This is a genomic window from Streptomyces sp. CAI-85 (assembly GCF_013363615.1).
Taxonomy (GTDB): domain Bacteria; phylum Actinomycetota; class Actinomycetes; order Streptomycetales; family Streptomycetaceae; genus Streptomyces; species Streptomyces antibioticus_B.
Map to the genome: position 1 here is coordinate 173015 of NZ_JAANNX010000001.1, position 229290 is coordinate 402304.

Below are 229290 nucleotides of genomic sequence, written 5' to 3' on the forward strand. Positions count from 1 at the left end.
GATCAGGCCGGGGGTGACGAAGTGGCCGGTGAGGTCGACGAGTTCGGCGCCCTCGACGAGCGCGGCCGCTGTGTCCGCCTCGTCCGCGACGGACCGGATCAGGGGTCCGTCAACCACGAGCGAGACGTCGGGCCGGGGATCGCCGCCGGTCCCGTCGAACAGGGTGAGTCCGCGGTAGACCACCACGTCACCGGCGGCGGGCGGTGCGAAGGGGGCCGCCGCCCCGGGGCTCTCGTTCGTCAAGGTCACCTCTCTCGATCACCGGGCACTTGATCACCGGGCACTTGATACCTGTTACTTGTTACGCTGTACGTAACAACACTCTCATCCTGCGAAACACGGGGTACCCTACCCCGCGAAGAGCAGGGACGAGCCGGGAAGGACACCGATGCCGCACGCCACGCAAGCCGCCGCCGGTGCCCCGCGCACCGCCGTCGACAAGGCACTGGACCTGGTCGAGGCCGTCGCCCGGGCGCCCCGGCCGCCCCGGCTCACCGATCTCGCCGACGAGGTCGGACTGCACCGGGCCACCGCCTACCGGGTCCTCGTGGACCTGGTCCGGCGCGGCTGGGTCCTGCGGGTCGGCGACCGCTATCTGCCGGGTACCGCCGTGCTGCGGCTGTCGGCCCGCGCGGCCCACCACTCCCTGACCACCCTGGCCCGCCCGGTCCTGGAGGACCTCTCCGCGCGCACCGGCATGATGGTCAACCTCCAGGTCCTGGAGAACGACGGCTCCCGTGTGGTGGACGTGGTCCGCCCCGACCGGCTGGCGATGATCAGCACACTGCGGGACGAGGCGCTGCCCGTGCACCGGTTCGCCGGGCCGCTCGCCCTGGTCGCCGCCCTGCCCCCGGAGGCCCGCGGCCCCTACCTCGACGCGGCCCGGAAGGCCGGTCACCCACTGGACGGCGAGACGGGTCTGCTCGCCGACATCGAGCGCACCGAGGCCGACGGGTTCGCCGTCGAGCACGGCCGCAACGAACAGTTCGTCGCCTCCCTCAGCCGCGCCGTCGTCCCGGTCCCTGGGGCGCCGGTGTGCGCCGTCACCGTGGTCGGCCCGGACGCCGAGATCGACGAGGCGGCGATGCGCGGGCTGCGGGAGGAACTCGCCTCGGCGGTCGAGGCGTTGGGGGATCTGCTGGCCGGTCCCGGCGGGGCGGGCGGCCCGTGAACGACGTCCTCGTCCTCGACCGGGCGGCCACCGCCGCGGCCCTCGACCCGCACCGGCTGATGGCCGCCGTGTCCGAGGCGCTCGTCGCCGTGGCCCGGGGCACGGTGTCCGCGCCGCCGCGGACCGCCGCCTTCGCGCCCGGGGGTCTGCTCGGCGCCATGCCCGGATACGTTCCGGGTCTCGGGCTCGCGGCGAAACTCGTGTCGGTGTTCGCCGACCCGGCCCGCCCCGGGCGCAGCAGCCACCGGGGCGTCGTCGCCCTGTTCGACCCCGAGGACGGCAGACCGCTGGCCTTCATGGACGCCGAACCGGTGACCGCCTGGCGCACCGCGGCGGCCGCCACGCACAGCGCCCTGGCCCTGGCCCGGCCGGGACCGGTCGTGGTCGTCGGCACCGGCGCCCAGGCGCGGGCCCAGGTCCGTCTCCTCGCGGCGCTCCGCCCGGCCGAACCCGTGACCGTCGCGGGCCGCGACCGCGCGGCGGCCCGCGCGCTGGCCGCCCTGCACCCGGCCGGCCTCGCAGCGTCCCTCGCAGACGCCGCCGAATCTGCCAACGGCATCGAGGCCGCCGTACGCGAGGCGGCCACCGTCTACTGCTGCACCGGCGCGACCCGCCCCGTCCTGCGCCGGGACTGGCTCGCCCCGGGCACCCACATCAGCTCGGTCGGCGGCTCCCACGGCCCCGAACTCGACGCCGGCACCGTCCACGACGCCGCGCTCTTCGCCGAGTGGCACGGGGCCGCGGACACTCCCCCGCCGTCCGGCGCCCACGAGTTGCAGGGGCTGCCCGAGGGCCGGACCGTCACCCTCCTCGGCTCCGTGCTGTCCGGCGAGGCCCCCGGCCGGACCTCCCCGGACGGGCTCACCGTCTTCAAGTCCACCGGCCACGCCGCCCTGGACGTCGCCGCCGCCTACGTGGTCCACCGCACGGCCCTCGGCCGCCCTCCCGAGTAGCGGCGTCCCGGGCGGCACCGCCGTACCCCTCATCACACCCGTCGCTCGCACAACATCCGAGGTCAGAGCGGTACAGCGGTCCTCATCAGGGACTTCACCGGAAGTCTTCGCGCGCGGTCCGGGAGCCGCATAGCGTGCGGTCACTCGAACGTATGAGCCGCTCCCCCCACGCTGCCGCGGTCCGTCGTCACGTGGGGCCCACGACCCCGTAGGAGACCTTGGGATGTCCTCCGACAGCTCCGAGTTACCGCCGCCCGCCCGCGCCGTGCCGTGGGCCGGCCGGCACCGTGACCTCCGCCGGCTGCGCCGGGCCTGCCGACGGCAGCGGCGCGTCGCCACGTTCGCCGCGCTCGGCTACTTCGCCGTCTTCCTCGTCCTGACCGTCGAGGCGCCCTCCGTCATGACCCGCCCCGCACCGGGCGGCCTGCCCACCGGACTTGTCCTGGCCCTGGTCCAACTGCCGGTCACCTGGCTGGCGTTGCTCGTCTACGAGTACACCGCGCGCCGGTACGTCGACCCGTCGGCCCGGCGGGTACGCGGGCACGAGGAGCCGTCGTCGTGACGGACTTCGACGGCAGCGCGCAGTCCTGGTCCCTGGTGGCGTTCTCCGGCGTCGTGGCCCTGACGCTGATGCTGTGCGTGCTCACCGGCCCCGACCGCGAGGACCTCGCCGAGTTCTACACCGGCTACCGCTCCCTGTCGCCCCTGCGCAACGGCCTCGCCATCGCGGGTGATTACATCTCCGCCGCGACCGTGCTCACCATCGGCGGGGTGATCGCGCTGTGCGGCTACGACGGTGTCGTCCTCGCCCTGAGCACGGTGCTGTCCCTGCTGCTCCTGATGGTCCTGCTGGCCGAACCCCTGCACCACACCGGCCGGTTCACCATGGCCGACGCGCTCGCCAGACGGTCGCCGGGCCGGGCGGTGCGCGTCACCGCGTGTCTGGTCACCCTCGCCTCGCTGGTGCCGATGATGGTCGTCCAACTGGCCGGGGTGGGCCAACTGCTGGCGTACGTCCTGGGGTTCACGGACGGCGCGATGCGCACCGGCTGCATCGTCGGGGCGGGCACGCTGATGATCGGCTACGCGGCGATCGGCGGGATGCGGGGCACCGCCCTGGTGCAGATCCTCAAGACGGTGATCCTGCTCGGCTCGGGCCTGGTCGTCGCCGGGCTGATCCTGCACACCTTCGGCTGGAGCCCGCGGACCCTGTTCCGGGCCGCCGCGCAGGGCAGCGGCGCCGAGGACGGATTCCTGCGCTACGGGCTCCAGTTCGCGAGCGGGCCGTACCCCGGGCTCGACATGGTGAGCACCCAGGGCGCCATCGTGCTGGGCGCGGCCTGTCTGCCGCACGTCACCATGCGGATGTACTCCGCGGGGAACGCCCCGCAGGTGCGCCGCGCGATGTCCTGGGCGATCTCGACGGTCACCCTGTTCATCGCCGTGATCACCGTGATCGGGGTCGGCGCGACGGCGCTGATCGGGCGCGCGGGGATCGCCGGGGCCGATCCGCGCGGCAACACCGCCTATCTGCTCGGTTCGCGCGCCGCGTTCGGGGCGCATCTGTCCCGCCCGGAGAGCCTGCTGTTCGCCACCGTCACGACGGCGATCTTCCTGACCCTGCTGGCCTCCGTGGCGAGCATGACGCTGGCCTGCGCCAACTCGCTGGCCCACGACATCGCGGCCGCCCGTCCGAACGTGTCGCCGGTGCGCGAGATCGCCCTGGCGCGGCTGGCCGCCCTCGCGGTGGGCCTGCCGGTCATCCTGCTGGCCGTCGTCGCCCAGCACCGCAGCCTCCAGCCGCTCGCCACCGTGTCCTTCTGTCTCGGCGCCTCGGCCATCGCCCCCGCGCTCGTCTACAGCCTCTTCTGGCGGCGCTTCACCCGGGCCGGCCTGCTGTGCACGCTCATCGGCGGGACCGTCAGCGTCCTCGTCCTCATGACCGGCACCAACCTGGTCTCCGGGTCCCCCGGGTCGGCGTTCCCGGACGCCGACTTCAACTGGTTCCCGTTCACCACCACGGCGCTCGTCTCAGTGCCGGCGGGCTTCCTGTGCGGGCTGCTCGGCACCGTGCTGTCCGGCAGACGGGCGGCGGCGCGGGAACGCGAACGGTACGCGGCCATCGAGCCCGTCCTGCTCGCCGGACCGCCGCAACGGCCGGGCCGCGGGAGCCTGTGAGCCGGACCCGGCGCATACGCTCCCGGAACAGCGCGGCCCGGCCGTGTCCCCGGGCCGACCATGATCGTTGCTCCCGTTGCCGCCGCGCCCACCTCCCCCGTGAGCGCCGGCGGCCTCCACCCGCGCCCGCCCCCGTCGTCGGCGCGGACCCCCTTCAGCGGAGAGGAACAGCACTGGTGAGCGGCTGGATCACCCTCGGTCTCGGCACCGCCGCCGCGCTCTGCCCCCTGCCGGGCGGCGGCGGACCCGCGGTCGCCGTCGACACCGCTCCCGCCGTCCCGCACGTGGTGGTGTGCGCCGACGACGACGGCTGGGTGGAGATCGGCGGCGCCACGGCACGGCGGCCGCCGGACACCCGGTCGCCGCGCCCCGCCCCGCCGCCGTCGCGCCCGCCGGTCCGGCCGGCACCGGCACCAGGTCCCGCCGACGACGCCGTACCGGCCGCTCCCTCCCCGTCGCAAGCCTCGCCGCCCGAGCGCGTCGAACGGCCGGCCCCCGCCCCCGACACACCGCCCCAGGCCGAGCCGCCCGCCGCACCGCCGGCCCGCGCGCCCGGCGTCGCGCCGTTCCGCTGGGTGCCCCGCTTCCCCTACGCGGGCCGCTCCGCGCGTCCGGCGCCCGCCGGGCTGTCCACCACGACGACCACCGTCGTGATCACCACCCCGGCCGTCCTGGCCGCCGCCGCGCTGCGCCCGGGCTCCCGGCGCCGCAACGCCCGCTGACCCGTCCGCGGGTCCCCCTCCCCTTCCCTCTCGTCCGCCCGTCCTGGAGTCCCGCCGTGCCGGAATGGCTGATCTACACACTCGCCTGTGCGCTGGTCTGCGCCTTCGTCGTCGCCGCCACCGTGATGCGGCACCGTCGCGTCGCGGACGACGAGGACACCTCGCAGACACCCGACGTGCTGGAGTACATGGTGATGATGGTGGGCGTCGTCTACGCCATCGTCCTGGGCCTGGCGATCGCCGGCGTCTGGGAGGCGCGCGGCGCCGCCGAGGACACCGTGCGGCGCGAGGCGCAGGCGCTCTACGAGATCGACCAGCGTCTCGACGTCTACCCCGCCGCCTTCCACACCCAGGTGCAGCGGCACATCGATGCCTACGCCCGGCACGCCGTCACCACCGAGTGGCCGGCCATGAAGGAGGACGGCCCGGTCGACGACACCGGGGGCACGCTGCTGACCCGGATCCGCAGCGACATCGCGCACCACACGCCCACCGACGAACTCCAGGCCCAGGCGTATCAGCCGCTCCTCGACCAGGTCGCCGCCGCCGACGACGCGCGCCATCAGCGGCTCGACAGCGCCGGCAGCACCCTGCCCGGGGTGGTCTGGTTCGGGCTGATCGCCGGCGGGATCGTCACGCTCGGTCTGCTCTACGCCCTCCAGATCCGCCGCTCCGCCCGGGAGCTGATGCTGGCGACCGCGTTCAGCTCGCTGGTGGTGTTCCTTCTCTTCCTCGTGTGGAGCTTCGACGCCCCCTTCGGTCACTCGGGCACGGATTCGGCGCAGCCACTGCTGGAGCTGTACGCGCGTTCCGTATGACATGCGTCACCCGGCCGTCGTGAACACCACACCCCGGCCGGGATTTTGACCCGATAAGCACCCGATGCCCATAACTACCGGGCAGTCACTTATGCACCCCCTGTGACGTGCCGTCCAGCCCATGAGATCGGCTTGCTCTCCAGCCAGACAGTTGTGCGAGGATACTTTTTGGTCACCCTTGGTTGATCATCTGCTTCACACTTCTGACACAAACTCCACGTTTTGTGCACGTGAGTTATAGTCACCGCCCAAGCATCAACTAGCAGGGGGATGTGCTCGGGCCGGGTGGGGGCCTGGTTCGACCCGATGTGCGCTCGACGTCATCGCGCCCCCGCCGCAGTCTCGTGGGGGATGGGTTACGTGAACAATTGGCTGGATGACACCCAACCGGAGGGGTCGGACAGTACATTCGCCTCCGGAAGCTTCTGGGAGAAGGCCCCGAGCGCACGCCGGTCCGCGCCCACCGAGGCGTTCGCGCGCGCCGATGTGTTCACGCCCGCCGACGCGACGGCCCCCCTGCCCGTCGGCACCCCCGACCGCCACTCCGCCTTCGACTACGTCGACCCGGACGAGCCCCTCCACGATCCGCACGAGCTGACCGTGCAGCTCGCGGCCGTCGACCCCGCGTCCCTGGCGAACGGCGGCTCCGGCAGCCAGCTCGACCCCCAGGACGTCACCGGCACGCCCGTGTTCGTCGACGAGTCGGGCCGTCGCAGCCGCCGGCTGAGGCTCCTCGGCTCGGCCGTCGGCGTCGCCTGCGGCGTGTACGCCGTCGTCATCGTCGCCACCCTCGTCTCCGGCAACTCCAGCGCACCCTGGCTCCCCCTCCCCGGCCAGAACGACGACATCCCCGCCGGACAGGTCGAGATCTCCCCCCAGCCGTCGGTCGAGGCGAGCCCCACCGGCTCGGAGAGCGCCGCCCCGGGCACCGACCCGACGGGCTCCGCCCCGACGGCGTCCGCGACGGGCGCGGCGACCGGCGCCCCCGCCGCCAGCACGAGCCCCGGCGGTCTCGACACCTCCGCGCTGCCGCAGACGTCCACCGGGGCGACCCCCCGCAACCCCGCCGGCTCGGCGACCGCGTCCGCCCCCGCCGCCTCGGCCTCCCCCGCCGCCTCGCCCGAGGCGAGCCAGCCCGTGACCGGCGGCGGCGACGCCTCGCCCACCGCCGACGACTCGGGCGGCACGGGCGACGGCGGCGAGGCGAACGCCCTGTCGGCCGCCACCCCCTGAGGCCCCCGGCACCGCCCCGCGGCATCAGCCCCTCGGCCGAGGCCGACCGCATCCGTCACCCCCCGCGCCCCGCCCTCCCTCCTTACCTGGAGCACACCTTCCGATGGCACAACCCGCCCGCCGTCGCAGGGCCGCAGCCGCGGCCCGTGACAGCGCCGTCCGGCGCCGCCGCGTCCCGATGCGGCTGATGCTGCCCAGCCTCGTCCTCGTCGCCATGATGGCGATGCTGATGCTGCGCGGTTACGTCCACAGCGAGATCCTCGCCGACCACCGCATCCAGCCCGAGGCGTCCGCGAGCAAGGTCCCCGACGAGATCCTGGACGGCGGCCCGGTCATCGACACCCGCGGCGGCCGGCACACCACGCTGTCGGTGCCCGACCACCGTCTCGTCCTGACCTTCGACGACGGCCCGGACCCGGAGTGGACCCCCAAGGTGCTGGACGTGCTGAAGAAGCACCACGCCCACGCCGTCTTCTTCGTCACCGGCACCATGGCCTCCCGCTATCCGGACCTGGTCCGGCGCATGGTCGACGAGGGCCACGAGGTCGGGCTGCACACCTTCAACCACCCCGACCTCTCCTTCCAGTCGAAGAAACGTATCGACTGGGAGCTGTCGCAGAACCAGCTCGCGCTGGCCGGTGCCGCCGGCATCCGCACCTCGCTGTTCCGGCCGCCCTACTCGTCGTTCTCCGACGCGATGGACGACAAGTCGTGGCCGGTCACCGAGTACATCGGCTCGCGCGGCTACCTCACCGTCGTCAACAACACCGACAGCGAGGACTGGAAGAAGCCCGGCGTCGACGAGATCATCCGGCGTGCCACGCCCGAGGGCGGCAAGGGCGCGATCGTCCTGATGCACGACTCCGGCGGCGACCGCAGCCAGACCGTCCGGGCGCTGGACCGGTTCCTGCCCGACCTCCAGGCCGAGGGCTACCGGTTCGAGAACCTCACCGGTGCCCTCAGCGCGCCCAGTGCGCACACCGTCGTCACCGGCGTCGACCTGTGGAAGGGCAAGGCGTGGATCCTCCTGGTCGGCGCCGCCGAGAACATCACCGGCGTGCTGATGGTCGGCCTCGCGGTGATCGGCTTCCTGGTCATCAGCCGGTTCGTGCTCATGCTGCTGCTGTCCGCCCTGCACGCCCGCAAGGTGCGCCGGCGCGGATTCCGCTGGGGTCCGACGATCACCGAACCGGTGTCGGTGCTGGTCCCGGCGTACAACGAGGCGAAGTGCATCGAGAACACCGTCAACTCGCTGATGGCCAGTGAGCATCCCATCGAGGTGCTCGTCATCGACGACGGCTCCTCCGACGGCACCGCGCGGATCGTGGAGGCCATGGGCCTTCCCAACGTGCGGGTGATCCGCCAGCTCAACGCCGGCAAGCCCGCGGCCCTCAACCGGGGCATCGCCAACGCCCGCTACGACATCATCGTGATGATGGACGGCGACACGGTCTTCGAACCGGCCACCGTCCGCGAGCTGGTGCAGCCCTTCGGCGACCCGAAGGTCGGCGCGGTCGCCGGAAACGCCAAGGTCGGCAACCGGGACTCGCTGATCGGCGCCTGGCAGCACATCGAGTACGTGATGGGCTTCAACCTCGACCGCCGGATGTACGACGTCCTGGGCTGCATGCCCACCATCCCCGGCGCGGTCGGCGCCTTCCGCCGCTCCGCCCTGGAGCGGGTCGGCGGCATGAGCGACGACACCCTCGCCGAGGACACCGACATCACCATGGCCATGCACCGCGACGGCTGGAAGGTCGTCTACGCCGAGAAGGCGCGTGCCTGGACCGAGGCCCCGGAGACCGTGCAGCAGCTCTGGTCCCAGCGCTACCGCTGGTCGTACGGCACCATGCAGGCGATCTGGAAGCACCGCCACGCGGTCGTCGAGCGCGGGGTGTCCGGACGGTTCGGCCGGGTCGGACTGCCGTTCGTCTCGCTCTTCATGGTCGTCGCCCCGCTGCTGGCCCCGCTCATCGACGTCTTCCTGCTGTACGGGATCGTCTTCGGGCCCACGCAGAAGACGATCGTGGCCTGGCTGGGCGTCCTCGCCATCCAGGCGGTGTGCGCGGCCTACGCCTTCCGCCTCGACGGCGAACGCATGATCCATCTGATCTCGCTGCCCCTTCAGCAGATCCTCTACCGCCAGCTCATGTACGTCGTCCTGCTCCAGTCCTGGATCACCGCCCTCACCGGCGGCCGGCTGCGCTGGCAGAAGCTGCGCCGCACCGGTGTGGTGGGGGCTCCGGCCGGCGGTACGAACGAACGGAGGCCGGTCATATGAGCCACGGTCACCCGACCGGGACGGGCCGGGGCGCCGAGCGGACGCCCGCCTTCGGCGTCCCCCGGCAGCGGACCACACCGGCCTTCCCGGAACCGGACCCGTTCGCGGCCACGGTCACCGCCCCGGACCCCGCGGCCCCGAAGAAGCCGGGCCGCGACCGCTATCTCGATCTGCTGCGCACGATCGCCCTGGTCCGGGTGGTCGTCTACCACCTGTTCGGCTGGGCCTGGCTCACCGTGCTGTTCCCCTCCATGGGTGTCATGTTCGCGCTGGCCGGCTCGCTGATGGCGCGCTCGCTGAAGCGTCCGGCCCTGGGCGTGATCCGGTCCCGCGTCCGACGGCTCCTGCCGCCGCTGTGGGTGTTCGGCGCGACCGTCCTCACGCTGATGTTCCTCGGCGGCTGGAATCCGCTGAAGGACCCCGACCACGGCGGCACCCTGGGCCTCGTCGAACTGCTCAACTACGTCGTCCCGGTCGGCGCGCCCCCGTTCCCCTGGCACCTCGGCTCCAAGTCCGGGCTGCTGGAGAACACCTGGGCCGTGCAGGCGGCGGAGGTGCTGTGGTACCTGCGGGCCTACCTGTGGTTCGTGCTCGCCTCACCGCTGCTGCTCTGGGCGTTCCGCAAGGCGCCCTGGGTCACGCTGCTCGCGCCGCTGGCGCTCACCGCGGTGGTCGGCACGGGCCTGGTGACCATCCCCGGCGAGACCGGCAACGCGATCACCGACTTCGCCGTCTACGGCGGCTGCTGGGTGCTGGGCTTCGCCCACCACGACGGGCTGCTCGCCCGTATCCCCCGCTATGCGGCGGTCTCCGTCTCGGCGTTCTTCATGGCCTTCGGCCTGTGGTGGGCCTCGGGGCATCTGGGACCGGACGGCTGGGACCTCAACGACATCCCGCTGGCCCAGGCGGCCTGGTCCTTCGGGTTCGTCGTGATCCTGCTCCAGTACTCGCCCTCGTGGCAGGTCCTCCCGCGCGGACTGGCCCGCTGGGACCGGCTGATCACGCTCTCCAACAACCGTGCCGTCACGATCTACCTGTGGCACAACCTCCTCATCGTCGCCACCGTCCCGCTGATCGACCTGCTGTACCGGCTCCCCTTCATGCAGAGCCGAGGCGCCGAGTCCTTCCTGGACGCCACCGACGATTGGTGGATGTTCGCGCTGGTGTGGCCGCTGATCGGCGTGATGATCCTGACGACCGGCTGGGTCGAGGACATCGCGGCGAAGCGGAGGCCGCGTCTGTGGCCCGACGGCCGCAGGAGCAAGGCCCGCCGCGCCCGGCAGGCGGCCTGAGGCACACGGGAGCCGTCGCGCGAGGAGCGCGGCGGCTTCCGCCGTTCCGGCGTCTGCCATCCTGATCGGCATGCCCGCACGGAACCGACGGCTGCCCCGGCACCTCTCCTGGCCCCTGACCACCACCGACATCACCGAGTGCCTCGGCCCGTACATGAGCCGGGTCACGGACCTGTCCTTCCTCACCGGGCACGACAGCGGGACCATCGTCCTCGGCGCGTCGTGGACCGCCCCCGCCTCGCGCACCTACAGCCGTGGCGTCCACCCGGACTCGGTCGGATTCGGCATCGACGTCCACCCGGTGGCGGCCACCCGGCGGGCCGCCGTCCGGGCCCTTCTGCGTACGCAGGCCCTCCCCCAACTGCACGAGTGGGTCGCGCGGGCGTGCGCAGCCGACGAGACCTGGCGGCTGGCTTCGCACCAGCACTACTGGCGGCTCACCGACGGGCTTCTCACGCATCGCGACGAGGACTGAGCCGGCTCGGGCAACTCCCTTGATTGTTGCGGGTGTTGCACGTGCATGAACAAAGTCGCGGTCCTGTCCGACGGCGTTGACTTCGATCCGGGGGACATGTCAGTTTTGCCGCGCCGCCCCGTCCGGGAGCGGCCTCGGCACGCATGACGATGGGGGATGTTCGCATGCCAGGAGGGGGCAACCGGGTGTTCGGCCGGTCGCGCACGGGCTCACCTCTCCCGCTGTGTACGTCGCCGCTCTGTACGTCCCCTGTGTGTACGTCTTCCGCGTGTCCGCGGGGCGTACGGCTCTGACCGCCCGCACCGGGCTCTCCGGTAGCTGATCCGACGGGTCCGGCCCGCCCGGCCGCCGCGTCCCCGCGCATCCCTGTGTCCTTCCGTTCCCCAGGCCCGGCCGCCGTGCGTCCGGGTCCGACCTTCGCCCGTACCCGTCGCCTCCCCCCGCGCCTCCGATCCACCGGTTCTCTCCCCCGGCACACCAGCGGGGGATCGCCTCATCCGTGAAGGACAGCCATGCACATGCTCCGCTCCCGGGTCCCGCACCGGTCCCGTCCGCTCGGCAGATCACTGCGTCCGGTCGCCGCGGCCGCCGTGATCGCCGCTCTCGCCACCTCCCTGACCGCGTGCGGGGACGACGAGGACTCGGGCGGCGCGTCCGGCAGCGCGAAGTCGTCGTCCACGGTGACCATCGGACAGCACTCCAACGGCGCGGCCGAGCAGACCGACCTGGAGGTGGCCGAGGTCGCCGCGATCAGCGCCAAGGTCCCCAAGTCGGTACGGGACTCGGGGAAGCTGGTCATCGGCATCGGCGCGCTGCCGGCCGGTTCGGTGCCGCTGAACTACGTGGGGGACGACCAGAAGACCATCACCGGTGTCGAACCGGACTTCGGGCGGCTCATCGCCTCGGTTCTCGGTCTGGAGCCGGAGGTGCGGAATTCCACCTGGGAGAACCTGTTCGTCGGAATCGACAGCCAGAAGATCGACGTGGGCTTCTCCAACATCACGGTGACCGAGGAGCGCAAGAAGAAGTACGACTTCGCCTCCTACCGTCAGGACAACCTGGCCTTCGAGACGCTCGCCGATGACACATGGAACTTCGACGGCGACTACAAGAACCTGGCCGGAAAGACGGTCGCGGTCGGTGCCGGAACCAACCAGGAGAAGATTCTCCTGGAGTGGAAGAAGAAGCTGGAGGCGGCGGGCAAGAAGCTGACGGTCAAGTACTTCCCGGAGAACAACAGCGCATATCTGGCGCTCAACGGCGGAAAGATCGACGCCTTCTTCGGGCCGAATCCCTCGATTTCTTATCACGTCACGCAGACCGCGAAAACTCCGCAGGCGACCCGTAACGCGGGGCAGTTCTCCGGCGCGGGCGAGACGCTTCAGGGGCTGATCGCCGCCACGACCAAGACGGGCAGCGGGCTGGCCGAGCCGGTCGCCGAGGCGATCAACCATCTCATCGAGAACGGCCAGTACGCCACCTGGCTGAAGGCGTGGAACCTCTCCAACGAGGCCGTCGACACCTCGCAGGTCAATCCGCCCGGGCTGCCCCTGACCAATGAGTGACCACCCCTGAGCGAGCGGGGTCAATGAGCGCGCGGCGGCCTTTCGGATACGGGGCCGCCGCGTCGGCCTGTGAGGTAGCCGGCCTGGAAGCGGCTCTCGGCGCCCAGGTCCTTGAAGATGTCGGCGATGTGCCGGCGGCAGGTCCGCAGGGAGATGCCGAGCCGGCGGGCGATCGTCTCGTCGCGGACGCCGTCGCTCAGCAGGCTCAGGATCGTGCGGTGCAGTTCGTCGCGGACCGGCCCGCCGTCCGGCCCCTCGAAGGGTTCGGCCCGCTCCCACGCCTGGTCGAAGACCCGGTGCAGGAAGGTGAGCGTGGCCTCCTCGCGCACCCGGACGACCCCGTCGGCGGCGGCCGGATGCGGCAGGAAACCGACGGTGCGGTCGACGACGGTCAGCGCGCCGAACGGTTCGGCCATGGTGCGCACCTCGGCCCCGGCGGCGGTGAGCCGTTCCAGATGGGCGCGGGCGGCCGGCCGGTGGCGTGCCGCGTGGGGGTGCAGGACGCGTAACCGGACTCCTCGGGCGAGCAGGTGTAACTCCTCGTCGGGAGCGGGCCGTAACGGGTCGGCGGGGTGGGTGCCGCCGGGCCGGCAGCTCACCGTCTCGGCGTGGCAGCCGAGCAGCGCCTCCGCCAGCACGGCACCGGCCGAGGCGCGGTCGGCGAAGGTTTCGACGGAGTGCCGGGGCGGGCCGGAGCCGCGCAGCGCGGAGTGCAGGGCGGCGAGGTCGTCCAGCCGCCGGCGGGTCTCGCTGAGCCGTACGACGGTCTGCCGCATCGCCGATTCCCGGGAGGCGAGCCGCGCCGCGGCGACCTGCGGATCGAGAATCCGCCACCGGTGTTCCGCCGGATCCGCGGATTCCGTGGACCGGGCGTCGTCGTTCCGGTACTTCTCCAGCAGATGGGCGTCTTCCAGATCGGTGAGGATCTGCCTCGCCTCCGATTCGGTCAAACCCAGGACATCCGCCGTTCGTGAGACCGAAACAAATTGATAAGAAATTGCCCAGGCGTAGACGTGCGTATGTGCGGGACCGAGTGCGGAGGCGACCGCGGAACAGTCGATCGGTTGGCGTATGTCCATCTTTACCCCCTGGCAGTTTGCTGTCTGCAACATGATGACCGCCGGGAGCAGTTGAAAACAAGTGGCCTGTCCAGGCAAGCTTTTCGAGGCATCGAATTGCGCCATGCCCGTCCGCTTTCACCCACCGAATTCCCGACTGAACCCATTCACGACAGGGAAATCGAGCGGCCTGCCGTCGCGCCGTCGTCCCTCGCAGCGAAAGACAGGTTCATGCCCACCACGGAACTCGAAGCCGTCCGCACCACGTCGACCAGGACCGGTGAGACGATTCCCGAACTGCTGGCGGAGCAGGTACGGTTCCGCCCCGAGGACGTCGCCGTAGTACACCGGGACCGCTCGTACACCTACCGCCGGCTCGCCGACGACAGCGCGCTCGTGGCCGCGTATCTGCGCCATCTGGGAGCCGGCCCGGACGACCGGATCGGTGTCCTGGCCGACCCGTCGTACGATCTCGCGCTCGGCACCTGGGGCATCCTGCGGGCCGGGAGCGCCTATCTGCCGCTGTCCCCCGACTATCCGGCGGAGCGCCTCCGGTTCATGATCGAGGACGCGCGGGCCGCCGTCGTCTTCGTCCAGGAGGAACTCCGGCCCCGGTTACGGGAGCTGGCGCCCGCGGACACCCGGGTGGTCAGCCTGTCCGACGCGCGCGCCTTCGGTCGGGCCCAGGGGATCACCGGTGCCGACGACGGCACCCTGCCCCCGCTCCCCTCCCCCGAGCCGCACCATCTGGCGTACGTCATCTACACCTCCGGCAGCACCGGGCGGCCCAAGGGGGTGATGATCGAACACCGGTCGCTGGCCAACCAGTTGCGCTGGCTGCACGAGAGCCACGGTCTGGACGAGCGCCGCAGGGTGCTCCAGAAGACGCCGACCAGCTTCGACGCCGCGCAGTGGGAGCTGCTCGCGCCCGCCTGCGGAGCCACCGTGGTGATGGGGGAACCCGGACTGTACCGGGACCCGGACCGGATGGCCGAGCACATCGCACGGCACCGCATCACCACCCTCCAGTGCGTCCCGACCCTGCTGCGGGCGCTGCTCGACCTCGAAGAAACGTCACGGCTGGCCTCGCTCGACCAGCTCTTCAGCGGAGGCGAGATCCTCTCCCGGGAACTCGCCCGGCGCTGCGTGGAGACCCTGCCGCACGCCACCCTCGTCAACCTGTACGGGCCGACGGAGTGCACCATCAACTCCTCGTCCCACACCGTCGATCCGGCCGCCCTGCGGGAGGGGCCCCGGGCGGTGCCCATCGGCACCCCGGCCGCGCACACCGAGTATCTGATCCTCGACGAGCGACGCATCCCGGTCTCCGCGGGGGAGATCGGCGAACTGTACATCGGCGGACGGCAGTTGACCCGCGGCTATCTGCTGCGCCCCGACCTCACCGCCGAGCGGTTCTTCCACAGCCCGTACGCCGGCCGGGGCCGGGGCGGCTGGCTGTACCGCACCGGCGACCTCGCCTACGAGAACCCCGACGGCACCGTGCAGTACGTGGGCCGCGCCGACACCCAGGTCAAACTGCGCGGCTACCGCATCGAGCTGGACGAGATCCGGCTGCGCATCGAGACGCACGACTGGGTGCGCAAGGCCGCGGTGATCGTGGCCGACGACCGGGCCACCGGTCATCAGAACCTGCTGTCCTACATCGAACTCGACCCGGCCGAGGCCGCGTTGATGGACCAGGGCAACCACGGGGCGCACCATCAATCCAAGGCGGGCAAGCTCCAGGTCAGGGCCCAGCTCGCCGACGTGGGCGTCCGCGGCCCCGACGAGCTGGCCGGGCGGCCCGTGACCGAGCTGCCGGGCCGTGAACCCACCGCGGAGCAGCGGGCGTTGGTCTTCGGCCGCAAGACGTACCGCTTCTTCGAGGGCGGCGAGCTGCGCAAGGACGACGTCCTACGGCTGCTGGAGCGCCGCGCGCCCGGCGCCGCGCCGCGCGACCCCGCCGACCTCACGCGGGACGAGTGGGGACACCTCCTGCGCTACTTCGGCCAGTACCGCAGCACCGAGCGGCTGCTGCCCAAGTACGGCTACGCGTCACCCGGTTCGCTCTACGCGACCCAGCTCCACCTGGAGCACGAGGGCGTCGCTGGCCTGGCCACCGGCTACTCGTACTACCACCCGGTCGACCACACGCTCGTCCGGATCGGCGAGCGGGAGACCACCGGACGCCCCGGTCTGCGCCTGCACTTCACCGGCAGACGCCGGGCGATCGAGCCGGTCTACCGCAACAACATCCTGGAGGTCCTGGAGATCGAGACCGGGCACATCCTCGGGCTGTTCGACGAGGTGCTGCCCGGCCACGGCCTGCGGGTGGTGCCGGACGGCTACGACCCGGCCGTCCGCGACCGGCTGCGGATCCCCGACGAGGACTACTACCTGGGCAGTTTCCGTATCGTCCCGCTCGGCCCGGACGAGCCCCCGGGCCTGCCGCCCCTGGACGTGTACGTCCAGGCCCACCCGGGACGGATCGCCGGTCTCCCGGCCGGCCAGTACGCCTACACCGACGGCGGCCTGCGCCCCGTCTCCGCCGAACTGGTCCAGAAGAAGCACGTCATCGCCATCAACCAGGAGGTGTACGACCGGGCCTCCGTCGGCATCAGCGTGGTCAGCCCCACCGGTCCGTCCTGGCTGCGCTATGTGGCGCTGGGACGCGAACTCCAGCGGCTCCAGCTCAACGACCTCGGCATCGGACTGATGTCCGCGGGCTACAGCTCCAAGACGGGCAACCCCCTGCCGGCCGCCCGCCGCGTCGACCACATCCTCACCGGGGCGGGCCTGGCGACCGGGCCGTCGTACTTCTTCGTCGGCGGGCGGGTCAGCGAGGAGCAGCGGCGGGCCGAGGGCATGAAGGAGGACGTCGTCCACATGCGCGGCCCCGCCGAGATGATCAAGGACGATCTGGCCGCGTTCCTGCCCGACTACATGGTGCCCAACCGGGTCACCGTGCTCGACGCCCTGCCGCTGACACCGAACGGCAAGACCGACACCCGGGCCCTGGAACGGCTGGACACCAAGGTGTCGCGCCCTGCCGACCGGCCGTTCACCGCGCCGCGCACCCCGACCGAGGAGCGGGTCGCCGCGCTGTGGCGGAAGCTGCTCCACCGCCACGAGGCGTCGGTCCTCGACGACTTCTTCGAGACGGGCGGCAACTCGCTGGTCGCGGTCGCCCTGGTCAACCGCATCAACAACGAGTTCGGCACGGCCCTCCCCCTCCAAGTCCTCTTCGACGCCCCGACGGTGGAGAAGCTCGCCCGGAGCGTCGAGTCGGCGCGCGCGGCCACCGGCGAGGCACGGCCCGGGCTGTCCCGGCTGGTCCCGCTGCGCCCGGCCGGCCAAGGGTCCACCGGACGGCCGGTGTTCTGCTGGCCCGGCCTCGGCGGCTACCCCATGAACCTGCGCGCGCTGGCCGCCGAGACCGACGGCGACCGGCCCTTCCTCGGGGTGCAGGCGCACGGCGTCAACGCGGGCGAACAACCGTACCGGGGCATCCGGGAGATGGCCGCCGCCGACGCGGAACTGATCCTGCGCACCCAGCCGGAGGGGCCGTACACGCTGTGGGGCTACTCCTTCGGCGCCCGGGTCGCCTTCGAGACGGCCCATCAACTGGAGGCCGCCGGGCACCGGGTGGACCATCTCAACCTGATCGCCCCCGGCTCCCCCAGGATCCGCAGCCGTACGGCACCCCGCCCCGACGCCGACGGCACCGCACGCGCGGCGGACTGGGGCGACCCCACCTTCCTGACCATCCTCTACTCGGTGTTCGCCGGCCGGATCGACGGCCCCGAGCTGGCCGACTGCCTGACCACGGCCACCGGCCCGGACTCCTTCGCCGCCTTCGTCGGCGAGCGGTACCCGCATCTGGGCGCCGAACTGGTGCGGCGGATCACCGAGATCGTCCGCCTCACCTACACCTTCGAGTACACGTTCGGCGAACTCCTGGAACACCGGATCAGCGCACCCGTCCGCGTCTTCAAGGCAGCGGGCGACGACTACTCCTTCCTCGACGGCGTCACCGGCTGGTCCGAACGCCCGCCCGTGGTCGTCGCGTTGGCGGCCGACCACTACGGGCTGCTGCGCGCCCCCGGGGTCCACGAACTGTCCGCCGCGATCCGCCGGCTCGACCACCACTGAACCGCAGCACCCCTGAAGGAGCTCCCGCATGCCCCATGTCACCGTCCGCCACTTCCCCAAGGATCTCGACGCCGGCCGCCGGGCCGCCCTCGTCGCGGCCGTGACCGACGCGGTGACCGCCGCGTTCGACGTCGAGGAGGGCGCGGTCTCCATCGCCCTGGAGCCGGTCCCCGCCGAGGACTGGCAGGAGCGGGTCTACGCACCGGAGATCACCGGCCGGGCCGACCTGCTGGTCAAACACCCCGCCTACTGACCGGCGGACCCGCACCACCCGCGCAGCCAACCATCGAAGGACAACCCCCTGTGAAGAACGCGACCATCGCCCGATTCCTGCTCCAAGCCACCTTGTGGGGAAGCAGCTTCACCTTCATCAAGGCGTCGCTGCACGGGCTGACCCCCGGCCAGTTGGTCATCGCCCGGCTGCTGCTGGGCACCGCCTTCCTGCTCTCCCTCGCCGCCCTGCGGCACGTGCCCCTGCCCAGGGGCGCCGGTCTGTGGGGCCATGTGGCGGCCGCCGCCCTCTTCGGCAACGTCCTGCCGTTCCTGCTGCTGTCCTACGGGGAGCGCACCACCGGCGCCGGTCTGGCGGGCGTCCTGGTCGGCGCCACACCGCTGCTCACCCTGGGCGTGGCCACCGCCGTCCTGCCGGCCGAACGCGCCACCGCCCGCAAGGCCGTCGGCCTGCTCGTCGGCTTCGTCGGCGTGGTCGTGGTCATCGGCCCCTGGACCGACGCCACCGGCTCCTTCTCCGGCCGGGCGGCCTGCTTCGGCGCCGCGCTCAGCTATGCGGTGGGCTACGTCTACGTCCGTAAGTTCCTCAGCCCGCGCGCGCTCGCCCCGCTGGCCGCCGCGGCCTCCCAACTCCTCGCCGCGGCCGTCCTGATGGCGGCGGCCCTGCCCTTCCTGACCTGGCACACCCCCCACTTCACCGCCAAGGTCACCCTGAGCATCCTGTTCCTGGGCCTGTTCAGCACCGGCCTCGCCTACGTGCTGTACTTCCGGCTCATCAACGACGTCGGCGCCACCAACGCCTCCGCGGTCAACTACATCGTGCCGGTCGCCGCCGTCCTCATCGGCGCCGTCGCCCTCGGCGAGGCCGTCTCCTGGAACCTCCTGCTCGGCGGAGTGATCGTGCTGCTCGGCATGGGCTACGCGGAGAACCGCCTCGGCCAGCTCCGCCGTACCCCCGAACCGGCCACGCCCACGCCCACGCCCACGCCCACGCCCACCGACGAGTCTGTGCCGCAGGCCGCCGCGAGCACCGCGACCTCGGCCGACAAGGCGAACGCGCGGGAGCGGCGGTGACGCGCGCGTCCGCACGCCGCCGCCGCCGGCCGACCGCACCCCGCTGGTACCTCGCCGCCGTCGCCGATCTCGACACGATCCGCAGCCGCGACCCCTCCGTCCTCAGCCGCGGTGAGGCCCTGCTGCACCCCGCGCTGCCCGCCGTATGGGGCTACCGGGTCGCCCACCGGCTGCACCGGCGCGGGCTGCGCCGTCTCGCCCGGCTGCTGTCCAACGCGGCCCGGGTGGCCTCCGGCGGGGTGGAGATCCACCCCGGGGCCCGGATCGGGCGCGGCTTCTTCGTCGACCACGGCGCGGGCACCGTCATCGGGGAGACCGCGGTGATCGGGGACGACGTGACGCTGTTCCACCAGGTCACGCTGGGCTCCACCGGCTGGTGGCACGACCGGTCGGGTCCGGCCGGCGGCCGCCGTCATCCGGTGGTCGGCGACCGGGTGGTGATCGGCGCGGGCGCCGCCGTCCTGGGCCCGGTGACCGTCGGCTCGGACACGGTGATCGGCGCCCACGCCCTGGTGCTGCGGGACGTGCCCGAGGACAGCCGCGTGCTCGCCCCGGTCGCCACACCCCGGCGGACCGGCGGCCGGCGGTCCGCGACCCGCCGGGCGGCGGCCGTCCGCCCGGCACCCGCCCGGTCCCCCGCCGGCGCCCCGCCCCGGACGACCGCGACGGTGACGGCCTTCCCCACCTGGTGACCCGGCGGCCACCGACCGCCGACGAGGAGCAGACCATGACCACCACCCACACGACCTCACCCTCCGGCCCCGCGACGACCGCTCCCCTCCCCCTGCCCGCCGCCCGCAGGCCGGCCGGATCACTGGAGGAGCTGGTCGGCCGCACCCCCCTGGTCCGGATCGACTCGGGCACCCCGACGACCGTGCTGTACGCGAAGCTGGAGAGCGCCAACCCGCTGTCCAGCGTCAAGGACCGCACCGGTCTCTACATGATCGAGGCCGCCGAGCGGCGCGGCCTGCTCACCCCCGGCGACGGCACGGTCGTCGAGGCGTCCTCCGGCAACACCGGCATCTCGCTGGCCGCGCTCAGCGCCGCCCGCGGCTACGCCTGTGTCATCGTCCTGCCCGACAGCGCCACCCGTGAACGCGTCCAACTGCTGCGGGCGTTCGGCGCCGAAGTGGTCCTCACCCCGGCCGAGGAGGGCTACACGGCCGCCATCGAGAAGGCGGAGGAGATCCACCGGGCGCGCCCCGGCTCCTGGTTCGCCCGCCAGCACGAGAACGCCGACAACGTCGCCGCGCACTACGCCACCACCGGCCCCGAGATCTGGGCCGACCTCGACGGGCGCGTCGACGTGCTGATCGCGGGCGTGGGCACCGGGGGCACGCTCAGCGGCACCGCCCGCTATCTGAAGGAGCGTCACCCCGCGCTGCGAGTGGTCGCCGTGGAGCCGGAACGCTCACCGGTCCTCAGCGAGGGCTGGGGCGGACTGCACCGCATCCCCGGCCTCAACGGCGGCTTCGTCGCCGACACCACCGACACCGAGCTGATCGACGAGGTGCTGACCGTCTCCGACGAGGCGGCCTTCGACACCGCCCGGCTGCTCGCCCGCAACGAGGGGCTCCTGGTCGGCGTCTCCTCGGGCGCCGCCGCCCACGCCGCCCGGGTGCTCGCCGCCCGCCCCGAACACGCCGGGCAGACCCTCGTGACCGTCTTCCCCGACACCGGCGAACGCTATCTGTCCTGGCTGGAGTCCGCCGACGCCGAAGAAAGCCCAGTCATCTCCGCCCCCACCGACGCCACCGAGGAGCCCGCTCGATGACCCAGTTGCCCCGCATCGTCCTGCCCGGCGAGGGAGACTCCGTCCAGATCGGCACCACCACCCACACCACGTTCAAGGCCGTCGGCGGGGAGACCGACAACCGCCTCGGCATCTTCGAGCACCGCATGGACGCCGGCGCGCCCGGAGCCTCCCCGCACATACACAAGGAGCAGTTGGAGGCGTTCTACGTGCTGCACGGCACGGTCGAACTGCATCTCGACGGCCGCTCCTTCCCCGCCAGGCCCGGCACGTACGTCAACGTGCCCGAGAACATGTCGCACGGCTTCCGCAACCCGTACCAGGACCAGGCGACCATGCTCATCATCTTCACCCCGGCCAAGGACCGCGAGGAGTACTTCCGGGGCCTCGCGGAGCTGTACGCCGACGGCAACCGGCCCACGGAGGACGAACTGCTCGACCTGATGTCCCGCTACGACCAGTACGAACTCACCGTCGACGGCACGGTCCCGGGATGGGGGCGGCACTGACCGGCCGCGTCCGGGTGCTCCGCGCGGCCCGGTCGCGGTGACCGTCCCCGCGAAGCCGCCGGCCCCGGCCGGCCCCCGCCCGTCGCCGTCGGTCCGACGGCGGCGGGCGGCGGTCGTCGGCGCGTTCGTCGCCGCCTTCGGCGGTTTCGCCCACTTCAACGTGCTGCTCTCCGCGATGCCCGCCTACGCGGTCCGCTCCGGCGCCGGACCGGCGGGCGCGGGCGCCCTCACCGGCGCGCTGATGGCCGCCGCGCTGGCCGTCCAGCCGTTCACCCCGCGGCTCTTCGCCCGGCTGGGCCGACGGCGGTCCCTCGTGCTGTGCGGCGCGCTGCTCGGTCTGCCGTGTCTGCCGCTGCCTGCCGTCACCGGACTGCCCGCGCTGACCGGGCTGTCGGCGGTGCGCGGCCTGGGGTTCGGCATCCTCGTCGTCGCCGGTGTCACCTTCACGGCGGAACTGTTCCCGCCGTCCGCCCGCGGCCGCGCCCTCGGCCTGTACGGCGCGGTCGTCGGCGTCGCCGGGATCCTCGGCGCGCCGCTGGGCGTCGCCCTGGCCCGGCAGGGCTCGTATCCGCTCGCCTTCGGGCTCGCCGCGGGCGGCGCCGCCCTCGTCGTGGCGGGCGCCGCCGGCTTCCCCGGCGGCGCCGCTCCCGCCCCGCCCCCGCGGTCCCGGCCCCCGAAGGCGGCCACGGCCCGCGCGCTGCGCCCCATGACCGGCCTGCTGCTGATCGAGGCCGCCTCCACCACGGCCTACGGCGTCCTCTTCACGTTCCTGCCCCTCGCCGCGTCGGCCGCGCCCGCCGCCCTGCTCGCCGCCCAGGTCTCCTCCGTGCTCGCCCGGCTCCTGGCCGGCCGCCTCATCGACCGGCACGGGGCGCGGCGCGTGCTGACACCGGCCGTGCTCATGACGGTCCTCGGGACGGCCGCCGGTGCCGTGCCGCCGGAGGGCGCGCTGCTGACCTGGGGGTTCGTGGGGGGTGCCTTGGTGTTCGGGGCGGGTTTCGGGGCCGTCCAGAGCGCGACCCTGGTGCTGCTCCTCCAGTCCGCCGACGACACCTCCGCCGGGCCGGGGGTGGCGGGGGTGGCGTGGAACATCGCTTTCGACGCCGGCACGGGTCTCGGTTCGCTGGCGGGCGGCCCGCTCTACTCGCTCGGCGGCCCGACCGCGCTGTTTCCGGCGACGGCGGCCCTGCTGGCCGTCACGCTGCTGGCCCGGGCGCGCGGACCTCGCTGACCGTACCCACGTCGGCCGTCACCAGATCAGGCACCAGTAGCCCTGCGAAGTACCGATGCCGATACGGCTGACCTGCGGGACCAGCCTCGGGTCGGGGTTGCCGAGGGCCGCCATCGAACACACCGGGTCACCGACCCGGCCCGCGGCGGCCATGCGCCGGGCCGCGGCCTGAGCGACGGCGGAGGTGTACCAGACGGTGGTGGTCGACGGGGTGCTTCCGACCGTGGGCGGCGGTGTCCGGGGTGGGCTCGTGGCCGGGGTCGGCGCCACGGTCGTGGGCCGTACGGTCGTGGGCGGCACGGTCGTGGGCGGTACGGACACGGTCGGCACGGGCCCGGTCGGTGTGGGCCGGGGCACGTCGGTCGCCGTCGCGGAGGCGGAGAGGGTGAGCGTCGGCTTGGTCGTCACCGGTGGCTTCGGTGGCTTGGACGGCTTCGGTGGGTGTGTCGTTTTCGGTGGCCGTACCGGTGTCGATGTCGTCCGCGGTGCGGCCGAGGGACGTGTGGAGGGGGGTTTCGGGGTGGTCGCCCCGGCCGTGGCACGGTCGCTGGGGCGGGCCGTCGGGCGCCCGGTCGTCGCCGTCCCCGTGGGCGTGCCGGAGGGCCGGGACTCCGTGGGGCTCGGGCGGGCCGTGCCGGACGTCTCCGGTCTGGCCGTCGCGGACGGCGACGGATAGAAGGTGGGCAGGGACAAGTCACTCGACGGGGTCGGCGTCGGCCGAGGCGTCCCGCCGTCCGATGCCGTCAGCGCCCAGATGCCCAGACCGCCTCCCACCAGGACGACTGTCCCGCCCACGAGCCACGCCGTTCTGCGCGGTGGACGTCGGTGACGGCTCATGCATCCCACTGTCTGCCCGCCCGCCGGTGTTCTCAAGCGGTGGGCCCCGGATCGGCCTTCTTGCAGGCCATCTCAGTGACGGCGGCTCAGTGACGGCGACGACTTTCGTACCCTTGCGGCATGCGCATGCGCCCCACTCTGAGCTGGACCCCCACCGAGGACCTGCCGCCGGGCACCACGGACCTGGACCAGGTCACCGAGGCGGTGGCCGGCGGCGGTCTGCTGGTCCTCAGCGGGGCCGGCATCTCCACGGAGTCGGGCATCCCCGACTACCGGGGCGAGGGCGGCAGCCTCAGCCGGCACACCCCGATGACCTACCAGGACTTCACCGCGAGCGCCCGGGCCCGGCGGCGGTACTGGGCGCGCAGCCACCTCGGCTGGCGCACCTTCGGCCGCGCGCTGCCCAACGCCGGGCACCGGGCCGTGGCCGCGTTCGGGCGGCACGGCCTGCTCTCGGGCGTCATCACCCAGAACGTGGACGGACTGCACCAGACCGCGGGCAGCGAGGACGTCGTGGAGCTCCACGGCAGCCTGGCCCGGGTCGTCTGTCTCACCTGCGGCACCTTCACCCCGCGCCGGGAACTCGCCCGGCGGCTGGAGGAGGCCAACGCGGGCTTCGACCCGGTGGCCGCGGAGATCAACCCCGACGGCGACGCCGACCTCACCGACGAACAGATCGGCGACTTCCACGTGGTGCCCTGCGCGATGTGCGGCGGCATCCTCAAGCCGGACGTGGTGTTCTTCGGCGAGACCGTCCCGCCGCAGCGGGTCGAGCACTGCCGCAGCCTGGTCCGTGAGGCGGCCTCGGTCCTGGTCCTGGGCTCCTCGCTGACGGTGATGTCCGGGCTCCGGTTCGTCCGCCAGGCCGCCGAGGCCGGGACACCGGTGCTGATCGTCAACCGGGACCCCACCCGCGGCGACCGGCACGCCGTGACCCGGGTGGCCCTCCCGCTGGGGGCCGCCCTCACGACCGTCGCCGAGCGTCTTGGCATCCCCGTCGAGGACGGGACACCACCGCTCGCCCCCTCCAACGGGTGAATCCGGGCGCCCGGTGAGCGGCGGGCGGGTCGGCAGCGGGAAGTCCACCCTGCGTCCACCTCGCGCGCAGGGAGCAGCCGTATGCCGAAGTACCTCATCCAGGCCAGCTATACGCCCGAGGGCACGAAGGGGCTCCTCGCCGAGGGCGCGAGCGGCCGCCGTGCCGCCGTGGAGCAGGTCGTCGCCGGACTCGGCGGCACGGTCGAGGCCCTGTACTTCGCCTTCGGCGAGGACGACTTCATCGGCATCATCGACTTCCCCGACCCGGTCTCCATGGCCGCCGTCAGCCTCAGTGTCAAGGCCAGCGGCGCCCTGCACACCCGGGCCACTCCCCTGCTCACCGTGGAGGAGATCGACGAGGCCACCCGCCGCCAGGTCGGCTTCCGCCCGCCGGGCGCGTGAGGAGGGTATGCGCGCCGGTCGTCAACACTGCTGTTCGTAGCGGAGGTCGGCGTAGCGTCCGGCGGCGATGTCCTCGCGGGTGCCGACGATCAGGTTCATGGTGAAGACGCCGTAGTCGACCGCCTGTCCGGCCATCTGGGCGAGGAGCACGTCGTCGCCGTCGTCCGGTGCCATGTCCCACGGGTCGGAGAACCCGCCGAGCTGGACACAGACTCCGGGCCGGCTGCCGCCGGAGGCCGCGGCGAGGACGGCTTCCTCGAAGCGGTCGAGCACGCCCTCGCTGCCGTCCCCGTCCTGGAACGCGCTGGTCTCCGGGCCGGTGCGCCAGTCGTCCTCACTGTCGAGGGTCAGACCGGCCAAGGGGTACAGGGTGCGCGGTTCGTAGACCCTGATCCGTATGTCCTCACCGTCGTAGGTGTACGTCGGGGCGCGCTCGGTGGCCGGCGCCCCGGCGGGGACGTGGAGGACGACGGAGGTCTCGGGCGGGTACTCGATGTCGACGAAGAACAACAGGTGCCCGTCGGCGGGCAGTTCGATGTCCAGCACGTCCCGGGGCAGAGCCGCGCAGTCGACCGTCAGCACGAGGGGCTCCTTGCCGTCGGGCCGGTCCACCCCGTCCGGCAGCACGGGCAGCCCGCCCGTGCGCGCGGCGGGGCGGGCGTTCTCCCGTCGGTCCGGGGGCAGTTCCTCGTACGGCACCAGGTAGAGGCACGGTCGGGAGCGCGCGACCAACTCCCGCGCCACGCCGCCGGGTACGCCGGAGGCTTCGGCCATGTCGTGGACGAACCGCTCGTCGATCGCAGTCATGTCCGGGATCGTGCCACGGACCACTGACAGCCCGGCTGTCGCGGTCTCAGGTCCTCACGTCCACGCCCGGTAGCCGCCGTCCACGCGGATCGTGTCGATGGCGCTGATGTGGCGGGCGCCGCAACGGTCCTGCGGGAGCACGAGTTGCGGACCGGCGCGGTCGAGCGGGGTGCCGTCGATGGTGACGGCGAGCAGCACGGGCGCCTGTCCGAAGTCGGGGTCGATCTCCGCCCACGACAGCAGCGCGTGGTGACCGTCGGCGCCGCGCACGGCGATCAGGAAGCGCAGCCGGTCCTTGCGCCGGGCGGAGTCGAAGACGGGACCGGCGTCCACGAGCACGTCGTGCAGGAGCGGGCCGGTGAAACGGTGGTGCTGGACGCCGCTGGTGGCGCACTCGAAGGCGACGTCCGCCTGCCGCTGGGGCCAGGCCAGCAGGTCGGGCACCGTCAGACGGTACGGCCGGGCCACGTCACCGGCGAGCACGACTTCCGCCGGCGGCCCGACGGCCGTACCGGCGGCTGCGAGAGAGGGACCTGTCACGCAGACGCATATACCCATATGAAAGATCGGAAAGCATCGCTGGTGCAAGGTTGTATGACCAGTGCTCATGGCATCTGCGATTTCGTTCGCGTTGCGCCGTGCCGGGCGGCCGGTGGACCGTGACGGCGCGCCTCGGCCGAGGGAACCGGCGTCTGTGGAGGATCGGGGAGGCGTCACCGTCCCCCCGCCCCCACCTGCATGAAGAGGTCCGGCCATGAGATCTTCCGACGACGGCGAGGGGCGGTACGGCGAGGCCGTCTTCCGCCCGGAACAGGCCGGCGAGGGCGAGCGCATCGACTACGGCGCCCTGACCTACGACGACGTCACGCTGACCCGGCTGCGGTCCCTCGGGGCCGGCCCGGGATGGCGCTGCCTCGACGTGGGGGCCGGTACGGGGACGGTCTCCCTGGGGCTGCTGACCGAGGCCGGGGTGGCGAGCGTGCTCGCCGTGGACCGGGACGTACGGTTCCTGCGCGCACGCCAGGTGCCCGGGCTGGACGTGCTGGAGGCCGACGTCACCGCCCCGGACTTCGCCCCCGGCCGGTTCCGGCTCGTGCACGCGCGGTTCGTGCTGATGCACGTGCCCGAGCGGGAGCGTCTGATCAGGGCGCTGGCCGAACTGGTCGAGCCCGGCGGTGTGTTGGTCCTCAGTGACGCCGTCGACCTGACGAGCGACCTGGCCGCCGGGCAGCCGGGCGACACGCCCTACAGCGTCGCGATGCGGGCGATGTGGCGTGGGCTCCGGGCCACCATCGGCACCGATGTCTCCTGGGTGCCGTCGTATCCGCATCTGCTGCGCGGGGCGGGGCTGGTGTCCGTCGGCGCCGAGATGCATGTCCCGCCGTTGCTGCCGGGCAGTCCCATCAGCCGTTTCTGGGCGGACACCTGGGAGCGGAGCAGGGCGGCGATGCGCGCCACCGGTCTGGTCGGCGACGCGGACATCGACGCGGCGATCCGGTACCTGGACTCCGAGGACTGCGCCGCCCTGTCGGCCGGCATGCTCACCGCCTGGGGGTGCAGGCCCCAGGAGTAAGGCCCCTTGGCCGTACGGCGACATCCCCCCTTCCCGCCGGCCAGTCCCGCAGAGGGACTGGTAAATGAAAATGATTATCGATAGCGTGTCGGTGGCGCGGCCCCCGTCCCCTCCCTCCGAGGGTTTCTCCGGGCTGCCCCGAAGTCTGAACCGCTGTCGTGAAAAGGGGAGTTGTGGCTCATCTGCTGATGGTCGAGAGCTGGGTCGGGTCGATGAGCAGACTCCTGCCACGGGCGGTCCGGGAGGGCGGGCACGAGTTCACCTTCCTCACCCGCGATCTGCACCACTACCTCCGCTCGGCGCCCGAGGGCACGGCCCACCCGCTGCTCGGCGCCCGCCATGTGATCACCGCCGACACCAACGACACCGACACCCTGCTGCCGGAGATCGAGCGGCTGCACGCGGTGCTGCGCTTCGACGGGGTGCTCACGTCCTGCGACTACTACCTGCCGGCCGTGGCCCGGATCGCCGCGCGGCTGGGGCTGCCCGGTGCCGCCCCGGAGGCGGTGGAGGCCGCCTGCCGCAAGGACGCCACCCGCCGGATCCTCGCCGAGGCGGGGGTTCCGGGGCCGCGTTTCGCCGTGCACGAGGAGTGGGCCGACCTGAGCCGGGCGGCGGACGGCATCGGCTATCCGCTGGTCGTCAAGCCGGTCGACCTGTGCGGGGGCATGTACGTACGGCGCGTGGACGACGAGGAGCAACTCGCCGCCTGCGTGAGGGAGCTGGCCGCCTTCCCCGTCAACGCCCGAGGTCAGCGCCGGGCGCCTGCGGTCCTGTTGGAGGAGCTGTTGGACGGCCCCGAGGTGAGCGTCGAGACGGTGTCCCACGCGGGCACGGTGCACGTGGTCGGCGTGACCGACAAGAGCATCGGCGGGGCGCCCGCGTTCATCGAGACCGGGCACATGTTCCCGGCCGCGCTCGTCGCCGACGACGCCGAGGCCGCCGGGCGGACCGCCCTCGCCGCGCTGGAGGCGCTGGGTCTGACCGACGGCGTGGTGGCCCACACCGAGATCAAGCTGACCTCGGCCGGTCCGCGCGTGGTCGAGGTCAACCCGCGCCCCGCGGGCAACCGCATCACCGAACTGGTCCGTCATGTGACCGGCGTCGACCTGGCCGCCGCCTTCGTGGAAGTGTCCCTGGGCCGTAAGCCCGATCTGCGGGGCGGTGACACCGGGCTGCGCAGCGCGGCCGTCGGTTTCCTCGTGCCGGAGACCTCGGGCACCGTCGAATCCCTGGACGACGGCGGCCTCGGCGCGGCGCCAGGTGTGTTGGAGGTGGGGCTGCCCGGGCCGGGCCGGCGGGTGAGCGCGGCGCGCAGCAACAACGAGTACCTCGGGCACGTCATGGCGGGCGACCCCGCCGGGCTGGGTGCCCGCGCCCGGGTCGAGGCCCTCCTCGACGAGCTGCGGTCGGGGCTGGTGATCCGATGAGTGACGTGATGAGTGGCACGACGAGTGCCGCCCGCACGGCGCGCTTCGCCGCGTACGACGAGCTGGTGGCGTGTGTGCGGGCCGGTGGACTCGGTCCGGATCCGGCCGGGCTGCGGATCGCCGTGGCGTTCACGACCCGGCAGGCGGTACGGCACGAGGGGCGGTCCGGGGGCTATCGCAACGAGGTTCTCAGTCTGCGGCTCGGGGCCGCCGTGGGCTCGTGCGCGGTCGAGCCCGGGGCACTGCCGGAGCGTGCCGTGGAGGAGTGCGCGGGCGCGGACGTGGCGCGGCTGCTGGAACATCCGCTGCCCGCGGTGCGGGTGGCGGCGCTGGACGCCTATCTGATGCACCTCGCGCCGCACACGCCGGACAACGGGGCGCGGCCCGTCGCGCTGCCCGCCGGGACGTCGTTGGAGAAGTCCGTGGCCCGCGCGCGGGCCGTCGTTGAACTGCTCCAACTGCCGCCGGGCGCGACCGTGCTGGTGGTGGGCGTCGTCAACTCCCTGCTGGCGGAGCTGCGCGGGCGGGGGCTCGGCTATGTGCCCTGCGATCTCAAGGGCGGCCGGACCGAGTGGGGCGAGGAGGTGGTGCCCGACGCGCTCGCGGCGGCCGGCCGCTGCGACGCGCTGCTCGTGTCGGGGATGACCCTGGGCAACGGCACCTTCGAGCCGCTGCGGCGGCACGCGGTGCGGCACGGCAAGCAGGTGGTGATGTTCGCGCAGACCGGGAGCGCCGTGCTGCCGCGATTCCTCGGGCACGGGGTGAGCGCGGTGTGCGCGGAGCCGTATCCGTTCTTCTGGCTCGACGGCGGTCCGGGTGTCGTGCACCGGTACATCGACGGCGGTCCGGGCGTAGTGCACCGTTACGGCGGCGCGTGTCCGGAGGGCTCGTGATGACCACGACCGCTCCGTGCCGGGCGGCCCGCCCGGAGTTGCTCGCCCTGCTCGGCGGTACGCCGCTGGTCCGGGTCACGGTCGATCTGCCGGGCCCGCACCCGGGGTTCTGGGCCAAGCTGGAGGGGCTCGCGGCGGGCGGGATGAAGGCGCGGGCCGCGGTGTCGATGCTGCTGGGCGCCCGTGAGCGCGGTGAACTGCGGCCCGGGGCGCCGGTGGTGGAGTCCACGTCGGGCACGCTCGGGGTCGGGCTGGCCTTCGCCGGTCAGGCGCTCGGCCATCCCGTCGTCCTGGTCGGCGACAGTGAACTGGAGCCGTCCATGCGGCAGTTGCTGCGTGCCCACGGGGTCCGGCTGGAGATCGTGGACCGTCCGGCGGTCCGGGGCGGCTGGCAGGCCGCGCGGCTCGACCGGCTGCGGGACCTGCTGGCCGTACTGCCGGACGCCTACTGGCCGGACCAGTACAACAACCCCGACAACAGCGCCGGTTACGCCTCGCTGGCCGCCGAACTCGTCGACGGGCTGGACCACTTGGACATCCTGGTGTGCAGCGTGGGCACGGGCGGTCACAGCGCGGGGGTGATCGGCCCGCTGCGGCGGCGCTGGCCCGCGCTGCGGCTGATCGGGGTCGACGCGACCGGCTCCACCATCTTCGGCCAGCCCGCCCGGCCGAGGCTGATGCGCGGCCTGGGCAGCAGCATCCACCCGCGCAACGTGGCCTACGACGCCTTCGACGAGGTGCACTGGGTCGGCCCGGCCGAGGCCGTGGACGGTTGCCGACGGCTGGCGCGCGGCAGTTTCGTCAGCGGCGGCTGGAGCACCGGCGCCGCCGCCCGGGTCGCCGCGTGGGCCGCGCGGGTCCACCCCGGCGCGGTCGTCGCCACCGTCTTCCCCGACGGGCCGCACCGCTACCTCGGCACCGTCTACGACGACGACTTCGCCTCGGCCCACCGACTCGACCCGGCCTCGGCGGCGGGCCGGCCGGTGGAGATCCCGTACCCCGGCGCGGCCGAGGCGACCGGCTGGGCGCGCTGCACACGCGTCACCGATCCGCTGAGCCCGCTCAATCCGCGCGAACCACTGAATCCGCTGAGCCCGTTGGGTGACTCGCCCCGTCCGGAAAGGACCCCGTGAAGGCCCGTCTGCGCACCGTACGGCTCGATCTCGCCGAGCCGCTGCGCATCTCCCGCTCCACCATGACCTCCCGTGACGCGATATGGCTGGCCGTCGAGCACGACGGTGTCACCGGCCACGGCGAGGCCGTCACCAGTGTCTACTACGGTCTCGACACCGCGTCGCTGGAACGGCTTCTCGGCACCGCCGGTGCCGGTCTGGCCCGCTTCCCCGATCCCGAGAGCGCCCTGGAGGCGCTGTGGGCGGGCGAGTTGAGCGGCCAAGGTGTTCCGCCGGCCGTGACGGCCGCCGTGGAGGCCGCGCTGCTCGACCTCGTCGGCAGGCGCGCGGGCCGCCCCGTCCACCGACTGCTGGGCGCGGTACGGCCGCCGGTCGCGGCCACCGCGCGCACCATCGGCATCACCTCGCTCGCCCACGCGGCCGCCCAGGCGCGTGCGCTCACGGCGAGCGGCTTCGGGATCCTCAAGGTCAAGGCGGGGAGCCCCGATCCGGAGGACGACGTCGAACGCGTCCGGGTCGTCCGGGACGCGGCACCCGGGGCGCGGCTGCTGCTCGACCCCAACGGGGCCTGGACGGCGGCCCAAGCCGAGGCGCTGCTGCCCCGGTTCGCCGACCTCGGCGTGGAGGCCGTGGAGCAGCCCCTCGCGCCCGGCGACCCGGAGGCGCTGGGCGCGCTGGCCGAGCGTTCGCCACTGCCCGTGATCGCCGACGAGGACGCCGTCGGCCTGGCGGACGTGCGCCGGCTGGCCGGGCGGGTGCAGGGCGTCAACGTCAAGCTCGCCAAGTGCGGGGGCGTACACGCGGCCCTGCGGATCGCCGAGGTGCTCGACGGCAGCGGCACCGCGCTGATGCTGGGCTGCCTGACCGCCAGCAGTCTCGGGCTCGCGCCCGCCGTCCACCTCGCCGACCGGGCCCGCTGGGCGGACCTCGACGGACATCTGCTGCTGGCCCGCGACCCGTGGTCGGGGATCGGCGGTCAGGACGGCTTCGTCCGGGCAAGTGACCGGCCCGGCCTGGGAGTCGAGGAGGTGGCGGTCGATGAGGACGTGGCGTGAGGCGCGCACGTTTCCGCTCGCGGTCCAGCTCCTGCTGGTCAACCAGCTCGGTGTGAACACCGGTTTCTATCTCCTCATCCCCTATCTGGCCACCCATCTCGGCGAGAACCTGGGCCTGTCGGCGGCCGTCGTCGGCGTGGTCCTCGGAGTGCGCAACCTCAGCCAGCAGGGGCTGTTCCTCATCGGCGGCTCGGCCTCCGACCGGCTCGGCGCACGCGGTGTCATCATCGCCGGCTGCGCCCTGCGCACCGTCGGGTTCGCCCTGTTCGCGTTCGGCGACGACCTGACCGTCCTGCTGGCCGCGTCGATGCTCAGCGGGCTCGCCGGGGCACTGTTCAACCCCGCCGTGCGCGCCTACCTCTCCCAGGAGGCGGGCGAGCGGAAGGCCGAGGCGTTCGCCCTGTTCAACGTGTTCGCCACCACCGGGGCGTTGATCGGCCCGCTGCTGGGCAGCGCGCTGCTGCTGGTGGACTTCCGGGCGTCGGCGCTGACCGCCGCCGCGATCTTCGCCGTACTGACCGTGGCACAGGCGCTGGTGCTGCCCGCCCGCGCGGTCCGGCCGAACCGCAGCACACTGCGCGCGGACTGGCGTGAAGTGCTGGGCAACCGGGCCTTCCTGTGGTTCGCGCTGGCCATGGTCGGTCTGTTCACCCTGGAGAGCCAGCTCTATCTGCTGCTGCCCGACGGGGCACGGCACGCCACCGGCTGGGACGGGGCGGCCGGGCTCGTCTTCGTCGTCGGCACGGTCACCAACATCGCGCTGCAACTGCGCGTCACCCGAGCCCTCAAATCACGCGGTAACAGGGCACGTTGGATCACGACGGGCCTGGCGCTCATGGCCCTGGCGTTCCTGCCGCCCGCCGTCGTGGCCGGCGGCTCCGACGGCCCGGCCGGTCCGGCCGACGCGGTGCTGCGCGCCCTGCCCGTCCTGCTCGGCGCGCTGCTGCTCCACCTGGGGGTGATGGTCGCCCAGCCGTTCGTGATGGAACTCGTGCCCCGCTTCGGCCGGGCCGAGCTGACCGGCACGTACTTCGGCGTGTTCTACATGGTCTCCGGGATCGCCGCCGCCGTCGGCAACGCCTTCGTCGGCTGGGTGATGGACCTCGGGGACCGGGGCGGAGCGGGCTGGCTGCCGTGGGTGGGCTGTGCGCTGGTGGGGGGCGCGTCCGCGCTGGGCGTGGCCTGGCTGCACCGGCTCGGATCGCTGCCCGCACCGGCGAAGCCCGCCGTGGCCACCGCCGTCTGAGGCCCGCGAGGAAGGAGACGACAACACCCATGACCTCCACACCCATGACCTCCACACCCGTGAACTCCACACCCGTGACGTCCATACCCACGGCCTCCACCGCCGCCCGCAACCTGCTCACCGACAACCCCGCTCTGTACGAGGCCCGGTTCCCCGATCCCGACCGGCTCGCCGCGCGCTGGACCGAGGACTGTCTGCGCCGGCATCGCGCCGGGACGCGGGTGCTCGACATCGGCTGCGGCACCGGACGCGACGCCGCCCGTCTCCACACCGTGGGGCGGCGGGTGACCGGCGCCGATCTGTCCGAGGCGATGCTCGCGCACGCCCGCGCCCACCATCCGGGACCGGTGTACGTCCACGCCGATCTGCGCGGATTCGACCTGGGCCGGGGCGAGTTCGACGCCGTGGTCTGCCTGGACAGCTCCCTGCTGTACTGCCACACCAACGCCCAGCTCGACGCGTTCCTGTCCTCCTGCCGGCAGGCCCTGTCCCCCGGCGGTCTGCTGGTCGCCGAGATGCGCAACGGCGCCTACTTCCTCGGCCGCACCGACCTGTTGGACGCGCCCGCCGTCGACACGTTCACCTGGCGGGGCAGCGTCTACCGGTCCACGACCACGCTCACCGTGGACCGTACGGCCCAACTCCTGCGCCGTACGCGCGTATGGACCGTGGACGACGGTCCGGAACCGGTCGAGCAGCGGTCCGCGTGGCGGCTGCTGTTCCCGCAGGAGCTGCGCCATCTGCTCGGGGCGCACGGCTTCGACGTCCTCGAACTCCACGACGGGCCCGGGCCGCGCACCGAACCGGCATGGCGGGAAGGGCTGTTGCCCGGCGCGACCGCGGACGCGGACCGGCTGCACGTCGTCGCCCGCCTCTCCCCCGTCCGCTGACCTTTCACCTCACGGCATCCCACCTCACGACATCCCAAGGAACCCCATGTACGACGAACGTCTCCCCGGCCTGCGCCGACGCGGTTTCCTCGCCGCCACCGGTGCCGCCTCCCTCGGCGCGCTCGCGCTCGCCGGCTGCGCCGGATCCGACGACGCGGGCACCGACAAGAAGGGCAAGGGCGACGGCGCTCCCCGGCGTGGCGGGCGGCTGCGCGCCGCGTTCGCGGGCGGGGGCGCCGGTGAGACCCTCGACCCGCACAAGGCGTCCCTCTTCGCCGACGCCGCCCGCGCCAAGGCGCTCTACGACAAACTCGCCGACTACGGCGCCGACTTGTCCGCGCAGCCCCGACTGGCCGAGAAGTGGGAGCCCAACGCGTCCCTGGACCGCTGGCAGGTGACCCTGCGCGAGGCGACGTTCCACGACGGGCGGCCGGTCACCGCCGCCGACGTCCTGCACAGCTACCGCCGTATCGCCGACCCCCGGCAGGCGTTCCGCGCCAAGGCGTCCCTGGAGCCCATCGACCTCGACGCCAGCCGCGCCACCGGCGAGCGCGGCATCGAGTTCGTCCTCAAGCGGCCCACGGCCGAATTCCCCAACGTCCTGGCCGCGTTCGGCGCCTACATCGTCCCGGAGGGCGCCTCCGACTTCGACACCGCCCCGATCGGCTCCGGCCCCTTCCGGTTCGCCTCCTTCACCCCCGGCCGCTCCGCCTCCTTCCGCCGCTTCGACGACTACTGGGAGGGCGCCCCGCACCTGGACGAACTGGAGTTCGTGGTCGCCAACGAGGAGTCCGCCCGCGTCAACGCGCTCCTCGGCGGTCAGGTCGAGTACGCGCATGAACTCGACCCGGCGACCGCCCGCGCCCACGAGGGCAAGGGGCGCGTGGAAATCGTGCGGCTGCGCAACAGCGCCATGCAGGCGTTCTGCATGAAGACCGACCGGCCCCCCTTCGACGACCCGTCGGTGCGCCAGGCGTTCTTCCTCATCGCCGACCGCCGGGAACTGGTCGACGGCGCGCTGTCCGGCGCCGGTGTCGTCGGCAACGACCTGTTCGGCAAGGGCTACGAGTACTACGCCGACGGCCTCCCCCAGCGCGAGCAGGACCTCGACAGGGCCCGCGCCCTGCTCAAGCGGGCCGGCGCCGAGAAGCTCGAGGTCACCCTCGACACCTCGTCCGTCGCCGCCGGATTCACCGAGGCCGCCGGGATCTTCCGCGACCAGGCCGCGCAGGCCGGGGTCACCGTGAACGTGCGGATGGGCAGCAAGGACTCCTACTGGGCCGACATCCTGGACCACGGCACCCTGTGCTGCTACCGCTCCGGCGCCATGCCCATCGAGTCCCACATCTCCCAACGGCTGCTCACCGACTCCACGACCAACGCCACCAAGTGGAAGCACAAGGACTTCGACGCCCTCTACCGGCAGGCCCAGTCCACCCGCGACGCCACCGAACGCGCCGCCGTGTACGAGCGGATGCAGCGCCGGCTGTACACCGAGGGCGGATTCCTGATCTGGGGCTTCGCCGACTGGATCATCGGAACGTCCGATGCGGTGAAGGGAGTTGTGGCCGAGGCGCCCGCCAACACGCTCGACTGGGCGCGCTTCGACAAGGTGTGGCTGGCGTGAGCGGACTGCGCTCCTTCGTCGCCCGGCGGCTGCTCCTCGGTGCCGTGCAGACCGGGACGGTGGTCGTCCTGGTCTTCGCGCTCACCGAGGCGCTGCCGGGCGACGCCGCCGTCGCGCTGGCCGGTGACCAGCCCGACCCGGCCCGGATCGAGGCCATCCGCGAGACCATGCGGCTCGACCGGCCCGCGTACGAGCGGCTGGCCGACTGGACGGCCGGACTGGTGCGGGGCGACTTCGGCACCTCGCTGGTGTCGGGCCGCCCGGTCGGCCACTACATCGCCGACGGCTTCGGCCCGACGCTCGTCCTGGCCGCGCTCACCGTGGCCCTGCTGATCCCGGCGGGCTTCGGCCTCGGCGTGCTCGCCGCCCGCCGCGAAGGGCGCCGCACCGACCGGTGGATCAGCTCGGTCACGCTCGCCGTGTACGCGGTGCCCGAATTCGCCCTGGGCACCCTGCTGGTGACCGTCCTCGCGCTCCGGCTCGGCTGGCTGCCGCCGACCGCCGTCGGCTACGGCACCGATCTGCTCGCCCATCCGTCGGCGCTCGTCCTGCCCGTGCTGGTCCTCGCGTCCCGCCCGGTCTGCTCGCTGTCCCGGCTGGTGCGGGCCGGCATGATCGACGCGCTCGGCTCCCCCTACGTGGCCCAGGCCCGCCGCTACGGCGTCTCCCCGGCACGCGTCACCTGGACCCACGCGCTGCCGGGCGCCCTCGCCCCGGCCGCCCAGCATCTCGCGCGCACGATCGACTGGCTGCTGTGCGGGGTCATCGTCGTGGAGGCCCTGTACGCGATCCCCGGCCTCGGCACCGTGCTGCTCGACGCGGTCGCCGAACGGGACATGCCGGTGGTCCAGGGGCTCGCCGTGGTGTTCGGCACCGTGACCGTCGTACTGAACCTGGGCACGGACCTCGTCCTGCGCCGGCTCGCGCCCCGGGCGGGGGTGGCCGCGTGAACCGGCCGCGCACGGGCCGCTTCGTCCTCGGTGCGGCCATCGTCACCGTCCCGCTCGTACTCGCCCTGCTCGGACCGCTGTTCGCCGGTGATCCGGGGCCGCGGACGGTGTCGTTCACCCTCGGCGGCGGGCACTGGCTGGGCACCGACTTCGTGGGCCGTGACGTGTGGGGGCAGGTGCTGCACGGCGGCCGGCCCGTCGTGCTGACCGCCCTCGCCGCCACCGCCCTGTCGTATCTCGTCGCGCTGCCGCTCGGGCTCGCCGTCGCCCTCACCCACCGCCGGCTGGTGGAGGAACTGGTGATGCGCCCCCTCGACGTGCTGCTCGCCGTGCCGTCGCTGCTGCTGATCCTGCTGGCGGCCACCGTGTTCTCGCCGGGTGCGGTCGGACTGACGCTGCTCGTGGTGCTGGTGAACGTCTCCGACGCGACCCGCATGGTGCGCGCCGCCGCCACGGAGATCGCCGCCCGCCCGGCGGTCGAGGCGCTGCGCATGCAGGGCGAGACCTGGTGGCGGCTGGCCGTCGGACACGTCGGCCGCGCGATGCTGCGCCCGTTGGTCGCCGACGCCGGGACCCGGCTGACCGGCGTGCTCTATCTCGTCGCCACGGCGGCGTTCCTCGGTGTCGGGGTCGCGCCGGACGCCGCCGACTGGGCGGTCATGGTCGACCGCAACCGCACGGGCCTGTTCGTGCAGCCGTGGGCCGTGGTCGTCCCCGCCCTGCTGATCGTCGCGCTGACGACGGGCACCAACCTGCTCTTCGACGCGGCGCTCACGGACGGCGGCCGCACGTCCCGGAAGCGACCGCGGCCGTCCGAAACCCTCCGCGACCAGGCCGGGATGGAGGCACACCGGTGAACCATGCCGAACACACCGACCGTCTCTCCCGCCGCGACGACCGCACCGGGGAACCCGCGGCCGAGATCCGGAACCTGCGCGTCGAGATCGGGGGCAGGGCGATCGTCGACGGAGTGAGCCTCACGGCCCGCGCCGGACAGGTCACCGCCCTGATCGGCGCCTCGGGCAGCGGCAAGACCACCACGGGCCTCGCCCTGCTGGGCGAGTACCCGCCGAGGGCTCAAGTCTCCGGTGACGTACGGCTGTCAGGGGGCGGCCTGGTCGGCTACATACCCCAGCAGCCGGCCGCGGCCCTCAACCCCGCCCGTCGTGTCTCCGCGCTCCTGACGGACATCGCACGCTCTCAGGTGCGCCACCTGCCCCGAGGGCGGCGCCGGGCGGCGGCCCGCGAACGCGTTCTCCGTGCCCTTGCGGAAGCTCAACTGACGGATGCGGAAGAGATGTCGGGGCGCTATCCGCATCAGCTCTCCGGGGGTCAGCAGCAGCGTGTCGTGCTGGCGCAGGCCCTTCTGCTCGGCGCCCGGGTCGTCGTCGCCGACGAACCCACCACCGGTCAGGACGCGTCGACCAAGAGCCGTGTCATCGAACGGTTCGCGTCCGTCGCCGCGCGCGGTATCGCCGTCGTCCTGCTCAGCCATGACCTGGACGTCGTACGGGCGCTCGCCGACGAGGTGGTCGTCCTGCGGGCGGGACAGGTCGTGGAGTCGGGGCCTGCGCACCGTCTGCTGTCCGCGCCCCGGCACGAGTGGACGCGTGAACTGCTGGCCGAGGAGGCGGAGTTCACGTCTCGAGAGCATCCTGTCGACACCGGTCGGCCCGTCCTGCGGGTCCGTGATCTGACCGCCCGTCACCGGGACGGCGGACACGGCACGAGCGTGGTGCTGCGGGTGCCCGCACTCGACCTTAGCGCGGGCGAGTGCGTGGCCGTCGTCGGTCGCTCGGGCAGCGGGAAGACCACGCTGGCCCGCTGTCTGGCCGGCCTCCACCGCGACCACGACGGGGAGATCCTCCTCGACGGCATGCCACTGCCGCGCAGCCTGCGCCGCCGCGACCGTGGGCAACTGGCGGCCGTGCAGTACGTGTTCCAGGACGCGCGTGCCGCCTTCGACGAGCACCGGCCCGTCCTGCACCAGGTCGCCCGTACAGCGGTCCGGTTGCGCGGCGCCGCTCCCGCCGACGCGACCCGGGAGGCCCTCGCCGTGCTGGCCGGACTCGGCCTTCCGGAGGGGCTGGTGCGCGGACGGCCCGGGCAGCTCTCCGGAGGCGAACTCCAACGTGCGGCGCTGGCCCGCGCCCTGCTCGCCCGGCCGCGCGTTCTGATCTGCGACGAGATCACCTCGGGCCTGGATCCGGTCACCCGCCGGGAGATCCTGGGCGTTCTCACTGATCTGCTCCACGAGCGCGACGACCTGTCCCTGGTCCTGATCACCCACGATCTGGACACCGCCGCGCGGGCCCACCGGATCGTCGCCCTGGAGGCGGGTGAAGTCGTCGAACGGGAGGCGGCGGATGAACACCGTACGTGCGAGATCGGTGGCGTTGAGTGACAGCTATCCTCAACCAACCCCGGTTCACCGGGAATTGAGGCCGAAACGGTGGCACCACGGCCCGTTCCGGTGTGTCATGCCTCTGCCACCCCCTCGCTCTGCGCGAAAGGAACCCCTCGTGCGCCTGCGCCCCCTGCGCGCCCTGTGCGGCACCGCCGCACTGGCCCTCGCCCTGCCCGTCCTGTCCCCGGGACAGGCCGCGGCGGCCGTGCCCACCTTCTCGGTGTATCTCCAGAACTACGCGACCGGCCTGAACGCGGCCGCCGGCGGCGGCTCGGTCGCCGCGCACAACCCGAAGGGCAACGAGGACCATCAGCAGTGGGTCCCGGTCGCGGTCGACGGCGGCCACCAACTGCGCAACGCCGACCAGTCCAACGTCTGCCTCGGCCGCAACGGCACCTCCGCGGTGACCGCCGGATGCGGGGCGTCCGGCACCACCTGGACGATCACCGCCGGTGCGGACGGCACCTGGACGGTGGGCGTGCCCGGTACCTCGCAGTACCTCACCGGGTCGGGGTCCGACGCCGCCGCCGTCCAGCTCGGCTCGGGCGGTGACCTCGCCCGCTGGTACCTCACGCCGGTGGCGCACGCGACGGCCCCGATGCCGTCCGCCGACACCCGGAGACTGGACCAGGTCACGTTCCTCACCACGCACAACGCCTACGCCAACGGCGCCGACGGCAACTTCGCGTCGTTCCCGGTGAGCCTGTTCCCCAACCAGAACCTCGGCATCAACCGTCAACTCAACGACGGCGTGCGGGCGTTCATGCTGGACGACTACGCCGTCTCGGGTCGGGCCGTGCTCTGCCACAACAGTTGCGACGGGGTGAGCAACCCCGTGCCGCTGGCCACCGACATCCAGCGCATGGTCGACTTCCTCAAGGCCCACCCGGGTCAGTTCGTCACCGTCTTCCTGGAGGACTACGCGCCCTCCGACGTGCTGAAGTCCTCCCTGGCCTCCGTCAACGGGCTGAACGACGTGCTGTACCGGCCCGACCAGGAGGGCGTGGCCGTGAAGGGCTGGCCGACGATGGCGGACCTCGCGGCGCGCGGCAAGCAGCTCCTCATCTTCAGCGACCGGACGCGCTCGGGCGACAGCGCGAGCGGGTGGGCGGCGCGTGACACGTTCGGTGTGCTGTACCAGCGGGAGTGGACCGTGGAGAACTACTGGTCCATGGGCGGCGGGATCGGCAGCTCGGACTGGTCCTGCTACAGCCGTTGGGGCACCGGGCGTCCGCTGACCGTGGACTCCACCGCGTTCCACCCGCTGTTCGTCATGAACCACTTCCGGGACTATCCGATCGGCTCCACCATCGAGACGGACAACGGCAAACTCCTCAACCGGGCGCAGAACTTCTGCACGCCGGCCGCCCGCAAGAAGCCGAACTACCTTGCCGTGGACCGCTACGAGGTGGGGTCACCGTCCCCGCTGAGCACCGTCGGCACGCTCAACACGTACGTGCTGGCGCCGGGACAGTGACAGCCGCCCGGCCCGCGCCGTCCGGGAGGGCGGCGCGGGCCGGGTCGTGTCAGCCACGCGCCGTCGCCGGTGACACCGTCGGTGCCGCCGTCGATGCCGCCCCCGTTCCGACGGGGACGTCACCGCGCAGCGTGATGCGGTGCATGACGCGGTGCTGGTCGCCGTAGTCGCGGTTGGCGTAGTGGGAGGTGGCCCGGTTGTCCCACAGGGCCACGTCGCCCGGCTGCCAGCGGTGGCGCACCGTGTGCTCCGGCTTGGTGAGATGGGCGTAGAGGATGTCGAGGATGCCCCGGCTCTCGTGCTCGGAGACGCCGGTGATGTGCGAGGTGAAGCCCGGGTTGACGAACAGGCCCTTGCGCCCGCTCTCGGGGTGCACCCGTACGACGGGGTGCTCCACCGGGGCGAGGGAGCTGAACACCTCGCCCTCCCAGACGTTGCCGCGTCCCTTGCGCCGCTGGGCGAGGTAGTAGCCGAACTCGCGGCTGCCGTCGTGGACCGCGGTGAGCGGGTCGATCAGCGCCCGCAGGCCGGGCGTGAGCGACTCGTAGGCGAGCTGGCTGTCGGCCCACGAGGTGTCGCCGCCGTTCGGGGGCAGGACCACGGCGCGCAGCACGGAGATCGCCGGCGGCCGGGCCACGAAGGTCACGTCGGTGTGCCACACGTCGGCGAAGCCGTTGTCCTGGCTGTCGAGCGCGTACACCTCGTCGGGCACGTCACCGGAGTCGTGCACGGGGTGCCCCGCGGTGACCTCGCCCAGCCGGCGCCCGAAGTCGATCTGCGCGTGGTCGTCGATGTCCTGGCCCGGCAGGAACAGCACCTTGTACGCGGTGAGCGCGGCCCGCAGCGCCTCCACTCGGGCGTCGTCGATCCGACCGAGATCCACGCCGTGCACCTCGGCCCCGAAACTCGGGCCGAGCGGGGTGATCCGCAGCCCCGCGAACTCCTCGGCCCGGGAACCGGCTTGGGCCGCGTACGCCTGCTCACTGATGACGGTCATGTCCGTCTCTCCTTTCATCGGGACGGTGGTGCGGCGGCTCGTCGGCGGGTTCAGGCCGCCGCGGCCTTCACCTCGTGGGCGACCCTGGCCCGGAGTTCCGCGAACTCCGGGGACGCGCGCAGCTCTTCGGGGTCGATGTCACCGCGCGGGAGCGGGATCGGCAGGTCCAGGGCGATCGTGCCGGGGCGCCTGGTGAGGACCACCACGCGGGAGCCGAGGAACACCGCCTCGTCCGCGGAGTGGGTGACGAACACCGCCGTACGGCCGGTCTGGGCGGTCACCCGGCGCACGTCCTCCTGGAGCCGTTCGCGGGTCAGGGCGTCCAGCGCGGCGAAGGGCTCGTCGAGCAGGAAGACGGGGTTCTCGGCGGCCAACGCGCGGGCGATGGCGACGCGTTGCTGCTGGCCGCCGGAGATCTCCCAGACCCGCCGTCCGTCGGTCTGCTCCAGCCCGACCCGTTCGAGGAGGTCCGCGCGGCGGCGGGCCCGCTGGTCCTTGGGCACCTTGGCGTAGCGCAGCGCGAGGTCGACGTTCCCGCCGACCGTGCGCCACGGAAAGAGGCGCGGCTGCTGGAACACGACCCCGGCGGCCTGCCCGGGCCGGGGCGCGGCGCCGGAGACCCGTACGGTGCCCTGGGTGGGCTGCTCGAAGCCGGCGATGAGCCGTAGCAGGGTGCTCTTGCCGCAGCCGGACGGGCCGACGAGCACGAGGAACTCCCCCGGCGGCACGTCGAGTTCGACCGGTCCTACGGCGGTGACGGCGTCGGCGCCGCGGCCGTAGCGGTGGGTGACGTCCGTCAGCCGGATCGCTCCGGGGCGTTCACCGTCGTCGGCGGCGGCCTCCAACGTCTTTTCCCTGCCGGTGACTTCGCTACTTGAGGCCATCGGGCAGCCCCTTCAGGTAGAGCGCCTTGCGGACCGTCTCCTCCGTCGGCGCGGAGTCGATCTGCTTCTGGTCCGCGAGGAACGCGCCCGTGTCGGTGAGGTAGGTCGCCAGCTTGCCGGGGCTGCCCTCGGTGCCGAGCCAGTCGGCGGAGGCGACCTGCTCCGGGGTGAGGAAGACGCCCTGGGACAGTTGGGCCTTGGCGTCGGCGAGGCCGATGCCGAGTTCCTTGGCGATGGCCTGCGCCGAGCCCTCGGGGTCGGAGGCGAGCCGCCGCAGCCCGTCGGCCTCCACCTTGCGCCAGGTCTCGATCGCCTCCGGGTCCTTCGCGATCAGTTCGTCGGAGACGACCGCGAGGTCCAGCGTCGGCTTCCCGCCGGCGCCGATCTCCTTGCTGCTGATGAGCTGGACGCCGGTCTCGCGCAGTTCGTCGAGCGTCGGCAGCCAGACGTAGGCCGCGTCGATGTCACCGCGCTGCCAGGCGGCGAGGATCGGCTGCGGCTGGAGGTCGATCAGCTTGACGTCGGACGCCTTCAGACCGGCCTGCTCCAGCGCGGCGAGGAGGCTGTAGTGGGAGGTGGAGGCGAAGGGTGTGGCGACCGTCTTGCCCTTGAGCCCGGCCACGTCGGTGATCCCGCCGGCCTTGCGCGCCACGAGGGCCTCGTTCTCGCCCGCCACGTCCAGGACGAAGGCGACCTTGTACGGGATCGGCGAACTGCCCGCTATCCCACGGGCGAACGGGCTGGATCCCAGCGCCGCGATGTCCAACGAGCCCCCGATGAAAGCCTGGTTGACGCTGGCACCCGAGTCGAACTTGATCCAGGAGATCTTGTGGTCGGGAAGGGCCTTCTCCAGGAGCTTCTGGTTCTTCACCAGCAAGTCGATGCTGGGGAAGGCGAAGTAGCCGATGCGCAGCCGTTTGGCGCCGCCGGAGGAGCCGTCGTCCCCCGAGGAGCAGCCGGTGGCGGCGACGGCGGCCGCGCCGAGCGCGGCGAGGAGCAGGGCGCGGCGGGTCGGCCGCCCCTGGGACGGTCCCGTGCTGACTCTGGGCTGCGAAGGGGTCATGACTGGCCTGTTTCTGTAGAGGATCGATGCGCTGTACGGCGGGGGAGGCGGAGGCGAGGGACGGGTCAGGCGCGGCCGCGCCAGGGCACGACGGTGCGTTCGAGCCAGAGCAGCAGTCCGTCGATGACGAGGCCGGAGATGCCGATGGCGGCGATCCCGACGAGCACCACAGGGGTGTTGTTGTAGTTGGCGGCGTCCTTGACCATGCCGCCGATGCCCGGCAGGCCGTTGACGAGTTCGGCGGCGACGAGCGAGGAGTACGCGACCCCCACGGCCAGCCGGACGCCGGTGAAGATCTCGGGGAGCGCCGACGGGAGGACGACGTCGCGGACGACGTCCCGGCGCGAGCCCCCGAGCGCGCGGGCCGCCTCCTGGAGGTGGAGCGGCGCGGCGGCGACGGCGGTGGTCGTGGCGACGGCGACCGGCGGGAACGCGGCCACCGCCAGCAGGGTGATCTTGGGTTCCTCGTTGATGCCCAGCCAGACGATCAGGAGGGAGAAGTAGGCGAGCGGCGGCAGGGTCCGCAGAAAGGTGATCCACGGTTCGAACAGCGACCGCACCCATCCGACGGTCCCCATGACCAGCCCGAACAGGACACCGAGCGCGATGCCGATGCCGGCGCCGAAGGCGATGCGCCGCAGGCTGATGCCCAAGTGCTCGATCAGATAGGTGCCGTTGTAGCCGCGCACGCCGTCATGGGTGGTGGAGACGGCGACGAACGCGTCCCACACCTTGGCGGGCGGCGGCACGAGCGTCTCGCTCCAGGCGCCGCTGTTCGCCACCGCCTGCCAGACGACGAGGAACAGCAGCAGCGAGCCGAACGGCAGCGCGAGTCGGCGCAGCGCGGCGAGCGACCGGGATCGGGTACGGCGCGGTGTGTCGGGCGCGGACGGCCGGCTTGCGGCGGTGCCGTCGGCGTCGACCTCCTGCGGAGCGGCCGATTCGGCGGGGGCGGTGGGCGGGGAGGGTGGCAAGGAGGGCCTCCACGGGCCTCGGAAGGACATGACGAGCACACCCGGCGCCACGCGGGGGAAGCGGAGGCGGCCGGGTCGGTGACCGGAGGCGGGTGACGGCGGGCGGGCAGGGCAACGCCCCGCGTGGCAGCGGCCGTTCAGAAGGAAAGGATCAACAACACGAAGCCGTACGGCGGCACAGGTCGACGACCAGGCGGCGTACAAGGGTTTCGTGGATCACGGGGGAAGTTGTACAGCAGGAGACAGCCGGGCGCCAGAAGCTGTCCACGCTCTGGACCCCGGGCCGGACACGGCGGCTCAGGGCGAGGTGGTCCAGCGGGGCGCGGTCCGGGCCCAATCCCCGTCCCACGCGGCGAGGTTGCGGCGGTGCAGGACCAGGGCGGCGGCGCCGTGGACGGCGCATCCGGCGAGGGCGACGGCCATGAAGGCGAGGAGCGCCCATCCCATGGTGCGGCTGCGGATCTGCTCGGTGGTCAGGGGCGGTTCGGTGAGCGCCCCGTGGCGGTCGGTCCACACGGTGACGGTGCTGCCGGCGGTCAGACCGGGCAGCACGTCGGCCTTCGCGGTGCGGTCCCGTCCGTCGGGAGCGGTGAAGCGGACGGTGACCGGGTAGCGGGCCTGGCGCGCCTCGTCGGATCCGGGCTCGGGGTGGTTCGGGGCGTCGTGGACGAGGACCGCGGCCAGCAGACTCCGGGTCCTGGCCTGCTGCTCGGCCGTCGCGCGGTAGTGCAGATGGGCGGCGTCCCCGACGGCGAACGTGGCGGCGAGGCCCAGGACCGGCACGAGCAGCAGCAGTCCCAGCCCGATCCAGCCGAGCAGCCGGTCGGTCCGCCGCCGCAGGGGGTTGCGCCGCCAGCGCCACAAGGGGACGGGGCGGAGCAGCAGGGGCAGGGGTCGTACGGGTTCGTCGGGATCGGGGTCGTGCTCGGGGCCGGGGCCGGAGCCAGGCGGCGGCTGCGCGGGGGGTATCGGGCCGGACACGGTCGTTCTCCTTCCGGGGGTGCGTAGGGCAGGCCGGTTCCAGGGGTGCGTAGGGCAGGCCGGGGCCGCGCAGGGTGTCGTCAGGGGACGGCGGTGGCGCGCGCCCCGGGCCTCAGTCGGGCAGGTCCCCCGCCGTGGGCGCGCCCGTGACCGACGGGTGGGCGTGCGCCGCCCGCAGGATCGTGGCAGCGCCGCGCAGCGCGGCGGTGTGCGGCGCGGGGACGGCGCGGGCCGGTGCGTGCAGGGTGCCGCCGAGCCGGTAGAGGAGGTCCGGGCGCAGGGCGCCGCCGCCGGCCAGGAGGGCGCCCCGGCTCAGGGCGTCGGCGGTGAGGGACGTACGGTCCTGCCGGAGCATCGAGGTGATCATGGTGGTGACCGCGTCGACGACATCCCCGGCGGCACCGGTGCCGGAGATGTCCGTGGTCCCCAAAGCAGTGCGGCGGGCGTCGAAGACGACACCGTCGACCAGCAGCACCACCTCGGTGAGATGGGCGCCGATGTCCACCACGAGCAGCGGGCGGGACAGATCGGCGTCCGCCGCGAGCGCGACGGCGCGTGCGGTGGGGACGGTCAGGACCGCGTAGGGGCTCAGGACCTGCACGGCGGCGCGGGCGCGTTCCCGGTAGGTGGGGCCGTCCAGCACCGGCGTGGTGATCACCACCAGGGGCCGGGTCAGGCGGGGCAGGCGGTCGCCGAGGATCCGGTCGAGCATGCGGGACGTTCCCGGCACGTCCACGATGGCGCCGCGCTGGATCGGGTGCACGCCTCCGACGCCGGGGAGGGTGACGGTCGGCACGTCGAGGACGGTGCCGCGGCCCGCTATCCAGGCGCGGGTGCGCGCGCTGCCCATGTCGAGGGCGAGACCGCAGCAGCGCCGGCACAGGGGCCAGGGCCGGTGCTTGCCCGGCGGGACGCTCTGGGGACGGCGGATCAGGGTCATCGTCCGGCCTCCCGCACCTGCTGGCATCGCGCGCAGTAGCGGGCCTGCGGGACGATCATCAGCCGTTCGCGGTCGACGGGGCGCCGGCACAGGTGGCAGGTGCCGTAGCGGCCCTCGGCGAGGCGCCGCAGCGCCGCCTCCACGTCGGCGAGGACCATGCGGGCGGAGGCGGCGAGCTTGAGATCGACCTCGTCCTGGGCCGTGCGGCGCCGATGCGCGGGAGTCGCGGCGCGGGCGGTCGCCGACGCGATCTGCCGGAGCTGCTCCTCACGGAAGAGGCGCTGTTCGCGCAGGCTTGCCCGGACGGCGGCGAGGTCGTCGGGCGACAGGCGCGCGGCGCGGCCGTCCATGGCGGACCGGTCGTCGGACGGAGCGTCGGTCCGGTCATCGGGCTGGTCGTCGGCCGGCTGGCCGTCGATGGTCTGGTGGTTCACCACTTCACCCCTTGTGCGCAGGGCGGGACTCGGCTCAGGCGGCGGCGCGGCGCTGGCACGCGACGCAGTACCGCGTGTACGGGAGGATCTCCAGGCGCTCCACGGGGACGGGCTTGGCGCAGCCCCCGCAGACGCCGTAGGAGCCGTCGTCGATACGGGCGAACGCCTCGCCGATCTCTTTGAGCACCCGGCGGATCGCCTCGGCCTGCGCGGACATCAGATGGGCGTCCGCGCTCTGACCGCCCTCGTCGAGGGCCCGGAGCTGGGCCATCCGGCTGTTGCGGGCGTGTTCGAGGCGCTGGCGGGCCTCGTGGGTGGTCAGCCGGCCGGGGTGGGGGTCGGTCTGGGAGGTGTCGAGCTGCACGGTGGACTCCTTTCCGCGCCACGGGCCACGTGGGCCACGCGGCAAAGGCCGCCCGGTGCGGCGCGGCCCGGACGACCGGGGGGGCGCTTGCCGAACCGGGCGGCTCGGTCCCCATCGACTCTGGCCGTCCCGGCGCCGGAATCCCATCGGGCACAGAACCCATTTGCGGTGGTCCGCGGTGACCACACCGGGACCGCGGTATGCAGGGCATGGGTACTCGATGACCTCGGAACTGGGGCACGTAATCTCTCGACCGCGCACATATTGCAAGGCAAGATGGGGCGGAGGCTGCTTGTTTCCAAGGTGAGGAGGCGTTTCCCGGTGTCGCTGTTCTGGCGGATCTTCGGGCTCAACGCCCTGGTGCTGGGTGCCGCGACGGCGCTGCTGCTCTGGGCGCCGGTGACCGTCTCCGTGCCGGTGCTGCTGACCGAGGCCGTCATCCTGGTGGGCGGCCTCGCCGTCATGCTGGTCGCCAACGCCGCCCTGCTGCGCTGGGGCCTCGCGCCGCTGGACCGGCTGACGGGCCTGATGGCCACCGTCGACCTGCTGCGCCCCGGACAGCGGCTGCCCGTGCCCGGCGGCGGCGACCCGGAGAACGGCGACCCGGCGGGCGGCGGGCGCGGCGGCGAGGTCCCCGAGCTGATCCGCACCTTCAACGCCATGCTCGACCGGCTCGAACACGAGCGGGCCACGGCCAGCGCCCGCGTGCTGCTCGCGCAGGAGGCCGAACGCCGCCGGATCGCGCAGGAGCTGCACGACGAGGTCGGGCAGAGCATGACCGCGATCCTGCTGGTGCTGGGGCGTGCCGCGGACGACGCCCCCGAGCCGCTGCGCGCCCAGCTCCACCAGGCCCAGGAGATCACCCGCGGCAGCCTGGACGAGGTCCGCCGGCTGGTCCGCCGGCTGCGCCCCGGGGTCCTGGAGGACCTGGGGCTGGTCAGCGCGCTGACCTCGCTCACGCACGACTTCGCCACCCACACCGGGCTGCACGTCGTACGCCGCTTCGACGCCGATCTGCCCGCCCTGGACCCGGAGGCCGAGCTGGTCCTGTACCGGGTGGCCCAGGAGAGCCTGACGAACACCGCCCGGCACGCGGACGCCGGCCGGGTCGACGTGAGCCTGCGCGGCGCCGGCGGGGCGATGGTGCTGGAGATCGCCGACGACGGCCGCGGCACCGAGGTCGCCTGCGAGGGCGCCGGCATCCGCGGGATGCGTGAACGGGCCCTGCTCGCCGGGGCCACCCTGGACATCACCTCGACCCCGGGCACCGGTACCCGGATCCGCCTCACCACCCCTGCCCCCAGGAAGCAGCACTGACCATGTCCGAGCCGAACGACCCTCCCGAACCCGGCACGGCCACCAGGCCGTCGCCCCTCACGACCACGACCACGACCACAGCCACGACGACCAGCACCGCCGCGCCACCGAGGCCGATCCGCATCCTGCTCGCCGACGACCACGCCCTCGTACGGCTCGGGGTGCGGCTGATCCTGGACCGGGAGCCGGATCTGGAGGTCGTCGCCGAGGCCGGGGACGGTGCCGAGGCCGTCGAGGCGGCCCGCCACACGGACGTGGACCTCGCGATCCTCGACATCGCCATGCCCCGGCTGACCGGTCTCCAGGCCACCCGCGAGCTGGCCGCGCTCAAGCCGGGCCTGCGGATCCTGATGCTGACGATGCACGACAACGAGCAGTATCTGTTCCAGGCGCTGAAGTCCGGGGCCTGCGGTTACGTGCTGAAGTCGGTCGCCGACCGCGATCTGGTCGCCGCCTGCCGCGCCGCGATGCGCGACGAGCCGTTCCTCTACCCCGGCGCGGTCACCGCCCTGATCCGCAATTACCTGGACCGGGTCAGACACGGCGAGGAGGACGCCGGTCAGCTCCTCACCCCGCGCGAGGAGGAGGTCCTCAAGCTGGTCGCCGAGGGACACTCCTCGAAGGAGATCGCCGAGATCCTCTTCATCAGCGTCAAGACCGTGCACCGCCACCGCGCCAACCTGCTCCACAAGCTCGGTCTGCGGGACCGGCTGGAGCTGACCCGGTACGCCATCCGGGCCGGCCTCATCGAACCCTGACCCTGTGCAACCCTGTTCGTCCACCTCCACGTCTGCCGAAGGGACGGTGCATGCGCCCGGCACCCCGCACCGTCCCGACCGCGGCCGCCCGGCTCGCCGTACTCCTCGCCGTCCTGCTGGCGCTGGTCCCCGGGCTGTCCGCACCCGCCGCGCCCACCGCAGCCTCCGGGACCGGGGTCGCCGTGGCGACGGCGGTGGACAGCGGTCCGCGGGCCGACGACGCGTGCGCCACCGGCTGCCCGGCCCAGGCCAGGCTCCGGCACGACCACAGCGGTGAACGCCTGTCCGCGCCGGACACCCCCGTCACCACCACCCGCGGTCCGGTCGTAGCCCCGACGGCCGACGCACCCGCGTCCGCGCGCGCAGCGCAGCCGTCCGTCTCCCCCGGCCGGACCGCGCACGATCGCGGCCGGGCACCTCCGACACCCCCCGGCACCTGAGACACCCCCTTCCTCTCCCTTCTCCCGTCACGGCCGGGCTCGCCCCTGCCCTGACGCGCCTTGTCGGAGGCTTGTGTTGAAACGCCGGAACAACTCCTCACGCGTGCGTGCGCTCCTCGCGCTCGCCGTGCTCATCGGCTCGCTGGCCATCGCGCTCACCGTGCCGGTCCGTCTCGGGCTCGATCTGCGCGGCGGCACCCAGATCGTGCTGGAAACCCGCTCCACCCCCACCACCGACGCCGGCCGGGAGGCCACCGACCGCACCCTGGAGGTGCTGCGCGGCCGCGTCGACGCGCTCGGTGTCGCCGAACCGACCCTCGTCCGCTCGGGCGAGAACCGCATCATCGTCGAACTGCCGGGCGTCCAGGACCCGAAGGAGGCCGCCGACGTCCTGGGCCGCACCGCGCAGCTCACCGTCCACGCGGTCCTCGGCACCGAGGAGAACCCGGGCGCCGGGGCACCCTCGGCAAGCCCGGCGGATCCCGCCGCCGCACGCACCCTGCCCGACGAGTCAGGGCAGCCGCTGCGGCTCGCGGCCGCCGGTCTGACCGGACAGGAAGTGAAAGGCGCCGACGCCCGGTTCGACCAGCAGAGCGGCGCCGGATGGCAGGTGACCGTCGACTTCACCGGCACCGGCAGCGACCGCTGGGCGGACCTGACCGCGCGGGCGGCGTGCCATCCCGCGGGCGACCCGCAGCGCCGTATCGCCATCGTCCTCGACGACAAGATCATCTCTTCGCCGCAGGTCGCCGCCTCGGTGGGCTGCGGGGCCGGCATCACGGGCGGCAGCACGCAGATCACGGGGTCGTTCGACGACACCGAGGCCCGCGAACTGGCCCTGCTCATCTCCGGCGGCGCCCTGCCCGTACCGGTCGAGACCGTCGAGCAGCGCACGATCGGCGCCACCCTGGGCGACGCGGCGATCACCGCCGCCGCCTGGGCCGCCGTCATCGGCACCTGCCTGACCGCGCTGTTCATCATCGCCGTCTACCGGCTCATGGGCTTCCTCGCGACACTGGCCCTGGCCTGCTACGGCCTGATCTCCTACGCCGCCCTGGCCGCGCTCGGCGCGACGCTGACGCTGCCGGGTCTCGCCGGGTTCGTGCTGGCGATCGGCATGGCCGTGGACGCCAACGTGCTGGTCTTCGAACGCGCCCGTGAGGAGAGCGCGGCGCGGGGCCGCTCCGGTACGGCGGGCACGCGGTCGGCGCTGGCGGCCGGGTTCCGCGGGGCGCTGAGCGCGATCGCCGACTCCAACATCACCACGCTGATCGCCGCCGCCCTGCTGTTCGCCTTCGCCTCCGGGCCGGTCCGCGGCTTCGGCGTCACCCTGGGCATCGGTGTCCTCGCCTCGATGATCAGCGCCCTGCTGATCACCCGGGTGCTCGCGGAGTACGCGGTGAGCCGCCCCGCGGTCTACCGGCGGCCCCGGCTGACCGGAATCGCGGGCTCCGGTTGGGTCCGTGACCGGCTGGTGCGGCGCGACCCGTCGCTGATGCGCCGTCCGCGCCGCTGGCTGGCCGCCTCCGCCGTCGTGCTCGTGGTGGCCGTCGCGGGGATCCTGGTGCGTGGTCTGGACTTCGGGATCGAGTTCACCGGCGGCCGTCTCATCGAGTACACGACGAGCACGCCCGTCGATCCCGACCGGGCCCGTGCCGCGCTGACCGACGCCGGGTTCCCGCGCGCGGTCGTCCAGTCCTCCGGGGACACCGGGCTCACCGTGCGCGCCGAGCAACTGACCGACACCGAGGCGGCGACCGTCACGGAGACCGTCGGCCGGCTCGGCGGTGACACCCAGAAGGTCCGCGACGAGCTGATCGGCCCCACGCTGGGCGACGAACTGCGGCGCAACGCCCTGATCGCCCTCGGTCTGGCGCTCGGCGCCCAACTGATCTATCTCGCGGTCCGTTTCCGCTGGCGGTTCGCCACCGCGGCCGTCGGCGCGCTCGCCCACGACGCGCTGATCCTGGTCGGCGCGTTCGCCTGGCTCGGCAAGCCGGTCGACGGGGTGTTCCTGGCGGCCCTGCTCACCGTCATCGGCTACTCGGTCAACGACTCCGTCGTCCTCTTCGACCGCGTCCGTGAGCTGATCGCCCGCGACCGCACGGCCGCCCTGCCCCGGCTGACGGACAAGGCGATCCTCCAGACCCTCCCCCGCACGGTGAACACCGGCATGGGCGCGGCGCTCATCCTGACCACCCTCGCCGTCCTCGCCGACGACACGCTGACCGACTTCGCCCTGGCCCTGCTCATCGGCCTGGCGGTCGGCACGTACTCCTCGGTCTTCACGGCGGCACCCCTGGCGATCGAACTGCATCCCCGCCCTGCGGCCCCCCGTCGGCCGGGCGCGGCCGGGGTCCCCGGGGCCCGACGGCAGCGGGAGAGGGAGAGGAGCTGAGACATCCCCCCGGCAGGTCCGGCCGGGGTGAGGAGGCCGCCCCGCCCCCTCACCCCACCACGACCACCGCCTTCCCCCGCGCATGCCCCCGCTCCACATGGCGGACGCCCTCCGCGGTGTCGGTCAGGGGGTAGGTGCGGTCGACGACCGGGGTGAGCGTGCCGGACTCGATGAGGGCGGTTACGGCGAGGAGGTCGTCGTGGGTCGGTCCGGACGGGGCGGCCGGGAGGATCGGGCGCAGTCGCTGGCGGACGACGGTGTCGACGGCGGCCGTGCGCAGCATGAAGCCCATCGCCCCGAACACCCGGCCGGGCGATCCGCCGCCGTTGGCGACGAGGGTCCCGGTCGGGGTGAGCGCCCGGCGCAGGCGGCGCAGCGGGTGGTTGCCGACGTTGTCCAGGATCACGTCGTAGTGCGCGTGCCGGTCGGTGAAGTCTTCCCGCGTGTAGTCGAGGACGTGCGTGGCGCCCAGCGAGCGCACCAGGTCCGCGTTGCGCGCGCTGCACACGCCGGTGACCTCGGCGTCCAGGGCGGCGGCGATCTGCACGGCGAACGTGCCGACGCCGCCGCCCGCGCCGTTGACCAGCACCCGGTGTCCTGCCCGCACCCGTCCCACGGTCCGGATGCCGCGCAGGGCCGTGACCGCGCCCATCGGGACGGCCGCGGCCTGTTCGAAGGTGAGGTGCGCGGGCTTGGGCACCAGCAGGTCCGCGGGGGTGCGGGCGTACTCGGCGAAGGAGCCGCGGCAGAACCCGAGCACCTCGTCGCCGGGCCGGAGCCCCCGGACGCCGTCGCCGACCGCCGCCACCTGTCCGGCCGCGTCGATCCCGGCCACCCGGGAGAGCGGCCGGATCCGGCCCACGCCGCCCAGCAGCCGCGCCACGTACGGGTCGCCGCGCAGCATGTGCCAGTCGTAGGGGTTGAGCGCGGCCGCCCGCACCCGCACCAGGACCTCGCCGGCGCCCGGCTCGGGCCGGTCGGTGTCCACCAGCCGCAGCACGTCCGGCGGCCCGAACCTCTCCTGGACGATCGCCTTCATCGGTCTCCCCCATCCCCTCGCCGCCGCGTCGAGGTGTACGGCGTACACCTCCTTCTGGGCAAGGTAGGTGTACGCCGTACACCCGTCAAGGGGGGAGAGTCAGGTCCGGCCGAGCAGCCGTTCGAGGCCGTCCAGGGTCAGGTCGAGGGCGAACTCGAACTCGGCCTGGTCGTCGCAGCCGGAGCCGACGACGGAGTCCTCGTCGTGAGCGACGGCCATGGCCAGGGCGGTGATGTGCGGATAGCGCGCGGCCATCTCCTCGGGGGACGGCTCGTCCGGGTCCGGCTCGCCGCCGGGACCGTCACCGCCGGGGGTGTCCTGGAACAGCTCCTGCGAGAAGCCGAGCAGCCGGCTGCCCATGACGTGCATCGCGTGATGAACCAGGCCGATGGGGAACCCGCCGGCCCGGAACAGGCCGATCATCGAGTCCAGGTAGGCCATGACCGCGGGCGTCGGGGTGGCCCGCGCCTTCATCCGGGACTCGATGACCTCGGGCGCCCACGGGTGGCGCAGCAGCATGCGGCGGGCGGACAGGACCCGTCCACGGACGGCGGTCTTCCAGTCGGCGTCCTGGGCGGGCGGGTCGATCTCCCCGACGAGGACGTCGATCATGCCGTCCAGCAGCGCGTTCTTATGGGCGACGTGCTTGTAGAGGGCCATCGGGACGACGTCGAGGGCCTGGGCGATCCGGCGCATGCTGAGCGCGTCGACCCCGCCCTCGTCGGCCAGCGCGACGGCGGTGACCAGGACGCGCGCCTTGCTCAGCGGGGCGCGGGAGCGCGGGGCGGACCCGGCCCGTGCGGCTCTCCCCACGGTCCCCTCTCCCACCTGCTCCGCCTCCTCGGTCTCGTCCCGGTCGAAGGTACAGCGTCCACCGGGCGAGACGGGTGGGCGGGAGGGGCGCGGGTCGGCGTAGTCTCGGCGTCACATACATGCAACACACACTTGCCATGGAAGTAAGGCAAGCCTTACCGTTCTCTATCGCACCCCTCTCCACCGCACCACCCAGGGTCCGGACCGTCGCACGGTCCGCCCGCGGCGAGCGCTTCACCGACGCAGCCTGGCCGTTCCGCTGCCGGAACCCGCTCTCAGGACCGCTCTTGAATCACTCGACCTCGGGTCTGTACGACCCTGCCCGCGACCACAGTGACTGCGGCGTCGGTTTCCTCACCCGTCTCGACGGGACGCCGAGCCATGACGTCATCCTCAAGGGCGACGAAGCGCTCCGCGCCATCCCGCACCGTGGCGGCAGTTCGGCCGAGGGTGTCGGCGACGGCGCGGGTGTGAGCGTCGACCTGTCGGTGGAGTTCTTCGGCGCGCTCACCGGACAGGCCCTGCGCGCCGGGCACTTCGGCGTCGCCAACTGCTTCGTGCCGGCCGACGCGGACCGTCGCGAGGCCGCGGTGGACCTCGTGGGCCGCGGCATCGCCGCGCAGGGCTTCGAGGTGCTGCTCGTCCGTGACGTGCCGGTGGACCACAGCGTCGCCCGTCCCGCCGCCGAGCAGTACCAACTGCCCATCGTGCAGTGGGTGTTCCGCGCGCCCGAGCAGTGGGAGCGGGCCGAGGTCGACGCCGCCGCGCACCGCGCGCTGCTCGCGGTCGAGGCCGTCGCCTACGCCGACGACACCTGCGCCGGGCTGTATCCGCTGTCGCTGAGCGCGCGCACCCAGGTGCTCAAGGGGCGGCTCAACTCCGGTGAGGTCATCGGGTACTTCACCGATCTGTGCGACCCGCGGCACTCCGTGCGCTCGCTGTACTTCCACACCCGGTTCTCCACCAACACCGAGCCGCACCCCACCATGGCGCAGCCGTTCCGCCTCATGGCGCACAACGGCGAGCTGAACACCGACCGCAAGAACCGGCTCTCCGACGAGGCGCTCGCGCGGGCCCGCACCCGCAGCATCGTGCGCCCGCCGGGGCAGTCCGACTCCAGCCGGCTCGACCAGACCTTGCAGAGCCGGGTGTTCGACGACGGTCTCGACCTCGTCGAGGCGGTCGTGTCGCTGATGCCGCCCGCCTGGGAGAACGACGGCACCCTGCCCGACGCCGTCCGCGACATGCTGGAGTACTTCTCGCTGTACGAGGAGAAGAACGACGGTCCGGCGGCCGTGATCTTCAGCGACGGCGACGTGGTCGGCGCCCGGCTCGACCGGCTCGGCCTGCGCCCGCTGCGCACCGTCGAGACCGCCGAGTACCTGATGGTGGCGTCGGAGGCCGGGCAGGTCGCGTTCCCCGACGACGAGGTGGTCCACCGGGGCCGTATCGAGGCCGGCGGCATGCTCGTCATGGACCACCGCACCGGCCGCCGGATGCGCACCCGCGAGGTGCTCGACGCCCTCGCCGCGCGCCGCCCGTACAGCGAGCTGCTCGACGCGGCCCGGGTGAACCTCGACGACCTGCCGGCGCCCGACTACTACCGGGGCACGACGACGCTCGGCTACGACGGCGATCTGAGCCTCGCGGGCCGGTACGTGGCGTACTCGCTGAACCAGGAGAGCTTCCGGTTCATGCTCGACCCGATGCTCGCCACCGGGTCGGAGCGGATCTCCGCGATGGGGTACGGCAACGCCATCAACGCGCTCAGCGACACCGAGGGCGGTATGGCGAAGTACTTCTCGCAGCGCTTCGCCCAGGTCACCAACCCGCCGCTGGACAGCATCCGCGAGGCCGACGGCATGAGCATGCGCGTCGCGCTCGGCCCCAAGCCGGACGGCACCGGCAACACCAACGGCCGTCAGCTCGTGGTGAGTTCGCCCGTGCTCGGGCATCTCGACATGGTGCGGCTGCGTGACCAGCGGATCGTGCCGCTGGAGCGGTTCGCCATGCTCTACACCCCGGTGTCCGGGGACGAGACGGCCAACGCCGACGCGCTCCGCACCGCGCTGGGCCAACTCTGCGACGACGTGGAGCGGTTCGCGGCCGGCGGGGGCGGGATCGCGCTCCTCACCGACCGGGCGATCTCCTCGACGCGCGCCCCGCTGCCGGTGATCCTGGCCGTCGCCGCCGTCAACCAGCGGCTGATCGAGACCGGGCTGCGGCTGCGGGTCTCGATCGTCGCCGAGAGCGGCCAGCTCGCCTCGTCGCACCATGTGGCGACCGCGCTCGGCTTCGGCGCCTCGGCCGTCTACAGCCTCAGCGCACGGCTGCGCGCCGAGGAGAAGTACCCGAGCGCCGCGGCGCCCGCCGGTGAGATCACCGAGACCGACCGGGCCCTCGCCAAGTTCCGCAAGGCGGCGGAGAAGTCGCTCGCCAAGACCATGGGCCGGGTCGGACTGTGCACCGCCGAGAGCTACATCGGCGGCGAGTTCTTCGAGCCCAACTACCTCGACACCCGCGACGACGTGTTCGCGCGGACCTTCCCGCACATGGAGGCCCCGGTCGGCGGGGTCGGCTTCGCCCGGATCGCGCAGGCCGCGACCGACTGGCACGAGCGGGCCCGCGCCGTGGAGACCGAGCAGCAGATCCCGCTGCTGGGCCTGTTCAAGGAGCGGTCGGACGGCGCCGGACACTCCTTCGGCGTCACCGCCGTGCGCGGCTTCGGCGGAATGACCGAGGAGCGGCCGGAGTTCGGGCGTCCCGGCGACCCGGAGGCCCTGCGCCTGCTCACCCTCGGCCAGCTCGACGACGCGTTCGGCATCACCGACGCCGCGTACCGCAACACCGGGTACGACGCGCTGAGCGACGCCGAGATCGACGCGTTCCGGATCACCCCCGGGTACCGCGCCTTCCTGCGCACGACGCACGAGGAGCGCTCGCGCCGCCCGGCCGCGCTGCGGGACGTGCTCGCGCTGCCCGCGGACGTCACCGGGCTGCGCACGGCGGAGGACTTCGCCCGCGAGCTGGGCCGGTTCTCCACGACCGGCAACGCCAGCGTCACGGCCCGCGGGGTCACCGTCTCCGCCCTCGACGGGACGGCCGTACGGCTGAGCCTGACCGTGCCGGGGCCCGACGGCGCCGATCGTCATGCCGCGCTGGCCGCGGGGCTCGCCCTCGCGCACCCCGGCGAGGTCGAGACGGTGGACGTGCGGGCCGACCGCGTGGACGTCACCGCCGTCGGTACGGCCGCCCGGCTGCTCGCGCTGCTGGACGGCGCCCCGGACAGCGTCCCGCTCGACGAGGTGCAGCCCGCGCACGAGATCACCCGGTCGCTGGCCTCCGGCGCGATGAGCCACGGCGCGCTGGTGGCGACCGCGCACGAGGCCGTCGCGCACGGCACCAACATGGTCGGCGGCATGTCGAACAGCGGCGAGGGCGGCGAGCACCACTCCCGCTACGGCACCATCCGCGGCTCGCGCATCAAGCAGTTCGCGTCCGGCCGGTTCGGCATCTGGGCGGGCTATCTCGCCGACCCGATGCTCCAGGAGCTGGAGATCAAGATCGGTCAGGGCGCGAAGCCGGGCGAGGGCGGCCAGTTGCCCGCGCCGAAGGTCACCGTCGACATCGCGGCCGCGCGCGGCGGCACCCCGGGCGTCGAGCTGATCTCGCCGCCGCCGCACCACGACACCTACTCGATCGAGGACCTCGCGCAGCTCATCCACGACTGCAAGGCCGCCCGCGTCCGGGTCGTCGTCAAGCTGGTGTCCTCGGAGGGCATCGGCACCATCGCGGTCGGCGTCGCCAAGGCCGGCGCGGACGTCATCAACGTGGCCGGGAACACCGGCGGTACGGGTGCCGCGGCCGTCACCAGCCTGAAGTACGCGGGGCGTTCGGCGGAGATCGGGGTCGCCGAGGTGCATCAGGCGCTCGTCGCCAACGGGCTGCGGCAGAAGGTCGTGCTGCGCTGTTCCGGCGCGCACCAGACCGGCGGCGACGTCGTCACCTCGGCCCTTCTCGGCGGCGACAGCTTCGAGTTCGGCACCACGGCGCTGATGATGCTCGGCTGTGTCATGGCGAAGAACTGCAACGTGAAGTGCCCGGCCGGACTCACCACGAACGCCGAGGCGTTCGAGGGCGACCCGCGCGCGCTGGCGCAGTACCTCCTCAACATCGCGCACGACGTCCGGCAGATCCTCGCCCGGCTCGGACTGCGCTCGCTGCGCGAGGCCCGCGGCCGCACCGACCTGCTCCAGCTCCTCGACCACCCGGCGAGCGTCGGCCGGCTCGACGTGCGCCGGCTGCTGGCGCGCGTCCCCGAGAAGACCGTGGCGGACCCGGAGTACCTGGAGAAGGACTTCACCACCGACGACGCGCTCATCGAGCGGGTCCGGGCCGCGCTCGTGGACCGGCGCGAACCGTCCGTGCTCGTGGACGGCATCCGGCTGCGCAACAGCGACAAGTCGGTGGGCGGCCAGCTCGGCATCGACGTCGAGCGGCTCCTCAACCACGAGTTCGACGGCGACGTGCCCGCCGTCGTCGCCGACGACCGCGGCCGCCGCCGGCTGGTCGACGGCGCCGTCCGGATCCGCACCAGCGGCTCGGCCGGACAGTCGTACGGCGTCTTCTGCAACGACGGCATCACCCTGGAGCACACCGGCACCGCGAACGACGGCGTCGGCAAGAGCCAGAGCGGCGGCCGGATCGTCGTCCGCGCCCCGGGCGGCGGCAGCGCCGAACGCGGCGGCAACGTGCTCGTCGGGAACTTCGCGCTGTTCGGCGCGACCGGCGGCCGGACCTTCGTCCAGGGCGAGGCCGGCGACCGGTTCGCCGTCCGCAACTCCGGCGCCACCGCCGTCGTCGAGGGCGTCGGCGACTTCGGCTGCGAGTACATGACCGGCGGCACCGTCCTCAACCTCGGCGGGTTCGGCAAGGGCCTCGGCAACGGCATGAGCGGCGGCTTCCTCTACCAGTACGACCCGGAGGGCGAGCTGGCCGGGCGGGTCAGCGCGGACTCGCTGCTGGTGTTCCCGGTGACCGACACCGGGCACGGCGCCTTCCACGAGCAGGCCGTACGCCTGCTGCTGGCCTGGCACGCCGAGGCGACCGGCTCGCCGCTCGCGGCCCGGCTGCTGGCGGACTGGGAGAACGAGCGGCGGCACGTGTACTGCGGGATGCCGCGGGCGCTGCTGCTGTCCCAGGACGCCGGTGAGATCCTCGCCGCCGCCACCCGCTCCGAACTCCTGGACGAGCTGGCGACCTCGATCGCCACGGACAAGCTGCGCGCGTTCAAGGTCGACTACCGCGACCGCCGTACCGTGCTCGGCGGCCGGGCCCCGGCCTTCGGCGACCAGGGCAGCGACGACATGTTCTCGCTGCTGTCGTCGTACGCGGTGCTCGGCGCGGCGCAGGACCTCGCGCTCCAGCGGGTGCCCGGGGCGAGCGGCCCGGACGATCCGCGGGTCGCCGAGGCCGTCCGCAACCTCGTCCTCACCGAGGACTTCTTCGTCAAGCAGCGCGTCGTGAAGTATCTGCGGGGCACGCTGGACCGCTTCGACGACGGCGAACTCGCCACGCTCATCGCGATCAAGCGGCTCGACGACTACAAGAGCGCGCTGCGGCAGCGCAACAACCTCAGCGTGGACGCCCCCGGCACCTACGGCTGGATCCTCCACCAGAACGCCAAGAACGCCGGCCGCGTGCGCGCCGCCCGGTTCGACGAGCTGCTCGCCACGGCGGCGCTCGACGACATCGCCGGACGCCGCGTCCCGCAGGCCCCGACCGAGACGGTGACCGCGTGAAGCTCATGCCCCCGAGCGGGACCCTCATCCCGGCCGACGCCCCGTTCTCCGCCGCGCAGGAAGCCTGGCTCGCCGGGTTCATCGCCGGTATCGCGGCCGCCGGCCGGCGCGACAGCGCGGCCGGTGACGCGCCCGCGGCCACCGTCGACGTCCTGTTCGGCACCCAGACCGGCAACGCCGAACTCCTCGCCGGTGAACTCGTCGCCGGGGCCCGCGCCCGCGGCCTCGGCGCCACCGCCCTCGCGCTCGACGCCGTCACGCCCGAGCGGCTCGCCGCGATGTCGCACGTCCTCGTCGTCACCTCGACCTACGGCGAGGGCGAGATGCCCGACAACGCCGGACTGTTCTGGGAGGCGCTCCAGGCCGACACGGCACCCCGCCTGGAGGGGCTGCGCTACTCGGTCCTCGGCCTCGGCGACCAGGGCTACGACGACTTCTGCCAGGCCGCGAAGCTGATCGACACCCGTCTGGAGCAGCTCGGGGCGACCCGGCTGCACGACCGGGTGGACTGCGACGTCGACTTCGAGGAGCCGGCCGGGGTGTGGTCGACGGCGGTCCTGGAGCTGATCGCGGCGGAGACGGGCGCGAGCGGCGGCGAGGGCCGCGCGGAGCCGGGCGCGGAGGCGCCCGCCCGGACGCGCTCGCCCTGGAACAAGCGCAACCCGTACCCCTCCCGGCTCGCGGTGAACCGGCTGCTGTCCTCGCCGGACAGCGCGAAGGAGATCCGCCACTTCGAGTTCGACCTCGGCGACAGCGGCATCACCTACACGGCGGGCGACGCGCTGGCCGTCGTCCCGGTGAACGACGACGCGCTCATCGGCACGCTCCTCGAACACCTCGGCGCGAGCGGCGACGAGGAGGTCGACGGGCGGCCGCTCGTCGAGGTGCTGCGCACCGGCCGCGAGATCCGCACCCCGTCGAAGGAGCTGATCGCCGACCTCGTCGAACGGGCGCCGTCCAGCGACCTCGCCTCGGTCGTCGCGCACGGCGACCGCGGCGACCTCGACTCCTGGCTGTGGGGGCGCGACGTCCTCGACCTGCTGCGGGACGCCGGGTCCGCCGCCCCGGGACTGGCCGAACTGCTGCCGCTGCTGCGGCCGTTGCAGGCCCGCCAGTACTCGATCTCGTCCAGCCCGCTCGCCCACCCGGACCGGATCCACCTCACCGTCGCCTCCGTGCGCTACGCGAACGCGCTCCGCCGGTACGAGGGGGTCGCCTCGACGTACCTCGCGGACCGCACCGCCGAGGGCACCACGGTCGGCGTCCACCTCCAGCCGAACGCCTCCTTCGGCGTCCCGGCGGACGACGACGCCCCGATCGTCATGATCGGCCCCGGCACGGGCATCGCGCCGTTCCGCGGCTTCCTGCACGAGCGGGCCGCGCGGGGCGCCTCGGGCCGCAACTGGCTCTTCTTCGGCGACCAGCACCGCGCCACGGACTTCGTGTACGAGGACGAGCTGACCGCGCTGCGCGAGCGCGGGGTGCTGACCGAACTCGACCTGGCGTTCTCCCGCGACCAGGCCGAGAAGATCTATGTGCAGACCCGGATGCGGGAACGCTCGCGCGAGCTGTACGCGTGGCTGGAGGACGGCGCGTACGTCTACGTGTGCGGCGACGCCTCCCGGATGGCGAAGGACGTCGAGGCCGCGCTGCTGGGCGTCATCGGCGAGCAGCGCGGACGCGGCGAGGACGACGCGGCGGAGTACCTGGCGGACCTGCGCCGGGCGAAGCGCTACGTACGGGACGTGTACTGAGGATGACGGACCATCACGCCGACCGCGGCTGCGTGTTCGAGGGCTGCTGCGGCCGGCGGAACAGCAGTGTGCGGCTGATCGACGCGCGGATGCCGGAGCTGGCCCGCTGTCTGACGCTGTTCCAGTACGTGCAGGCGGTCACCGGGGGGCCGGTCGCCCGGATCGACCAGGCCGGCAGTTACGCGGTCCCGAGCCTGCGCGGCGAGGCGTTCGCCGTGCGGCCGGGCTCGATCACGCTGCGGCTGGACGGCGACGGGATCGCGTCGGCGGTGGTCGCCCGGGACGACGGCACCGGCACGGTCGCCCTGCACCTCTTCGACGAGGACGGCCGCACCGCGCACCAGGGCCGGCTGCTGTCCGACGGCGACCGCCTGCTGGCGGGCCTGGCCCGCACGGTGGACGCGGGATCGCGGCTCGCCGACCCGTCCGCCGTGTGCGAGGTCCCGGCCTGGGAGAACGGCGACCAGCTCGCCCAGCTCGACGCGGTCCTCACGGACGGCGGGGCGGCGCGGCGCCGGGCGTTCGCGCGCTACGGCGCCGAGCACCGCCCGGTCGACGTGGAGGTCCTCCCCTCGGTCCTCGACCACGTGTGCTCCGTCGGACTCCCCGTCGGCGTCGCGGTGTTCGCCCCGGCGGCCGTGCAGGCGTGCGCCGGCCGGGTCCACGTCACCGACCGGACCGTGGGCGGGCGGGTGTTCGCGGCGATCGCCGACGCGTCGTTCGAGTTCGACCTCACCGCCGTCCACGCCTGCCACCTCGTCCGCTCCCCGGCGGCCCACGGACTGACCTCGGCCCTGGAACTGGACGACGCCGACGGCCACTGCGTCGCCATGATCACCCAATTCGGAATCGTCGGCGAGGACGTCCACGGCGCGTGGGAGGACCTGACGGCGTCGCTCCCGGACGCCTAATTCCCGTAAAACCGCCGAAGGGCCCTCTCCGCCTTCGCGGACAGGGCCCTTTCCGTTGGGGCGTCACTCACCAGCGGTACCAGCGACCCCTACGGCCACCGCTCCCGGCGGGCCGCACCACGAAGCCGAGCAGCCACAGCACCAGCACGATCACCGCGATCCACCACAACGCCTTGAGCGCGAACCCGGCACCGAAAAGGAGCAGAGCGAGAAGAAGAACTACCAGAAGGGGAACCATGTTTATCAACCTCCGCTCACTCAAGTGCCCCCCGAATTCTTCTTCACGCCTTCGAATTCGGCGGGTATGAATCTGCGGAATACGGGAACACGGTCGTGCCGACTTCACGAAACGCCAACCTGGACGACGACGGCGTCGTGCCCACCGTCTTCTTCGACACCGACGCTCATCCCGTCGTCGACATCGGGCTCGACGATCATGTGGGCCGGGTCGCCGCGATCCATGACGCGCTCGGGCACATGGGGACCACCGACTACGCGCGGAAGCTCGACGAACTGGCGGTGCCGCGCAGGCGGGTGGTCGACAACGCCGGGTTCTTCGCCGCCGGGAAGGACCCGAAGCGTATGTCCGACGCGGTCCTCTACGACCGGCTGATGGGCGAGTTCCCGGACTGGCTGGTCGCGGCGCGGGCGGCCGGGATTCTCGCAGTGGCCGGGGTGTGAGTCAGCGGGGCGGGTGGATGTCTCCCTGGGTGGTGAGGGCGACCGTGTCCTGGTGGGCGAAGGCGCCGGGCGGGATGCCCGGGAGGTGGCCGGCGGCCGGCTCGTGGGGGGCCTTGGGGCCCAGGGTGAGGCGGGAGACGATGCGGTAGCGGTCGCCGCGGTAGACCGAGTGGACGTACTCGACGGGCCGGCCGCCGGTGTCGCTGGTGAGGCGTTCGAAGAGGAGCGCGGGTGACAGGTGCGGCACCCCGAGGAGTTCGGCCTCCGCCTGGCTGACGACGGTGGGCTCGATCGTCTGCACGGCCTCGCTGACCTCGACACCGTGCCCGTCGCGCAGGTGGTCGTACAGGTCGCCCGTCTCCAACTCCCCCGCGGTCAGGGCGGGTACGAGGTCCGCGCGGATGTGGAGGTGCTCGATGGCCATGGGCTCGCCGTCCACGAGCCGCAGTCTGGCCGCGAAGACGACGGGCGTGGCCGGTGACAGCCGGAGCTTGCGGCCGACCCGGGCGCCGGCGGCGACGGTGGTGAACTCCAGCAGCCGGCTCGACCAGGCGCCCGAGGCCCGCGGAAGGGCCATGGCCCGCTGGTCGGAGACGAGTTCCTGGGTGATCTTCTCCGGCGCGACGAACATGCCCCGCCCGTGCTCGCGCACGAGCAGCCCGGCGGCCACGAGTTCGTCGACGGCCGCCCGCAGTGTCGGCCGGGAGACGTCGAGGGTCGCGCACAGGGACCGTTCGGAGGCGATGGCGTCGCCGGGGCGCAGCGACTCGATGAGTTCGAGGAGGTAGTCGCGGACGCGCTCCCGCTTGAGGACCGCCCCCGACGCACCGGAAGCCCCCGCCCCGCCCGCCTGCCTGTCACCCTGCCGCGCTGTCACCTGACCACCTTCTCACTGTTGACCACCCGCCGTCACTGGTCAGGTGCAGTGTAACCACTCCGGGAGGACAGCGAGACGATCTCTCGTCGCAAGTCTCCCCAAAACCCGTTCGTACACAAGGGGTTGACGCCCCTATTGGTCTATGCCACCTTCATCGACCAACAAGAGGTCACCTGTCCAGTTCGCCAACTGGTCAGGTGGTCCGGCGCCATTCTCCCAGGGGTGAACTGTGAAGCTCCGCATGCTTGCAGGTGTCTGTGCACTGGTCCTCGCCGGAGGCATCAGTGCCTGTGGCGGCTCCGGCTCGTCCGGCGACTCCGCCGACGGCACCACGACGATCGACGTCTGGCTGATGCGCGACAGCGTGTCGGCCGCGTTCCAGAAGGAGTTCGTCGCCGGCTTCGAGTCCGCGCACCCGGACATCAAGGTGAAGGTGCAGATCCAGGAGTGGGACGGCATCGGCGAGAAGGTCACCGCCGCCCTCGCCAGCAACGACGCCCCGGACGTCATCGAGACGGGCAACACCCAGGTGGCGCAGTTCGCGCAGAGCGGCGGACTGCTCGACCTCAGTGACAAGGTCGACGAACTCGGCGGCGAGGACTGGCTGCGCGGTCTGGCCGAGCCCGGCGCCTACGAGGGCAAGCAGTACGGCATCCCGTACTACGCCGCCAACCGCGTCGTGATCTACCGTACGGACCTGTTCGAGAAGGCGGGCGTCGATCCGGCCGCCGTCAAGACCCGCGACCAGTGGATCACCGCCACCGAGAAGCTCGACAAGGCCGGTACGCAGGGGATCTACCTGCCCGGACAGACCTGGTACGCGCTGGCCGGGTTCATCTGGGACGAGGGCGGCGACCTGGCCACCGAGTCCGGCGGCTCCTGGAAGGGCACCCTCGACACCCCCGAGGCCCTGCGCGGCATGGACTTCTACAAGGAACTCCAGGCGCTCGGCAAGGGCCCCCGCGACTCCGACGAGGCCGAGCCGCCGCAGGCCGAGGTCATGGCCCAGGGCAAGGTCGCCCAGATCATCTCCACGCCCGGCGGCGCCAACGTCGTCATCGAGAGCAACCCCGAACTCAAGGGCAAGCTCGGCTTCTTCCCGATCCCCGGGAAGACGGCGGACCAGCCCGGGTCGGTGTTCATCGGCGGCTCCGACCTGGTCATCCCGGCCGCCTCCGGCAAGCCGGACGCCGCGTTCACCTTCGTCAAGGAACTCACCGGCGACACCTGGCAGCGCAAGCTCGCCCAGGCGATGAGCTACGTCCCGAACAAGACGACCCTGGCCGACGCGGTCTCCTCCGACCCCGGCACCGCGGCGATGGCGGCGGGCGCGGCCGTCGGCCGGGCGACCCCCAACACCCCGGGCTGGGCCGCCGTCGAGGCGAAGAACCCGATCAAGGACTACATGACGGCCGTGCTCACCGGCGCCGACGCCCGCACCGAGGCGGCCAAGGCGTCCGAGTCGATCACCAGCGCCATGAAGTCGGGCTCCTGAAAAGGAAGTCGCGGCCCGACCCCGGAAGGAGAGACGTCGTGTCGACAGTGCGCGAACGCCCGGCGAAGCGGCTCCCGGCCGCCCGGCCGGTGCGGCGGCGGCCCGCCCAGCCGGCCCCCGGCGCCCCTCGCACCCCGGGCCGGGCGTGGCCGTATCTGCTGGTCGCCCCGACCGTGCTGGGGATGCTGTATCTGCTGGTGTATCCCCTCGCGCGCGCCGTGCTGATCTCGTTCCAGGACTTCCGGCTCCGCCAACTCATCCGGGGCGACGCCGAGTTCGTGGGCCTGCGGAACTACCGCACGCTGCTCGCGGACGCCCGCTTCTGGGAGGTCGTGCGCCGCACGTTCCTGTTCATGGCGGTCAACGTCGTCCTGATCATGGTGCTCGCCACCCTGGTCGCCCTGGTGATCGAGCGGCTGGGCCGGGTGGGCCGTACGGCGGTGCTCAGCGCGCTGGTGCTCGCCTGGGCCATGCCGGTGCTCGCCGCCACCACCGTGTTCCAGTGGCTGTTCCACTCGGAGTTCGGGATCGTCAACTGGACGCTGACCAGCCTGGGTTTCGAGTCGTTCGACCGTTATCCGTGGTTCGCGCACGGCCCGGCCGCCTTCACGATCCTCGTCGTCCTGATCGTCTGGCAGTCCGTGCCGTTCGCGGCCGTCACCCTGTACTCGGCGCTGACCACGGTGCCGACGGAGCTGTACGAGTCCGCCCGGCTCGACGGCGCCTCGGCCCCGCGCATCTTCCGCTCGGTGACCTTCCCGACGATCCGGCCGATCTTCATGCTGGTGTTCTCGCTGGAGGTGATCTGGACGTTCAAGGCGTTCGTGCAGATCTGGGTGATGACGAACGGCGGTCCGGGCGACGCCACCACCATCCTGCCGGTGTACGCCGTCCAGACCGCCCTGTCGAGCCAGCGCTACGACCTCGGCTCGGCGGCCTCGATGGTGACCGTCGCGCTGATGGCCGCCGTGCTCGTCCTGTACTTCCGCCAGATGTTCCGCCAGGAGGGCGAGGCCCTGTGAGGTCGGCACGCGTGCGTCTTCGACGCCTTCCCCTGCACATCGCGGCGGGGCTGACGATCGCCGTCTGTCTCTTCCCCGTCTACTGGATGGTCGCCACCGCGTTCAAGCCCAACCGGGACATCCAGTCCGACACGCCTCAACTGCTGCCGCAGACCTGGACGTTGGACCACTTCCGCACCGCGGTCCACGCCGACGGGTTCGGGCTGTTCTGGCGCAACAGCATCCTCGTCACCCTCGGCGCGGTCCTGCTCGCGCTGGTGGTGGCGCTCGGCGCCGCCTTCGCCGTCGCACGGATGCGGTGGCGCGGCCGGCGGCAGTTCGTCCTCATGGTGTTCATCGCGCAGATGGCGCCCTGGGAGGCCCTGATCATCCCGGTCTACATCATCTCCCGCGACACCGGCATGCTCGACCGGCTGCCGACGCTCACGCTGATCTACTTCATGATGACGCTGCCGTTCACCATCGTGGTGCTGCGCGGTTTCATCGCCGCCATCCCGCCCGAACTGGAGGAGGCGGCGCAGGTCGACGGCTGCACCCGGGGCGGCGCCTTCCGGCACATCGCGTTCCCGCTGCTCGCCCCCGGTCTGATGGCCACCTCGCTGTTCGGCTACATCACGGCCTGGAACGAGTTCACCTACGCCAACTTCCTGATCATCAAGCATCAGGACAGCCGCACGCTGCCGGTCTGGCTCTCCTCGTTCCAGAACGTCTTCGGCACCGACTGGGGCGCCACCATGGCCGCCTCCACCCTCTTCGCCCTGCCGGCCCTGGCCGTGTTCCTGCTGCTCCAGCGCCATGTGACCTCCGGCTTCGCCGCCGGTGCCGTCAAGGGCTGACCGACCGGCCCCGCACGCCGACCCCTCCGGGAGACCTCTGTGCCCGCACCCCCACCGGACGCCACCCTGCTGCCCCGGCCCACCAAGTCCCGTGCCCGACAAGGAACGTTCACCTTCTCCCCCACCACCTCCCTGCGCGTCACCGAAGGAGCCGAACCGGCCGCGGAGCTGCTGCGCACGCTGCTGGCCCCCGCCACGGGACTGCCGCTGAGCCCCGCCGCGGACGGGACCGTCGTCCTCGCCCTGGACCCCGGTCTGACGGGCCTCGGCGACGAGGGCTACGGCCTCACCGTCGGCCCCCGCTCCGTGCTGCTGCGCGCCGCCCGGCTCACCGGACTGCTGCGTGGGGTGCAGACCCTCCGTCAGCTCCTGCCCGTACGGGCGCTGGCGGGGACACCGCAGCGCGGGGTGCGCTGGACCCTGCCCTGCGTCGAGATCACCGACGTCCCCCGGCATCCCTGGCGCGGCGCGATGCTCGACGTGGCCCGGCACTTCCAGCCGGCCGCCTATCTGCGCCGCTATGTCGACCTGCTCGCCCTCCACAAGATCAATGTGTTCCATCTGCATCTGACCGACGACCAGGGCTGGCGGATGCCGGTCGCGGCCTACCCCAAGCTCACCGAGATCGGCGGCCACCGCGCACAGTCCCTGGTCGGGGCGACGGGCGACACCTTCGACGGCGTCCCGCACGGCGGCGCCTACACCCGCGCCGAACTGGCGGGCCTGGTCGCGTACGCGGCCGCGCGCGGGGTGACGGTCATGCCGGAGATCGAGATGCCCGGCCATGTCCGGGCCGCCCTGGCCGCCTATCCGCATCTGGGCAACGATCCCGGCCGGACGCTGGACGTCTGGACCAGGTGGGGGGTGTGCGACACGGTCCTCGGCGTGCACGACGAGGTCCTCGACTTCTGCCGCACCGTCCTGGAGGAGGTCATGGACGTCTTCCCGTCGCCGTACGTCCATGTCGGCGGGGACGAGTGCCCGCGCACGGAGTGGGAGCGCAGTCCCGTCGCACAGGCCCGGGTCGCGTCCGAGGGGCTGGGCGGGACCGCCGGACTGCACCGCTGGTTCCTCGGCCGGATCGGGGAGGTCCTCGTGCGTGCCGGGCGGCGGCCGGTCGGCTGGGCCGAGACCGGCACCGAACTGCCCGCCGGCTTCACGGTGATGGCCTGGCGCGATCCCGCGCACGCCCTCGCCGCCGCCGGCCGCGGACACGACGTCGTCAACGCCCACTACCGGGCCACCTACCTGGACTATCCGCAGCGCGACGACCCCGGTGAGCCGCCGGGCCAGCCGGGTGCCGTGGTCGGCCTGCGGGACGTCCACGGCCACGATCCGGTGCCCGAGGGCGCGGACCCGTACGCCGCCGCGCGGGTGCTGGGCACGCAGGCGCAGCTCTGGACGGAGTTCGCCGCGACGCCCGAGCGCCTGGAGCACCTCACCTTTCCCCGGCTGTGCGCCCTCGCGGACCGCGGCTGGAGCGGGCCCACCGCATGGGACGACTTCCGGTCCCGCCTCGACCGGCACACCCCGCGGCTCGACGCGCTGGGAGTGGGCCGCCGTCCCTGAGATCCGACGGCCCCCTCCCCGCCCGGCACCGCGACAACCCCACATGAGAGGAATCAGCATGACGTCACGAACCCGTCCGGGCAGGCCACGCGCCAGTGTGGCCGCGGCCGTCGCCGTGGTCCTCGGCGCGGCCGGCCTCGCCGCCCTGCCCGTCACCGCCGGAGCGGCCGCCGCCGATGTGGCCGTCCAGTACCGGACCAGTGCCACGGGCGCCACGGCGGACCAGTCCGAGCCCTGGCTGAAGGTCAGGAACACCGGCGACGGAGCCGTCCAGCTCAGCACCGTCAAGGTCCGCTACTACTTCAAGGCCGACGGCGCCGGCACCGCCTACCGGTTCGCCTGTTCCTGGGCGGTCAAGGGCTGCGGCAACATCACCGGCACCTTCGGCACCCTCGCCCACCCCACCGCGACCGCCGACCGTTACCTGGAGATCGGCTTCACGCCGGGGGCGGGCAGTCTCGCGCCCGGCGCCGACACCGGGGACATGCAACTGCGCTTCCACCGCGCCGACTGGCAGGTCCTGCGGCAGAGCGACGACTACTCGTTCGGGCCGACGCAGACGACGTACGCCGACTGGTCGAAGGTGACCGCGCAGTTGTCCGGCAGCACGGTGTGGGGCACCGCCCCCGAGGGCAACGGCCCGACGGACCCGCCCACCGATCCGCCGACCGACCCGCCCACCGGCGGACAGACCCTGTTCGACGACTTCACCTACACCACCTCCAGCGACCCGAGGATCGCCGCCAACGGCTGGAGCGTCCGCGCGAACGCGGGCGGCCCCGGCGTGCCCGGCGCCACCTGGGCCCCCGAGAACGTCACCTTCGCCACCTCGGCGGGCAACTCCGTGATGAACCTGCGGACCTCGACCGCGGGCACGGCGGCGAGCACCAAGCAGACCGAAATCCTCACCCAGGCCACGAAGTTCAAGAACGGCACCTACGCGGCCCGGGTCAAGTTCTCCGACGCGCCGGTGTCCGGGCCCGACGGCGACCACCTGGTGCAGACGTTCTTCACCATCAACGACCTCAAGGCCCCGATGGCCGACGACTACGCCGAGTACGACTTCGAGTATCTGCCCAACGGCGGCTGGGGCGAGCCCTCCAACATCCTCTACACGACGTCCTGGGAGACCTACAACCCGGACCCGTGGCAGGCCGTCAACCAGCACACCGAGTCCCGCCAGAGCTACGCCGGCTGGCACGACCTGGTCGTCACCATCGACAACAGCGCCATCACCTACTACGTCGACGGGCAGCACTTCGGCACCCACGACGCGGCCTATCTGCCCGAGCGGCCCATGTCGATCAACTTCAACCACTGGCTGATCGACCTGGCCGGGCAGAGCTCCACCACCGCCCGCTCCTACGACCAGCAGGTCGACTACGTGCTCCACGTCAAGGACCAGGTGCTGACCCCGGCCCAGGTCACCGCCAAGGTCAACGCCTACCGGGCCGCCGGGACCGCGTTCGAGGACACCGTGCCCGCCAACTAGCCCACAGCGCGAAGGACTTACGGCGCTCCCCGGCCCGCGGGGAGCGCCGCCCGCAGTTCCCGTACCAGCGCGCGGACGACGGCCGAGCCGGCCAGTTCGGAGGTGGTGACATAGCCGACCCGGCGGGTCGGACGGCCGGGCCCGAGGTCGGTGATCTGTACCGAGTCGGGCGCTCCGGTCAGGGAGAGGGCCGGCATGATCGCCATGCCGTGGCCGCCGCTCACCAGGGAGAGCACCGCCCCGTCGTCCTCGGCCTCGATGGTGGCCTTCGGGATCCAGTCCTGGGCGGCCCACCAGTCGCGGGTGTACGAGCCGCAGTTCTCCACCCAGTCGACCAGCGGCAGCGAGCGCGGGGCGGGGTGCCCCGGCGCGTGCACGAGGGAGTACGGCTCGTCGAGGAGCCCGTGCGCCACCAGTCCCGGCGGCAGCGGCGCCGAACCGCCCAGGGTGGCGACGGCCAGGTCGGCCCTGCCGTCGGCCACCTCGCCCGCGGTGCCCCGGCCCACCTCGCGGACGACCCGCACCCGCGGCTCGATACCGGGGTGCCGGTCGCGCAGCCGCCGCAGGACGGGAGGCAGCAGATGGAGGGCGGCGCTGCGGAACGCCGCGATGCGCACCACCCCCTCCGCCGCGTCGGGCCGGGCCGCGCCGCGCGCCTCGGCGGCCAGCACGTCAAGGAGCCGCAGCACCCGGCGGGCGTGGGTGACGGCCCGCTCCCCGGCCGGTGTGGTGCGGGCGCCGCCGCGGCCTCGGTCGAAGAGGACGGCGCCGATCTTGCGCTCGCTGCCGCGCACCGAGTGGGAGACCGCGGACTGGGTCAGACCGAGGGCGCCGGCCGCCGCCGAGAAGCCGCCGGTGTCGGCGACGGCCACCAGGACCCGCAGCTCCCGCGGGGCGAGATCGGAGTCGGTCGTGCGGGCCACGGGGCGCTCACCTCGGTGTATGAGTACGGCTCATGAAACGGCGGGTCGCATGAACCCAACCGGCTGCCGGGGCCGGGCATTCCCGTCCTACGGTCCCGGCATGAACGACATCGCGCTCACCGTGCAGCAGACCGCCCGCCCCCACGGCTTCCCCACCAGCGGCGACTTCGCCTTCGTCGAGTCCCCGCTGCCCGAACCCGCGCCCGGCAGCGCGCTCGTGGAGAACCTCTACTGGTCCGTCGACCCCTACCACCGCGAGATGATGGACGACGTGCCCGGCGGCTTCGCGCTCGGCGCGCCCCTGGAGGGCCGGACCCTCGGGCGGGTGGTCGCCTCGCGCACGCCCGGGCTGCGCGAGGGCGAGATCGTGTTCCACCGGCGGGGCTGGCGCACCCACTCGGTGGTCACTCCGGAGGAGAGCCGGACACTGCCCCGGTTCGACGGGGTGCCCCTGACCGCACACTTGAGCGTCCTCGGCGGCACCGGCCTGACCGCCTATGTGGGGCTGACCCGGATCGCCCGGCTCCGGGAGGGCGACGACCTCTTCGTGTCGGCCGCGGCGGGCGGTGTCGGTACGGCGACGGGCCGGTTCGCCCGGCTGCTGGGCGCCGGACGGCTGGTGGGCAGCGCGGGTTCGGCGGCCAAGGCACGGTATCTGACGCGGGAGGTGGGCTACGACGCCGTCTTCGACCACCATGCCGGACCGGCCGCCGCGTTGCTCGCCGAGGTCGCGCCGGACGGGTTCGACGTGTTCGTGGACAACGTGGGCGGTGAGCAACTGGCGGCGGCGGTGGGCGCGTTGCGGGAGTTCGGACGGATCGTCCGGGTCGGCACGATCAGCCAGTACAACACCCCGGACGCGCCGCCGCCGCGCTTCGACCATGCGGACATCGTGGAGAAGAGCATCCGCATGGAGGGCTTCCTGGTCAGCAACTACCGTGACGTGCAGGAGGAGTTGGAGGCGTTCGCGGTGCCGCACCTCCGGAGCGGCCGGCTCGCTCTCGATGAGACGGTGGTGGACGGCTTCGAGCACATCGTGGACGCGTTCCTGGGGATGCTGCGCGGCGAGAACCTGGGCAAGATCATCGTTCGGGACGCCTCTCAGACCCCCGCCTGACCGGGCGCGGCCGTGCCGAACAGCTCCGCCGCGTTGTCGTGGCACACCGCGCGCAGCCAGTCGGCCCCGAGGTCCAGCCGTTCCAGCGCGTGGAGCTGATGCGCGTACGGATAGGGGATGTTGGGGAAGTCGGTGCCGAGGAGGACCCGGTCGCCCAGGTCGGCCAGGCGGGGCAGGGCCGTGCGCGGGAACGGCATGAAGGACTCGGTGAAGTCGGTGAACGCCATCGTGGTGTCCAGCCGCACCTCCCGGTACCGCTCGGCGAGGCCGAAGAACTCCTCGAACTCGGGCATCCCCATGTGCGCGACGATCAGCCGCAGCCGGGGGTGCCGGGCCAGCACCCGGGCGATCGGCTCGGGCCCGGTGTGCTTGCCGGGGGCGGGTCCCGAGCCGCAGTGGATCACCACGGGCACCCCGGCCTCGGCGAGCAACCCCCAGGCGGGCAGCAGGAGTTCGTCGGCAGGGTCGTACGCCCCCACCTGCACATGGGCCTTGAAGACGCGCGCCCCGGCCTCGACGGCCTCCCGGACGTACGCCTCGACGCCCGGTTCGGGGTACAGGGTGGCGGTGTGCAGGCAGTCGGGGGTGCGGCGGGCGAAGTCGACCGCCCAGCCGTTGAGCCAGCGGGCCATGCCGGGCTTGTGCGGGTAGAGCATGGCGGTGAAGGCCCGTACGCCGAACCGCCGCAGCAGGTCCGCGCGTTCCGCCTCCTCCTGCCGGTAGGTGATCGGCCACTCCAGCCCGCCGGTCATCGGCCCGAGCGCGTCGAAGTACTCCCACACCTTGCTGTGGACGCGCTCGGGCATGAAGTGCGTGTGGACGTCGATCAGCCCGGGCAGCCCGAGCCGCTCCCAGAATCGACGGACCTCCTCGATCTCGTCGGTCTTGTCGCCGGGGATGTCGGCGCGGGCCGTGTGGTGATCGTTCATGCCGCCCACGATCGGTCAGGACCGGGCCCCGGGTCCACTCCCCTGCGTCAGGGATCCCTCCCGGAGCGTCAGCGTCCCCTCCCGGACGGAACCTCGGACACATGTTCGCCGTCAAGCAGTGCGAACGGTGCGAGCGGACGAACGGCATGGGGTGGCACGCGGTGGACAGGCGGATCATGGGGGCGGCGCTGGCCGGTCTCCTGCTGGTGACGGGGCTGGCGACGGGGTGCGGGACCGGGCGCGCGGCGGACTCCCCCACCTCCTCCCCGCGCCCCTCCGCGCCGGAGGCCCGGCCGTCCCGCACCGAGGCGGGCGCGCGGACCGGCACCGAGGCGGCCTACCGCAAGTGGGGGATCGAGCCGCTGGCGGCGCCCCCGGCCCCGCCGGCCGACAAGCCCGCGAGCCCGGGGACGGCGGGCGGAACGGGCGGGACGAGCGGTACGGGCGACGGCGGGGTGCCGGTGATCAGCGACATACCCACCGAGGAGAAGATCGTCTTCCTCACCTTCGACGACGGCGCCGAGAAGGACCCGGAGTTCGTGACGATGATGCGCGAGCTGAAGATCCCCTTCACGACGTTCCTCACGGACTCCGCCATCAGCTCCGACTACGGCTACTTCGAGAAGCTCCAGGACCTCGGCGCCGGCGTCCAGAACCACACGCTGACCCACCCCAATCTGCGCACCCTGGGCGCGGCCGCCCAGAAGCAGGAGATCTGCGGCCAGCAGGAGAAGCTGAGGAACCGGTACGGCACCGCGCCCCGGCTGCTGCGCCCGCCCTACGGCAACTGGAACGAGGACACCCGGACCGCCGCGGCGTCCTGCGGTATCGAGGCGATCGTCCTGTGGCGCGAGTCCATGCAGATCAAGAACATGCAGTACCAGCGCGGCGACAAGAAGCTCCACCCCGGTGACATCATCCTGGCCCACTTCCGGGGACCGTCCGAGCTGAAGGGCACGACGATGACCGAGATGACGGCGAACATGCTGCGCCGCATCCAGGAGCAGGGCTTCACCGTGGCCCGCCTGGAGGACTACCTGTGACACCGGCCGGGTAGCGGACCGGGCGGCGCCCGACTTTGATGGGCCCATGAGGATCCATCTGTCGAGCGTCTTCGTCGACGACCAGGAGAAGGCCCTGCGTTTCTACACCGATGTGCTGGGCTTCGTGAAGAAGCACGACGTCCCGCTGGGCGTGGACCGGTGGCTGACCGTGGTGTCCCCGGAGGACCCCGACGGCACCGAACTGCTGCTCGAACCCGCAGGCCATCCCGCCGTACGGCCGTACACGACGGCGCTGGTCGCGGACGGCATCCCGGCCACCTCCTTCGCCGTGGACGACGTCCCGGCGGAGTTCGACCGGCTGCGCGGCCTCGGGGTGCGCTTCACCCAGGAGCCGGTGGAGGCGGGCCCGGTGACCACCGCCGTCCTGGACGACACCTGCGGCAACCTGATCCAGATCGTGCAGGTCAAGTAGAGCGGCCCGCCGCCCGGCGGGCGAGGACCAGGGCCAGGGTGAGCCGCAGCGGCGGCGGCACGAGGGCCGTCAGGACGCGTACGGCGCGGGCGAACCGGCGCAGGGCGCGCTCCTGCCGCGGGCTCCAGCTCAGGTGCAGCCGCTCACGCAGGACGGGCGGCAGGGTGCCGACGGTCACCAACAAGGCGTAGTGCGCGACGAGTCGGGCGACCGGGGTCCAGAGCGGGTCGGGCAGACGGTTGAACGGCTTGGCCGGGTGGGCGAGTTCGGCGAGGACGTCCCGCACCGACGCGTTGTACTCCAGGCGGTGGGTGACCATGTCGTCGTAGTAGGCGAGGAACGACGGCCAGTCCGGGGGCAGTTGACGCTCCTTCAGGCCCCACACGCGGCCCACGTCCCGCATCCCCCGGTAGTACTCCTCCAGTTCGCCCTCCGACATGCCCCTGCCGAACACGGTCAGCGCGTCCACGGGACCCTTGACCAGGGTGGCGTGGACCCAGTGGTACGCCTCGGGGTCGAGCGCGCGGTACGGGCGGCCCGCCGCGTCGGTGCCCTTCATCCCGGCGTGCATCCGGCGCAGTCGGCGCGCCTCGGCGGTGGCCGCCTCCTGACCGCCGTAGACGACGGTGGTGAGCGAGAGCAGGGTGCGGATCAGGCGGGGCCAGGGTTCGGCGCGGAAGTTGCTGTGGTCGGCGACCCCGGCGCCGACGACGGGGTGCGCGACCTGGAGCAGCAGGAGCTGCGGGGCCATGAGCGTGCCGCGGATGTCACCGAAGCGGCGCCAGACCACCTCGCCCCTGCGGGGCGCCCGGATCCGCGCGCTGTTCTCGGCCCGTTCGGCGGGCGGTGCGGCCGGCGGGTCCGACGGGCGCGACATGCCGGTCATCACGCCTCCGTCCTCGTCGTCATCCGGTGCAGGGCCCGCTCTCCGGGAGGTGTTCCTCGGCCCACTTGCCCAGTTCCCTGAGGGCGGGTTCCAGCGCGGCGCCGGACGGGGTCAGCCGGTAGGACACCCGCAGCGGGGGCCCTTCGTCGACCTCACGGACGACCAGACCTGCGGCGCCCAGTTCGGTGAGCCGGTCGGACAGCATGCGCTCGCTGATGCCGGGCACGGCCCTGCACAGGTCGGCGAAGTGGGCGGGCTGTTCCACGAGCACGGCGACGATCGGCCCGGTCCAGCGCTTCCCGAGCAACTGGAAGACGCGGGTGATGCCTCCGTCGACCTGCCTGCATGCCGCTTCGTCGTGCCTCTGCTCCACCGCCATGGCCCCAGGATACTGCCCCTGACGTAGGGAGGTGAGAAAAAGTAAGTCCATGTGCTATCTATAGCTGAGTACGAATGGTCAGTGGGTCGTGCCGGTCCGGCGCACCCGCCGCACCTCGCCCCTTCGCGTCCTGTTGGAGATCACATGGCCACCCTTCTGCACATCGACTCGTCCGTGTTCCCCACGTCCGCGTCCTCCTCCCGCGCCGTGGCCGAGGCGTTCCGCTCGGCCTGGGCGGAGCAGCACCCGGACGGCACGGTGATCCACCGCGACCTCTCCGCCGCACCCGTCCCGCACCTCACCGCCGACGCCCACACCGCGGGACTGTCCGATCCGTCCGGGCACACGCCCGGGCAGGCCGCGGCCTTCGCCGAACGGCTGACGCTGATCGAGGAGCTGGAGCGGGCCGACGCCGTGCTGATCGGCGCCCCGATGTACAACTTCGCGATCCCGTCCACCCTGAAGGCGTGGCTGGACAACGTGATCCTCTTCGGCCGCACGGCGGGCGAGACGCCCACGGCCAAGGGCACCCCGGTCACGGTCATCGCCAGCCGGGGCGGCTCCTACGAGCCGGGCACGCCGCGGGAGTCGTACGAATACGTGCGCACCTACCTGACGACGGTCTTCGCCGACACCCTCGCCATGGACCTGGAGTTCATCGTCCCGGAACTCACCATGGCCCCGCACAACCCGGCCATGTCCGAGCTGGTCCCCCTCTACGAGGCGTCGCGCGAGCGGGCCCTGACGGCGGCGGCCGCCAAGGCGAAGGAACTGGCGGACCGACTGGCCGCGTAGCCCTGCCGACCCACCCAGGCAACGTGGTCCTGCCGAAGGACAGCCGGCAGGACCACGCCCACACCACCCTAGGGTCCGTCCCACACCGAGGACAGCTCCAGGTGGGCCAGGTCGCCCGGTGGGGGTGTCGTCACCGACCACAGGGGGGCGGAGGTGCCGTCGGCGACGGCGGCCGGGGCGTCGGTGAGGTTCATGCGGCGGCGCAGACGGCCGTAGAAGTCCATCGGTCCGAGGCGGACCGCGCGCAGCCGGCGCGGGGAGGCGTACACGGCGATCCACTCCCCCGGCCGGATCACCCCGCGCACCTGCCCGTCGACGCTGACGGCCGCCGATCCGGAGCGTTCGAGCAGCCGCAGCCCGACCGGTTCGTCCGGCGCGGCCACGACCGAGCGGTTGAACGCCATGTGCGGCGCGACCGGCGTGAAGATCAGCGCGTCGGCCCGCGGTGACACCACCGGGCCGCCCGCAGCGAAGCTGTACGCGGTCGATCCCGTCGGGGTGGCCACGAGCAGCGCATCGGCGGAGTAGGCGGCCAGCAGCCGTCCCGCGAGATACACGCCGACGGACACCTGACGGTCCCGGGAGATCTTCTCCAGGACGACGTCGTTCAGCGCGGCCACCTGGAGCGCGACGCCCCATTCCGCGTCGGCCTCGCAGTCGTCGCGGACCTGCGGCGGCGGTGGCACGGGGCCGCGGCCGTACTCCAGCAACGCGCCCATGTCCGGCGGCATTTCGAGGCGGCGCGAGGCACGCATCGTCAGCAGCATGCGGCTGTCGACCGTCATCCGGCCCTCGTGCACGGCGTCCAGCGCGGACCGCACCGCGTCCGCCGGCACCTCGGTCAGGAAGCCGACCCGGCCCAGGTTCACGCCCAGCACCAGCGCGTCGTCCACCGCGGCCAGCCGGGCCCCGCGCAGGAACGTGCCGTCCCCGCCCAGGGTGACGATCAGATCGGGGTCGCCGGCCTCGGCCATCTCCTCGCGGGCGCTGTGCCGTCCGCTGCCCCACACGTCGATCTCCGCGCACGCCACCCCGTGGTCGGCGCACCACCCGCGCACCACCTCGGCGGCGGCCCGCGCCTCGGCGCGCCCTCCGTGCACGACCAGACCGACACGTTGCACCGCCACGAGCACTCCCCACGACCGGACCGACCGGCCGCCATCGTCACAGCGCGGGACGCCCGGCGGGCGGACGCCACGCCGGGCCGGTGGTCCCGCCGACGGTCAGCGAGCGGTCGTCAGCCGGTTTCGGTGAGGCACGCCGGCCAGCCCCGGGCGAGCAGGCCGAGGACGACGTCCAGCGTGCGGCGGGCGTCCGGCTCGGTGCGGGCCAGGTCGGGGATCTGGAGGACGTAGCGGGCGAGCAGCCGGGCGGTGAGGTCGTCGGCGGGCAGCCCGGCCTCCTCGGTCACGGCGGCGGCGAGGTCGTCCTCGGCGACGGTCCAGGTGCGGAGGGCGTGGTCCGCGAGGTCGGGGGTGGCCCGGACCAGCTCCAGGGTCCGCCGGACGTCCGGGTCGGGGTTCCGTTCGAACGGGCCCCGGGACGCCATGTGGTCGTGCAGGGCCCGCAGCACACCGTGTCCGACGGGGCGCTCCCGCACCGCGCGGACGAGGGCGGCGACATGGTCGGCCCGGCCGCCGGGGAAGACCAGGCTGGCCTTGCCGTCGGGGAAGTAGGAGAACAGGGTCGCGAGGGAGACTCCGGCGGCGTCGGCCACCTCGCGGACACCCACGGCGTCGTACCCGTGCTGTTCGAACAGATCCAGTGCGGCCCGGTTGATGGCCGCCCGGGTCTCCGCCTTCTTGCGTTCCCGCAGTCCCGGCGGGCGGGCGGGGGACGCGGCCTCCGCGGGCGGCGCCTCGCGCGGCGGTCTGCGGAGTTCGGGGGCGGGCCAGCCGTCGGCGAGCAGGGTCACCGCGGCGTCGAGGGTGCGGCGCGGGTCGACGTCCTGTCCGGGCCGGGCGCGGTCCAGGAGGAAACGGGCCAGGGCCCGGCCGGCGACGGCGGCGCCCGGCGCGTCGGGGCCCGCCTCGGCGATCGCCCGGCCCAGCTCCTCCTCGTTCCGCAGCCACATCCGGCGGGCGTGGTCGGCCAGGGCGGGGGTGCCGGACACGAGCCGCTGGAACTCCGCGTGCCGGGGGTCGCCGGACGCCGCCTCGATCCGTTCGAGCAGCCAGGACCTGAGCGCCTCCAGGACCGGCGTCCCCTCGGGCCGGTCGCGCACGGCGCCCGTCAGGCTCGCCTGGAGGTCGTCCTCGATGTCGAAGACGAGGGACTCCTTGGTCGGGAAGTGCTTGAACAGACCGCTCATCGACACATCGGCGGCCTCGGCCACGTCCTTGACCGTCACCCGGTCGTAGCCGCGCTCCAGGAACAGCCCGAGGGCGGCCTCCGCGATCGCCTGCCTGGTCGCGGCCTTCTTCCGCGCCCTGCGCCCCACTGCCGCCTCGGTCACCCCGGTCACGTCGGTCATGTCCGCGAGTCTACCGAACCGGACAGAACGACTTCGAAAGTGAAGCTGTTATGGTTTTAGAGCGACTGCACGAATGAACCCGTCTCGGTTTCCGGGCGGGTGGACCCGCAGAGGAGAACGACCATGACCACGCACCCCCACCACCCCATCGCGATCATCGGCGCCGGACTGGGCGGTCTGACCCTGGCCCGCGTCCTGCACACCCGCGGCATCGAGGCGGCCGTGTTCGACCTGGAAGCCGGGCGGCACGTCCGCACCCAGGGCGGCATGCTCGACATCCACGAGGACTCCGGGCAGACCGCGCTCCGCGCCGCCGGCCTGTACGAGCCGTTCCGGGCGCTCGTCCACCCCGGCGGCGAGGCGATGCGGCTCCTCGACCGGGACGCCGCGGTCGTCCTGGAGCGCGGGGACGACGGCGACGGCGGCCGTCCCGAGGTCGACCGCGGACACCTGCGCGACCTCCTGCTGGACTCCCTCCCCGACGGCACGGTCCGCTGGTCCCGCAAGGTGACCGGCGCCCGCGCCCTGGGCGACGGCCGGCACGAGGTGACCTTCGACGACGGCACCGCCGTCACCACCGGTCTGCTGATCGGCGCCGACGGCGCCTGGTCCCGGATCCGCCCCCTGGTGTCCGCCGCGGACCCCGCCTACACCGGGATCAGCTTCGTCGAGCTGGACCTGCTGGACGCCGACACCCGGCACCCCGACAGCGCCGACCTGATCGGCGGCGGCTTCTTCATCGCCCTGCACGACGGGAAGGGCTTCCTCGCGCACCGCGAGACCGACGGCAGCCTGCACGTCTACGCCGCCCACCGCGCCGACGAGGACTGGCTGGACGGCATCGACTTCACCGTGGCCGACGGGGAGACCCCGCTCGCCAAGCAGGCGCTGCTCGACTCCTTCGCCGACTGGAGCCCCCGCTTCCGGACCCTGATCGCCGACGCCGACGGCCCCCTCGTACCGCGCCGTATCCACGCGCTGCCCGTCGGCCACCACTGGGACCGGGTCCCCGGCGTCACCCTGCTCGGCGACGCCGCGCACCTGATGTCACCCTTCGCGGGCGAGGGCGCCAACCTGGCCATGCTCGACGGCGCCCTCCTGGGCCTGGCCCTGGCCGACCACCCCGACGACACCGAGGCCGCGCTGACCGCCTACGAGAAGGAACTCTTCCCCCGCGGCGAAGCCTCGGCGACCGAGTCGGCGACCTGGCTCACCCAGATGTTCGGCCCCGACCCGATGGCGGGCCTGGTCGAGCAGTTCACGGCGCACGAGCGGGGCTGACGGCATGCGCGCCGCCCGGACAGGGCACAGGCTGGTGGCATGGCTACCCCGTACACAGTCGTGGTCTATCCGCCGGCGGCGGACGGCGGCCGCCGGGTGCGGTCCGGCGCGCACTTCCTGGGCATGGCGTACGGCCTGCTGGACATCGCCGAGTTCCTGCGCGACGCCGGTGTGGACGACGCGGACGAGACGTACGTCGAGACGTCCCCCCGCATCGAATGGCGAGGGGGCGGCCCGAAGGCGTGGGACGCCGAGCAGACCCCGGGCTGAGCGCGGGGCCGCCGGCTACAGCAGGCGCAGCACCCCGACCACCTTGCCCAGGATCTGCGCGCCGTCGCCGGGGATCGGGGCGTAGGCCGGGTTGCGGGGCATCAGCCAGACCTGGCCGTCCTGGCGGCGCAGGACCTTGACCGTCGCCTCGTCCTCCAGGAGGGCGGCGACGATGTCGCCGTGGTCGGCGCTGTCCTGGCGGCGGACGGTCACGATGTCGCCGTCGCAGATCGACGCCTCGATCATGGAGTCGCCGGAGACCGTCAGGGCGAACAGCTCGCCCTCGCCGACCACCTGGCGGGGCAGGCAGTAGACGTCCTCGATCATCTCCTCGGCGAGCAGCGGCGCGCCCGCCGCGATCCGGCCGACGAGCGGGACGTCGATCCGGGTGTCGTCCCGGTCCGCCAGGTCGGGTGCCCAGGAGGGCCGTACGCGGTAGGCGCGCGGGGTGTGCGGGTCGCGGTAGAGGACGCCCTTGCGTTCCAGGGCCGTCAACTGGTGGGCCACCGAGGAGGTGCTGGCGAGCCGGACGGCCTGGCCGATCTCCCGCATGGACGGCGGGTAGCCCTGCCGCTCGACGGTCTCCGTGATGAAGCGGACGATGGCGGACTGCCGCTGCGTCAGCTCGCCCCGCGGGGACTGGGGGCCCGGGGGGCGGCCCCTGAGGGCGGGCACGGTGTTCTCCATCCTGGCACCTCCGTACAAGATCGTCGGAACGACCTTAACCCGCCACCCGCCATAAATGGAACATCCTGTCGAATCAGGAGCCCCCCGGCCGTTCGTCAGCCGTCGCCTTCGAGGTCCCCCTCCGTCTCCAGGAACACCCGCCGCAGCTCCTCGAGGACCGCCGGATCCGGCTTCGCCCACATACCGCGCGACTCGGCCTCCAGGAGACGCTCGGCGATGCCGTGCAGCGCCCAGGGGTTGGCCTGCTGGAGGAACTCGCGGTTGGCCGGGTCCAGGACGTACGTCTCGGTGAGCTTGTCGTACATCCAGTCGGCGACCACGCCGGTCGTGGCGTCGTAGCCGAACAAGTAGTCCACGGTCGCGGCGAGTTCGAAGGCGCCCTTGTAGCCGTGGCGGCGCATCGCCTCGATCCACTTCGGGTTGACGACCCGGGCGCGGAAGACGCGGGAGGTCTCCTCGACCAGCGTGCGGGTGCGGACCGTCTCGGGGCGGGTGGAGTCGCCGATGTACGCCTCGGGCGCCGTGCCGCGCAGCGCGCGGACGGTGGCCACCATGCCGCCGTGGTACTGGAAGTAGTCGTCGGAGTCGGCGATGTCGTGCTCACGGGTGTCCGTGTTCTTGGCGGCCACCGCGATCCGCTTGTACGCCGTCTCCATCTCGTCGCGCGCCGGACGCCCGTCGAGTTCACGGCCGTAGGCGTAGCCGCCCCAGACCGTGTAGACCTCGGCGAGGTCGGCGTCGGTGCGCCAGTCGCGGGAGTCGATGAGCTGGAGCAGCCCGGCGCCGTACGTGCCGGGGCGGGAGCCGAAGATCCGGGTGGTGGCGCGGCGTTCGTCACCGTGCTCCGCCAGGTCCGCCTGCACATGGGCGCGGACGTGGTTGGCCTCGGCCGGCTCGTCCAGCGACGCGGCGAGGCGTACGGCGTCGTCGAGGAGGCCGACCGTGTGCGGGAAGGCGTCGCGGAAGAAGCCCGAGATGCGCAGGGTCACGTCGATGCGGGGGCGGCCCAACTCCTCGTGCGGGACGGCTTCGAGGCCGGTGACACGGCGGGAGGCGTCGTCCCAGACGGGGCGGACGCCGAGCAGGGCGAGGGCCTCGGCGACGTCGTCGCCCGCGGTGCGCATGGCGCTGGTGCCCCACAGCGACAGACCGACGGAGGTGGGCCATTCACCGTTGTCGGTGCGGTAGCGCTCCAGGAGGGAGTCGGCGAGGGCCTGGCCGGTCTCCCAGGCGAGGCGCGAGGGCACGGCCTTGGGGTCGACGGAGTAGAAGTTGCGGCCGGTCGGCAGGACGTTGACCAGTCCGCGCAGCGGGGAGCCGGAGGGGCCGGCCGGGACGAACCCGCCGTTCAGGGCGTGCAGGGTGTGCTGGAGTTCGGCGGTGGTGGCGGCGAGCCGCGGGACGACCTCGCGGGCGGCGAACTCCAGGACGGCGGCGACCTGTTCGCCGTGCTCGTCGGGCACGGCGTCGGGGTCCCAGCCGAGTTCCTCCATCCGCTCGACCAGGGCGCGGGCCTTGGCCTCCGCCTCGTCGGCGGTGGTGCGGGTGGCCGCGGACTCGTCCAGACCGAGCGCCTCGCGCAGTCCGGGCAGGGCGGTGGTGCCGCCCCACATCTGGCGGGCGCGCAGGATCGCCAGGACGAGGTTGACGCGGTCGGCGCCGGCCGGCGGATTGCCGAGCACATGCAGGCCGTCGCGGATCTGGGCGTCCTTGACCTCGCAGAGCCAGCCGTCGACATGCAGGAGGAAGTCGTCGAAGCCGTCGTCGTCGGGGCGGTCGTCCAGGCCGAGGTCGTGGTCGAGCCGGGCGGCCTGGATGAGGGTCCAGATCTGGGCGCGGATCGCGGGCAGCTTCGCCGGGTCCATGGCGGAGATCTGCGCGTACTCGTCGAGGAGTTGCTCCAGCCGCGCGATGTCGCCGTAGGAGTCGGCGCGGGCCATCGGCGGCACCAGGTGGTCCACGAGGGTGGCGTGGACGCGGCGCTTGGCCTGGGTGCCCTCACCGGGGTCGTTGACCAGGAACGGGTAGATCAGCGGCAGGTCGCCGAGGGCGGCGTCGGGGCCGCAGGCGGCGGACAGGCCGGCGTTCTTGCCGGGCAGCCACTCCAGGTTGCCGTGCTTGCCGAGGTGGATCATCGCGTCGGCGCCGAAGCCGCCGTCGGCCGCGGGGGCGGCGATCCAGCGGTAGGCGGCGAGGTAGTGGTGCGAGGGCGGCAGGTCCGGGTCGTGGTAGATGGCGATGGGGTTCTCGCCGAAGCCGCGCGGCGGCTGGATGAGGATCAGCAGGTTCTCGAAGCGGAGCGCGGCGAGCACGATGTCGCCCTCGGGATTGCGGCTGCGGTCCACGAACATCTCGCCTGGCGCCGGACCCCAGTGCTCCTCTACGGCGGTGCGCAGTTCCTCGGGCAGGCCGGCGAACCAGCGCCGGTAGTCCGCCGCCGGGATGCGCACCGGGTTGCGGGCGAGCTGCTCCTCGGTCAGCCACTCCTGGTCGTGGCCGCCGGCCTCGATGAGCGCGCGGATCAGCTCGTCGCCGTCGCCGGAGACGAGCCCGGGGACGTCGGCGCCGCCGAAGTCGTAGCCCTCCTCCTTGAGGCGCCGCAGCAGGGCGACGGCGCTGGCGGGGGTGTCCAGGCCGACCGCGTTGCCGATGCGGGAGTGCTTGGTGGGGTAGGCGGACAGCACCAGCGCGAGCCGCTTGTCGGCGGCCGGGATGTGGCGCAGCCGGGCGTGGCGTACGGCGATGCCGGCGACGCGGGCCGCGCGCTCGGGGTCGGCGACGTAGGCGGGCAGGCCGTCGGCGTCGATCTCCTTGAAGGAGAACGGCACGGTGATCAGCCGGCCGTCGAACTCGGGCACGGCGATCTGGCTGGCCGCGTCCAGCGGGGAGACGCCCTCGTCGTTGGCGTCCCAGTCGGAGCGGGACGAGGTCAGGCACAGGGCCTGGAGGATGGGGACGTCGAGGGCGGTGAGGGCGCCCGCGTCCCAGGACTCGTCGTCGCCGCCGGCCGACGCCTCGGCGGGCCGGGTGCCGCCCGCGGCGAGGACGGTGGTCACGATGGCGTCGGCCGGGCGGAGCCGGTCGATCAGTTCGGGCTCGGGGGCGCGCAGCGAGGCCACGTACAGCGGCAGGGCCCGGCCGCCGGCCGCCTCGATCGCGTCGCACAGGGTGTGCACGAAGGCGGTGTTGCCGCTCATGTGGTGGGCGCGGTAGTAGAGCACGGCGATCGTCGGGCCGCCCTCGGGCAGCTCGCGCTCCGGGCGCTCCAGCGGCCCCCAGGTCGGGGCGGGCGCCGGGGGTTCGAAGCCGTGGCCGGTGAGGAGCACGGTGTCGGAGAGGAAGCGGGCGAGCTGCTCCAGGTTGGCGGGGCCGCCGTGGGCGAGGTAGGCGTGCGACTCGGCGGCGATGCCGACCGGGACGGTGGAGGCGGCCATCAACTGGGCGTCGGGGGCCTGTTCGCCGGTGAGGACGACGACCGGGCGGCCGTCGGCCAGCAGCAGATCGAGGCCGTCCTGCCAGGCGCGCAGCCCGCCGAGGAGGCGTACGACGACCAGGTCCACGCCGTCCAGGAGGGCGGGCAGGTCGTCGAGGGGGAGGCGGGCCGGGTTGGCGAAGCGGTAGGCGACCGGGCCGGCGGCGGCGCGCGCGCTGAGCAGGTCGGTGTCGGACGTCGACAGCAGGAGGATCATGCGGCGTCGGCCTTCCTCGGGGTGTCCGCGCCCCGGGTGGTGTCGGACGGCGGGAGTTCCTGGCTCACCCGTCCCCTGGGGGACGGGCTCACAGTGGCGGGACCGCGCCGGAGTCGCACCGGGCTTCCTCCCCTGTCGCCGTCGTGGCGATGGCGGACCGGGTGATCCACCAGGGAGCATAGTAAGGGGCGGCGAACTGGGGCGTGGCATACGTCCACCGGGGCGGTGGGTATGCTCGCCGCCGTGTCCACCCCTGCCGTCCCCTCATCGCCCCAGGCCACAGCGGTCTCCCGGGACCGCGGTGACGCCTGCCCGGGAACGCTGCGGCTGCACGCGGCGGATGACGGGGCGCTGGCCCGGGTCCGGCTGCCGGGCGGTGTGCTGACCGTCCGCCAGGCCCGCGCGCTGGGCGACGCGGCCCGGCTCCTGGGCGACGGCGATCTGCATCTGACCTCGCGCGGCAACGTCCAACTGCGCGGTCTGGACGGCGGTTGCGGCGCCGAACTGGCCGCACTGCTCGGCGCGGCCGGGCTGCTGCCCTCACCGGAGCACGAGCGGGTGCGCAACGTGGTGGCCTCGCCGCTGTCCGGTCTCGACGGGCGCGGTCTGCGTGACGTACGGCCCTGGCTCACCGGCCTCGACGCGGCGCTGTGCGCGAGCGGGCGGGCCCGGGAGTTGTCGGGGCGGTTCCTGTTCGCGCTGGACGACGGCCGCGGGGACGTGGCCGGGCTCGGTGCGGACGTGACGCTGCGGGCCACCGACGACGGGGGCGCCTGGCTCGGCCCCGGCGGGATCCGGGTGTCGGCGCAGGACGCGCCGCGGGCCGCTCTGGTGACCGCCGAGACCTTCCTGGACGCGGCGCGGGAGACCACCGGACGGGCCTGGCGGGTCTCCGAACTGGGCTTGCCTCAAGAGGAGTTGGCCGACCGGGTCCGGCGGGGACTGACCGCCGCCGGCATCGCCCACGAGGAGCGCACCGGCTCCACCGCGCGCACGGACGGACCGGCGCCGGGCGTGACCGGCGGCGCCCTGTCCGCGCACATCCCGCTGGGCCGCCTCTCGGCCGGCCAGTGGAGCACGCTGACCGCCGTCGCCGACGACGAACTGCGGCTGACCCCGTGGCGCGGGGCCGTCGTCCCCGTCCCCGGCAGGAGCCCGGCCCGGGTCGCCGAGTCGCTGACCCGGCTGTCCGCCGCCGGGCTCGTCACCGACCCGGACTCCCCCTGGCCGCGCGTCGGCGCGTGTGTGGGACATCCCGGGTGTGCGAAATCCCACTCCGACGTCCGAGCGGACGCGGCCTACGCTCTCGACGCGGCCCGGCTCAGCCCCCTGCCGCTGTACTGGTCCGGCTGTGAACGCCGTTGCGGTCGTCCGCACGGCGACCGGATCGACGTGGTCGCGGCCGAGGGCGGCGGCTACCGGCTCACCACCGCCCGGCCGGGCCGGGAACCGCGCACCGCCGCGACGACCGACGCTTCCCATCTCGCCGCCGCCCTGGCGGCGATCACCTCATGAGCCGTCCGACCACCGAGAGCAGCGAGACGAACACCGTGACCAGCTACGACTACGAGAAGGACGGCGCGGCCATCTACCGTCAGTCCTTCGCCACCATCCGCGCGGAGGCGGACCTCGCGGGGCTGCCCGCCGACGTCAGCCAGGTCGCGGTGCGCATGATCCACGCCTGCGGCATGGTCGACCTCGTGCGGGACCTCTCGTACTCGTCCGCCGTGGTGGCCCGGGCCCGCGCCGCGCTGCGGGCCGGCGCGCCCATCTTCACCGACGTGCAGATGGTGGCCAGCGGGGTGACCCGCAAGCGGCTGCCCGCCGGCAACGACGTGCTGTGCACCCTGTCCGACCCGGCCGTTCCCGAGCTGGCGGCGAAGCTCGGCACCACCCGCAGCGCCGCCGCGCTGGAGCTGTGGCGGGACCGCCTCGAAGGCTCGGTCGTCGCGGTCGGCAACGCGCCCACCGCGCTCTTCCGGCTGCTGGAGATGATCGACGAGGGCGCTCCCCGGCCCGCCGCCGTCATAGGGGTGCCCGTCGGGTTCATCGGGGCCGCCGAGTCCAAGGACGCGCTGGCCGCGCACCCGTCCGGTCTTGACCACCTGGTGGTGCGGGGGCGCCGGGGCGGCAGCGCCCTGGCCGCCGCCGCTCTCAACGCGATCGCGAGCGAGGAAGAATGAGCGGGAAGCTCTACGGGGTGGGGCTCGGCCCCGGTGACCCGTCCCTGATGACGGTGCGCGCGGTCGAGGTCATCGGCGAGGCCGATGTGATCGCCTACCACAGCGCCCGGCACGGCCGGTCCATCGCCCGCTCGATCGCGGCCAAGCATCTGCGCGACGACCACATCGAGGAGCGGCTGGTCTACCCGGTCACCACGGAGACCACCGACCATCCGGGCGGCTACCAGGGGGCGATGGAGGAGTTCTACGCCGAGTCGGCCGCCCGGCTCGCCGCGCACCTGGACGCGGGCCGCACGGTGGCGGTCCTCGCCGAGGGCGATCCTCTCTTCTACGGCTCCTACATGCACATGCACAAGCGGCTCGCGGACCGCTACGACACCGAGGTGATCCCCGGTGTCACCTCCGTGTCGGCCGCCGCCGCCCGGCTGGGCGCGCCGCTCGCCGAGGGCGAGGAGGTGCTGACGATCCTGCCGGGCACGCTGCCCGAGGAGGAGCTGACCGCGCGACTGGCCGCCACGGACGTGGCGGTGGTGATGAAGCTGGGCCGTACCTTCCCCAAGGTGCGGCGGGCGCTGGAGCGTTCGGGCCGGCTCGCCGAGACGCGGTATGTGGAGCGGGCCACGATGAGCGGGGAGCGGGTCGCCGAACTGGCGGACGTGGACGCGGAGTCGGTGCCGTACTTCGCGGTGGCCGTACTGCCCAGCCAGGTCGACGCCGAGCGGCCCGCGGCGCGCGAGCGCGGCGAGGTCGTCGTGGTCGGGACCGGTCCTGCGGGGCCGCTGTGGCTGACGCCCGAGTCGCGGGGCGCGCTGGCCGCCGCCGACGACCTGGTCGGCTACACCACCTACCTCGACCGGGTGCCGTCGCGGGCCGGGCAGGCACGGCACGGCTCGGACAACCGGGTGGAGTCCGAGCGCGCCGAGTTCGCCCTGGACCTGGCGCGGCGCGGGCGGCGGGTGGCCGTCGTCTCCGGCGGCGACCCGGGCGTCTTCGCGATGGCGACCGCCGTCCTGGAGGCCGCCGCGCAGAAGGAGTACGCGGACATCCCGGTGCGGGTGCTGCCGGGGGTGACCGCCGCCAACGCGGCGGCCGCCCGCGCGGGCGCCCCGCTCGGCCACGACTACGCCACGATCTCGCTCTCCGACCGGCTCAAGCCGTGGGAGGTCATCGCCGAACGCCTGCGGGCGGCCGCCGCGGCCGACCTGGTGCTCGCCCTGTACAACCCCGGCTCGCGCAGCCGCACCTGGCAGGTGGGCAAGGCCCGTGAACTCCTCCTGGAGCACCGGGCCCCGGACACCCCGGTGGTGGTCGCACGCGATGTCGGCGGCCCGGAGGAGCGGGTGCGGATCGTCCGGCTGGCCGATCTGGACCCGGCCGAGGTCGACATGCGCACGATCCTCCTCGTCGGCTCCTCCCAGACGCGGGCCGTACGGCGGGACGACGGTCGGGACATCGTCTGGACGCCGCGCCGGTACCCGGAGGCGTGAGCGGACGGCGGGGCCGGGTCTTGTCAGCCGGGCGGGAGGCGGTGGCCCGGGTGGGCGAGGAGCCAGGTCACCGCGTCCTCCGGGGTCGGTACGACGGGGACGCCCTCCGGGGCCGGCGGTCTGCGGACCACGACCACCGGGACGCCGGCCTCGCGGGCCGCGGTGAGCTTGGGGGCGGTGGCCGCTCCCCCGCTGTCCTTCGTCACCACGACGTCGATCCGGTGACGGCGCAGCAGGTCGCGTTCACCGTCGAGGGTGAAGGGGCCCCGGTCGAGCAGGACCTCCGTGCGCGCCGGGTACGGCGGTTCGGGCGCGTCGACGGAGCGGACCAGGAACCACAGGTCGGCGGGGAGGTCCGCGAAGGCGGCCAGGCCCATGCGGCCGGTGGTGAGGAAGACACGGCGGCCGAGCCCCGGCAGCGCCGCGGCCGCCTCCGCCAGCGAGTCCACCTCCCGCCAGCGGTCCCCGGGGACGGGCGCCCAGCCGGGGCGGCGCAGGGCGAGCAGGGGAACTCGGGCGTCTGCGGCGGCTTCTGCCGCGTGGAAGCTCATCGTCCCGGCGAAGGGGTGGGTGGCGTCGACGAGCACGTCGGCCGCGTGCTCGCGCAGCCAGGCCGTCAGCCCCTCGGTGCCGCCGAAGCCGCCGATCCTGACCTCGCCCGGAGGCAGCCGGGGCGCGGCGACGCGTCCGGCGAGGGAGTTGGTGAGGCGCAGGCCGGGCGTGCCGTGCAGCAGTTCGGCGAGACGGCGGGCCTCCGTGGTCCCGCCGAGAATCAGTACATGCACGAGAGAGTCCGGTTCCGATCGTGAGCGGTGACGTGACAGGCGAGGGTGCGGCCCGGGGCGGCCGCGCCGCCCAACTCAAGCACACCGGGCTGCGGCCCGGCTGGACCACCGGTGCCTGTGCGACGGCGGCGACGACCGCCGCGTACACGGCCCTGCTGACCGGCGCGTTCCCCGACCCGGTGACGATCACGCTGCCCCGGGGGCAGACGCCGTCGTTCGCGCTGGCCGCCGAGGAGCTGGCGGACGGGTCCGCGACGGCGGGGGTCGTGAAGGACGCGGGCGACGATCCGGACGTCACGCACGGGGCGCTGATCCGGGCCACGGTACGGCGGCTGCCGGCCGGGGCCGGGGTGGTGTTCCGGGCGGGTCCCGGGGTGGGCACGGTCACCCGCCCCGGACTGCCGCTGCCCGTCGGCGAGCCGGCCGTGAACCCGGTGCCGCGCCGGATGATGAGCGAGCACGTCGCCGAGGTCGCCGCCCGGTACGGGGCGCCGGGGGACGTGGAGATCACCGTGTCCGTGGACCACGGCGAGGAGATCGCCCGCTCCACCTGGAATCCGCGCCTGGGCATCCTCGGGGGCCTGTCCATCCTCGGGACGACCGGGATCGTGGTGCCGTACTCCTGCTCGGCGTGGATCGACTCGATCCGGCGGGGTGTCGACGTGGCGCGGGCGGCGGGCCGTACGCATGTCGCCGGGTGCACCGGGTCGACGTCGGAGAGGACGGTCGTCGCCGAGTACGGGCTGCCCGAGGACGCCCTGCTCGACATGGGCGACTTCGCGGGGGCCGTGCTGAAGTACGTCCGCCGTCATCCGGTGGAGCGGCTCACCGTCTGCGGCGGTTTCGCCAAGCTGTCCAAGCTGGCCGCCGGACATCTGGACCTGCACTCGGCGCGCTCCCAGGTCGACAAGGGCTTCCTCGCCGGTCTGGCCCGGCGCGGCGGCGCGGACCCGGCGCTGGCCGCCGAGGTCGCGGAGGCGAACACCGGTCTGGCGGCGCTCCAGTTGTGCCGGGCGGCCGGGGTGCCGCTCGGCGATCTGGTGGCGACGGCGGCCCGCGACCAGGCGCTGGCCGTGCTGCGGGGCGCGCCGGTCGCGGTCGACGTCATCTGTATCGACCGGGCGGGCACGGTGGTGGGGCGCAGCACGGTGGCCTGAGCCCGGACGGCGGTCAGCAGACGTGGCGTTCGCGCTCCGGCGAGTACAGGTGGCTGTCGCGGAACTGCTCGGCGCCCAGCGTCCGCCCGACCATGATGACGGCGGTGCGCAGCACCCCCGCCTCCTTCACCTTCCCGGCGATCTCGTCGAGGGTGCCCCGGATGATCAGCTCCTCCGGGCGGGAGGCGTACGCCACGACGGCCGCCGGGCAGTCGGCGCCGTAGTGCGGCAGCAGTTCGGCGACGACCCGGTCCACGTACCGGGCCGCCAGGTGGAGCACGATCAGGGCGCCGCTGCGGCCCAGGGTGGCCAGGTCCTCGCCGTCGGGCATGGCGGTGGCCTGCTGGGCGACGCGGGTGAGGATGACGGTCTGGCCGACGGTCGGCACGGTCAACTCCCGCTTGAGGGCGGCCGCGGCGGCGGCGAAGGCGGGCACACCGGGCACGACCTCGTAGGGCACCCCGGCCGCGTCCAGGCGGCGCATCTGCTCGGCGACCGCGCTGAACACCGACGGGTCCCCGGAGTGCAGCCGGGCCACGTCGTGCCCCTCCTCGTGCGCGCGCACCAACTCGGCGACGATCTGGTCCAGATCGAGCTGGGCGGTGTCCACCAGGCGGGCGTCCGGCGGGCATTCGGCGAGCAGTTCGCGCGGGACCAGGCTGCCCGCGTACAGGCAGACCCGGCAGGCGGCGAGCGTACGGGCGCCGCGCACCGTGATCAGGTCGGCGGCACCGGGTCCCGCGCCGATGAAGTACACGGTCATTCGTCTGCTCCTGACAACGTGTCGGGGGTCTTCTGTACCGACCACTGGGTGACCGGCATGGCCTGCCGCCACCCGGTGAAGCCGCCCACGGGCACGGCGTGCGCCACCGCGAGCCGGACCAGTTCGCCGCCGTGGCGCCTGCGGGCGTCGGCGAGGAGGGCCTCGGACTCCAGCGTCACGGTGTTGGCGACCAGCCGTCCGCCGGCCGGCAGGGCCGCCCAGCAGGCGTCGAGGAGACCGGGCGAGGTGAGTCCGCCGCCGATGAACACGGCGTCGGGGGTGGGGAGTCCGGGCAGCGCGTCGGACGCGGAGGCGGTGACCACGCGCAGTCCCGGCACGCCGAGCCGGTCGGCGTTGCGGGCGATCCGCTCCGCCCGTACGGGGTCGCGCTCGACGCTGACCGCCCGGCACGAGGGGTGGACGCGCATCCACTCGACGGCGATCGAACCGGACCCGCCGCCGATGTCCCACAGCAGTTCGCCGGGGGCGGGGGCGAGCGCCGCGAGGGTGGCGGCGCGGACATGCCGTTTGGTGAGCTGTCCGTCGTGCTCGTAGGCGTCGTCCGGGAGTCCCGGTACGGCGCCGAGGCGCAGGGCGTCCGGGGCGCGGCGGCAGTCGACGGCGACGACGGCGAGGGGGTCGCCGGGCGGGCGCTCCCACCGGGCGGCGGTGTCCTCGTCCGTCACGTGTTCCTGCGGGCCGCCGAGCTGTTCGAGGACCCGCATCCGGCTCGGGCCGAAGCCGTGGTCGCGCAGCAGGGCGGCGACGGCGGCGGGGGCGGTCGCGTCGGCGCCGAGGACGAGGATCCGGCGGCCGTGGTGCAGGGCGGCGGCGAGCCGTGCGGCGGGCCGGCCGACGAGCGTGACGACCTCGACGTCCTCCAGCGGCCAGCCGAGCCGGGCGGCGGCGTAGGACACGGAGGAGGGGTGCGGCAGGACGTGCGGGGCGGCGCCCTCCTCGACGAGGGCGCGGCCGATGCCGTAGAACATCGGGTCGCCGCTGGCCAGGACGGCGATGCGGCGGCCGGCGTGGGCGGTGAGGAGTCCGGCGACGGCGGGGCGCAGCGGCGAGGGCCAGGCGACGCGTTCGCCCGCGCACGGCGGGGGCAGCAGGCCGAGCTGGCGCGGGCCGCCGATCAGCACCTCTGCGTCGCGCAGGGCCGCCCGGGAGGCGTCGGTGAGGCCGTCCCATCCGTCGGCTCCGATCCCGACGACGGTGACGGCGAGCGGCGGTCCTGGACGTACGGGAGTCACTGCGCGGTACCTCGGGTCTCGGGGGCGACAGTGCCGCACTCTACCCGGCGGTGACCAGCGCACTCGTGCTCGGCCCCCGCCTCGCCGCGGTCGGCGGGGCGGGGGCCGGGGGCGGCGGTGTCAGCGCAGGAGCGGTACGGCCGCCAGGGCGGTGAGGCCCGCGCCGCCGGCCAGGGTCCAGGCCACGCAGCGCAGCCGCAGGGTGCGGTAGCGGCGCTCGTACTCGCCGCGCAGCGAACGGCAGCGGGCCGCGATCCGTTCCAGGTCCTGGCGGGCCCTGAGCAGGCTGTCGTCCACGTAGTGGCGTTCGATCTCGTCCTTCTGGGAGGTCGTCAGCCAGTCCATGGGCCGGACGAACTCACGCGCGCGTTCCTGCGCGACCGCGATCGTGGCCTGCCACAGGAGGTATCCCTCGACCTCGTCGCCGAGACCGGTCCGGGTGGATCCCTGTTGCGGCGCCCCGCTCATGTCCGCGCCGGGACCGGCCATCAGTGGGCCCCCGCGGCCTCGGCCTCGGCCCGCGCGATGTCGGGGTGGTGGAGGTCGAACGCCGGGGACTCGGAGCGGATCTTGGGCAGAGCGGTGAAGTTGTGGCGCGGCGGCGGGCAGGAGGTCGCCCACTCCAGGGAGCGGCCGTAACCCCACGGGTCGTCGACCTCGACCTTCTTGCCGTACCTGCCGGTCTTCCAGACGTTGTAGAGGAACGGCAGGATCGACAGGCCGAGGACGAAGGAGCTGATCGTGGAGATGGTGTTGAGCGCGGTGAAGCCGTCGGCCGCGAGGTAGTCGGCGTAGCGGCGCGGCATGCCCTCGGCGCCCAGCCAGTGCTGGACCAGGAAGGTGCCGTGGAAGCCGACGAACAGCGTCCAGAAGCTGATCTTCCCGAGGCGTTCGTCGAGCATCCGGCCGCTGAACTTCGGCCACCAGAAGTGGAATCCGGCGAACATCGCGAAGACGACGGTGCCGAAGACGACGTAGTGGAAGTGGGCGACCACGAAGTACGAGTCGGAGACGTGGAAGTCCATCGGCGGTGACGCGAGGATGACGCCGGTCAGGCCGCCGAAGAGGAAGGTGACGAGGAAGCCGGTCGCCCAGAGCATCGGTGTCTCGAAGGAGATCGAGCCCTTCCACATGGTGCCGATCCAGTTGAAGAACTTCACGCCCGTGGGGACGGCGATGAGGAACGTCATGAAGGAGAAGAACGGCAGCAGCACCCCGCCGGTGACGTACATGTGGTGGGCCCACACGGTGATGGACAGGCCCGCGATCGCCGTGGTGGCGGCGACCAGGCCCATGTAGCCGAAGATCGGCTTGCGGGAGAAGACCGGGATGATCTCGGTGACGATGCCGAAGAACGGCAGCGCGATGATGTACACCTCCGGATGGCCGAAGAACCAGAAGAGGTGCTGCCACAGGAGGGGGCCGCCGTTGGCCGGATCGTAGATGTGGGCGCCGAACTTGCGGTCCGCCATCAGCGCGAACAGCGCGGCCGCCAGCACCGGGAAGGCCAGCAGGACCAGGACGGCCGTCAGCAGCACGTTCCACACGAAGATCGGCATCCGGAACATGGTCATGCCGGGCGCGCGCATGCAGATGATGGTGGTGATGAAGTTGACCGCGCCAAGGATGGTGCCGAAGCCGGAGAAGGCCAGGCCCATGATCCACAGGTCGGCGCCGAGCCCGGGCGACCGGATGGCGTCCGACAGCGGGGTGTAGGCGAACCAGCCGAAGTCGGCCGCGCCGTTCGGGGTGAGGAAGCCGCCGACCGCGATCGTGGAACCGAACAGGTAGAGCCAGTAGGCGAACATGTTCAGCCGGGGGAAGGCCACGTCCGGCGCGCCGATCTGGAGCGGCATGATCCAGTTGGTGAAGCCGGCGAACAGCGGGGTGGCGAACATCAGCAGCATCACGGTGCCGTGCATCGTGAACGCCTGGTTGAACTGCTCGTTGGACACGATCTGCTCGCCCGGACGGGCCAGTTCGGCGCGCATCACCAGCGCCAGGACGCCGCCGATCAGGAAGAACGCGAACGACGTGACGAGGTAGAGGGTGCCGATCGTCTTGTGGTCGGTGGTCGTCAGCCACTTCACGACGACATTGCCCGGCTGCCTGCCCCTGACCGGCACTTCACTGTCGTAGGGAGCGACGGCCTGCCGCTCAGGGCCGTTGAGAGTAGTCACAGGGTGTTTCTCCGATGCTCACGCTTCACCCCCGCAAAGGTGGAAGTCATCGGACATCCTGGCGGCTGGGGCGCGGGAGGGAAGCGCTGCGCGGGGCGACATACGGCCGTTCGGGCGGTCTCCACCCACGGGTGGAGCAATCCCGCGAGCCGCCCGCGCGGGCCGGTCAGACGAGCGGACGGGTCGGTCGAGCGGGCGGGTCAGTCGACCATCATGCCCGCGCGCAGCCGGGCGAGGGTGCGCGACAGCAGGCGGGAGACGTGCATCTGGGAGACGCCCAGACGTTCGCCGATCTGGGCCTGGGTGAGTTCCTCCACGAACCGCATGTGGATGATCCGCCGGTCGCGTTCGCCGAGTTCGGCTATCAGCGGGGCCAGGGCGTGGAAGTCCTCGACCAGGGCGAGGTCGGTGTCCTCGTTGCCGATGAAGTCCTGGAGGGCGCTCTCGCCGTCCTCGCTGCCGCCGATCGCGGCGTCCAGGGAGGAGGAGTTGTAGCCGTTGGAGGCGAGGCGGGCCTCGCGCACCTCGTCCTCGGACAGCGACATCAGCTCGGACAGTTCCTTGACGGTCGGTGTGCGGCCCAGCCGGCTGCTGAGTTCCTCCGTGGCGCGCGCCAACTGCACGCGGGCCTCCTGGAGGCGGCGCGGCACGTGCACGGCCCAGGTGGTGTCGCGGAAGAACCGCTTGATCTCGCCCACGATGTAGGGGATCGCGAAGGAGGTGAACTCCGCCTCGCGGGACAGGTCGAACCGGTCGATCGCCTTGATCAGGCCGATCATGCCGACCTGGACGATGTCCTCCATCTCCTCCGGTCCCCGGCTGCGGAACCGGCCGGCCGCGAAGCGGACGAGGGACATGTTCATCTCGATCAGCGTGTTGCGGGCGTAGGCGTGTTCGGGTGTGCCCTCCTCCAGGACGGCCAACTGGTCGAAGAAGAGGCGGGACAGTTGCCGGGCGTCCTTGGGCGCGACCTTGGTGGGGTCGGTGATCTCCGGCAGGTTCCCGGTCCGCGTGTCCGTCGTGGCCGCCTCGGCCGTCGTCGCCGTCGTGGCCGTGCCCATGAGCGCCATCGTGTTTCCCCTCCCGGATTCAACCGACCGTGTCGGTCCGCCGCTTCGGGGCTCGTACGGCCTTTCGGCGGCGGACGTCACTCCGGGTACCCCGGGCCGCGGCGATCATGCCCGGCAGATTCCCGCGGGAACGTCCGTGCCGTCGCGGCCGGTTCAGCGGAGCACGGACAGGGCGCCGGGGAGCACCCGGGCCGCGACGGGCAGGACGGCGTCGACCTCGCCGTCGGTGCCGTAGGGGACCGGCCGGTCGGCCTCGATGCGGATCTCGCGGCCGCGCAGGATCCGCACCTCGGGGCGGTGGACGTGCGCGCCGGTCTTGAGTTCGTTCATCAGGGTGAAGAACAGGTGCCGGGGCGCGTGCCGGATCATCACCACGTCGAGGAGCCCGTCGTCGAGCCGGGCGTCGGGGGCGATGAGGCGGCCGGAGCCGTAGTAGGCGGAGTTGGCGGCCACGACGGTGTAGCCGCGGTGGGTGTGCTCCTCGCCGTCGACGGTGACCCGGTAGGCGGCCGGGCGCCAGGTGGTGACGGCGCGCAGACCGCCCAGGTAGTAGGAGGCGGAGCCGCGCAGCACCTTGGTGTGGTTGGCGTGGCGGTTGGCGAGCGCGTCCACGCCCGCGTAGACGCTGCCGAGGGCGACGGCGCGGCCCTGCGCGGACTCCACCTCGATGGTGTCGACGGGGCTGGGCTCGTGCTCCAGCAGCACCTTGGCAAGCCCTTCGGGGTCGGTGGGCAGTCCCAGGGCGCGCGCGAAGTCGTTGCCCCGGCCGGCCGGGATCAGTCCGAGCACCGTGCCGGTGCCGCTGAGGGTGCCGCCGATGCCGCCGGCGATGCCGTCGCCGCCGACGGCCAGCACGGTCCGCCCGCGCCCGCCCGCCTCGCGGGCCAGCTCCTGGGCGTGGGCGAGGCTGCGGCTGTACTCGGTCTCCAGCCCGGCCCCGGCCTCGCGCAGCAGCCGGGCCACCCGCAGCAGTGCCGCGACCCCGGTGGAGCCGCCCGCGGTGGGGTTGACGATGGCGGTGAACTGTCGCATCGGTTGTGCCTCCGAGGGCGGCTGACGGGTCGTGCGCGGACTGGGCGGGTGGCGCTGGGTGGAGCGCTGTGTGTGGAGCGGGGTGGAGCGCCGGGTGGAGCGGGGTGGAGCGCCGGGTGGGGAACCGGGTGCGCCGGGGTGCACCCGGGGGTGGGTTCAGTCGGTGGGTTCAGTCGGTGGGCAGCAGGATCCCGGGGTTGAGCACCCCCGTGGGATCCAGCCGTCCCTTGACCGCGCGCAGGGCGTCGACGCCGAGGGGGCCGGCCTCCCGGACGTACCAGTCGCGGTGGTCGCCGCCCACCCCGTGGTGGTGGCTGATGGTGCCGCCGGCGGCAAGGATCGCCTCGTTCGCCGCGTGCTTGGCGGGCGTCCAGTGGGCCACCGGGTCCTCGCCCTGCGCCGAGACGACGGTGAAGTACAGGGAGGCGCCGTTCTCGTAGACGTGCGAGATGTGGCACATCACCAGCGGCGGGGTGCCGGACTCGGTGAGGGTCGTGGTGAGCGCGGTGCGCACGGCGGCGTACAGCCCGGGCAGCGCGGACCAGAACCCGGCGGTCTCCAGCGTCTCGGCGAACGCCCCGGCGTCCAGCAGGCTGTCGCGCAGGTAGGGCGCGGAGTAGCGGCCGTGCGCCCAGCGGTCGCCCGGCTCCTCGCCGAGGTACGTGCCACCGCAGTCGCGCAGCACGGCGGCGGCCCGCTCACGGCGGTACGCGGTGTCCTCCGCGGTGCCCTCGTAGCCGGCGATCGCCATGCAGCCCGCGTCCTGGGGCAGTCCGGAGGAGCCGATGGCGTCGGGCTGGGCGAGGCCGATCAGTGTCTCGGTCTCGTCCGACAGCCGCAGCACGGTCGGCCGGGGTCCGTCCTGGGCGAGGCGGCGCAGGGCGGCGGCGCCCTCCTCGAAGGAGGCGAACCGCCAGCCCTCGTAGATCCGGGTCTCGGGCAGCGGGCGGATCCGCACGGTCACCGAAGTGATGACGCCGAACGCGCCCTCCGAGCCGAGGACGAGCTGACGGAGGTCGGGGCCCGCGGCCGAGCGCGGCGCGCGGCCGGTGTCGAGGGTGCCGGCGGGGGTGGCGACGGTGAGGCCGAGGACCATCTCGTCGAAGCGGCCGTATCCGGCGGACGCCTGTCCGCTGGAGCGGGCGGCGGCGAACCCGCCGATGGTGGCCCACTCGAAGGACTGGGGGAAGTGGCCGAGGGTGAAGCCCTGTGCGGCCAGCAGCGCTTCGGCCTGCGGGGCCCTGAGGCCGGGTTGCAGGGTGGCGGTGCGGGAGACCGGGTCGAGGGCGAGCAGGCCGTCCATCCGGGCCAGGTCCAGCGCGACGAACGGGCCGCGCGCCTCGGGGGCGAGGCCGCCGACCACCGAGGTGCCGCCGCCGAACGGCACGACGGCCAGCCGGTGTGCCACGCACACCCGCAGGACGGCGAGGACCTCGTCGTGCGTGGCCGGCAGGACGACGGCCGCCGGGGTGTCGGAGACGTCGCCGGTGCGGATGCGCAGCAGGTCGGGGGTGGACTTGCCGCGGGTGTGCCGGACGCGGGTCTCGGCGTCGGTGCGGACATGGTCCTGGCCGCCTACGGCGTCGGCGAGTTCACGCAGCGCGGCGGGGTCGAGCGCCGGTTCGGGGACGGTGATGTCCGCCAGGGCGACCGGCTCGGTGCCGCGGGGCTTGACCCCGAGCAGGTCGCGCAGCAGCCCGGTCACCGTCTCGGGCAGCGGTGTCGCCCTGGCCGGGTCGCCCCAGCCGCTCCACAGCATGTCCATCTCTTGTCCTCACCGGTCGTCGCGGGTCGTCGCGGGTTCGCACAGGCTACGAAGTCGCCCGGTCACGGAGTCGCGGGGGTCGCGTACTCGCGGAACCTGCGGAAAACGAAGTGCCGTCTCCTGCACGGCCGTGCAGGCGTTACACTGTGACACATGACGCCTATTCGTCACAACGCCCAGAGCAACGCCCAGAGCGGCGACGGTCAGGGCAACGCTCAGGGCGGTGCCCAGGACAACGGCTCGGCCAACGACCCGGTGCTCGACGCGGTGCGCGACTGCGTACTGGCCGTCGGCGTCCGGCGCACCACCCTCACCGACGTGGCCCGCCGCGCGGGCGTCTCCCGTATGACGCTCTACCGCCGCTGGCCGGACGTGCGCTCCCTGGTCGGCGACCTGATGACCCGGGAGTGGATCGACGCGGCCACCGGCGCGATGCCCGACCCGGTCCCCGGCTCCGGCGCCCGCACCCGGATCGTCGACGGCCTGGTGAGCGGGGTGGCCGCCTTCCGGGCGCACCCCCTCTTCCGCAAGATCGTCGACGTCGACCCCGAACTGCTCCTCCCCTACGTCCTGGACCGGCGCGGCGCCAGCCAGGAGGCCCTGCTCGCCCTGCTGCACGACGCCCTGCGCGAGGGGCACGCCGACGGATCGGTGCGCCCCGGCCATCCCGAGCGCCAGGCCCGCGCCCTGCTCCTGGTCGCCCAGTCCTTCACCCTGTCGCTGCGCACGATGACCGACGAGGACGACCCCGATCTGAGTGCCGAGGCGTTCTCCGCCGAACTGCGCACCATCCTCGAGAGGACCCTGACGCCATGAGCCCCACGAGCCCCATGAGCCACAGCAGCACGGCCCCGTCCGCCGGCCCGGCTCCGGGCTCGTCCCTGACCGCCGCGCGCCGGCGCGCCGACCTCGAACGCGCCGTCGGCGGCCCGGCCGTGGACGTCCTGGTCGTCGGACTCGGCGCGACCGGCGCCGGGGCCGCCCTGGACGCCGCCGCGCGCGGTCTGTCGGTGATCGCCGTCGACGCCCACGACCTGGCCTTCGGCACCTCGCGCTGGAGCTCCAAGCTCATCCACGGCGGACTGCGCTACCTCGCCTCCGCCCAGCTCGACGTCGCCCACGAGAGCGCCCGCGAACGCGGCGTCCTGATGGAGCGCACCGCACCCCACCTGGTGCGCGCCCAGCCGTTCGTGCTGCCCCTGACCCCGCTGGTCTCCCGTCCCCAGGCGGCCCTGGCCTGGGCCGGTTTCCGGGCCGGCGACACCCTGCGCCTCGCCGCGCGCACCGCGCGCGCGACCCTGCCCGCGCCGCGCCGGCTGTCGGCGGCGGAGACCCGCCATCTCGCCCCCGCGCTGCGCTCCGCCGGGCTGCGCGGCGGCCTGCTGTCCTGGGACGGCCGGGTCACCGACGACGCCCGTCTGGTCACCGCCGTCGCGCGCACCGCCGCGGCCCACGGCGCCCGGATCCTCACCCGGGTACGGGCCCTGGAACTGACCCGTTCCGGCGCCCGCGTCCGCGACGAACTCACGGGCGAGGAGGGCGAGATCAGGGCCCGCGCCGTGATCAACGCCTCCGGGGTGTGGGCGGGCGGTCTGGTGGACGGCGTCCGCATCCGGCCCTCGCGCGGCACCCACCTCGTCCTGCGCACGGCACGGCTCGGCGCCCTCCCGGCCGGGCTGCACATCCCGATCCCCGGCGAGACCAACCGTTTCGTCCTCGTCCTGCCCCAGGGCGACGGCCGCACGTACGTCGGGCTCACCGACGAACCCGTCGGGGACGACATCCCCGACGTCCCCGAGGCGCCCGAGACCGACATCGGCTTCCTCCTCGACGTCCTGGGCTCGGCCCTCGACATCCCCGTCCACCGGGACGACGTGGTCGGCGCCTTCGCCGGACTGCGCCCCCTGCTGGACACCGGCGGGGCCGCGGGCTCCGGCGCGCCGGGCGGCACCGCCGACATCTCCCGCAGGCACGCGGTCCTCACCTCGTCCGAGGGCGTGATCACCGTGGTCGGCGGCAAGCTCACCACCTACCGGCGGATGGCCGAGGACGCCGTCGACACCGCCGCCGCCGTCCACGGCCTGACCTCACGCCCCTCCCCCACCGCGTCCCTGCCGCTGATCGGCGCCGCGTCACCGCAGGTCCTCGGCGCGCTCCGGGCACCCCGCCGTCTCGTCCACCGCTACGGCACCGAGGCCCCGGCCGTCCACGCGCTCGCCGCCGCGGACCCCGACCTCGCCGCACCCGTGCTCGACGGCCACCCCGTCACCCGGGCCGAACTCCTGTGGGCCGTCCGCCACGAGGGCGCCCTCGACCCCGCCGACCTCCTCGACCGGCGCACCCGCATCGGCCTGGTCCCCGAGGACCGCGCCACGGCACTGGACATCGCCCGGGGTGCGCTGGAGGCGGGGGCGGCCACCACCTGACGTTGCCTTAGGGCTGTTTCAGTCCCCGTCCCGACGCTGCGGGGGCGGGTTCATCGCCCAGCGGATGGTCCGGGTGAGCGCGTGCCCGGCCGGGCGGACGGCGAGGGCGTCCACCACGGGGAGCCGGGGCAGCCACAGCATCGACCGGGCCCACGGCGGCAGCAGCGCCACGGCGTTCGCGGCCAGCCCGCCGTAGAACGGGCGTGCCGCCAAGGGCAGCGGCGGCCGCACCAGCAGGAAGCGGGCGGCGGCCCGGGCGTCGGCGCCGGCGCGCAGCTCGGGACGGTAGGCGGTGAGACGCTCGGACAGCTCCCGCAGGTCACGGGGCGGGTCGAGGACTCCGAGGGCCTCGGCGACCCGGGCGGTGTCGGCGACGTAGGCGTCGTAGCCGGCGGTGTCGAGGGGGTGGGCCCCGTAGCGCCGGTGGGCGCGCAGGAAGCAGTGGGTCTCGGCCGCGTGCACCCAGCCGAGCAGATGCGGGTCGCCCGCGTGGTACTCCAGGCCCTCGGCGGTCCTGCCCCGGATCCGCTCGTGGATGGCGCGGACGTGGTCCACCGCCCGCTGGGCGTCGTCGGCGGTGCCGTAGGTCGTCACGGCGAGGAAGGTGCTGGTGCGCTGGAGCCGCCCCCACGGGTCGCCGCGGTAGCCGGAGTGGGCGGCGACGGCGGCCATGGCCTGCGGGTGCAGGGACTGGAGCAGCAGGGCGGCGATGCCCCCGATGAACATGGAGGCGTCGCCGTGGACCGTGCGGATCGGGCGGTCGGGGCCGAACCAGCGGGGTCCGGGTGTGCCGTGGATGCGGGCGCGGGTGGCCGGTCCGTCAGGGCCCGCCACCCGGTGGAACAGGCTTCTGCCCAGCAGCTCACGCACGTCCGTCAGCATCGCCGCTCCTCCCGAGCCTCTCGCCTCGCCTCCAGTGTCCGGCATGGGCGCGCGCACGGGGAGGGGCCGGGCGCGGGGCGGGCGCCGGGTGACGTGCCGGTGGCACGGCGGGGGCGTAGCGTCCCCCTATGGGCAGCCCTACGGGCATCAGGTCGGGTGCGGAGGTGTCCGGTGTCGAGCGTGGATGATCCTGGCCCGCGGGACGCTCCCCCGGACGCCGCGCTCGCGGACACGGTCCGGGGCACCGGCGCGTCCCTGGGCGCCCTGTATCTGCTCGCCCCCGACGAGCGGGTCCTGCGCCTGTCTTTGCTGTGCGGGGCGTCGGCCGAGGTCGCCGCGCCGTGGGCGACGGTCACGGTGAACGCGCCCTCCCCGGTGGCCACCGCCGTCCGCGAGGAGCGTCTCGTCTGGATGGCGGGCCGGGACGAACTGGTGCGGGCCTATCCGCGCAGCGCGATGGCGCTGCCGTACCCCCTCTCGCTGGCCGCCGCGCCGGTCACCGGGGCACGGCGGTGGGGCGCGCTGCTGCTGTTGTGGCCGACCGACAGCCGCCCGCCGCACATGACCGCGCGCGAACGGGCCAACATCATGGCCGGCTGCCGTCGGCTGGCCCGGCTGCTGGAGGACGCGGACCGGCCGGCCGATGTGTCCGGCCGGGGTGCCGGGCCGCCGCGGGTGGTCCCGGTCGCGGCCGGCGGCCGTCCCGCGAGCCCGGCGGCCGCCGCGGCCGACTTCGCCGAGCGGCTGCCCGGCGGGAGCTGCGCCCTGGACCTGGAGGGCCGGTTCACCTATCTCAGCTCGGGCGCCTGCGAACTGCTGGGCCGCGACGCCGACCATCTGCTCGGCACCCTGCCCTGGCACTCCCTGCGCTGGCTGGACGATCCGGTCCACGAGGAGCGCTACCGGGCCGCCCTGCTCAGCCGGCGGCCGGTGACGTTCACCGCGTGCCGCCCGCCCGACCGGTGGCTGGACTTCCACCTCTACCCCGACGCCAGCGGCATCAGCGTCCGCGTCACGCCCACCGGCACACCGGAGCCGGTGCCGCCCGTCGAGCAGCGGCCCGTGTGGCCCGCCGGGGTCGGCCGGCTCTACCAACTCGTGCACCTGGCGGCCGGGTTGACCGAGGTCGTCGGGGTCCAGGACGTCATCGACCTGGTCGCCGACCAGATCATGCCCGCCTTCGGCGCCCAGGGCCTGGTGCTGTCCGCGGCCGAGGGCGGCAGGCTGCGCATCACCGGCACCCGCGGCTATCCGCCGGTGACCGTCGGCCGCCTCGACGGCCTGCCCGTGGACACCACGCTGACCCCCGCGGGACAGGCCCTGAGCAGCGGCGTGCCCGCGTTCTTCGGCGACCCCGAGGAACTGCGGCGGGCCTACCCCGAGGCCCAGCGGATGAGCGACAAGCACGCGTGGGCGTTCCTGCCGCTGATCGTCTCCGGCCGCCCCGTCGGCTGCTGCATCCTCTCCTACGACCGTCCCCACACGTTCACCGCCGAGGACCGGGCCGTCCTGACCTCGCTCGCCGGGCTCGTCGCCCAGGCCATGGACCGCGCCCGCCTCTACGACGCCAAACACGCGCTCGCCCACAGCCTCCAGGCGGCGCTGCTCCCGCGCACCCTGCCCACGGTCCCCGGGCTGCGGGTGGCCGCCCGCTATCTGCCCGCCACCCGGGGCATGGACATCGGCGGCGACTTCTACGACCTGATCCCGCTCGGCGACGGCGCCGTGGCCGCCGTCATCGGGGACGTCCAGGGCCACAACGCCGCCGCGGCCGCCCTGATGGGACAGGTCAGCACCGCCGTGCACGCCTACGCGGCCCGCGGCGCGGACCCCGACGAGGTGCTGTCCGCCACCAACCGGCTGCTCGCCGGCTTCGGCCCCGAGCTGTTCACGAGCTGTCTCTACGCCCATCTCGACCTGGCGTCGGGACGCGCCGCCCTGGCGAGCGCCGGACACCCCCCGCCGCTGGTGCGGCGGGAGGGTTCCGCCCGGCCGCTCGACGTCGTCCCGGGGCCGCTGCTGGGCGTCGACCCCGACGCGTCCTTCCCCGTGACCGATGTCGCGCTCGGCCCGGGTCACGTCCTCGCCTTCTACACCGACGGGCTGGTGGAGACCCCGGGGGCCGACATCGAGGAGGCGATCGCCGACCTGGCGGTGGAGCTGGGCCGGGCCGGCCCGCGGGCCCCTGACCTGCTGATCGACCATCTCCTCGGACACTCCCCGGCGGCCGGCCGGCGCGCCGACGACATCGCCGTACTCGTCCTGCACTACGCGCCGGACGAGCAGGTTCCGTGAGGAAACCGGATACGGACGGCCCGATCCGGATACCCGGCGGGAATGGCACGGACACTCAAGGGGCCGACCGACCTGCCCAAGCACTCCTGGGGCGCGGCCCTGAAGGGCACGCTGAAGGAGTTCAAGAAGGACGAGCTGACCGACCGGGCCGCCGCCCTGACCTACTACTCGATCCTCGCCCTGTTCCCGGCGCTGCTCGCGCTGGTGTCGGTGCTGGGTCTGACCGGCGAGTCGGCGACCCGGGCGGTGCTGGACAACATCCAGAAGCTGGCCCCGGGGCCCGCGCAGGACATCCTGCGCGGCGCCGTGCAGCAGATGCAGGGCCGGGGCGGTCTGGGCTCGGTCATGGCCGTCGTGGGCGTGGTGCTCGCGGTGTGGTCGGCGTCGGGCTATGTCGCCGCGTTCATCCGCAGCGCCAACGCGGTCTACGACCTCCCCGAGGGCCGTCCGGTGTGGAAGGTGCTGCCGGTGCGGGTCGGGGTGACCGTCGTGCTGATGGTGCTGGCCGTGTTCAGCGCCCTGATCGTGGTGTTCACGGGCAGTCTCGCCCGGCAGGCCGGCAGCACGCTCGGGGCCGGTGACACGTTCCTGACCGTGTGGTCGTACGCGAAGTGGCCGGTCCTGGTCGTCCTGGTCACGCTGATGATCGCGCTGCTGTACTGGGCGACCCCCAACGCCAAGGTCCGCGGCTTCCGCTGGCTCACGCCGGGCAGCTTCCTGGCGCTGGTGATCTGGATGGCCGCGTCGGCCGGCTTCGCGCTCTACGTGGCGAACTTCGCCTCGTACAACAAGACCTACGGCACCCTCGCCGGCGTGATCGTCTTCCTGGTCTGGCTGTGGATCACCAATCTGGCGATCCTGCTCGGCCTGGAGTTCGACGCCGAACTGGTGCGTCAGCGCGCCGTCGCCGGGGGCCGGCCGGCCGACGAGGAGCCGTACGTCGAGCCGCGTGACACGAGGACGTGGGACGACGAGGACCGGCGCCGGCTCGGCGGATGACCTCCCTTCGAAACGGACGAAAGACAGGTGAGCACTCATGACCCAGGTGACCCAGGACGCGCCGCACCGCACGGAGGCCGGGGCGCAGGAACCGGTGGGCGAACTGGTGCAGCGCGCGACGCAGCAGTTGTCGCAACTGGTGCGCGACGAGATGCGTCTCGCGCAGGCCGAGATGACCGTGAAGGGCAAACGCTTCGGACGCGGCGGGGGCCTCTTCGGCGGCGCCGGCCTGATGGCCGTCATCACCCTTCAGGCCCTGGTCGCCACGGCGATCGCCGCGTTGTCGCTGGTGCTCGACGTGTGGGCCGCCGCGCTGATCGTCACGGGTGTCCTGGCGTGCGTCACCGCCGTCATGGCGGCGCTCGGCAGGAAGGAGTTCGCCAAGGCGTCCCCGCCGAAGCCGGAACAGACCATGGACAGCGTCAGGGCCGATGTGGCCGAGATCAAGGAGAAGGCACACCGATGACCAAGGACGAGCGGCAGACACCCGAGGAGCTGCGCGGGCAGGTCGAGGCGACCCGCGAGGAACTGGGCCGGACCGTGCAGGCGCTCGCGGCCAGGACGGACGTCAAGGCCCGGGCACGCGAGAAGGCGGACCAGGGCATGCGTCTGGCGCGGTCGCACCGTACGCCGCTGATCGCGGCGGCGAGCGCGCTGGCGGCGCTGCTGGTCGCCCTGGAGGTCAGGAAGCGGCACTGACGGCCGCGCGCGCGTCGGCCCGTCCGCACCCGGGTGTCCGGTGCCGGACGGGCCGACGCGTGTCCAGTCCGTCGTGTCGTGGTTCAGCGGCCCAGGGCGTCGGCGAGCTGCTGCTTGCTCATCGAGGAGCGGCCGTGGATGTCGCGCTTCCTCGCCTCCTCGTAGAGCTGGTCCCGGGTGGGGCCCTGGGCGCCGCTGTGCGAGCGCTCGCCGCCGCGCCGGTACGCGGACTTCGGGTCGCGGGTGGAGGTCTTGCTCGCGGTCTTCGACTCGCCCGACCTCGCCCGCTCCTTGTTGACCGTGCGAGCCGCGATCTCCTTGGCGCGCCCGGTCGGCTCTCCGCGGTCCTCGGCGCTCTTCCTGATGTGCTCGTACTGTCGCTCGCGCTTCGCGTTCGATCCGGCAGGCATGGTGCCCCTCCTCGCGATGGGATGCGTCCGGGACGCCGGGTTCCCTTCCGCGACCCGCCCACACGCGGTGCGACGCGCCGATGATCCGCATTCGGGCGGTGGGGTGTGTTAGGCTTGCAGAGTTGTAGTTGTGGTACCCATGAACCTTTGCGCCTGGGGGGACCGATTCTCCTCCGGGCGTTTTCGTTTTTTCCGGCTTCTCCGGATGGGGCCTCTCTGCCTACAGAAGGAGAATGTCATGGCACAGGGAACCGTGAAGTGGTTCAACTCTGAAAAGGGTTTCGGTTTCATCGAGCAGGACGGCGGCGGCCCCGACGTCTTCGCTCACTACTCGAACATCGCGACGCAGGGCTTCCGTGAGCTCCAGGAGGGCCAGCGGGTCTCCTTCGACGTCACGCAGGGCCAGAAGGGCCCGCAGGCGGAGAACATCGTCCCCGCCTGATCCCCGGACGCGAGTCGCAGACCGGGGTCCGTACCAGCATTGGTGCGGACCCCGGTCTCTGTTGTTGTCAGAAAGGCAGAGCACCGCATGGCCCGCAGGTTCCAGAAGCCGAACCGTCGTTCCTCGTCGCCCCGGCCGGCCGCGACGCCGTCCAGGGAATTCCAGTTGCCGGTGAGCACGACCCCCGGCCTTCCCGCCGTCGAGGACTTCGCCGACCTGGACATGCCCGCGGCGCTGCTCAAGACCCTCACCGCGCAGGGGGTGACCACCCCCTTCCCCATCCAGGCCGCCACGCTGCCGAACTCGCTCGCGGGACGTGACGTGCTGGGGCGGGGGCGCACCGGGTCCGGCAAGACCCTCGCCTTCGGCCTGGCGCTCCTGGCCCGCACCGCCGGGCTGCGCGCGGAGCCCAGGGCGCCGCTCGCGCTCGTGCTGGTGCCCACCCGGGAACTCGCCCAGCAGGTGACCGACGCGCTGACCCCCTACGCGACGGCGGTGAACCTCCGGCTGGCCACCGTGGTCGGCGGGCTGTCCATCACCAAGCAGGCCGCCACGCTGCGGCGCGGCGCCGAGGTGCTGGTGGCGACGCCCGGCCGTCTCAACGACCTCGTGGAGCGCGGCGACTGCGTGCTCGACGGCATCGGCATCACGGTGCTGGACGAGGCCGACCAGATGACCGACATGGGCTTCCTGCCGCAGATCACCAAGCTGCTCCGGCAGGTGCGGCCCGACGGGCAGCGCATGCTGTTCTCGGCGACGCTGGACCGCAACATCGACCGTCTGGTCCGGGACTTCCTCTCCGACCCGGTCGTGCACTCCGTGGACCCGTCCGCCGGGGCGGTGACGACCATGGAGCACCATGTGCTGCACGTCCTGGACGAGACGGACAAGAAGGCGGTCACCACCCGCATCGCCGCGCGCGACGGGCGGGTCATCCTCTTCCTCGACACCAAGCGGTCCGCCGACCGGCTCGCCAAGCGACTGCTGTCCGTCGGCGTCCGCGCGGCCGCGCTGCACGGCGGCCGTTCGCAGCCGCAGCGCAACCGTGTCCTGGAGCAGTTCAAGAACGGCCAGGTCACCGCGCTCGTCGCGACGAACGTCATGGCCCGCGGCATACACGTGGACGATCTCGAACTGGTCGTGAACGTCGACCCGCCCACCGATCACAAGGACTATCTGCACCGCGGCGGCCGTACGGCCCGCGCGGGCGGCTCGGGCAGCGTGGTCACGCTGGTCCTGCCGGAGCAGAAGCGGGACGTCACCCGGCTGATGTCGGACGCGGACATCACCCCGCGCACGGCCCGCATCACCTCCGGCGACCCGGCCCTGACCACGATCACCGGCGCCCGTGAGCCCTCGGGCGTCCCGGTCGTCATCGAGGTCCCCGCTCCCCCGGCGGCGGAGGCTCCTCTCCCCGGCACGGGCAAGCGTCCCAACCGCCGGCGCCGTTCGCGTGGCGCGGCGGGTGCGGAGGGCACGTCCGGGGCCGCGGCCGGCGGTGCCTCCGGCGGCCGCGGCCGCGCCGGCCGGCCCGCCGCCGCGGACGGTGGCGGCGGCCGCCGCGCCTCGACGGGCACGACGGGCGGCAACGGCACCCGGCGAACGGGACGCTCCGCGTCCCCCGACGCGCCCACCGCCAAGCCGACGGGCAACGCGACCGGCACGAGCCCCCGGGGCACGGGCCGCCGCACGGCCTCCAACCCGCCCGCCAACGGCACCGGCCGCACCGGCAACCCCGCCAACGGCCGCGGCGGCCGGGGCCGGGGGCGAGGCCGCGGCACTTCGTCCGCCGCGTAGTCGACGACACGTCCGCCTCCCGGCCCCGCCGACCGGGGGCCGGGAGGCGATGCGGCGGCGCCGGACGCCGATCACCGGCCACAGCGCGGCACGGGCCCCGTCGCCCAGGGCGCGAACGGCGGCCGCGGGACATCACGCTCAGCCTCGATCCGGGTATCGCCGCCCTCCCCGGCTCCGTCGACCGCGCCGACAGGGAGCCGGGAGACGATCCGGCGCGCCAAGACGCTGCTCACCGGCCACAGCGCCGCACCGGATCGGCGTCACCCGGGACTTCGCGCTCAGCCTCGGTCCGGCATCGCCGGGTGAGCCTGCCCGGGGGTGTCCCGCCAGGGGACCCGGCTCCCGTTCGCCGCCCGGCCGGGTGGGGTCCGTCGGTGGTCGCGTCGGGCGGGCCGGGGCGGCCCGGGTGCATGGGGCCGGCTGCCCCGCCCCCGCCCGCAGTGATCGCCGCCCCCCCCAGGGCTCCCACCGATGTCACCCGACTGCCCACCGCACCGCGGGAGTCCGTCCCTCGGCCCAGGCGCGTCGCCTTCCCCTCCTCGGGAGGGCTCACCGTCGGCTCGGGCCCGGGGCCCAGGGCCCCGCCGGGCGATCCCCGCTCAGTCCGACTCCGGGCGGACCGCCTCGCCCTTGAAGAACGTGTAGTGGAACGTGCCGTCCGCGTCCGTCGTGCGGTGCAGGTCCGTGATGCCCCGGTCCCAGTCGGCGGCGGTCGTCAGGCCCGCGGCCACCGCTCGGTCGCGGACCGCTGCGATCATGCCGATGAAGGTGCTGCGGGTGAAGCCGCCGACCAGCGCCGGGCGGGAGTTGTCGGCGTAGACCGTGCGGGGGCGGACCGTCACCCGGGTGTAGCCGGCGGAGGTCAGCAGGGGGTACAGCTCGCGGCCGATCAGCGCGTTGCCGCCCGCGTCGGCCTGGAGGCGGACCTGGCAGTCGATCGCCGCGCGGGCGTAGGTGCTGTGGGGGTGGAAGAACGCCGAGCCGTGATCGCCCTCGATGACCGTGAGGGTGCCGCCGGGCTTGAGGAGGCGGCGCAGGGTGGCGAGCGCCCGCTGCGGGGCCGTCAGGTGTTCCAGGACGAAGCAGACGAAGATGTGGTCGAAGGACGCTTCGGGGAAAGGGAGTTGGAAGAGGTCCGCCCGCAGCCAGGTCACCCGGGCCGCCGGGGCCTGGTCCGTCACCCGGGCCCTGGCCTCGGCGAGGGACTCCGCGGAGATGTCCACGGCGACGAACTCGGCCTCGGGGCTCGCCGCCACCAGGTGCACGGTCTGCGCGCCGACCCCGCAGCCGACCTCCAGGACCCGGCTTCCCGCGGGGTAGGACGTGCCCCCGTGGAGCAGGGCGGCGAGGGTGTCCGCCTGGTCCTCCAGGCGGCGGGCCTCGTGGTCGGAGTAGCCGTGGACGTAGGAGAGGGATGTCGTCATGGGGGGAGTCTGGTGGGGGCGGGGGGCGGTCGACAGGGCCAATCGGGCGTGGTCTTCCAGGGCCACTCCGCAACCGCCACGCGCCCCTGCCGGCCCGCCCCCGCACTCCCTCAGTGGAGCTGGCCCGCCTTGTAACCGCCCGCCGGCTGGCGGGTGATGACGTTCAGCCGGTTCGCGGCGTTCATGAAGGCGATCATCGCGACCAGTGCGGCGAGCTGCTCGTCGTCGTAGTGCTTGGCGCCGGCCGCCCACACCTCGTCGTCGACCCCGCCCGCCCCGTCGGCGACCCGGGTGCCCTGCTCGGCCAGTTCCAGCGCGGCGCGCTCGGCATCGGTGAAGACCGTGGCCTCGCGCCAGCCGGCGACCAGGTGGAGGCGTACCGAGGTCTCCCCCGCCGCCTCGGCCTCCTTGGTGTGCATGTCGATGCAGAACGCGCAGCCGTTGATCTGGCTCACGCGCAGGGCGACCAGCTCGTGCGTCGAGGCCGGCAGCGGCAGTGACTTGATCGCCTTGCCCGCCGCCATGAAGGGCTTGAGGACCTGACCGACGGCCGGGTCTCCGAAGAAGTTCAGTCGCGCGTCCATGGGGTGCTCCTCGTGGTGGTGAGTGTCTGTGTTTCTGTGTTCACTCACTGGACGAGACGGGCCCGGTGCTTTGTGACACCGGCGAAAGTGACCCGCGTCACCCCTGGGCGCGGGGCAGCCGGACCACCTGGACGAAGAAGTCGTCGATCTGGCGGACCGCGGCGATGAACTGGTCCAGATCGACGGGCTTGGTGACATACGCGTTCGCGTGCAGCTTGTAGCTGCGCAGGATGTCCTCCTCGGCGGCGGAGGTGGTGAGCACCACCACCGGGATGTGGGCCAGCGCCGGGTCGGACTTGATCTTCTCCAGGACCTGACGGCCGTCGTACTTGGGCAGGTTGAGGTCGAGCAGGATGAGATCGGGCCGGGGCGCCCCGGTGTGCGCGCCGCGCTGGTAGATGAAGTCGAGTGCCTCCTCGCCGTCGCGGACGACGTGCAGGGTGTTGCCGATCTTGTTGTCCTCGAACGCCTCGCGGGTCATGAGTTCGTCGCCCGGGTCGTCCTCGACCAGGAGGACGTCGACCGGGGTGGCGGCGGGAGTGGTCATGTCAGGGCCTTCTCGGGGGTGTGCTGTGCGGGGTCCGGCGTCGTGGTGAGGACGGGCAGGGTGAAGCGGAACCGGGTGCCCTCCGTGTGGTCGGTGTCGATCCGGATCAGCCCGCCGTGGTACTCGACGATCTTCTTGCACAGGGCGAGTCCGATCCCGGTGCCACCATAGGCGTCCCGGCCGTGCAGCCGCTGAAAGATGACGAACACCTTCTCGGCGAACTCCGGCGGGATGCCTATGCCGTTGTCGGTGACGTCCAGCAGCCAGGTGCCGGGCTCCTCGGGATGGGGTGCGCAGGTGATCCGTACGTGCGGGGTGCGGTCGGGACTGCGGAACTTGACGGCGTTGCCGATGAGGTTCTGCCAGAGCATGGCGAGCAGCAGCGGGTCGCCGAGGACGCGGGGCAGGTGCTCCGGCCGTTCGAGGCGGGTGCCGGTCTCGGTGAGGGCGGTGTCCAGGTTGGTGAGGGCCCGGTCGAGCGCCTCGTCGAGGGACACGGGCAGCCGGGCGTCGTTGACGCGGCCGACCCGGGAGAAGGTGAGCAGGTCGTTGATGAGGACCTGCATGCGCTTGGCGCCGTCCACGGCGAAGTCGACGTACTGGCGGCCGCGGTCGTCCAGTGTGTCGCCGTACCGTTTCTCCAGGAGCTGGCAGAAGGAGGCGACCTTGCGCAGGGGTTCCTGGAGGTCGTGGGAGGCCACATAGGCGAACTGTTCGAGTTCGGCGTTGGAGCGGCGCAGTTCGACGGCCTGGGCGTCGAGGGCGGCGGTCTGCCGGGCGAGGTTCTCCTGCTGGCGGCGTGAGGCGTCGAGTTCGGCGACGATCTGCCGCCGCATGTACTCGACGTCCGTGGCGACGGCGGTGAGGTCGCGTGGTCCGGCGCCGGTGATGACATGGCCGAAGTCGCCGCGTGCGACCCGCCGGGAGGATTCGCGCAGGACCGTGAGCGGGCGGGCGACGAGCAGCCTGATCAGTACGGCCAGGACGGCTCCGGCCAGCAGGAACACCACGACGAGGGCGCTGAGGATGACGGTGCGCAGGGTCCGTACGTGTTCCAGCCGGTCCTTGTCGTCGCGGACGGCCCGGGTCAGGCCGGTGTTCTGGTCGGCGGCGCGGGCGCGGACCTCGTCGAAGAGCTTCTTGCCGCGTTCGGCGGTCGCCGCGTCGATGGTGCCGGGCTCGCCGGCGGTGACACCGGCGACGAGGGGTTCGGCGTAGGTGCGGCGCCAGGCGGCGGCCCGCTGCTCGACGGCCTCCAGGTCGTGCAGGAGGGCGGCCCGGTCGCCGACGAGGGTGCGCAGGCGGGCGGCCGAGCGGGCCTCCTCGCGGGTGCCCTGTGTGTACGGTTCCAGGAACCGGGGGTCGGCGGTGATGACGTAACCGCGTACGCCCGTCTCCTGGTTGACCAGCGCGGACTGGAGGCGGTACGCCTCGGTGCGGGCCGGCAGGGTGTGGTCGGCGAGCCGGTCGCTGGTCTCGCCGGTCCGGTCGAGCAGGCGCGCGCCGATGACGCTGCCGACGAGGACCAGCAGGACCATGACGGCGAGGGCCAGGTGGAACCAGCCCTGAACCGTCAGCCTGCGGCCGATCCACGGTGTGCGGGCGTCGTTCCTGGTCACCGCCGCTCCTGTGTCCTTTCGGGGTGCCGGCGCAGATGCACGACGGCCACGTCGTCGTCCAGGCCGCCCTGGGCCTCGGCGAGTCCCTCGGCGCGTTCGATGAGCCCGTCGACGAACGCCTCGGGTTCCCGTCCGGCGATCTCGCGGGCGAGGCGCAGCAGTCCGTCCTCGCCCAGCCGCTCCTTGCCCCGGCCGACGTAGCCCTCGAAGAGGCCGTCGGTGAACAGCACCAGCGCCGCCCCGTCGGGTACGGCGAACTCCTCGACCGGCCAGGTGGCGAGGCCGGGGATGACGCCGAGGGCGGGGCCGCCGGGTACCTCGACCCATTCGACGCGGCCCGCGGAGCGCAGCAGCATGCCGGGGTGTCCGGCCCGGATGATGCTGACCTCGCGGGCGCCGGGCGCGGCGGTGAGGCTGGTGAGGGTGGCGAACGCCTCGCTGCGGACGCGTTCGGCGACGAGGATCTCCTCCAGGCGGGCGACCTGTTCGGCGCCGGTGACGCCGCTGAGGACCAGGGTGCGCCAGGCGATCCGCAGGGCGACGCCGAGGGCGGCCTCGTCGGGGCCGTGTCCGGAGACGTCGCCGATGAGCGCGTGCAGGGTGCCGTCGGTGCTCTGCACGATGTCGTAGAAGTCGCCGCCGAGGAGGGCCTGGGAGCGGCCGGGGCGGTAGCGGGCGACGGCCTCGATGCCGTCGCCGCGCAGCAACGGGCGGGGCAGCAGGCCGCGTTCGAGGCGGGCGTTCTCCTGGGCCTGCATCTGGCCGGCCTGGAGGGCGACCGCCGCCTGTTCGGCCTGCTTGCGCTGGATGGCGTAGCGCACGGCCCGTCCGAACAGGTCGGGTTCGACACGGCCTTTGACCAGGTAGTCCTGGGCGCCGGCGGCGACCGCGGCGAGGGCGGTCTCCTCCTCGGCCAGGCCGGTCAGCACCACGACGGCGATCCGGTCGGCGTGGGTGCGGACCTGGGAGACCGCTTCGAGGCCGTGGGCGTCGGGCAGGTTGAGGTCGAGCAGGACGCAGTCGGGGGTCTCCTGGGCCAGGACGTGCCGGGCATCGGCCATCGAACGCGCCCATCGCAGGCGCATCTTCAGGGCGCTGTCGGCGACGAGTTCCTCGACCAGCAGGGCGTCACCGGCGTCGTCCTCGATGAGGAGGACGGAGGGCTCGCGCCACTCCCACACCGTGTCGGGTCCGTCTCGCTCGGGAGAGGCCGAACCGACGATTTCCGCTTCCGACGTCACCATTGTCCTGGTTTTCCCACTCCGCTTGCCCGCCCCCATCGGCGGCCCGAACGGCAACTGGCATGAGCAGAAACGCTATCAGGCTCTTCACCACGCGCCTTCGACTGATGAACACGCTGACCGATCGGGGACAGGTACCCCGTTTCACGGTTTCCGCACACCGTCGCACGGAACATTCCGCGCCGTTCGCGTGGCGCGGTTCCGGGACCCGGCCGCCGCGGCGGCGCGGGCCGGGCCGTCCGGGAGGGTGAAGGCGAAGACGGCGGTCACGGCGGCGATCACGGCCAGGACGTAGTAGGCGGACCGGTAGGCGCCGAGCGGGGGTTCGGCGGCGGCCCCGGCGGGGGTGCCGAGGACGAGGACGGTGGTCACGGCCGCCGGGGCGAGGGCACCGCCGGTCTGGCGTACGACGGTGTTGAGGGTGGACGCCTGGGCGAGGTCGCCGCGGGCGATGTTGGCGAGCGAGGCGACCGTGGTCGGCATGAACACCCCGCCCATGGCGACGCCGAGCAGGAACATATAGGCGCGGAAGGTCCACAGGCCGGTGTCCTCGTCGCACTGGGCGAAGAGCACGAGGACCGCGCTGACGCCGACGAGACCGCTGCCCACGATGATCCGGGGGCCGACGCGGGCGTAGAGCACCCCGGCCACCTGGACGGTGAGCAGCACGCCGAACGCCTCGGGGAAGGTGCCGGTGCCGGACTCCAGGGCGGTGCGGCCCTGCGCCTGCTGGAGGAAGAGCGGCCCGAGATACATCGCGCCGAGGATCGGGATCAGCCCGACCAGGTTGATCAGGTTGGTGTCGCGGAACAGCCGGTCGGCGAAGAGCCGGATCCTCAGCAACGGTTCGGAGGCCCGCAGTTGGTGGACGACGGCGGCGGTGAGGAGTACGGCGCCCAGGGCCAGCGCGGTGAGCACGGCGGCGGAGGACCAGCCCCGGTTGGGGCCCTCGCTGACGCCGAACATCGCGGCGCCCAGGCCGGCCGCGCTCAGCAGCAGGCCGGTCAGGTCGAACCGGCCGGGCCGGTGGCCGCGGTGCTCCGCCAGGAACAGCACGCCGAACAGCACGACGGGCACGCCGACGGGCAGGTTGACGTAGAAGACCCAGCGCCAGGACAGATGGTCCACGAGGAGTCCGCCGAGGACGGGGGCGGCCGCCGGGGCGATCTGCTGCGGGATGATCATGTACCGCGCTATCCGCACCTGTTCGAAGGCGTCGAAGGTGGCGAACAGCAGGGCCGCCGAGGCGGGGAAGAGCACACCGGCGGACAGTCCCTGGACCGCGCGGCAGGCGATGAGCTGGGGCAGGTCGGCGGCCGCGCCGCACAGCAGCGACGAGCCGAGGAAGGCGGTGAGCGCGGTGAGCAGGACCCGTTTGCCGCCGAACCGTTCGACCAGCCAGGCCGAGGCGGGGATCGCCATGGCCAGACAGACCGGGTAGACGACGACCACGCCGTCCAGGGCGGCCGTGGTCAGCCCGAACTGGCGGGCGATGGAGGGCAGCGCGACCGTGGTGATCGCCCCGTCGGCGATGGCGATGAAGGTCACGGCGGCGCACATGACGGGGACGACCAGCCGCTGGCTGAGGAGGCGGCGGGCGGACGGGCGGGGACGACGTGTGAGCACATGCTGAGCATACTCACTATGTGGTTGCTCAGTAGAATCGGTTTCCGGAACGCTCCGGGACCGTCCGGGGCCACGGGGAGCGGAGCGGCGATGGCAGTGCAGGGCAGCAGTGACGTCCTGATCGACGAGCTGTACGAGACGACCCACGGGCTGCGCCGGTTCGTGGAGGCGCGGCTGCGCTCGGGCGGCGCCTCGGTCGCCCGGCTGCGCGCCATGCGGATGCTCGCCCGCGCCGAACAGCCTTTGCGGATGCGGGACTTGAGCGAACTGACCGGGGTCGCCGCGCGGACCACGACCAGCATCGTGGACAGCCTGGAGCGGGACGGTCTGGTCGAGCGGCTGCCCCATCCGACCGACCGGCGCGCCTTTCTGCTGCGGCTGACCGAGGAGGGGCTGCGCTGCCACCGCGAGGCGGAGGAGGTGGACCGGCGGGCGCTCGCCGAGGCGACGGCCGCGCTCGACGCGGACGACCGGGCCCAGTTGCGGGCCCTGCTCGCCCGGATCCGCGCGGCCACCGCCTGACGGCGGGCCTCCGCGCGCGTCAGCGTCTGCGGCCGCGCACCGACCAGCCGCCGCCGACGCCGGCCAGGTGCAGCGCCAGCGCGGTGAGGCCGAGCAGCATCAGGTTCACCGAGGTGAACGCGTCGTTCGTCGAGATCTCGGCCGCGTTGATCAGGAAGGCGATGAAGAACAGGATCGCGGCACCGACAGCCAGCATGAGGTGGTCCCTTCGGTCGTGACGGGTGTGTGCGGACCGGTTGCCCCCGACGCGCCGGCTCATGCCTGCGCGGCACTCCCGGCGTCACGCGCTGAACGCTGTCCTCGTGTCAACACTCCTTCGGCGTGCACAAGTTGCAGGAATTCTGGTGTCAGAGGGCTTGCCGATCGAGGAAGTCATTATTTAAATCAAGTCGTGAACTAAGTGGTGTGCCCGCTTCGTTGCACGTTCCACCTCCCGCACCGCACGACTGTCACGGCACGGCTCCCGTTCGCGTCCATCCCTCCATCGCACCCCCAGGGGAACATGGCATGAGATTCAGATCCTTGGGTGTCGCGCTCGCCAGCACGGCGGCGCTGATCACTCTGCCGGTCTTCGGACCACCGTCGGCCGCGGCGGCCGACGCCAATCTGTCCCAGGGCAGATCGGCCACCGCGTCCTCCACCGAGACCGCCGGGACTCCGGCGGCCGCCGCGGTCGACGGCGACCAAGGAACGCGCTGGTCCTCCGCCGCGACCGACAACCAGTGGCTCCAGGTCGACCTCGGGGCCACCGCCTCGATCAGCCAGGTCGTCCTCGACTGGGAGGCGGCCTACGCCTCCGACTACAAGATCCAGGTCTCCGCGGACGGCGGCTCCTGGACCGACCTGCGCACGGTGACCGGCGGGGACGGCGGCAACGACACCCTCACCGTCTCCGGCCAGGGCCGCTACGTCCGGATGCAGGGCGTCCACCGGGCCACCCCCTGGGGCTACTCCCTGTGGGAGTTCCAGGTGTTCGGGACCACCGGAGGAACCCAGCCCGGCACCTGCGGCACCGCCAACGCCGCCCAGGGCAAGTCCGCCACCGCGTCCTCGACGGAGAACGCCGGCACCCCGGCGTCCGCCGCGTTCGACGGCAACGACGCCACCCGCTGGTCCAGCCAGGCGTCCGACCCCCAGTGGGTGCGCGTCGACCTCGGCTCGTCCCAGGACATCTGCAAGGTCGACCTCAACTGGGAGGCCGCGTACGGCAAGGACTTCCAGATCCAGGCGTCCGCCGACGGCCAGAGCTGGAACACCCTGAAGACCGTGACCGGCGCGACCGGCGGACGGGCCTCCTACGACGTCAGCGGCTCGGGCCGCTACGTCCGCGTCCTGGGCACCGCGCGCGGCACCGGCTACGGCTACTCCCTGTGGGAGGTCGCCGTCCACACCACGTCCGGCGGCACGCCCCCGGTCGAGGGCGGCGGTGACCTGGGCCCGAACGTGATCGTCGTGGACCCCTCGACGCCCAACCTCCAGCAGAAGTTCGACCAGGTCTTCGCCCAGCAGGAGTCCGCGCAGTTCGGCGCCGGGCGCTACCAGTTCCTGCTGAAGCCGGGCACCTACAACGGCATCAACGCCCAACTCGGCTTCTACACCTCGGTGTCGGGGCTCGGCCTGAACCCCGACGACACCCAGATCAACGGTGACATCACCGTGGACGCGGGCTGGTTCAACGGCAACGCCACGCAGAACTTCTGGCGTTCGGCGGAGAACCTGGCGATCACCCCGTCCAACGGCACCGACCGCTGGGCCGTCGCCCAGGCCGCGCCGTTCCGCCGGATCCACGTCAAGGGCGGCCTCAACCTCGCGCCCAACGGCTACGGCTGGGCCTCCGGCGGCTACATCGCCGACTCGAAGATCGACGGCACGGTCGGCCCGTACTCCCAGCAGCAGTGGTACACCCGGGACAGCTCGGTCGGCGGCTGGACCAACGGCGTGTGGAACATGACGTTCACCGGTGTCCAGGGCGCCCCGGCCACCAACTTCGACACCGGCCCGTACACCACGCTGGACACCACGCCGATCTCGCGCGAGAAGCCGTTCCTCTACCTCGACGGCAACGAGTACAAGGTCTTCGTGCCCGCCAAGCGCACCAACGCACGGGGCGTGTCCTGGCCGGCCAACGCGGGCACCTCGCTTCCGCTGAGCCAGTTCTACATCGTCAAGCCCGGCGCGACGGCCGCCACCATCAACACCGCGCTCTCGCAGGGCCTCAACCTGCTGTTCACGCCCGGTGTCTACCACCTGAACCAGACGATCAACGTCACCCGCGCCAACACGGTGGTGCTGGGTCTCGGCCTCGCCACGATCATCCCCGACGGCGGTGTCGACGCGATGCACGTGGCGGACGTCGACGGGGTCCGGCTCGCCGGGTTCCTGATCGACGCGGGGGCCACCCGGTCCGACACCCTGCTCCAGCTCGGCCCGGCCGGCGCGAGCGCGGACCACGCCGCCAACCCCACCACGATGCAGGACGTGTTCATCCGCATCGGCGGCGCGGGCCCCGGCCTGGCCACCGACTCGGTCGTCGTCAACAGCGACGACGTCGTCATCGACCACACCTGGATCTGGCGCGCCGACCACGGCGAGGGCGTCGGCTGGGAGACCAACCGGGCCGACTACGGACTGCGGGTCAACGGCGACGACGTGCTCGCCACCGGCCTGTTCGTCGAGCACTTCAACAAGTACGACGTCGTCTGGAACGGCGAACGCGGCCGCACGATCTTCTTCCAGAACGAGAAGGCGTACGACGCCCCGAACGCCGCCGCCATCACCCATGACGGCATCGTCGGATACGCCGCCTACAAGGTGGCCGACTCGGTGAACGTCCACGAGGCGTGGGGTCTGGGCAGTTACTGCAACTACACCTCCGACCCGTCCATCGTGCAGCAGCACGGCTTCCAGGTCCCCGTGAAGCCCGGCGTCAAGCTGCACAGCCTCCAGGTGATCTCGCTCGGCGGCATGGGCCAGTACGCCCATGTCGTCAACAACACCGGGGCACCGACCTCGGGCACCTCCACCATCCCCTCCAAGATCACACAGTTCCCGTGATCCCCGGCGGGTGAGCCGATCACCCGCGACCGACACCCATGAGCTGCGGGCCGGCCGTCGCCGGCCCGCAGCACCGTCGTGTCCGCCCGGGTGTGTCCCCCCGGTCGCGGGGCAGTCGGACTCCGAACTCACGCGGAGCAGGGAGGTCGCGATGGACGCGAGCGTGTCGGTGCGCAACAACGGCGGGGCCCAGGTGGAACGGGCCGCGCGCGGGTCCGTGGTGAAGGGTGCCGCGCGGGCCGGTTTCGCCGCACGCGGGGTGATCTATCTGCTCGTCGGGGTGCTGGCCCTCCAGATCGCCTTCGGCGACGGCGGGGAACAGGCCGACCGGCAGGGCGCCCTCGGCGAGATCGCCCAACAGCCCTTCGGGGCGGTCGTGTTGTGGGCGCTGGGCGTCGGCCTGGCCGGGATGGCGCTGTGGCGGCTGTCCGAGGCGGCGTTCGGCGCGGCCGGATCCGAGGGCCGCACCTGGAAGAAGCGGCTGCCCGCCCTGGCCCGGTCCGTGTTCTACGCCTTCGTCGCGTACTCCGTGCTGGCGCTCGCCGTCGGTTCCGGGGACGGCGGCGGCTCCAGCGACCGGCAGTCCAAGGACGTCACCGCCCGCGCGCTCGAACTGCCCGCCGGACAGTGGCTCGTGGGGCTGGCGGGGGCCGGAGTCGCCGTCGCCGGACTGTGGATCGGCTTCCGTGCCGTGACCCGGTCGTACCACGACAAGCTGCGCCTCGGCGCGATGTCCCGGCGGGTCCGGCGCCTGGTGGACGTCACCGGGGTGGGCGGCGGCGCGGCGCGCGGTCTGGTGTTCGCGGCCGCGGGCGGCTTCGCGGTGCGCGCCGCCGTCGACTACCGCCCGGACCGGGCCAAGGGGTTCGACGACACGCTCCGCTCCTTCGCCCACACGCCCGTCGGGCCGGGGCTGCTGGCCGGGGTCGCGGCGGGGCTTGTGCTGTTCGGAGTGTTCTCGTTCTTCATGGCCCGCTGGCGCAAGGTCTGACACCCGGGCCGGTGCGGACATGGGGGCGCCCCCTCGCTGCTGCGAGGGGGCGCCCCCATGTCGATGTCAGCTCTCGTCGGAGTCGATGCCCGTGACCACGGCCGGGCCCAGGGGCGCGGCGCCGTCGTCCAGGCCGACCGCGGTCAGCGCCGACCGGGCCAGCCGGTGCGCCTCCCGCTCCGCCTCCGGGCCGCTGCCGGCCTCGACGGTGAGCCGGACGGTGAACGTGTCGTCGTCGTTCACGGTCAGGACGTCGAGATCCTCCTCGTCGCCCAGCCGGGTGCGGTGCGGGTCGGCGGGGCGCAGCGCCCGCGCCAGTTCGTCCCGGGTCCGCGGCCCGGCCGTGCCGGTGAAGGTTCCCGGCACCGAGATGACGTAGGTCGTCATGGCGTTCCTCCTTCAGGCCCCTCGGGCCCTCTCAGTCCCCGTCGGTCCCCTTCCGGCTACCCGCGTCCGACGCCAAGATCCCCTCAGGAGACGTCGTGCACCGGGGTCCCGGGAGCGAAGTGGGCGACCGCGCCGAGCAGCCGCTCCCGGTCCAGGTGCCATCCCGTGAGCGCCCGCGAGGACATGACGACCTCCGGCGGAACCGGGACGAGATGCGTGAGGACGGCACGGGCCCTCGGACCGTCGCCGGGCAGGGCCGGAGCGCCCTCCCTCCGGGTGACCCCCACATACGGCACCGACGCGTCGCCCGCCTGCTGGCGCCACAGGACGAACCCGGTGATGTCGGCCCAGGGCACATGGGCGGTGGTCGCGCCGTAGCGGGCGGGGCTGCCGCCGAGCAGGACGCCCGTCCCGTCCACCCGGAAGGCGACCTTGCGGCTCAGCGCCACGTACGCCATGAAGAGCCCGCCCAGGCCGAAGAGCGGCAGGCCCAGGACGCGGGCGAAGAGGGGTATGCCGGGGAGCAGCAGGGCGGCGGTGAACACGGCGCTGCCCGCGACCACCCCGACGGTTCTGCGGTCCCAGCCGTAGCGTGCCTCGTACACCGGTGAGCTGTCTTTCCCCATGGGCGGATCATGGCAAGCCACGGGGCCTCGGGGGAAGTCCCCGCAGCCTCGGTCCCGTCTCCGGTCCGGTCTCCGGTTCGGCCTCCGGTCCAGTCCCCGGTTCGGCCTCCGGTCCAGTCCCCGGTTCGGTCTCTGAGGGGTCGTGTCCTGCCCTAACCTGACCCGCATGAACGCACCGGGGGACATGATCGACGGACGCTTCGAGCTGATCGAACGGCTCGGCAGCGGGGGGATGGGCACGGTGTGGCGGGCCACCGACACCATGCTGCACCGGGACGTCGCCCTCAAGGCCGTACGCCCCGACGCCGAGGCTTCCCCGGTCGTACGGGAGCGGGTGCTGCGGGAGGCGAGGGCGCTGGCCCGGCTCAACGATCCGCACGTGGTGACCGTGCACCAGATCATCGAGGCCGACCCGCACCCGTGGATCGTGATGGAGCTGGTGCCCGGCCGGTCGCTCCAACAGCGCCTGGCCGAGGGCCCGTTGCATCCGTCCGAGGCGGCCCGTCTGGGACGGCAGGTGCTCGCCGCGCTGAGCGCCGCGCACACGGCCGGGATCCAGCACCGGGACGTCAAGCCGGCGAACATCCTGCTGCGCCCCGACGGCACGGCCGTGCTCACCGACTTCGGCATCGCGGCGCTCCAGGGCACGACCGGGCTCACCGTCACGGGTGAACTCGTCGGCTCCCCCGAGTACATGGCGCCCGAGCGCATCCGGGGGCATGGCGACGACCCCACGAGCGATCTGTGGTCCCTCGGGCTGGTGCTGTACGTGTGCGTGGAGGGTGTGAGCCCGCTGCGCCGCGAGACCACGCTCGCCACCCTGGCCGCCGTCCTCGACGACCCGGTGCCGCCGCCGGTGCGCTCCGGTCCGCTGGCCCCGGTCCTGGAAGCCCTGCTGGTCCGCGATCCGGCCGCCCGCCCCGACGCCGCGCGGCTGGACGCGCTGCTCGCGCGGGCCGAGTCCGGCGCGGCCCCGCGCTGGGACCCGCCGACGGTGACGGCACCGGCGCCACCGACACCGCCACCACCGCCGACACCCACACCGACCCCGACCCCGACACCGACACCGACACCGACGTCCCGGACCCGGATCGATCCTCCGCCGCCGCCGGTGGGGCCGTCCCGCCGTCGCAGGCCGGTGCTCGTCGCCGTGACCGCCGCCGTGGCCGTCGTCGCGGCGTCCGTCGCCGTCCTGACGCTGCGTCTGTTCGACGACGACAAGCCCGGCGGCCGGGCGGGCGCCGGAAGCGAGGCGAGCGTCTCGGCCGGGTCCACGGCGCCGCCCCGGTCCTCGTCGCCCCTGCGCAGCACGACCCCCGGCACGGCGGCCGACGTGTCGCCGCCGTCGGCGTCCCCCTCGTCCACGCCTTCGCCCTCGTCGTCGCCCTCGCCCTCGTCCGAACCGCCGGCGGCCGGGGGCCGCTGGATCGCGCAGTTGTACTCCGAGCCCGTCTCCTCCGGGACCGCGGCCCGCGACCGGCGTCTCGCGGCCGTCCGGGCCACCGTGCCCGAGGCGCTCGTCCTGCGCAGCGACGACTACGCCTCACTGCGCCCCGGCTACTGGGTGGTCTACGCGCCCGGCCCGTTCGCCGACGGCCGCGCCGCACTGACGTTCTGCGCCGAGCGCGGCCGGACCTCGGCGAACGGCTGCATCGGCCGCTACCTCAGCACCGACCCGGCCGACACTCCCCTCCAGTGCCGGCCACCGGCCGCGAACCCGACGGGCCGCTGCACCAGGCCGGCGTAGCGGGACCGTCAGTCCGTACCGGCGGACGGCAGGCGGCGCCGGGAGTCGGCCGTGGTCGTCGCCACCTCGCGCGCCAGCTTCTTCACCGCCGGGTCGGCGTCGGCCTTCTGCACGGCGTCGGCCAACTTCGCGGCCTGGGTGAGGTGTTCGTGGAGGGCGGCGCGCAGCAGCCGGTCGAAGTCGGGGCCGTCGGCGTGCTCCAGGGCGCGGAGTTCCGTCGTGTTCACCATGCCCGGCATGTCGTGGCCGGCGTGCGGGTCGTCGTCGGCGACGCCCGCGTCGGCCAGCAGGCCCCGGAGGGCGGCGAGCGCGTGCCGGTGGTCCTCGGCGACACCGGTAGCCCAGGTGACGAGGCGGGGGTCGCCGGACCGGTCCGGTGCGAGGGCGAGGATCCGGCGGGCCTGGTCGTCCATGGCGATCATGAGCTGGATCCAGCCGATGTCGGTGGCGTTGAGCCGGCCGCTCGCGGTGGCGACGGCGGCCGTGCTCGCCGTCGGGTCCGCGGCGGGTACGGGCCCCGCGCAGGCCGCCGCGGTCAGGACGGTGAGCGCGCACAGCAGCACCGCGGCCGGCGGGCGCTTCCTCGGCTCGCCGGCCGCGGTGTCCGCCATGTCCGCTCCTTCGGGTCGGCACCGCGCCGGGGCGTCCGGCGCGGTGGAGGGACGGTGCATCGGGGGGACGGTCAGGACGGGTTGCCGTCGGCTCCGCACTTGACGATGACGTTGATGCAGTTGGTGACCCGGCGGGCCAGCTCGTTCTCGGGCCAGGCGTTGAAGAAGTCACCGTGCATCGTGTAGCCGGGTCCGGACGCCAGCCGCAGGCCCTGGGTGCCGCCCGAGACGGGGTAGCGCAGCACCTGCCGCAGCTTGGGCACGGGCACCGGATGGGTGGCCGGGCACTCCCCGTTCACCGGGTAGGACATGTGGCTCTTGTGGTCGGCGGAGTCGAGGTCCCGGCCGTTCCAGCACTGCGGGAAGTCCAGGTAGGACTCCAGCATGGAGCCGGGCGGGCAGGTGACGAAGTCCTTGGACGGGTTGACCTCGCCGTGGTGGAGACACGACCAGCGGGCCACCGAGGAAGGGTCGTCGACCCCGGTCGCCTTGGCGTTGCCGGCCACGATCCGCAGGCCCTGCGGGAAGGGCCTGATGCGCTGGATCACATCGTCTCGGACGCCCTCGCCCAGGTAGTAGAAGGTGGTGCCGGTCGGTTCGACGGGCTGGTTGTCGCGGTACATGGTCGGCACCCAGTACGACGACGTGTCGATGGCCGGGCTGCATGTGGACGACGAGCCCAGCAGGTCGGTGACGTCGGTGTGGGCGTTCGTCACCCGGCTGCCGAAGAAGCTGTGCATGTGGGACGCGCCGGGCAGCCCGGGGAAGACGATCGGGTCGTCCGGCAGCCGGTGGCTGTAGGGGCACTCGGCCAGGAACTCCGCGACACGGACCACCTGGGCGCCCTGCGGTACGGCGTCCAGGTCGTCGGCGCCCGGCCGGGAGGCGGCGGTGGAGCCGCCGTAGAGCGTGGCGAGCAACAGGCCGAGCGCCGCGAGGGCGGCCGGCCAGACGCGTCGCCTTCGGGGACGGTCGGGGGACGGGTGGGGGGAACGGCTCGGCACAGCACTCCTCCTGGAGATCAGGGATGTGGTGGGGCTGCACGGCCGGAACCGGTTCCGGAACCGGTTCCGGGCCTTGGCGAGAGTGAAGCGATGTGTCATGCAGGCGTCAATACTTCTCGTAGGGATTGGTACGGTCCGGACCATCGGTGCCTTCACAAGTTGACGGCAGCGGTGGGTACTTCTGCGTTCGGCCTGCGAACGCGGCCCGCTTCGGGCGGTGTTGACGTCGCCCGGACCCCGCTGTTTCACTCGGGCGTCGCACCGGGAGCGGTACCGGTCACCGGTGGCGGCGATGGGTCCGGGGGTCCCGCACGGCGGAGGGGTTGCGATGCGAGTCACCATCGCGGACGTGGCCCGGATGGCGGGCGTGAGCAAGACGACCGTCTCCCGGGTGCTCAACACCCGTGACGAGGTGGACCGTTCGACCGCGGCCAGGGTCCGGGACGTCATCGACCAGCTCGGCTATGTGCCCAGTTCGGGCGCGGTCGGCCTGGCCCGGGGGCAGAGCCGCACGGTGGGCATGCTGGTGCCCTCGCTGACCTGGCCGTGGATGGGCGAGGTCGTGCAGGGGGTCGTGGACACGGTGGAGGCGGCCGAGTTCGGGCTGCTGCTGTTCACCTGCAACCGGGGCACCGAGTCCGTCGAACGGTTCACCAGCCAGGTGTCCGCGCGGGCCTTCGACGGGCTGCTCGTGGTGGAGCCCGAGAACACCCTCGCCATGCTGACCGCCCTGCACCGGCGGGGACTTCCGGTCGTCCTGATCGACGACCGCGGCCGCCACCCCGAGTTTCCCTATGTCACCGCCGCGAACCGCGAGGGCGGTGCCTCGGCGGCCCGTCATCTGCTGGCGGTGGGACGGCACCGGCCGCTCGTGCTGGCCGGTCCGCTGCGCTTCGGCTGTGTCCGCGAGCGCCTCGACGGGTTCCGGGCCGCCTACGCCGACGGCGGGCACCCGCTCGATCCCGCGCTGATCGTGGAGAGCGACTTCACCGAAGCGGACGGGCGCGAGGTGGTGCGCCGGCTCCTCGCCGAGGGGCGGGACTTCGACGCCGTCTTCGCCCACAACGACCTGGCGGCCGTGGGCGCGATGGCCGCCCTGCGCGCGGCCGGGCTGCGGATGCCCGAGGACGTCGCGGTGATCGGCTTCGACGACATCCCGCTGGCCGGTCACACCGAGCCCGCGCTGACGACCGTACGGCAGCCGATGCGGGAGATGGGCGAGACGGCGGCCCGGATGCTCCTCGCCCGGCTGACGGGCGGGGCGCCGCCGGGGCCGCCGGCCGTGCTGCCGACGTCGGTCGTCGTGCGCCGGTCGACCACGAACGGCTGACGGCTCCCTGCTGTCTCAGAGGAACCCGGCGAGACCGTCGAGCAGCCGGTCCACCTCGGTGGCGGTGGTGTAGGGGGCGAGGCCCACCCGCAGGGCCGGGTCGGGGAGTTTCAGCGCGGCGAACGCCTCGTGGGCGTAGAACGACCCGGCGGGCGCCACCACGCCCCGGGCGGCGAGATGGGCCTGCGCGTCCCGGGCGTCGCGGCCTTCGGGGGTCATCAGGACCGTCGGGGTGCGGTCGGCGGCCCGGGTGTGCACGGTGACGGCGTCGCCGAGGGCCCGCAGCCCGTCCGCCAGCCGGGCGCTCAGGGCGCGTTCGTGCGCGTGCAGGGAGTCCAGGGACCGGGCCAGCCGCTCCCGGCGCGTGGCAGGGGCCTCCGCCGTACCCGGGTCCATCGCGGCGAGGAAGTCGACGGCGGCGGTGGCGCCCGCGAGGATCTCGTAGGGCAGCGTGCCGAACTCGAAGCGCTCGGGCACGGTGTCCGGCGAGGGCAGCAGCTTGTCCGGGCGGATGCCCGCCAGCAGGCCGGGCGCGGCGGCGAGGACACCGCAGTGCGGCCCGAGGAACTTGTACGGCGAGCAGACGAACAGGTCGGCGCCGAGGGCCGGCACGTCCACCAGATGGTGGGCGGCGTAGTGCACGCCGTCCACGTACACCAGGGCGCCGGCCTCATGGGCGCGGTCGGCGATCCGGCGCACGGGCGGCTTGGTGCCGAGCACGTTCGAGGCGGCGGTGACGGCGACGAGCCGGGTGCGGGGTGAGAGGGCCCGCTCGTAGGAGTCGAGGTCCAGCTCGGTCGTCAGCGGGTCGATCTCGATGTGACGGACGGTCACGCCGGCGCACTCGGCCGCCTGGATCCAGGGGCGGACGTTGGAGTCGTGGTCCAGCCGGCTGACGACGATCTCGTCCCCCCGCCGCCAGTCCTTGGCCAGATGGCGCGAGAAGTCGTAGGTGAGCTGGGTGGCGCTGCGTCCGTGCACGACGCCGTCGGCGGGGACGTTCAGGAGGTCGGCGTAGGCGGCGCGGAAGTCCTCGACGGCGCGCGCGGCGTTCCGCTCGGAGACGCTGACGGCGCCCCGGTTGGACAGCGGGCCGGTCATGGTCGCGGTGACGGCGTCGGCGACGGGCCGGGGTGTCTGCGTTCCCCCGGGCCCGTCGAAGAAGGCGAGGCCGCTGTCGAGGGCGGGGAAGTGCGCCCGGAGGGCGGGGAGGTCCAGCGCCATGGCCTCGGCTTTCTGTCGCGGCGGTTCGGACTCGGACGGGCCCGGGGCCGACCCTATAGGGGCGCGTCGGAGGCCGCCGACGGAGGTGCGCCTCCGTCGGCGGCCTCTCCCCTCACAGATGCGGGACGACCGCCACGGGGCAGCCGACGTGCTGGATCGCGGCGTGGGTGACGGGCCCGGTGCGGGGGCCGACCGTACGTTCGGCGAGCCGGTGCCCGACGACCAGGAGCCCCGCTCCGGCCGAGGCCCGCACCAGCGCGGTCGTGGGCTTGTCGGCGACGACGGTCTCCAGGACCTCCACCTCGGGGAACTTGTCGCGCCAGGGCTGGAGCACGGCCTTGAGGAAGCCCAGCCACTCCTCGCCCCGCCGGGCCTCCCCGACCAGGGCGATGTCACCGGGGCCGAGGCCCAGCGCGCCGGGCTCCTGCCAGGCGTGCACGGCCCGCAGCCGCGCCCGCCGGAGCCCGGCCGCCTCGAAGGCGAACTCGATCACCTCGTCGCACGCCTCGGTGAGGTCGACGGCCAGCACCACGTCGGCGTATCCGGTGCCGGTCGAGGCGGTGCCGTCGTCCGCCGGCAGATGTTCGTCGGCCGCCTCCTCGCCGGCGCGGACGAGGACGACGGGTCGGGTCGACCTCGCGACCAGGCCGAGCGCGACGGACCCCACGAGGAACCCGGTGAAGCCGCTCAGTCCGCGCGAGCCCACGACCGTCAGTTCGGCCTGGTCCGCGGCCTTCACCAGCGCGGCGACGGCCGGGCCGTCGGTCTGCTCGTCGGACAGCCGGACGTCCGGGCACTCGGCGCGGACGGTGTCCTCCGCGCGCCGCAGGGCGCCACGGGCGAGATGCCGTCCGGCGGCGCCCGCGGCCCCGCCCTCCCGGACGTGCACGAGGTGCAGCCTCCGGTCGCGGCGCCGTGCCTCGCGGGCCGCCCACGCGGCGGCGGCCAGGCTCTCGGCGGATCCGTCCACTCCGGCGACAACGGGAAGAAGCATCGCGGCACCCCCAACGACGACTGTGACGACGGCGGTTCCGCCGTCCACGACCAGCCTGCGACCGGGGCCGACGCTCCGTCAGGGGCCGGGAGGTCCCGTTCCGGGGCCGACCGGTGCAGCCGACCGGTCCATGGGCGGCGTTCAGCGGCGCGGGTCCGTGCCGCGCACCACGACGACCGGGCAGTGGGCGTGGTGCAGCACTGCCTGGCTCACCGAGCCGAGCAGCAGTCCGGCGAACCCGCCCCGGCCGCGGGCGCCGACCACCACGAGCTGCGCGGAGCGGCTCGCCCCGATCAGGGCCTCCCGCGTCCTGCCCTGGACCACCCGGTGCTCCACGGCCACGTCCGGGTACTTCTCCCGGTGGCCGGCCAGCACCTCGTACAGCAGGCGTTCCTCCTCCTCGGCGAGCGCGCCCGGAGGGTTCGCGTACGGCGCCGAGGCGTCCTGCGGCGGGGGCAGCAGCGGCGCGTTCCAGGTGGTCCAGGCGTGCAGCGCCAGCAGGGGGGCGCCGCGCAGCGCGGCCTCGGCGAAGGCGAAGTCCACCGCCGCCTCGCCCGCGGCCGACCCGTCCACGCCGACCACGACGGGGCCGTCCGCGCCGGGCTGCTCGCGCACCACCAGCACCGGGCAGCGGCCGTGCGTGGCCAGATGGACCGCCGTCGATCCCACCAGCAGCCCGACGAACTCGCTGGTGCCGCGGGATCCGACGACCACCAGATCGGCGGAGCGCGACTGCGCCTCCAGGACGCCGAGCGGGTCGCCGGTCACCAGGGCGTGGCCGACCTCGATCCCGGGGGCCACGGCGTGCGCGCGTGCCACCGCCTCGGCCAGCAGGTGTTCCGCCGTCCTGCGGATCTCGTGGGCCGGGCCGGGCTGGGAGGGGCCGAGGGGCACGTGCGAGGAGGGCCAGGCGAAGGCGTGCACCACCCGCAGAGCCGCCCCGCGCAGTCCGGCCTCCCGTGCGGCCGTCTCGACCGCGGCCAGCGCCGGCGCCGAACCGTCCACACCCACGACCACCAAGTGGCTCATCGCGTCTCCCGCCTTCGGATGCCTTGTCCCGCACCTCCAGACTCGCCCCGGCGGCCGTCCCCCGCCACGGGACTTCGGGGCCAGGGCGGGGGCCGACCGGCCCTGTCCGGGCTCCGGCGAACGCGTCCGCTACGCCGAGCGCTCGTGGCCCTCGCGCACATACGCCCCGGGGGTGCGTCCGAAGTGGCGCCGGAAGGCGAGGATGTAGCCGTTTGTGCTGACGAAGCCGACCCGGGCGGCGACCGCGCCCACCAGTTGGCCCTGGTCGAGCAGGGCCAGCGAGTGGTTCAGGCGCAGCCGGGTGCGCCATTCGGAGAACGCCATGCCGGTCTCGGCGCGGAAGGCGCGGCGCAGGCTGGTCGAGCTGGTGTGGAGGGCGGCGGCCCATTCGGTGGCGGTGCGGGGGTCGCCGGGGGTGCGGGTGAGCGCGCCGGCGACGGCCGCCGCGGCCGGGGTGACGGGCTGGGGCAGCGGCAGGCTGTCGGGGTGGCCCGCCGACAGGGCGGCGAACACGGCGGGGTCGTCGCAGTCGGCCTCGGAGGCGCGGGTGCGGCCGAGCAGCAGCAGCCGCTGCGCGTCCGTCACGTTGACCGGCGCGGGCCGGGCGCAGTGCAGGGTGAACCGGTCGGCGTCGAAGGTCTCGACGACGATCACGGCGTCCGGGCTGAACCGCGCGCTGTGCACGACGCCCGCGGGGATCCACAGGGCGACGGAGGACGACAGTTCGTGGTCCTGGCCGAGGGCGGACACGGTGATCCGGCCCAGGGCGGGATAGAGGAACTGGTGGAAGTCGTGGACGTGCGGCGGATGGCCGCCCGCGGCGATGAAGTCGTCGTCCATGAGCGCCGCCTGCGCCGGCACCGCCGGGCTCTCCGGAACGGCCGGGCCCGCCGCCGGGTCCGCGGTGTCACGGACGCCGCGCAGAGTGCTCGTGGTCATGTACGCCCCCAGGTCTCCGTTCACGGAGGGCCTCCTTTTCTGACCCCTCGCTGCGATCGCTCCGACTCCGCCCTTGGACCGGACGACGCGCTGGTAAGGCTAACCTAACCGCCACCGCACCAGCCGAGGAGCCCCGGAACCATCATGAAGTCAACGGCCCCGCCGACGGTGCCACCGCCCGAGACCCCCGCGCACACCCGTGCCGCACGCGGGTCGACCGCGCTGGTGCTCGCCGGCCCGCTACTGGCGGCGATCGTGGTGGCGAGTGTCGGGCTGGGCGCCCGGGACATCTCGCCGCTCCAGATCGTCCACATCGTCCTCGACCCCTGGGGCTCCGGCTACGACCACGACGTGCTGTGGACCGAGCGGATCCCGCGGACCCTGCTCGGTCTCGCGGTCGGGGCCGCGCTCGGCGCGTCCGGGCTCGTCATGCAGGCCGTGACGCTCAATCCGCTCGCGGATCCGGGGATCCTCGGGGTGGAGCAGGGCGCGGCGATGGCGGTCGTGCTCGGCATCCTGTACCTGGACGCGCAGGACGCGGGCACCTATTTCTGGCTGGCGCTCGCCGGTGCCGCCGTCACGGCCGCCGTGGTCCATGCGATCGGCACCCGCACCAACTCCGGGAGCAGTACGGTCGGGCTGGTCCTGGCCGGGGTGGCGGTGGCCGCCGTCCTCGCCTCGGTGGTGACCCTGCTGGTGGTGCGGGACGAGGCCGTCTACGCCTCCCTGCGCTTCTGGTCGACGGGGCAGCTCAGCGGCCGGTCGCAGGTGCTGGACGAGATCGCGCCGTTCGCGGCCGTCGGGCTGCTGCTGGCGCTGCCGCTGGGCCGCACCCTGAACATCCTGGCGCTCGGCGACGACACCGCCCGGGGCCTGGGCGTCCGCGTGGAGCGGGCCCGGCTGGTGAGCGCGGCGGTCGCGGTCCTGCTGTGCGCCGCCGCCACGGCCGCGGTGGGTCCGGTGGTGTTCGTCGGACTGGTGGCGGCCCACGGGGCGCGGCTGCTGGTCGGCGCCGACCACCGCTGGGCGCTGCCGCTGTCCATGGCGGTCGGCGCCGGACTGCTGGTGGGGGCCGACACCGTGGGCCGGCTGGTGCTGGACCACGGGGAGATCCAGGTGTCGGTGATGACGGCGGTGGTCGGGGTGCCGTTCTTCGTGTGGCTGGCCCGCCGCCGCGACCTGGTACGGATGTGACGGCCGTGCGGAATCCCCTCGGCGACACGGCCACGGCCGCGCCGTACCGCCCCGCCTCCGTGCGGGACGGCGACTCCGTGCACCGGACGGCGGCGCGGTTGCGGGCCGCGCGGCGGGCCGCGGTCCGGCGTACGGTCCTCACCGGCGCGCTGCTGACCGTCGTACTCCTCGCCCTGCTGGCGGCGTCGCTGCTGTTGGGCGGGCTGCGCGGGATGTCCGGGCGGGACGTGGTGCCCGCGGCGCTCGGGATGCGGACCGGGCTCGCCGACTACGTCATGCACGGCATCCGGTTCCCGCGCGCCCTGGTGGCGCTGCTCTCCGGGGCGCTGTTCGGACTGACCGGCGCGCTCTACCAGCGGCTGATCCGCAACCCGCTGGCCACCCCGGACATCGTCGGCATCTCGGCCGGCGCCGGGGCGGGGGCGGTCACGGTGCTGCTCTTCGCGCCGCTGGTCCCCTTCGGCGTCGAGGCCGGCGCGATCGGCGGATCGTTCGTGATGGTCGGCGCGGTCCTCGCGCTGAGCCGGCGCGGCGGCCGGGTGGACACCTACCGGCTGGTGCTCATCGGCATCGGCATGGCCGCCGTCTGCACGGCGTACGTCAACTACCTGCTGACACTGGCCGGGGACCAGAGCCTCGCCCAGGTGATGCGCTGGCTGGTCGGCAGCGTCAGCGGCGCCACCTGGGACGGGGTGACCACCCTGGCCGTCGGGTTCGCGCTGTGCGCGCTCGTCGCGCTGCCGCTGAGCCGGGCGCTGGGGACGATGGCGCTCGGCGACCACCTGGCCGCCGGGCTCGGCACCCGGGTCCCGGCGGCCCGGATCGCCACCCTGCTGCTGGGGGCGGCCGCCGCCGCGCTGGCGACCAGCGTCACCGGACCCGTCGGCTTCGTCTCGCTCATCAGCGGCCCGATCGCGGCCCGGCTCGCCGGTACCGAACGCGCCCTCGTCCTCGCCGCCCCGGTGGGAGCGGTGATCGTGCTCGGCGCGGACGTCGCCGCCCGGCACGCCCCGCTGGTCTCCCCCGTGCCCACCGGCGCGCTCACGGCGCTGCTCGGCGCCCCGTACTTCGTCTGGCTGATCCTCCGGCGCCGATCAGGAGCCCCCTCATGAGCACCGCGTCCTCCCCCGCCCTCGCCGCCCGCTCGGTCACCGCCGGCTACGACGGCCGTACCGTCCTCGACGGTCTGTCCCTGGACGTCCCGCGGGGCCGGATCACCGCGCTGGTGGGCCCCAACGCCTGCGGCAAGTCCACCCTGTTGAAGTCGCTGGCCCGGCTGCTGCCGGTCGCCGCCGGGACGGTCCTGCTCGACGGCCGGGACATCCACGCGCTGCCCACCCGGGAGGTGGCCCGGCGGCTCGGCATCCTGCCGCAGTCGCCGCTCGCCCCGGAGGGCATCACCGTCGCGGACCTGGTCCAGCGCGGCCGCCATCCGCACCAGCGGTTCGGCGCCCGGCGCGGCACGGCCGACGACCTCGTCATCGCGCGGGCGCTGCGGGCCACCGGCACCGAGGATCTCGCCGCCCGGCCCGTGGACGAGCTGTCCGGCGGTCAGCGCCAGCGGGTGTGGATCGCGCTGGCCCTCGCCCAGGAGACGCCGACGCTGCTGCTGGACGAGCCCACCACCTATCTCGACATCGCCCACCAGATCGAGGTCATGGATCTGCTCGCCGATCTCAACGAGCGGACCGGCAAGACCATCGTCCTGGTGTCGCACGACCTCAATCAGGCGGCCCTGTACGCGTCGACGATCGTCGCGATGCGCGACGGCCGGATCGTCCGGCAGGGCACGCCCCACGAGGTCCTCACCGAGCGGACGGTCTCCGAGGTCTTCGGACTCGACTGTCTGATCGTTCCCCATCCCCGGTCCGACCGGCCCCAGATCTTCCCGATGGGCCGCCGGCACCTCGACACCCCGCAGGAGAACCACCCGTGCTGAACCGTCCCGCCGGCAGAACCCCCGGCCGCCGACTGCGCCGCGGCGTCCTCGCCCTGACCACCGCGCTCTCGATCGGGCTGCTCGCCGCCTGCGGCGGCTCCGACTCCTCCTCCGCCACCGGTGCGACGAACTCCGGCAAGGGGAGCGGCGGTTCGTTCCCGGTCACGATGAAGAACGCCTGGGGCACCACCGAGGTCGAGAAGAAGCCGGTCAAGGTGGCCACGCTCTCCGACGGCGACACCTCGATCGCGCTCGCCCTCGGAGTCGTCCCGGTGATCAGCCCGGACGTCGAGGACGGCGCGAAGCTCCCCGCGTACAAGCAGCGCGCCCTCGACAAGCTCGGCGTCGACAAGCTGACCATGTACGACGACACCGACGGCACCGCCTACGAGGACATCGCCGCCGCGGCCCCCGACGTCATCCTCGGGGTCAACACCTGGGAGATGGACAAGGACTACGACAAGCTCACCCCGATCGCGCCGGTCGTCACCTTCACCGACAAGAAGCAGGCCGACACCATGACCTGGCAGGAGCGGCTGGAGACGGCCGCCCGGGCGCTGGGCCTCGAAGCGGAGGCGAAGAAGGTGATCGCCGCGACGGAGAAGGTCACCGCCGACGCCGCGGCGGCGCACCCGGAGTTCAAGGGCAGGACGTACACCTACGCCGTGGTCCACCCCGAGCAGATCAGTTTCATGTCCTACGCCGAGCAGGACCCGGGCGTCTTCGAGCAGCTCGGTTTCACCAAGACGGACAAGGCGAAGAACTACGCGCCGGACAAGAACGGCGTGAGCCTGGAGAACGTCGACCAGCTCGACGCCGATGTCCTGCTCGTCTCCTACCCGTTCGGTGACCGCGGGGTGCTCAGCCCCGAGGAGCTGGAGAAGAACAAGCTGTTCCGGTCCCTGGGGGCCGTGAAGAACGGCCACTTCGTGGTCGTGCCGTGGGAGAACATGCTGGCCTCCGCCCTCGCCTACCCGGACGCGCTGAGCGCCCCGTGGGTGGTCGAGGAGCTGACGCCGCTGCTGGCGAAGGCGGCCGCCGGCGCATAACCGCCGCCGTGTATGCGCGAGGGGGCCCGGTCACCACAGGGGAGTGACCGGGCCCCCTCGCGTGTGCGCGCCCGTCAGTGGGGCGGGGTGAGCGTGCCGTGCGGCAGGGTGAGGGTGCGGTGGGCGCGGGCGATGGTGTCCGTGCGGTGGGCGATGACGATCAGGGTGCGGTCCTCGGCGGCCGCCGCGAGCGCCTCCTCGATGCGCGCGGCGGTGTCGTGGTCGACGCCCGCGGTCGCCTCGTCCAGGACCAGGACGGCCGGGTCGGTGAGGAAGGCCCGTACGATCGCGACGAGTTGGCGTTCACCGGCCGACAGGCTCCGGTCCGTCACCGGGGTGTCCAGACCGTCCGGCAGGGTCCCCGTCCAGGCGGTCAGGCCGAGCCGTTCGAGGGCCTCCGAGATCCGGGCGCGACCGGGTACGCACGCCGTCATCGCCAGGTTCTCGGCGAGCGTGCCGTCCACGAGGGCCACCTCCTGGGGGACGAGCGCGATCCGGGCGCGGACCGTCTCCGGGTCGAGCGCGGCCAGATCGTGCCCGGCGAAGGTGATCCGGCCGCGGTCGGGCGGATACAGGCCGGTCAGCAGCTTGCCGAGGGTCGACTTGCCCGAGCCGGTCTCCCCCACGACGGCCAGCCGGTCGCCCGGCGGCACGGTCAGGGTGAGACCGTCCACCACCGTGCGGCCGCCGGGCCGGTAGGTGAACGAGACGTCCTCGGCGCGGAGTTCACCCCGCACGGGCACCTCATGGCGGGTGCCCGGGGGTGCCTCGGGGGCGACGGCGTCGATCAGGCCGAGCAGCCGGCCCAGCCGGACATGGGCCTCGCGGGCGTCGCCCACCGAGCCCGCCAGGTCCTCGAAGCGCAGCAGCACGTCCCGGGTCGCCAGCACGAACACCACCGCCGTACCGGCGCCGAGCAGCCCCCGTCCGGCGAGCGCGGCGCCGAGGACCAGCACCAGGGCCAGCGCGCCCGCCTGCACCAACGCCAGCCGGTTCAGGACGAGTTCGGCCCGCACCTGGACCGTGCGGGCCGTGAGCAGCCGGTCGTTGTCCCGGCCGAACCGCTCCAGCCAGCGCGGCACACTGCCGCTGGTCCACAACTGCTCGCGGGCCGGGAGGGATTCACCGAAGGTGGCGGCGACATCCGCCTCGGCGTCGGCCAGCCGCTCGTACGCCGGTCCCGAACGGCGGTGGAACGCCCGGACGACCGCCAGGGCCGCCGGCACGAACAGCGCCAGCAGGGCGAGCGCCAACGGCCAGGAGGACACCAGCAGCAGCACGACGGTGAAGAGCAACACCGCTGCGGCCGCGAAGAGATCGGGCAGGGTGCCGCCGGCGAACGCGGCGAGCCCGCTGATCTCCCCGGTGAGCCTGCGGTGCAGTTCGCCCGCGCGCCGCTGTTCCAGGAAACGCAGCGGCGCGGCCCCGACGGCGGCGGTGGCCCGGTCGCGCAGGACGGCGAGGATCCGCTCCCCCACCCGGACCAGCGTGGTCCGGGACAGCCAGACCAGCGCCGAGGCCACGAGGGTGAGGCCCAGCAGAAGGAGCAGCCTGCGCAGCAGGGCGGGCGGGTCGCCGGCCGCGACGGCGTCCACGACGAGACCGGTGACGGCGGTGGCGCCGACGGCCAGGGCGGCTCCGGCGAGGGTGAGCAGGCCGGTGCCGACGACGGCGAGCCGCAGCCGGCCGGGCACCAGCCGCAGGACACGGCGGAAGACGTGGGCCGGGGCGGCGTCGGTGGGGGTGGCCGGGTCAGACATGGAGGTGCTCCGTCAGAGGGAGGGTGAGGGCGAACTCGCGGTCGGCCAGGGCGCGTACGGCCGGTGAGTGGGTCGCGCACACGACCACGCGCCCGGCGGTGTCCCGGCGCAGCCGGCGCAGCACTTCCGCCTCGGTAGCCGTGTCGAGCGCGGAGGTGACGTCGTCCAGGAGCAGGACGGGACTGTCGTGGAGCAACGCCCGGGCGAGGGCGACGAGTTGGCGCTGTCCGCCGGACAGGGCGCGGCCGCGTTCGCCGACGTCGGTGTCGGTGCCGTGCTTGAGCCCGGCCAGCGCCAGGTCGAGTCCGGCGGTACGGCAGGCGCGGGCGAGGGCGTCGGGCGGGTGGTCGCCGGTGAGGAGCAGGTTGTCGGTGACCGTGCCGCGCATCAGCAGCGGCGCCTCGGGCACCAGGCCCACCGTGAGGTGCGGCCAGGTGTGGAGCGGACGTCCGGCCAGGGTGACCGAGCCCTCGGCGGGCGCCAGTCCGGCGAGCGCGCGCAGCAGGGTGGACTTGCCGCTGCCGGTCGGCCCGGTGAGCGCGATCCACTCGCCGGGGCGGGCGGTGAGGGTGAGGGGCCCCAGGGGCGGCCGTCCGGGGCGGGGCATGGTCAGCCCGGCGACCTGGAGGACCGATTCGCCGGTCACGGGGTCCGGCTGGTGTGTCCGGGCGGCGGGGACCGTTCCCCCGGTGTCCAGGACGGCGGCGACCCGGTCCGCCGCGACGAGCGCGTCCGTACGGTCGCCGAGACGTGCCACGGCGGCGGTCACGGCGACGGACACCGTGCCCATCCACAGCACGAACGTGGTGAGCTGGCCGACGGTGATCCGGCCGTCCAGGGCGGCCCGCCCGCCGGTGAGCAGTCCGGCGACGACGGCGAGGCGGGGCACGGCGAACGCGGTCGCCTCCCACAGGGCGGAGACCGCGCCGAGGCGCAGGGTGTGCCGGGTGACGTCGGCGCTGTGCCGGTGGTGGCGGGCGACCATCAGCCGGTCGGCGCCGACCCCGCGCAACGGCAGCAGGGCCGACAGCAGTTCCTCGACGGTGCCGGAACGCCGGGCGTGGGCGCGGGACAGGGCCTCGGCGCGGACGCCGTACAGGGGCGGGAAGACGCGGTTCACCAGCAGCAGGACGGGCACGGTGGCCGCCGCGACGAGCAGCAGCGCGGGATCGAGGCCGGCCAGGGACGGCACCAGGACCAGGACGGTCGTGCCGATCACCACCCAGGTGGTGAGGCCGTGCACCCAGTAGACGACGGTCTCGACGTCACGGCCGGCCCGGGTCGCGAGGTCCCCGGCGGCTTCCCCCTCGTCCCCTCCGTCGCCGTGCGCGGGCCGGGCGGGATTCTCCAGGACCGAGCGCAGCAGGCGGGTGCGCAACCAGGCGGCGGCGCGGGCCTCGGCGAGGTTGCTCCAGAGCTGCCAGCCGCGCATCCCCGCGTACTCGGCGAGCGCGACGGCGCACAGCGCGGCGGCATACCCGGCGGCCCGTGCGGGGTCGGCGCGGCGGACGGCGGCGTCCAGGGCGAGGCCCAGCAGCCAGGGCAGGGCGAGGAAGGAGCACTGGCGCAGGACGGCCCAGGCGACGGAGCGCAGGACCTGCGGGCGGGCGTGGCGCAGACAGTGCCGCAGCAGCGCCGCGCCCGCCGTGCGGGACGCCGCGCCGGGGCGGGTGGGGAGGGGCATCACCGCACCGTAGGGGCGCTTCGGCGGGCCGGGTCGAAGCGGCCGGGCCGATCCGTCGAAGCGGGCGGCCGGACCCTGGCGCGCGTGCCCGCAGTGCGAGGGATCGGGACGGCGGGTTGGATCCGCGCGCGTCCGCCCCGCCTAGCCTGGGCCGGTCCGCCCGGATGTCCAAGGAGCCGCCCGTATGTCCGCCCGTGTGCCCACCCGCAATCCCCGCTCGGTCGTCACGTTCCCCATCGTGCTGAGGGAGCTGACCGTGCTGGGCGTCGAGGACGTCACGCCGGGCATGCGCCGGGTGACGCTCGGCGGCCCGCAGTTGGGGGCGTTCCACAAGGACGGTCTGGATCTGCCCGCGCTGCGCAGCGAGGGGTTCGACGACCATGTGAAGTTCTTCTTCGCCGAGGAGGGGGCCGACGCCCCGGTCCTGCCGGGGCAGAACGTGTCCAGCCTCGACTGGCCGGCCGACGCCCGGCCGCTGGCCAAGGACTACACGCCGGTGCGGTACGACGCCGAACGCGGCGAGATCGTCTTCGACTTCGTGAAGCACGCGGGCGGTGTCGCCTCGGCGTGGGCTCAGTCGGCCCGCCCCGGGGACGTCACCTGGATCGCCGGGCCCAAGATGTCGCACCGGCATCCGGAGGGCGCGGACTGGCTGCTGGTCCTGGGCGACGAGACGGCGCTGCCGGCGATCGGGCGGTGGCTGGCGGAGATGCCGGCCGGGACCCGGGCGCGGGTGTTCGTCGAGGTCGGCGAGGACAGTCACCGGCAGGAGCTGCCGACCCGGGCCGACGCGCAGATCACCTGGCTGGTGCGGCACGGGGCCCCGGCGGGCACCACCACCCTGCTGGAGGACGCCGTGCGCGCCATGGAGTGGCCGCCCGGTGAGGTGTTCGTGTGGGCGGCCGGGGAGGGCGTCACGCTCAAGGGCATCCGCCGTCATCTCCGGGTGGACCGCGGGGTGCCCCGCGAGCGGACCGACCTCACCGGCTACTGGCGCCGCGCCGAACAGCCGGCACCGCCCGCGGGGCTGCCGGATGCGGGACGGCCGGACGCGGGGGCGGATGCGCCGGTCCATGACGAGGAGGAGCCGGACCCGCACGGCCGGCTGCATGAACTGACCGATCTGGCACCGGGGTTGGTGATCCGCGCGGCGGTCACGGTCGGCCTGGTCGACCACGTCTACCGGGGCGCCCGCACGGTCTCCGAACTGGCCGCCCGTACCGGCACACGGGAGCGGACCCTGTCCGCGCTGCTCGCCTACCTGGTCGACCTGGAGGTGTTCGCGCTCGACGCCGAGGGCTATCGGCTCACCCCGGTCGGGGAGGAGCTGGTGGAGGACGACCACTCGCTGGAGGAGTACGACCTGACGGGCGCCCAGGCGGCGTTCGACCTCGCGCTGTCCGGGCTCCCGGAGGCACTGCGCACGGGCCGGCCCGGGTTCCGTACGGTCTCCGGGCTGCCGTTGGCCGGGGCGCTCGCCGCCGACGAGCGGCTCGGCGGGTCGGCGCGGGCGGCCGTGGAGGACGAGGCGGCGTGGATCGCGCCGGGGGTGCGCGACGGGTACGACTGGGCGTCCGCCGGTTCGGTGACGCTGGCGGGCAGCGGGGCGGGCGCGGTGGCCAACGCCCTCGCCCCGGCGTTCCCGGAGCTGGGCATCCGGATCTCGGCGCTGCCGTCGGTGCTGCGGACGGTGGCGGACGGCGTCCTGGACTCGGCGGCGCTCCCCCGCGTCGAACTGGTCGCGCGGACCGGGCCCGTGCCGTCCGGTGCGGAGACGGTGCTGCTGTGCAAGGCGCTGGACGTGTGCGCGGACGACGACGCGGTGCTGACGCTGCGGGAGAACGCGGCCGCGCTGGCGGCGGGCGGGACCCTGCTCCTCGTCGAGCAGGTCGAGGGCCCGGACGGGTTCGGCGCGGACGGCGAGGCGGCGCTGCACCATCTGCGGCTGGCGGCGGCCTTCGGGTCGGGGCTGCGCTCCGAGACCGAGGTCGCGGGACTCGTGGAACGGGCCGGTCTGCGGGTCCGTTCACGGCGGGACATCGGCTGGGACCACCGGCTGTGGGAGCTGACGCCGGCGGCGCGCACCTCCTGACGGACCCTCAACTCCCCTTGCGTTTACTTCCGTTACGTCAGCTTCCGTTCCCTCGGTCGCCAGATCCTATTGGTCTATACCCTTGACTGGTACATACCAAAGCGGTTGAGTGGGCTCCACACCCCCCACACCCCCCACTGCACCACCGCGAGGAGCTGATCCCGTGTCGAAGCGCCGACTCTCCGCCCTGCTCGCCGCCGTCGCCGTGGCGACCGCCGTACCGGTCCTGACCACGGCCACCGAGGCGTCCGCCGCGTCCTGTTCGAGCTACCCGAGCTGGCAGGCCGGCCGGTCGTACGTCACCGGCGACATCGTCCGCTACACCGACGGCAAGGCGTACATCGCCGAGCACGACAACCCGGGCTACGACCCGATCATCAGCACCTGGTTCTGGGAGCCCTACGCCTGCGACAACGGCCCGACGAACCCCTCGGGCGGCTTCGTGGTGAGCGAGGCGCAGTTCAACCAGATGTTCCCGAACCGGAATTCGTTCTACACGTACAGCGGTCTCAAGGCCGCCCTGAGCGCCTACCCGGGCTTCGCCACCACCGGCAGCGACACCGTCAAGAAGCAGGAGGCGGCGGCCTTCCTCGCCAACGTCAACCACGAGACCGGCGGTCTGGTGCACGTCGTCGAGCAGAACACCGCCAACTACCCGCACTACTGCGACTGGAGCCAGTGGTACGGCTGCCCGGCGGGCCAGGCCGCCTACTACGGGCGCGGCCCCATCCAGTTGAGCTGGAACTTCAACTACAAGGCGGCGGGCGACGCGCTCGGCATCGACCTGCTGGGCAACCCCTGGCTGGTCCAGAACGACTCCGCCGTCGCCTGGAAGACCGCGCTCTGGTACTGGAACACACAGAACGGCCCGGGCACGATGACCCCGCACAACGCGATGGTCAACGGCGCCGGATTCGGCCAGACGATCCGCTCCATCAACGGCTCCCTGGAGTGCGACGGACGCAACCCGGCGCAGGTGCAGAGCCGGGTCGACGCCTATCAGCGGTTCGTCGGGATCCTGGGCACCTCGGCGGGCGGCAACCTCTACTGCTGAACCGGATCCGGGTGCTCCGGAGTGTCGAACCGCCCGTCTCCCGATCGACGGGAGAGTGAAGGCAGTACACCCGAGCACTCCAGGAGCCCCCCATGACCGTGACCGCGGACCTGGCCATCTCTCTCGACGGCTACGTCGCCGGCCCGAACGTCAGCCTCGACAACCCGGGCGGCGACGGCGCCGAGCCGCTCTTCGAGTGGATCCACGGCCTGGCGAGCTGGCGGGAGCGCCAGGGCCTGGCCGGCGGGGCGGAGAACCGCGACTCGGAGCTGATGCGCGAGTGGTTCGACGCCACCGGGGCCGTGGTCATGGGCCGGACGATGTACGAGACGGGCGCGGACTTCTGGGGCGAGGACCCGCCCTTCCGCGCCCCGGTCTTCGTCCTCACCCACCGCCCCCACCCGGCCCTGGTCAAGCAGGGCGGCACCACGTTCACCTTCGTCACCGACGGCGTCCACGACGCGCTCGACCGGGCACGGGCCGCCGCCGGGGACCGCAACGTCGACATCGCCGGCGGCGCGAGCACCGTACGGCAGTACCTCGGGGCGGGGCTGATCGACGAACTGCATCTGCACGTGGTCCCCGCCCTCCTCGGGGGCGGGCTGCGTCTCTTCGACGGCCCGGCCCTGGCCGGACCGCGCGCCCTCGAACCGCTCAGCGTGATCCACACGCCGCTCGCCACCCACCTCAAGTACGGCTTCCCGAAGTGACCCCCGCCCGCGAGGCGGTCCCGCGCCGCGCTCTACGGTGGTGCCGCGCGACGGCGCGATGACAGGGTTCGACGGCGGCACGGGGGCGACGGGGTGGAGTGGGGACCGGCCGTGGCCGGGGTCGCGGTCGGCATGGTGATCGCCGTGGTGACGGCGCCGGTCGGGGTGTCCGGGGCGGTGTTCCTGCTGCCGGTGCAGCTCAGCGTCTTCGCGGTGCCGAACCCGGCCGTCACCCCGACGAACCTGCTCTACAACGTGGTGGCGGGGCCCGGCGCCCTGCTCCGCCACCGGCGGGCCGGCACCCTGGGCGGACCGCTGGTGCGCCGGCTGGTGCTGGGCACGCTGCCCGGTGTGGTCGTCGGGGCGGTCGTCCGCGTGTTCGCCGTACCCGGCCCGTACGTCTTCCGGCTGCTGGTCGCCGCGCTGATGCTGCCGCTGGGCGCCTGGCTGATCGTACGGACCCTGCGCCCGCGCCCGCCGGGATCCGGCGCCCGCCGCCCGCGCCGCGGACCGTGACCGGCCTGGCGCTCGTGGTCGGGGTGGTGGGCGGGGTGTACGGCATCGGCGGCGGCTCGGTCCTCGGCCCGGTCCTCGTCGGGCGGGGCGTGCCCGTCGCCCAGGTCGCCCCCGCCGCGCTGGCCTCCACGTTCGCCACCTCGGTGGTCGGCGCCGGCACCTACGCGCTGCTGTCCCTGGCCTCCACCGGCAGCATCGCCCCCGACTGGTCCCTCGGTCTCGCCTGCGGCCTGGGCGGACTGCTCGGCGGCTATCTCGGCGCCCGGCTCCAGCCGCATCTGCCCGAGGTGCTCCTGCGCCTGCTGCTCGGCACCCTGGCCACCGCGCTCGGCGCGCTGTACGCGCTCGACGCCCTGCGCTGACGGGCGGGCCGGCTCCCGCGCGCCGTGGGCCGCGGGGCCGTGCGTTCGCCGCGCGGGACACCCGGCGATCCCGTAGGGTCGCGGGTGCACGCGGTGCCGCCGCTCCAGGCCGGATGGTCCGGGACGACGGTACGGCGCGTTCTCGCGCGCGCGGGCACGGACGGCGGCTCGGACCGATCACTCGACCCATCATTCGACGGATCACTCGACGGATCAGGAGTGCCCCATGTCAGGACAGTTCGAAGCGATCGTGGACGTCGACCGTCCCATCGACGAGGTGTTCGCCTACCTCGCGGACGGGCGCAACGATCCGCAGTTCAGCCCCCGGGTGCTCAAGATCGAGCGGGTCCCGGACGGTCCGACCGCCGTGGGCACCGTCTTCCGCAGCACCGTCAAGGACGCCGGGATGAAGAGCGCCAGGGAGTTCCGCATCACCACCCTGGAGGCGCCGGTGACGCTCCGGTGGGCCGAGATCTCCAAGAACACGGTGACGGCGCGCGAGGGCGGCTACGACCTGGAGTCGCTGGGCGAGGCCAAGACCCGTGTCCGTATCTTCAACGTCCTGGAGGGCCACGGTCTGGGCAAGCTCCTGATCGGTCTGGCGCTGTCGGCCGCCCGCAAGGACGCCGACGCGTTCGGGCAGCGGATCAAGAGCGCCGCCGAGGCCGCCATCCCCGCGCGCTGACGCCCCGGCACGGCACGGCACGGCACGCCCATGGGACAGGCCGAACAGCGCACCGAGCAGCGCGCCGAGGGTGCGGGACCGTTCACGACCCGGCTCACCTGGCGTCTCGCCGACGGCGGGACGGCGGTGTGGGAGTCACGGCTCGCGCGCCGGCGCGGGGTGCTCGCCGTCCGCGCGCCCGGTGCGGCGGACAGCACGCGCACCCGGGCGGACGCCGTCTCGCTGGCCCGGCTGCGCCGGCTCAACGTCATCGCCTCGCTCGCCTTCGTCGTCGGCGGGGCGCTGTTCGCGGTGGGCGCGGGCGTCGCGCAGTTCGGCTCCGGCGACGCCACCGAGTGCGCCTCGATCTACTTCGCGGGCGGGCTGTTCTTCAACACCGGCGGATACGTCTCGCTGCTCCAGGTGGTGAACGCGCCGCGCCATGTCGGCGGCGGCGAGGGCCGGTTGGTCACCCGGGGGTGGCGGTGGTGGAGCTACGAGCCGATGCGGGTGGACTGGCTGAGCGCGTTCGTGCTGTTCGCGGGCACCCTCGTCTTCGCCGTCGACCTGCTCGACTCCTTTCTGCACGGGCTGAGCGTCCAGCAGGTCAACCGGCTGATCTGGGTGCCGGACGTGGTCGGCTGCATGCTCTTCCTGGTGGCCGGGCACCTCGGTTTCGTCGAGGTGTGCCACGGCCGCCCGCGCGTCCTGCCGCGCAGCCTCGGCTGGTGGATCGTCGCCGTGAACCAGCTCGGGTCCGTGCTGTTCATGGTGTCGGCGGTCACCGCGTTCACCCGCCCCACCACCGACAGCCTCGTCAACGCGGACATCGCCAACTGGGGCACGCTCACCGGCGCGGCCTGCTTCTCCCTGGCCGGTGTCCTCCAGCTCTGTGAACGGCCCTGAGCGCTATGGCCGTTCCGGCAGCGGTCAGGGCAGCAGATGGGCCGTGTGGGAGAGGCGGCGGGCGGCGGACAGCAGGGCGTGGATCTGGGGGCCGATGTGGTCGAGGTGCGCCAGCGGGGTCCGGAAGGGGACGCGGACGTCGCGGTGGGTGCGGGGGTATTCGAGGCGCAGGGTGAGGCCGTAGCGGTCGAGCGCCACCGGGAGGGCGCGCAGGACGCCGGTGTCGGGGGCGGGGCGGACGAGGCGCAGCAGCCGGGGGACGAGGTCGCTGTGGTCGTCGAGGAGATGGGTCAGCAGGGACGCCTCGCTGGTCGCCACGGGGTCGAGTTCGGCGTCCTCCAGTTCCTGGAGGGTGATGTAGGTGCGCCCGGCGGCGTCCTCCAGGATGGCCTGGCCGAACTCCATGCAGGTGCTGCCGGTGGCGGCGGGGTCGTAGGGGCCGGCGAGCAGTCCGGTCAGGGTGACGCGGGCGCGCAGCCGGTCGCGCACCGGGGTGGGGGCGATGTCGGTGAGTTCCAGTTTCACCGGGAAGGGCGTGCCCGTGCGGTGCTCGCCGGTCTCCAGGGGCGCGTGCAGGTGGACGTGTCCCATGGCGCCCTCCCCGTCGAGCCGGTGGACCTCGGCGTGCCGGCCGTCGCTGACGACGGTCATGGAATGGGCGGCGGCCAGGATCGAGCGGGTGCGCTCGGCGGCCGTCGGTGCGGTGGCGAGGGGGTGGGAACGGCGCATCCGGGCTCTCCAGACCGTATAGCTACTTAGGTATGCCTAACCTAACCCATCGGCGCCTCTGCTGCCCAGATCCCCGACGCAACGGCCGAAACGCGTGGGGCGGTTGCGGAAGCCCTCGGGGCTGTTGTTCCGACGAGCCGATGACCCGCCGATGACGCCGTCGGCGTGACTTCCGCGCCCCACCGCAACCGGGGACCGCCCCGCGGCCCTCTCATCCCGCACAACCACCCGCTGCCGGTGAGGAGACACCCGTGACCACCACCGTTGAGCACCACTCGCCCCGCGCCTTCGTCGACCCCTACGCCGTCGACACCCCCGAGGTCGTGTGGCCGGTCCCGGCCGGATCGCACCCCGACACCGACTTCCTGCTGCCGCCCCCGCGGCCCGCGGAGCGCCTCCACTACACCCTCCACCCCAGCGACCAGCGCCGCCTCGACCTGCACGCGGCGCTGACGGCGGCCGGCATCCCGCCGCACCCGGAGGACCAGGAGGCCATCGACCAGCTCAGCACCCTGTCCGAGAGCATCAACGCCGCCCTGCACCGCTGGCTGCACCACAGCGGCTGACCGGGCCGTGGGACAGGGACGGCGGGCCGCGGCCGGTTGCGGGGCCGCGGCGGCCGTCCCATAGTCCGAGGTATGGATGAGCGCGAGGCGGCGCTCCGCAGGGCGCACGACCACGCGGTGCGCTGGCTGGCGAGCCTGCCCGACCGTCCGGTTCCGGCCCGCGCCCCGGTCGAGGAGATCGTGCGCGCGCTCGGCGCGGAGCTGCCCGCGGGGCCCAGCCCGCCCGCCGAGGTCGTCGACCTGCTGGCCACCGCCTGCGAGCCGGGGCTCACCGCGTTCCCCGGCGGACGCTTCTACGGCTTCGTCGTCGGCGGCACCGAACCGGCCGCGCTGGCCGCGGACTGGCTGGTCGCCGCGTGGGACCAGAACAGCGTCATGCGCGCCGTCTCCCCCGCGCACTCGGCGGTGGAGGACATCGCCGGGGCGTGGCTGCTCGACCTGCTGGGGCTGCCGGGCGGCAGCGCCGTCGGATTCACCACCGGCGCCACGATGGCGAACTTCACCTGCCTCGCCACCGCGCGCGACGCGCTGCTGGGCCGGGCCGGCTGGAACGTCGCCCGGGACGGCCTCACCGGCGGCCCCCGTCTGCGCGTCCTCGCCGGCGAACACCGCCACCTGGCCGTCGACCTGGCGCTGCGCTACCTGGGCCTGGGCGAGCCCGAACCGGTGCCGTCCGACGCCCAGGGCCGCATGGACCCGACAGCGCTACGGCGGTCCCTGGCGGACGGCGGACCGGTGCGGCGTCCCACCCTCGTCGTCCTCCAGGCCGGAGAGATCCACTCCGGCGCCTTCGACCCCTTCGAGGAGACGATCCCGGCCGCCCGCGAGGCCGGCGCGTGGGTGCACGTGGACGGCGCCTTCGGGCTGTGGGCGGCCGCCTCCCCGCGTCATGCCGCGCTGACGGCGGGCTGCGCGGCCGCCGACTCCTGGGCGACGGACGCCCACAAGACCCTCAACGTCCCCTACGACTGCGGCCTCGCCGTCGTCCGCGACCCGGCCGCGCTGCGGGCGGCGATGGGTCTTCACGGCGCCTACCTCATCCACGACGAGCACGGCGACCCCATCGACAAGGTGCCCGAACTCTCCCGGCGCGGGCGGGCGTTCACCGTCTGGGCGGCGCTGCGCTCCCTGGGCCGCTCCGGCGTGGCCGACCTCGTGGACCGGCTCTGCCGCCACGCCCGCGCCTTCGCCACCGGCATCGCGGACATCGACGGCGCGACCGTCCTCAACGACGTGGTCTTCACCCAGGTCTGCGCCCGCTTCGGCGACGACGCCCGCACGGACCGCGTCCTCGAACGCCTCCTCGCCGACGGCACGGCCTGGATCACCGGCTCCACCTGGCACGGCCACCGCGTCCTGCGCATCTCGGTGAGCAACTGGTCCACGACCGACGACGACGTGCGCCGCACCCTGGCGGCGATCCGCCGCGCGGTCAACATCCCATGACGACGGGCCCGGCCCCTGCGGCAGGATGACCGCATGCCGACGGAACCGAAGAAGAACCAGTCAGCGAAGATCGAGCTGACCGAACAGGAACTGCGGGACATCACGGCATACGCGGCCGCCTGCGCCCACCGCGCCCTACCGATCTTCGAGCAGTCCGACCCCACCGACCCACGCCCACGCGAAGCCCTCGACGCCGCCCTCGCGTTCGCCTCCGGTGGCCGCCGGACGACCGCTCTCCGCAACCGCGCCTGGGCGGCGTTCAAGGCCGCCCGGGAAGCGTCGACGCCTGCGGCGGAAGACGCGGCACGCGCGGCGAGCCACGCGGCCGCCGCCGCGTACCTCCACCCCCTGGCCGATGCCCACCAGGTCAAGCACGTCCTCGGCGCCGCCGCCCACGCGGCCCGCGCGGAGGAACTGGCCCTCGCCACCCCGGGGACCCTCGACTGGGCCCGCCACCACGCTCCCCGCGCCGTCACCGACGTACTCGCCCGCCTACCCGAAGCCCCCGTCGGCGGCGGCCGGGTGGGAGCCCTCATGCGCGAACTGGACGCGGCGCTGCGGGCCTAGCCGGAGGGTGCCCCTGAGGCCACCAGGTACTCCGTCGCCGCGTCCAGGAGCCAGTGCGTCAGGTAGGGGGCGTAGGAGGAGCGGACCAGGAGCCAGAAGCCTTGGCCGGGGTGGTCGCGGGAGATCAGGGTGATCCCCGTGCGGGCCAGGGTCGTCTGGGCGCAGCGGCGGGGGGTGAAGGCGCGGGGATGGAGGTCGAGGGAGCAGCCGTGGGCGAGGAGGTCGCGGGCTCGGGGGCCCGAGACGAGGAACGTGGTGCGCTGGGCGGAGACGTCGGTGACGGAGACGGGTGCGTCGCCGGCCGCCTCCCGGATGCCCGCCTCCGTCTTCTGCTGGGTTCCCGGGCGGCCGAGCAGCAGCCATTCGTCCGGGCCCAGCCAGAGTGCCGAGGAACGGCTCGTGTGGACCGCCGAGTTGGGTTCCAGGGGGAGGTCCAGGCCCAGTGCCCGGTTCACCGCGTCCGCCGCCGGGTCCTTGGGGTCGAGGCGGATGTCGAGCTGGGCGAGGTAGGGGAGTTCGGCGAGGCGGATCGCGCCCCGGGAGGCGCGGGTGGCGGCGGCCAGCGCGCGGCGCCGTGTCGGGTCAGCCATCGCGGCGGGCTCCCTCGGGGTCGTAGTGGACGGGGCTCGTGACGGTCACCGGGACCAACCGGTCGCCCACCGGGGCGTACAGGCGCTCGCCGACGCGTTCGCGGCCTGCCTCGACCAGGGCGAGGGCGAAGGTGCGGCCGAGGGCGGCGCTGCGGTAGCTGGAGGTGACATGGCCGAGCATCGGGACGGGCGGGGCCGGCAGCACACTGTCGGCGACGAGTTGCGTGCCCTCGGGGAGGAGGGCGCCGGGGTCCTCCGGCACCAGGCCGACCAGGTGTTTGCGGTCGGCGCGGACGGTGTCGGCGCGGCTGTGGGACCGCTTGCCGATGAAGTCGGGCTTCTTCTTCGAGACCGCCCAACTCATGCCGAGGTCCTGCGGGGTGACCGTGCCGTCGGTGTCCTGGCCGATGATCGGGTAGCCCTTCTCGGCGCGCAGGACGTGCATGGTCTCGGTGCCGTACGGGGTGATGCCGTACGGGGCGCCGGTCTCGTACAGCGCCTCCCACAGGGCGAGGGCGTGCCACGGTGACACGTTGATCTCGTAGGCGAGTTCGCCGGAGAAGCTGATCCGGCAGACGCGCGCGGCGATCCCCGCGACCGTGGTGTCCCGCCACGCCATGAAGGGGAAGTCGGTGCTGGAGACGGCCAGTTGAGGGGCCAGGGCGCCCAGTACCGCGCGCGAGTGCGGGCCCACCAGGGCCACCGTCGCCCACTGTTCCGTCACCGACGTGCAGTGGACGCGCAGATGGGGCCACTCGGTCTGGAGCCACTCCTCCATCCAGTCCAGTACGGCGGCCGCGTTGCCGGTGGTCGTGGTCACCAGGAACCGGTCCGGCGCGAGGCGGATGACCGTGCCGTCGTCGAAGACCATGCCGTCCAGCCGGCACATCACGCCGTAGCGGATCATGCCGACCTTCAGGGTGCTCATCAGGTTGCTGTAGAGCAGGTCGAGGAAGGCGGCGGCGTCCGGGCCCTGGACGTCGATCTTGCCGAGGGTGGAGGCGTCCATGAGGGCGACGCCCTTGCGGGCGGCGGCGCACTCGCGCAGTACGGCGGCCGTCATGTCCTCGCCGTCGCGCGGGTAGTACCAGGGGCGTTTCCATTGGCCGACGTTCTCGAACAACGCGCCGTGCGCCTCGTGCCAGGCGTGCAGGGCGGTGGTGCGCACGGGGTCGTGCAGCGCGCCCCGGTCGCGGCCCGCGAGGGCGGCGAAGGAGACGGGGGCATAGGGCGGGCGGAACGTGGTCGTGCCGAGCGCCGAGACGTCCACGCCGAGCAGCTCGGCGACCACACCACCGGCCAGAACCCCCGAGGTCCGGCCCTGGTCGGCGCCGGTGCCCGCCGTGGTGTACCGCTTGGTGTGCTCGACCGAGCGCAGACCGGCGCCGGTCGCGCGTGCCAGGTCGTCGACGGTCACGTCCCGTTGGAGGTCGACGAAGCGGGGCGCGCCCGGGATGCCGGGGACGGCGTACACGTGCCGGGCCGGGGTGTGGGGCCCGGTGGCCGGGACCGGGAGGCGGGGGGACCCGGGTGTGTAGCCCTCGGCCGCCACCGCCCGGGCGCCCGCGGCCGCGCCCTGGGCCAGGACCGTGGCAGCGTCGAACGCGCCGTTCGCACCGCCCGCGACCTCGACGGCCTGCCAACAGGTGTCGGGGACGAACGCGCCGAGCGTCTCGTCGTGGCGCAAGGTGCCGCCCGCCTGGCTGAACAGATGCACGACCGGGTTCCAGCCGCCGGAGACCAGCAGCAGATCGGCGTCGACGTCCCGGCCGCCCGTCGACTCCCCGTACGGCGCCAGGGTCACGCCGGTGAGGCGGTCGTCGCCCCGGGTGCCGATGACCGCGTGCCCCGGCAGCACCTCGATGCCGGCCGCCCGGGCGCGGCGCGCCCACTCCCCCGGGTCCGCGCGCAGATCGGCGACGGCCGCGATGTGCACGCCCGCCGAGGCCAGGTCCAGGGCCGCCGCGTAGGCGCTGTCGTTGGTGGTGAGGACGACGGCCCGGCGGCCGGGCAGGACGCCGTACCGGTTGACGTACGCGCGGGCCGACGCCGCCAGCATCACACCGGGCCGGTCGTTGTCCGCGAAGGCGAGGGAGCGTTCGTGGGCGCCGGTGGCGAGGACGACCCGGCGGGCGCGGATCCGCCAGACGCGTTCGCGGGAGACGTCGGGCGGGGCGGCGGCGCCGAGGTGATGGGTGCGGCGTTCCACGGCGAGGAGGTGGTTGTCGTCGTAGTGGCCGAAGACGGTGGTGCGGCGCAGCAGGCGTGCATCGGGGGCCGCGTCGAGCCGTGCGGTGATCTCGTCCGCCCAGTCGAGGTGTTCGGCCGTGTCCAGGAGGCTGCCGCCGGGCCGCGGCCGGTCGTCGGCGACGATCACCCGCGCGCCGCTGTCCGCTGCCGCCGCCGCGGCGGCGAGGCCGGCCGGGCCCGCTCCGACGATCAGCAGGTCGCAGTGGGTGTGTACGGCGTCGTAGCGGGCGGGGTCCGGTGCGGAGGCGAGGCGGCCGCGTCCGGCGAGACCGCTCGCGACCAGGCCGTCGTACAGCTCGACCGTGGTGGCGGGGAGCATCGGCTCGGGGAAGGGGGCCTCGATCTGGACGAGCGCGTTGGGTTCCTCCACCCCGGCGGAGAAGATGCCGCGGGGGCGGCCGAGCTTGACGCCGGTGCCGGTGCGGACGACTCCGTTGGCGAGCAGGGCGGAGGCGAGGGTGTCGCCGCGGAAGCCCTGGTAGGCGGTGCCGTCGAAGTGGAAGGTGAGGGGCTCGTCGCGGTGCACGAGGCCGCGGGCCGGATGGCGCAGGCTCGTCGCCGGGGGCGCGGGCACGGGGTCCGGGGGCGGGGCCGGGAGTGCCTGACGCGGTTCGAGAGCGACCGTCGGGCGCGGGGGGACCGGCCGTCGCGGCACCGCCTCCGGTCGCGCCTCCCCCACCCGGTACACCGCGAGGATCTCGTTCGTCGACGTGTCGCGCACGGCGTTGAACCAGCGGCGGCAGCCCGCCGTGTGGCTCCAGCGTTCGGCGAAGGGGCCCTTGGGGTTGGCGCGGAAGAACAGGTAGCGGGCCCATTCCTCGTCGCTGAGGGCGAAGGGGTCCTGCGGGTAGGGCACATGGGCCTGGCCGCCGTGGTGGAACTCGGTCTCGTCGCGGGGCCCGCACCACGGGCACGGGATCAGCAGCATGGTTCGGCTCCCATGGTTCGGTTCCCCGGTGGGGTTCGGTTCCCTAGTGGGCCACGGCGGCGGCGCGGTGCTCGTCGACGAGCGCGCCGGTGGTGAAACGGTCCAGCGAGAAGGGGGCGTTGAGGGCGTGCGGGCTGTCGTGGGCGATGGTGTGGGCGTACACCCAGCCGACACCCGGGGTGGCCTTGAAACCGCCCGTCCCCCAGCCGCAGTTGAGGTACAGGCCGGCGACGGGGGTGAGCCCGACGATCGGCGAGGCGTCGGGGCTGACGTCGACGATGCCGCCCCAGGTGCGCAGCACATGGGCGCGGGCGAACACCGGGAACAGTTCCAGGGCGGCGGCCATCTGGTCCTCGATGACGTGGAAGGCGCCGCGCTGGGTGTACGAGGTGTAGGCGTCGATGCCCGCGCCCATGACGAGTTCGCCCTTGTGGGCCTGGCTGACGTACACATGTACCGCGTTGGACATGACGACCGTCGGGTGGACGGGTTCGAGGAGTTCGGAGACCAGGGCTTGCAACGGGTGGCTCTGGAGCGGGAGTTCGATGCCGGCCATGCGGGCGAGGACCGAGGTGTGGCCGGCCGCGCAGAGCGCCACCTTGCCGGCCGCGATGGAGCCAAGGTTCGTCCGCACCCCCACGATCCGGCCGTCGCGAACGTCCAGGCCCGTGACCTCGCAGTTCTGGATGATGTCGATGCCCGCCGCGTCCGCGGAGCGGGCCAGGCCCCACGCCACGTGGTCGTGCTTGGCGATGCCGCCCCGGGGTTGGTACGTGCCGCCGAGGACCGGATAGCGCACGTCCGGTGAGGTGTTGACGATCGGGCAGACCTCGCGCACACCGTCCGCGTCCAGCCACTCCGCGTCCACGCCGTTGAGCCGGTTCGCCTCGACGCGGCGCACGCTGTCGCGGACGTCCTGGAGACCGTGGGCCAGATTGAGCACGCCGCGCTGGGAGAAGAGGAGCGGGTAGTCGAGTTCCTCCTCCAGGCCCTCCCACAGTTTGAGGGCGTGCTCGTAGATGCCGGCGCTCGCGTCCCACAGGTAGTTGGAGCGGATGATCGTGGTGTTGCGGGCCATGTTGCCGCCCGCGAGCCAGCCCTTCTCCAGCACGGCGACGTTCGTGATGCCGTGGTTGCGGGCGAGGTAGTGGGCGGTGGCGAGGCCGTGTCCGCCGCCGCCCACGATCACCACGTCGTACGACGTCTTGGGCTCGGGGTTGCGCCACAGCCGGTCGGGGTGCTCGGGGAGGCCGTCGCCGGGGGTACGGGGGCTCATCGGACGCCTTCCTCTCTCAGCCGCGGAGCCGGGACATCGCGGGGTCGAACAGGGGCTCCTCGGCGACGACCGCGGGCACCCGCCGGTCGAAGTAGCCGATGTCCAACGCGGTTCCGGGGACGGCGAGTTCGGCCGGGAGCCAGGCGTAGGCGATGCCCTTGCCGATCGTGTAGCCGTAGGCGGCGCTGGTGACATGGCCGACCGCGCGCGGGCCGTCGTACACCGGCTCCTTGCCCATGACGACCGACCGCGGGTTGTCGATGGTGAGGCAGGTCAGTCTGCGCCGGACGTCGGCTCTACGGCGTTCCAGCGCGGCCCTGCCGATGAAGTCGCCCTTGTCGGGCTTGACGGCGAAGGCGACGCCGGCCTCGTAGGGGTCGTGCTCGTAGGTCATGTCGGTGCCGAAGGAGCGGTAACCCTTCTCCAGGCGGAGGCTGTTGAAGGCGCCGCGCCCGGCGACGGCGCCGCCGAGCGGCTCGGCCGCGCGCCACAGGGTGTCCCAGAGTTTCAGGCCCTGGTCGGCGGTGGTGTACAGCTCCCAGCCGAGTTCGCCGACGTAGGAGAGCCGCATCGCGGTCACCGGGACGCTGCCGAGGTAGGTGTGTCCGGCGCGGAAGTACTTGAGGCCGTCGTTGCTGAAGTCGTCGTCGGTCAGGGGCTGGAGGACCTCCCGGGCCAGCGGGCCCCACAGGCCGACGCAGCAGGTGCCCGGGGTGAGGTCGCGGACCTGGACCGTGCCGTCGGCGGGGAGATGGCGGCGGAACCAGTCGAGGTCGAGATTGCCGTTGGCGCCGACCTGGAAGCGGTCGGGGGCGAGGCGGGCCACGGTGATGTCGCTGCGGATGCCGCCGTCGTGGCCGAGCAGCAGGGTGTAGGTGACCGAGCCGACGGACTTGGCGACCTTGCCGGTGCACAGCCGTTCCAGGAAGGCGGCGGCGCCCGGGCCGGTCACCTCCAGGCGTTTGAGGGCCGTCATGTCGTACATCGCGACGGTCTCGCGGGTGATCTGCGCCTCGGCGCCGACGATCGGCGACCAGTGGCGCGCGGCCCAGTCGTTCGGGGTGGGGATGTCGCGGCCCTCCACCAGGCGGGCGTTGGCCTCGTACCAGTGCGGGCGTTCCCAGCCGTTCGCCTCCAGGAAGTAGGCGCCGTGCGCCTGTTGCCGCGGGTGGAAGGGGCTGGTGCGGATCGGGCGCGGGTCGCCGGAGGGCTGGAGGGGGTGGAGGATGTCGTAGACCTCGACGAAGTTGCGGCAGTCCCGGGTCAGGACGTACTCCGGGGCGAGCTGGTGCGGTTCGAAGCGGTTGACGTCGCACTCGTGGAGGTCGAACGAGGAGCAGTGGCCGTCGACCAGCCATTCGGCGACGGCCCGACCGACACCGGCGGAGTGGGTGACCCAGACCGCCTCGGCGACCCAGAAGCCCTTGAGGTCCGGGGACTCGCCGAGCAGCGGGAAGTTGTCGGTGGTGAAGGAGAACAGGCCGTTGACGCCCTCCTCGATCGCCGCGTCCTGCGTGGCGGGCAGCAGGGAGGTGGTCTCGGTCCAGGCGTCGGTGAAGTCGTCCTCGGTGAACTTCAGGACCGACGGCATGGTGGCGGCGTCGTCGAAGGGGAGGATGTCGTCGGCGGCGACCGGCATGGGGCGGTGGCCGTAGAAGCCGATGCCGAGGCCGTCGAAGCGGTCGCGGTAGTAGAGGTCGGCGTCCTGGTGGCGCAGGATCGGGCGGACCGCCTCCTCCTTCTGGCCGGCGAGCGCGGGGATCGGGCCGGTCCAGGCGAGCTGGTGGGCGAGCGGGGTGAGCGGCAGGTTCATCCCGGCCATGCGGGCGATGCGCGGGCCCCAGATGCCGGCGCAGCACACCACGACGTCGGCGGGGATCTCGCCCCGGTCGGTGCGCACGCCGGTGACACGGCCGTCCTCCCGCAGGATGTCGAGGACTTCGTGGCGGGCGAGGCAGCGCACGCCGCGTGCGCCGGCCCGGCGGAGCTGTGCCTCGACGGCGAGGACGGCCTTGGCGATGCCGTCGGTGGGCACCAGGAGGCCGCCCAGGACGCGGTCCGGGTCGAGCAGGGGGTGCTGGGCCACGCACTCGGCGGGGGTCAGCAGCCGGGCCTCCACGCCCCAGGCGGTGATCCAGCCGTGCCGGCGGTGCAGTTCGGTGAGGCGCTCCGGGGTGGTCGCGACCTCGAGGCCGCCGACCTGGAGGAAGCACGGCTCGCCGTCGACGTCGAGGGAGCTGAACTTCTCGACGGTGTAGCGGGCCAGCTCGGTCATGGTCTTGGAGGAGTTGGTCTGGAAGACCAGGCCGGGGGCGTGCGAGCTGGAGCCGCCCGTGGCGGGGAGCGGCCCCTGGTCGACCACGGTCACCTCGGTCCAGCCGCGTGCGGAGAGTTCGTCCGCGAGTGCCGCGCCGACGACCCCCGCTCCGATGATGACCACGCGGGGTCCCGCCATCGCCGCACCTCCGGTCCGAAGCGAAGTTGCTGTGTGCGCAACATGACTCAGGTTGCGCAACTCAGCGTGCCCGTCCGGGGAAGGGGGTGTCAAGAGGCCCGGGACGCGGGGGAACGGTCCCGGACACGGCGATGCCCGGAGGGCGGCGCGACACGACGCGCACCGCCCTCCGGGCATCCTCGAACCGCCCTACCGCATGGGTTACTTGAGCCAGGCGTCGACCTTCGCGCGGTTGGCGTCGACCCACTTCTTCGCGGCCGCCTCCGGGGTCATCTTGTCCACCGCGATGTACTTGGCGACCACGTTCTGGTCGTCGTTGGTCCAGGTGAAGTTCTTGACCAGGTCGTACGCCGGGCTGCCGGACTTGGCGAACTTCGCGCTGACGAGCTTGTCCAGGTCGTAGACGGGATAGTCGCAGGCGACCTTCTCCGCGTCGGCGTCACAGCCCTCCTCGTACGGCGGCAACTCGACCTTGACGAGAGGCACTTCGGACAGGAACCACTGGGGCTCGTAGAAGTAGCCGATCACCCATTCCTTGTTCTTCTCGGCCTTGCGGAACGCCTGGATGAGCGCGGTCTCGCTGCCCGCGTACACGACCTTGAAGTCGAGTTTCAGATTCTTGACGAGCGCCTCGTCGTTGGTGACGTACGACGGGTCGCCGTCGAGGAGCTGGCCCTTGCCGCCCGACTCCGACGTCTTGAACTTCGCCGCGTACTTGTTGAGGTTCTTCCAGTCGGTGATGTCGGGGTGGGCCTTCGCCAGCCACGGCGGCACGTACCAGCCGATGATGCCCTTGTTGCCGGTCGGGCCGGCCTCCACGGCGGTCTTCTGGCCGGTGACGTACTTCTTCTTCAGGTCGTCGTGGCCCCAGTTCTCCAGGATCGCGTCGACCTCGCCGGTGCCGAAGCCCTGCCAGGCGATCTCCTCCTTGAGATCCTTCTGGGTGACCTTGCAGCCGAGGTCGTGTTCCGCGACGTACGCGACGACCGCCGCGTCCGCCTCGTACCCCACCCACGGGTTGACCGCCAGGTTGAAGGTGCCGCACGAGCCGGAGCCCGACGAGCCGTCCGCGCCCGAGGAACCGTCGCCGACCTTCGCGCCGCCGCAGCCGGCGGCGGCGAGGGCGAGGACCGCCACGCCGACCGCACCGGCTCTGAGGTGTTCTGCCTGCCTTGCCATGGTCCGTAGCTCCTTACGCGCTGGTACGCCGCGCCGCTGCCTGGGTGATCCGGTCGAACATGACACCGAGAAGGACGATGGCCAGCCCCGCGGCGAGCCCCTTCCCGTACAACTGGCCCTGCGAGAAACCGGCCACGACGTCGTAGCCGAGGGCGCCCGCGCCCACCAGACCGCCGACCACGACCATCGACAGGACGTAGATCAGGCCCTGGTTGGTCGCGAGGGTCAGGGCGCCGCGGGCCATCGGGAGCTGGACCTTGGTGATGAGCTGCCAGGTGCCGCACCCGGCCGCGGTGGCCGCCTCCACGGTGGCGGCGGGCACCTGCCGCACCCCGTCCGCGACGATCTTCGTGGCGACGGGGGCGGCGTAGACGACGGCGGCGACGATCGCCGTGAAGCGGGTCGCCCCGAACAGGGCGAGGAACGGCACGAGATAGACGAACGGCGGCATCACCTGGGCCGCGTCGAGCGTGGGCCGGACCAGCCGGTCCACCAGTGCGCTGCGCCCCATCCAGACGCCGAGGGCGACCCCGAGCAGCATCACCAACACCGTGGCGACGAGCGTCGAGGCGAGGGTCGTCATCGCGTCCGACCACAGCCCGGTGCCGACCAGCAGGCCCACGCACACGGCAGCGGTGATCCCGGCGCGCCGCCCGCCGAACACGGTGCCGAGCGCGACGAGCACGGCGCCGACGAGCCACCACGGGGAGTCGGTGAGCAGGGTCTGGAAGGGGTTGAGCAGTCCCTCGGTGAGGACGTCGCGGACGGTGTTGGTGAGCCCGGAGAGGTGGTCCTGCACCCAGAGCGTGGCGGTGTCGGCCGCGCTCGCGATCGAGCGTCCGACGCCGCCCTCGCCGGGGAACTCCGCCGCCCACACATAGGTGTGCGAGAGGTAGACCAGGACCAGGGCGACCGCCGCGCCCGCGCCGAGCAGCGGCCGCCGCCAGGCCGCGAAGCGGCTGCCGGAGCGCCGGGCGGCCTCCGCGCGCACCCCGGCCGCGGTGGTGACCCGGTCGAGGACGATCGCCATGACGACGATGGACAGGCCCGCGTTGAAGGCGGTGCCCACGTCGAGCGACTGGAGCGCCTGGACGACGGTCTTGCCGAGGCCGGGCGCGTCGATGAGGGCCGCGATGGTCACCATGGCCAGCGCCGCCATGATCGACTGGTTGACGCCGAGGATCACGGTCCGCCGGGACAGCGGCAGCAGGACCTTCACCAGGGCCTGGCCGCGGGTCGCCCCGAGCGACTCGGCGGCCTCGACGGTGGTCTCCGGCACGGACCGTACGGCGTGCGCGGTGATCCGGACGGCGGGCGGCGCCGCGTAGATCACCGTGGCGATGGTGGCGGAGGCCGGGCCGATGAGGAAGAACAGCGTCAGCGGCGCCAGGTAGACGAAGGTCGGCATGGTCTGCATGAAGTCCAGGAACGGCTTCAGGACCCGGTCGACGCGGTCGGAGACGCCCGCCCACACGCCCAGCGGGATCGCGAACAGCAGGGCCGTCACCACCGCGGAGAGGGTGAGCGCCAGGGTGTCCATGCTCTCCTGCCACAGGCCCTGGAGCCCGAGGAAGGTGAACCCGGCGACCGCGAGCAGCGCGACCCGCCAGTTGCCCACGGCCCAGGAGACATAGCCGGCGAGGCCGACGACACCGAGCCAGCCGATCTGCGGCAGGGGCCGGTCGGCGGAGGGCTGGGAGATCAGCTCCTGGACGAACGTCACGAGGGTGTCGACGACGAGGCGGATCTCGTTGAAGAAGTAGAGGAAGAGCGGGTTGGAGTCGCGGTCGGCGCCGATCGCGTCGTTGACGTCGTTGAACCACCGGTGCAGACCGGTGAGGTCGGCCGCCGCCAGGGACAGGGTGTGCCGGCCGCGCAGCGCGGCGAACAGCACCAGCCAGACGCCGAGGATCACGGCGACCAGCAGGGGCCGGCCGATCCGGCGGTCGCGCCGGACGGGGGCGGGCGCGGGGCCGGCCGCCCTCGGTTTCTCGACGACGGCGGTCACCCGTCGCCCTCCCGGCCGGCGACCACCGCGAGGATCTCCTCGTCGCCGACGATGCCGAGCAGTTCGCCGTTCTCGACGACCTTGACGGGTTTCTCGGCGGCGAGGACCGCGCGGGTGGCCTCCCGTACGACGACGTGGGGGCCGAGTTCGGGGCCGTCGAGGGCGTCGTCGTCGGTGGGGGCGCGCATGATGCGGCGCAGGGTGAGGACGTCGCCGCGGGGCACGTCCTTGACGAACTCGCGTACGTAGTCGTCCGCGGGGGCGCCTACGAGATCGTCGCCGGTGCCGCACTGGACGGTGCGGCCGTCGCGCATGATGAGGATGCGGTCGCCGAGTTTGAGGGCCTCGGAGAGGTCGTGGGTGATGAACACCATCGTCTTGCCGACCTCGCGGTGCAGCCGGACGACCTCGTTCTGCATGTCGCGGCGGATCAGCGGGTCGAGGGCGGAGAACGGCTCGTCGAAGAAGAGGACGTCGGGGTCGCCGGCCAACGCCCGGGCGAGGCCGACGCGTTGCTGCATCCCGCCGGAGAGCTGGTCGGGGTAGGCGTGTTCGTAGCCGGCCAGTCCGACGAGTTCCACGACCTCCCTGGCCCGCCGGGTGCGTTCGGCCCGGCCGGTGCCGCGGATCTCCAGGCCGAAGGCGACGTTGTCCAGCACCTGGCGGTGCGGCAGCAGGCCGAAGTGCTGGAAGACCATGGAGAACTTGCTGCGCCGCAGCTCGCGCAGGCGGGCCCGGTCGGCGCGGCGGATGTCCTCGCCCTCGAACTCGATCAGGCCGGCGGTGGGTTCGACCAGCCGGGTCAGACAGCGCACCAGGGTGGACTTGCCGGATCCGGAGAGTCCCATGACGACGAAGACCTCGCCGGGCCGGACGTCGAAGTCCACGGCGCGGACGGCGGCGGTGCAGCCGGTGCGGTCCAGCAGTTCGCGGCGGGTCAGACCGCGCAACTCCTCGGAGTCCGGGACCCGTTCGGCCTTCGGCCCGAACACCTTCCACAGATTGCGCACGGAGACGACCGGGGTGGCGGACGCGTCCCGCGCGGTGCCGCGCGGCGGGGGGACCTCGGTCCGGGTGGGGGTCACGATCGACCTCTTTTCGGCGTTCAGCCGCGGAACCAGCGCTGCGGCCGGGGTTGGATGTTCTGCCAGATGTGTTTGGGTTCCCGGTATTCGTCCAGGCCGGTCGGTCCCAGCTCCCGGCCCACACCCGAGTGCCCGAAGCCACCCCATTCCGCCTGCGGCACATAGGGGTGGTAGTCGTTGATCCACACCGTGCCGTGGCGCAGCGCGCGGGCGACCCGCTGGGCCTTTCCGGCGTCCTGGGTCCAGACGGCTCCGGCGAGTCCGTAGTCGGTGTCGTTGGCGATGCGGACGGCGTCGTCCTCGTCGGTGAAGCGCTCGACGGTGAGCACGGGTCCGAAGGACTCCTCGTGCACGACGTCCATGTCCTGCCGGCACTCGTCGAGGACGGTCGGCGGGTAGTAGTGGCCGGCGGCGAGGGCGGGGTCGTCGGGGCGGCGGCCGCCGCAGCGCAGGACGGCGCCCTCGGCGAGGCCGGCCGCGACGTACGCCTCGACCTTGTCGCGGTGGGCGGCGGAGATCAGCGGCCCGGTCTCGGCGTCGGGGTCGAAGGGGCCGCCGAGGCGGATCCTGCGGGCGCGGGCGACGACCTCGTCCACGAAGCGGTCGTGCAGGGAGTCCTGGACGATCAGGCGGGCGCCGGCGGAGCAGACCTGGCCGGAGTGCAGGAAGACGGCGGTGAGCGCGAAGTCCACCGCGGTGTCGAAGTCGGCGTCGGCGAAGACCACGTTGGGGTTCTTGCCGCCGAGTTCGAGGGCCACCTTCTTCACGCCCGCCGCGGCGGCGGCCATGATCCGCCGTCCGGTGGCGAGGCCGCCGGTGAAGGAGACGAGGTCGACGTCGGGGTGGTCCGCGAGGGGCGCCCCGGCCTCGGGTCCGGCGCCGAGGACGAGGTTGGCGGCGCCGGCCGGGAGCCCGGCCTCTTCGAGCGCCCGCATGAGCAACACGGCCGTGGAGGGAGTCAGTTCACTGGGTTTGAGGACGAGCGTGTTGCCGGCCAGCAGGGCGGGCGCGACCTTCCAGGACGCCTGGAGCAGCGGGTAGTTCCAGGGGGTGATCAGTCCGCACACGCCGACCGGTTCGTACACGACGCGGCTCACGGCGTCGTCCCTGCCGGTGTCGATCACCCGGCCCGCGTCGGTGCCCGCGATGCCGCCGTAGTGGCGCAGACAGGAGACGACGTCGGCGATGTCGTACTCGCTCTCCACCAGCCGTTTGCCGGTGTCGAGGGATTCGGCGCGGGCGAACTCCTTGGCGTCGCGCTCGATCAGGGCGGCGGTGCGCAACAGCAGGGCGCCGCGCTCCCGTTCGGGGGTGCGCGGCCACGGTCCGGTGTCGAAGGCCCGGCGGGCGGCGGCGATCGCGGCCTCCGTGTCGGGGCGGGTTCCCTCGGAGACGCTCGCCACGAGGGTGCCGTCGGCGGGACATCGGATGTCCCGGAGGCCGCCGGCCACCGGGGCCCGCCATGCGCCGTCCACGTACAGGTCTGCCACGCGCCGAGCCTTTCCACCGAAGTGCGTTGCGCATTGTGCATCCGATTGCTTGTGGTGGAACACCTTGGCGAATGTCCTGACAGACGTCAAGGGGTTGTCTGTTTCCGGCCACCGGGGTGGCGGTAGTAGGCGGCCCGCGACGGCGCGAGGGGTTCCTTGCCGAGGATCAGGTCGGCGGCCTTCTCGGCGATCATCATCACCGGCGCGTAGATGTTGCCGTTGGTGACGTACGGCATCACCGACGCGTCCACGACCCGCAGGCCCTCGACTCCGTGGACGCGCAGGCTCGTCGGGTCGACGACGGCCATGTCGTCGGTGCCCATCCGGCAGGTGCAGGACGGGTGCAGGGCCGTCTCCCCCTCCCGGGCGACCCAGGCGAGGATCTCCTCGTCGGTCTCCACCGAGGGGCCGGGCGAGACCTCGCCGTCGTTGTAGGGGGCGAGCGCGGGCTGCGCGAGGATTCTGCGGGCCACCCGGATCGCCTCCACCCATTCGCGGCGGTCCTGCGCGGTGGAGAGGTAGTTGAAGCGCAGCGCCGGGTGTTCGCGCGGGTCCTTGCTCTTGATCTTCACCGAGCCGCGGGCGTCGGAGTACATCGGTCCGACGTGCACCTGGTAGCCGTGGCCGCCGGCCGGGGCCGAGCCGTCGTAGCGGACGGCGATCGGCAGGAAGTGGAACATCAGGTTGGGGTAGGCGACGTCCTCGTTGCTGCGGGCGAATCCGCCGGCCTCGAAGTGGTTGGTGGCGGCCGGGCCCCTGCGGAACAGCCACTGGAGTCCGATGAAGGGGGCGCGCCACTTGGCCAGGTACGGCTGCACGGAGACGGGCTGCCGGCAGGCGTACTGGACGTAGACCTCCAGATGGTCCTGGAGGTTCTCGCCGACGCCCGGCAGATCGTGGACGACGTCGATGCCGAGGGCGCCCAGTTCCGTCGCGTTGCCGACGCCGGAAAGCTGAAGGAGCTGCGGGGAGTTGATCGCCCCGCCGCACAGGATCACCTCGCGGGCGCGGACCTGGCGCGGCGCGCCCTTGCCGCGCCGGTACTCGACGCCGACGGCGCGTCTGCCCTCGAACAGCACGCGGGTGACGAGCGTCCGGGTCCGCACGGTGAGGTTGGGGCGGCGCCTGACGGGCTTGAGGTACGCCTTCGAGGCGGACAGCCGGCGTCCGCGGTGGACGTTGCGGTCGAAGGCGGCGAAGCCTTCCTGGCGGTAGCCGTTGACGTCGTCGGTGGGCGCGTACCCCGCCTCCTGGGTGGCGGCGAGGAAGGCGCCGAAGAGCGGGTTCGTCGCCGGGCCGCGTTCCAGGACGAGGGGGCCGTCGTGACCGCGGAACTCGTCGTCGGGGCCGGCCGCGAGACAGTTCTCCATCCGCCGGAAGTACGGCAGACAGTGCGCGTAGTCCCAGGTCTCCATGCCCGGACCGGCCGCCCAGCGCTCGTAGTCCAGGGGGTTGCCGCGCTGGAAGATCATGCCGTTGATGCTGCTGGACCCGCCCAGCACCTTGCCGCGCGCGTGGTAGATGCGGCGGCCGCCCATATGGGGTTCGGGCTCGGACTCGTACTTCCAGTCGTAGAAACGGCTGCCGATCGGATAGGTCAGCGCCGCGGGCATGTGGATGAAGACGTCCCACGGACGGTCGGGGCGGCCGGCCTCCAGGACCAGCACCGTGTTCGCCGGGTCCGCCGAGAGCCTGTTCGCCAGTGCGCTGCCGGCCGATCCGCCGCCGACGATGACGAAGTCGTACTGCAAAGGAGCCATGGGGCCTCGTCCCGCTCGCGCCGTCGATACGCCAGGCATGCTAGTACCGGCATCACAATGTGCACCAGGTTGCGGACCGCGCAACCTACCGACCCCGTATTTCAGGGCCGTTACTTGCGATCGCGTTGTTTACTACGCCTATAGTTTCACTGTGAGCAACTACAGCACTGACACCGAATCGTCGAATCCGCAGGCCGGCGGGGTCCAGTCGGTGGACCGCGCCATCAGCGTCCTGGAGATCCTGGCCCAGCGCGGCGAGGCGGGCGTCAGCGAGGTGGCGGGCGAGATCGACGTTCACAAGTCCACCGCCTTCCGGCTGCTCGGCGCCCTGGAGGCACGCGGTCTGGTGGAGCAGGCGGGCGAACGCGGCAAGTACCGGCTCGGGTTCGGCATCGTCCGGCTGGCCGGCGCGGTGACGGGCCGTATCGACATCACCCAGCAGGGCCGCCCGGTCTGCGAACGCCTCGCGGAGGAGATCGGCGAGACCGTCAACATCGCGGTGATGCAGGAGCGGTACGCGATCAACCTGTACCAGGTGCGCGGCCCCGGCGCCGTCACCGCGCACAACTGGGTCGGCCAGCTCACCCCGTTGCACGCCACGTCCAGCGGCAAGATCCTGCTCGCGCATCTCCCGGCCAAGGAGCGCGCCGCGCTGCTCACCGACGCCGGGCTGAAGAAGGTCACCCCGCGCACCATCACCGCGAAGACCAGGTTGGAGAAGAACCTCGCCGAGGCGCGGGAGCGGGGCTACGCCTGGACGCTGGAGGAGCTGGAGATCGGCCTGCACGCCATGGCCGCGCCGATCCGCGACCGGGACGGTCATGTCGTCGCGGCGCTCAGCGCTTCGGGGCCCTCGTACCGCTTCACCGAGGAGCGGCTGCACGAGCTGGCGCCGCTGCTGCTCGAGGGCGCGGGGGAGATCAGCCACCGGATGGGGCACCTGGGCTGAGCGGCTACGGTCGCCCCGCCGTGCCGAGGCGTTCGGTCACCCAGGTGTGGAAGGCGCCGATGTGGTGCTCGCTGGGCACCAGCACACCGCCCTTGGCGTACAGCCGGGAGCTCATGCCGGGCTGGGTGCGCTCGCACGCCTCGAAGTCCTGCCGGTTGACCCGGTCGAACAGTTCCACGGACCGGCTGACGTCCTGGCCGCTCTCCACGACGTGCGGGAGATAGAGCCAGTCGCACTCGACGACCGTGCGGTCGACGGCCGCCGGGTACATCCGGTGGAGGATGACGTGGTCGGGCACGAGGTTGATGAACACCTGCGGTTTGACGGTGATCGCGTAGTAGCGCCGGTCCTGTTCCTCGGCGACGCCCGGTATCCGGTCCAGGCCGGCCGAGCCGTCGACCGTGAAGCCCTCTATCCCCGCGCCGAACTCGGCGCCGTGGCCCACGTAGTACTGGGCGGCGTAGCCGTCGGCGAACTCCGGGAGCACCTCGGTGAGTTCGGGGTGGATCGTGGCGCAGTGGTAGCACTCCATGAAGTTCTCCACGATGAGCTTCCAGTTGGCCTTCACGTCGTACACGATCCGCCGGCCGACGGAGAGGTTCTCGATGCCGTAGTGCTCGATCGACTCGACGTCGCCGAGCCGGCCGACGACCTCGCCGACGACGTCCTCCTCGAAGGACGGCGGCTGTTCGGCGAGGCAGACCCAGACGTAGCCGAGCCACTCCCGGGTGGCGACGCTCACCAGGCCGTACGCGGTGCGGCCGACGTCGGGCATCTTGGTGAGGTTGGGCGCGGCGACCAAGGTGCCGTCCAGGCCGTAGGTCCAGGCGTGGTACGGGCATTGGAAGGCCCGTCTGACCTCGCCGGACTCCTCGGTGAGCAGTTTCGCCCCGCGGTGCCGGCAGACGTTGAAGTAGGCGCGGACCGTGTGGTCGCGGGCCCGGGTGACGAGGACGCTCTCGCGGCCCACGTCGACCGTGCGGAAGGCGCCGGGCCGGGCCAGGTCGGAGGAGCGCGCGACGCAGAACCACATGGTCTCGAAGATGCGCTCCTGTTCCTGGGCGAAGATCCCGGGGTCGGTGTAGGAGGCGCCGGGGAGGGTGGCGATCAGGCTGTCGGGCAGGCCGGTGGAGGTCACGGTGCGCTCCTCGGGGAACGTCGTCGGGAGGGGGAGCGAGTGGATTGCGCGCGTGGTCAGGCGAGTTGCCTGCGCCAACGGGTGAACAGCCGGGGCTGGTTCATCCCCAGGACGGCCACCGGCCGTCCGGCGCCGCGGTAGACGGCCAGCACGTCACGCCCCTCGGGGGTGCCGGCCTCGACCGTCACGCTGTCGGCGCCGGCCGCGTGCCCGGCGAACTGGACGCGTACGCCGTACTGGTCCGACCAGAAGTACGGCGCCCTGGGCACGCCGGGTGGGACCGTGCCGCCCGTCAGCAGGGCGGCGACGGCGGCGGCCGGCCGTTCCCGGGCGCCGGTCCAGTGCTCGACCCGGCGGTGGGCGCCGGTGCGCGGGTCCCACCAGGCGGCGCAGTCGCCGACCGCGACCACCCCGGCCAGGTCGGTCCTGCCGTCCGGGCCGCAGACCACGCCGTCGTCCAGACGGAGGCCGGAGCCCTCCAGCCATGCGACGCACGGCCGGGCCCCCACGCCGACGACGACGAGGTCCGCCGGGACACTGCGGCCGTCCTCCAGCAGGACGGCGTCGACCCGGGCCTCACCGCCGAGCCCCTTGACGCCCACCCCGCACCACAGCCGTACGCCGTGGTCGGTGTGGAGGGCGGAGACGAGGGCGCCCATGGTCTCCCCGAGCGGTCCGGCGAGCGGGGTCGGGGCGGCCTCGATCACCGTGACGTCCAGGCCGAGGCCGGACGCGGTGGCGGCGACCTCGGCGCCGATGAATCCGGCGCCGATCACCACCAGCCGTCCGCCGAGGGCCAGTTCGTCGCGCAGGGCGCGGGCGTCGTCCAGGGTGCGCAGGGTGTGCACCCCGGCGAGGCCCGAACTGCCGGGCAGGGTGCGCGCGGTGGCGCCGGTGGCGATCACGACGCCGTCGGCGCGGACGCTCCGGCCGTCGGAGAGGTGAACCGTGGCACCGGGAAGGGACGTCGTGCCGAGGCGCGTGGCGCGGACGCCGAGCAGCCACTCCGCGCGCAGGTCCTCGCCGTCCGTCTCCAAAGCGAGTTCGGCTTCCCCGACGGTGCCGGACAGGAACTCCTTCGACAACGGCGGCCGGTCGTAGGGGCGATGGGCCTCCTCGCCGATGACGACGAGCCGTCCGTCGTAGCCCTGCCCGCGCAGCGCGCGTGCCGCCGACAGGCCCGCCAGGGAGGCCCCGACGACGGCGACCGTCCTCACGCGGGGCCCCCGGCGAGCCGGCTCGCGACGCAGGGCGGCAGACGGGGCGCTTCCGCGGAGAGCCGTACATGGATCACACCGTCCGCGACGACGACCTCGTGCGTGCGGACCGGGTGCTTGGCCGGCGGGGCGTCCACGGCACCGGTGCGCAGGTCGAACTTCGAGGCGTGCAGCGGGCATTCGACCTCGCAGCCCTCCAGCCAGCCGTCGGCGAGCGAGGCGTCCTGATGGGTGCAGGTGTCGTCGATGGCGAACAGTTCGCCGTCGTCGGTATGGAACACCGAGACCGGCGGATCGATGTCGAGCCGGAGAGCCTCGCCCCGCGGGAGATCCGCAAGACGGCACGCGGGAATCATCATGACACCTCGGTGCGTATAACGAAACGGATTGCGATAAGCGCAACGTCAGTCTGGAGTTGCCCCTGAACCCTTGTCAAGGAGTCCACAGGCCACGCCCGACCGGAGGAATCAGTTGCGCTTCACGCAATCCGGGGCGTCATGCGAAACACGTCGAGGGAGCCGTGACGGCCGCCGCGGTCAGTAGCGCTGGGCCTTGGCGACCTCGGCCGTCAGCGGGGGCTCCGGGGGCTTGCGGCTGATGGCGAGCGGGGTGGCCCGGGCGCCGGGCGCGAGGTCCTCCGCGCCGACGAACCGCGTCTCGACGACCTTGCCGTCGGCGTCGCGGAAGTCGACCTGCACGGCGTAGGAGGCCGTCTCGTCCGTGCGGTTGGTGATGTTCACGACGACCGCGAGCAGACCGCTCGTCTCGGAGCGCGGCTTTCCGGTGAGGGAGACGTCGGCGGTGGCGTTGCCCTTGCCGTCGACGTCCTTGAGTTCCTGTTCGGCGGCCCGGTTGGCGCGCGCCACCTCCGCGGAGACGGACGCCTCGAACTCCGAGGCCCGTGCCGAGGCGGAGGCGGCGGCGCTGGAGGCGGCCGCGCGGGCGGACTCCTTGACGGACGCGCCCAGCGAGGAGAGGGCGGAGGGCACCGGGCCGCTGAAGGAGGCGGTGTCGGGGGCCGAGGGGGTGACCGAGGCGTCGCCGTCACCGCCGTCGTCGCCGCACGCGACCAGCGCGGTCGCGCCCACGACGGTCATGACCACGCCGACGACGGCGGACGCGGCGCGGGTGCGCAGCAGCTTCGACTTCGCCTCGGACACGCCGTCGCTCATGGGACCGGACCCTTCGTGGAGTTTTCCATGACATTTCATGCCTTTTGACCGGCTCGCTCCATCGTGCCCCGCACGCTCCCCGGGGGCCACCCAGCACGGCGCGGAAGAGTGGCCCCCGTCGGCTTGAACCGCTCGGGTCCCACAGCCGTACGGAGTACCGGGAGACTCCGTGCCCGGCGCCCGCCGGCCGCGGTTCCGCCCGATCCGACACCACACGTTCGAGGAGTACCGATGACCACTTCGCGCCTCAGCGACGGGCTGACGACGCGCCAGCCCCTCGTGCTGGGTCTGTTCCGCATCGTCCTTGGCCTGCTCTTCACCAGCGAGGGCGCCGCCACGGTCTTCGGGGTGCTGGACCGCACGGCCAGTCCGGTGGGCGACTGGCCGTTCTGGTACGCCGGGGTCATCGAGCTGGTGTGCGGCGCCCTGGTCCTCCTGGGCCTCGGGACGCGCGGCGCGGCCTTCCTCTGCTCGGGGATCATGGCGTTCGCCTACTTCACCGAGCACCAGAAGGACGGCCTGTTCCCCCTCCAGAACGGCGGCCTCGCCCCCGTCCTGTTCTGTTGGGGCTTCCTGCTCCTGGTGTTCTACGGCCCCGGCGCGCTCGCCCTGTCGAGCCTGCTCCGCCGGGAGAACGGCGCCCGCTCCGGGGCACCCGAGGCGGCCTGAGACGCGGGCACGCGTCCGGCCCGTCGCCCCCGGTGTGCGGAGGGAGCGACGGGCCGGCGAGGTGCGGGGCCCTGGTTGTCGAAGTCGACGGCGAGGTGCGGAGTCCTAGCTGTCGAAGTCGACGGTGAGGGTCTCGGAGACCGGGAAGGTCTGGCAGGTCAGGACGTAGCCGGCGTCGACCTCGGCGGGTTCGAGGGCGTAGTTGCGGCGCATGTCGGCCTCGCCGTCGACGACCAGGGCCCGGCACGTGCCGCAGACGCCGCCCTTGCAGGCGAACGGCAGGTCGGGGCGGGTCTTCTGGGCGCCGTCGAGAATGGTCGCGGCGCGGGACAGCGGGCCGGTGGTGGAGCGGCCGTCGAGGGTGAGGGTGACCTGGCTGACCGGGCCCTCGGTGACGGCGTCCTCGTGGCGGACCTCGCGCACCGGTTCGTCGTCGGCGAAGAACAGCTCGCGGTGGACACGGTCCGCGGGCACCCCGAGACCGGTCAGGACGCGCTGTGCGTCGCGGACCATGCCGTGCGGGCCGCACAGCCACCAGTGGTCGGCCTCGGTGACGTCTACCAGGCCCTCGACGAGGGCGGCGAGCCGGTCGCCGTCGAGCCGTCCGCTGAGCACCTCGGCCTCGCGGGGCTCGCGGGACAGGACGTGGGCGAGCTGGAAGCGGGTGGGGTGCAGGTCCTTGAGGTCGGCGAGGTCGTCGGCGAACATCACCGAGTCGGTGCGGCGGTTGCCGTAGAAGAGGGTGACGCGGGAGCGGTCGTCGGCGGCGAGGACGGACTCGGCGATGGACAGCATCGGGGTGATGCCGGAACCGGCCGCGACCAGGACATGGTGTCCGGGCGTGGTGAGGTCGGGGGTGAAGGCGCCGGTGGGCGCCATGACCTCGATGACGTCACCGGGGCCGACCTCGTGGACCAGCCAGGAGGAGAACAGCCCGCCGGGCACCTCGCGCACGCCGATGCGGGGGCGGGCGCCGGCCGGTGCGCAGATGGAGTACGAGCGGCGTTCGTCGCGGCCGTCCACCTCACGGCGCAGGGTGAGGGACTGGCCGGGGGCGAAGGCGAACTCGCCGGCCAGCTCGTCCGGCACGTCGAAGGCCACGGCCACCGCGTCGTCGCACAGCCGCTGGACGCCGGCCACCCGCAGCGGGTGGAAGGCGGGCCGACGGCGGACCGCCCGGGCCGGGGCGGGGGCGGGGCTCAGCAGCTCTGCCATCAGATCTCCTTGACGTACTCGAACGGCTCGCGGCAGGCGAGGCAGCGCCACAGCGCCTTGCAGGAGGTGGCGCCGAACCGGGAGGTCTCCTCGGTGTCCGGCGAGCCGCAGCGCGGGCAGGCCACCGCGCGGCGCACCGGCGACAGCACCAGCGGTACCGGCCCTGGCGCGTGACGCGGCGCGGGTCCGGGCGGGGCGATGCCGTGCTCGGCGAGCTTGCGGCGGCCCGCGGGGGTGATCCAGTCGGTGGTCCACGGCGGGTCGAGGACCGTACGGACCTCCACGCGCGGGTAGCCTGCGGCGGTCAGCCGGGCGGCGACCGCGGCGCGCATCTCGGCCATCGCCGGGCAGCCGGAGTAGGTGGGGGTCAGGCTCGCGACGACGGTGCCGTCCGCGCCGACCTCGACCGACCGCAGGACGCCCAGGTCGGCGAGGGTGAGCATGGGCAGTTCGGGGTCCGGGACGTGCTCGGCGACGTCCCGGGCGCGCCGGACGTCCGGCAGGGTGGTCACCATGTCGCCCCCGGGTGGGCGCGGGCCACGGACTGGAGTTCGGCCAGCAGCGGGGCGAGGTGCTCGGTGTGGTCGCCGTCGCGGCCGGATCCGGCGAGCGGCTGCACGGCGGGCAGGGCGAGACCGGTCGCCTCCCCCACCTGGTCCAGGACGGCGAGGACCTCGCCGCGCACGTCGTGGGCCGCGAACAGCTCGGGCAGGTACGGGGCGACGTCCCGCAGGGCGGCCCGCATCCGGCGGTGCGACTCCTCGGTGCCGTCGCCCAGCCGCACCGCCCATTCGGCGGCCCACTGCCGGTGGTACGTCAGCTCCTTCACGCCCTTGACGGCGATCGCGGCGAGCACCGGGTCCGCGGTGCCCGTGAGCCGCTGGAGGTGCGCGAGCCGCCAACTGGAGAGCACCAGCAGCCGTACGACGCTGAACGCGAAGTCGCCGTTGGGCAGTTCGGCCAGCCGGACGTTGCGGAAGGCGGGCGCGTCACGGTGGTAGGCGTAGGCGTCCTCGTCGCGGCCGGTGCCGTCGGCGTGGCCGGTGCGCGCGTACAGCAGACGGGCCTGGCCGAGCAGGTCGAGGCCGATGTTGGCGAGGGCGACCTCCTCCTCCAGCTCGGGGGCGCGGGTGGTCCACTCGGCCAGCCGCTGCGCCGAGACCAGCGCGTCGTCGCCGAGGGCGAGGCAGAGCGCGGCGAGTTCCGCCCGGTCCACGCCGGCCGGGACGTCGGTGTCCACGCCGTGCAGCGGGTCCTCGAAGCCGGTGCCGAAGGCCCAGCGGGCGTCGCCGTCGTCGTGCCCCTCGGCGAGGGACAGATAGACGTGGTCCTCACTCATGCCCTGCTCCTGCTCATGCCCTGCTCCTGGATGTGTCCTAGATGTGCGGGACGTCGTCGGGGATGTCGTAGAACGTGGGGTGGCGGTACACCTTGTCGGCGCTGGGGGCGAAGAAGGGGTCCTTCTCGTCGCGGGTGGAGGCCGCGATGTGCTCCGAGCGGACGACCCAGATGCTCACCCCCTCGTTGCGCCGGGTGTACAGGTCCCGGGCGTGGGTGAGGGCCATCCGGTCGTCGGCGGCGTGCAGGGAGCCGACGTGGACGTGGTTGAGGCCGCGCTTGCCGCGCACGAACACCTCGTACAGCGGCCAGTTCGCTCTGGTCCCCGGGGTGTTGTCCTGCGTGCCGCTCATACCGCCGCTCCCTGCTGTGCGCGTGCCGTCTGCTTCGCCGCGTGGGCCGCGGCCGCCTCCCGGACCCAGGCGCCCCCCTCGTGGGCGGTGCGGCGGCGCTCGACGCGCTGCGCGTTGCACGGTCCGTCGCCCTTGATGACCCGCATCAGCTCGTCCCAGTCGGGGGTGCCGAAGTCGTGCCGGCCGCGTTCCTCGTTCCACCGCAGGTCGGGGTCGGGGAGGGTGACGCCGAGCTTCTCCGCCTGCGGCACGGTCATGTCGACGAAGCGCTGGCGCAGTTCGTCGTTGCTGTGCCGCTTGATCTTCCAGGCCATGGAGGCGGCGGAGTTGGGGGAGTTCTCGTCGGGCGGTCCGAACATCATCAGGGACGGCCACCACCAGCGGTCCACCGACTCCTGCACCATCTGACGCTGGGCGTCGGTGCCGGACATCATGGTGCGCAGCAGTTCGTAGCCCTGCCGCTGGTGGAAGGACTCCTCCTTGCAGATGCGCACCATGGCCCGCGCGTAGGGGCCGTAGGAGCTGCGGCACAGGGGGACCTGGTTGCAGATGGCCGCGCCGTCCACGAACCAGCCGATCACGCCGACGTCGGCGAAGGTCGGCGTCGGGTAGTTGAAGATCGACGAGTACTTCTGGCGGCCCTCGATCAGCCGCTCGGTGAGGTCGGCGCGGTCGGCGCCGAGGGTCTCGGCGGCGGAGTACAGGTAGAGGCCGTGACCGGCCTCGTCCTGGACCTTCGCGAACAGGATCGCCTTGCGGCGCAGCGAGGGCGCGCGCGTGATCCACTCGCCCTCCGGCTGCATGCCGATGATCTCCGAGTGCGCGTGCTGGGCGATCTGCCGGATCAGCGTCCTGCGATAGCCGTCGGGCATCCAGTCGCGCGGCTCGATGCGCTGGTCGCGCGCGATGGTGGCCTCGAAGTACTCCTCGTACTCCTCGGGCGCCGCGAGGACGGGCGGTCCGTCGTTCATGCCATCTCCCCTACGTCCCCTACCGACCATTCGTTCGGTTCATCATACGACGCGGCCCCCCGGTTCACACAAGGGGTGAGCATCAGGTCCGGCCGTCCTTCAGCTCCTGGTGTACGTCCTTCAGCTCCAGGTGTAGAAGCCGCGGCCCGTCTTGCGGCCCAGTTCGCCGCGGGCGACCTTCTCGCGCAGCAGCCGGGGCGGTGCGAAGCGGTCGCCGAGGGTGGCGTGGAGGTGTTCGGCGATGGCGAGCCGGACGTCGAGGCCGACCAGGTCGGTCAGGCGCAGCGGGCCCATCGGGTGCTTGTAGCCGAGCCGCATCGCGTCGTCGATGGCCTCGGGTTCCGCGACGCCCTCCTCGACCATGCGGATCGCCTCCAGACCGAGGGCGAGACCGAGGCGGCTGCTGGCGAAGCCGGGCGAGTCCTTGACCACGACGTCCTGCTTGCCGAGGCTCCGCGTCCAGTCGAGGGCGGCCCTCCGGGTGCGGTCGTCGGTGTCCGGCGCGAGGACGATCTCGATCAGCTCGGAGGCGGGCACCGGGTTGAAGAAGTGCATGCCCAGGAAGCGTCCCGGCCGGGTGAGCGCGGCGGCCAGCTCGGTGACGGAGAGGGAGCTGGTGTTGCTGGCCAGGACGGTCGTCGCGCTCACGGCGCGCTCGGCGGCGGCCAGGACCGTGGCCTTGAGGGCGGCGTCCTCGGGGACGGCCTCCACGACCAGGTCGGCGTCCGGGGGCAGCTCCTCGACGGACCGGGCGGTGCGGACGCGGGCGAGGACCCGGTCGGCGGGCTCGGTCAGCCGGTCGCGCGCGGCGGCCCGCTCCAGACCGGCGGCGATCCGGTCCAGGGCGGCGGCGGCCGCCTCGGCGCCGCTCTCCACGACGGTGACCGTGGAACCGGCGGCCGCGAAGGACTGCGCGATCCCGGCGCCCATCCGGCCGCCGCCGATCACCCCGACGACCGCGGGGGCCGTGCTCGTGTCCGTGGTCATGTCCGACGTCCCTTCCGTGCTCACACCCGCTCCACCAGCATCGCGACGCCCTGGCCGACGCCCACGCACAGGGTGGCGAGACCCCGGCGGGCGTCCTCGCGCTCCAGCCGGCCCAGCAGGGTGAGCAGGATGCGGGCGCCGGAGCAGCCGAGCGGGTGGCCGAGGGCGATGGCGCCGCCGTCGGCGTTGACCTTGTCCTCGTCCAGCTTGAGGCGGCGGATCACGGCGAGGGCCTGCACCGCGAACGCCTCGTTCAGCTCGACCGCGTCGAGGTCGCCGACGCCCCAGCCGGCGCGGGCCAGGGCCTTCTCGGTGGCGGGCACCGGACCGAGGCCCATCACGTCGGGCCGGACTCCGGCCGAGGCGGAGGTGACGATCCGCGCGCGCGGGGTGAGCCCGTGGCGCTCGACGGCCGCCGCGCTCGCCACCACGAGGGCGGCCGCGCCGTCGGACAGCGGTGAGGCGGAGCCCGCCGTCACGACGCCGTCCGCGCGGAAGACCGTACGCAGCGTGCCGAGCTTCTCCAGGGTCGTCGAGGCGCGCGGCCCCTCGTCACGGGTGACCTCGCCGTCCTTCACCGGGACCGGCACGATCTCGCGGTCGAAGTGCCCGGCCTCCTGGGCCGCGAGGGCCCGTCGGTGGCTGCGCAGGGCGAAGCCGTCGGAGTCGGCGCGGGTGATGCCGTCGAGCGCGGCGACCTCCTCGGCGGTCTCGCCCATCGACAGGGTCGTCCGCACCGCCTCGGGTCCGGCGCCGGCGGGCACGGCCCGGTCGGCGGCGGCGAAGCGCGGGTTGGTGAAGCGCCAGCCCAGGGAGGTGTCGTGCACCTCGCCCGGCTTGGCCCACGGGGTGCCGGGCTTGGCCATCACCCAGGGCGCGCGGGTCATGGACTCCACTCCCCCGGCCACGACCAGGTCCGCCTCACCGGCACGGATCGTCTGCGCGGCGGAGGCGACGGCGGTCAGGCCCGAGGCGCAGAGCCGGTTGACGGTGTAGCCGGGCACGGTGTGCGGGAGCCCGGCCAGCAGTACGGCCATCCGCGCCACGTCCCGGTTGTCCTCACCGGCCTGGTTGGCGGCGCCGAGGATCACCTCGTCCACGGCCTCCGCCGGGATCCCGGCGCGGCGCACGGCCTCGCCGACCACGAGGGCGGCCAGGTCGTCGGGGCGTACGGAGGCCAGGGCGCCGCCGTAGCGGCCCTGCGGGGTGCGGGCGCCGTCGATCAGATAGACCTCGTCGGGCATGTGCGGGCTCCTCTGCGGTGACCGGGCGGGCGCCGCCCGCGCCACGCGTCCACCTCTTGACAGGCGCGGTTCGTCGCTGGGTAAGTTGACCCTGCCGCACGCTAACCGAATGTTCGGTCGGTACACAAGGAGCGCGTCCTGCGCGGCGACACCGTGATCGCGGAGTTCCGCGGCCGCTGTCGCAGCCTCAGGAGTACGACCCCGAAGGAGCCGCAGCCATGACCAGCGAGCCGGAGAGCCCCGCGCCGACCCCCGCCCGCCGGGGCGAGCCCCTGCCCGAGGGGCTGGCCGACGACGCCGAGCGCCTGTCGCGCGCGGAACTGCGCGACCTCCAGCTCCGCCGGCTGCGCACGACCCTGCGGCACGCCTACGACAACGTCGAGCTGTACCGCAAGAAGTTCGACGCGGCCGGTGTCACTCCCGAGGACTGCCGCGCGCTGGAGGACCTGGCCCGGTTCCCCTTCACCACCAAGGCCGATCTGCGCGACACCTACCCCTTCGGGATGTTCGCGGTCCCGATGGACCGGGTCCGCCGGGTGCACGCCTCCAGCGGCACCACGGGCCGCCCGACCGTGGTCGGCTACACCGAGAACGACCTGTCGATGTGGGCGGACGTGGTCGCCCGCTCGATCCGCGCCGCCGGCGGCCGGCCCGGTCACAAGGTGCACATCTCCTACGGCTACGGCCTGTTCACCGGCGGCCTCGGCGCGCACTACGGCGCCGAACGCGCCGGGTGCACGGTGATCCCCGCCTCGGGCGGCATGACCGCGCGCCAGGTGCAGATCATCCAGGACTTCCGGCCCGAGATCATCATGGTCACCCCGTCCTACATGCTCACCCTGCTGGACGAGTTCGAGCGCCAGGGCGTCGACCCGCGCTCCACCTCCCTCAAGGTGGGCATCTTCGGCGCGGAGCCGTGGACGGAGGCGATGCGCCGGGAGATCGAGGAGCGCATGGACATCCACGCCGTCGACATCTACGGCCTGTCGGAGGTGATCGGCCCCGGCGTGGCCCAGGAGTGCGTGGAGACCAAGGACGGCCTGCATGTGTGGGAGGACCACTTCCTGCCGGAGGTCGTCGACCCCTTCACGGACGACGTCCTGCCCGAGGGCGAGGAGGGCGAGCTGGTGTTCACCTCCCTCACCAAGGAGGCGCTGCCGATCATCCGGTACCGCACCCGGGATCTGACCCGGCTGCTGCCCGGCACCGCGCGGCCGGCGTTCCGCCGGATCGAGAAGATCACCGGCCGCTGCGACGACATGATCATCCTGCGCGGGGTGAACGTCTTCCCCAGCCAGATCGAGGAGATCGTGCTGCGCACGCCCGGGGTGGCCCCGCACTTCCAGATCGAGCTGACCCGGCGCGAGCGGATGGACCATATGACGGTCCATGTCGAGTCCCGCCCGGACTCGCCCGCCGAGGCCCGTGACGCGGCCGCGCGTGCCATCGCCAAGGGCGTCAAGGACGGTGTGGGCGTCAGCGTCGAGGTGACGATCGTCGAACCGGACACCCTGGAGCGCTCCCTGGGCAAGCTGCGCCGGGTGAAGGACCGACGCGAGACGTGATCCCCCGGGCGTGGATCATGTGGGTGAGGCGGGTGCGGGGCTGCCGTTACGATCGACGGGGAGGGGCCGTCCGCGTTCACCTCCGGTGACCCCACGTTCGGAGCCCCTCAGATGAACCCCCTGGCCGACAGTGCCTTCGCCCTTCCCGACCGGCTCTCCGCGAAGGCCGACCCGGCGCTGATCGCCGACGACGAGCGGCACTTCGCGGCGATCGCGCGGTGCATGGAGCAGTCGATCGCCGAGGTGTCCGAGCGTCTCGACGCCGAACGGCGCGCGCCCGGCGGGGTCGGCCGGCAGGCGATGGACCGGGACACCGAGATCCACCGGCTCACCACCCGGCTGCGCGCCCTGCGCCGCTTCGGCCTCGACCTGTGTCTCGGCCGCATGGTCGGCGCGGACGGCGCCGAGCCCGTCTACGTCGGCCGGCTGGGCCTCACCGACAGCACGGGCCGCCGGCTGCTGCTCGACTGGCGCTCCCCCGCGGCCGCGCCGTTCTTCGGCGCCACCCACGCCGACCCGATGGGGCTCACGAGCCGCCGCCGGTACCGCTGGACACGGGGCCGGATCGGCGACTACTGGGACGAGGTGTTCACCTCGGACGGGTTCGCCGGGCATGCCGCACTGGACGACCAGTCCGCGTTCATCGCGAGCCTGGGCGCCGACCGGTCGCCGCGGATGCGGGACGTGCTGGGCACGATCCAGGCCGACCAGGACGCCGTCATCCGCGCGGGGTCGCGCGGCGCGCTGGTGGTCGACGGCGGCCCGGGCACCGGCAAGACGGTCGTCGCCCTGCACCGCTCCGCCTATCTGCTGTACTCCGACCCCCGTCTCGGGCACCGGAGGGGCGGGGTGCTGTTCGTGGGCCCGCACCGGCCGTATCTGGCGTACGTCGCCGATGTCCTGCCGAGTCTGGGCGAGGAGGGGGTACAGACCTGCATCCTGCGGGACCTGGTCGCCGAGGGCGCCGGGGCGGCGGTCGAGAGCGATCCGGAGGTGGCCCGTCTGAAGGCGTCGGCGCGGCTGGTGCGGGCGGTCGAGACGGGAGTCCGGTTCTACGAGGAGCCGCCCGCCAAGGGCATGACGGTAGCCACCCACTGGTCGGACATCTGGCTGAGCCCCGAGGACTGGGCCACGGCCTTCGAGGCGGCCGAACCCGGCACCCCGCACAACGAGGCCCGGGAGCAGGTCTGGCAGGAGCTGCTCACCCTCCTGGTCGACAAGCACGACGGCGACGCCGCGCCGGAGCTGCTGCGCAGGTCCCTGCTGGGCAACCGGGAGCTGCGGGCCGCGTTCAACCGCGCCTGGCCGCTGCTGGAGGCGGCCGACCTGGTCGGGGACCTCTGGTCGGTGCCCGCGTATCTGCGGCTGTGCGCGCCCTGGCTCGACGCGGACGAGGTGCGCCGGCTCCAGCGCGCGGACGCCCATGCCTGGACGGTGTCCGACCTGCCGTTCCTGGACGCGGCCCGGCAGCGGCTCGGCGACCCCGAGGAGGCGCTGCGCAAGCGCCGCGACGCCGCCGCGCTGGCCGCGGAACGCGCCCGTATGTCCCGGGTGATCGACAGCCTGCTGGAAGTCGACGACGACGGTGAGGGCGCGGTGACGATGCTGCACGGCGAGGATCTCCGGAACAGTCTGGTCGACGAGGGCGCGCTGACGGTGCCGGAACCGGACCTGCTCGCCGGGCCGTTCGCGCATGTGGTCGTGGACGAGGCGCAGGAACTGACCGACGCGGAGTGGCAGATGCTGCTGCTGCGCTGCCCGTCGCGGAGCTTCACGATCGTCGGGGACCGGGCGCAGGCCCGGCACGGGTTCACCGAGTCGTGGCGGGAGCGGCTGGCGCGGGTCGGCCTGGACCGGATCGAGCTGGCGTCGCTGAGCGTCAACTACCGTACGCCGGAGGAGATCATGGCGGAGGCCGAGCCGGTGATCCGGGCCGTGCTGCCGGACGCCAATGTGCCGGTGTCGGTGCGCAGCGGCGGGGTGCCCGTCGTGCACGGGTCCGCCGCGGACCTCGACGCGGTGCTCGACGGCTGGCTGGCCGAGCACGCGGAGGGCACCGTCTGTGTGATCGGTGCCCCCGCGTTCCGGCCGAGGGACCGGGTCCGTTCCCTGACTCCCGAACTCTGCAAGGGACTTGAGTTCGATCTCGTCGTCCTCGTGAACCCGCGGGACTTCGGTCCGGGTGTCGAGGGAGCGGTCGACCACTACGTCGCCATGACGCGGGCGACACGGCAGCTCGTGGTCCTCACGGGTGGAACTCCCTGATTTTCAGGGGTAGTTCACCAGGTTGGCGACGTTGGTTGCGGAGTTGGAGGGGCCGCCGCGGTCGTTGACGACATGGCGGATGGTGCCGGTGCCGCCGAGGGAGACGGTCACCATGTTCTGGAAGCGGACGTTCGGGTTGTTGGGCACCTCGAAGGCGTGCTCGGCGGTGACCGACGGGTTGACGTTGAAGTAGCAGTAGCTGCCGAGCCCGTACGCCTGGTGGCTGGTGACGGAGTTCGCGACCTTGTAGGCGGCGTAGCCCTGGGTGGAGCCGTTCATCCAGGCGGCCTGGTCGGGCGGGTCGTAGGGCATCTCGTTCTGGTAGAAGTACGTCCGCCCGCCGTTGCCGTTCCAGATCGTCTGGTGTTTCTGGTAGTGCTCGACGAACAGGCCGTACATGGTGACCTGGTCGCCGTTGACGACGAGGCCGGTGTCGGCGGTGTTGCTGTTCCAGCCGATGCCGCTGCCGTGGTCGCCGCGCCAGATCCACATGTGGTCGCCGATGACGTGGTCGCTGTTGACGACGAGGCTGGTGGTGGCCTTGCCGACGGCCGCCCCGCCGACCCGGAAGTAGACGTCGTGCAGGGAGGTGGGGTTCGCGGCGTGGCCGGCGGCGGAGCCGGCCGGGCCGATCTCCACCAGGGTCGGGGAGTTGGTGGTCCCGGCGTCGAAGAGGACACCGGCGATCTTCACTCCGTCGACGTCGGCGACGGTCATGGCGGTGATGCCGTTGTCGGGGACGAAGGTGGCCAGGCCGAGACCGAGGACGACGGTGTCGGGGCGGGTCACCCGCAGGGTCTGGTTGAGGTGGTACACACCCGGGGTGACCAGCAGGTTCTTGCCTTCGGCGAGGGCCGCGTTGATCTGTGCGGCGGTGGCGCCGGGTTTGACGACGAAGAACTGGTCGATGCCGAGCGAGCTGCCGGGGGCGGTTCCGTTCGCCCAGGTGGTGGCGGTGGAGTTGGTGCGCAGCGCGGGCACGAACACCCGGTAGGCGCCCGTGTTGTCGACGTACAGGAAGGGCTTCTCGCGGACCGTCGGGGTCTGGTTGACGGTGGTGTAGGGCGGGTTGGGGAAGGTGTTGCCCGGTACGCCCTGGCTGCCGACGAAGACCATGTTCCAGTTGGAGCCGGTCCAACTGCCGAGCTGGGAGTTGCGGGTGAGCCACTGCTGCTGGGTGCCGGAGCGCACCTGGCCGTCGATCTTGCTGTCGGCCATGAAGCCGCCGCTGGACCAGCCGCCGTCGCTCAGCTCCAGGTTGCCGCGGACGTGCATGCGCCGGTAGCCGGACGCCTGGGAGACGGCCCAGCGGTCGGTACCGCCGGTCGGGTTGACCGACAGGTTCTCGGCGCCGCGCCAGAAGTTCTGGGTGGCGTTCTGCGGCGGGAACCAGTCGGCCTCCACATGGACGGCCCCGTTGATGGTGACCGAGTCGGGTGACTGTCCGAGGCCGAGGACCTGGGTGTAGAAGCCGACGTTGACGTCGTTGCTGTAGGTGCCGGGCTTGAACAGGACGGCGTAGCGCTGGGAGCCGAACTGGTTGGTCTCCTGCTGCTGGAAGATCTGGTTCAGCCGGCTCTGGATGGTCGCGGACGGCATCGACGGGTCGAAGACGACCACGTTGGGGCCGAGGTCGACGTCACCGGGCGCGGTGGTCACGGGGGTCACCTGGAATCGTTGGGCGGCCGTGCCGTTGCAGGTGTACTGCACGAGCTGGACGCTGTCGGCGGTGGAGGCGGAGGGCACGTCGAGGCATTTGCCGCTGTGCCGGTTGACGAACCGGTAGGCGCCTCCTCCCTCGTCGACGGGCTGCCACTGCTGGTTGTCGCCGCCACCGTACGTCCACAGGTGCACGGCCGCGTTGTCGGCGGTGGACACGTTGCTCACGTCCACGACCTGCTGGGCGTCGTTGCGGTTGCCGATGCGTACGTATCCGTCGCCGGTGGCGGTGAAACTCCACTGCTGGGCGGTGGAGTTGTTGCAGGTGTACTGCTGCACGGCGGTGCCGTTCACGGTCGCCGCCGCCCGGGCGTCCAGGCATTTGCCGCTGCCGGCGTTGACCACCGTCGACCAGCTCGTGGGCAGCGCCGCGGCAGCGCTCGCGGGGGTGCCGGTGAGGCCGGTGAGGAGGGCGGTGACGGCCGCCGTGCCGAGGAGTCCGCGGAGGGCGCGGGGGCGTGCGAGGCCGCGGATCAACGGGTCACCGTCCACTTCTGGTTGGCGGCGCCGGTGCAGGTCCAGATCTGGAGGCGGGTGCCGTTCGCGGAGTTGTTGCCCGCGACGTCGAGGCACTTGTTCGCCTGTGGGTTGACGATGTCCCGCGCGGCGGGCACGGCCCACTGCTGGGCGGCCGTGCCGTTGCAGTCGTAGAGCTGCACGGGGGTGCCGTCCGCGGTGCCGCCGGAGGCGACGTCCAGGCACTTGCCGAGCGCGCGGATCGTGCCGTCGGCCCCGACGGTCCAGCGCTGGGCGGCGGTGCCGTTGCAGTCGTAGAGCTGGACGGGGGTGCCGTTGGCGCTGTTGGCGCCCGCCACGTCGACGCACTTGCCCGCGAGGCCGGTGATCGGACCGCCGCCGCCGGGCTGGCCGGTGTCGGTGGTGACCCGGACGTAGTCGACCAGGAGCTGCTGCGGGAAGGATGTGCTGCCGTCGGGGTCGCCGGGCCAGTAGCCGCCGACCGCGAGGTTGAGGATGAGGAAGAACGGCTTGTCGAAGACCCACTGGCGGCCGCCGAGGTCGGCGGGGGTGCGGCGCTGGTAGACGGTGCCGTCCACGGACCAGGTGATCGCGTTCGGGCTCCAGTCGACGGCGAAGGTGTGGAAGGCGTCGGCGAACGCCTGGCCGCCGGACAGGGTGTAGCCGGCGCCGATGCCGCCGGAGCCGGAGTAGCCGGGGCCGTGCAGGGTGCCGTGGACGGTGGACGGTTCGAAGCCCACGTTCTCCATGACGTCGATCTCACCGGAGTTGGGCCAGCCGACCTGGCCGATGTCGTTGCCCAGCATCCAGAACGCGGGCCACATGCCCTGTCCGCGCGGGACCTTCATCCGGGCCTCGACCCGGCCGTAGGTGGTGGTGAACCGTCCCGAGGTGTTCAGCCGGGCGGAGGTGTACTCGCACCGCCCGTACCAGCACTGGTAGTTGCCCGGGTTCTCGCGGCGGGCGGTGATGACCAGATGGCCCTGGCCGTCGAGGGCGGCGTTGCGGTTTCCGGCCGTGTAGTACTGCCGCTCGTGGTTGTTGACGTTGTCGCCGGTCTCGATCAGCCACTTGCCGCCGTCCACGGCGGCGCCGGCGGGTCCGTCGAACTCGTCGGAGAAGGTGACGGCGGCGGCCGCGGCCTGGGCCTGTTCCTGTGCCTGGGTGACGGTGACCGTGGTGGGGGACTTCGCCGACGAGGACGCGTCCGGGGCGGCGCCCTGGGCGAGGCCGGTGGACAGCGAGGCGAAGGCGAGCAGCGAGGCGAGCGACAGGAGCAGGCGCCGGGAGGTGCGCGGGGAGTCCATGACTCTCCCTTCATGAAGCAGCACGGCTCGACATTGCAGGTGCATGACAGAGCCGGGCGCGGCGGAGCCCGATCCGAGACCGCGCCAGGTGGGTGGGGGGTGAGGAACAGCCCCTGGGGAGGGCTTAGTTCACTATGTGATTTAAGAAGTGAGCAATGGACGTGTCAAGGGTTTGGTACAGACCTGTACGACCGTCCGGCAGACCCGCACGACGGTCCGGGGGCTCAGATGCGGAACGGCGGCCTGGAGGCGAAGACGTTGTCCAGGTACAGGTTGCCCATCTGGCGGGCGCGTTCGCGCATCGCGGAGGTGATGGGGGTGCCGGCGGCGAAGTACCACCACAGATAGAGCGTCTCGTACATCCAGGCGCCCTCGTAGTTCCAGTCCGAGTCCGCGCCGGGCTGCCCGGCGCCGAAGACCGACCCCGCCGGGAACTTGTCGTTGTGGTCCTTGCCGCCGACGTGCCGGGCCTCGTGCATGAAGGTGGACGCCCGTTCCGGCACCGCCTGGCCGTACCACATGTCGAGGTACAGCTCGACGAGCGTGCCGTCCGCCGCGGCCACCGCCGTGCCGTCGCCGCACCGGGCGCGCAGATCACGGATGTTCTCCCGGACGTAGCGGCGTCCCCAGTTCAACGCGGTGGCCTCGTAGGCGTCGTTCTCCCAGTCCTCCGCCGAATACGTCAGCAGCCACAGCGAGTTGAAGGTCCGGCCGAGGGGCAGGCCGATGTTCCCCGGGTCCTCCCAGCCGAACCCGTCGTCCCAGTACGCCTTGTTGCCGGCGAACCCGTAGGTGGTCCAGAAGTAGTCGACATGGGGCTGGCTGGAGTTCCACAGCGGGCCGTAGAAGGCGTCACCGGAGCCGTTCAGATCCGGGACGGTGGCGGAACAGGTGGCCATGACGCTCTCCTGACGGGATATCACGGAGGCGGCGGCCGCACATCGGCACCCGCCCCCGGGTAACGGATGTGGTCCACGCGCGTGACCTGCGGTACGTCCCGCACGTCGTAGCGGCGGACCTCCAGCAGATCGGCGTCCTCGGACCGGATCAGCCCGGGCAGGTCGACCGGGGCGGCGAGTTCGCGCAGCGCGAGCACACAGGCCGCCCGGACCCCGCGCCGGTCGTCGTCGACATGGCGTACGAGCGTGTCGACGGCGCTCGTCGAGCCGTCCGCCGCGAGCCGCGCCAGCCCCTCCACGGCGGTGGTCCTGATGACGGTCTCCTGGCCGACCGTGGAGTACCGGTGCGCGCCCTCCGGATACCGCTCCGGCGGGACGGGCGTCGCCACGACCGCCGCGAGGGCGTCGGCGGTACCGGCCAGCCGAAGGTCCGTCAGCACCTGCACCAGCGCCCACCGGTCGAGATACGCCTCCTCGGGCAGCTCCTCCCAGCCCCGCCGCGCCAACCGGTCCACGTCCTCGGCCGGATACCCGCGTACGGAGTCCAGCGCGCGCTGATACTCCGCCTCGGCCGACTCCCCCACCGCACCGGTGGCCCGCAGCGCCCCGAGGAACGCCGCGCCCAGCTCACCGAACGCGCCCGCGAACGCGAACTCCCGGATCCCGAGCGGGGAGAAGACGTCCTGATCCGGACCGTCGGGGCCCGGCTGCTGTCCCACACGCGGGATGTCGTCACCGCGGTCGTCGCTGCTCATGAAGAGACTTCCCGCCGGTTCGCGACGCCGAGCACAGCGGCGCCGAAGCTGAAGGATCTCCCCTTCCATGCTCCCCGCACGTACGAGGGCACGCAACCGGCGGGCGGGACCCCTGTCCTGGGACCGGTCCGCCCCTAGTCCGCCTCCAGCACGAACGACGTCATCGCCTTGGCCAGTCCGGGCGGCTCGGCCTCCGCGAGATAGGTGCCCGGGCCCGCAGGGGCCGCGGCGGATCCGCAGGAGGGGGAGGTGGGTCGGCGGTCCCAGGTGACTGTCCAGACGACATTCCTCTTGGCCCCGACGCGCACGAGCTCGCTTCCGTCGCCCTCGGGGCAGTCGGCCGTCGAGTAGACGCGGCTGTCGTCACCCGCCCTGGTGATGGTCACGACCGTCTTCCCCGGGCCGAGATCGATCGAGCAGTCGGCGCCGGTCCGGTTGTCGACGGTGATCCGGAGAACGGGTCGCTGGTTCGCCGCGAAGCTGTCGGCGGCACTGCGCAGGGCGAAGGACACCGAGTCGGCGGTGCACGTGGGCAGAACGGATTTCTCGGAGGACTTGGACGGGGGCGGCGACGAGGACGGGGAGACGGAGACGGAGATGGAGACGAGGACGGGGACGGGGAGGCGGACGGACGGGGTGTGGTCGACAGTGCGGAGACGGCCTTGCCGTCCCGCCCGCCGCCCTCGTCCCCGTCGCCGCCGTAGTGGACCGCCGCCCAGGCCGCGCTGGCGAGCACGACCAGGAGTGCCAACGCGGGAAGAACCCGTCGGTGTGTACGACGACGGGGGTCGGGCGGTGGCGCGGCCGGGCCGACGGACATCGCCGCGCCCGCGTCCTGCGGGGTGTCGTCGTGATGGTGCGGGCGGGTGGGGGGCGTAGGCAGGAAGGCGAAGCTGTCGGACGGGATGTCGGTCACGACTCTGAGCGTCTGGGGCGACCCCGCCTTGTGGTAGGCGCGGTGCAGTGCCGTGACCCGGTCCTGGACTGCTTCCCTGAACGCGTCCAGGGTGAGGGGCGCAAGGTCGGGACAGGCGCCGATGACGTCCGAGACCGACCGGGAGAAGAGGCTGAACGAGTCGCCGGGCCGTGCGTCGGTCACCGGGTCACCCGGTACGTCGTGCGGGCGTACGAACAGGGCGAGTTGGGCCGGCGAGCAGGCGTACACGTAGGCCACCTTGCGGCGCAGGGCGGCACTCACCTTCTGCCGGCTCCACTGCCGTACCGACGCGACGCCCATGGACTGGGGTTCGATGCCCTCCCGGCAGGCGTCGATGAGGAACACCACCTGGCTCGCAGGGGTGTCGTCGAGGTGCTCACGCCAGTCGATCGCGACGCACCCCGACTCGAAGGGGTGGGTGTCCTCGTCGATGTCCTCCGGGACGAGGTAGTCCCGTCCCTTGGCGTGCACCCCGTGGCCGCTGAGCAAGATGAACAGGGTGTCGCCCGGCCGGGCGCGGCGGAGGAAGCCGACCACGCGGCCGTTGACGTAGTTCGCCGAGACCTGCTTGCCTCCTTCGCGCCCCGCCAGGACCTGGACCTCGTCGAAGCCGCGGTCCCTGAGCACCGCGCCGAGGCGGGCGAGGTCACCGGGGATGAAGGGCAGCGACGCGACCCCGCGCATGTCGTACTCGCTGGTCCCGATGAGCAGCGCTCTGTGACGCCCCATCACGCGCCGTTCACTGCTTGAAGACCAGAACGATGCCGTTGCCCCGCTGCACCTGGGCGCTCCCGATGAACTGCACGCCACCGCTCGCGGTGACCTGGAAGGACAGGTGCGCCTCCCGGAGTGGCAGGGGCCCGCCGCGTGCGGCCGCCTCCGCGAACACCTCCTGCAACGCGTCAACAGCTTCGGCCAGGTTCTTGCGCAGAGGGCCGAGCGGCACGCTTCTCAGCCGTGTCTCGACGTCCTCGGAACCGAAGAGGCCCATCGAATCGCCTCCGCCCCCGGCGCCTCCCGCGCCTGCCTCCTCGGCCTCGTCCTCGGTGTCGTAGGACACCCAGAACGGCAGAGCCTGCATGCCGGGCGATTCGTCGGTTCCACTCACGGTATCCCCCTGCCTGTCACTCACGGCGTGCCAACTGAACGAGGACAGAGCGTAGTTCTGGGGCCCAAGTGGGGAACTGCCGGCAGGCGCGGAGGCAGTGCGGAGCCTCAGCGGCGGGTGCGGAAGCGGCTGAGGAAGGTGCGGGCCTGGGCCCGGCGGCGGGGGTCCGACGCGGCGCGGCGGGCCTGGTCGATGGCGCGGCGGCCCTGCGGGGTCCTCGCGAAGTCCTTGATACGGCGGATGAGGCTGCTCATCGTGGTCCCTCCCTGGTGTCGGGGCGTTCCCGATGCCGTTCACCTACCCAGCGCGGGAACGGACAGGCACCCGGCCCGCCGCCGGGCTGCGGGGCGTACGGGGGCGGCCGACAATGGGAGGAACGCGTCGAGAGGACACCTGCTCATGCGCGCTGAGTCTTCGCGGGCCGAGCGGGCGCGGATCGTGCACCGGTCGCTCCGGGTGACCCTGGCCGCCGCCGCGGGCTTCTACACCTTCCTGTACGGCCTCGACGAACCGCTGCTCGCGCTGTACTCCCTCTTCGCGCCCATCGCCCTCGGACTGCTCTCCTCCATCCCGGGCTCGGGGCGGCAGCGGGCCGCGGTGATGCTGAAGGCGCTGCCGGTGGGCCTGGTGCTGGTGACGCTCGGGACCGTGCTGGCGGTGGAGACCTGGGCGGCGGTCGCCGGGATGCTCGTCGTCGGCTTCGTCCTCGCGTACGCGGCCGTCGCCGGACCGCGGCCCGCCGGGGCGGCGCCCGGACTCCAGCTCTTCTACATCCTGGCGTGCTTCCCGCCGTACGCCCCGGACACCCTGGGCCTGCGCCTGGCCGGGCTCACCACGGGCGTGCTGCTGCTGGCGCTGTGCGAGGCGTTCCTGCTGCCGCAGCCGCCGGGCGAGACGTACCGGCACAGTCTCGCGCGGGCCGTGGAGACCGCCGGTGACGTCCTCGCCGGCCGGACCGTCCTGACGCCCGAGGCCCTGCGCGCGGAGGGCGCGCGGCTGCGGCTGTCGAACGTGCCGCCCGCGGAACGCCCGGCCGGCCCGCGCCGCGCCGACCGCGCGCTCTCCCAGGCGGGCACCGCCGCCCGCCGGCTCCTCGAACAGCTCGCCCATCTCGCCGAGACGGGACAGCTCCGCGATCTCCTCCGGGCCGCCGACCGGACCGACTCCCCGGCCCGCTGGCTGCTGCCGCGGGTCGCCGGCCGGTGCGGCGAGTGCGCCGAGGGACTGCGGACGGGGCGGGCCGTTCCCGGACCGCGCGGCCTGGACGAGGCGATCGGCGCGTTCCAGGACATGCGCGTACGGCAGACCGCGGACCCGGCGGCGGACGAGGTCCCGGTCCCGGTGCTGCGCCGGCAGGCCGGGCTGCTGGCCGCCGCCGAGTCGGTGCGCGTCCTGGAGATCTCCGTACGGGTCGCCCTCGACGGCCGGCGCACCCCGCCGATCGAGCCGCGCGAGCTGTTCTGGTACACCGAGGCGAGCGCGCCCCGCCTGTGGCTGCGCCGGCTCGTCGGCAACATGACGCCGCGCTCGGTGCAGTTCCACAACGCCGTCCGGATCGCCCTGGCGCTCGGCGCGGCCCGTCTGGTCGCCGGGGCGCTCGACCTCACCCACGGCTTCTGGGTGCTGCTCGCGGTGCTCACCCTGAGCCGGACCACCGTCGGGGAGACCTGGACGGCGATCCGCGCGGCCGTGGCCGGGAACCTCGTGGGCGCCGTCGCGGCGGGGGCCCTGCTCATCACCGTCGGACAGCACACCGACACCGACGCCGTGCTCCTCGCCCCGGGCATGCTGATCGCCTTCGCGCTCGGACCGCTGCTCGGGATCGCCTGGGCGCAAGGGCTGTTCACGCTGGTGGTGGCCACCGCGTTCGCCCAGATCGCCCCCGCCTCCTGGCAGCTCGCCGAGGCCCGGATCGTGGACGTGGTGACGGGCAGCGCCATCGGGCTGCTGTGCGGGCTGCTCGCCTGGCCGGCCGGGGCCCGCCGGGAGGTACGGCGGACCATGGCGGGGCTGCTGCGGGCGTGCGGTCCGCTGATCGAGGGCACCGCCACCACGCTGACGGCCGTCCCGCCGGGCTCCGCCCCGCCCGCCCAGACCCTGCCCGCCCTGCACCGGCTGCGGCTCGCCGAGTCCGCCTACGCCCAGTTCCGCAGCGAACCGGCGCCCGAGGGATCGTCCGGCGCGGACTGGCACGCACTGCTCATCGCGGCCCACCAGATCCTGCTGGGGGCGCAGTGGCTGCCCCGGTTCGACATGCCGGGCCGTGCGCTGCCCCCGGACGCGGTGGAGTGGGCCAGGGCCGACGCGCGGACGGTGGCGGGGCGGACGTACCGGCTGGCGGAGCTGTGCGTCGAGGGCGACCGGGGCGGCAGTGCCGTGGGCGGGGGTGGGACCGAGAGCCCTGTCCTGGAGCGCCCGGATCTGTCCCGGCCCCCGCCGCCCCTCCCCCTCCCGACCCTCGTCGACCTCGACTCATGGCTGACCAGCCTCACCCGTCAGCTCTCCCGCGTCGAGGCGGGACTCGGCACGGAACCGCGGGCGCGCCCCGGGCGACCGATGAGTTTCCGGCGGCCGGCCGGTCCTTGAGAGAGGAAGCCCACCAGGGTCCGCACCCCCTCCCCGGAGGCGATCATGTTCGGCACGACCAAGACGTTCAGCAGTTTCTCGGTGGACGACCTCGACACGGCCAGGAAGTTCTACGGCGAGACGCTGGGCGTCGGCCTGTCCGAGGAGAACGGCATCCTCACCCTGCACCTCGCCGGCGGCCGGGACGTCCTCGTCTACCCCAAGCCCGACCACACCCCGGCGTCCTACACGACCCTCAACTTCCTCGTCGACGACATCGAGGCGGCCGTCGACGAGCTGAGCGGAAGGGGGGTGCGTTTCGAGCGGTACGACCACCTCCCCACCGACGACAAGGGGATCCACCGCGAGGAGGGCCCGCTGATCGCGTGGTTCACCGACCCCGCGGGCAATGTGCTGTCGGTCATCGAGGAGCCGGGCGGCGAAGGCTCCTGACCCGGCGCCCGAAGAGGGCCCGTCGCCGGAGCCGGCCCGTCACAGCGGCTGCGCGACCTTCGGCTCCGTGACCGTGTGCCCGCGCAGGACCCCGGCCATGGCCGCGGCGACGACACAGAAGGCCGCCGGCAGGAGGAAGGTGAGGTTGAGCGGGACGAGGTGGGTGAGCCAGCCGATCAGGGCGGGCCCCGCGAGCATGCCGAGGTAGCCGAGGCCGGCGACCCGGGAGACGTTGGCGCCCGCGGCCGCCGGGTCGGCGTGCCCCGCCGCGCTGAACAACTGCGGGACGCAGCCCGCGAGACCGGCGCCGAACAGCGCCCAGCCGACCAGCGCGAGCCAGATCCACGGGGACAGGGCGACCGCGGTCATGCCGACGGCGGCCGTCGCGGCGCCGTGCCGCAGGATCGCGACGGGGCCGAAGCGGGCGGCGATCCGGTCGGCGAGGAGCCGTCCGACGGTCATGGCGGCGGCGAAGGTGCCGTAGGCGAAGGCGGAGAGGCTGTCGGAGGCGCCGAGGACGGTCTTCAGGTGCAGCACGCTCCAGTCGTTCGCCGCGCCCTCGCAGAGCATGACGAGCAGGGCGAGCACGGCCAGGATCCAGATACGGGTGGGCGTCCTGTCGGGGCGCCCGGACGCCTGATGCGGGGCGTCGGCCGGCCGGTCCTCGGCGGGGAGCAGGTTCGGGGCGACGCCGAGGGCGATCAGCGCCGCGAGCGCCCCGGCCGTGCCCAGGGTCGCCGCGGGCCCCCAGCCCAGCCCGGCCGTGGCGGCGCCGGCGAGGGCGGCGAGCACCCCGCCGACGGAGAACGTGGCATGGAACGCGGACATCACGGGACGGCCGTACGCCTTCTCGACCTGCACGGCGTGGGCGTTCATGCTGACGTCCAGGCAGCCGTTGCCGAAGCCGAAGGCGAACAGGGCCACCGCGAGCGCCCACGGGTCGGCCGCGAGGCCGGGCAGCACCAGGGTCGCGGCGCACAGCACGGCGGAGACGGGGACGACCCTGCGGGTGCCGAGGCGGTCGGCGAGGGGGCCCGCCACCTGCATGCCGGCGAACGCGCCCAGCCCCAGCAGGACGAGGAAGCCGCCGAGCACGGCGTGCCCGATGCCGGCCCGCTCCTCGATGGGCGGGATCTGCACGACCCACATCCCCAGCAGGGTCCCGTTGAGGACGAAGTAGGTGAAGGTCGCGGCGCGGGCCGCGCGCAGTGATCGTTCCGGTCGCATGGGGACAACATATCGAACATGTATCGTGTTCAGAAGTCGCTATTTCTCACACATGAATTGTTCGATCGTGGGTGGTGTTGAATCACGCCATGGGTAACGCAGACCGTCTCGGCCGGATCAGGGAGGCCGTGCGCGCGACGGGCAGCGCCACGGTCGGCGAGCTGGCCGCCCTCACCGGCGCCTCGGAGATGACCATCCGCCGCGATCTGGACGCGCTCGCCGCGCAGGGGGTGCTCGAACGCGTCCGCGGCGGTGCCCGCAGCACGGTCCTGCGCGGCGAGGAACCCCCCTTCGCGCTGCGCGCGCACGACGGGGTCGAGAGCAAGGCCCTGATCGCCGCGGAGGCCGCGGGTCTGATCGCCGACGGGGAGACGGTCGTCCTGGACAGCGGCACCACCTGTCTGGAGGTCGCCAAGGTGCTGCGCGGCCGACGGGTGACGGTGATGCCGTTGTCGCTCCAGGCGGTGCACCTGCTCGGCGAGAACCCGGGGCGGACCACGCTCCTGGTGCCGGGCGGCAGGCCCCGGCCCGGGGAAGGCGCCCTCACCGGGCCCCTCACCCTCGCCTCGCTCGCCGCCCTGCGCTTCGACACGGCCGTCATCGGCTGCTGCGGCCTCGCGGCGGACCAGGGGCTGACGGCGTACGACCTCGACGACGCCGTGGTCAAGCAGGCGGCCATCGGCTCGGCCCGGCGGGTCGTCGCGGTGGCGGACGGCAGCAAACTCGCCCACACCGCCCATGCGTTCGTCGCCCCCGTGTCGGCGCTGCACACCCTGGTCACCGACGCGTCCGCCCCGCGCGAGGAACTCGCCGCGATCGAGGCGGCGCGGGTGTCGGTCCTGACGGCGGGACCGGCGGCCGGCTGACCGGGCGACGGCTTGAGGGTCAGCGGCGCGTGAGGTCGGCCGCGATCTCCCGGGCCGCCCGCGCCCCGGATGCCAGGGCGCCCTGCACGGATCCGGTCGCCCGGTGGTCCCCGCAGACGTACCGTCCGCCGCCCAGCCGGGTCCGCCTGCTCAGCGGCAGACCCGCCGGCATCGCGGGCAGTGCCTGCTCCACCGTGCGCGCGGTGAGCCGGTCCCAGTCGGCGGTGTCGGTCTCGTAGCAGTCGGCGAGCGCCGCCCGTACGGCTCGTTCCCGCCCGGGGGTGTCTCCGCCCAGCACGGAGGTGGCGATCAGGGCGTGGCCCCGGGGTGCGTGGTGCGGGTGCAGTTCGGTCAGGACGCAGGTGTTCAGGAAGCGGCGGCGGGTGTCCGTCACCAGGGTCGGTTCCCGCAGCGGGGAGCGGGGGGCCACGTGGTGGTAGGTGGTGACGGTCCGGTACGGGGGCAGGGCTAGGCCGGGCAGCAGCCAGGCAGTCGTCGCCGGTCCGGCCGCGACGGCCACGGCGCGCGCCGTGACGGTCCGCTCTCCCGCGACGGTCACCCCGTCGTCGGTGAGCGCGGTGACCGGTTCCTCCAGGGCGACCGTGCCGGGCGGCAGCGCGGCGGCGAGCAGCTCGGGCACCGCGCCGACGCCGTCCGCCGGCAGGCAGATCGTGCCGCGGGCCATGCTCCGCCACACCAGATGGAAGAAGCGGGCGGAGGTCTCCAGGTCCTCCTCCAGGAACACACCGGACAGGAAGGGCCGGAAGAACCGCTCGACGAAACCGTCCGTGAACCCCGCCGCGTGCAGCGCCCGCCGTGTCCCGGTGTCCCGCCGCCGGAGCGTCAGCGCGGCCGGCGCCAGCGCGTCCCAGGTGGTCAGCGCGGCCAGTGCGGCCAGGTCACGCGGCCCGGCGAGCCCCTCGGCCACCCCGCGCAGCGCGGCCCCGGGGGCGCGGGTGGGGTCGGCGAACCGCAGCCGCCGGTGCCCGGTGTGCACGAGGAAGCCGGGGGTGAAGGGGCGCAGCCGCAGGTTCCGCAGGCGCAGTCGTCGTCGTACCTGCGGATAGGCGGTGTTGAAGACCTGGAACCCCCGGTCCACCACGCACCCGTCGATCCGGTCGGTGCGCATCCGGCCGCCGACCCGGTCCCCGGCCTCCAGCACCCGCACGTCCAGCCCGGCCGCGATCAGGTCGTGCGCGCAGGCCAGGCCCGCGAGCCCGGCGCCGACGACCACGACGTCCCACTCCGTACGGCCGCGGCGCCCGCCGTTCGCTCCGCTCTGTGCCATGTCCGGTGCCTCCCGCGCGGCGTTGCCCGTCTCGTACCTTCTCTTCCGGTCTTCCGGTTTTCGGCGTCCGGCGGATGCGCGGGCGGGCCGCGATCAGGTGGTGAGGGGGACGACGCCCAGGGGTTCGCTCGTGGGCTGGGGTGATCCGCCGGCGGGTTCGACCGTGATGCCCACCGCGGCGGCGCCGGCCGGGGAGCCCTCCATGACCCGGCCGTCGACCTTCCCGGTGCCCGGCATCAGGCCGGCCGGGACCAGCTCGCCGGACTCGGCGGCGTACCAGAGTTCGTAGACCTTGCCGTCGGTGAGGGCGGGCAGGCCCTGGGCGGTGAAGACGGCGCGCTCCTCGGAACGGGAGACGACGACGGCCGCGGTGACCCCCTCGGACAGCTCGGCGGTGTGGAGCGTGGCGTCGGGGGCGGTGAGGACGGCGGCGTACGCGGCGCGCGCCGTGTCGGCCCGCTGCTCGGCCCGGTCGGCGCGGGCGCGCGCGTCGTCGGCCTCGCCGTGCTGCCAGACGGCGATCCCGCCGAGGGCGACGGCCAGGGCGGCGCACGCGGCGAGGACCGGGCGCAGGATCCGCCCGGTCCGGGGGCCGGGGAGGCCGCGGACCAGGTCCTGACGGGTGCCGGCGACGGTGCGCAGGGTGCGCTCGCGGGCGTCGGGCGGCATGGGGACGCTCTCGCGCGCGCCGAGGAGCGCGGCTGTCTCCCTGAGGTCCGCGACCTCACGGCGGCAGGCGTCGCAGCCCGCGAGATGGTTCTCGAAGGCGGCCTCCTCGGCACGGGAGAGGGCGTGCAGGACATACGCCCCGACGGCCGCGTGAGGCTCCTGTCCGGTCGTCATGGGCCGTCCTCCAGGCAGGCCCGCAACTGCCGGAGCCCGGCGCGCATCCGGGACTTCACGGTGCCCTCCGGGGTGGACAGCGCGTCGGCGACCTCGACGTACGTCAGCCCTCGGTAGTAGGCGAGCACCAGCGGCACCCGCTGCTGGCGGGCCAGCTCGGCGAGGCAGCGGTAGAGGCGGCGCTGTTCGTCACGGTCCTGGACGGCCTCGGCGACCTCGTCGAACTCCCGGTCCGCCTCCAGCACTCCGCTGCGCTGCTCCCGGTCGGCGCTCGCCTGCGCGGAACGGACGCGGTCCACGGCCCGGCGGTGGGCGAGGGTGAGGACCCATGCCTTCGCCGTGCCCCGGTCCGGGTCGTAGCGGCCCGCGGTGCGCCAGACCTCGACCATGACGTCCTGGGTCACCTCCTCCGCCTGGGCGGCGTCCCGCAGGATCCGGCAGGCCAGCCCCATGACGGTCCCGGACAGCGCGTCGTAGACCCCGGAGAACGCGTCCTGGTCCCCGCCGGCCACACGGGCCAGCAGGTCCTCCACGCGTGCGCCGCGCTCGGCGCTGTCCGGCACGCCGTGCTCCCCTCGTGCCTCATGCCACGACCCACCGACCCGACCGCGGCTCCCCCTGTCCGGACTTCGATCGTGGCACCGCCGAGCGGGCCCTGCACGACGGCCACGGGGGCGGTCGCGGGACGGGGGGTGCGCGCGGCCGGTCCCGGAGTCAGGGGTCCGGGGGTGACACCGCCCGCCGGACCCTGCACCACGGCCGCGACGGCACGCGCGCGACGAGGGCTCCTCACCGGCGGACCCGGCCTCCGGAGTCCCCGCCCGGCAGCGCCCGTCCGGCACCGCACCCCCGCCGCGACCGCACGCGTGATGCTCACGGCCGCTCCCGGGGGCCGGGGGCGGCGTCGGATTCGGGTGCTCGGCCGGGGCCCTTGTCGGGGGTTGCGTCGAGGAGGACGTGGACGGTTTTGCCGCCGAGGGCCGGGACCAGGCGGATGCGACCGCCGAGGCCGCGGATGACGTCCATGCCGAGGCCACCGCGCTCGTCCCCGCGCGCGTCGTGGAGATCGGGGAGATCCTCGCTGTGGTCGGCGACGGCGATGTCCAGCAGGCCGTCCTCCAGCGTGAGCGTCAGCAGGCAGGGGTCCTGGGTGTGCCGCACCGCGTTGGTGACCAGCTCGGACACGACGAGGACCGCGTCCGCCACACGGTCGTCCGGCACGCCGTCGCCGTGCCCGGGATCGACCGGTTCGTTCTCCGTCAGCCAGTCCTCGCTGGCGTGCCGGGCGATGGACGGGGCCTGCCGGGTGTGCGGCAGCTCGACGGCGTACTGGGCGGTACGGGGTGACGTGGTGGTGGACATGAGCGCTCCCTGGAACAGCTCGTCCGGGACGGCTTCGTTTCACCGGGGATTCGTGGCCGGGGCGGCCACGGATGCCGATTTCCAGCGGTTTCTCACCTTTTCTTCATCTTGCCTCATCCGTGCCGCGGACGGCTCCGAATCCCTCGCGTCCGATGCAGCCGAACTCTTCGAGGGAGATGGGTGCGATGACGGCATCCCTGCGAGCGCGCCGCCTGGTGGCGGGCGCCGCGGCGACGGGACTGCTGGGCGGTGGAGCGGCGCTGGGCCTGTCCGGCACGGCCGGCGCGGCTCCGGCACCCGCGTCGACCGTCAGCAAGGTGGCGACGGCCGGTCACCACCACGACAAGTGCGAGTGGAAGAAGGGCCACTGGGAGAAGGAGTGGGTCAAGGGCCACTGGGAGAAGAAGCGGGTCGTCCACAAGACCTGGCACAAGGGTCACCACGACCGGCACGGCAACTGGCACAAGGGCCACTGGGAGTACAAGGTCACGTACAAGTGGGTCTACGTGCCCGCCCATTGGGAGAAGGAGTGGGTCAAGGGCCACTGGGACTGCAAGCACCGCTGACCGCGAACGGACGGCACCCGGGTGTGGCGCACCCGGGTGCCGTCCCGTGTCCCCTACGCGCAGGTCTCTTACGCGCAGGTCCCCTACGCGTAGGTCTCGAACTCCGCGACCTTCGGCGTGCCCGAGGAGCCCGTGATCTCGAACGTGACCTTGCTCAGCGTGGTGCGCGCGAACGTGATCGTCCCGGCACCGCTGCCGGACGCGAGGACGGTCCCGGTGTCGGCGTTCAGCACCCGCCAGGCCCCGATCACGCCACCCGATCCCGACGCCTCACGGATGACGACCGAGGAGACGGCGGTGGCGGAACCCCACTTGACCGAGACGGAGCCCGTGGTGCCGGCCGGTGACCAGTACGTGGTCAGGTCGCCGTCACGGACATTGCCGTAACTGGTGCCGCTCGCCTTGCTGGAGCCGTCCGCGCCGGCCCCGAGGCTGAGATTGGTGCCGGTGGGCTGGGTCGGCGTCGCGGTGGGGGTGGCCGTCGGACTCGCCGAGGCGCTCGGGGTCGTACTGGGCGACTGGGCCGCACAGTTGCCGTCCGACACCTGAAGTCCCTTGCCCGCGCCCGCCGTTCGGCTCACCACGTCCGGTACGCACGCGGCCGCGTCGAGCGTGAAGGCGTACGGAATGGCCACCGTGGTGTTGGACTGCGGGTCGGGGCCCGCCGGGTTGTTCTCGGTGCCCCGGGCGGACCAGGTGACGTTGTCGAAGACGTTCCCGGCGACCTGCCAGTAGCCCGCCTGGTCGGTGTAGAAGGTACCGAGGACGTCCTTCGAGTCCTCGAAGTAGTTGTTGTCGACGCGGGCCTTGGCGCCGGCCCGGGAGTTGATGCCGGACTCGTTCAGGCGCACGTAGTGGTTGTTGTACAGATGAGCGGTGCCGCCGCGCAGCAGCGGGGTGCGGGAGTCGATGTTCTCGTAGCGGTTGTGATGGAAGGTGACGTACCCGTTGGAGAGGTCGCTCTCGCTGGAGCCGATGAGGCCGCCCCGGCCGGAGTTGCGCAGGACGCTGTAGGAGAGCGTGACGTACCGGGTGTCGGCCTTCATGTCGAACAGGCCGTCGTAGCCCTCCGATTCGCCGCCCGACGCCTCCAGGGTGACATGGTCGACCCAGACGTTGTGGACACCGCTTTCCATGCCGATGGCGTCGCCGCCGTTGGAGGTGGGCGAGCCGGACTTCTTCACGTTCCTGACCGTCACGTTGCGGATGACGATGTTGCGCGCCTCGCGGATGTGGATGCCGAGCTGGTCGAAGACGGCCCCGCCGCCCACACCGATGATCGTGACGTTGCTGATCTGCTTGAGTTCGATGACACCGGCGGCGGTGTTGCAGCTACTGCCCGACACCTTCGCCGTGTTGGCGTGGTTCACGGTCCCCTCGACCTCGATGGTGAGGGGCGTGTCGGCGGCGGCGCGGGAGCAGAGTGCCTGGTGGATCGCGGTGCCGGTGGTGGCGCGCACGGTCTGTCCGCCCGCTCCGCCGGTGGTGCCGCCGTTCTGGGTCGCGTAGCCGGTGGCGGTGCCGGTGGCCGCCGACGCGGTGGGTCCCGCCAGCGTCACCCCGACCGCGGTCGCGAGCGCCAGGGCCCCCGACGCGGCGCACAGGCGCAGCGCGAGTCGTGCTCTCATCGTCGTCTCCTCGTCCGTCGTCCGTCGTTCGTCCGTGAACCGTCGGTTCGGGAAGTGCCCCCTCCGCCGGGGCGGAGGGGCGGTGCGAAGGACGGCCGCCGCGGCGACCCGATCCCCCGGGGCGATGTGTGCGCCTCAATGAGGGAAAGCGCTTTCTCCCCGAGAAGATAGGGTCACCGCGAGGGACTGACAAGAGTCTGACCAAGAGTCAGTGCACGGTTGTTCAGGCGGTGGAGGCCAGCGCCGCCGCCGGGCGGCGGGCGTGGAGGGCGGCGGAGAAGGTGTCCGTGACCCCGGCCAGCGCCTCGGCGGCGGCCGGCGCCACCGTCGCCGTACCGTCCGCGCCGAGCGTGACGTCCTTGTCGACGGTGAACCAGCCCGGCACGATGTGCGCGGCGCCCATCGACGTGAGGACCGGGCGCAGCGCGTAGTCGATGGCCAGGACATGGGCCGTGCTGCCGCCGGTGGCCAGCGGCAGGACGGTCTTGCCGGTCAGGGCGTACTGCGGGAGCAGATCGAGCAGCGCCTTCAGCAGCCCCGAGTAGGCGGCCTTGTAGACGGGCGTGCCGATGACGATGCCGTCGGCCCGCTCGAACAGGGCGGCCGCCCGGACGATCGCCGGGTGGGCGAAGTCGGCGCCGAGCAGGGCCTCGGCGGGTAGGGTGCGCACGTCCAGCGTGGTCACCTCGTGCCCCTGGAGCCGGAGGCGGTCGTCGAGGTGGCGCAGCAGGCCGGTGGTGCGGGAGGTGGCGGAAGGGCTTCCGGACACGGACAGGACGGCGGGCATGGGCGGGACCTTCCGGTTGCGGATACGGACGCGGGGCGCGGGCAGGGGCGTGGGACGCGGGCGCCTGCCGCGCGGGGAGGACGGGCGGTCGACGAGCGGGGCGAGGAGGTCGGCGTGCGGGGCGCCTGCCGCGCGGGGACGACGGGGTGTCAGACGGCCGGCCGGCCGGTACGGGCGCTCACCACGCGCTCGACTCCACCGCGACCAGGGGCCGCAGTTCATTGCGCAGGGCCTCCAGGAACGTGACGACCTCCGCCGCGACCGACCGGTGCTGGAGGTCGTTGAGGACGTCGTGGTGGGCGCCGCGCACCACGGACAGCCGGGCCTTGGGCAGTGCCTTGGCGAGCCGGGCGAGCGCGGGGTGGTCGGCCAGCGGATCGGCGTCACCGGCCAGAAGCAGCACGGGTACGGCGATGTCCCCGCCGTAGGCGGCGTCGAGCAGCGCCCCGGGCACGGGTTCGCCGAGGGAGCCGCGGCGGACCCGCTCGTCCCCCGTGAGCGTGCCGCGGTGCGCGGGGCAGGAGGTGCGGGCGTCGAGTTCGTCGTCCCAACCGCCGCCGGTGAAGGCGGTGTCGGGGCCGGGCAGCCCCGCGAGGACGACGGCGTGCGGCTGTCCGGCGGGGAGGAACGGCTCCGGTCGGGCGAGCAGCGCGGCGACGGCCGCGGCGCCCTCGTCCGCGCCGGCCAGGACGACGGGTTCGGCGACGCCCTCCGCACCGGCGGCGCCCGCCACCGCGTCCGCCAGGAGCGCGGCGAACCGGGTCAGGGCGCCCTCCGGGTCGTCGGGGTCCGGCCGCGGGGCGTCGACGACCCGGACCCGGTAGGCGTCGGCGGCGAGCCGCCGGCCGAACCGCCCGTAGGTCGCCCGGGTCTCCCCCCGCCCCGGCACCACGACGACCGTGCCCCGGACGAGCAGGCCCTCGGGGCCGTGGTGGTCGGTGTACTCGGTCATCTCATACTCCAGCGGAAGACGGGGCCGGTGCCGGTGCGGGTTCGTGGGCCGGCTCATGGGTGATGGGGGCCGGGCCGGTGCCGTGGCCGAGCAGGTGGTCGAGTACGGCCGCGGCGCCGGACTCGGGGAGGCGGGTGCCGCGCCAGGCGACGTGCTGGTCGGGGCGGAGGACGACGTAGGGGCTGCCGTACAGGGCGCGGGCGGCCGGGTCGGTGAGGTGGACGACCGTGAACGGCAGGCCGCGGGCCGCCGCCTCGGCGACGAGCGCGTGCTCCACGGTGCGGTCCTCGGTGAGGACGAGCAGACCGAAGGAGTGGCCGAGCCGGTCGTACAGGGTGCCGCCGCCGGGGTCCACGGGGCCGTCGGGGGCGCGGTGGCCGGGGCGCGGGTCGTCCTCGTACACGTCGGCACGCCAGGGCCGTTCGGTCTCCCGCTGGCCGGGCTCGTACCAGATGACGGAGGACGCGTCGTAGCGCTCGTCGAAGGCGACGCCCTCGCCGCCGGAGTGGTCGCGGCGCAGCCGGTCGCCGATCTCGGCGCGCCGCCGGACGGCGTCGGGACCGAGGTCGGTGTCGTCGGGGATGCCGCCCGCGCGGATCTCGGCGAGGGTGTCCTGGGCGCGCCGTGAGCGGTCCAGGGCGTGGGCGGCGACGCGCCGGTTGTGGGGGCGGCGTTCCTCGTCGTAGGAGTCGAGCAGGGCCGCCGGGGCCTGGCCCGCGAGGACGGCGGCCAGCTTCCAGCCCAGGTTGACCACGTCGCCGATGCCCTCGCCGAGGTTGCCGCCGGGGGTGCGGACGTGGGCGGCGTCGCCGGCCAGGAGGATCCGGCCGCGGCGGAAGGTCCGGGCGATCCGGGTGGCGTGGTAGAAGGTCGTCGCGGAGACGAGTTCGAGGTCGAGGTCGAATCCGAAGGCGGCCCGTCCGACGTCGAGGAGGTCCTTCTCGTCGGGTTCGTGGTCGAGCGGGTAGGGGCCGGCGTAGACGCGCCATTCGCGGGTGCTGACGGCGGCGAGGAAGCCGGACGCCCGGTCGTTGACGACGATGTTGGTGGCGCTGGGGGCGGCGCCGACGCGGGCGGAGATGTCGCCGGTGCGCACGATCAGCCGCAGCCGCTTCTCCGTGGCGTGTTCGCCCTCGCGGCCGATGCCGGCGAGCCGGCGGGTGGTGCTGCCGCCGCCGTCGGTGCCCAGGACGTAGGCGGCGCGGACGGTGCGCACGGTCCCGGTGGCGGTGTCGGTGACCTCGGCGTCGACGCCGTCGGCGTGCTCGTGCAGGGCGGTGAGTTCCTGGCCGCCGTGGACGCCGGTGCCCAGTTCGGCGAGGCGCTCCAGGAAGACGTGCTGGAAGACGGTCTGCGGGCGGCGCAGCGCCTCGTCGAGGCTGTGCCGGGTGCCGGTGGTCCGGGCGGTGAACGACGGTGCGGGCGTGGGGAGGAGTTCATGGCCGGCCAGGGAGGTGACCAGCCGGATGCCGCGGTGCCATTCGGGCGGGTAGGTCCAGGCGTCGCGGACCCGCTGGAGGAGCTGCCAGCGGCGCAGGTGTTCGACGACGCGCGGGGTGTGGCCCATCGCGCCGGCGCGGACGAGTGTGGCGGTGCGGGCCCGGTCGACGACGGCGGTGCGTACGCCGCGGAGGGTGAGTTCCACGGCGGCGGCGAGGCCGACCGGCCCGGCGCCGACGATCAGGACGTCGACGGCGGCCGGGGGCGGGCCCGCGGGGAAGCGGACGGTGTGGACGTCGCGGCCGCCGGTCGGGGAGAGCGCGGTGGCGGGCGTCGGGGCGGGTGCTTGAGCGGGTGCGGTCATCGGGGGCGGCCCTCAGTCGTCCACGAGCTGCGGCTCGCGGGTGTGGCGGTTGGCGGGCACGGGCAGTCCGAGGTTGCCGCGCAGGGTGTCGGAGGCGTACTCGGTGCGGAACAGGCCGCGCTTCTGGAGGATCGGTACGACGCCGTCGACGAAGTACGCGAGTTCCTCCTCGGTGCGGAAGGCGAGGTTGATGCCGTCGAGGGTGTCCGCGCGGAACCAGCGCTCGATCGTGTCGGCGACGGTGTCCGGCGCGCCGACGAACGGCGACTGGCGGAACTGGTTGACGGACTCGGCGACTTGACGCAGGGTCAGGTTCTCCTTGCGGGCGCGCTCGATGAGTTGTGCGGCGCCGGTGCGGCCGCCCTTCTCGGCGAGGTGGGCGACGTCGGGGAAGGGGGCGTCGAGGTCGTGGACGCTGAAGTCGTAGGCGCCGAAGGAGCGGCCGAGGAGGGCGAGGTTGCGGTCGAAGTCGTTGTCCTCGTCGAAGATCTCGCGCTCCCGCAGCCGGGCCTTCTCGTCGGTGGAGGCGACGACGGGGCCGCCGTGGATGAAGATCTTGATGTGCTCGGGGTCGCGGCCGTAGGCGGCGGTGCGGCGCTTGATGTCGGCGTAGTACTCCTGGGCCTGTTCCAGGGTGCCGCCGGGTGCGTAGATGCCCTCGGCGACGCGGGCGGCGAGGTCGCGGCCCTCCTCGGAGACGCCGGCCTGGAAGATGACGGGCTGGCCCTGCGGGGAGCGGGAGAGGTTCAGCGGGCCCGCCACCTTGAAGTGCTCGCCGGTGTGGTCGAGGGCGTGCAGCTTGGCCGGGTCGAGGAAGACGCCGCGGGCGACGTCGGCGGGGAAGGCGTCGTCCTCGTAGGAGTCCCACAGGCCGCGGGCGACCTGGACGAACTCCAGGGCGCGGCCGTAGCGGGTGGTGTAGTCGAGGTGTTCGTCGAGCCCGAAGTTCTTCGAGGTGCCGGTGTCGAAGCTGGTCACGACGTTCCAGCCGGCCCGGCCGCCGCTGATGTGGTCGAGCGAGGCGAAGCGGCGGGCGAGGTTGAAGGGCGAGTTGTAGGTCGAACTGGCGGTGCCCACCAGGCCGATGTGCCGGGTGTGGGTGGCCACGGCGGAGAGCAGGGTGAGGGGTTCGAGGCGGTTGAGGTAGTGCGCCGGGTAGGTGGCGTTGATGAACTGGCTGTCGACGATGAACAGGGCGTCGAACAGGGCGTGTTCTGCGGCCTGGGCGAGACGGATGTAGTAGTCGATGTCGATGCTGGAGTTCTTCGCGACCCGGGGGTCCTTCCACAGGCCGTGCTGGCCGGGGCCGCCGACGCCGTAGGGGTGGAGGGCGAGGTGGAGGGTGCGGGGCATGGGTGGTCCTGTTCTGTAGTGAGCGGGGGGTGTTGGGTGGGTCAGGCGTGCAACAGGGCTCGCAGGGCGTCGCGTTCGGCACGGTCGGAGCGGGTGCCGTGCAGGGTGGGCGCGGAGCTGAGGAGCAGCCGGGTGTAGGGGTGTTGCGGGCGGTTGACGACGTCGGCGGTGGCGCCGTCCTCGACCAGCTCGCCCTGGTAGAGGACGGCGATGCGGTCGGCGATCCCGGCGACGGATCCGAGGTCGTGGGAGATGAAGACCAGGGCCACGCCGTCGCCGCGGAGTTCCTTCAGGATCTCCAGGATCTGGACGCGGTTGGCGGAGTCGAGGGCGCTGACGGGTTCGTCGAGGATGATCAGCCGGGGCTCGGTGACCAGGGCGCGGGCGACGGCGACCCGCTGCCGCTGGCCGCCGGAGAGTTCACCGGGCAGCCGTTCGAGAAGGTCCTCGGTGAGACGGACCCGGGGCAGGAACGCCCGCGCCCGCTCGACCGCCTCGGCCTGCGGCACGCCCTGGACGACCAGGGGTTCGGTGAGCGACTCGACGACGGTGAGATCGGGGTCGAGACTGCGCAAGGGGTCTTGGAAGACGTACTGGAGGACACCCTTGCGCCGCAGGGCGCGCCATTGGCGGTGCTGGTAGCCGGTGACGTCGTGGCCGGCGACGACCACGGACCCGGCCGAGGCGCCCACCAGACCGAGGGCGGCCCGGGCGAGGGTGGACTTGCCGGACCCGGTCTCCCCGATGATCCCGACGGTCTCCCCGGGCGCGACGGCGAGGGTGACCCCGCGAAGCGCGGCGCGGCGGCCGTAGTGCACGTCGAGGCCGGTGATCTCCAGCACGGGTGCGGTGGGCGCGGGCGGCACGATCGCGGACTCGGCGGGGGCAGACGCGGACGAGGTCCCGCCGGAGGGCCGGGAGCCCGACGCGCCGGACGGGGACGAGGCATCCGGCGACGACGGCTGCGATTCGGTCGAAGTCGGCGCGGACGGGGACCCGGCCGAGGTCCGGAAGTCTGGTCCGCCGGGCGGGGCAGAGACGACGGACGGCGAGTCCACCTGCGACTCGGCCGAAGCCGACGCGGAGCCGGACTCGGCTGCGGGCCCGGAGGTCGGCCCGCCGGGCGGGAACAGGGCGGCCGACGGCGACGCCACCCGCGACTCGGTCGGCCTCGGCACGGACGGAAGTTCGGTCGGAGCCGGCACGGGCGGCGGCCCAGGCGGCGTCGGGGCAGCGGGCCGGGGCTCCGGCGAGGTCGGAGTGGCGGAGCGGGGCTCGGGCGAGGTCGCGGCGGGCGAAACCTCCGAACGGGCAGGCGCGGCAGGCGAAACCTCCCGCCGGGCAGGCGCGGCAGGCGCGGCAGGTGAAGCCTTCGGCCCGGCTGGCGTGGCGGGCGAAAGCCCCGCTCGGGTGGGTCGTGTGGTCACGCCGGCTCCTTCGGGGTGCGGAACCTCTCCAGGCCGTACTGCTCGTGTTCGGCGATCAGGAGGCGGGTGTAGGGGTGGTGCGGGGTGTGGAGGACGGAGCGGGTCGGGCCCTGTTCGACGACCTCGCCCTGGCGCATGACGAGGACTTCGTCGCAGAGCTGGGCGACGACGGCGAGGTCGTGGGAGACGACGACCAGCGCGAGGCCGGTGCGTTCGCGGAGGTCGTCGAGGAGGTCGAGGATCTCGGCCTGGACGGTGACGTCGAGCGCGGTGGTGGCCTCGTCCGCGATGAGGATCTGCGGGTCGGCGGCGACGGCGGCGGCGATCAGGACGCGCTGGAGCATGCCGCCGGAGAGTTCGAACGGGTACTGGCCGTAGACCAGTTCGGGTTCGCGCAGATGTACCGCGCGCAGCAGGTCGAGGGAGCGCTGCCGGGCGGGGCGGCGCCCCAGGCCCTTCTTCACGCGGACGACCTCGGCGATCTGCGGGCCGACGCGCAGGGAGGGGTTGAGGTAGGAGGCGGGGTCCTGGAAGACGGCGCTGATGGTGGCGCCGCGCAGCTCGGTCCACTGCCGGGGGGTGAGGGTGTCGATCGGGGTGCCGCCGATCTCGACCGTGCCGGCGCTCACCTCGAAGTGGGGCGGCAGGATGCCCAGCGTGGCGCGGCAGGTGAGGGTCTTTCCGCTGCCGGACTCGCCGACGATGCCGACCGCGCGGCCTGGGGTGAGGTCGAAGCTGACGCCGTGCACGATCTCGCGGCCGCCGGCCCGGTCGGTGATCCGGACGTCGCGTACGGAGAGGACGGGGGAGGCCGGGGGCGCGGGCGCCGGAGCGGCTGCGGGCAGCGTGGCCGGGGCCGGGGCTGTTTTCGAGGTCAGGGGGGTCACGCGGCACCTCCGGAGGGGGCGGGGCCTGCCTGGTCGCGGCGCCGGGCGCGGGCCTTGCGGTCGTTGACGAGGGCGCGGCCCGCCTCGCCGGACACATCGCGGATGGCGTCGGCCAGCAGGTTGGCCGCCCAGACCGTGGCCATGATCAGCAGGGCGGGGACGAGCGGCGCCCAGGGGCGGTGGCTGAGATATCCGAGGTCGGAGGCGAGGAGTCCGCCCCAGGTGGGGGCGGGGGGCTGCACGCCGATACCGAGGAAGGTCAGGCTGGAGACGATGACGAAGCCGACGCCGACGGTCTGGGCGAACGCGACGGCGACCGGCGGCAGCACCTTGCCCCAGACGTGGCGGCGGACGATCCAGCCGACGGAGGCGCCCGAGACGAGCGCCGCCTCGACGTACGGGGAGCGGGCGACGGCCAGGGTCGCGGCGCGGGCCACCCGGTAGAAGAGCGGTGAGACGAGGACGCCGGTGACCAGCATGGCCTGGGTGAGGCCGTTGCCGAGCAGGGCGATGACGGCGACCGCGAACAGCAGGAACGGCAGGGCGACCAGGGTGTCCGTCAGCCGCAGCGTGATCCATTCGAAGACGCGGCCGAGATGGACGGAGAGGATGCCGGGGACCGCTCCGACGAGCAGCGCGGTGAGGGCGACCTCCAGCGAGCCGAGGACGCTGACGCGGGAGCCGTCGAGGAGGCGGCTGAGGACGTCGCGGCCGAGGTAGTCGGTGCCGAGCCAGTGGGCGCCGGAGAGCGGGGCGAGGGTGGTGTCGCTGGTGGCGAGGGGGTCCTGCGGGGCGAGCAGCGGGCCGAGGAGGGCGAGCAGGGCGATGACGGTGAGGACCGCCACCGCGATCCGCCCGGAGGTGAGGGAGAGGACGCGGCGCACCATGGTTCACACTCCCCGTCGGGCGGCCGGCATGACGCGGGCCAGCACCAGGTTGACGACCAGGTTGAAGGAGACGACCAGCACGATCGAGACGACCAGGACACCCTGGACGGCGGGCACGTCTCCGGCCTGGGCGGCGTCGTTGGCGAACCGTCCGAAGCCCTGGAGGCCGAAGATCCACTCGGTGACGACGGAGGCGCCGACCAGCGCGGGGAACTTCAGTCCGAGGGTGGCGAGGGCGGGGCCGAGGCCGTTGCGCAGCACGTGCCGGAAGAAGATCCGGCGCGGGCCGAGCCCCCGGACGACGGCGCCGGTCACGTAGTTCTCGCGGTAGGCGGCGACGAGGCTGGAGCGGAGCTGGCGGGCGACGTCGGCGACGACGTCGAAGCTGAGCGCCACCGCCGGGAGGGTGATGTGAGCGAGCCAGGGGCCGAACCCCTGCTCGGCGGGGACGTATCCGGCCGACGGGAAGAGACCGAGGCCGACGGCGAACACGGCGACCAGCACGATGCCGACGACGAACGCCGGCATCACCGAGATGACGGTGACGAAGCCGGTGATCGCGCGGTCGACCCAGGTGGTGCGGCGCAGGGCGGCGACGGTGCCGAGGACGAAGCCGACGACGACGCCGATGAGGAGGGCGAAGGTCGCCACCGACAGGCTGACGCCGAGGCCGAGGCCGATGAGGGTGGAGATGTCGGCGCCGTTGGTCCAGCTCGTGCCGAGCTGTCCGTGCAGGACGCCGGAGAACCAGTCGCCGTACTGGACCAGGAAGGGCCGGTCGAGGCCCCATTCGGCCTCGATCCTGGCGATGGCCTCGGGGGTGGCGTCCTCGCCCAACTGGATCCTGGCCGGGCTGAGTCCGCTGAGGGAGCGCAGTGCGAACGTCACGAACGTGGCGACCAGAAAGACCGGTATGAAGATCGCAACGGATCGGGCCAGGGTCGCCAGGACGCGGAGCGAGGTGCGCCGCGTCCTGGCCGCCACGACCCCGCGACGTCGGACAGGCGGGGCCTGTGCCTCGGTCGTCGTCATGGGTTGCCCCTTGTCTGTAGTGGAAGGGCCTGTGGTGGGAGGGCCTGTGGTGGAGGGCCTGTGGTGGGAGCCGGGACGGGTGTCAGTTGCCGCCGGAGATGGTCACTCCGGTCCAGTCGATGTGGGCGGGGTTCTTCGGCAGGGCGGAGATGTTCTTGCTCTTGGCGATGAGGTTGGGCGAGGAGTAGGTGAAGACGAGCGCCTTGCTCTCCAGCCCGGCCCGGGTCGCGGACCGCAGGACCTCGGTGTAGTCCGGGGCGTCCAGCGGGGTCTGGCGGACCTTGGCGACGGCGGCCTCGAAGCCGGCGGGCTCGTAGGGGGAGCTGAGGTTCAGCGGGCCGTTGGGGCCGAAGTGGGCGGTGAGGGTCTGCACCGCGGAGTCCCGGCCGGTGGTGCCGTAGAGGGAGAAGGTGAGGTTCTTGGCGAAGAACGGCGTCGCCCAGTTCTTGTCGATCTTGATGGTGACGGTGATGCCGACCTTGGCGAGCTGCGACTGCACGATCTCGGCCTGCGGGTCCTCCGCGGGGATGACCAGGTCGAGCTTGATGTCACCGGACTTGTGACCGGCCTCGGCGAGCAGCTTCTTCGCCTTCTCGGGGTCGTAGGCGTACGTGTCGGCCGACTGGGGGTCGTAGGCCACGTACCCCTTGGGGAAGGGCTGGTCGGTGGCCTCGCCGTAGCCGAACGTCAGCTTGTCCACGAACTCCTGACGGTTGATCGCGTGCCGTACGGCGTCCACCACACGGTCGTCGTCGAAGGGCGCCTTGTTGATGTTCAGGCTGAGGTTGGAGGCGTTGAACCCGGGCTGGACGAAGACGTCGAGACCGGCCTTCTTGGCGGCGTCGGCCTGGCTGGGGTCGATGTCGGCGAAGTTGTAGACGCCGGTCTGGAGTCCGGAGACGACGGTGGAGGCGTCGGGGGCGGAGGTGAGTTCCACGTTGTCGATGTGGATGTTCTCCGCGTCCCAGTAGTCCAGGTTCTTCTTCAGGACCGCCTTGGTGCCCGGCACGAGCTGGGTGACGACGAACGGGCCCGCGCCGACCGGGGCGCGGTCCAGTTCGGTGGGGGACGCGGCGGCCTTGGGGCTGGCGATCTGGAGCACGCGCTGACCGAGGAGCTGGGGTATCTGGTAGTCGACCTGGGTGAGGCCGATCACCGCGTCCAGGCCGTTCGCCGTCACGGACTTGATGGACGTCAGGTCGCCGAACAGCGCGGAGTTCTTCTGCTTCTGGGCGCGTTCCACGGCCGCCTTGACGGCCTTCGCGTCGACCGGCTCGCCGTCGCTGAACTTCAGTCCCTCCCGCAGATGGAAGGTGATCTGGTCGCCCTTGTCGTTGTACTCCCAGCTCTCGGCCAGGTCGGGCACGGCGTTGCCCTTCTCGTCGGTACGGGTCAACGAGGCGTACACCAGGGCGAGTTCACGGAACTGGGCGCCGCTGCCGGAGACGACCGGGTCCCAGTGGGAGGGGAAGTAGGACGACGTCCACTTCAGGGTGGAGCCCCCGGCGGAGGCCGAGGCGCCGTCGCCGCAGGCGCTCAGCGCGGCGACCAGCACGGTGGCGAGGCCGGCGCTCAGTGCGGCGGTACGCAGCCGGCGGGCGCGGGCGGGTCGGACGGTCGGTGCGGCGGGACGGGGCGTGAGGCGTGCGGACATCTCGTTCTCTCTTCGAGGGCTCCGACCCGCGCGGGGCTCGCGGGATCGGCGGCGGGGACGGTCCGTCCGCACGGCGCGCACCGCCGTCCGGCCGCCGCGGGCAGGCCGAGCACGCACACGGGGGTGCGGCGGGGCCCGGGCGGGGCGCGGGACGTCGGAGGGCGCGACGGGAGAGGGACCGTGAAGCGGCGGTGGAACGCGGGGAACGCGTCGGACGGGGCGCGAGCGGCGGGCGCGGCGGGAAACCTGCGGGCCGGTGCCGGCCGGGGGCCGGGCGCCCGGAGAGCCGGGACGGCGGTCGGTCAGCGACAGAGGGCGCTACAGGTGCGCCGCAGGTCCACGTAGCGGCACACCACGCCGGGGTGCGTCGTGAGCATGCTGCACATCCTGGGGGCAGCCGTCACCGGCTGTCAATGGACACCAAAAGGTGTCTCATTCGGTGGGACGGCGACTAACGCCAGGTCAGAGCCGGGTCAGGGCGCGGACGGTGGCCGCGAGGGGGCGGCGGGGTGCACCGCGGCCTCCGCCGGGTGCAGCCACAACGGGCCGTTGCCGGTCGGGATCCGCGGGGTGCCGGCCGGGGGCCACGGCCCCGCGGACAGCAGCCGGGCCTCGACCTCGGTCAGGGTCCGGTGGCGGGCCAGCGCCTCGGCCGGGGCGAGCGGTTCGGGCGGCACGAGGAGCCCCGGGCACAGGGCGTCGACGGCGGCGGCGTACTCGTCGTACGTCCGCCAGCCGGGCACCGCGCGGTACGCGCCCGGCACCCGCACGAGGAGGGTCGGCAGGGCGTAGCGGTGGCCGTCGTCGGTCTCCTTGGCGGTGCCGGCGTGCGGGGAGCCGCTCTGCGCGGCCAGCACCTCGCGCACCGGCCGCCGCGCCTCGGCCCGGTCGGCACGCACCCGCTCCCGTACGGCGGACGACGCGGCGTCGGCCGCCAGCCGCGGCAGGTCGAGACCGGGGACGCCGCCGACCGCGGCGAGGGCCCGTTCGGGGGTGTCGGCGGGGTCGCCCAGCACGAACACCGTCTCGCGCAGCCGGCGCAGGACCCGGTCGGCCACCTGCGCGCCCTGGTGTTCGGCGGCCTTGGCGACCAGCGAGGCGGGCCAGGAACTCGCGGCGACCCGGTCCAGCCGGACCGCGCGCGGGGCTCCGGTGTGTGCGGTGATCTCCTCGACGTACCGGGCGTACCAGGCGGTCTCGGCGGCGGGGTCGGGCGCGGGGTCGTCGTCCTCGTCGAAGAGGATGCAGAACACCCGCCGCCAGCGCGCCCGTCCGTCCAGGGCCGCCCGCAACTGGCGGAACACCGGCTCCGATCCCCAGGCCCAGGGGCACAACGGGTCGGTGTACTCGACGACTTCGGGCAGCCCGCCGGCCGGCGACGGGGCGTCTTTCGGGGCCGTCACGCGGCTCCCTGTCCGGCCAGGGGCTCGATGTCCGCCGGGAGGAGGGAGGCGAGGGTGACGCCGCCGAGGACCGCCGCGGCGTCCGCCTCGACCTGGCGCCAGACGCCGGGGAGGCCGGTCGCGGGGCCCGGGTAGGCGAGGGTGTCCAGGGGTTCGCCGCGCAGGGTGATCAGGTCGCCGTCGACCGCGCGGGCGACGTCGAGGAGGGTGATCTCGGCGGCGGGCCGGCCGAGCCAGTACCCGCCCTCGCAGCCGCGCCGGCTGCGGACGAGGCCGGCCCTGCGCAGTTCGCCCACCACGGACTTCAGAAACCGGAACGGGATCTGCTGGGCGGAGGCGATGGCCTCGCAACTGAGCGGGCGGGAGGGTTCGCGGGCGAGCTCCAGAAGGGCCCGCGCGGCGTAGTCCGCCTTCGCGGAGATATGCATGCCCACATCATGCCCGACGGACGGCCCGGCCGAGGGGTCTCCATGGGTTCTCCCCCAACGTTGCGGGAACATTGCCGCAGGTGAACCGTAATGGACACCTCTTGACATCCTTTTCGGGGGCCGCCTAGCGTCCCGGCTCATGAGCGAGCCGCTGACTGCCCCCGGTGAAGGCTTCCATCCCCATCTGCACGACGTGTCCGGGCCGTCGGCGACCCCGCTGCGCGCCCGGCTGCACCACGTCCGCGCGGACGCCCTGGACGGCGACACCGCCCAGACCGGCGGCATGCGCCGGTTCGCGGCCGTCAGCGGACGGACCGTCGGGTCGGAGAAGCTGTGGATGGGCCAGACCCATGTCGCGCCCGCCACCTCGTCCTCCGACCACCACCACGGGGAGTCGGAGACGGCCATCTACATCGTCAGCGGACACCCCGAGTTCGTGTTCCTGGACGACTCCGGCGAGCGTCCGGAGGAGATACGGCTGCGCACCTCCCCCGGCGACTACATCTTCGTCCCGCCGTTCGTCCCGCACCGCGAGGAGAACCCCGATCCGGCCGAGGAGGCCGTCGTGGTCATCGCCCGCAGCACCCAGGAGGCGATCGTGGTCAACCTGCCCGGGCTGTACGCGCTGCCGGCCGAAGAGGACTGACGGCGGCCCGGTCAGCGGGCGAGCAGTTCCAGCGTGTCGATCACACGGTTGGAGAAGCCCCACTCGTTGTCGTACCAGGCGACCACCTTGACGTGGCGGCCGTCGACGCGGGTCAGCTCCGAGTCGAAGATCGAGGAGGCGGGGTTGCCGGTGATGTCGGACGACACGAGCGCGTCCTCGGAGTACTCCAGGACACCGGCCAGGGGCCCCTCGGCCGCCGTGCGGTAGGCCGCGAGGACGTCCTCGCGGGTCACGTCACGGGCGACGGTCGTGTTCAGCTCGACGATCGAGCCGACCGGCACGGGCACCCGGATCGAGTCGCCGGACAGCTTGCCGTCCAGGTTCGGCAGCACCAGGCCGATCGCCTTGGCGGCGCCGGTCGTGGTCGGCACGATGTTGACCCCGGCGGCACGGGCGCGACGCGGGTCGCGGTGCGGGCCGTCCTGGAGGTTCTGCTCCTGGGTGTAGGCGTGCACGGTCGTCATGAAGCCGTGCTCGATGCCCGCGAGGTCGTCGAGGACCTTGGCCAGCGGGGCGAGCGCGTTGGTGGTGCAGGACGCGTTCGAGACGATCGTGTGCAGCTCGGCGTCGTAGGCGTCGGTGTTCACGCCGTACGCCAGGGTGACGTCCGCACCGTCGGAAGGCGCGCTGACCAGCACCTTCTTCGCGCCCGCGTCGAGGTGGGCGCGGGCGGCCTTGGCGGAGGTGAAGCGGCCGGTCGCCTCCAGCACCAGGTCGACGCCCAGCTCGGCCCAGGGAAGCTGCGCGGGCTCCCGCTCGGCGAGCACCTTGATCCGGTGGCCGTCGACCACCAGGGCGCCGTCCTCGACGGTGACCGGGCGGCCCAGCCGGCCGGACGTCGAGTCGAAGGCGAGGAGGCGCGCGAGGGCGGCGGGCTCGGTCAGGTCGTTCACGGCGACGACCTCGAGGGTCGTGTCGCGCTCCAGGAGCGCGCGCAGCACGTTGCGGCCGATGCGGCCGAATCCGTTGATGGCGATGCGAGTCATGAATGGTGTCCCTTCCGTTCGCCACCAAGCCTCGCGCGCCGCGCCCGCCCGTGGCCGAGGCGTGAGCGCCATGGTTCGCAAGGATCTCGCCAGGCCGCGCTTCTAGGCACCTTGGGTGAAGGTGCGCCGGTACTCGCTCGGTGTGGTCCCGAGGATCTGCTGGAAGTGCAGCCGCAGATTGGCGCCCGTGCCGAGGCCGACGTCGCTCGCGATCTGCTCCACCCCGCGTTCGGAGCGTTCGAGCAGCTCACGGGCGCGGTCGATGCGGGCGCGCATCACCCACTGCATCGGGGTGTAGCCGGTGTCCTCCACGAAGCGGCGGGAGAAGGTGCGCGGGGAGACGGCGGCGTGCCGGGCGAGGGTCTCCAGGGTGAGGGGTTCGTCCAGCCGGTGCAGGGCCCATTCGCGGGTGGCGGCGAACCGTTCGCCGAGCGGTTCGGGCACGCTGCGCGGCACGTACTGGGCCTGTCCGCCGCTGCGGTAGGGGGCGGCGACCAGCCGCCGGGCCGCGTGGTTGGAGGCGGCGACGCCGAGGTCGCGGCGCAGGATGTGCAGACAGAGGTCGATGCCGGAGGCGGCGCCGGCCGAGGTCAGGACGCTGCCCTCGTCCACGAACAGGACGTTCTCGTCGACCTGGACGAGCGGGTGCCGGGCCGCCAGGGCGCGGGCGTAGTGCCAGTGGGTGGTGGCGCGCCGTCCGTCGAGCAGTCCGGTGGCGGCGAGCGCGAAGGCGCCCGTGGAGATGGCGGCGAGCCGGGCGCCCCGGGTGTGCGCGGCGAGCAGCGCGTCCACGACCGGGCGCGGCGGGTCCTCGCGGTCCGGGAAGCGGTAGCCGGGGATGAAGACGACATCGGCCCAGCTCAGCGCGTCCAGCCCGTGCGCCACGTGGTACGAGAGACCGTCGCCGCCGGTGACCAGCCCGGGTGCGGCGCCGCACACCCGGACCTCGTACGGCATGCTCGCGCGGGTCGTGAACACCTGCGCCGGGATGCCGACGTCGAGGGGTTTGGCCCCTTCGAGCACCAGGACGGCGACGCGCCGCAACCGGGCGGACGGGGAGGGGGGCGGGGGCGGGGGCGGCGGCACGGCGACCAGGTTACGGCGGGGTGCGGAGGTCAGCCCGGGTGGCCGTTCTGGGGGCGGGCCATGAGGACCGCGACGTCGTCCTGCGCGGCGTGCGGCAGCATGCGGGCGATGACGCCGTCGCAGAGGGCCGCGAGCGAGGTCTCGGGGGTGCGCAGGGCCTGGGCGAGTTGCAGCAGCCCCTGGTCGAGGTCCCGGTCACGGGCCTCGATGAGGCCGTCGGTGTAGAGGACCAGCAGGCTGCCCGGGGGCAGATGGACCTCCTCGGTGCGGAACGCGTGGCCGCCGGTGCCCAGCGGGGTGCCGGGCGGGCCGTCGAGGAAGACGACCGCGCCGGACGGGGTCAGGACGGCGGGCGGCGGATGTCCGGCGCGGGCGATCCGGCAGGCGCCGGTGGCGGGGTCGAACACGGCGTAGACGCAGGTCGCCATCTCGTCCTCGCCCATGTCGGCCACGACGTCGTCCAGGGAGGCGAGCAGATGGGCGGGGTGCACCTCGTGCCGGGCGAGGGTCCGCACGGCCGCGCGGAGCTGGCCCATGACGGCGGCGGCGTGGATGCCGTGGCCCATGACGTCGCCGATGACGAGTCCGGTGCGGCCGTCGGGCAGCGCGATGACGTCGTACCAGTCGCCGCCCACGTCGTGGGCGCTGGCGGGCAGATAGCGGCCGGTGAGTTCGAGGCCGGGGACGGTGGGCAGGGCGCTGTTGGTCAGGCTGCGCTGGAGGGTGATGGCGGCGGTGCGCTGCCGGGTGTACATCAGGGCGTTGTCGATGTTCAGGGCGGCGCGGGCCGCGAGTTCGTCGATGAGGACGCAGTCCTGCTCGTCGAAGGCTTCGCGGCTGCGCAGCCGGGTCACGAAGACCGCGCCGAGCACCCTGCCGCGGGCGACCAGCGGGATCAGACGGGCCGAGCCGAGCGTCATCAGGTAGGCGCGGAGCTGGTCGGCGCGGGGGTCGGTGACCAGGGCGGGGACGTCGGAGCGGTACAGGTTGACGGGCCGTCCGCCGGCGATGACCCGTTCGAAGAACGAGCCGGGCGGGATGTGGGAGGTCATGCCCGGCTGGAGTTTCGCCCTGGGGGCGGCGGGGTCGGGGAAGAGGGCGGCCATCCGGCGCAGCACGCCGCGGGTGGAGGGCGAGGGCTCGTCGGGGTCCATGACCTCTTCGAGGAGCTGGACGTCGGCGGAGTCGGCGAGCTGGGGCACCAGCATCGCCACGATCTCCTCGGAGGTCTGCCGCAGGTCCAGGGTGGTGCCGATGCGGGTGCCGGCCTCGGCGAGGAGGGCGAAGCGGCGCCGGGCGCGTTCGGCCTCGGCCTCGGCCCGCTGGCTCTCGGTGATGTCGATGAGGGAGGCGATCAGGCCGAGGGTGCGGCCCGCGCCGTCGACCAGCGGGGCGTAGGAGCAGGACCAGGTGCGGTCGCGGTGCGGGTCGGAGGCGGTGCGGCCGGTGCGGCGGACGTCGACGACGGCGATGCCCCGGTCGAGCACCTCGCGCATCGTGGCCTCCAGGGCCGTGGCGTTGACCCCGGGCACGACCTCGGTGAGCCGTCTGCCGACGTGGGCGGCGGCGGAGACGCCGTTCATCCGGGCGAGCGCGTCGTTGACCCGCAGGAAGCGCAGATCGGTGCCGAGGGTGGCCAGGCCGATGGGCGACTGGCTGAACAGGCTCTCCAGGGCCGCCAGGGAGTCCCGCATCCGCAGCACCTGGGAGGTCTCCACGGCGACCAGCAGGGCGCCGGGGCGTCCCCGGGCGTCGGAGGCGGGGACGATCCACATCTCCATGGTGACCTGGTGGCCCTCGCGGTGCCGCACGGAGAGGGTGCCGACGACGGTCTCCCCGGCGTGGACGCGGCGGGTGAGCTGGTCGGCGAGTTCCCGGCGGCCCTCGGGGACCAGCAGGGTGGCGGCGGGGCGGTCGAGGACGTCCTCCGGCCGGTGCCCGAGGAGGTCCTGGGCGGCGAGCGACCATTCCACGACGCGTCCGTCCGCGTCCTCCCGCCAGAGCGCGATCGGCAGCAGCTCGCGCAGCACGCCCGCGTAACCGACGGCCGCCAGGGGCTGCTTCGGTTCGTGGTGTGCCGTCCGGTGAGCATTCAACGTACGACCTAACCGCCGGTTGATTTCATACGAAAACACCATATACGGGGAGCGGGCGCGGGGAGACGCCTCCCGCTGTCGCCGTGTGCGGGAAGGCGGTCGCCGACCGCCCGCCTTCCCGCACACGTGGGACCCGCCTGCCCCCGCGCGCGCCGATCAGTCCTGCCCCGCCTCCTGAACGCCCGCGCGCGTGGACCCGTATGCCTTCGTGACGGACCAGGGAAAGGCGCGGTGACCACGTGACGCTTCACTCCTCCTCCGGCCGTGCGGCCCATCGCGGGCGCCAGGGCCGGACGCCGCTCATCGCCGCCGTCGCGGCCGGGGTGCTCGGTGTGACGATCGCGGCGCAGGCGGCGATGGCCACGGACGCGCGGCCGACGGCCGGTACGGTGGCGGTCGCGGAGACCCGGCTGACCGGGACACAGCAGGTCAGCGGCACCTTCGACGGGGGGCAGGCCCGTTTCACGGGGGCGGGCGCGCTGGACGGGGCGGACCGGGCGCCGCTGTTCGAGCTGGCCGACGGCGCCGTCCTGAAGAACGTGATCATCGGCGCCCCGGCGGCGGACGGCGTCCACTGTCTGGGCAGTTGCACCCTGGAGAACGTGTTCTGGGAGGACACCGGGGACGACGCGGCCACCTTCCTCGGCGCGTCCGAGGCCGCCACGTACGTCGTGCGGGGCGGCGGCGCCCCGGAGACGGCGGACCGGGTGTTCCGGGTGCGGGGCGCGGGCACGCTGACGGTCCGGGACTTCGAGGTGTCGGGGAGTCGACAAGGCGACAGTCGATAAGGCGACTCCGCCGGGTGCGTGCCCGCTCAGCGCACGATGTCCGCGAGCCGCGGCACCACGCGCGTGAGCCGCAGCACGCCCCGCAGGATGAGCAGCGCCCCCGCCGCCTGGGGCAGCAGCCACCAGCCGGTGCGGATGGTCTCCTCGAACAGCACGACGCCGAGCAGCAGGCTGACCGCCGCGTCGCCGATGGTCAGCGCGGGCTGGGAGGCGACCAGGGGGCCGGCCTGGAGCGCGTTCTCCAGCAGGAGCAGGGCGGCGATGCCGGTGAGGGCGAAGCCGTAGGTCTGCCAGGCGGTGAGGAAGGCGGGCAGTCCGCCGTCGGTGAGGTGTCCGGTGGCGGACTTCATGAGGGCGGCGGTCAGGGCGTTGCCGATCGCGGCGCCGGCCGCGAGCACGGCGGCGCGCAGCAGGGGTGAGGTGGAGGAGCGGGTGAGGACGGCCGCCGCCGCCATCGCTCCCAGCGTGCACGCGAGGACGGGGATCCAGCGGTCCATGGCGGCCTGGTCCCGGGTGCCCGCGGGGGCGGCCGCCGCGAGCAGCAGGGCGAGTCCGGCCACCACCGTGGCGATCGCCCACCAGGCGGCGGCCGGCAGACGGCGCCCCATCAGGGGGACGGCGAGCAGCAGGGCGAAGGGCAGTTCCAGGATGAACAGGGGCTGCACGAACGCCATCGGCCCGTTGACCAGGGCCAGCGCCTGGAACACGGCGGCGCCCGTCACTCCGGCGATGCCGAGGGCCCAGGCGGGCCGCCGCACCAGGTCCCGGAGCAGACGGAGGCCGCCGCCCCGGGGCACCGTGGCGGCGGCCTTGCGCTGGAAGGCCGTGCCCAGCGCGTTGCTGAAGGCTCCCAGGACGGCGAAGAGCAGGGCGAGCGCGATCATGCGTCCACCATGCCCGCCCGGGGCCGTGGGCTCAGCCCGACACCCCCCGGACCCGGCGCGAGCGCACCAGCAGGTAGAGGAAGTACGGGGTGCCGATGACGGCCGTCATCAGTCCCGCGCCGAGCTGGGCGGGGGCGATCACGGTCCGGCCGACGATGTCCGCGGCACAGACGAGCACCGCGCCGAGCAGCACCGCGACGGGTACGACCCGGACGTGCCGGCGGCCGACGAGGGCGCGGGCGGCGTGCGGGGCGACGAGTCCGACGAAGCCGATGGTGCCCGCGGCGGCGACGGCGGTGGCGCTGAGCAGCACGCTCACCACCAGGAAGCCGAGGCGGGCCGGGGGCAGCCGCAGACCGAGCAGGCCGGGGGTGTCGTCGTCGAGGGAGACCAGGTCGAGTTCGGTGCGGCGCGGGACGGCCACCGCCAGGCCGATGGCCAGGGCGCCGGCGACGGGCAGCGCGTCGGGCAGGGTCCGGCCGTAGCTGGAGCCGGACAGCCAGGTGAGCGCCTTGGTCGCGTTGAACGGGTCGGTGAGGACGATGAACAGGCTGATGAGGGCGGTCGTGGCGGCGGACACGCCGACGCCGACCAGCACCAGCCGGTTCTGTCCGTAGCCGCCCCGGGCCGCGAGTCCGAACACGAGTACGGCGGTGACGGCCGCGCCCGCGAACGCGGCGCCCGCGATGGTCCAGGAGCCGGCGGAGTCGACGGTCGTGACGAGCAGGACCGCGCCGAGCGCCCCGCCGCCGGACACGCCGAGGATCCCGGGTTCGGCGAGCGGGTTGCGGGTGACGGCCTGGACGAGGGTGCCGGACAGGGCCAGGGCCGCACCGGCGAGCAGCGCGGCGAGGACACGGGGCACCCGGGTGTCGAGGACGAAGGACACGGACCGCACGGCCCGGCCCTGGGCCCAGTTCACGACGTCGCCGAAGAGCAGCTTGGTGTCGCCGAGCAGCACTCCGGCGACGATCACCCCGATCAGCGCGGCGCCGAGGATCGCCACGGTGAGGAGGAATCCGGCGCGGCTCGGGATGCGCAGCCGTTCCGGCGCGGTCGCCGCGGCGGTGTCGCGCACCCGCAGGGCCATGCCGACGAGGAACACCGCGCCGAGGATGCTGGTGACGACGCCGGTGGGCACGGCGACGGCGGTGTCGGCGGGGACGGTCGCGCGCAGCACGACGTCGGCGCCGAGGACGAGTCCGGCGCCGGTCAGTCCGGCCAGCGGCAGGAAGGCACGGACGCGGACGAAGGGCCGGATCCGGCGGGCGAGCGGGCGGACCAGGGCGGGCGCGCACAGGCCGACGAAGCCGACGGGCCCGGCCAGGGTGACGGCGGCCGCCGAGAGCAGCGAGGCGAGGACGACGACGGTGATCCTTGTGCGCCGGACGGGCACGCCGAGTCCGCGGGCGGCCTCGTCGCCGAGGGCGAGGGCATCCACGCGGCGCGCGACCAGGAGCAGCCCGGCCACTCCGGCGAGCGCCACGGGCGCCATCTGCACGATGCCGTCGAAGCCGTTCTGGCTGATGCTGCCCTGGTTCCACTGGTAGAGGCCGTGGGTCTGCTCGGGGAACAGCAGCAGCAGTCCCTCGGTGACGGAGGAGAGGCCCAGGGTCAGGGCGCTGCCGGCCAGGACGAGCCGGACGGTGCCGGCGCCCAGTCCCGACAGGACCAGGACGACGGCCGCCGCGGCGAGTCCGCCGACGAAGGCGACGCCGGAGGAGGCCAGCAGCGGCAGGGAGACGCCGGTGACGGTGAGCACGCCGAGCGCCAGGTACGAGCCGGCGTTGACGGCGAGGGTGTCGGGGGCGGCGAGGACGTTGCGGCTGACGGCCTGGAGGGCGGCGCCGGCGATGCCGAGGGCGGCGCCGACCAGGAGGCCCGCGGTCATCCGGGGCAGCCGGGAGGCGATCACCACGGAGGCGTCGGCGGGGTCGGCCCGGCCGGTGAGTGCCTTGAGCACCTCGGCCGGGCCGACGGACGCCGTCCCCTGGGTGATGTCGACGACCGCCAGGGCGGTGACGAGCAGGACGAGTACGGCCGTCACCGCGGCCGCGCCCGTCCGGGAGGCCGTCGCCGTGGGGCCGGTGACGGGAGCCGTTGCGGTGACGGTCATGCGCTCGTCCGTTACTTCGTCAGGGCGCCGACGACGGCGTCGATGTACGCCTCCATCGACTTCGGGCCGCCGAACATCCAGATGCCGTCGGCGAGCTGGTGCACATTGCCCTTCTTGACGAACGGCAGGCCCTTCCAGACGGAGTTCTTCGCGAGGTCGTCCTTGAAGGGGTCGGTGCCCTCGCTCTCGTTGCCGATGTAGGCGAACTCGACGTCACCGAGCTTGCTGAGGCCCTCGACGTCGGTGGAGCCGAGGCCGTAGTCCTTGTCGCCCTCCAGCGTCCAGGCGTTCTTCAGACCGAGGGCGGTGTTGACGTTGCCGATCAGCGAGCCGCCGGTGTAGGGGCGGATGGAGACCTGGTTGGAGACGACGTAGCCGTCGGCGAAGGCGATCTCGCGGCCGGCGAGGCCCGCGTCGGTGAGCGCCTTCTTGCCCTCGGCGACCTTCGCCTCGAAGGCCGTCTTCAGCTCCTTCGCCTTGTCGGTGGTGCCGGTGGCCTCGGCGATGAGGTCGAGGTTGCCCTCCATCCGGGCGATCTGGTCCGCGGAGTCGGCGGAGTCGATCGTCAGCACCGGGGCGATCTCGCGGAGCTGCTTGATGGCGGCGGCCGGCAGATCGGTGTTGGCGACGATCAGGTCCGGGGAGAGCGAGGCGACGGTGTCCATGCTGGGCTCGCCGCGGGTGCCGATGTCCTTGGGGGAGCCGGTCAGCGGGGCGGAGGCGTCCCAGGCCGTGTAGCCCTTGACGTCGGCGACACCGACGGGCTGCACACCGAGGGAGACCAGGTGCTCCACGACGTCCCACTCGGTGCCGACGACCTTCTTCGCGGGCCCGTCGAGCTTCACCTTGGTGCCGTTGGCGTCGGTCAGGGTGATGCCCTTGGCGTCGGCGGACGCGGAGGAGGTGGCGGCGGGCTCGGTGGTGCCGCAGCCGGCCAGCACGACGGCCGCGGCGGAGGCGGCGGCGAGGGTGATGAGGCGTCTGTTCATGGGGTGTTGCTGAGCCTTTCGGTGCGGGCGTGGTGACGGCCTATCGCGCGGGTGCGCAGCCGTCCGGTGGAGGGATCGGTGTCGACGTCGATACGGATGCCGTAGGTGTCGGTGAGGCGGTCCGCGGTCAGGACGTCCTCGGGCGGGCCGTCGGCGACGATCCGGCCCGCGTGCAGCAGGGCGATCCGGTCGGCGACGGCGGCGGCCTGGTCCAGGTCGTGCAGGACGACGCCGACGGCGATGCCGTGGTCGTCCGCCAGGTCCCGGATCAGGTCGAGCAGTTCGACCTGGTAGCGCAGGTCGAGGTAGGTGGTGGGTTCGTCCAGGAGCAGGACGCCGGTCTCCTGGGCGAGGCAGCCGGCCAGCCAGACGCGCTGGAGCTGGCCGCCGGAGAGGTATTCGGCACCGCGGTCGGCGAGGTCGGTGAGGTCGGTCATGGCGAGGGCGCGGGCGACGGCCGCGGCGGCGTCCGGGTCGTCGCGGCCCCAGCGCCCCCGGTAGGGGTAGCGCCCGAACTCGACCACGTCCCGCACGGTCAGACCGCTCGGGGTGGGACGGCCCTGGGTGAGGAGCGCGACCTGCCGGGCGAAGGCGCGGGCGGTGAGGGCGAGGCCGTCGGCGGTGCCGCCGTCCTCGGTGCCGAGGGTGAGCGTGGCGGTGCGGGCGCGCTGGAGCCGGGCCAGAGTACGCAGCAGGGTGGACTTGCCGCTGCCGTTGGGGCCGACCAGGGCGGTCACCTCTCCCGGCCGGAGGGCGAGCGCGGCGTCGTGGACGACGTCCGTGCCGTCGTACGACACGGTCACGTCCCGGGCGGTCAGCTCGTGACCGCGTCTGCGGGGCGCTTTGGTTGCTTCTTCACCAGAACTCACGAGCGAAGGTTAGCCTAACCTTATTAGCCCCGAATCCCGGGGGGCTCTACTTAACTTAGGCTACCCTTCCTCGCATGGCGAAGATCCACCGGCTCATGCCGCAGAACCCCCGCATGTTCCGTGCCGAGGCCGTCCGCTCCGAGCGCCTCTCCCCCTCCCTGCACCGGGTGACCGTGGCGGGCCCGGACCTGGCCTCGTTCACCTGGCTGGGGTACGACCACTGGTTCCGCCTGTTCCTCCAGCTCCCCCATCAACAGCGGCTGCGCCTCCCGGAGTTCACCGGGTCCCGGTGGTGGCAGCCCTACCTCGCCATCCCCGAGGACGAGCGTCCGCACTGCTCGAACTACACGGTGGCCGGGTTCCGGCCCGAGGCGGCGGAGATGGACATCGACTTCGTCGTGCACACCGGGCCGAACGGCGAACTGGAGGGCCGCGCCGCGATCTGGGCCTGCGCGGCCCGCCCCGGCGACGCGCTCGCGATCCTCGACCAGGGTCTGCTGTTCGACTGCCCGGAGGACGCGACGGAGGTGCTGATCGCGGCCGACGAGACGGGCCTGCCCGCCACCACCAACATCCTGCGCTCGCTGCCGCCGGGGACGGTGGGGCGGCTGATCCAGGAGGTGCCGACGGCCGGGGACCGCCGGGTGCTGGCCGCGCCGGCGGGGATGAGCGTCACATGGGTCGTCCGCGAGGACCACACCGCGGTCCCCGGCACGGCCGCGCTGGCCGAACTCCACCGCCTCACCCGTGCCGACCCGGCCGGATACGCCTTCGTGGTGGGCGAATCCACCCTCGCCACGGAGGGCCGCCGCCACCTCCACCGAGCGGGCCTCCCCAAGAACCGGATCACTTTCTCGGGCTTCTGGCGCCACGAGGCATCCGAGGCGGCGTGACGCGCTTCGGCACGGGTGCCGTACGGGGCCGATCGCCCGCCGGGGGCTTCGGGGCCGGGTGCGTGTGCGTGTGCGCAGGCAGGGCTGTCACGACGCCGGTACACCCGGCGGGCCGCCCGGGAACGGCGGCGGCTGTCAACGGCGTCGCGTCGACCTCGAACTGCTGGGTTTGCGGCTGGCGTTGAGTCGCCCGGGAACGGCGGGGGCCGTTGCCCGCGCCGGACCGCGCGATGGCGCGAGCCCCTCACGGCGGGGGGAACGGCCACCGGGCCGCCCGTGAACGGCGTCGGCAGGGCCGCCTGCGCCGACTACTCGATCTCGACGCTCAGTTGGTAGCCCAGTTCCGTGAAGCCCAGTGAGGCCGCGACCCGGCGGGAGGCGGCGCGTGTGGCCCGCCACTGCGGCAGCAGGCCGGCGGTGAGGGCGTGGGCGACCGCCGCCGAGCCCGTCACCCGCGCCAGCCCTCGCCCCCGCGCCGCGGGCGCGGTCAGGACGCAGACATGAGCCGCCCGGCCGGGCCAGGTCCGGTAACCGGCGGCGGCCACCACCTGCCCGTGCTCACGGATCACGAACGCGGGCGACGTGATGTCGCCCAGCGCCGCCTCACCGGCGTCCTCGTCGCCCGCCGACTCCTCAAGGCTCAGCAACTCCGGGTGACCGGAAGGGACTTGCCCCGTCGACAGCGCGCCCGGCTCCACCGGAAGGAAACCCGCGCGGGACACGTACGCCAGCGCCGCCGGGCCGAGCGTCCTCGCGCCGGCCAGTGCCTCGCGGACGACGGCGGGATCCGCGACGGCCGCCACCGGGAGCCGGGCCAGCCCCTCACGAACGATCGCCGCGGTGTACTCGGTCGGCGCGGTCACGATCGCCGATCCGCCCAGGGCCACCACCCCGACCCAGCCGGCCGGGCACAGCCCCGATTCCGGGGAGACCACCACCTCGGCGCCGCCCGTCGGCGGGAACGACACCGGCACCCGGGCCAGCCCCTCCCACAGCCCACGCGCTCTGACCAGCAACGCATCCATCAGCCTGGTCCCCCGATCACTCTCCCGGCCACGACGCAGGGTCCCACAGGGATGCGCGGCGCAGCGACTGCGGGCAGTGCAGGAAGATCTCGTCGATCTCCAGGAGCAGCGCGAGCTGAGGGCGGCGGCCGCGGTCGGCGAGGGCGTCGAAGAAGGGCGCGTCCGTCAGGATGCGGGCACGGCCGTTCACGCGGAGCACCTCCTTGCTGCCGGGGACGAGGTAGAGCAGGCCCGCGTGCGGGTTCTCCAGGATGTTGTGGAGGCTGTCGGCCCTGCGATTGCCCGGCCGGTCCGGCAGGGCGAGCGTCGAGGGGCCGACGACGTGCGTGAAGCCGGGCCCGTCGCCGCGCGGCGAGACGTCGCAGTTCCCGCGGCTGTCGGAGGTCGCGAGGAGACAGAACGGCGAGCGGGCGACGATGTCCCGGTCGGCGTCGGTGAGATTCCGGTGCACCTTGTCGATCACGATGGGGTGCGGCTCCCCCAGCAGTTCGCGCAGTTCCGCCGCCGAGCCCAGTTCGACGTATCCGTCCGCCGCCGACAGCGCCGCCGTATCGATCATCTGGGACAAGCCGACTCCCCGGGAGAACTGGAAGGAATACCAGCACACTATCCGATCTTAGGTTCGCCTAACCTAAGCGGCCGCCGGTGCGACATGGCGGGACCGGATCCCCCGGCATAGCCTGGGACGACGGCGACGAAGGGGTGAGCGCGGTGAACGCCTCCGACCAGGGCCGGCAGCGGCGGGGACCCCAGGTGGGTCCGACCCCCGCGGGTGAGCCGGACTTCCATCCGTACCATCACCCGGCCGCCGGCTGGGGTGCCGCGAAGAGCGTGAGCAAGGTCCTGGTGCGCGAGCACGCCCTGCTCGACGGCCCCCGCGCGATCATGCGGATGAACCACGAGGGCGACGGCTTCGACTGTCCCGGCTGCGCCTGGCCGGACGACACCAAGGGGCTGCACCTCGACATCTGCGAGAACGGCATCAAACACGTCACGTGGGAGATGACCGGCAAGCGGGTCGACCGGAAGTTCTTCGCCGAGCACTCCGTCACCGAGCTGTCCGGGTGGAGCGACTTCGCCCTGGAGGACCAGGGCCGGCTGACCGAACCCATGGTCTACGACCCGGAGTCGGACCACTACGTCCCCATCACCTGGCACGACGCGTTCGAACTGGTCGGCCGCACCCTGCGCTCGCTGGACGACCCGAACCAGGCGTCGTTCTACACCTCGGGCCGCCTGGGCAACGAGGCCACCTTCCTCTACCAGTTGATGGTCCGCGAACTCGGCACGAACAACCTGCCGGACTGCTCCAACATGTGCCACGAGGCGAGCGGCCGCGCCCTCGACGCCTCCCTGGGCACCGGAAAGGGCACCGTCGACCTCAAGGACTGGGAGAGCACGGACGCGTTGTTCATCATGGGCGTCAACGCGGCCTCGAACGCGCCCAGGATGCTCACCGCGCTCGCCGAGGCGTACCACCGGGGCGCCCAGATCGTGCACATCAACCCCCTGGTGGAGGCGGCCGCCACCCGCACGATCGTGCCGCACGACTTCGTGGACATGGCGCTGTTCAAGACGACGAGGACGAGCACGTTCAACATCCAGCCGCGCATCGGCGGCGACATGGCCCTGCTGCGCGGTATGGCCAAGGCGGTCCTGGAACAGGCGAGGACCGATCCGAAGGCGCTGGACCAGGAGTTCATCGAGCGGCACACGGCGTACTTCGACGCCTACCGGAAGGTGTGCGAGGACACCTCCTGGGAGGAGATCGAACGGCAGTCGGGCGTCTCCCGCGCGGACATCCTGCACGCGGCGCAGGTGTACCGGGAGGCCGACCGCAGCATCATCAGTTGGTGCCTGGGCGTCAGCCAGCACGAGCACGGCGTCGACACGGTCCGTGAGATCGTCAACCTCCTTCTGCTGCGCGGCAATCTGGGCCGCGAGGGCGCGGGCCCCTCTCCGGTGCGCGGGCACAGCAACGTGCAGGGCAACCGCACGTGCGGCATCGACCACCGGCCCAGTACGGAGTTCCTGGACCGGCTGGGCGAGGTGTGCGGGATCGACCCGCCGCGCAAGCACGGCCTCGACACCGTCAACACCATCCAGGCGATGCACCGCGGTGATGTGAAGGTGTTCGTCGGCATGGGCGGCAACTTCGCGCTCGCCGCGCCCGACACCCCGTACACCTATGAGGCGCTGCGCTCCTGCGCGTTGACCGTGCAGGTCAGCACCAAGCTGAACCGCAGCCATCTGGTCCACGGCCGGCAGGCGGTCATCCTGCCGTGTCTGGGCCGGACCGAGAAGGACCACCAGCGCGGCGGCATCCAGGCCACGTCGGTCGAGGACTCGATGAGCATGGTCCATCTGTCGGTGGGCATGAAGCGCCCCGCCTCCAAGCATCTGCTCTCCGAGCCCGCCATCATCGCCGGCATGGCCCGCGCCGCCCTCCCGGACAGCGACACGCCCTGGGACTGGTACGTCGAGGACTACGACCGTATCCGCGACACCATGGCCCAGGTCCTGGACGGCTTCGAGGACTGCAACCGCCGGGTGCGGCTGCCGCTCGGCTTCCGTATCAAGCAGCCGGCGCGCGAACTGGTCTTCCGCACGCCGTCGGGCCTCGCCGAGTTCTCGGCGGCCCCGCTGCCCGATGTCGTCCCCGGACCCGGCACCCTCGCCCTGGGCACGATGCGCTCCCACGACCAGTGGAACACCACGATCTACTCCGACAACGACCGCTACCGGGGCGTCAAGAACCTCCGCACGCTCGTCTTCATGAACCAGGACGACATGCGGGACCGCGCCATCGCCGAGTTCGACCCGGTCGACATCGTCAGCACCGCCAAGGACGGCAGCGAACGCCGCCTCGACGGCTATCTGGCCATCCCGTACGACATTCCACGGGGCTGCGCGGCCGGTTACATGCCGGAGATGAACGTGCTGTGCGCGATCGGCGACTACAGCGAGCAGAGCGACCAGCCGCTGATGAAGCACCTGAAGGTGACGATCACCCGCTCCTGACGGCCTGTACACGCGGGCGCCGGGGGTTTCACGCGGACGACGGCACCGCGTAGGGTGGCCCGCGTAGCTGGTTCGCCCCGTCCGCCAGGCGGGAGCGTCGTAAGAGGGAACCCGGTGGGAATCCGGGACTGCCCCGCAGCGGTGAGTGGGAACGACCGCCGTCATACGCACTGGGCCCGACGAACAGGGCCTGGGAAGCGACGGCCAGTAGGTGACCTCCGACGGCCGGAGGACGCGCCCACGAGTCCGAAGACCTGCCAACTGCCCGTGTGTGAAGCACTCACGCGCGGACATCCCGGTGACCTCGAGGGCGGGTCGGCGCACACATCGTACGGACGGCCGTGGGCCGCTGCCGTTCGGTCTGTCACCCCTTCGCGCTCTCGTCCCGTCGCCGGGATCTCAGGGATCAGTCTCGCGAAGGAGATCTCCGTGACCACCAAGCCCGCAGCCGCGGCAGCACGGGCCACCGTGTACGGCTACCCCCGTCAGGGGCAGAGCCGGGAACTGAAGAAGGCGATCGAGGGCTACTGGAAGGGCCGCGTCACCGCCGACGCCCTCCGGGAGACCACCGCCGGACTCCGCCGGAGCAACTGGCGGCAGCTCGCCGCCGCCGGCGTCGACGAGGTCCCGACGGGGGACTTCTCGTACTACGACCACGTCCTCGACACGACCGTGATGGTGGGCGCGATCCCCGAACGGCACCGCGCCGCCGTCGAAGCGGACGCGCTGGGCGGCTACTTCGCGATGGCCCGCGGCACGCAGGACGTGGCGCCGCTGGAGATGACCAAGTGGTTCGACACCAACTACCACTATCTGGTGCCCGAGTTGGGCCCGGACACCGTCTTCACGGCCGACTCCGCCAAGCAGGTCGCCGAGCTGGAGGAGGCGCACGCCCTCGGGCTCACGGGCCGGCCGGTCCTCGTCGGTCCCGTCACCTATCTGCTGCTGTCCAAGCCCGCGCCCGGTGTGCCGGCGGACTTCGACCCGCTGACGCTCCTGGACCGGATGCTGCCGGTGTACGCCGAGGTCCTCGCCGATCTGCGTGCCGCCGGGGCCGGTTGGGTGCAGCTCGACGAACCGGCCCTGGTCCAGGACCGCACCCCGGCCGAGCTCAACGCCGCCGCCCGCGCCTACCGCGACCTCGGCGCGCTCACCGACCGTCCGAAGCTGCTCGTCGCCTCGTACTTCGACCGGCTCGGCGAGGCCCTGTCCGTGCTGGCCAAGGCGCCGGTGGAGGGGCTGGCGCTGGACTTCACCGAGCGGGCGGCCGCCAACCTGGACGCGCTGGCCGCGGTGGGCGGGCTGCCCGGGAAGCGGCTGGTCGCCGGTGTGGTGAACGGCCGCAACATCTGGGTCAACGACCTCTCCGCGTCGCTCACCACGCTGGGTACGCTGCTCGGTCTGGCCGACCGGGTCGACGTGGCCGCGTCCTGCTCCCTGCTCCATGTGCCGCTCGACGCCGCCGCCGAACGGGACATCGACCCGCAGATCCTGCGCTGGCTGGCCTTCGCGCGCCAGAAGACCGCGGAGGTCGTCACCCTCGCCAAGGGCCTCACCCGCGGCACCGACGCCATCGCGGCCCAACTCGCCGCCAACCGGGCGGACCTGGCGTCCCGCGCGAACTCGCCGATCACCCGTGACCCGGCGGTCCGGTCCCGCGCGGAGGCCGTCACCGAAGCGGACACCCGCCGCGCCCAGCCCTACGCCGAACGCGCCACTGCCCAACGCGCGCATCTCGGGCTGCCGTTGCTGCCCACTACGACGATCGGCTCGTTCCCACAGACCGCCGAACTGCGCACCGCACGCGCCGACCTGCGCGCCGGACGCATCGGCACCGACGCCTACGAGGAGCGCATCAGGACGGAGATCCAGGAGGTGCTGGCCTTCCAGGAGAAGGCCGGACTGGACGTCCTCGTGCACGGCGAGCCCGAACGCAACGACATGGTCCAGTACTTCGCCGAACAGCTCACCGGCTATCTGGCCACGCAGCACGGCTGGGTCCAGTCCTACGGCACCCGTTACGTCCGCCCGCCGATCCTCGCCGGGGACATCTCCCGTCCCGAGCCGATGACCGTGCGCTGGACGACGTACGCCCAGTCCCTCACCTCACGTCCCGTCAAGGGCATGCTCACCGGGCCGGTCACCATGCTCGCCTGGTCCTTCGTCCGCGACGACCAGCCCCTCGGCGACACCGCCCGGCAGGTCGCCCTCGCCCTGCGCGACGAGGTCAACGACCTTGAAACGGCCGGGACTTCCGTCATCCAGGTCGACGAGCCCGCCCTGCGCGAGACGCTGCCGCTGCGGGCGGCCGACCACACGGCGTATCTGGCCTGGGCCACCGAGGCGTTCCGCCTCACCACGGCCGGGGTGCGCCCGGACACCCAGATCCACACCCATATGTGCTACGCCGAGTTCGGCGACATCGTCCAGGCCATCGACGACCTCGACGCGGACGTCATCAGCCTCGAAGCGGCTCGCTCCCATATGCAGGTCGCCCGCGAACTCGCCGCCCACGGCTACCCGCGCGAGGCGGGCCCGGGTGTCTACGACATCCACTCCCCGCGGGTGCCGAGCGCGGAGGAGGCGGCAGATCTGCTGCGCACGGGGTTGCGGGCCATCCCCGCCGAACGCCTCTGGGTCAACCCGGACTGCGGCCTCAAGACCCGGGCCTGGCCCGAGACCCGCACGTCGCTGGAGAACCTGGTCACGGCGGCCCGCACGGTCCGCGCGGAACTGAACGGTTCCTGACCTTCACGGCCGTCTGACGGGGCCGGCCGGGGGGCAGGCGTGCGACGCGCGCTGCGCCTCCGGCCGGTCAGGGGCAGGACTCCCCGACAGGCGGCCCGGTGCATCGCGCCGATGTGGGCTACGTGCAGGATGGGTCCATGAGCGTAGTCAAGATCAACGTACTGACCGTCCCGGCGGAACAGCGGGAGACCCTGGAGAAGCGGTTCGCCGCGCGCGCCCACGCCGTCGAGAACTCGGACGGCTTCGAGTGGTTCGAACTGCTCCGCCCGGTCGAGGGCACGGACACCTACCTCGTCTACACCCGCTGGCGCGACGAGGAGTCGTTCCAGGCATGGCTCGAGGGCCCGATGAAGGCAGCCCATCGAGGCGCCGACGCCCCGGAGGCCGAACGCCCGAAGCCGGCAGCCTCAGCCTCCACCCTCTGGTCCTTCGAGGTCATCCAACAGGCAGCCCCGAAGCCCACCGAGCAGTAGCCCGGCCCCGGCCGGCGGCGGCGCTTTCGGGGCTGCCGCCGCCCGGCCACGGCTCAGCTCCGCCAACGGGCCCGCACCACACCGTCATCGTCGGGCAGCACGGCGGTGAGGAGGGGGACGCGTTCGTCGGCGTAAACGGACAGAAGCGTCGCGGCCGTGGCGGCGGACATCCGGACGGCCAGCTCGGCGAACCCGCTCTCGTCAACGACCGCGCTCCTGATCCGCCCGTCCCGCTCCTGCCAGACACCCTCCACGAGCCCGTCGGCGGGAAGCCCGGCGAGGACCGCCGTCACGTCGGCGGACAGGGCGGGCCACAAGGTCAGGCATGCGCGCGGGGCGAGTCCGGCGCGCACCGCGTCGACGGTTTCGGGGGTCAGCCGGTGCCAGCGTTCGGCGCCCGCGACGAACGTCTCCTCCAGCAGCCCGGCCTCGCCGTCGGCGACCGCCCGGTGTACGCGGGCCCAGAACTCGTCGTCCGCCGGGACCTGGAGGTGTCCGTCCTCCTCGTCTTCCTCGGCGTACGGGGATGCCTCGCGCCGTTCCGCGAACAGCCCGAGCGCGGCGGTGCGTGTCACCGCCTCCTCGCAGGGCCGGTGGCTGCCGACGTAGAGGTACTGGTCCCAGCCGACGTGCACCGAGAACACGTCCGTCACTTCCAGGCGGCACCAGACCCCCGCGTCGCGCAGCATGAGCCGGACCAGCTCCAGGGCGGTTCCGAGCGGCACTTCGGCGCTGTCGTGGAGGCTGGTGAGGCCGTCGGGGAAGAGGGCGTCGAGGCCGAAGCCGGGCAGCGCCGGTTCTGCTCCGAAGTGTGCGAGCGACGGGACCTGCGGCGTGCGCACGGCGAGGCGGTCGACGCCCGTCTCCGCGGCGAACGCCTCGACCGCGCGGAGGTAGGCCGCCTCGACGGCGCCATGGTCGCTCGTCGTGCTCTCGGTGCCGGTGTAGTGCCCGTGTTCGTCGCGGTCGGCAGGGTCGTACTTCGTGACGCGGTAGACGTGGGGAAGATGCACGGCCGTCATCCTCGTCGGCCGGGCCGGGCGGCGCAGCTCTATATGTGCTTGTTCAGGCTCGTGAGGGCGCTCTAGCGTGCCGGTGTGGATCTCTTCGGGCGGTCTTGGGCGGCGTTGCTGGCGGCGGTCGGTGTGTTGGGGGATGGGGATTTCGGGCGGCCCTCCGGGTGTGCCCGGTGGTTGGTGCGGGATCTGGTGTGTCATCTGGTCATCGACGCGCAGGATGTTCTGATCACGCTCGTCACGCCCGCCGACGCCGAGCCGACCGCGGACGCGGTGACGTACTGGAGCGTGCGGGACAGCCCACCAGACGGGACGGATCCGTTGGACGCGCTGATCGTGCGGCTGGCCGCCGCGTATGAGGAGCCGGGGCTGCTCAGGTTTCATCTCGACGACGTCGGTGCCGCCGCCGGGCGGGCCGCCGAACTCGCCGATGCCGGTGGGCGCGTGAGCACGCAGGACATGGTGCTCACCGTGGGCGACTACCTCTCGGCGTACGTCCTGGAGTGGACGTTGCATCATCTTGATCTGGTCGCGTACGTCCCTGACGTTCCCGGGCCCCCTGTCGAGGGGTTGGTTCGGTCGCGCGCGATGTTGGAGGAGATCGCGGGGGTTGCCTTTCCCGCGTCGTTCAGCGACACGGATGTTCTGTTGGTCGGTACCGGGCGCCGGGCCGCGACTGACGCGGAGAAACGCGCCCTCGGGGCGCTCGGCGCGCGGTTGCCGTTCGTCATCGGGTGACGGTGGCGGTGTAGGCCGGTCGGTGGGGTTCGGCGCGTCCGTTCGGGTGGCAATGCGGCGTCGGTGAAGCGGCCGGTACCCGACCGGCGTTGGGCAGGGCCCATTCCCCACGGACGGAAGGACCTTCCATGCAGCGTGCCACGGTGTTCGCGATCTGCGCCCTCATCACCGCCGCGGCGACCGGTTTCCTCGCCACCACCGCGATCCGGAGCCGCTGAGCAACGGGCCCCGGCGGTCTCATCGTTCGGCGGTCTCGTCCCGGAGGTCCGCCAAGCGCCGCAGAACATCCCGGGCTTCGGCGCGTTCCGTGGCCGTGAGGTCGACGGTCAGGGCACGGTCGAGCATCGCCCTCATGGTCGCCCCGTCCCCCAGGCGGCCCGCCATGTCCGCGCGCAGCGTGAGGAGTTGGAGGAGTTGCACGCCGGTCGGCCGCTCGTCCGTGAGGGCCAGCACCCGGTCGACGACCTTCGCCGCGGCGGCCGGGTCCTCCTTCGAGTCGGCGAGCAGCGAGGCGTGATGGAGGGCCCGGGCGAACGTCTCCTCGGGTGCGGGCCGGTGCCGCTGGTCCTCGCTCGTGGGGCGGCCCACCCGGATACAGTTGCCCCCGGG

Annotated in this window: 203 protein-coding genes, 3 pseudogenes and 2 riboswitches (2 of these 208 only partly in view); of the genes and pseudogenes, 97 read left to right on the top strand and 109 right to left on the bottom strand. The window is 73.1% G+C overall.

Annotation, left to right across the window (positions count from 1 at the left end; translation table 11 throughout):
• On the bottom strand, positions 1-249 hold the start of the coding sequence (locus G6W55_RS00675) for an amidohydrolase family protein (RefSeq protein WP_175518733.1). The gene continues 1095 nt to the left of window position 1, outside the view; only the first 249 of its 1344 coding nucleotides appear in the window; its start codon is at positions 247-249; its stop codon lies beyond the left edge, outside the window.
• A 139-nt stretch (positions 250-388) separates the two neighbouring features.
• On the opposite strand from G6W55_RS00675, the gene G6W55_RS00680 reads away from it, so the two are divergent.
• The 11 genes from G6W55_RS00680 (at position 389) to G6W55_RS00730 (ending at position 12688) form a co-directional block, all read left to right on the top strand.
• Positions 389-1171, top strand: coding sequence for an IclR family transcriptional regulator (locus G6W55_RS00680; protein ID WP_175518734.1), 783 nt, complete (start codon positions 389-391; stop codon positions 1169-1171).
• Positions 1168-2124, top strand: coding sequence for an ornithine cyclodeaminase family protein (locus G6W55_RS00685; protein WP_175518735.1), 957 nt, complete (start codon positions 1168-1170; stop codon positions 2122-2124). The genes G6W55_RS00680 and G6W55_RS00685 overlap by 4 nt, the downstream gene beginning before the upstream one ends.
• Before the next feature lie 223 nt (positions 2125-2347).
• A complete protein-coding gene (locus tag G6W55_RS00690) occupies positions 2348-2686 on the top strand; it encodes a DUF485 domain-containing protein (protein ID WP_375372410.1) in 339 nt (112 codons plus the stop codon).
• Positions 2683-4302, top strand: coding sequence for a cation acetate symporter (locus G6W55_RS00695; protein ID WP_175518736.1), 1620 nt, complete (start codon positions 2683-2685; stop codon positions 4300-4302). The genes G6W55_RS00690 and G6W55_RS00695 overlap by 4 nt, the downstream gene beginning before the upstream one ends.
• A 176-nt stretch (positions 4303-4478) precedes the next feature.
• Entirely contained in the window at positions 4479-5024 is a 546-nt protein-coding gene (locus G6W55_RS00700; RefSeq protein WP_175518737.1) for a hypothetical protein, read from the top strand.
• Positions 5025-5080: 56 nt separating this feature from the next.
• Positions 5081-5842, top strand: a complete 762-nt coding sequence (locus tag G6W55_RS00705; protein WP_175518738.1) for a DUF4239 domain-containing protein — start codon at positions 5081-5083, stop codon at positions 5840-5842.
• A gap of 360 nt (positions 5843-6202) precedes the next feature.
• Positions 6203-7075, top strand: a complete 873-nt coding sequence (locus G6W55_RS00710) for a hypothetical protein (RefSeq protein ID WP_175518739.1) — start codon at positions 6203-6205, stop codon at positions 7073-7075.
• Positions 7076-7178: 103 nt separating this feature from the next.
• Positions 7179-9356 (top strand): polysaccharide deacetylase family protein, encoded by a 2178-nt coding sequence (locus G6W55_RS00715; RefSeq protein ID WP_175518740.1) that lies wholly within the window; start codon positions 7179-7181, stop codon positions 9354-9356.
• Complete coding sequence (locus G6W55_RS00720) at positions 9353-10648, top strand: acyltransferase (RefSeq protein WP_175518741.1); 1296 nt, start codon at positions 9353-9355, stop codon at positions 10646-10648. The genes G6W55_RS00715 and G6W55_RS00720 overlap by 4 nt, the downstream gene beginning before the upstream one ends.
• A 70-nt stretch (positions 10649-10718) precedes the next feature.
• A complete protein-coding gene (locus tag G6W55_RS00725) occupies positions 10719-11123 on the top strand; it encodes a hypothetical protein (protein WP_175518742.1) in 405 nt (134 codons plus the stop codon).
• 518 nt (positions 11124-11641) lie between these two features.
• Positions 11642-12688 carry an ABC transporter substrate-binding protein gene (locus G6W55_RS00730; RefSeq protein WP_175518743.1) on the top strand — a complete coding sequence of 349 codons (1047 nt, stop codon included), beginning with the start codon at positions 11642-11644 and terminating at the stop codon, positions 12686-12688.
• Positions 12689-12708: 20 nt separating this feature from the next.
• Here the strand turns inward: G6W55_RS00730 and G6W55_RS00735 are convergent, their stop codons facing one another.
• On the bottom strand, positions 12709-13638 hold the full coding sequence (locus G6W55_RS00735; protein ID WP_175518744.1) for a helix-turn-helix transcriptional regulator: 930 nt from the start codon (positions 13636-13638) through the stop codon (positions 12709-12711).
• A gap of 339 nt (positions 13639-13977) precedes the next feature.
• Between G6W55_RS00735 and G6W55_RS00740 the strand changes: the two genes are divergently transcribed.
• From G6W55_RS00740 to G6W55_RS00765, 7 genes are read left to right on the top strand one after another with little or no spacing between them, the layout of a single operon-like run.
• Positions 13978-17898, top strand: a complete 3921-nt coding sequence (locus G6W55_RS00740) for an amino acid adenylation domain-containing protein (RefSeq protein ID WP_254876042.1) — start codon at positions 13978-13980, stop codon at positions 17896-17898.
• Positions 17899-17926: 28 nt separating this feature from the next.
• Positions 17927-18151 (top strand): tautomerase family protein, encoded by a 225-nt coding sequence (locus G6W55_RS38425; RefSeq protein WP_254876043.1) that lies wholly within the window; start codon positions 17927-17929, stop codon positions 18149-18151.
• A gap of 50 nt (positions 18152-18201) precedes the next feature.
• On the top strand, positions 18202-19203 hold the full coding sequence (locus tag G6W55_RS00745; RefSeq protein ID WP_175518745.1) for a DMT family transporter: 1002 nt from the start codon (positions 18202-18204) through the stop codon (positions 19201-19203).
• Positions 19200-19895, top strand: a complete 696-nt coding sequence (gene epsC / locus G6W55_RS00750) for a serine O-acetyltransferase EpsC (protein WP_175518746.1) — start codon at positions 19200-19202, stop codon at positions 19893-19895. Before G6W55_RS00745 ends, epsC begins: the two co-directional genes overlap by 4 nt.
• Before the next feature lie 35 nt (positions 19896-19930).
• The gene (gene cysK, locus G6W55_RS00755) at positions 19931-20977 is read left to right on the top strand and encodes a cysteine synthase A (protein WP_175518747.1); all 1047 of its coding nucleotides are present in this window, start codon (positions 19931-19933) and stop codon (positions 20975-20977) included.
• The gene (locus G6W55_RS00760) at positions 20974-21465 is read left to right on the top strand and encodes a cupin domain-containing protein (RefSeq protein ID WP_030782519.1); all 492 of its coding nucleotides are present in this window, start codon (positions 20974-20976) and stop codon (positions 21463-21465) included. The genes cysK and G6W55_RS00760 overlap by 4 nt, the downstream gene beginning before the upstream one ends.
• Before the next feature lie 37 nt (positions 21466-21502).
• Positions 21503-22696 carry an MFS transporter gene (locus tag G6W55_RS00765; RefSeq protein WP_175518748.1) on the top strand — a complete coding sequence of 398 codons (1194 nt, stop codon included), beginning with the start codon at positions 21503-21505 and terminating at the stop codon, positions 22694-22696.
• An 18-nt stretch (positions 22697-22714) separates the two neighbouring features.
• On the opposite strand, the gene G6W55_RS00770 is transcribed toward G6W55_RS00765, so the two are convergent.
• The gene (locus G6W55_RS00770; protein WP_175518749.1) at positions 22715-23104 is read right to left on the bottom strand and encodes a hypothetical protein; all 390 of its coding nucleotides are present in this window, start codon (positions 23102-23104) and stop codon (positions 22715-22717) included.
• A gap of 127 nt (positions 23105-23231) precedes the next feature.
• On the opposite strand from G6W55_RS00770, the gene G6W55_RS00775 reads away from it, so the two are divergent.
• From G6W55_RS00775 to G6W55_RS00785, 3 genes are all read left to right on the top strand, one after another.
• Complete coding sequence (locus tag G6W55_RS00775) at positions 23232-23372, top strand: hypothetical protein (RefSeq protein ID WP_175518750.1); 141 nt, start codon at positions 23232-23234, stop codon at positions 23370-23372.
• Between the two features lie 281 nt (positions 23373-23653).
• Positions 23654-24571, top strand: coding sequence for an NAD-dependent protein deacetylase (locus tag G6W55_RS00780; protein WP_175518751.1), 918 nt, complete (start codon positions 23654-23656; stop codon positions 24569-24571).
• Positions 24572-24652: 81 nt separating this feature from the next.
• Positions 24653-24973: a GYD domain-containing protein gene (locus G6W55_RS00785; protein WP_175518752.1), complete on the top strand. Its 321-nt coding sequence runs from the start codon at positions 24653-24655 to the stop codon at positions 24971-24973.
• Positions 24974-24994: 21 nt separating this feature from the next.
• On the opposite strand, the gene G6W55_RS00790 is transcribed toward G6W55_RS00785, so the two are convergent.
• Together G6W55_RS00790 and G6W55_RS00795 are read right to left on the bottom strand one after the other, a co-directional pair.
• A complete protein-coding gene (locus G6W55_RS00790) occupies positions 24995-25780 on the bottom strand; it encodes a DUF1963 domain-containing protein (protein WP_254876044.1) in 786 nt (261 codons plus the stop codon).
• Between the two features lie 54 nt (positions 25781-25834).
• Positions 25835-26320, bottom strand: a complete 486-nt coding sequence (locus G6W55_RS00795; protein WP_309243586.1) for a molybdopterin-dependent oxidoreductase — start codon at positions 26318-26320, stop codon at positions 25835-25837.
• Positions 26321-26534: 214 nt separating this feature from the next.
• Between G6W55_RS00795 and G6W55_RS00800 the strand changes: the two genes are divergently transcribed.
• The 12 genes from G6W55_RS00800 to G6W55_RS00855 all read left to right on the top strand — a co-directional run bounded on the left by G6W55_RS00800 (position 26535) and on the right by G6W55_RS00855 (position 40461).
• Complete coding sequence (locus tag G6W55_RS00800; protein WP_175518754.1) at positions 26535-27353, top strand: class I SAM-dependent methyltransferase; 819 nt, start codon at positions 26535-26537, stop codon at positions 27351-27353.
• 173 nt (positions 27354-27526) lie between these two features.
• A complete protein-coding gene (locus G6W55_RS00805) occupies positions 27527-28783 on the top strand; it encodes an ATP-grasp domain-containing protein (protein WP_175518755.1) in 1257 nt (418 codons plus the stop codon).
• Between the two features lie 8 nt (positions 28784-28791).
• Entirely contained in the window at positions 28792-29676 is an 885-nt protein-coding gene (locus tag G6W55_RS00810) for a Rossmann-like domain-containing protein (RefSeq protein WP_175518756.1), read from the top strand.
• The gene (locus tag G6W55_RS00815; RefSeq protein ID WP_175518757.1) at positions 29676-30809 is read left to right on the top strand and encodes a PLP-dependent cysteine synthase family protein; all 1134 of its coding nucleotides are present in this window, start codon (positions 29676-29678) and stop codon (positions 30807-30809) included. The genes G6W55_RS00810 and G6W55_RS00815 overlap by 1 nt, the downstream gene beginning before the upstream one ends.
• Entirely contained in the window at positions 30806-31864 is a 1059-nt protein-coding gene (locus G6W55_RS00820; RefSeq protein ID WP_175518758.1) for a dipeptide epimerase, read from the top strand. The genes G6W55_RS00815 and G6W55_RS00820 overlap by 4 nt, the downstream gene beginning before the upstream one ends.
• Positions 31848-33110, top strand: coding sequence for an MFS transporter (locus G6W55_RS00825; protein WP_175518759.1), 1263 nt, complete (start codon positions 31848-31850; stop codon positions 33108-33110). Before G6W55_RS00820 ends, G6W55_RS00825 begins: the two co-directional genes overlap by 17 nt.
• Positions 33111-33154: 44 nt before the next feature.
• Positions 33155-34000 carry a class I SAM-dependent methyltransferase gene (locus tag G6W55_RS00830; RefSeq protein WP_205071923.1) on the top strand — a complete coding sequence of 282 codons (846 nt, stop codon included), beginning with the start codon at positions 33155-33157 and terminating at the stop codon, positions 33998-34000.
• Between the two features lie 46 nt (positions 34001-34046).
• Positions 34047-35627, top strand: coding sequence for an ABC transporter substrate-binding protein (locus G6W55_RS00835; RefSeq protein WP_175518761.1), 1581 nt, complete (start codon positions 34047-34049; stop codon positions 35625-35627).
• Positions 35624-36577: an ABC transporter permease gene (locus G6W55_RS00840; RefSeq protein WP_175518762.1), complete on the top strand. Its 954-nt coding sequence runs from the start codon at positions 35624-35626 to the stop codon at positions 36575-36577. The genes G6W55_RS00835 and G6W55_RS00840 overlap by 4 nt, the downstream gene beginning before the upstream one ends.
• Entirely contained in the window at positions 36574-37434 is an 861-nt protein-coding gene (locus G6W55_RS00845) for an ABC transporter permease (protein ID WP_175518763.1), read from the top strand. Before G6W55_RS00840 ends, G6W55_RS00845 begins: the two co-directional genes overlap by 4 nt.
• Positions 37431-38981, top strand: coding sequence for an ATP-binding cassette domain-containing protein (locus G6W55_RS00850; RefSeq protein WP_175518764.1), 1551 nt, complete (start codon positions 37431-37433; stop codon positions 38979-38981). The genes G6W55_RS00845 and G6W55_RS00850 overlap by 4 nt, the downstream gene beginning before the upstream one ends.
• A gap of 76 nt (positions 38982-39057) precedes the next feature.
• Positions 39058-40461 carry a phospholipase gene (locus G6W55_RS00855; RefSeq protein ID WP_175518765.1) on the top strand — a complete coding sequence of 468 codons (1404 nt, stop codon included), beginning with the start codon at positions 39058-39060 and terminating at the stop codon, positions 40459-40461.
• A 49-nt stretch (positions 40462-40510) separates the two neighbouring features.
• On the opposite strand, the gene G6W55_RS00860 is transcribed toward G6W55_RS00855, so the two are convergent.
• The 8 genes from G6W55_RS00860 to G6W55_RS38430 all read right to left on the bottom strand — a co-directional run bounded on the left by G6W55_RS00860 (position 40511) and on the right by G6W55_RS38430 (position 47098).
• Positions 40511-41458 carry a TauD/TfdA family dioxygenase gene (locus G6W55_RS00860; RefSeq protein WP_175518766.1) on the bottom strand — a complete coding sequence of 316 codons (948 nt, stop codon included), beginning with the start codon at positions 41456-41458 and terminating at the stop codon, positions 40511-40513.
• A 50-nt stretch (positions 41459-41508) separates the two neighbouring features.
• Complete coding sequence (locus G6W55_RS00865; RefSeq protein ID WP_175518767.1) at positions 41509-42342, bottom strand: ABC transporter ATP-binding protein; 834 nt, start codon at positions 42340-42342, stop codon at positions 41509-41511.
• Positions 42329-43405: an ABC transporter substrate-binding protein gene (locus tag G6W55_RS00870; protein WP_175518768.1), complete on the bottom strand. Its 1077-nt coding sequence runs from the start codon at positions 43403-43405 to the stop codon at positions 42329-42331. Before G6W55_RS00870 ends, G6W55_RS00865 begins: the two co-directional genes overlap by 14 nt.
• A 65-nt stretch (positions 43406-43470) precedes the next feature.
• The gene (locus G6W55_RS00875) at positions 43471-44379 is read right to left on the bottom strand and encodes an ABC transporter permease (RefSeq protein WP_375372412.1); all 909 of its coding nucleotides are present in this window, start codon (positions 44377-44379) and stop codon (positions 43471-43473) included.
• A gap of 297 nt (positions 44380-44676) precedes the next feature.
• Positions 44677-45360 (bottom strand): hypothetical protein, encoded by a 684-nt coding sequence (locus tag G6W55_RS00880; RefSeq protein ID WP_309243587.1) that lies wholly within the window; start codon positions 45358-45360, stop codon positions 44677-44679.
• 112 nt (positions 45361-45472) lie between these two features.
• Positions 45473-46300 carry a rod shape-determining protein gene (locus G6W55_RS00885; protein ID WP_175518770.1) on the bottom strand — a complete coding sequence of 276 codons (828 nt, stop codon included), beginning with the start codon at positions 46298-46300 and terminating at the stop codon, positions 45473-45475.
• A complete protein-coding gene (locus tag G6W55_RS00890) occupies positions 46297-46650 on the bottom strand; it encodes a TraR/DksA C4-type zinc finger protein (protein ID WP_175519150.1) in 354 nt (117 codons plus the stop codon). The genes G6W55_RS00885 and G6W55_RS00890 overlap by 4 nt, the downstream gene beginning before the upstream one ends.
• A gap of 118 nt (positions 46651-46768) precedes the next feature.
• A complete protein-coding gene (locus tag G6W55_RS38430) occupies positions 46769-47098 on the bottom strand; it encodes a TraR/DksA C4-type zinc finger protein (protein ID WP_175518771.1) in 330 nt (109 codons plus the stop codon).
• A gap of 321 nt (positions 47099-47419) precedes the next feature.
• On the opposite strand from G6W55_RS38430, the gene G6W55_RS00900 reads away from it, so the two are divergent.
• The 4 genes from G6W55_RS00900 (at position 47420) to secD (ending at position 52011) form a co-directional block, all read left to right on the top strand.
• Entirely contained in the window at positions 47420-48415 is a 996-nt protein-coding gene (locus G6W55_RS00900; RefSeq protein ID WP_175518772.1) for a histidine kinase, read from the top strand.
• Positions 48416-48417: 2 nt separating this feature from the next.
• On the top strand, positions 48418-49173 hold the full coding sequence (locus tag G6W55_RS00905) for a response regulator transcription factor (protein ID WP_175518773.1): 756 nt from the start codon (positions 48418-48420) through the stop codon (positions 49171-49173).
• A 50-nt stretch (positions 49174-49223) separates the two neighbouring features.
• Positions 49224-49613, top strand: a complete 390-nt coding sequence (locus tag G6W55_RS00910; protein WP_175518774.1) for a hypothetical protein — start codon at positions 49224-49226, stop codon at positions 49611-49613.
• A 103-nt stretch (positions 49614-49716) separates the two neighbouring features.
• A complete protein-coding gene (secD, locus tag G6W55_RS00915; RefSeq protein WP_309243588.1) occupies positions 49717-52011 on the top strand; it encodes a protein translocase subunit SecD in 2295 nt (764 codons plus the stop codon).
• 49 nt (positions 52012-52060) lie between these two features.
• On the opposite strand, the gene G6W55_RS00920 is transcribed toward secD, so the two are convergent.
• Both G6W55_RS00920 and G6W55_RS00925 read right to left on the bottom strand, forming a co-directional pair.
• A complete protein-coding gene (locus G6W55_RS00920) occupies positions 52061-53050 on the bottom strand; it encodes an NAD(P)-dependent alcohol dehydrogenase (protein WP_175518776.1) in 990 nt (329 codons plus the stop codon).
• Between the two features lie 99 nt (positions 53051-53149).
• Positions 53150-53863: a TetR/AcrR family transcriptional regulator gene (locus G6W55_RS00925; protein WP_175518777.1), complete on the bottom strand. Its 714-nt coding sequence runs from the start codon at positions 53861-53863 to the stop codon at positions 53150-53152.
• Between the two features lie 287 nt (positions 53864-54150).
• Here G6W55_RS00925 and G6W55_RS00930 point away from each other — a divergent pair, with 287 nt between their 5' ends.
• Genes G6W55_RS00930 through G6W55_RS00940 form a run of 3 tightly spaced genes read left to right on the top strand, consistent with a single transcriptional unit; the run spans position 54151 to position 62329 of the window.
• On the top strand, positions 54151-59664 hold the full coding sequence (locus G6W55_RS00930) for a glutamate synthase-related protein (protein ID WP_175518778.1): 5514 nt from the start codon (positions 54151-54153) through the stop codon (positions 59662-59664).
• Positions 59665-59669: 5 nt separating this feature from the next.
• Positions 59670-61418 carry a sulfite reductase subunit alpha gene (locus tag G6W55_RS00935; RefSeq protein ID WP_175519151.1) on the top strand — a complete coding sequence of 583 codons (1749 nt, stop codon included), beginning with the start codon at positions 59670-59672 and terminating at the stop codon, positions 61416-61418.
• Positions 61419-61420: 2 nt separating this feature from the next.
• Positions 61421-62329 carry a hypothetical protein gene (locus G6W55_RS00940; RefSeq protein WP_175518779.1) on the top strand — a complete coding sequence of 303 codons (909 nt, stop codon included), beginning with the start codon at positions 61421-61423 and terminating at the stop codon, positions 62327-62329.
• A gap of 67 nt (positions 62330-62396) precedes the next feature.
• On the opposite strand, the gene G6W55_RS00945 is transcribed toward G6W55_RS00940, so the two are convergent.
• The gene (locus tag G6W55_RS00945; protein ID WP_078636460.1) at positions 62397-62567 is read right to left on the bottom strand and encodes a DUF5670 family protein; all 171 of its coding nucleotides are present in this window, start codon (positions 62565-62567) and stop codon (positions 62397-62399) included.
• A gap of 110 nt (positions 62568-62677) precedes the next feature.
• Between G6W55_RS00945 and G6W55_RS00950 the strand changes: the two are divergent.
• Positions 62678-63010 (top strand): annotated as a pseudogene (locus tag G6W55_RS00950) (VWA domain-containing protein); the annotation flags it as partial.
• 1 nt (position 63011) lies between these two features.
• On the opposite strand, the gene G6W55_RS00955 reads toward G6W55_RS00950, so the two are convergent.
• Positions 63012-63887, bottom strand: coding sequence for a GntR family transcriptional regulator (locus G6W55_RS00955; RefSeq protein ID WP_175518780.1), 876 nt, complete (start codon positions 63885-63887; stop codon positions 63012-63014).
• 241 nt (positions 63888-64128) lie between these two features.
• Here G6W55_RS00955 and G6W55_RS00960 point away from each other — a divergent pair, with 241 nt between their 5' ends.
• The 5 genes from G6W55_RS00960 to G6W55_RS00980 are packed head-to-tail and all read left to right on the top strand — an operon-like array spanning position 64129 to position 70301.
• Positions 64129-65382 (top strand): extracellular solute-binding protein, encoded by a 1254-nt coding sequence (locus G6W55_RS00960; RefSeq protein WP_175518781.1) that lies wholly within the window; start codon positions 64129-64131, stop codon positions 65380-65382.
• 38 nt (positions 65383-65420) lie between these two features.
• Entirely contained in the window at positions 65421-66404 is a 984-nt protein-coding gene (locus G6W55_RS00965; protein ID WP_175518782.1) for a carbohydrate ABC transporter permease, read from the top strand.
• Positions 66401-67240 carry a carbohydrate ABC transporter permease gene (locus G6W55_RS00970; RefSeq protein ID WP_175518783.1) on the top strand — a complete coding sequence of 280 codons (840 nt, stop codon included), beginning with the start codon at positions 66401-66403 and terminating at the stop codon, positions 67238-67240. The genes G6W55_RS00965 and G6W55_RS00970 overlap by 4 nt, the downstream gene beginning before the upstream one ends.
• A 39-nt stretch (positions 67241-67279) precedes the next feature.
• Positions 67280-68809 carry a beta-N-acetylhexosaminidase gene (locus G6W55_RS00975; RefSeq protein ID WP_175518784.1) on the top strand — a complete coding sequence of 510 codons (1530 nt, stop codon included), beginning with the start codon at positions 67280-67282 and terminating at the stop codon, positions 68807-68809.
• 58 nt (positions 68810-68867) lie between these two features.
• Positions 68868-70301, top strand: coding sequence for a cellulose binding domain-containing protein (locus tag G6W55_RS00980; protein WP_175518785.1), 1434 nt, complete (start codon positions 68868-68870; stop codon positions 70299-70301).
• Between the two features lie 17 nt (positions 70302-70318).
• On the opposite strand, the gene G6W55_RS00985 is transcribed toward G6W55_RS00980, so the two are convergent.
• Positions 70319-71224, bottom strand: coding sequence for a LysR family transcriptional regulator (locus tag G6W55_RS00985; RefSeq protein ID WP_175518786.1), 906 nt, complete (start codon positions 71222-71224; stop codon positions 70319-70321).
• 100 nt (positions 71225-71324) lie between these two features.
• On the opposite strand from G6W55_RS00985, the gene G6W55_RS00990 reads away from it, so the two are divergent.
• Positions 71325-72341, top strand: a complete 1017-nt coding sequence (locus tag G6W55_RS00990) for an NADP-dependent oxidoreductase (RefSeq protein WP_175518787.1) — start codon at positions 71325-71327, stop codon at positions 72339-72341.
• On the opposite strand, the gene G6W55_RS00995 is transcribed toward G6W55_RS00990, so the two are convergent.
• On the bottom strand, positions 72326-73270 hold the full coding sequence (locus G6W55_RS00995) for an amidohydrolase family protein (RefSeq protein WP_175518788.1): 945 nt from the start codon (positions 73268-73270) through the stop codon (positions 72326-72328). The two genes, G6W55_RS00990 and G6W55_RS00995, sit on opposite strands and share 16 nt — an antisense overlap.
• Before the next feature lie 146 nt (positions 73271-73416).
• Between G6W55_RS00995 and G6W55_RS01000 the strand changes: the two genes are divergently transcribed.
• Together G6W55_RS01000 and G6W55_RS01005 are read left to right on the top strand one after the other, a co-directional pair.
• Positions 73417-74313 (top strand): polysaccharide deacetylase family protein, encoded by an 897-nt coding sequence (locus G6W55_RS01000; protein WP_175519153.1) that lies wholly within the window; start codon positions 73417-73419, stop codon positions 74311-74313.
• Positions 74314-74359: 46 nt separating this feature from the next.
• The gene (locus G6W55_RS01005; protein ID WP_175518789.1) at positions 74360-74746 is read left to right on the top strand and encodes a VOC family protein; all 387 of its coding nucleotides are present in this window, start codon (positions 74360-74362) and stop codon (positions 74744-74746) included.
• On the opposite strand, the gene G6W55_RS01010 is transcribed toward G6W55_RS01005, so the two are convergent.
• Both G6W55_RS01010 and G6W55_RS01015 read right to left on the bottom strand, forming a co-directional pair.
• On the bottom strand, positions 74739-75632 hold the full coding sequence (locus G6W55_RS01010; RefSeq protein WP_254876045.1) for an oxygenase MpaB family protein: 894 nt from the start codon (positions 75630-75632) through the stop codon (positions 74739-74741). The two genes, G6W55_RS01005 and G6W55_RS01010, sit on opposite strands and share 8 nt — an antisense overlap.
• Positions 75633-75651: 19 nt before the next feature.
• On the bottom strand, positions 75652-76011 hold the full coding sequence (locus G6W55_RS01015) for a helix-turn-helix domain-containing protein (RefSeq protein WP_175518790.1): 360 nt from the start codon (positions 76009-76011) through the stop codon (positions 75652-75654).
• Positions 76012-76155: 144 nt separating this feature from the next.
• On the opposite strand from G6W55_RS01015, the gene G6W55_RS01020 reads away from it, so the two are divergent.
• Entirely contained in the window at positions 76156-76806 is a 651-nt protein-coding gene (locus G6W55_RS01020) for an FMN-dependent NADH-azoreductase (RefSeq protein ID WP_175518791.1), read from the top strand.
• 68 nt (positions 76807-76874) lie between these two features.
• Here the strand turns inward: G6W55_RS01020 and G6W55_RS01025 are convergent, their stop codons facing one another.
• Positions 76875-77933 carry an NAD(+)/NADH kinase gene (locus G6W55_RS01025; RefSeq protein ID WP_175518792.1) on the bottom strand — a complete coding sequence of 353 codons (1059 nt, stop codon included), beginning with the start codon at positions 77931-77933 and terminating at the stop codon, positions 76875-76877.
• Positions 77934-78043: 110 nt separating this feature from the next.
• Positions 78044-79279: a TetR/AcrR family transcriptional regulator gene (locus tag G6W55_RS38275; protein ID WP_217686377.1), complete on the bottom strand. Its 1236-nt coding sequence runs from the start codon at positions 79277-79279 to the stop codon at positions 78044-78046.
• Positions 79280-79402: 123 nt separating this feature from the next.
• Here G6W55_RS38275 and G6W55_RS01040 point away from each other — a divergent pair, with 123 nt between their 5' ends.
• Both G6W55_RS01040 and G6W55_RS01045 read left to right on the top strand, forming a co-directional pair.
• Positions 79403-80560, top strand: a complete 1158-nt coding sequence (locus tag G6W55_RS01040) for an NAD(P)/FAD-dependent oxidoreductase (RefSeq protein ID WP_175518793.1) — start codon at positions 79403-79405, stop codon at positions 80558-80560.
• Between the two features lie 39 nt (positions 80561-80599).
• Positions 80600-80830 (top strand): hypothetical protein, encoded by a 231-nt coding sequence (locus tag G6W55_RS01045; protein WP_175518794.1) that lies wholly within the window; start codon positions 80600-80602, stop codon positions 80828-80830.
• A gap of 15 nt (positions 80831-80845) precedes the next feature.
• On the opposite strand, the gene lexA is transcribed toward G6W55_RS01045, so the two are convergent.
• Together lexA and cobN are read right to left on the bottom strand one after the other, a co-directional pair.
• A complete protein-coding gene (gene lexA / locus G6W55_RS01050; RefSeq protein ID WP_085206365.1) occupies positions 80846-81517 on the bottom strand; it encodes a transcriptional repressor LexA in 672 nt (223 codons plus the stop codon).
• 95 nt (positions 81518-81612) lie between these two features.
• Positions 81613-85206, bottom strand: a complete 3594-nt coding sequence (cobN, locus tag G6W55_RS01055; protein WP_175518795.1) for a cobaltochelatase subunit CobN — start codon at positions 85204-85206, stop codon at positions 81613-81615.
• A 53-nt stretch (positions 85207-85259) separates the two neighbouring features.
• Positions 85260-85336, bottom strand: a riboswitch (cobalamin riboswitch).
• 101 nt (positions 85337-85437) lie between these two features.
• Here cobN and G6W55_RS01060 point away from each other — a divergent pair.
• The 3 genes from G6W55_RS01060 to G6W55_RS01070 are packed head-to-tail and all read left to right on the top strand — an operon-like array spanning position 85438 to position 88876.
• Positions 85438-86721, top strand: a complete 1284-nt coding sequence (locus tag G6W55_RS01060) for a cobalamin biosynthesis protein CobG (RefSeq protein ID WP_175518796.1) — start codon at positions 85438-85440, stop codon at positions 86719-86721.
• Positions 86718-87389 (top strand): precorrin-8X methylmutase, encoded by a 672-nt coding sequence (locus tag G6W55_RS01065; protein WP_175518797.1) that lies wholly within the window; start codon positions 86718-86720, stop codon positions 87387-87389. Before G6W55_RS01060 ends, G6W55_RS01065 begins: the two co-directional genes overlap by 4 nt.
• Positions 87386-88876, top strand: coding sequence for a precorrin-2 C(20)-methyltransferase (locus G6W55_RS01070; RefSeq protein WP_175518798.1), 1491 nt, complete (start codon positions 87386-87388; stop codon positions 88874-88876). The genes G6W55_RS01065 and G6W55_RS01070 overlap by 4 nt, the downstream gene beginning before the upstream one ends.
• Before the next feature lie 23 nt (positions 88877-88899).
• Here G6W55_RS01070 and G6W55_RS01075 read toward each other — a convergent pair whose 3' ends face one another.
• Complete coding sequence (locus G6W55_RS01075; protein ID WP_175518799.1) at positions 88900-89661, bottom strand: cobalt-precorrin-6A reductase; 762 nt, start codon at positions 89659-89661, stop codon at positions 88900-88902.
• Between the two features lie 32 nt (positions 89662-89693).
• Between G6W55_RS01075 and G6W55_RS01080 the strand changes: the two genes are divergently transcribed.
• On the top strand, positions 89694-90818 hold the full coding sequence (locus tag G6W55_RS01080; protein ID WP_175518800.1) for a cobalt-precorrin-5B (C(1))-methyltransferase: 1125 nt from the start codon (positions 89694-89696) through the stop codon (positions 90816-90818).
• Positions 90819-90831: 13 nt separating this feature from the next.
• Here the strand turns inward: G6W55_RS01080 and cobM are convergent, their stop codons facing one another.
• The 7 genes from cobM to G6W55_RS01115 all read right to left on the bottom strand — a co-directional run bounded on the left by cobM (position 90832) and on the right by G6W55_RS01115 (position 98881).
• Positions 90832-91581: a precorrin-4 C(11)-methyltransferase gene (gene cobM / locus G6W55_RS01085; protein ID WP_078636442.1), complete on the bottom strand. Its 750-nt coding sequence runs from the start codon at positions 91579-91581 to the stop codon at positions 90832-90834.
• Positions 91578-92834, bottom strand: coding sequence for a precorrin-6y C5,15-methyltransferase (decarboxylating) subunit CbiE (cbiE, locus tag G6W55_RS01090; protein ID WP_175518801.1), 1257 nt, complete (start codon positions 92832-92834; stop codon positions 91578-91580). The genes cobM and cbiE overlap by 4 nt, the downstream gene beginning before the upstream one ends.
• A gap of 120 nt (positions 92835-92954) precedes the next feature.
• Positions 92955-93323, bottom strand: a complete 369-nt coding sequence (locus G6W55_RS01095; RefSeq protein WP_244369382.1) for a cytochrome C oxidase subunit I — start codon at positions 93321-93323, stop codon at positions 92955-92957.
• Positions 93323-95014 (bottom strand): cytochrome c oxidase subunit I, encoded by a 1692-nt coding sequence (gene ctaD, locus G6W55_RS01100; protein ID WP_175518802.1) that lies wholly within the window; start codon positions 95012-95014, stop codon positions 93323-93325. Before ctaD ends, G6W55_RS01095 begins: the two co-directional genes overlap by 1 nt.
• 200 nt (positions 95015-95214) lie before the next feature.
• Positions 95215-96084, bottom strand: coding sequence for an RNA polymerase sigma factor SigF (locus G6W55_RS01105; RefSeq protein ID WP_370628122.1), 870 nt, complete (start codon positions 96082-96084; stop codon positions 95215-95217).
• Positions 96085-96237: 153 nt separating this feature from the next.
• Entirely contained in the window at positions 96238-97116 is an 879-nt protein-coding gene (locus G6W55_RS01110; protein WP_078636439.1) for a YegS/Rv2252/BmrU family lipid kinase, read from the bottom strand.
• Positions 97117-97285: 169 nt separating this feature from the next.
• A complete protein-coding gene (locus tag G6W55_RS01115; RefSeq protein ID WP_175518803.1) occupies positions 97286-98881 on the bottom strand; it encodes an FAD-binding oxidoreductase in 1596 nt (531 codons plus the stop codon).
• Between the two features lie 153 nt (positions 98882-99034).
• Between G6W55_RS01115 and G6W55_RS01120 the strand changes: the two genes are divergently transcribed.
• On the top strand, positions 99035-99697 hold the full coding sequence (locus G6W55_RS01120) for a TetR/AcrR family transcriptional regulator (protein WP_175518804.1): 663 nt from the start codon (positions 99035-99037) through the stop codon (positions 99695-99697).
• On the top strand, positions 99694-101307 hold the full coding sequence (locus tag G6W55_RS01125; RefSeq protein ID WP_254876046.1) for a glycerol-3-phosphate dehydrogenase/oxidase: 1614 nt from the start codon (positions 99694-99696) through the stop codon (positions 101305-101307). The genes G6W55_RS01120 and G6W55_RS01125 overlap by 4 nt, the downstream gene beginning before the upstream one ends.
• Positions 101308-101325: 18 nt before the next feature.
• Here the strand turns inward: G6W55_RS01125 and G6W55_RS01130 are convergent, their stop codons facing one another.
• Positions 101326-102189 carry an oxygenase MpaB family protein gene (locus G6W55_RS01130; RefSeq protein ID WP_175518805.1) on the bottom strand — a complete coding sequence of 288 codons (864 nt, stop codon included), beginning with the start codon at positions 102187-102189 and terminating at the stop codon, positions 101326-101328.
• A gap of 171 nt (positions 102190-102360) precedes the next feature.
• On the opposite strand from G6W55_RS01130, the gene G6W55_RS01135 reads away from it, so the two are divergent.
• The 4 genes and pseudogenes from G6W55_RS01135 to G6W55_RS39505 all read left to right on the top strand — a co-directional run.
• On the top strand, positions 102361-104484 hold the full coding sequence (locus tag G6W55_RS01135; RefSeq protein WP_175518806.1) for a SpoIIE family protein phosphatase: 2124 nt from the start codon (positions 102361-102363) through the stop codon (positions 104482-104484).
• A 42-nt stretch (positions 104485-104526) separates the two neighbouring features.
• A complete protein-coding gene (locus G6W55_RS01140; protein ID WP_078636434.1) occupies positions 104527-105483 on the top strand; it encodes a YihY/virulence factor BrkB family protein in 957 nt (318 codons plus the stop codon).
• A 37-nt stretch (positions 105484-105520) separates the two neighbouring features.
• On the top strand, positions 105521-105949 hold the full coding sequence (locus tag G6W55_RS01145) for a phage holin family protein (RefSeq protein ID WP_107419217.1): 429 nt from the start codon (positions 105521-105523) through the stop codon (positions 105947-105949).
• Positions 105946-106077: pseudogene (locus G6W55_RS39505) on the top strand (DUF3618 domain-containing protein); the annotation flags it as partial. The gene G6W55_RS01145 and the pseudogene G6W55_RS39505, both read left to right, overlap by 4 nt.
• Before the next feature lie 188 nt (positions 106078-106265).
• Here G6W55_RS39505 and G6W55_RS01155 read toward each other — a convergent pair.
• A complete protein-coding gene (locus G6W55_RS01155; protein WP_175518807.1) occupies positions 106266-106592 on the bottom strand; it encodes a plasmid stabilization protein in 327 nt (108 codons plus the stop codon).
• A gap of 238 nt (positions 106593-106830) precedes the next feature.
• Here G6W55_RS01155 and G6W55_RS01160 point away from each other — a divergent pair, with 238 nt between their 5' ends.
• Positions 106831-107034, top strand: a complete 204-nt coding sequence (locus tag G6W55_RS01160) for a cold-shock protein (protein WP_007502648.1) — start codon at positions 106831-106833, stop codon at positions 107032-107034.
• An 87-nt stretch (positions 107035-107121) separates the two neighbouring features.
• A complete protein-coding gene (locus G6W55_RS01165) occupies positions 107122-108831 on the top strand; it encodes a DEAD/DEAH box helicase (protein ID WP_175518808.1) in 1710 nt (569 codons plus the stop codon).
• Between the two features lie 599 nt (positions 108832-109430).
• On the opposite strand, the gene G6W55_RS01170 is transcribed toward G6W55_RS01165, so the two are convergent.
• The 6 genes from G6W55_RS01170 to G6W55_RS01195 form a co-directional block, all read right to left on the bottom strand.
• Entirely contained in the window at positions 109431-110255 is an 825-nt protein-coding gene (locus tag G6W55_RS01170) for an L-histidine N(alpha)-methyltransferase (protein ID WP_175518809.1), read from the bottom strand.
• A gap of 110 nt (positions 110256-110365) precedes the next feature.
• Entirely contained in the window at positions 110366-110839 is a 474-nt protein-coding gene (locus G6W55_RS01175) for a carboxymuconolactone decarboxylase family protein (protein WP_175518810.1), read from the bottom strand.
• A 97-nt stretch (positions 110840-110936) separates the two neighbouring features.
• Positions 110937-111386 carry a response regulator gene (locus tag G6W55_RS01180; protein ID WP_175518811.1) on the bottom strand — a complete coding sequence of 150 codons (450 nt, stop codon included), beginning with the start codon at positions 111384-111386 and terminating at the stop codon, positions 110937-110939.
• Positions 111383-112924 (bottom strand): CHASE3 domain-containing protein, encoded by a 1542-nt coding sequence (locus tag G6W55_RS01185; RefSeq protein WP_175519158.1) that lies wholly within the window; start codon positions 112922-112924, stop codon positions 111383-111385. The genes G6W55_RS01180 and G6W55_RS01185 overlap by 4 nt, the downstream gene beginning before the upstream one ends.
• 77 nt (positions 112925-113001) lie before the next feature.
• Complete coding sequence (locus G6W55_RS01190; RefSeq protein WP_175518812.1) at positions 113002-114249, bottom strand: PP2C family protein-serine/threonine phosphatase; 1248 nt, start codon at positions 114247-114249, stop codon at positions 113002-113004.
• A 141-nt stretch (positions 114250-114390) separates the two neighbouring features.
• Complete coding sequence (locus G6W55_RS01195) at positions 114391-115794, bottom strand: DHA2 family efflux MFS transporter permease subunit (protein ID WP_175519159.1); 1404 nt, start codon at positions 115792-115794, stop codon at positions 114391-114393.
• Between the two features lie 168 nt (positions 115795-115962).
• On the opposite strand from G6W55_RS01195, the gene G6W55_RS01200 reads away from it, so the two are divergent.
• The gene (locus G6W55_RS01200; protein ID WP_175518813.1) at positions 115963-116394 is read left to right on the top strand and encodes a MarR family winged helix-turn-helix transcriptional regulator; all 432 of its coding nucleotides are present in this window, start codon (positions 115963-115965) and stop codon (positions 116392-116394) included.
• Between the two features lie 19 nt (positions 116395-116413).
• Here G6W55_RS01200 and G6W55_RS01205 read toward each other — a convergent pair whose 3' ends face one another.
• Entirely contained in the window at positions 116414-116590 is a 177-nt protein-coding gene (locus G6W55_RS01205) for a hypothetical protein (protein ID WP_167797312.1), read from the bottom strand.
• Positions 116591-116901: 311 nt separating this feature from the next.
• Between G6W55_RS01205 and G6W55_RS01210 the strand changes: the two genes are divergently transcribed.
• Complete coding sequence (locus G6W55_RS01210) at positions 116902-119448, top strand: discoidin domain-containing protein (protein WP_175518814.1); 2547 nt, start codon at positions 116902-116904, stop codon at positions 119446-119448.
• Positions 119449-119599: 151 nt separating this feature from the next.
• A complete protein-coding gene (locus tag G6W55_RS01215; RefSeq protein ID WP_175518815.1) occupies positions 119600-120439 on the top strand; it encodes a DUF1206 domain-containing protein in 840 nt (279 codons plus the stop codon).
• A 66-nt stretch (positions 120440-120505) separates the two neighbouring features.
• On the opposite strand, the gene G6W55_RS01220 is transcribed toward G6W55_RS01215, so the two are convergent.
• Both G6W55_RS01220 and G6W55_RS01225 read right to left on the bottom strand, forming a co-directional pair.
• The gene (locus tag G6W55_RS01220) at positions 120506-120826 is read right to left on the bottom strand and encodes a hypothetical protein (RefSeq protein ID WP_175518816.1); all 321 of its coding nucleotides are present in this window, start codon (positions 120824-120826) and stop codon (positions 120506-120508) included.
• A gap of 83 nt (positions 120827-120909) precedes the next feature.
• On the bottom strand, positions 120910-121452 hold the full coding sequence (locus G6W55_RS01225) for a hypothetical protein (RefSeq protein ID WP_175518817.1): 543 nt from the start codon (positions 121450-121452) through the stop codon (positions 120910-120912).
• A gap of 166 nt (positions 121453-121618) precedes the next feature.
• Here G6W55_RS01225 and G6W55_RS01230 point away from each other — a divergent pair, with 166 nt between their 5' ends.
• Positions 121619-123199 (top strand): serine/threonine-protein kinase, encoded by a 1581-nt coding sequence (locus G6W55_RS01230; RefSeq protein ID WP_175518818.1) that lies wholly within the window; start codon positions 121619-121621, stop codon positions 123197-123199.
• Positions 123200-123207: 8 nt separating this feature from the next.
• On the opposite strand, the gene G6W55_RS01235 is transcribed toward G6W55_RS01230, so the two are convergent.
• Together G6W55_RS01235 and G6W55_RS01240 are read right to left on the bottom strand one after the other, a co-directional pair.
• Positions 123208-123810, bottom strand: a complete 603-nt coding sequence (locus tag G6W55_RS01235; RefSeq protein WP_175518819.1) for a DUF305 domain-containing protein — start codon at positions 123808-123810, stop codon at positions 123208-123210.
• 71 nt (positions 123811-123881) lie between these two features.
• Entirely contained in the window at positions 123882-124835 is a 954-nt protein-coding gene (locus G6W55_RS01240) for a DUF1996 domain-containing protein (RefSeq protein WP_375372418.1), read from the bottom strand.
• Between the two features lie 307 nt (positions 124836-125142).
• On the opposite strand from G6W55_RS01240, the gene G6W55_RS01245 reads away from it, so the two are divergent.
• Positions 125143-126144, top strand: coding sequence for a LacI family DNA-binding transcriptional regulator (locus G6W55_RS01245; RefSeq protein ID WP_030782789.1), 1002 nt, complete (start codon positions 125143-125145; stop codon positions 126142-126144).
• A gap of 15 nt (positions 126145-126159) precedes the next feature.
• On the opposite strand, the gene G6W55_RS01250 is transcribed toward G6W55_RS01245, so the two are convergent.
• From G6W55_RS01250 to G6W55_RS01265, 4 genes are all read right to left on the bottom strand, one after another.
• Positions 126160-127368 (bottom strand): cysteine desulfurase-like protein, encoded by a 1209-nt coding sequence (locus tag G6W55_RS01250; RefSeq protein ID WP_175518822.1) that lies wholly within the window; start codon positions 127366-127368, stop codon positions 126160-126162.
• 112 nt (positions 127369-127480) lie between these two features.
• Positions 127481-128362, bottom strand: a complete 882-nt coding sequence (locus G6W55_RS01255) for a universal stress protein (protein WP_175518824.1) — start codon at positions 128360-128362, stop codon at positions 127481-127483.
• A gap of 141 nt (positions 128363-128503) precedes the next feature.
• Positions 128504-129391 (bottom strand): universal stress protein, encoded by an 888-nt coding sequence (locus G6W55_RS01260; protein WP_175518826.1) that lies wholly within the window; start codon positions 129389-129391, stop codon positions 128504-128506.
• A 129-nt stretch (positions 129392-129520) separates the two neighbouring features.
• Entirely contained in the window at positions 129521-130354 is an 834-nt protein-coding gene (locus tag G6W55_RS01265; protein WP_309243590.1) for an AraC family transcriptional regulator, read from the bottom strand.
• A gap of 120 nt (positions 130355-130474) precedes the next feature.
• Between G6W55_RS01265 and G6W55_RS01270 the strand changes: the two genes are divergently transcribed.
• From G6W55_RS01270 to G6W55_RS01285, 4 genes are read left to right on the top strand one after another with little or no spacing between them, the layout of a single operon-like run.
• Positions 130475-131524 carry an iron ABC transporter permease gene (locus tag G6W55_RS01270; RefSeq protein WP_175518827.1) on the top strand — a complete coding sequence of 350 codons (1050 nt, stop codon included), beginning with the start codon at positions 130475-130477 and terminating at the stop codon, positions 131522-131524.
• A 5-nt stretch (positions 131525-131529) separates the two neighbouring features.
• Positions 131530-132636, top strand: coding sequence for an iron ABC transporter permease (locus G6W55_RS01275; RefSeq protein ID WP_309243591.1), 1107 nt, complete (start codon positions 131530-131532; stop codon positions 132634-132636).
• Positions 132633-133463, top strand: a complete 831-nt coding sequence (locus tag G6W55_RS01280) for an ABC transporter ATP-binding protein (RefSeq protein ID WP_175518828.1) — start codon at positions 132633-132635, stop codon at positions 133461-133463. The genes G6W55_RS01275 and G6W55_RS01280 overlap by 4 nt, the downstream gene beginning before the upstream one ends.
• The gene (locus tag G6W55_RS01285) at positions 133457-134512 is read left to right on the top strand and encodes an ABC transporter substrate-binding protein (protein ID WP_309243592.1); all 1056 of its coding nucleotides are present in this window, start codon (positions 133457-133459) and stop codon (positions 134510-134512) included. The genes G6W55_RS01280 and G6W55_RS01285 overlap by 7 nt, the downstream gene beginning before the upstream one ends.
• A 74-nt stretch (positions 134513-134586) precedes the next feature.
• Here the strand turns inward: G6W55_RS01285 and G6W55_RS01290 are convergent, their stop codons facing one another.
• On the bottom strand, positions 134587-136272 hold the full coding sequence (locus G6W55_RS01290) for an ABC transporter ATP-binding protein (protein WP_175518829.1): 1686 nt from the start codon (positions 136270-136272) through the stop codon (positions 134587-134589).
• Complete coding sequence (locus G6W55_RS01295) at positions 136265-137956, bottom strand: ABC transporter ATP-binding protein (protein WP_175518830.1); 1692 nt, start codon at positions 137954-137956, stop codon at positions 136265-136267. The genes G6W55_RS01290 and G6W55_RS01295 overlap by 8 nt, the downstream gene beginning before the upstream one ends.
• Positions 137957-138140: 184 nt before the next feature.
• Here G6W55_RS01295 and G6W55_RS01300 point away from each other — a divergent pair, with 184 nt between their 5' ends.
• The 6 genes and pseudogenes from G6W55_RS01300 to G6W55_RS01325 all read left to right on the top strand — a co-directional run bounded on the left by G6W55_RS01300 (position 138141) and on the right by G6W55_RS01325 (position 144260).
• Positions 138141-140048, top strand: a complete 1908-nt coding sequence (locus G6W55_RS01300) for a siderophore-interacting protein (protein ID WP_217686378.1) — start codon at positions 138141-138143, stop codon at positions 140046-140048.
• Between the two features lie 163 nt (positions 140049-140211).
• Positions 140212-141102 (top strand): glycoside hydrolase family 19 protein, encoded by an 891-nt coding sequence (locus tag G6W55_RS01305; RefSeq protein WP_175518831.1) that lies wholly within the window; start codon positions 140212-140214, stop codon positions 141100-141102.
• A gap of 92 nt (positions 141103-141194) precedes the next feature.
• The gene (locus tag G6W55_RS01310; RefSeq protein WP_175518833.1) at positions 141195-141812 is read left to right on the top strand and encodes a dihydrofolate reductase family protein; all 618 of its coding nucleotides are present in this window, start codon (positions 141195-141197) and stop codon (positions 141810-141812) included.
• A 132-nt stretch (positions 141813-141944) separates the two neighbouring features.
• Positions 141945-142690, top strand: a pseudogene (locus G6W55_RS01315) (sulfite exporter TauE/SafE family protein).
• A 226-nt stretch (positions 142691-142916) separates the two neighbouring features.
• The gene (locus tag G6W55_RS01320; protein ID WP_175518835.1) at positions 142917-143375 is read left to right on the top strand and encodes an SRPBCC family protein; all 459 of its coding nucleotides are present in this window, start codon (positions 142917-142919) and stop codon (positions 143373-143375) included.
• 30 nt (positions 143376-143405) lie between these two features.
• Positions 143406-144260 (top strand): hypothetical protein, encoded by an 855-nt coding sequence (locus tag G6W55_RS01325; RefSeq protein ID WP_175518836.1) that lies wholly within the window; start codon positions 143406-143408, stop codon positions 144258-144260.
• 24 nt (positions 144261-144284) lie between these two features.
• Here G6W55_RS01325 and G6W55_RS01330 read toward each other — a convergent pair whose 3' ends face one another.
• Positions 144285-144989 (bottom strand): DUF2470 domain-containing protein, encoded by a 705-nt coding sequence (locus tag G6W55_RS01330; RefSeq protein WP_030782837.1) that lies wholly within the window; start codon positions 144987-144989, stop codon positions 144285-144287.
• Between the two features lie 251 nt (positions 144990-145240).
• Here G6W55_RS01330 and G6W55_RS38435 point away from each other — a divergent pair, with 251 nt between their 5' ends.
• From G6W55_RS38435 to G6W55_RS01345, 3 genes are all read left to right on the top strand, one after another.
• A complete protein-coding gene (locus G6W55_RS38435) occupies positions 145241-145555 on the top strand; it encodes a hypothetical protein (RefSeq protein ID WP_175518838.1) in 315 nt (104 codons plus the stop codon).
• A 72-nt stretch (positions 145556-145627) separates the two neighbouring features.
• Positions 145628-147001 carry a pyridoxal-dependent decarboxylase gene (locus G6W55_RS01340; RefSeq protein ID WP_175518840.1) on the top strand — a complete coding sequence of 458 codons (1374 nt, stop codon included), beginning with the start codon at positions 145628-145630 and terminating at the stop codon, positions 146999-147001.
• A gap of 33 nt (positions 147002-147034) precedes the next feature.
• Entirely contained in the window at positions 147035-147568 is a 534-nt protein-coding gene (locus G6W55_RS01345) for a putative immunity protein (RefSeq protein WP_175518841.1), read from the top strand.
• On the opposite strand, the gene G6W55_RS01350 is transcribed toward G6W55_RS01345, so the two are convergent.
• The 9 genes from G6W55_RS01350 to betA form a co-directional block, all read right to left on the bottom strand.
• Positions 147565-148158, bottom strand: coding sequence for a sarcosine oxidase subunit gamma (locus G6W55_RS01350; protein WP_175518843.1), 594 nt, complete (start codon positions 148156-148158; stop codon positions 147565-147567). The two genes, G6W55_RS01345 and G6W55_RS01350, sit on opposite strands and share 4 nt — an antisense overlap.
• Positions 148151-151336, bottom strand: coding sequence for a sarcosine oxidase subunit delta family protein (locus G6W55_RS01355; protein WP_175518845.1), 3186 nt, complete (start codon positions 151334-151336; stop codon positions 148151-148153). Before G6W55_RS01355 ends, G6W55_RS01350 begins: the two co-directional genes overlap by 8 nt.
• Before the next feature lie 43 nt (positions 151337-151379).
• The gene (locus G6W55_RS01360; protein ID WP_175518847.1) at positions 151380-152612 is read right to left on the bottom strand and encodes a sarcosine oxidase subunit beta family protein; all 1233 of its coding nucleotides are present in this window, start codon (positions 152610-152612) and stop codon (positions 151380-151382) included.
• A gap of 16 nt (positions 152613-152628) precedes the next feature.
• Positions 152629-155067, bottom strand: coding sequence for an FAD-dependent oxidoreductase (locus G6W55_RS01365; protein WP_175518849.1), 2439 nt, complete (start codon positions 155065-155067; stop codon positions 152629-152631).
• Between the two features lie 201 nt (positions 155068-155268).
• A complete protein-coding gene (locus G6W55_RS01370; protein ID WP_175518851.1) occupies positions 155269-156246 on the bottom strand; it encodes an ABC transporter substrate-binding protein in 978 nt (325 codons plus the stop codon).
• A 13-nt stretch (positions 156247-156259) separates the two neighbouring features.
• Entirely contained in the window at positions 156260-158254 is a 1995-nt protein-coding gene (locus G6W55_RS01375) for a proline/glycine betaine ABC transporter permease (RefSeq protein WP_175518852.1), read from the bottom strand.
• Positions 158251-159339, bottom strand: a complete 1089-nt coding sequence (locus G6W55_RS01380; protein ID WP_175518855.1) for a glycine betaine/L-proline ABC transporter ATP-binding protein — start codon at positions 159337-159339, stop codon at positions 158251-158253. Before G6W55_RS01380 ends, G6W55_RS01375 begins: the two co-directional genes overlap by 4 nt.
• Before the next feature lie 20 nt (positions 159340-159359).
• Positions 159360-160829, bottom strand: a complete 1470-nt coding sequence (locus tag G6W55_RS38440; protein WP_175518857.1) for an aldehyde dehydrogenase family protein — start codon at positions 160827-160829, stop codon at positions 159360-159362.
• A gap of 86 nt (positions 160830-160915) precedes the next feature.
• Positions 160916-162589 (bottom strand): choline dehydrogenase, encoded by a 1674-nt coding sequence (betA, locus tag G6W55_RS01390; RefSeq protein ID WP_175518859.1) that lies wholly within the window; start codon positions 162587-162589, stop codon positions 160916-160918.
• Between the two features lie 151 nt (positions 162590-162740).
• On the opposite strand from betA, the gene G6W55_RS01395 reads away from it, so the two are divergent.
• Positions 162741-163538 carry an IclR family transcriptional regulator gene (locus tag G6W55_RS01395; protein WP_175518861.1) on the top strand — a complete coding sequence of 266 codons (798 nt, stop codon included), beginning with the start codon at positions 162741-162743 and terminating at the stop codon, positions 163536-163538.
• 4 nt (positions 163539-163542) lie between these two features.
• On the opposite strand, the gene G6W55_RS01400 is transcribed toward G6W55_RS01395, so the two are convergent.
• The 4 genes from G6W55_RS01400 to G6W55_RS01415 form a co-directional block, all read right to left on the bottom strand.
• Entirely contained in the window at positions 163543-164676 is a 1134-nt protein-coding gene (locus G6W55_RS01400) for an aromatic ring-hydroxylating dioxygenase subunit alpha (protein WP_175518863.1), read from the bottom strand.
• Between the two features lie 56 nt (positions 164677-164732).
• Entirely contained in the window at positions 164733-165893 is a 1161-nt protein-coding gene (locus G6W55_RS01405; protein WP_175518865.1) for an FAD-dependent oxidoreductase, read from the bottom strand.
• Positions 165890-166252 (bottom strand): bifunctional 3-phenylpropionate/cinnamic acid dioxygenase ferredoxin subunit, encoded by a 363-nt coding sequence (locus tag G6W55_RS01410; protein WP_085206474.1) that lies wholly within the window; start codon positions 166250-166252, stop codon positions 165890-165892. The genes G6W55_RS01405 and G6W55_RS01410 overlap by 4 nt, the downstream gene beginning before the upstream one ends.
• A 177-nt stretch (positions 166253-166429) precedes the next feature.
• Positions 166430-167065: a hypothetical protein gene (locus G6W55_RS01415; RefSeq protein WP_175518867.1), complete on the bottom strand. Its 636-nt coding sequence runs from the start codon at positions 167063-167065 to the stop codon at positions 166430-166432.
• 231 nt (positions 167066-167296) lie between these two features.
• Between G6W55_RS01415 and G6W55_RS01420 the strand changes: the two genes are divergently transcribed.
• Positions 167297-167734 (top strand): DoxX family protein, encoded by a 438-nt coding sequence (locus G6W55_RS01420; RefSeq protein ID WP_175518869.1) that lies wholly within the window; start codon positions 167297-167299, stop codon positions 167732-167734.
• 105 nt (positions 167735-167839) lie between these two features.
• On the opposite strand, the gene paaE is transcribed toward G6W55_RS01420, so the two are convergent.
• The 7 genes from paaE to G6W55_RS01455 form a co-directional block, all read right to left on the bottom strand.
• Entirely contained in the window at positions 167840-168949 is a 1110-nt protein-coding gene (paaE, locus tag G6W55_RS01425; protein ID WP_175518871.1) for a 1,2-phenylacetyl-CoA epoxidase subunit PaaE, read from the bottom strand.
• Complete coding sequence (paaD, locus tag G6W55_RS01430; RefSeq protein WP_175518873.1) at positions 168949-169464, bottom strand: 1,2-phenylacetyl-CoA epoxidase subunit PaaD; 516 nt, start codon at positions 169462-169464, stop codon at positions 168949-168951. The genes paaE and paaD overlap by 1 nt, the downstream gene beginning before the upstream one ends.
• Positions 169458-170288: a 1,2-phenylacetyl-CoA epoxidase subunit PaaC gene (paaC, locus tag G6W55_RS01435; protein ID WP_175518875.1), complete on the bottom strand. Its 831-nt coding sequence runs from the start codon at positions 170286-170288 to the stop codon at positions 169458-169460. The genes paaD and paaC overlap by 7 nt, the downstream gene beginning before the upstream one ends.
• 37 nt (positions 170289-170325) lie before the next feature.
• Positions 170326-170640, bottom strand: coding sequence for a 1,2-phenylacetyl-CoA epoxidase subunit PaaB (gene paaB / locus G6W55_RS01440; RefSeq protein WP_175518877.1), 315 nt, complete (start codon positions 170638-170640; stop codon positions 170326-170328).
• On the bottom strand, positions 170637-171611 hold the full coding sequence (paaA, locus tag G6W55_RS01445; protein WP_175518879.1) for a 1,2-phenylacetyl-CoA epoxidase subunit PaaA: 975 nt from the start codon (positions 171609-171611) through the stop codon (positions 170637-170639). Before paaA ends, paaB begins: the two co-directional genes overlap by 4 nt.
• Positions 171612-171731: 120 nt before the next feature.
• Positions 171732-172598, bottom strand: a complete 867-nt coding sequence (locus tag G6W55_RS01450) for a 3-hydroxyacyl-CoA dehydrogenase family protein (protein ID WP_175518880.1) — start codon at positions 172596-172598, stop codon at positions 171732-171734.
• Between the two features lie 20 nt (positions 172599-172618).
• Positions 172619-173842 carry a thiolase family protein gene (locus tag G6W55_RS01455; RefSeq protein ID WP_175518882.1) on the bottom strand — a complete coding sequence of 408 codons (1224 nt, stop codon included), beginning with the start codon at positions 173840-173842 and terminating at the stop codon, positions 172619-172621.
• Positions 173843-174060: 218 nt separating this feature from the next.
• On the opposite strand from G6W55_RS01455, the gene paaK reads away from it, so the two are divergent.
• Positions 174061-175407: a phenylacetate--CoA ligase PaaK gene (gene paaK / locus G6W55_RS01460; RefSeq protein ID WP_175518884.1), complete on the top strand. Its 1347-nt coding sequence runs from the start codon at positions 174061-174063 to the stop codon at positions 175405-175407.
• Positions 175408-175518: 111 nt separating this feature from the next.
• On the top strand, positions 175519-177672 hold the full coding sequence (helR, locus tag G6W55_RS01465) for an RNA polymerase recycling motor ATPase HelR (protein WP_175518886.1): 2154 nt from the start codon (positions 175519-175521) through the stop codon (positions 177670-177672).
• Between the two features lie 3 nt (positions 177673-177675).
• On the opposite strand, the gene G6W55_RS01470 is transcribed toward helR, so the two are convergent.
• The 8 genes from G6W55_RS01470 to G6W55_RS01505 form a co-directional block, all read right to left on the bottom strand.
• Positions 177676-179868, bottom strand: coding sequence for an RICIN domain-containing protein (locus G6W55_RS01470; protein WP_175518888.1), 2193 nt, complete (start codon positions 179866-179868; stop codon positions 177676-177678).
• A complete protein-coding gene (locus G6W55_RS01475) occupies positions 179865-181175 on the bottom strand; it encodes a glycoside hydrolase family 16 protein (RefSeq protein WP_175518890.1) in 1311 nt (436 codons plus the stop codon). Before G6W55_RS01475 ends, G6W55_RS01470 begins: the two co-directional genes overlap by 4 nt.
• A gap of 224 nt (positions 181176-181399) precedes the next feature.
• On the bottom strand, positions 181400-182074 hold the full coding sequence (locus G6W55_RS01480) for a hypothetical protein (RefSeq protein ID WP_175518892.1): 675 nt from the start codon (positions 182072-182074) through the stop codon (positions 181400-181402).
• A gap of 20 nt (positions 182075-182094) precedes the next feature.
• On the bottom strand, positions 182095-182829 hold the full coding sequence (locus tag G6W55_RS01485; protein WP_175518894.1) for a HEAT repeat domain-containing protein: 735 nt from the start codon (positions 182827-182829) through the stop codon (positions 182095-182097).
• A gap of 134 nt (positions 182830-182963) precedes the next feature.
• Complete coding sequence (locus tag G6W55_RS01490; protein ID WP_175518896.1) at positions 182964-183215, bottom strand: hypothetical protein; 252 nt, start codon at positions 183213-183215, stop codon at positions 182964-182966.
• A complete protein-coding gene (locus G6W55_RS01495; RefSeq protein ID WP_175518898.1) occupies positions 183212-184495 on the bottom strand; it encodes a caspase family protein in 1284 nt (427 codons plus the stop codon). Before G6W55_RS01495 ends, G6W55_RS01490 begins: the two co-directional genes overlap by 4 nt.
• Positions 184496-184505: 10 nt before the next feature.
• Positions 184506-184874, bottom strand: coding sequence for a hypothetical protein (locus G6W55_RS01500; RefSeq protein ID WP_175518900.1), 369 nt, complete (start codon positions 184872-184874; stop codon positions 184506-184508).
• 107 nt (positions 184875-184981) lie between these two features.
• Complete coding sequence (locus G6W55_RS01505; RefSeq protein ID WP_175518902.1) at positions 184982-185128, bottom strand: hypothetical protein; 147 nt, start codon at positions 185126-185128, stop codon at positions 184982-184984.
• A 145-nt stretch (positions 185129-185273) separates the two neighbouring features.
• Between G6W55_RS01505 and G6W55_RS01510 the strand changes: the two genes are divergently transcribed.
• Both G6W55_RS01510 and G6W55_RS01515 read left to right on the top strand, forming a co-directional pair.
• On the top strand, positions 185274-187460 hold the full coding sequence (locus G6W55_RS01510; RefSeq protein WP_175518904.1) for an FUSC family protein: 2187 nt from the start codon (positions 185274-185276) through the stop codon (positions 187458-187460).
• 45 nt (positions 187461-187505) lie between these two features.
• Positions 187506-187892 (top strand): VOC family protein, encoded by a 387-nt coding sequence (locus tag G6W55_RS01515; protein WP_175518906.1) that lies wholly within the window; start codon positions 187506-187508, stop codon positions 187890-187892.
• Between the two features lie 39 nt (positions 187893-187931).
• Here the strand turns inward: G6W55_RS01515 and G6W55_RS01520 are convergent, their stop codons facing one another.
• On the bottom strand, positions 187932-189119 hold the full coding sequence (locus G6W55_RS01520) for an MFS transporter (RefSeq protein ID WP_175518908.1): 1188 nt from the start codon (positions 189117-189119) through the stop codon (positions 187932-187934).
• 89 nt (positions 189120-189208) lie between these two features.
• Here G6W55_RS01520 and G6W55_RS01525 point away from each other — a divergent pair, with 89 nt between their 5' ends.
• Positions 189209-189985: a DeoR/GlpR family DNA-binding transcription regulator gene (locus tag G6W55_RS01525; protein WP_175518910.1), complete on the top strand. Its 777-nt coding sequence runs from the start codon at positions 189209-189211 to the stop codon at positions 189983-189985.
• Between the two features lie 19 nt (positions 189986-190004).
• On the opposite strand, the gene G6W55_RS01530 is transcribed toward G6W55_RS01525, so the two are convergent.
• The 4 genes from G6W55_RS01530 to G6W55_RS01545 form a co-directional block, all read right to left on the bottom strand.
• Positions 190005-191273 (bottom strand): NAD(P)/FAD-dependent oxidoreductase, encoded by a 1269-nt coding sequence (locus G6W55_RS01530; RefSeq protein ID WP_175518912.1) that lies wholly within the window; start codon positions 191271-191273, stop codon positions 190005-190007.
• A 93-nt stretch (positions 191274-191366) separates the two neighbouring features.
• Positions 191367-192116 (bottom strand): anti-sigma factor domain-containing protein, encoded by a 750-nt coding sequence (locus tag G6W55_RS01535; protein ID WP_175518915.1) that lies wholly within the window; start codon positions 192114-192116, stop codon positions 191367-191369.
• On the bottom strand, positions 192113-192679 hold the full coding sequence (sigK, locus tag G6W55_RS01540; RefSeq protein ID WP_175518917.1) for an ECF RNA polymerase sigma factor SigK: 567 nt from the start codon (positions 192677-192679) through the stop codon (positions 192113-192115). Before sigK ends, G6W55_RS01535 begins: the two co-directional genes overlap by 4 nt.
• A gap of 310 nt (positions 192680-192989) precedes the next feature.
• Entirely contained in the window at positions 192990-193478 is a 489-nt protein-coding gene (locus G6W55_RS01545; protein ID WP_175518919.1) for an ATP-binding protein, read from the bottom strand.
• Positions 193479-193663: 185 nt separating this feature from the next.
• On the opposite strand from G6W55_RS01545, the gene G6W55_RS01550 reads away from it, so the two are divergent.
• Positions 193664-194044 carry a hypothetical protein gene (locus G6W55_RS01550; protein ID WP_175518921.1) on the top strand — a complete coding sequence of 127 codons (381 nt, stop codon included), beginning with the start codon at positions 193664-193666 and terminating at the stop codon, positions 194042-194044.
• Between the two features lie 83 nt (positions 194045-194127).
• On the opposite strand, the gene G6W55_RS01555 is transcribed toward G6W55_RS01550, so the two are convergent.
• The 12 genes from G6W55_RS01555 to G6W55_RS01610 form a co-directional block, all read right to left on the bottom strand.
• Positions 194128-195672 carry a polysaccharide lyase family 1 protein gene (locus tag G6W55_RS01555; protein ID WP_175518923.1) on the bottom strand — a complete coding sequence of 515 codons (1545 nt, stop codon included), beginning with the start codon at positions 195670-195672 and terminating at the stop codon, positions 194128-194130.
• 223 nt (positions 195673-195895) lie between these two features.
• The gene (gene ssuE, locus G6W55_RS01560) at positions 195896-196459 is read right to left on the bottom strand and encodes an NADPH-dependent FMN reductase (RefSeq protein ID WP_175518925.1); all 564 of its coding nucleotides are present in this window, start codon (positions 196457-196459) and stop codon (positions 195896-195898) included.
• A gap of 178 nt (positions 196460-196637) precedes the next feature.
• The gene (locus G6W55_RS01565) at positions 196638-197411 is read right to left on the bottom strand and encodes an alpha/beta hydrolase (RefSeq protein WP_175518927.1); all 774 of its coding nucleotides are present in this window, start codon (positions 197409-197411) and stop codon (positions 196638-196640) included.
• Between the two features lies 1 nt (position 197412).
• Positions 197413-199215, bottom strand: a complete 1803-nt coding sequence (locus G6W55_RS01570) for an FAD-dependent monooxygenase (RefSeq protein ID WP_175518929.1) — start codon at positions 199213-199215, stop codon at positions 197413-197415.
• Positions 199216-199227: 12 nt separating this feature from the next.
• Positions 199228-200568 carry an LLM class flavin-dependent oxidoreductase gene (locus G6W55_RS01575; RefSeq protein WP_175518931.1) on the bottom strand — a complete coding sequence of 447 codons (1341 nt, stop codon included), beginning with the start codon at positions 200566-200568 and terminating at the stop codon, positions 199228-199230.
• Between the two features lie 41 nt (positions 200569-200609).
• A complete protein-coding gene (locus tag G6W55_RS01580) occupies positions 200610-201437 on the bottom strand; it encodes an ATP-binding cassette domain-containing protein (RefSeq protein ID WP_175519164.1) in 828 nt (275 codons plus the stop codon).
• 554 nt (positions 201438-201991) lie between these two features.
• Positions 201992-202840: an ABC transporter ATP-binding protein gene (locus G6W55_RS01585; protein WP_254876078.1), complete on the bottom strand. Its 849-nt coding sequence runs from the start codon at positions 202838-202840 to the stop codon at positions 201992-201994.
• Between the two features lie 38 nt (positions 202841-202878).
• On the bottom strand, positions 202879-203769 hold the full coding sequence (locus G6W55_RS01590; protein WP_175518935.1) for an ABC transporter permease: 891 nt from the start codon (positions 203767-203769) through the stop codon (positions 202879-202881).
• A 3-nt stretch (positions 203770-203772) separates the two neighbouring features.
• Entirely contained in the window at positions 203773-204801 is a 1029-nt protein-coding gene (locus tag G6W55_RS01595; protein ID WP_175518937.1) for an ABC transporter permease, read from the bottom strand.
• 82 nt (positions 204802-204883) lie between these two features.
• Positions 204884-206455 carry an ABC transporter substrate-binding protein gene (locus G6W55_RS01600; RefSeq protein ID WP_175518939.1) on the bottom strand — a complete coding sequence of 524 codons (1572 nt, stop codon included), beginning with the start codon at positions 206453-206455 and terminating at the stop codon, positions 204884-204886.
• Between the two features lie 473 nt (positions 206456-206928).
• Complete coding sequence (locus tag G6W55_RS01605; protein ID WP_309243594.1) at positions 206929-207858, bottom strand: DsbA family protein; 930 nt, start codon at positions 207856-207858, stop codon at positions 206929-206931.
• Entirely contained in the window at positions 207855-208286 is a 432-nt protein-coding gene (locus G6W55_RS01610; RefSeq protein WP_175518941.1) for an Rrf2 family transcriptional regulator, read from the bottom strand. The genes G6W55_RS01605 and G6W55_RS01610 overlap by 4 nt, the downstream gene beginning before the upstream one ends.
• A 139-nt stretch (positions 208287-208425) precedes the next feature.
• On the opposite strand from G6W55_RS01610, the gene G6W55_RS01615 reads away from it, so the two are divergent.
• Positions 208426-208932, top strand: coding sequence for a cupin domain-containing protein (locus G6W55_RS01615; RefSeq protein ID WP_175518943.1), 507 nt, complete (start codon positions 208426-208428; stop codon positions 208930-208932).
• An 11-nt stretch (positions 208933-208943) separates the two neighbouring features.
• Here the strand turns inward: G6W55_RS01615 and gap are convergent, their stop codons facing one another.
• The 3 genes from gap to G6W55_RS01630 all read right to left on the bottom strand — a co-directional run bounded on the left by gap (position 208944) and on the right by G6W55_RS01630 (position 213055).
• Entirely contained in the window at positions 208944-209939 is a 996-nt protein-coding gene (gene gap / locus G6W55_RS01620; RefSeq protein ID WP_078636374.1) for a type I glyceraldehyde-3-phosphate dehydrogenase, read from the bottom strand.
• Between the two features lie 102 nt (positions 209940-210041).
• Positions 210042-211025, bottom strand: coding sequence for a GlxA family transcriptional regulator (locus G6W55_RS01625; protein WP_175518945.1), 984 nt, complete (start codon positions 211023-211025; stop codon positions 210042-210044).
• A gap of 29 nt (positions 211026-211054) precedes the next feature.
• Positions 211055-213055: a SpoIIE family protein phosphatase gene (locus G6W55_RS01630; protein WP_375372419.1), complete on the bottom strand. Its 2001-nt coding sequence runs from the start codon at positions 213053-213055 to the stop codon at positions 211055-211057.
• Between the two features lie 305 nt (positions 213056-213360).
• On the opposite strand from G6W55_RS01630, the gene G6W55_RS01635 reads away from it, so the two are divergent.
• Positions 213361-213909 (top strand): pectate lyase, encoded by a 549-nt coding sequence (locus tag G6W55_RS01635; RefSeq protein ID WP_309243595.1) that lies wholly within the window; start codon positions 213361-213363, stop codon positions 213907-213909.
• Between the two features lie 26 nt (positions 213910-213935).
• Here the strand turns inward: G6W55_RS01635 and G6W55_RS01640 are convergent, their stop codons facing one another.
• The 4 genes from G6W55_RS01640 to G6W55_RS01655 are packed head-to-tail and all read right to left on the bottom strand — an operon-like array spanning position 213936 to position 218767.
• Complete coding sequence (locus G6W55_RS01640) at positions 213936-214793, bottom strand: DMT family transporter (RefSeq protein WP_175518949.1); 858 nt, start codon at positions 214791-214793, stop codon at positions 213936-213938.
• Between the two features lie 31 nt (positions 214794-214824).
• On the bottom strand, positions 214825-216909 hold the full coding sequence (locus G6W55_RS01645) for an iron ABC transporter permease (RefSeq protein ID WP_175518951.1): 2085 nt from the start codon (positions 216907-216909) through the stop codon (positions 214825-214827).
• 11 nt (positions 216910-216920) lie between these two features.
• The gene (locus G6W55_RS01650) at positions 216921-217898 is read right to left on the bottom strand and encodes an ABC transporter substrate-binding protein (RefSeq protein WP_175518952.1); all 978 of its coding nucleotides are present in this window, start codon (positions 217896-217898) and stop codon (positions 216921-216923) included.
• Entirely contained in the window at positions 217895-218767 is an 873-nt protein-coding gene (locus G6W55_RS01655) for an ABC transporter ATP-binding protein (protein WP_175518953.1), read from the bottom strand. The genes G6W55_RS01650 and G6W55_RS01655 overlap by 4 nt, the downstream gene beginning before the upstream one ends.
• 74 nt (positions 218768-218841) lie before the next feature.
• Here G6W55_RS01655 and G6W55_RS01660 point away from each other — a divergent pair, with 74 nt between their 5' ends.
• On the top strand, positions 218842-219660 hold the full coding sequence (locus tag G6W55_RS01660) for a siderophore-interacting protein (protein WP_175518954.1): 819 nt from the start codon (positions 218842-218844) through the stop codon (positions 219658-219660).
• A 308-nt stretch (positions 219661-219968) separates the two neighbouring features.
• Here G6W55_RS01660 and G6W55_RS01665 read toward each other — a convergent pair whose 3' ends face one another.
• Together G6W55_RS01665 and G6W55_RS01670 are read right to left on the bottom strand one after the other, a co-directional pair.
• Positions 219969-220685: a GNAT family N-acetyltransferase gene (locus tag G6W55_RS01665; RefSeq protein ID WP_175518955.1), complete on the bottom strand. Its 717-nt coding sequence runs from the start codon at positions 220683-220685 to the stop codon at positions 219969-219971.
• A 16-nt stretch (positions 220686-220701) separates the two neighbouring features.
• On the bottom strand, positions 220702-221244 hold the full coding sequence (locus tag G6W55_RS01670; RefSeq protein ID WP_175519167.1) for an MSMEG_1061 family FMN-dependent PPOX-type flavoprotein: 543 nt from the start codon (positions 221242-221244) through the stop codon (positions 220702-220704).
• A gap of 152 nt (positions 221245-221396) precedes the next feature.
• Here G6W55_RS01670 and G6W55_RS01675 point away from each other — a divergent pair, with 152 nt between their 5' ends.
• The 3 genes from G6W55_RS01675 to G6W55_RS01685 all read left to right on the top strand — a co-directional run bounded on the left by G6W55_RS01675 (position 221397) and on the right by G6W55_RS01685 (position 226927).
• Entirely contained in the window at positions 221397-223706 is a 2310-nt protein-coding gene (locus G6W55_RS01675) for an FdhF/YdeP family oxidoreductase (RefSeq protein WP_175519168.1), read from the top strand.
• Positions 223707-223757: 51 nt separating this feature from the next.
• Positions 223758-223983: riboswitch (cobalamin riboswitch) on the top strand.
• Between the two features lie 152 nt (positions 223984-224135).
• Positions 224136-226454, top strand: a complete 2319-nt coding sequence (metE, locus tag G6W55_RS01680; protein ID WP_175518956.1) for a 5-methyltetrahydropteroyltriglutamate--homocysteine S-methyltransferase — start codon at positions 224136-224138, stop codon at positions 226452-226454.
• A 137-nt stretch (positions 226455-226591) separates the two neighbouring features.
• Positions 226592-226927 (top strand): antibiotic biosynthesis monooxygenase, encoded by a 336-nt coding sequence (locus G6W55_RS01685; RefSeq protein ID WP_175518958.1) that lies wholly within the window; start codon positions 226592-226594, stop codon positions 226925-226927.
• Positions 226928-226980: 53 nt separating this feature from the next.
• On the opposite strand, the gene G6W55_RS01690 is transcribed toward G6W55_RS01685, so the two are convergent.
• Complete coding sequence (locus G6W55_RS01690; RefSeq protein ID WP_254876048.1) at positions 226981-227940, bottom strand: RNA-binding protein; 960 nt, start codon at positions 227938-227940, stop codon at positions 226981-226983.
• A gap of 84 nt (positions 227941-228024) precedes the next feature.
• Here G6W55_RS01690 and G6W55_RS01695 point away from each other — a divergent pair, with 84 nt between their 5' ends.
• Entirely contained in the window at positions 228025-228681 is a 657-nt protein-coding gene (locus tag G6W55_RS01695) for a maleylpyruvate isomerase N-terminal domain-containing protein (RefSeq protein ID WP_175518960.1), read from the top strand.
• A gap of 237 nt (positions 228682-228918) precedes the next feature.
• Here the strand turns inward: G6W55_RS01695 and G6W55_RS01700 are convergent, their stop codons facing one another.
• On the bottom strand, positions 228919-229290 hold the 3' portion of the coding sequence (locus G6W55_RS01700; RefSeq protein ID WP_175518961.1) for a VOC family protein. It continues 345 nt past the right edge of the window; only the last 372 of its 717 coding nucleotides appear in the window; its start codon lies off the right edge, out of view — the gene reads right to left on this strand; the stop codon is at positions 228919-228921.

Coding starts and splice junctions, on each gene's coding strand:
- G6W55_RS00680 (WP_175518734.1), top strand. CDS start 389: ATGCCGCACGCCACGCAAGCCGCCGCCGGTGCCCCGCGCACCGCCGTC.
- G6W55_RS00690 (WP_375372410.1), top strand. CDS start 2,348: ATGTCCTCCGACAGCTCCGAGTTACCGCCGCCCGCCCGCGCCGTGCCG.
- G6W55_RS00715 (WP_175518740.1), top strand. CDS start 7,179: ATGGCACAACCCGCCCGCCGTCGCAGGGCCGCAGCCGCGGCCCGTGAC.
- G6W55_RS00720 (WP_175518741.1), top strand. CDS start 9,353: ATGAGCCACGGTCACCCGACCGGGACGGGCCGGGGCGCCGAGCGGACG.
- G6W55_RS00725 (WP_175518742.1), top strand. CDS start 10,719: ATGCCCGCACGGAACCGACGGCTGCCCCGGCACCTCTCCTGGCCCCTG.
- G6W55_RS00730 (WP_175518743.1), top strand. CDS start 11,642: ATGCTCCGCTCCCGGGTCCCGCACCGGTCCCGTCCGCTCGGCAGATCA.
- G6W55_RS00740 (WP_254876042.1), top strand. CDS start 13,978: ATGCCCACCACGGAACTCGAAGCCGTCCGCACCACGTCGACCAGGACC.
- G6W55_RS38425 (WP_254876043.1), top strand. CDS start 17,927: ATGCCCCATGTCACCGTCCGCCACTTCCCCAAGGATCTCGACGCCGGC.
- cysK (WP_175518747.1), top strand. CDS start 19,931: ATGACCACCACCCACACGACCTCACCCTCCGGCCCCGCGACGACCGCT.
- G6W55_RS00760 (WP_030782519.1), top strand. CDS start 20,974: ATGACCCAGTTGCCCCGCATCGTCCTGCCCGGCGAGGGAGACTCCGTC.
- G6W55_RS00780 (WP_175518751.1), top strand. CDS start 23,654: ATGCGCATGCGCCCCACTCTGAGCTGGACCCCCACCGAGGACCTGCCG.
- G6W55_RS00785 (WP_175518752.1), top strand. CDS start 24,653: ATGCCGAAGTACCTCATCCAGGCCAGCTATACGCCCGAGGGCACGAAG.
- G6W55_RS00790 (WP_254876044.1), bottom strand. CDS start 25,780: ATGACTGCGATCGACGAGCGGTTCGTCCACGACATGGCCGAAGCCTCC.
- G6W55_RS00800 (WP_175518754.1), top strand. CDS start 26,535: ATGAGATCTTCCGACGACGGCGAGGGGCGGTACGGCGAGGCCGTCTTC.
- G6W55_RS00810 (WP_175518756.1), top strand. CDS start 28,792: ATGAGTGGCACGACGAGTGCCGCCCGCACGGCGCGCTTCGCCGCGTAC.
- G6W55_RS00815 (WP_175518757.1), top strand. CDS start 29,676: ATGACCACGACCGCTCCGTGCCGGGCGGCCCGCCCGGAGTTGCTCGCC.
- G6W55_RS00825 (WP_175518759.1), top strand. CDS start 31,848: ATGAGGACGTGGCGTGAGGCGCGCACGTTTCCGCTCGCGGTCCAGCTC.
- G6W55_RS00830 (WP_205071923.1), top strand. CDS start 33,155: ATGACCTCCACACCCGTGAACTCCACACCCGTGACGTCCATACCCACG.
- G6W55_RS00835 (WP_175518761.1), top strand. CDS start 34,047: ATGTACGACGAACGTCTCCCCGGCCTGCGCCGACGCGGTTTCCTCGCC.
- G6W55_RS00855 (WP_175518765.1), top strand. CDS start 39,058: ATGCCTCTGCCACCCCCTCGCTCTGCGCGAAAGGAACCCCTCGTGCGC.
- G6W55_RS00860 (WP_175518766.1), bottom strand. CDS start 41,458: ATGACCGTCATCAGTGAGCAGGCGTACGCGGCCCAAGCCGGTTCCCGG.
- G6W55_RS00865 (WP_175518767.1), bottom strand. CDS start 42,342: ATGGCCTCAAGTAGCGAAGTCACCGGCAGGGAAAAGACGTTGGAGGCC.
- G6W55_RS00870 (WP_175518768.1), bottom strand. CDS start 43,405: ATGACCCCTTCGCAGCCCAGAGTCAGCACGGGACCGTCCCAGGGGCGG.
- G6W55_RS00885 (WP_175518770.1), bottom strand. CDS start 46,300: ATGACCCTGATCCGCCGTCCCCAGAGCGTCCCGCCGGGCAAGCACCGG.
- G6W55_RS00890 (WP_175519150.1), bottom strand. CDS start 46,650: ATGGACGGCCGCGCCGCGCGCCTGTCGCCCGACGACCTCGCCGCCGTC.
- G6W55_RS00905 (WP_175518773.1), top strand. CDS start 48,418: ATGTCCGAGCCGAACGACCCTCCCGAACCCGGCACGGCCACCAGGCCG.
- G6W55_RS00910 (WP_175518774.1), top strand. CDS start 49,224: ATGCGCCCGGCACCCCGCACCGTCCCGACCGCGGCCGCCCGGCTCGCC.
- G6W55_RS00920 (WP_175518776.1), bottom strand. CDS start 53,050: ATGAAGGCGATCGTCCAGGAGAGGTTCGGGCCGCCGGACGTGCTGCGG.
- G6W55_RS00935 (WP_175519151.1), top strand. CDS start 59,670: ATGCCCCCGAGCGGGACCCTCATCCCGGCCGACGCCCCGTTCTCCGCC.
- G6W55_RS00940 (WP_175518779.1), top strand. CDS start 61,421: ATGACGGACCATCACGCCGACCGCGGCTGCGTGTTCGAGGGCTGCTGC.
- G6W55_RS00945 (WP_078636460.1), bottom strand. CDS start 62,567: ATGGTTCCCCTTCTGGTAGTTCTTCTTCTCGCTCTGCTCCTTTTCGGT.
- G6W55_RS00960 (WP_175518781.1), top strand. CDS start 64,129: ATGCTTGCAGGTGTCTGTGCACTGGTCCTCGCCGGAGGCATCAGTGCC.
- G6W55_RS00980 (WP_175518785.1), top strand. CDS start 68,868: ATGACGTCACGAACCCGTCCGGGCAGGCCACGCGCCAGTGTGGCCGCG.
- G6W55_RS00990 (WP_175518787.1), top strand. CDS start 71,325: ATGAACGACATCGCGCTCACCGTGCAGCAGACCGCCCGCCCCCACGGC.
- G6W55_RS00995 (WP_175518788.1), bottom strand. CDS start 73,270: ATGAACGATCACCACACGGCCCGCGCCGACATCCCCGGCGACAAGACC.
- G6W55_RS01000 (WP_175519153.1), top strand. CDS start 73,417: ATGGGGTGGCACGCGGTGGACAGGCGGATCATGGGGGCGGCGCTGGCC.
- G6W55_RS01005 (WP_175518789.1), top strand. CDS start 74,360: ATGAGGATCCATCTGTCGAGCGTCTTCGTCGACGACCAGGAGAAGGCC.
- G6W55_RS01010 (WP_254876045.1), bottom strand. CDS start 75,632: ATGACCGGCATGTCGCGCCCGTCGGACCCGCCGGCCGCACCGCCCGCC.
- G6W55_RS01015 (WP_175518790.1), bottom strand. CDS start 76,011: ATGGCGGTGGAGCAGAGGCACGACGAAGCGGCATGCAGGCAGGTCGAC.
- G6W55_RS01020 (WP_175518791.1), top strand. CDS start 76,156: ATGGCCACCCTTCTGCACATCGACTCGTCCGTGTTCCCCACGTCCGCG.
- G6W55_RS38275 (WP_217686377.1), bottom strand. CDS start 79,279: ATGACCGACGTGACCGGGGTGACCGAGGCGGCAGTGGGGCGCAGGGCG.
- G6W55_RS01040 (WP_175518793.1), top strand. CDS start 79,403: ATGACCACGCACCCCCACCACCCCATCGCGATCATCGGCGCCGGACTG.
- G6W55_RS01045 (WP_175518794.1), top strand. CDS start 80,600: ATGGCTACCCCGTACACAGTCGTGGTCTATCCGCCGGCGGCGGACGGC.
- lexA (WP_085206365.1), bottom strand. CDS start 81,517: ATGGAGAACACCGTGCCCGCCCTCAGGGGCCGCCCCCCGGGCCCCCAG.
- cobN (WP_175518795.1), bottom strand. CDS start 85,206: ATGATCCTCCTGCTGTCGACGTCCGACACCGACCTGCTCAGCGCGCGC.
- G6W55_RS01060 (WP_175518796.1), top strand. CDS start 85,438: ATGCTCGCCGCCGTGTCCACCCCTGCCGTCCCCTCATCGCCCCAGGCC.
- G6W55_RS01065 (WP_175518797.1), top strand. CDS start 86,718: ATGAGCCGTCCGACCACCGAGAGCAGCGAGACGAACACCGTGACCAGC.
- G6W55_RS01070 (WP_175518798.1), top strand. CDS start 87,386: ATGAGCGGGAAGCTCTACGGGGTGGGGCTCGGCCCCGGTGACCCGTCC.
- cobM (WP_078636442.1), bottom strand. CDS start 91,581: ATGACCGTGTACTTCATCGGCGCGGGACCCGGTGCCGCCGACCTGATC.
- G6W55_RS01095 (WP_244369382.1), bottom strand. CDS start 93,323: ATGGCCGGTCCCGGCGCGGACATGAGCGGGGCGCCGCAACAGGGATCC.
- G6W55_RS01105 (WP_370628122.1), bottom strand. CDS start 96,084: ATGGCGCTCATGGGCACGGCCACGACGGCGACGACGGCCGAGGCGGCC.
- G6W55_RS01110 (WP_078636439.1), bottom strand. CDS start 97,116: ATGCGACAGTTCACCGCCATCGTCAACCCCACCGCGGGCGGCTCCACC.
- G6W55_RS01115 (WP_175518803.1), bottom strand. CDS start 98,881: ATGGACATGCTGTGGAGCGGCTGGGGCGACCCGGCCAGGGCGACACCG.
- G6W55_RS01120 (WP_175518804.1), top strand. CDS start 99,035: ATGACGCCTATTCGTCACAACGCCCAGAGCAACGCCCAGAGCGGCGAC.
- G6W55_RS01125 (WP_254876046.1), top strand. CDS start 99,694: ATGAGCCCCACGAGCCCCATGAGCCACAGCAGCACGGCCCCGTCCGCC.
- G6W55_RS01130 (WP_175518805.1), bottom strand. CDS start 102,189: ATGCTGACGGACGTGCGTGAGCTGCTGGGCAGAAGCCTGTTCCACCGG.
- G6W55_RS01140 (WP_078636434.1), top strand. CDS start 104,527: ATGGCACGGACACTCAAGGGGCCGACCGACCTGCCCAAGCACTCCTGG.
- G6W55_RS01145 (WP_107419217.1), top strand. CDS start 105,521: ATGACCCAGGTGACCCAGGACGCGCCGCACCGCACGGAGGCCGGGGCG.
- G6W55_RS01155 (WP_175518807.1), bottom strand. CDS start 106,592: ATGCCTGCCGGATCGAACGCGAAGCGCGAGCGACAGTACGAGCACATC.
- G6W55_RS01160 (WP_007502648.1), top strand. CDS start 106,831: ATGGCACAGGGAACCGTGAAGTGGTTCAACTCTGAAAAGGGTTTCGGT.
- G6W55_RS01165 (WP_175518808.1), top strand. CDS start 107,122: ATGGCCCGCAGGTTCCAGAAGCCGAACCGTCGTTCCTCGTCGCCCCGG.
- G6W55_RS01170 (WP_175518809.1), bottom strand. CDS start 110,255: ATGACGACATCCCTCTCCTACGTCCACGGCTACTCCGACCACGAGGCC.
- G6W55_RS01175 (WP_175518810.1), bottom strand. CDS start 110,839: ATGGACGCGCGACTGAACTTCTTCGGAGACCCGGCCGTCGGTCAGGTC.
- G6W55_RS01180 (WP_175518811.1), bottom strand. CDS start 111,386: ATGACCACTCCCGCCGCCACCCCGGTCGACGTCCTCCTGGTCGAGGAC.
- G6W55_RS01185 (WP_175519158.1), bottom strand. CDS start 112,924: ATGGTCCTGCTGGTCCTCGTCGGCAGCGTCATCGGCGCGCGCCTGCTC.
- G6W55_RS01190 (WP_175518812.1), bottom strand. CDS start 114,249: ATGGTGACGTCGGAAGCGGAAATCGTCGGTTCGGCCTCTCCCGAGCGA.
- G6W55_RS01200 (WP_175518813.1), top strand. CDS start 115,963: ATGGCAGTGCAGGGCAGCAGTGACGTCCTGATCGACGAGCTGTACGAG.
- G6W55_RS01205 (WP_167797312.1), bottom strand. CDS start 116,590: ATGCTGGCTGTCGGTGCCGCGATCCTGTTCTTCATCGCCTTCCTGATC.
- G6W55_RS01210 (WP_175518814.1), top strand. CDS start 116,902: ATGAGATTCAGATCCTTGGGTGTCGCGCTCGCCAGCACGGCGGCGCTG.
- G6W55_RS01215 (WP_175518815.1), top strand. CDS start 119,600: ATGGACGCGAGCGTGTCGGTGCGCAACAACGGCGGGGCCCAGGTGGAA.
- G6W55_RS01220 (WP_175518816.1), bottom strand. CDS start 120,826: ATGACGACCTACGTCATCTCGGTGCCGGGAACCTTCACCGGCACGGCC.
- G6W55_RS01225 (WP_175518817.1), bottom strand. CDS start 121,452: ATGGGGAAAGACAGCTCACCGGTGTACGAGGCACGCTACGGCTGGGAC.
- G6W55_RS01230 (WP_175518818.1), top strand. CDS start 121,619: ATGAACGCACCGGGGGACATGATCGACGGACGCTTCGAGCTGATCGAA.
- G6W55_RS01235 (WP_175518819.1), bottom strand. CDS start 123,810: ATGGCGGACACCGCGGCCGGCGAGCCGAGGAAGCGCCCGCCGGCCGCG.
- G6W55_RS01245 (WP_030782789.1), top strand. CDS start 125,143: ATGCGAGTCACCATCGCGGACGTGGCCCGGATGGCGGGCGTGAGCAAG.
- G6W55_RS01250 (WP_175518822.1), bottom strand. CDS start 127,368: ATGGCGCTGGACCTCCCCGCCCTCCGGGCGCACTTCCCCGCCCTCGAC.
- G6W55_RS01255 (WP_175518824.1), bottom strand. CDS start 128,362: ATGCTTCTTCCCGTTGTCGCCGGAGTGGACGGATCCGCCGAGAGCCTG.
- G6W55_RS01260 (WP_175518826.1), bottom strand. CDS start 129,391: ATGAGCCACTTGGTGGTCGTGGGTGTGGACGGTTCGGCGCCGGCGCTG.
- G6W55_RS01270 (WP_175518827.1), top strand. CDS start 130,475: ATGAAGTCAACGGCCCCGCCGACGGTGCCACCGCCCGAGACCCCCGCG.
- G6W55_RS01280 (WP_175518828.1), top strand. CDS start 132,633: ATGAGCACCGCGTCCTCCCCCGCCCTCGCCGCCCGCTCGGTCACCGCC.
- G6W55_RS01290 (WP_175518829.1), bottom strand. CDS start 136,272: ATGTCTGACCCGGCCACCCCCACCGACGCCGCCCCGGCCCACGTCTTC.
- G6W55_RS01295 (WP_175518830.1), bottom strand. CDS start 137,956: ATGCCCCTCCCCACCCGCCCCGGCGCGGCGTCCCGCACGGCGGGCGCG.
- G6W55_RS01300 (WP_217686378.1), top strand. CDS start 138,141: ATGTCCGCCCGTGTGCCCACCCGCAATCCCCGCTCGGTCGTCACGTTC.
- G6W55_RS01310 (WP_175518833.1), top strand. CDS start 141,195: ATGACCGTGACCGCGGACCTGGCCATCTCTCTCGACGGCTACGTCGCC.
- G6W55_RS01320 (WP_175518835.1), top strand. CDS start 142,917: ATGTCAGGACAGTTCGAAGCGATCGTGGACGTCGACCGTCCCATCGAC.
- G6W55_RS01325 (WP_175518836.1), top strand. CDS start 143,406: ATGGGACAGGCCGAACAGCGCACCGAGCAGCGCGCCGAGGGTGCGGGA.
- G6W55_RS01330 (WP_030782837.1), bottom strand. CDS start 144,989: ATGCGCCGTTCCCACCCCCTCGCCACCGCACCGACGGCCGCCGAGCGC.
- G6W55_RS01340 (WP_175518840.1), top strand. CDS start 145,628: ATGGATGAGCGCGAGGCGGCGCTCCGCAGGGCGCACGACCACGCGGTG.
- G6W55_RS01345 (WP_175518841.1), top strand. CDS start 147,035: ATGCCGACGGAACCGAAGAAGAACCAGTCAGCGAAGATCGAGCTGACC.
- G6W55_RS01350 (WP_175518843.1), bottom strand. CDS start 148,158: ATGGCTGACCCGACACGGCGCCGCGCGCTGGCCGCCGCCACCCGCGCC.
- G6W55_RS01355 (WP_175518845.1), bottom strand. CDS start 151,336: ATGCTGCTGATCCCGTGCCCGTGGTGCGGGCCCCGCGACGAGACCGAG.
- G6W55_RS01360 (WP_175518847.1), bottom strand. CDS start 152,612: ATGAGCCCCCGTACCCCCGGCGACGGCCTCCCCGAGCACCCCGACCGG.
- G6W55_RS01365 (WP_175518849.1), bottom strand. CDS start 155,067: ATGGCGGGACCCCGCGTGGTCATCATCGGAGCGGGGGTCGTCGGCGCG.
- G6W55_RS01370 (WP_175518851.1), bottom strand. CDS start 156,246: ATGGCAAGGCAGGCAGAACACCTCAGAGCCGGTGCGGTCGGCGTGGCG.
- betA (WP_175518859.1), bottom strand. CDS start 162,589: ATGGCTCCTTTGCAGTACGACTTCGTCATCGTCGGCGGCGGATCGGCC.
- G6W55_RS01410 (WP_085206474.1), bottom strand. CDS start 166,252: ATGATGATTCCCGCGTGCCGTCTTGCGGATCTCCCGCGGGGCGAGGCT.
- G6W55_RS01415 (WP_175518867.1), bottom strand. CDS start 167,065: ATGAGCGACGGCGTGTCCGAGGCGAAGTCGAAGCTGCTGCGCACCCGC.
- G6W55_RS01420 (WP_175518869.1), top strand. CDS start 167,297: ATGACCACTTCGCGCCTCAGCGACGGGCTGACGACGCGCCAGCCCCTC.
- paaE (WP_175518871.1), bottom strand. CDS start 168,949: ATGGCAGAGCTGCTGAGCCCCGCCCCCGCCCCGGCCCGGGCGGTCCGC.
- paaD (WP_175518873.1), bottom strand. CDS start 169,464: ATGGTGACCACCCTGCCGGACGTCCGGCGCGCCCGGGACGTCGCCGAG.
- paaC (WP_175518875.1), bottom strand. CDS start 170,288: ATGAGTGAGGACCACGTCTATCTGTCCCTCGCCGAGGGGCACGACGAC.
- paaB (WP_175518877.1), bottom strand. CDS start 170,640: ATGAGCGGCACGCAGGACAACACCCCGGGGACCAGAGCGAACTGGCCG.
- paaA (WP_175518879.1), bottom strand. CDS start 171,611: ATGAACGACGGACCGCCCGTCCTCGCGGCGCCCGAGGAGTACGAGGAG.
- G6W55_RS01450 (WP_175518880.1), bottom strand. CDS start 172,598: ATGACCACGGACACGAGCACGGCCCCCGCGGTCGTCGGGGTGATCGGC.
- G6W55_RS01455 (WP_175518882.1), bottom strand. CDS start 173,842: ATGCCCGACGAGGTCTATCTGATCGACGGCGCCCGCACCCCGCAGGGC.
- paaK (WP_175518884.1), top strand. CDS start 174,061: ATGACCAGCGAGCCGGAGAGCCCCGCGCCGACCCCCGCCCGCCGGGGC.
- helR (WP_175518886.1), top strand. CDS start 175,519: ATGAACCCCCTGGCCGACAGTGCCTTCGCCCTTCCCGACCGGCTCTCC.
- G6W55_RS01475 (WP_175518890.1), bottom strand. CDS start 181,175: ATGGACTCCCCGCGCACCTCCCGGCGCCTGCTCCTGTCGCTCGCCTCG.
- G6W55_RS01480 (WP_175518892.1), bottom strand. CDS start 182,074: ATGGCCACCTGTTCCGCCACCGTCCCGGATCTGAACGGCTCCGGTGAC.
- G6W55_RS01485 (WP_175518894.1), bottom strand. CDS start 182,829: ATGAGCAGCGACGACCGCGGTGACGACATCCCGCGTGTGGGACAGCAG.
- G6W55_RS01495 (WP_175518898.1), bottom strand. CDS start 184,495: ATGGGGCGTCACAGAGCGCTGCTCATCGGGACCAGCGAGTACGACATG.
- G6W55_RS01505 (WP_175518902.1), bottom strand. CDS start 185,128: ATGAGCAGCCTCATCCGCCGTATCAAGGACTTCGCGAGGACCCCGCAG.
- G6W55_RS01510 (WP_175518904.1), top strand. CDS start 185,274: ATGCGCGCTGAGTCTTCGCGGGCCGAGCGGGCGCGGATCGTGCACCGG.
- G6W55_RS01515 (WP_175518906.1), top strand. CDS start 187,506: ATGTTCGGCACGACCAAGACGTTCAGCAGTTTCTCGGTGGACGACCTC.
- G6W55_RS01520 (WP_175518908.1), bottom strand. CDS start 189,119: ATGCGACCGGAACGATCACTGCGCGCGGCCCGCGCCGCGACCTTCACC.
- G6W55_RS01525 (WP_175518910.1), top strand. CDS start 189,209: ATGGGTAACGCAGACCGTCTCGGCCGGATCAGGGAGGCCGTGCGCGCG.
- G6W55_RS01530 (WP_175518912.1), bottom strand. CDS start 191,273: ATGGCACAGAGCGGAGCGAACGGCGGGCGCCGCGGCCGTACGGAGTGG.
- G6W55_RS01535 (WP_175518915.1), bottom strand. CDS start 192,116: ATGACGACCGGACAGGAGCCTCACGCGGCCGTCGGGGCGTATGTCCTG.
- G6W55_RS01545 (WP_175518919.1), bottom strand. CDS start 193,478: ATGTCCACCACCACGTCACCCCGTACCGCCCAGTACGCCGTCGAGCTG.
- G6W55_RS01550 (WP_175518921.1), top strand. CDS start 193,664: ATGACGGCATCCCTGCGAGCGCGCCGCCTGGTGGCGGGCGCCGCGGCG.
- G6W55_RS01555 (WP_175518923.1), bottom strand. CDS start 195,672: ATGAGAGCACGACTCGCGCTGCGCCTGTGCGCCGCGTCGGGGGCCCTG.
- ssuE (WP_175518925.1), bottom strand. CDS start 196,459: ATGCCCGCCGTCCTGTCCGTGTCCGGAAGCCCTTCCGCCACCTCCCGC.
- G6W55_RS01565 (WP_175518927.1), bottom strand. CDS start 197,411: ATGACCGAGTACACCGACCACCACGGCCCCGAGGGCCTGCTCGTCCGG.
- G6W55_RS01570 (WP_175518929.1), bottom strand. CDS start 199,215: ATGACCGCACCCGCTCAAGCACCCGCCCCGACGCCCGCCACCGCGCTC.
- G6W55_RS01575 (WP_175518931.1), bottom strand. CDS start 200,568: ATGCCCCGCACCCTCCACCTCGCCCTCCACCCCTACGGCGTCGGCGGC.
- G6W55_RS01590 (WP_175518935.1), bottom strand. CDS start 203,769: ATGGTGCGCCGCGTCCTCTCCCTCACCTCCGGGCGGATCGCGGTGGCG.
- G6W55_RS01595 (WP_175518937.1), bottom strand. CDS start 204,801: ATGACGACGACCGAGGCACAGGCCCCGCCTGTCCGACGTCGCGGGGTC.
- G6W55_RS01600 (WP_175518939.1), bottom strand. CDS start 206,455: ATGTCCGCACGCCTCACGCCCCGTCCCGCCGCACCGACCGTCCGACCC.
- G6W55_RS01610 (WP_175518941.1), bottom strand. CDS start 208,286: ATGCATATCTCCGCGAAGGCGGACTACGCCGCGCGGGCCCTTCTGGAG.
- G6W55_RS01615 (WP_175518943.1), top strand. CDS start 208,426: ATGAGCGAGCCGCTGACTGCCCCCGGTGAAGGCTTCCATCCCCATCTG.
- gap (WP_078636374.1), bottom strand. CDS start 209,939: ATGACTCGCATCGCCATCAACGGATTCGGCCGCATCGGCCGCAACGTG.
- G6W55_RS01640 (WP_175518949.1), bottom strand. CDS start 214,793: ATGATCGCGCTCGCCCTGCTCTTCGCCGTCCTGGGAGCCTTCAGCAAC.
- G6W55_RS01645 (WP_175518951.1), bottom strand. CDS start 216,909: ATGACCGTCACCGCAACGGCTCCCGTCACCGGCCCCACGGCGACGGCC.
- G6W55_RS01650 (WP_175518952.1), bottom strand. CDS start 217,898: ATGAACAGACGCCTCATCACCCTCGCCGCCGCCTCCGCCGCGGCCGTC.
- G6W55_RS01660 (WP_175518954.1), top strand. CDS start 218,842: ATGGCGAAGATCCACCGGCTCATGCCGCAGAACCCCCGCATGTTCCGT.
- G6W55_RS01665 (WP_175518955.1), bottom strand. CDS start 220,685: ATGGATGCGTTGCTGGTCAGAGCGCGTGGGCTGTGGGAGGGGCTGGCC.
- G6W55_RS01670 (WP_175519167.1), bottom strand. CDS start 221,244: ATGATCGATACGGCGGCGCTGTCGGCGGCGGACGGATACGTCGAACTG.
- G6W55_RS01685 (WP_175518958.1), top strand. CDS start 226,592: ATGAGCGTAGTCAAGATCAACGTACTGACCGTCCCGGCGGAACAGCGG.